Here is a 176,663-nt window from a genome sequence, read left to right as displayed (position 1 = left end):
ACATCTATTTTTACATATAGTCAACCCTCATATGTCCTTACTCGCGGAGTCTCTACGGAGGCTCTATGTTTCTGTCGTATTACTCCACGTTTGCATCTGCCATTTTTTTATTTGTCTTTTTTTTTTGATCGATCCGGCCACCACCGAGAGCTACACGAGCCTTATCGTCGGCAGCGTCAGATGTGTATATGGGACAGGCGGGGTTCGTATGGGCGAAAGCGGCGGGGGACGGCGCGTGCGGCTTCGGAACCGAGGCGGGGGACGGCTTGGCCGCACTGGCTTCGGTTGCGGGTGTTGTTGCCTGTCCTTCGCTTACGGCGGTGTTCTCGGTTTCGGTGACAGTCTCGTCGGCCATGGCCAGCTCCTTAAAGCGTAGAGTGAGTAAGCGGAAGCGTCTTGTCTTTGACGATCAGCCGGATGTTTCGGCGGCAAATCATCAAGTCTTTGACGCAACCCTCACCTATTATATTGATTTCGTGGCTAAAGGTGCATCAATATCAGGATTCCCGGAGTGGCTCCCCTCCGAACGTGTTGTGGAGCAGCGTGTTATCGACACGCTTCGTAAGGTTTTTGAGCTCAACGGCTTCATCGGCATTGAGACGCGAGCGGTGGAAACCGGCGCTTCTTTGCTGAAAAAGGGCGAGACCAGCAAGGAGATCTACCTGCTGAGCCGTCTGCAGGAGGTCGGTCATGAGTCGGACACGCCGATTGAGGACCGGCTGGGTCTCCATTTCGACCTGACCGTGCCGCTGAGCCGGTATGTGGTGGAGCATTCCGGAGATCTTGCCTTCCCGTTCAAGCGTTGGCAGATTCAGAAGGTATGGCGTGGAGAACGTCCGCAGGAAGGCCGTTTCCGTGAGTTCGTGCAGGCGGATATCGATGTGATCGGTGCCGGTGATCTGCCGGACCATTACGAGGTGGAGTTGCCGCTGGTCATGGTTGCCGCGCTGGAGGAGCTGCGCGCGTTCGGTCTGCCCAAGGCCACCGTGCATGCCAATAATCGCAAGCTGTCCGAAGGCTTCTACCGTGGATTGGGTCTGACGGATATCGAAGGCGTGCTGCGTGAGATCGATAAGCTCGACAAGATCGGCGCCGACGAGGTGGCCAAGCTGCTGGTCGAATCCTGCGGCGCCACCGAGGATCAGGCTCGGGCATGTCTCGAACTGGCCGGGCTGACTGCCGCCGACGGTGCCGAGCTGGCTTCCAAGTTCGATGACCTGTGCGCCGCGCACGGCATCGCTCAGGAGTCCGATGCCTACGTGCTGGCCCGTCAGGGTCTCGACACTCTTGCCATGATCGTGGACGAAGCCGCGGCCATCCGCCCCGGCTCCGTGATCGCGGACCTCAAGATCGCCCGCGGACTCGACTACTACACCGGTTCCGTCTACGAGACCTTCCTCGACGGCGCGGCATCGCTCGGCTCCATCTGCTCCGGCGGACGCTACGACAACCTCGCATCCCAAGGCAATCGCAAGTATCCGGGCGTGGGTCTGTCCATCGGCCTGAGCCGACTGGTCTCTTATATGTTGCACACCGCTGGCGCACACGCCAGCCGTGTCTCGCCGGCCGCCGTGCTCGTGGCCGTGTGGAACGAAGAGGATCGTCCGGCCGCCAACCGTATCGCCGCTCAGCTTCGCGCCCGCGGCATCGCCACCGATGTGGCCCCCACCGCCGCCAAGCTTGGCAAGCAGATCAAGTACGCGGACAAGCTCGGTATTCCTTACGTATGGTTCCCGGCCTCTGCCGCAGACGGCGAGGAAGGCGCCGAGCCGGCCGGTGACGAGGTCAAGAACATCGTCACCGGTGAGCAGGTGCCCGCCGATTGCACGTCGTGGGAGCCGGATACTGTGGTTGCCCAGCAATCCGTCGAAATCTGACGTATTCGAGCCTTTCGAATCATTCGAGTCAAATCGAGGAGAAACAAGATAATGAGCCAGACGGCTTACAGAACACATCATGCCACTGACGTGACCGAGGCCTTGGTCGGCCAGAAGGTCACCCTCGCCGGTTGGGTCGATCGTCGCCGCGACCACGGTGGCGTTGCCTTCATCGATCTGCGCGACAACACCGGTCTGGTGCAGGTCGTCATCTACGACGAGGACATGGCCCGCCCGCTGCGCTCCGAGTTCGTCATCCAGGTCACCGGTGAGGTGCGCCTGCGTCCGGACGGCAACGAGAACACCCATCTGGCAACCGGCAAGATCGAAGTCGTGGCCGAGACCATCGAGATTCTCGCCAAGTCCGACGCCCTGCCGTTCCAGGTGTCCACCGCTCTGGAGAACGAGTCCGAGAACAAGCTTCCCGGCGAGGACGTGCGTCTGAAGTACCGCTACCTCGACCTGCGTCGCCCGTCCATGCAGCACAACCTGAAGTTGCGCTCCGACATGGCCAAGGCTGCCCGTCACGCATTGGAGGAGATGGACTTCACCGAGGTGGAGACCCCGACGTTCATCAAGTCCACCCCGGAAGGCGCTCGCGACTTCCTGGTGCCGGCTCGTCTGGTGCCGGGCTCTTGGTACGCCCTGCCGCAGTCCCCGCAGCTGTTGAAGCAGCTGCTGATGGTCTCCGGCGTCGAGCGCTATTATCAGCTCGCCCGCTGCTACCGTGATGAGGACTTCCGTGCCGACCGTCAGCCCGAGTTCACCCAGCTCGATATGGAGATGAGCTTCGTGGATCAGGAGGATGTGATGGCCATGGCCGAGAAGGTCATCGCCGCCATCTGGAAGACCGCCGGTTACGAAGTCCAGCTGCCGCTGCCGCGCATCACCTGGCAGGAAGCCATGGATAAGTATGGTTCCGACAAGCCGGATCTGCGCTTCGGCAACCCGCTGGTCGAGCTGACAGAATACTTCAAGGGTACGCCGTTCCGCGTGTTCCAGGCCCCGTACGTGGGTGCCGTGGTGTTCAAGGGCGGTGCCGCGACTCCGCGTCGTCAGTTCGATGCTTGGCAGGAGTGGGCCAAGCAGCGTGGTGCCAAGGGCCTCGCTTATGTGGTCTTCGCCGAAGACGGCGAATTGAAGGGCCCTGTGGCCAAGAACCTGTCCGAAGAGGAGCGCAACGGCCTGCGTGAGGCCGTGGGTGCCGAGCCGGGCGATGCCGTGTTCTTCGCCGCCGGTTCCCGTGAATCCTCCCAGCTGCTGCTGGGTGCCGTGCGTGTGGAGCTCGCCCGCCGCGAGGGTCTGCTCGACCCGAAGAAGTTCGCCTTCACTTGGGTTGTGGACTTCCCGCTGTTCAAGCCCACCGACGATCCGGACGACGACGATGTGGCGGTCGGCCACTCCAAGTGGACCTCCATGCACCACCCGTTCACCATGCCGAGCAAGGATTGGATCGACAAGTTTGATCAGGATCCCGAGCATGCCATGTCCGATTCCTACGACATCGTCTGCAACGGCGAGGAGATGGGCGGCGGTTCCGTCCGTATCCACCGCGACGATATTCAGGATCGCGTCCTGAACGTACTGGGCATCTCTCCCGAGGAAGCTCAGGAGAAGTTCGGCTTCCTGCTTGAGGCCTTCAAGTATGGTGCTCCGCCGCACGCGGGCATCGCTCTCGGCTGGGATCGTACCGTGTCCATCTTGGCCGGTGCCGACACCATCCGCGACGTCATCGCCTTCCCGAAGGCCGGCGGCGGCCGCGACCCGCTGACCGGTGCCCCGGCTCCGATCACGGACGAACAGCGTGCCGAGACCGGTGTCGATTACGACCCGGACGAGGACGAAGACTGAACAGAAAACTGGATAACTGGATAACTGGATAACTGGATAACTGGATAACTGGATAACTGGATAACAGAGCGTTAGCTGCGTTGCTCCTTGGTCGCGGTACCCTTGTGCCGCTTCCTTCGGTGTGCTTTGCGTGCCATACGCGTTATTCAGTTTTCTACGAACACTCAGCAATGGGCCTTGCATGGTTTTGAACCGTGTAAGGCCCATTACTTATATGTATGACTGATATGTATGTCGGCCGCTCCTTATGTCGTCACGTTATCATTGGTCTCGGCCGATATGGCGGAGTCTGCAAGAAAGGCGTGAATCATGCAGCCAACAATGCTTACGATGCATGGGATCACCTTTGCATATCCGGACGCTCCGGAACCCCTGTTTGAGAACGTTGACGTGGCGTTTCCCGTCGGCTGGACTGCCGTAGTGGGAGACAACGGCATCGGCAAGTCCACGCTGATGGCGATCGCGCGTGGTAACTTACGGCCTGATGCAGGAACCGTCGCGCCTGATCCGTGACGGATGATCATCGGACACTGTCCGCAAGACACGGCTGTCGCACCGGATAATTTGGAGGATTTTGCCGTTGACTGGTCGCCTGATGCGATTGCCATACGCGATGACTTGGGTGTGGCAGACGACTGGCCGTACCGGTATGCGCAGCTTTCCGGCGGACAGCAAAAGCGATTGCAGATTGCTTGCGCGATGGCGATGCGACCGGATGCGCTCATCCTTGACGAGCCGACGAATCACGTCGATGCCGCGGCGCGTGAACACATCATTGCCGCGATACGCCGATATCGGGGCATAGGAGTTGTGGTTTCGCATGATGTGAAGTTGATCGATGCAACGTGCATGCGTTGCGTGATGTTTGAACGTCGCCATGTGAGTTCGCGCAATATGACGGTGGTAACCACACTCCGGGGCGGATACTCCGAGGCCTCGCAGCAGGTTGCGCTACGAGACGGTGCGGACACGGCGCGTGCGGATGCGCTGCAACGGGAAGCCGATCGTCTGGCAGCCGTGAAAGCGCAACGGTTCGCCAAGGTTCAGCAGGTGGAATCGAATAAACAGCACGGTGAACGTATCGATAGGCGGGATCACGATGCCCGTAATCGCCGGCAATTGGCGAAGATGACCGGGCTTGATCGGGGCGTGACTCGCGCCTACAGCCAGTTGGATGGGCGTCTTGCCGCCGTGAAGCGACAAACGGAAGAGATGTCGTCGCCGGCCAAACGATACGAGGGCACCATTTGGATGGATATCAAGCCGGCGCATTGCCGCGAGATTGTTCGGCTCGAACCGGGTCTGATTCGGTTTGGGGAAACGGACGAAGACGACGAACCGATGCCGCCGCTGTGTCACGCGATTCAGTCCGGCAACCGCATTCGCCTATCGCCGTCTGAGAATGGCGATACGGCGACAGGGCTCATGATTCCGGCGATTTCGATCGGTCCACGCGATCATGTTGCCGTGACCGGACCGAATGGAGCCGGTAAATCGTCACTGGTGGCCGCGATGCTTGCTCATGCGGTTGACGTACCACGCCTGACTATCGCGCAGAACACTACGGATGAGGATCGGAACGACGCCATGAATCGATTGTTTGCGCTACCGGCCGAGACGCGGGCGCAGGTGTTGAGCGCGTATGCGCGGCTCGATGCGAACCCGGACCGGCTGCTGGCCTCGGGGCGGCCGTCGCCTGGGGAGCTGCGTAAGCTGTTGCTGTGCTTGGCGCTGCCGGCCGGCCCGCAGCTGATCGTGCTGGATGAGCCGACCAACCATCTTGACTTGACCTCCAAAAAGGCTTTGGCACGGCTGCTGACCGAATATCCGGGCGCGTTGATCGTGGTCTCCCATGACGAATGGTTCTTGGAACTTGCGGGCTTTGGACGATAAATCGTTATGCGATGACAAAGACCCATAGATAAACAGCCATAAACAATACATATAAGGGGAACGGTGTTGCCTCATCGTGCCATCGCTATATTGCTGTCAAAGGTGAGGTTCCCCGTGAACAGGGAACGACTGAAAGCCAGCGGCACCGTCCTTGACCTGTCCTTGGTGATAACCAGTGGATTTGCGAAGGTGTGCCGCCGGATGCCATAAGTGTGAGTGCAGCATGAGGGGGATGCATATGACGTTGGAGATTCTGGACTGGCATGACGGGGATCTGCTGGCCAAGCCGGTGTTCGACAAGCTCAATGCACTGGTGGATGCCGGCGTGCCGGAGTCCAAGATTCTGGGCGTGACCATCAATACGGACGAGGAATCGGATACGGACCTGTGGTGCCCGAAATACGGCATCCCGTTCGAGATCACCGGCAACGTGGTGGTGGTCCATACGCACAAGACTCGAAAAGCACCACCGGAATTCGCCGCTGCCTTCGTTACGGCGGATACGCGTGCCGATCTGAACGGCGTGGTCAAGCACACGTTGGAGGTGTCCAAGGTGAGTTTCGCGCCGATCGACGCGGCAGTGGAGGCCACCGGCATGGAATCGGGCGGCATGTCTCCGATTGGACTGCCGGAAGGCTGGCCGCTGCTCGTGGACCAGCATATTCTTTCGATCCCGAAACTGTATCTGGGCTCCGGCATCCGCCCGTCCAAGCTCGTGGTGGACGGCTCGATTTTCGCGGACATTCCCGGCGTGCAGTTCGTCTCCGCGCTCGGCAGACCTCGTGCCTGAAGGGTCTCGCCACATGACCGTAAACCGGGGGAGTTGAGCGCGTCTGCCGCGCGTCTTGGTATCTGTCTCATATAGTGAACGTTCCATGTCCGGCTGGTGTTATTTCGGTAACACAGTGCCGTTATACTGGCCGCTTATGTCAGAGAAACAAGAAGAAACGCGCCCTGTGACGCCGCTGGTGCCGGGCAATGAATCCGCAGGCCGACCGCTTGTCGAGCTTACCCACGTCGAAAAGCACTTCGGCGATCTCCACGTCCTCAAGGACATCAACCTCAAGGTCACCAAGGGTGAAGTGCTCGTGGTCGTAGGACCTTCCGGTTCCGGCAAATCCACGATGTGCCGCACCATCAACCGACTGGAAACCATCGATTCCGGCGACATCCGCATCGACGGCAAGCCCCTGCCTCAGGAAGGCAAGGAGCTGGCCAGCTTGCGCGCCGAAGTGGGCATGGTGTTCCAGTCCTTCAACCTGTTCGCCAACAAGACCATTCTGGAGAACGTGACGCTCGCCCCCATCAAGGTGCGTCATATGGACAAGAAGGAAGCCGAACGGCTTGCCATGGATCTGCTGGATCGTGTGGGCGTTGCCTCTCAGGCCAACAAGATGCCGTCTCAGCTTTCCGGCGGCCAACAGCAGCGTGTGGCCATCGCCCGCGCGCTCGCCATGCGCCCGAAGGTGATGCTGTTCGACGAGCCCACCTCCGCCCTCGACCCGGAAATGGTCAACGAGGTGTTGGACGTCATGGTCGAGCTTGCCCATGAAGGCATGACCATGATCTGCATCACCCATGAGATGGGCTTCGCTCGCAAGGCCGCCGATCGCATCGTGTTCATGGCCGATGGCCAGATTCTGGAGCAGAACACGCCGGACGAATTCTTCGAGCATCCGCAGACCGATCGTGCCAAGGACTTCCTCTCGAAGATCCTCACCCACTGATTCCGGGGACGATAGCGAGGAAGCAAGGGAAGAGACGATACGAATATGACTGTTACCAATACCATGAAACGGAGGGTCATGCGGGTGGTCGCCGCACTGGCCGCCGTGGCCTGCACCATGTCGCTCGCGGCATGCGGCCAAGACGAGGCGGGCAAGATCCGCATCGGTATCAAATTCGACCAGCCGGGGCTCGGCTTCAAGAAGTCCGGCACCTATGTGGGCTTCGACGTGGATGTGGCCAAGTACATCGCCAAGAAGCTCGGTTACTCCGAGGATGAGATCGTATGGAAGGAAGCCCCGTCCAAGCAGCGTGAAGCCATGCTCCAGAACGGTGACGTGGATATGATTCTCGCCACCTACTCGATCACCGACGAGCGCAAGAAGGCTGTCTCCTTCGCCGGCCCATACTTCGTGGCGGGTCAGGATCTGCTGGTGCGTAAGGATGATCAGTCCATTAACGGCCCCGAGGATCTGAACGGCAAACGTCTGTGCTCCGTAACCGGTTCGACCTCCGCCGCCACCGTCAAGGAGAAGTTCGCCTCCGAAGTGCAGCTTATGGAACAGCCCGGTTACGCCGAATGCGCGACCGCCCTGTTCTCCGGCATCGTGGATGCGGTGACCACCGACGACATCATTTTGGCTGGCCTCGCTTCCGCCTCGCGCGGCAAGCTGCGCGTGGTCGGCAAGCCGTTCACGCAGGAATACTACGGCGTTGGCATCAAGAAGGGCGATACGAAGCTCGCCACCAAGATCAACAACGCCATCGCGGACATGATTCAGGACGGCTCTTGGAAGAAGGCCGTGGCCGACAACACCGCGGGCACTGATTACACGCCCGATGTACGCTACAACCCGCCCACGCCGAGCGAGGGGGAGGACGCCTGATGAACGGATTCCTGGAACTCTTCAGCCAGTACGATGTGCTGGGTGCCTTCTTGGTCAACATCGAGCTGACGCTATGGAGCGCGTTGTTCTCGCTGGTGCTCGGCGTGATCCTCGTAGTCATGCGCATCTCGCCGATCTCCTCGCTGCGCGCGGTGGCCAGCGCCTACGTAGAGCTGTTCAAGAACCTGCCTCTGACCATCATCATGGTGTTCATGGTGTTGGGTGCCTATGCGCAGCTCAAACTCAGCTTCTCCGATTCTTTCGCTACGAACTTCTTCTGGCTGGCCGTCACGGGCCTGAGCCTCTACACGGCGGCATTCGTGTGTGAATCGTTGCGTTCCGGCATCAACACGGTGCCGCTCGGTCAGGCCGAAGCCGCACGTGCGCTGGGCTTGGGCTTCATGCAATCCGCCACCGAGATCATCCTGCCGCAGGCCTTCCGCGGTTCTGTCGCGCCGCTCGGCAACACACTGATCGCATTGCTCAAGAACTCCACTGTGGCCGCCGCGGCATCCGTCTCCACCGAGACATCGTCGCTGATGAGCGAGATGATCGAATTCCGCCCGGACGTAATCATCCAGATCTTCCTGATCTTCGCGTTCGGCTATGTGATCCTGATCATCCCGATCGGCATGCTCACCACGTATCTGTCCAACAAACTCGCCGTGAGGAGGTGACGTCATGGCCGATACTTCGAATTCCGTGCTTTTCGACGCGCCCGGTCCCAAGGGCCGCCGTATTATCCGCACCGCCAACTGGGTCGCCGGCGTCATCGTCGCCGTGCTTGTGGTACTGGTCCTTCTGCGCCTGCACAATCCGCCGGACGGTGAAAACCAGCTCAGCTGGGAGCTGTGGAAGCCCGCTGTGGAGCGTGAGGCGTGGACCGATTTCTATCTGCCGGGCCTGTGGATGACCGTCAAGGCCACAGTTGTGGCCGTGATCGGTGCAGTGATTTTCGGTCTGGTCTTCGGCATCGGACGACTGCTGCCGAACCCGCTGGTACGCGGCGTATCCGCCATTATCGTGGAGTTCTGCCGTGCCGTACCTGTGCTGCTGCTCATGATCTTCTTCTGGCGTTGGTTCGCATTCGCCGGTCTGCCGAGCCCCTCATATTGGGCCGTGGTGCTCGCCTTGGTGCTGTACAACGGTTCCGTGGTGGCCGAGTTGGTGCGTTCCGGCGTCGGCAACCTGCCCAATGGCCAACGTGAAGCCTCACTGGCTCTAGGTCTGACCGAATCACAGTCCCTGATGGAGATCGAGGTGCCTCAGGCCGTCTACGCCATGCTGCCGGCCGCCGTGACCCAGCTGGTGGTGGTGTTGAAGGATACCGCGCTCGGTTCAATCATCATGTACACCGATCTGCTGCAGGAATCGCGCCGACTCGGCTCGATGTACTTCAACATCCTGCAGACGCTGGTCATGGCCGCGGTGATCTACTTCGTCGCCTGCTGGCTGCTGTCGCGTCTTGCCGAATGGCTGCCGGAGCGTATGCAACAGCGTACGGCCGCACCTGCCGAACCTGAACCGGTCGCGCCGATCGCCGCCGGCGACGCCTCCAACGTGAACCAGATCGCCGTGGCCAAGGAAGTCGAGGAACTGCCGTTCGGTGGTGCGCCGCGCAAGTACCATGTCCATCACCGTGGCACCAACGCTTCGATTCGCAACTGGCGCAAGACCAAGTACGAGCAAGGGTATGATCCCACGCAGCCCGACTCGCAGATCGATCCGGAAACAGGCGAGTTCCCGGCGTTCCTTAAGGCCGAGCAGAAGCGCAAATCCAAACCCGCCAAGCTCAATGGCGGCGAGGAGGATCACAACGGCCACTCCGGTCACGTCGACCCCATGCCGAAGATCGAGCGCACGTTCAAACACGGCAACGACATCGGCAAAGGCCACACGAACCTCGGAGGCCACTCCAAGATCTGACGGTCTGAGCTAGCCATGCGCTAGGCCGGCACGAAGAGTTCACCGAGTGTTTGACTGGCGCGTGCGCTACGTACTTTTGCGGAGGATAGGTTGGAACACATGAAGCTGTTCCGCAACCTATCCTCCGTTTGCGTATGTGCGCTTGCAGTATCCGTAACATTGCCGTTGGGACTTATGCCGATCGTGACTCCGGTCAGGGCCCAGGCCGCGCAAGCTGCTCAGTCCATGCCGGTTGCGTCGGGTGCCACCGAGACCGATCTGCCGGATCCCGACTGGGTCTCATTGCTGTCCGACTACGAGAAACACTATTGGCAGGCTCCCAAGGACGCCTCCCACGGCGGCAAGGTACTCGACGTTCAAACCATGAAGATGGATCAGGATCTTGCCGTTGAGATCAACCATCTTGGTGCTGAACACACCGATGACAATGGGTTGAACAGCCAACGCAAGCGCGCCCTGATCGACTCCGACCTGCAAGGCGAGGAGACCATGCCGGACGCCCTTGGCCCGGTGCTCGGTACCTATATGAAGGAAGGGTTCCAGCAAGGCAAGCTGGGGTTGGTCTCCGACATCTTCACCTTCAATGTGGCACCCACATTCCAGACCAAACGCGCGGCCATGCATCCCAGGCCGTATCTGGACCGGTCCCGCAGCACGTTCAACGGCACCAATGATCTGGCTGGTCTGCCCGCCACGCTTGACATCAAACAGGCCCCTTCCTGGGGAGACCACATTCCCGGCTATTCCACCCTGCAGAAAAACAGCTCCTACCCCTCCGGTCACACCACTGCCGCCTACTCATGGGGTATCGCGCTGGCCGGTCTTCTGCCTGAACTCGCTCCGCAGATCATGGCCCGGGCCTCTGAAGCGGGCAACAATCGCATCGTGCTCGGCGTACATTATCCGCTTGATATCATGGGCGGGCGCATCGGCGCTTCGGCACAGAACGGACAATACTGGCATAACGAATTCGCCGCGTCCATCATCCCCGCCGCCCGTCAGCTGCGCGATTATCTGACCGAGCGGTGCGCGGCGGACGGTCACGGCTCCACATTGGCCGAATGCATCGCCAAGCTCAAAGCCAACGGTACCGGCGGTTACGCCAATGGTTTCCTTGATCCGGTGGCCACTGAACCGGTCGAAGACCAAACTTCGGCCGTACGCGTCTACACAGCTCGTATGACGTACAACTTCCCGCAAAACATGTCCCAAGCCGGCAAGGATTTCACGGCACCGAAAGGCGCGGCGGACGTACTGCGCCTCGCCTATCCGCAACTGCACGCCGACCAGCGCAACGCCATCCTCAAAGCTACCGCGCTCGACTCCGGCTACCCATTGTGGCAGTCGAGCGAAGGATGGCAGCGCATCAATTGGGCCAAAGCCCTGTGTGCCCGCGTGACCCTCAACGAGCAAGGCGATGTGATCAAGGTGGAGACCGCCGACCAGACGGCGCTGAGCGGCCCGGAAGTCGTCAACGCGCAGTACGCCGACAGGGGCGATCATCCGGCTTCCGACGCGCTCGCCGGTGAACACTCCGCGCTCGCCGCTGGCCCAGACCTCGCCACAGTGCATGTGGCTCAGCGATACGCCCTGATCGTGACGGGCGTCGCGACAGCGGCCGCTGTACTCATCGGAGTCGCTGTTCCCGCCGTGCGCCGTCGCCGTAAGTAGAGCGGACAGTTGTCTTTGGGGTGTCTTTGGGGATGTTTTTTGGGAGTCGCGCCGCACGGTACCGTTATTCGGTGAACTGCAGGGTGGCTGGCACGGTTTCCGTTAACGGATCGCCATATGCGCGCGCGGTTTTCGGATATGTGATCTGTACGCTGATGATGCTGTCCGCCGAAACGCATTCCTTGATGTAGTAGATGTCGCCATCCTTCTCATAACTGACGTATATGGACGGGTCGGCATTGAGCTCGTAGGCGATGTCCACTCCGGCGCGGGCTTTGAGCTCGTCCAGCTCTTCGGCTGCCGTACGGCCGGGATTGGTGGTGGTCCCGGCCAGAATCTCCACTCCTGATCCCTCGAACGTGAACCCCGGACTTTCATTGGTGCCGCCGACCTCTTGGAAGTTGTCCGGAACGCTGATGGTGAAATTACGCTTGGAATACGGCTTCAACGTGGAGGAGGGCGGCTCGGAATCATCGGAATCAGAGGAGTCGGTGGATTCGCCGTGTGTTTTGGAATCGTCGGAATCGTCGGAACCGTTCTTCTTCGCGGAGTCTTCGGAATCGGCGGACCGCTTCTTGCGCTTCTTCGACGATGATGAATCGGTCGAATCGGAGGAATCGGTCGAATCGGAGGAATCGGAATCAGATGAATGTGAGGAGTCTGACGCATCGCCGTCGGAAGTGCCGGACGAATCGGAGTCGGTGGATTGCGAGTCCGTCGTCTGCGCTGATGATGTTACGTTGGACTTGCTGGTGAACGTCGTCCACAGCAGCACGGAGGAAAGCACCAATGTCGCCACGCATAGGACGGCAACGATAACGACGATGATGGTCGTTTTCCTGCGCGTTGTGTGGGGAGAAGGCCCGGCGGTGGCGGACGAAGCCGGAGCATCGGGAGCCGGTGCCGTGGCTGACGTGCGATATGCAGGTCCGCTGGCGGCATAATCGCCCAAACCCGGCATTACCGGTATCGGTTGCGTTGGGATGCCGGATTGCTGAGGATATGTGGATGATGCAGGCGGTGCCGGCACGGCCGTGGGCTGCCCGTTCGACGCATTCGTTCCGTACATGCCGCCTGCCGCATCGATTGAGGCGATTAACGGTCCACCGCATTCGGAACAGAATTGAGTGCCTGGCTCACAAGGCGTGCCGCAATGAGGGCAGTTCATATTCGCTCCTTCGGGTTTTAAAGACATCCCATATCCACGCTCGGATTACGCAACCCATACGATTGCTCCCGATCTCCATTCTAGGAGTTTTCCGCAAGCCAAGTCCTGTGATTATTCGCAGTGAATGAGGCGAAAGGCGGTACAATCGCTTCCATGGTCAAGGATGACAAGAAAACGTCGCGTGATGGCAGAACCGGCAAGGTCGGCAAACCTGGCAAGCAATCAGGCAAACGCATCGACCGTGCGCTGAAACAGGCTGAAGACCGCATCGGCATGATCGAGGAAAGCGAGACCGTGGCCGAACGGCTCGCCAACGCGGCGAAATCCAGCGAACTGCTGAGTGCCGTATGGTCGTTGCCGCCCGCGCAACGGCTTATGTTCCATCATGGCATACGGGTACAGGATGCGGACGGCGATTCCACTCCCGGATTCGACGGCGACAAGTTCGACGGCGAACGGTTCATCGATCTGAGTTCTTCCGAGATCGCCCGCTACCAACGGCTGATGTACGCCAATGGCGTCAAAGGCTCACCGCGTCGGCTGCTTATCGTGCTGCAAGGTATGGATGCTTCAGGCAAAGGCGGTATCGTGCGCCACGTGTTCCGGCAGGGCGATCCGATGGGCATCCACTACCATGGTTTCGGCAAGCCTACGGCCGAGGAACTGGAACACGGGTTCCTGTGGCGCGTGGAGCGCGAGCTGCCTGACCCTGGCTGGATTGCCGTATTCGACCGTTCTCATTACGAAGATATCGTTATGCCGCACGTGTACGGCACGTACCCCGAGGACGTGTGGCGTGGACGGTACGATCTCGTCAACGCCTTCGAACATGACCTTGCCGCATCGGGTTGCGCCATCATCAAGATTTTTCTCGTGGTCAGCCGGGAGGAACAGAAGCGTCATTTCCTGAGTCGTCTCGAAGATCCCACCAAATATTGGAAATTCGATGTCTCTGATCTGGATGCGCGTGAACGCTGGGATGATTACATGGACGCATGGCAGGAGGTATTCGAGAAAACCAGCACGGCCGCAGCCCCGTGGTATCTGGTGCCCGCCGACAATCGCTGGTATTCCCGGGCCGTGGTCTCCGAACTGTTGCGCACCACGCTGAAGAACATGAACATGATCTGGCCGCCTCTGGAGGCAAACGTGGACCCGGCTGAAGCCCGCCGTCGCCTCGCCGGCGCGTAGACGCGCGGGAAAGACCGCAGCATGGGAGGAGCCAGGTATGGGAAAGGGCGTGCGGAGACGCGTGTGGAGACGTATGGGGGGAAAGAGAGATGTGCGGCCCGCTAGTAAGCTAGGCAATTATGACTGACGAGAAGGATTATGGCTCTTTGGGGCGGCTCGCCCCCGAATGGGACGGCGACGAACGTGAACGCAACCTTACGGCCGACGACATCTACGAACGTTTCTTTGATTGGGTGGCGGACGTCAAGGGCATCGAGCCGTGGCCGCATCAGGAGGAGGCCATCATGGACCTTCTCGCCGGTGACCATGTGATCCTCAACACGCCCACCGGCTCCGGCAAATCGCTGGTGGCGCTCAGCATGCATTTCGCCGCCCTGTGCACCGGCCGCCGTTCCTATTACACGGCCCCCATCAAGGCGCTTGTCTCCGAGAAGTTCTTCGATCTGGTGGAAGTGTTCGGCCGCGACAACGTGGGTATGATCACCGGCGACAGCCATATCAACGCCGATGCGCCGATCATCTGCTGCACGGCTGAGATCCTCGCCAACCAGGCCTTGCGCGAAGGCGTCCATGCGGATGTGGGGCTTGTGGCCATGGATGAATTCCACTACTACGGTGACCCGGAGCGAGGCTGGGCCTGGCAGGTGCCGCTGCTGACCCTGCCGCAGACCCAATTCCTCCTGATGAGTGCCACGCTGGGCAACGTGGATGCCATCGCCAACAAGCTCGCCGACCTCAACGACACGCCGGATGTGGATGTGATCGCCGACGCGCCCCGCCCGGTGCCACTGAGCTACGAGTACACGCTCGACCCGCTGGAGAAAACCGTGGAGCTCGCCTTCCGCAACGGTGAAACTCCTATTTACGTGGTCCATTTCTCGCAGGATGCCGCGTTGGAGACCGCGCAGGCGCTCGCCTCCACCGGTGTGTCGAGCAAGGAGCAGCGCGCTGCCATCGCCGAGGCCATCAAGGGTGTGAAGTTCACCACCGCGTTTGGCAAGATTCTGCAGCGGCTTCTGCGTACGGGAGTCGGCATCCATCACGCCGGCATGCTCCCGCGTTACCGCAGACTCGTCGAACAACTCGCCCAGCAAGGCCTGCTGCCGGTGATCTGCGGCACGGACACGCTCGGCGTGGGCATCAACGTGCCGATTCACTCGGTGGTGCTCACCGCCTTGACCAAATTCGACGGCACCAAAATGCGCAGACTCAGGGCGCGCGAATTCCATCAGATCGCCGGGCGCGCGGGGCGTATGGGCTTCGACACCGAAGGTTTGGTGATCGCCGAAGCCCCCGAATACGAGATCGAGAACGCCAAAGCCGTGGCCAAGGCCGGGGGAGACCCGAAGAAACTCAAGAAGATCAAGCGCAAGAAGGCGCCTGAAGGTTTCGTCACCTGGAACCAATCCACGTTCGACAAGCTTATCGACGCCGCCCCGGAAACGCTGGTCCCGCACCTGAAGATCACGCATTCGATGGTGCTGAACGAAGTCGAGCAGGGTGGCGACGCCCGGGCGCGCGTCGACGACCTCATCGACGACTCCGCGCAAAGCCCCGAGCAGAAGGAGCATTTGCACCAGCGCGCCGACGAGATCTTCCAGACCCTGTTCGATACGGAAGTCATCGAAACCGAAGACCGCGCTGATGGCGGCAAGAACTACTACATGACGCTCGATATGCCGGACGACTTCGCTCTCGACCAGCCGCTCAGCCCATTCCTGCTGGCAGCGCTCGAACTGCTCGATCCCGAATCGCCCACGTATGCGCTCGACGTGATCTCTATGGCCGAAGCCACATTGGAAGACCCCAAGCAGGTGTTGCGCGCACAGGAGCGTCAGGCGCGAGACAAGGCGCTCGCCGATATGAAGGCGGACGGTCTCGACTACGACGAACGCATGGACAAGCTTCAGGAGATCACCTACCCGAAGCCTTTGGAGGATATGCTCACCGCTGCGTTCGATCAGTATCGTCACGACGTGCCATGGGCCAACGACTACTTCCTGAGCCCCAAATCCGTGGTGCGCGACATGGTGGAGACCGCTTCCGACTTCACCGGTTACATTGCCCGATACAACATTGCCCGCTCTGAAGGTACGTTGCTGCGTTATCTGTCGGATGCCTACCGCACGCTGGCCCGCACTGTGCCGCCCGAGAAACGCGACGAGCAGCTGAAAGACATCATCGCTTGGCTGCGTGTGCTGGTGCGCTCCATCGACTCCTCGCTGGTGGATGAGTGGGAGAACGCCGGTGCCGATTCATCCAGCGCGTCCGAGGCGGCTGCGTCGCTTGCCGCGCCGGGCCGCCGCGACGAAGTGGTCGAAGACCGTCGAGGTCTGACCGTGTTGGTCAGGAACGCGCTGTTCCGCCGTGTGCAGCTCATGGATTTGGACGATCCCGATACGTTGGGCGCGCTCGACAAGGATTGGGGCTATGGCGTACACGAGTGGGAGGATGCGCTCGACGACTATTACGACGAGCACGAGTATGTGGGCATCGGCGCGGACGCCCGTTCGCCCAAGCTGTTCATGCTGGACGATACCCATGAACGCGACGAGCATACGTGGAAGGTCCGCCAGATCATCGACGACTCCGATGGCGACCATGATTGGGCCATCGAAGGTGTGGTTGATCTGGACGCCACGCAGGAAAGCGGCGAAGTGGTGTTCTACGACTACAAGGTCGGCAATTAAGCCGCGATTGCATCGAACGGATGTTCGACCGATGTCGTACAGTGATGAACATGACTGAGAATGATCTGTTTGGGGCCACGGATGCGCCGGAAGGCGTGACCCGTCCGCTTGCCGTACGCATGCGTCCGCGCACGTTGGATGAGGTGATCGGTCAGCAGCATGTCCTCGGTGAGGGCAGCCCTCTGCGCCGGTTGGCCAATCCGGCCAGCCGGGGGAGTCTGACGGCCCCAAGTTCGGTGATTCTCTTCGGCCCTCCCGGCGTGGGCAAAACCACACTCGCCACCATCGTGGCAGGGCAGTCCGGCCGCGTGTTCGAGGAACTGTCCGCCGTGACTTCCGGCGTCAAGGACGTGCGCGATGTGCTGAGTCGCGCCCATGAAAGGCTGGTGGCCTCCGGCAAGGAGACCGTGCTGTTCATTGACGAGGTGCATCGGTTTTCGAAATCCCAGCAGGATGCGCTGCTGCCTGCCGTGGAGAACCGCGATGTCACCTTCATCGGAGCCACGACCGAAAATCCCAGCTTCTCCGTTATCAAACCATTGCTGTCCCGATCGGTGGTCGTCAAGCTCGAATCCCTTGAGCCGGACGAGCTGACGGAACTGGTCACTCGGGCGATAGCCGATGAACGCGGACTGAGGAACGAGGTCAAGGCCACCGATGAAGCCGTTGCGGATATCGTGCGCATGGCTGGGGGAGACGCGCGCAAATCGTTGACGATACTGGAAGCCGCGGCCGGTGCGCTCACCGGTGACGCGGCCCGCAAAAAAGGCGCTCGCCGCCCGATCATCACCCCCGAAGTCGTCTCCAAGGTGATGGACACCGCCACGGTGCGATACGACAAGGACGGTGACGATCATTACGATGTGATCTCCGCGTTCATCAAATCGATGCGCGGGTCCGATCCGGATGCCGCCATCCACTATCTGGCTCGCATGCTTAAGGCCGGTGAGGATCCGCGGTTCATCGCCCGGCGCATCATGATCGCCGCAGCCGAAGAGGTGGGTCTGGCGGCTCCTCAGATACTCCAGGTCACCGTGGCGGCCGCACAGGCGGTGGCATTGATCGGCATGCCCGAGGCGCGCATCATTTTGGCGGAAGCCACCATCGCCGTGGCGACAGCCCCCAAATCGAATGCCAGCTACAACGCCATCAATCAAGCGTTGGCGGATGTGGACGCCGGTCGTATCGGCGCGGTGCCGCTGTACCTGAGGAACGCGCCCACCAAGCTGATGAAAGAGTGGGGCAACCACGAAGGCTACCGGTATGCGCACGACTGGCCGGGAGCTGTGGCTCCTCAGGAATACCTGCCCGAAGAGCTGCGCGGCACGGAATACTATCATCCGAACGATCGCGGCTATGAGCATGAGGTGCGCCAGCGTCTGGCCAAGATCCGTCCTATCCTGCATGGCGACAGTCAGGTGGGGGATCGGGCGCAAACCCATGCGGGAAACCTTCAAGGTCAGCAGGGACAGCTTCCGAAGCCGGGAGGGGAGTAGTATAACGGATTGGTAACAGGAACGTAGGTGAGAACGCTCACAACGTTCCGTGATGAGGAAACAGCGGCGTTCGCTCACCGGTGGTTTGTGCGGGCGGACAGATATTCGATGAAAGGCGGGCAATGGCGACCATTTTCATTGTGGACGACGATCAGGCAATCGGTGAGATGCTGTCTTTGGTGTTGGAAAACGAAGGATTCCGGACCGTGACCTGCATGGATGGTCTGCGGGCCGTGGAAATGTTCCCGACCGTCCAGCCGGATCTGATTCTTCTCGACGTCATGCTTCCCGGACTCGACGGCACTGAAGTGGCCCGTCGTATTCGCGAGACCTCGAACGTGCCGATCATCATGCTGACCGCCAAGTCGGATACGCTCGATGTGGTGGCCGGTCTGGAGGCCGGAGCCGACGACTATGTACCCAAGCCGTTCAAAGTGGCTGAACTTCTGGCGCGCATCCGCGCCCGGTTCCGCATCGCACGCCCTGTGGCGGCAGACGGTGAGGAGAGCGGCGGCAATGCGAATGCGGCTCGCGGTGAGACAAATCATCTGGACCGCGGTGCCATCGTGATCGATAGGCTGGAGCACACCGCCACCAAGCATGGCAAGGCTCTGAACCTGACGCCGATGGAATTCGAGCTGCTGTTCGTACTGGCTGCCGCGGCAGGCGAAGCCATCAGCCGTTCCACGCTGCTCAAGAAGGTGTGGGGGTACGAGAACTCCGGCGATACCCGTCTGGTCAACGTGCACGTGCAGCGTCTGCGCGCCAAGGTGGAGGATGATCCGGAGAATCCGCAGATCGTGCAGACGGTGCGTGGCATCGGCTACAAGTTCGTAACGCCTGAAGCCTGATGTGATGGACGCCGTCAAGCCGCCTCGCCGCTTCAGCTTTCGTCGCCTGCTGCGCCACGGACGCGCCGAAGTGCGTCGGTCCCTGCAGGCGCGCACGGTGTCGATGACCGTGATCGTGACCTTGGCCGTGGCCATCGTGTTCTCCATGGTCTCGATGGTGTCCGTACGCTCCTCGGTGCTCACGCAGATCACCTCGCAGTCGCGTTCCGACTATTCGAATATGGTGCAGCAGGCGCAAACCAGCTTGGATGCGGCGGATGTGACCACCACCGTGCAGATTCAGCAGCTGGTCAACGATCTGGCCTCGGCGATGCAGTCGGACGGCTCCTCGAACTTGGTGGGGGTATACCTGTGGAGTCGGGATTCCAGCTCGGCCCGTTCGATCATCCCGGTGTCGACCGAACCGAGCTATGAGCCGTTGATTTCCGACGACATGCGTTCCGCCGTGGCTTCCGATGTGGACGACAACGTGTTCTACCAGCCTATCGAGCTGCCCATCGAATCGCCGATATCGGTCAACGGCAGCGGCACGCCCGGTGCCGTGCTCGGCACCACGCTCGAATTCGGTGTTGCCGGCAATCTGGAATTCTTCGCCATCTATTCATACACGTTGCAGCAGCGTTCGCTGATGCAGATTCAGCTTACGTTGTTGTTGGTCGGGGTGCTGCTGAGCATCGCCATCGGAGTGGTGATGTGGCTGACGATCCGCGGCATCGTGCGACCGGTGGAGTATGTGGCGACCGCTGCCGAAACCTTGGCCGGCGGCGATCTGGACACGCGTGTGAGCGTGAACCGTAATGACGAGATCGGTGTGCTGCAACGCTCGTTCAATGCGATGGCGGATTCACTCAATCAGAAAATCAATGAGCTTGAGCAGGCGACCGTAGCCCAGAAACGCTTCGTGTCGGACGTGAGCCATGAGCTGCGCACGCCGGTGACCACTATGCGTATGGCCTCCGATCTGCTGGAGATGAAGAAAGACGAATTCGATCCGGCCGCCCAGCGTACTGTGGAACTATTGTCCGGCCAGATCAGTCGCTTTCAGGATCTGCTCGCCGATCTGCTGGAAATATCCCGTTACGATGCCGGATACGCCGCGCTGGACTTGGTGGAAACCGACGTCAGGGAATCGATAGAGACCGCTGCCGAACAGGTGTCAGGTGTGGCTGCCGCACGAACGGTGCCGATCCATGTCGATCTGCCGAACGTACAGGTATTGGCTCGGATCGATTCTCGCCGTGTGATCCGTATCGTACGCAATCTGTTGGCCAATGCCGTGGACTTCGCTGAAGGCAGACCAGTGGAGGTTCGTCTGGCGGTCAATCGTAAGGCTGTGGTCATCAGTGTGCGAGACTACGGCGCGGGCATGGACGCGGGACAGACGCCGCATGTCTTCGATCGTTTTTGGCGCGGCGACCCCTCCCGCTCGCGTATGACCGGCGGCACTGGTCTGGGATTATCTATTGCGATGACTGACGCGCTGCTACATCATGGCACGATTCGCGTCCGGTCCGTGAAAGGCTCGGGTACATGGTTCTTGGTGATGCTGCCGCGCGACCCCGACAAAGGGGAGATCTTGGATGCTGAGCTGCCGATGAACTTCGCTTCGGAGCGCAGCGACCAGATGGGTGTGATCGGCGGATTTGGCGTGGCCTCCAGCAACGTGGTGGTCGAGCGTGAGGAATCACATGACACGATGATGGGACGACCGCTATGAGGGGAAATCAGCGCAATACACGCATCTGGCGTCTGGCTGTCACCGTTTTGACCGTTATGTCCTGCTGCATCGGTCTTGCGTCTTGCGCCAGTCCATTGGGGCTGCCGGTTTCCGGCCTGGTGCAGACGCTTTCCCCTGACGAGCAGGAGGCGCAACGTGTCTATACGAACCCGGAGGGTCCCGCACAGGATGCTCAGCCGGAGGAAATCGTTCAGGGCTTCTATGATGCCATGCCCGCCGGCGTACAGTCCGACGGTTATCGTGTGGCTCAACAATTCCTCACCTCGTCTGCGGCAGGTGACTGGAACGGTGACGCTTCGGCCGTCATATACACCGGCACTCCCGACTTCCGCCGGCGCGCCAACACAATGAGCGCTCCACAAGGGGCCGAAAGCTCGTTGATCGTCGAAGTGAGCCTGCAAGTGGTCGGCACACTCGATGCGCATGGCGTATATACGCCTGACGACTCTGCGAAAACCAGCAAGATCGCCTATACGCTCATCAAAACCAAGGGCCAGTGGCGCATCTCCTCGCTGGAGAACGGTGTGGTGATCTCTTCGGCTGATTTTGAACAGATCTTCCGTCAGGTGTCCGTCTATCAGGTGAGTTCCTCCGGCAATCAGTTGGTGCCGGACGTGCGCTGGCTCAGCTGGCGCAATTGGCGTGTGCGTGCGGTCAGCGAAGTGCTGTCCCGCGCCTCCGACTGGTTGTCGGGGGCGGTTGTGCAGCAGGATATGCATGGCGTGGCAATCACTGCGGATAGCGTGCCGATACATAATGGCACGGCTGTCGTGACCCTGAACCAGGCGATGGGTTCATTGCCGAACGAGGTGCGTGCCATGCTCGTGCATCGTATTCGTTTGACCTTGGGGGACGGCAATGCGCAATACTCGCTTAAGATCACCGGTGACGGCGTGGACTACTCGGATGCCGACGAGGACGTGCAGCTTGACGTCAATGTACCCAAAGTGAATGTGTATACGTTGACAGGCGGTCATGTGGTCTCGCTCGCCAGCTCTAGCCCATTGCGTGTGGGAGAGGCGTCCGGTTTCGATGATGCCGAAGGGTTGGCGTTCTCCACGTCCGTGGGCGGCGCCGTGCTGCGCGGTGATGACGTGGTCGAATGCCTGACCAAGGATGGAGCATCATGCGGGGAGATGTTCGATGGCGCGCCCATGCGTTCGATCACCGCAGGTTTCGAGGGTGAAGTCTGGGCAGTGAGCGCGGACGGCCGCAATCTGTATGTGCGGCAAGGCAGTAAGGAATCCGAGCTGTCGATGCCGTGGCTGGCGTCGGACAGCTCGGTGACGGCCGTCACCGTTTCGCCGGAAGGCTCGCGTCTGGCAGTGGCCATTTCCGGGGAGACGATGAACGGCGTAGTGGTCACTGGTGTGGTGCGCAATGACGACGACATGGTCACCACACTGGCCAGAACGGCTGCTACGGTCAGTGTGGCGAAGAACGTGTCGCTGTTGACCTTCTACGACGACCTGAGTTTGGTGTATATCTCAGTGCCGCAAAACGCCAACGGCCAGCAGGAAGGGTATCGGCAGACCGCTCCCGGACCTGCGAAAACGCAACGTTTGCCGAATGACCGCGTCGTTGCCTTGGCGGCCGGGCAGATCAGCCAGTATCGCCGGCTTGCAGTGCTTGATGATCTGGGCATTGTTCGTTCTGTGTCCGGCTCATTGGACGGTTCGTGGTCCATCGCCGATAGCCAGGTCACCGCGCTGGGCGCACAGTAGTCGAGGCTGTGCCGATCAGGTGCTCGAACCAGTGGCTATCAGTAGCTGCGCGACATACGTATTTGGCGGCATGACGAGCGTGGAACACGATAGGGCGGCAGTTTCCCTGTACAAGAAAACGGTCTGTAGGAGCGATGCCGTGCCGCTTATCGTTTCCCTACAGACCGTTTTCTTCTATACACCTGTAGCTACAGGTGCGGCGGTGTATGCCTGATACGATTGCGATCAGATGCCGCCGTATTCCTTCTTGAACAGTTCGGCCGGCACTTCGGAGTTCAACGGGACCTCGTAGATGAGGTACTCCATGTTGAACGGGATGTTGAACAGGTGGCGGGTCACGCCATACTCCTCCTTGGTGCCCAGGAAGTTGAAGTTGTCCGGGCATTCGGGTTCCCACTTGGCCAGCAGCTTGGCTGCCTCGCCGATGTTGGTGGCCACGCCGGCCAGCGACTTGACGCCCTCCACCTGCTTGATGATCAGAAATACGGTATCCATAGTTCACCTTTCTTGTACATTCCTGCACATGGTCGTTGTTCGGTGGTGTGTTATCTATACACGGCAGCTCTGCCGTTCGGTACTCGGACGGCGAATGCCTCCGTGCAGCCACTCACTATTATGACGTGCGTATGTGATGCAAAACGGCGGTTTGATGCGGTTTTGAAGGACTGTTATCAAACTGTTATGGACCCGTTACCAAACTGTTATCGCTCACGATTGAACATCGAGAACGTTCACACCATACTAGAGATTGTCGATGGAAAACATCAAAGAAGCTCCATCAATGTGGATGAACGATCATCCAGTAATACTGCTCGAGGAGGAGTACACACATGAAGAATTGGAAGAAGGCTATTGCTCTCGTTGCTTCCGCTGCCGCTCTGGTCAGCGTCGCCGCTTGCGGCTCCAGCAACTCCGGCAGCAGCGATTCCGGCAAGAAGGTCGTCGGCTTCGTGGCCGTCGGTCCTGAGGACGGCTTCCGTACCGCTAACGAGAAGGATATCCAGCAGGCCTTTGCCGATGCAGGCTTTGATCTGAAGTACTCGCCGACCCAGCAGGGCGACCAGTCCAAGCAGATTCAGGCTTTCAACAAGTTCGTCAACGACGAGGTGGATGCCATCATCCTGTCCTCCACTGAGGATTCCGGTTGGGATGAGTCCCTGAAGAAGGCCGCTGAGGCTGAGATTCCGGTCTTTACCGTGGACCGTAACATTGATGTCAAGGATTCTGCTGCCGCCAAGGCCGTCGTCTCCCACATCGGCCCGTCCAACGAATGGGCTGGCGAGCAGGCCGCCGAGTTCGTGAACAAGAACTTCCCGGATGGTGCCAACGGCTTCATCCTCGAAGGCCCCGCCGGTCTGTCCGTGGTGAAGGATCGTGGCTCCGGCTGGGACGCCAAGGTCGCTTCCAACATCAAGGTGCTGGATTCCCAGTCCGCCAACTGGTCCACTGATGAGGCCAAGACCGTGACCGCCGGCCTGCTCGACAAGTTCAAGTCCGAGAATCCGCAGTTCATCTTCGCCCAGAACGATGAGATGGGCCTCGGTGCCGCTCAGGCCGTGGACGCCGCCGGACTCAAGGGCAAGGTCAAGATCATCACCATCGACGGTACCAAGAACGCTCTGCAGGCTCTGGTCGACGGTGACCTCTCCTACGTGATCGAGTACAACCCGATCTTCGGCAAGGAGACCGCTCAGGCCGTCAAGGATTACCTGGATGGCAAGAAGATCGAGAAGAACATCGAGATCGACTCCAAGACCTTCGACGCCACCAGCGCCAAGGAAGCTCTGGACAACGGCACCCGCGCCTACTGATCGACCGAACAGTCGTGCAACGCAACGGGCGTAGTCCGCACGATACTGCGATAACTCAACCAAACAGACACTGATGGTGTACGAGGAAACGCCTCGACAAGCGTTTCCCGTACACCATCACTCATGTTGGGCTCAAATATCACAAAACGATAACATCCCTTTTTCCGAATAAGGCAAAGACATGACAGAGAAAACCCCTATCGTCGTGATGAAAGGCATCACGATCGAATTCCCGGGCGTCAAGGCTTTGGACGGTGTCGATCTGACGCTCTACCCGGGCGAGGTGCACGCCCTGATGGGCGAGAACGGCGCTGGCAAGTCCACGATGATCAAGGCTCTGACCGGCGTGTACAAGATCAACTCCGGTTCCATCGTCGTCGATGGCAAGCCCCAGCAGTTCAACGGCACGTTGGACGCGCAGAACGCCGGCATCGCCACCGTGTATCAGGAAGTGAACCTGTGCACCAACCTCTCCGTGGGAGAGAACGTGATGCTGGGTCACGAGAAGCGCGGACCTTTCGGCATCGATTGGAAGAAGACCCACGAAGCCGCCAAGATCTATCTGGCGCAGATGGGTCTGGAACATATCGACCCGCACACTCCGCTGAGCTCCATCTCCATCGCCATGCAGCAGCTTGTGGCCATCGCCCGCGCCATGGTGATCAACGCCAAGGTGCTCATCCTCGATGAGCCTACCTCCTCCCTGGACGCCAACGAGGTGCAGGACCTGTTCAAGATCATGCGCAAGGTGCGCGACTCGGGCGTGGCCATCCTCTTCGTCTCCCACTTCCTTGACCAGATCTACGAGATCACCGACCGTCTGACCATCCTGCGCAACGGCAAGTTCATCAAGGAGGTCATGACCAAGGACACCCCGCGTGACGAGCTGATCGGCATGATGATCGGCAAGTCCGCCGCCGAGCTCTCTCAGATCGGTGCCAAGAAGGCCCGCCGCGAGATCGCTCCCGGCGAGAAGCCGATCGTCAACGTCAAGGGCCTGGGCAAGCGCGGCACCATCAATCCGGTGGATGTCGATATCTACGCCGGCGAGGTCGTCGGCTTCGCAGGCCTGCTGGGCTCCGGCCGTACCGAGCTCGGTCGTCTGCTGTACGGCGCCGACAAGCCGGATTCGGGCACTTACGAGCTCAACGGCAAGAAGGTCAATATCTCCGACCCGCACACCGCACTGAAGAACAAGATCGCGTACTCCACCGAGAACCGCCGCGATGAAGGCATCATCGGCGATCTGAGCGTTCGCCAGAACATCCTCATCGCCCTGCAGGCCACGCGTGGCATGTTCAAGCCGATTCCGAAGAAGGAAGCGGACGCGATCGTCGACAAGTACATGAAGGAAATGAACGTGCGCCCGGCAGACCCGGACCGCCCGATCAAGAACCTCTCCGGTGGCAACCAGCAGAAGGTGCTCATCGGCCGCTGGCTGGCCACGCATCCCGAGCTGCTGATTCTCGACGAGCCTACCCGCGGTATCGATATCGGTGCCAAGGCTGAAATCCAGCAGGTCGTGCTCGATCTGGCTGCCAAGGGCATGGGCGTGGTCTTCATCTCCTCCGAGCTGGAAGAGGTGGTCCGCCTGTCCGACGACATCGAGGTCCTCAAGGATCGTCACAAGATCGCAGAAATCGAAAACGACGACACCGTCTCCCAGGCGACCATCGTCGAAACCATCGCCAACACCAACGTGAACACCGGAAAGGAGGCATGAGATGGCTGAAAAGGCAAAAGCGCAAGGCAACACCCTCGTCAAGAAGCTGTTGGGCAGCAATCTGACCTGGTCGATTGTGGCATTCATTCTCTTGGTCATCGTCTGCACCATCTTCCAGCATGACTTCCTGGCTCTGAGCTGGAACACCACCACCGGCGGTCTCGCCGGACCGCTGATCACCATGCTGCAGGAATCCGCCCGCTACCTGATGATCGCCACCGGTATGACGCTGGTCATCTCCACTGCCGGCATCGACCTTTCGGTCGGCTCCGTGATGGCCGTCTCCGGCGCAGCCGCCATGCAGACGCTGTCCAACGGCGTCAACGTGTGGGTTGCGATCCTCATCGCGCTGGCCCTGGGCATCGTCATCGGCTGCATCAACGGTGCGCTGGTCTCCCTGCTCGGTCTCCAGCCGTTCATCACCACGCTGATCATGATGCTCGCCGGCCGTGGTTTCGCCAAGGTGATCACCTCCGGTGAAAACGCCGACGCCAGCGCCGTGGCCGGCATCGAACCGCTCAAGTGGTTCGCCAACGGCTACATCCTCGGTATTCCGGCCAACTTTGTGATCGCTGTGGTCATCGTGGCTCTGGTTGGCCTGTTGTGCCGCAAGACCGCCATGGGCATGATGATCGAGGCGGTGGGCATCAATCAGGAAGCCTCTCGTATGACCGGCATCAAGCCCAAGCAGATCCTCTTCCTGGTCTATGCCATCTCCGGTTTCCTCGCGGCCATCGCCGGCCTGTTCGCCACCGCATCCGTGATGCGCGTGGACGTGTCCAAGACCGGTCAGGACCTTGAGATGTACGCCATTCTGGCAGTCGTCATCGGCGGCACCTCGCTGCTCGGCGGCAAGTTCTCCCTCCTCGGCTCCTCCATCGGTGCCGTGATCATCGCCATGATCCGCAAGACCATCATCACTCTGGGCGTCAGCGCCGAGGCCACCCCGGCCTTCTTCGCCATCGTGGTGATCGTAATCTGCGTGATGCAGGCTCCCAAGATTCATAACCTGAGCGCGGACATGAAACGCAAGCGCGCGCTCAAGGCCCAAGCTAAGGCGGTGGCAGCATGACAACAGCTACGGCAAACAAGGTGAAGGCTCCCAAGAAGGGCTTCAAGCTCGATCGCCAGATGATTCCGACCCTCGCGGCCGTGGTGATCTTCATCCTCATGATGGCCATGGGACAGGCAATGTTCGGCACGTACCTGCGTCTTGGTTTCATCTCCGATCTGTTCATCGATCACGCCTATCTGATTATTTTGGCCGTGGCCATGACTCTGCCGATTCTGACCGGCGGTATCGATCTGTCGGTCGGCGCCATCGTGGCCATCACCGCTGTGGTGGGTATGAAGCTCATCAACGCCGGAATGCCCGCCATCGTGGCCATGATCGTCATGCTGCTGCTCGGTGCGGTGTTCGGCCTGCTGGCCGGCGCGCTGATCGAGGAATTCAACATGCAGCCGTTCATCGCCACCCTTTCGACGATGTTCCTGGCCCGCGGTATTGCCTCTATGATCTCCACCGATTCCCTGACCTTCCCCGAGGGCAACAACTTCGACTTCATCGCCGAGAAGATCAAGCTCATCGACCAGCCGAAGGCCGCTCATGATCTGAGCATCAATCTCGGTGTGATCATCGCCCTCGTGGTGGTGGTGTTCGGCTACATTCTGCTGCACCACACCCGCACCGGCCGTACGATCTACGCCATCGGCGGCTCCCGCTCCTCCGCTGAGCTCATGGGTCTGCCGGTCAAGCGCACGCAGTACGTGATCTACCTGACCTCCGCCACGCTGGCCGCCTTGGCCTCCATCGTGTACATGGCGAACATCGGTTCCGCCAAGAACACCGTGGGTGTGGGCTGGGAGCTTGACGCCATCGCCTCAGTGGTTATCGGCGGCACGATCATCACCGGCGGCTTCGGCTACGTGCTCGGCTCCGTGCTCGGCGCACTGGTCCGTTCCGTGCTCGATCCGCTGGCCACCAGCTTCGGCGTTCCGGCTGAATGGACCACCATCGTGATCGGTCTTATGATCCTGATCTTCGTGGTCCTGCAGCGCGCCGTGATGGCGGTGGGCGACAAGAAATAGGCCTTGCTTCGCGCCTTAAGACGTACGGCTTGCCCGAGACGTACGTCTTAAGGCGCGAAGCGGACAACACATAACTGAATATCGATAACTGAAAACTGCAATAACTGAATTACCTTTCTCTTTCTCTCCTTTTTCTTCCTTTCATCGCGCTGTGGGGCGCGGCCTGACTGTCCGGGCCGCGCCCCACAACGTTTTTTCGGATCGTGGCACATGAAGTATGAGCGACGTGGTGTCGTATGAGTCCGGCTTTGGGCTTAAAATACGTTCTGGCTATAAACGGGGCGCGCCATCGGAACCTGTTCTGGTCCTATCAGAGGGCGCGTAGAGACACATACGCCGGTTGGTAAACCTGACATTCCATTTTGAGTAACCAAGGACGTAGAGGAGTTTTCCATGCCCGAAATTGAGCAGGCGCGTGCACTGAATACCGAGAAGATTCCGCCGAAATTGATCGGCGCCATTGTGGCCGTGGGCTCGCTCGCCTTCATCGGCATTCTGACCGAAACCGTGATGACCGTGCTGTTCCCCTCCCTGATGCGCGAATTCCACGTGGACACCGCCACCGTGCAGTGGATCACCACCATCTATCTGTTGGCCGTGGCCGCCACCATGCCCATCAGCTCGTTCCTGAAGCGTCGCTTCCGCCTCAAGGTCATTTTCCTTGCGGCCGTTGCGCTGGGCCTTATCGGTTCGCTCATCATGATCGTCGCATCGGTGTTCCCGCTGATGATCGTGGCCCGCATCATCCAAGGTGTCGGTTCTGGCATTGCCACGCCGCTAATGATCAACATCATTCTTGAACAGTCGCCGCGTTCCAAAATCGGCCGACTGATGGGCGTAGGCTCACTGGTGATCACGGTGGCTCCGGCCATCGGACCGACCGTGGGCGGCGCGGTCACCAGTGTGCTGCCGTGGCGGGCCATTTTCGTCATCGCGATTCCGTTGATGATCATCGCGGCGATTATCGGCTGCGCTTGCATCGAGCAGCGTACGGACACGGAGGCAGCCTATCTTGATCCGATTCAGCTCGGCTCCATCATCATCGCGCTGGTTGGTCTGGTGCTCGCCCTCAACCAAGGTGGCGTGGCCGTCAGCGCGGCCGTGAGCGGGGGAGCGGCCCTGCGTTCCGGCATCGTGGCTGTGGTAAGCCTGATCATCGGCTTGGGGTCGCTGATGCTGTTCGTCGTAAGCTCCAAGCGTGCGTTCTCGCCGCTGCTGCGTCTTGGCGTATTGCGTGACCCGGCGGTACTGCTGCACGCGGTGGCCTATACGCTGCTGCCGCTGGTCGCCATCGGTTATGGCTATGTGATCACCAACGTGGCTCAGCTTTCGCTTGGCGTCAGCGCGTTCGTAGCTGGCTCTCTGGTGCTGCCCGGTGCTTTGATCGGTGCCGTCTGCGCGCCGGTGGGCGGCTGGTTCTACGACAAATTCGGCGCGGTTCGACCGATTCTTATTCCGCTTGGCATCGCTATCGCGGGGCCGGTGCTGATGCTCATCTTTTCCATGTACTTGACGCCCGCGCTATTGGCCGGATTCTATTTCATCTTCGGCTTCTTCTATGCCATCGGCAATGCCAATGTGATGACCAGCGGTCTTTCCGAAGTGCCTCACCAGCTCCGCCCGGACGGCAACGCCATCTTCAACACTGGTCTGCAGTTCGGCGGCGCCGCAGGAACGGCATTGTTCTCCACGATTTTGGCCGTGGCACAGGCCGGTGCGGGCGAAGAAGGCACTGCGCAGTTCGCCCACGCCACTGCGGTGGGCGGCGCATGGACCTTCGCCACGATGATCGTGATCTGCGTGATCGGCTGGTGCTGCCTGGCAACCGCCTTCCGCATTCGAGCCCGTCGCACCGTCCCCTCCCGTTGATCACGTGACCGCTGACGTCCCGTTCCTTTCCTCGCAAATATGCGCCCGTCCCGCAGATCTCGCGAATATGTACCACTGACGGCACCTCAGTGGTACATATTCGCGAGATACGCCGTCTGTGCTATGTGCCGCTCAGCGCTTGTTGTTTGATCCTCTATCAAAAGCTTGTCTTTCCTCGCGAATATGTACCGGTGACGATGTCTTAGCGGTACATATTCGCGAAGGGGGGAGGGGAAAGAGAGAGAGGGGGAGGATCGTATTATCCGCCCTGCGGCCTAGGTTGGTGACACATGGGAATTGAAAACTCGCACAAACTGATCGTCAACTGCCTGCCGCTGAACGAAGCGGAACGACAGTCCTTCGTCAAGGCCGCGCGCGATGTGCCGCAGCGTTTCGTCGGCGATGAGAGCCATCGCACGGACATGGTTTGGCATGCTTCGGTTCCCGAGGAGCTTCGAGGTGCGGCCACTGCCGTCATCGGCAATTTCCCGGTTTCTGAAGCACCGCAGTACACGCGTCTTGAATGGTTGCAGACGTTCAGCGCCGGAGTGGATGCCTATATTCGTCCGGGCGTGCTGCCACGAGGCACGATGGTCACCAACGCCAGCGGCGCCTATGGCAAGTCGGTGTCCGAGCACATGTTCGCCACGATGTGGGCATTGATGAAAAACCTGAATCAGTATGCTGCCAATCAAAATAGAAGAGACTGGTCCGACGTGGGGCCAGCGCTCAGCCCGGAAGGTGGCATAGCGTTGATCATTGGTGTAGGAGACATCGGCTCCCACTTTGGTCAGCTGGCACAAGGCGTAGGAATGCGTACATTCGGAGTACGTCGCCATGTAGATGTGCCGGCTCGTGGCATCGAGAAGATGTATGGATTTGAACGCTTGAACGCACTGTTGCCGTTGGCGGACGTGGTGGCGCTCGCCGTACCGCGTTCGCCACAGACGCATCATTTGCTGGATGCCGAACGTTTGGCTCTGCTCAAGCCCACTGCCATCGTGATCAATGCTGGTCGCGGAGACGCCATTGATAACGATGCTCTGGCTGTGGCGCTGCATCAGGGGACGATTCGTGGTGCAGCGCTCGATGTCACGGAACCGGAACCGTTGCCGGAAAACAGTGCGTTGTGGAATGAACCACGGTGTTTGATTACGCCTCACGTGGCCGGAGGCAATCATCTTGCCTCCACGTCGGACCAGATCATCCGTATTGCGCTCAACAACGTATCCCGCTATGCCCGGCAACAGGAGCTGATCAATCTGGTGAGACGCTAATAACTGCAAAAAGCCGCCAAAATCAGCGGCGTCGACGTTGATGTCCTCCTCCCCTTTGCGAATATGTACCGATGAGCGCGACTCATCGGTACATATTCGCAAAAAGGGAGGCCGGTGTTTTGCCGAGTCACCACTTGTTGGCACCGACACCTTCGAAATTGACCTTGAAGTCACGCTGGTAATGCAGGAACATGGCGGCGCCGTAGCGGTCCACCGGACGATGGGTGAACAGCATGCGGATGGCGAAGGCGGTCTGTACATCCTCCGGCAACGCCAGGAATGCCTTGTGGGCATCCCAGTACGGATTCATGGTGATGGCGGCGTCTGGAACGTAGGCGTATCCGTAGCCATCCTCGTTCACATACCCCATGAATGGCAGATCCCAGGCGTTGTGATTGGTCAGTTGGCTCTTGAAATACTCGACTTCGTTCAGCGCTTGATCGCTGATGCCGAAACTTTTGGCCACCGTGTTGGCCTTGGCCGTTTTCGCCTCCGGAGTCTTGCCGAACATGCTGGGATCGACGACGATAACTTTTGCTTCCGCCGTGGTGATGTCCTTTCATGGATGCAGTTCAGGGTGAACTGCACGCGGATGTACTATCCAAAGATGTTCGTTTCAAAAATTAAACGCACATCAAATATCTTCTAATTTGTGAAAGATATTGTGCACATTGGCTTGTGCTGGTTCCTAAGCCTAACACTGAAAATGGTGAAATAAAGCCAAAATATAAAGTATTAACCTCCCGGTAACGGTGTTGGGAGGATTCGTTGTGCTGTGTATAAGCGTGTTCACTTGAACAAACAATCAAACAATGAGAATGTGCGATTTGATGGTGAAGTGGACAACAAAAACGGTCATGGACGTCATATTGAGTCCATGACCGGCGTGTCGTGATGAAATTATCGGTTCGGGTCGATTAATCCGTCAACTCCTGACCGTTGGCATCCTTATGCCATGGCGATCCGTACTGGCTGGACAGGATTAGAATGCCTTCCACCAAGCCCCAGATGGCGGCTGCAATCGGGCCGAGGCCGATGATGATCCAGCCGACCAAGGTCAGCAGCAGCTGGCAGACGGCTTTGCCGGTGTATCCCAGATAGAAGTTGTGTACGCCCAGCGAGCCAAGGAAGATGCCCAGCAATCCGGCGGCCATTTTGGATTTGGCGGCATATCCGGCAGGGTATTGCGGTGCTGAATACGGCTGAGTATACGGGTTGACGGGCTGGCCATACTGGGGGCCGTATTGTGGCTGATTGTACTGTGGCTGGCCGTATTGTGGCTGGGCGTATGCTCCTGCGGGGCCATATGGAGGTTGCTGCGGTTGCACATACGGATTGGTTGGCTGAGCGCCGTACTGCGGCTGCTGATAGCCGCCGGCTGCCGGCTGTCCGTAAGCATTCTGGCCATTTACTGGCTCGCCATACGCCGGCTGTCCTGCTGCCGGCTGTCCATAGGCGGCTTGTTGCGGTGCCGCGTAGCCCTCATATCCGGGGTATCCGTTCTGCGGCTGTCCGGTGTACGCCGTATTCGGTGTGGCGTTGGATTGCGTGTTCTGCGGCTGCCCTTCCGGGGCGGGTACGTACGGTTGTTGATTGTCGCTCATCGTTGGGTCCCTTCTCTAGGCGAACGGTATCGAATCGTTGCTGGTCACTATAATCTCACGTTTTGCTGAAGATAGGAACAGCACGGGCAGACCAAACAAAAAATGGCTTCCCGTCGGGGAAGCCATAAACACCTGCCTGTGTTACGCGCGTCGTCCTATTCACGCACGAGTTTGATATGCTCCACATCCTTGCGCTGGGAGCGACGGTAGAGTACGAAGCGATTGCCGATGGACTGCACCACTTCGGCATCCAGCTGGGCGGCCAGCTCTTCGGCGGCCTCCTTGGCAGTCAGACCGGAACCGTCCTGCACGGCGCACTTAATGAGCTCGTGCTTCTCGATGGTCTCATCGGCCTGATTGATGGCCGCTTCCGTCAGATCATTCTTGCCCACATAAAACAGGGGCTTCAGGGAGTTGGCCAGCGCGCGCAGCTGCTTGGTTTGCTTTTTGGTCAATGCCATAGAAATTCCTTACGTTTCGATAACCCCAACAGCATACCCGTCGGGCGCGTCAACCTGCACTGCAGCCATGAAGCATTACAACACCACGATCGCGACGATATAGGCGATGACCGTCACGGCGAACACCGCATCGCGCGCGGAAGGCGCGAACACCCGCCAATGAGTACGAACGATGCCTTCCTCATAACAGCGTGCATCCAACGCCAGCGACAAATTGTCGGCATGACGCAATGTTCCGGCGAATACCGGCACGATGATGGCACTCATCGCCTTGATGCGCTGGCTCAGGGAGCCGGTTTCAATGGAACCGCCACGGGCCGCCTGCGCATCGATGATGGAGCGGGTCTCGTCGGTCAGCGTAGGAATGAAACGTAGCGCCAAGCTCATCACTAATGCGATTTCCTGTGTATGCAAGCTGAATCTGCCAAATGGATGCAGCAACGCCTCGAACGCGTCAGTGATGGCGGTGGGCGTGGTGGTGGTCAGGAATATCGCACCCAGAATGATGACCAGTGCGAATCTGCATGTGTAGAGCACCGCAATGGTCACGCCGTCGTCGGTCACGCTTAGTGGTCCCCATGTGAATAGCGGGGTGCCGGTGCGCACCACCACCAGATTGCATAGGCTCATTACCGCCATCAATGCCAGAATCGGATGGATTGCGGCAAGCAGACGAATCGGATTGAGCCGTCCGGCCATCATTACCGCCAACGTGAACGCGATACCCGTCGCGAGTTGCGCGGGCGTGTTGACCGCAAACATCGTAAACATCGCAGCCAGAAAACCAACCATCTTCACGCGAGGATCCAACTGATGAACCGGCGAACGATGGTCCGTCTTGGACTGCGGTGCGGCATCGCGTTGGACGGATGGTGATGACTGCGCTTCGGACGGCGACGGCATGCGTACGACGCGATCGGCCAGTGATTCCGCCTCTGCACGGTCGTGCGTGATGATAAGCATCGTGACGCCGCGCTCTTTGAGCGTATGAAGCAACTCATGAATACGAGCCTTTGCCTGTACATCGAGACTTGCTGTGGGCTCATCCATCACCAGCACGTCCGGCCGGCAGGCCACCACGCCGGCGATGGCCGCAAGCCGCTGCTGTCCTCCGGACAGGTCGAACGGTGAGCGATCAGCCAGATGCTCGATGTGCAGCAACGCGAGGGCTTCGCGCACACGTTGCTGCACATCGGCGTCGCTCAATCCCTGATTGCGTGGACCGTACGCCACATCCTCGGCCACCGTCTCCGCGAACAACTGCTGCTCGGGATGCTGCATCACGTATCCCACACGGCGACGCAACTGGGCAATCTGCTTGCGATGAGCGGGCTTCGACCGCACCACGGGAATGCCGGCCACCTCAATGGTGCCGGATTCCGGTCTGGCCAGCGCGCATAACAGCCGGGCCAACGTGGATTTGCCGGAGCCGTTAGTGCCCATCAACGCTACGGTTTCGCCCGGCTGTATCGAGAAGGACAGATCGTCGATTACCGGGCGCTCGCCGTCCGCATACCGATAGGTCAGGTGCGAGACGCGAATAATGGGAGCGTTGTTCTGTGGTGTGCTGCTGTCCGACAGAACCGGCAGCGGGGTAGAGGAATCGTCCGCAGCGGGGGGCGGTGTGAGGACACCCGTTTCCAGGCACTGCGCGGTGGCTTGACCGGATGCATCTTCGGCGATGTGCCCGGATTCCATGTGAATCACACGATCGGCATGGCGCGTCTCATTCGGATGATGCGTCACATGCACGATGGTGGTACCGCGTTGCTGCAAAGCGTCCAGCACGCGCATCACCTCGGCGCGAGCGGTTTCATCGAGCATGGCAGTGGGTTCGTCCAACACCAGCATGGCAGGGTTCATGGCCAGCATGCCGGCAATGGCGGCACGCTGCTGTTGCCCACCGCTCATGCGCGTGGGGTCGGAGCGGCGGACGCTCGACATATCCACGGCGTCGAGGCTCTGCCGAATGCGTGTCGCGATAACGGTACGATCGAGTCCCAGATTCTCCGGGCCGAAGGCCACATCATCCTCAAGTACGGTGGTCAGCAGCTGGTCTTCGGGATTTTGGAACACCACGCCAATGACGCGTCGTGCCGCACGGTATTCGTCTGCGTTCGGGGTGGAGTCGGCAACAACATGATGATCGAGCAGCATGATGTCGCCGGCGTCGGGTGCGGTGAGCCCGGCGATCAGCCGGGCCAGCGTGGACTTGCCGGAACCGTTCGGGCCCACCAGGCATACGCGTTCGCCGGCGCGAATGGTCAGTGAAACATCGTCCAGCGCCCAGCTTGCACCGTGGTCGTAGCTGAATCGAATATGGTTGAGCTCGGCGGCGATGGCGGGGGAGTGGGAACGATTGACTGGCATAATACCTTAACTGTCTGTTGTGTGGGGCGTGCGTTGGGATCGCGCTGGATTCGAAGTTCTGTAAGTATCGTACGTTTCGGCGTTATGTATGCGGCCGGACCAGCATGCCGCGTGCATAACGCCGGTTTGGGGTCATGAAAAGACACTATGTACGCGGCAGTTTGGTTCGGCCGCATACATAGTGTCTTTTCGGAGTTATCGCCGTCGGCGCGATCGTATGACGGCCGGCCGCGCTGACGGCGATCATACGATCACTGCTGCTTGGCGAGCAGGTTGGAGATTGGCTTGTAGATCAGGAACGTCACTACCGCGTGAATCGCCATCTTGGCCACATTGAACGGCAGCAGAATCGGCAGAATCATTGCTGCGACTGCGGCGTACGACATATGCGCGTAAATCGGGGTGACCACCAGATTGCCGAGCAGCGCGGCCACGATGGCCAACACGGCACCGGCCAGAATGCCAAGGGCTGCGCCCTTGCGGGAACGAACCTTGCGGTAGATCAGCGAAGCCGGAACCGAAAGGCACAGGGCCACCAGCACCGCCATCAAGGAACCCCACGGATCGGCGAACATGTGCGGCACGAAGCCCAGTACGGAAACGATGACTGCGGCAGACGGACCATATGCGAAGCCGGCGATCAGGCATACGATGCCGGAAGGATCGTATTTGAGCCAAGTCACGGGCGTGATCGGAAACTCAATGAAGCTGGTGACCATTGCCAACGCCACGAACAGCGCGTACATGGCGATGCGCCGGGTGGACCAACGGCCGGAATCGGCCACACCTGTATTGTGAGAGCCGAGTTTGGCAGTGCTGGAAGCGCCGGAAGTAGCCCCCTCGGCCGCAGGTGCGACGGAACGAACGAATTGCATGCGGATACGCGAAGATACACTCATATTGAGTCCTCGTTTCTTCCATCCGGACTGTAACCGTTGGCTCCGGATTTTCACCGGATCAGCCGCTTTCGCGGGTCGCGGGCTTCCTGCTTGCCCCGTTATGAATCCCGGGGTGCCGGTTACCGCCAGTAAGGAATTGCACCTTCCCTGAAACTGACAGGCTTATTCATACGCCATATGCAGGACTGAAGCAAGCGATGTTTCATAATGAGCGTAAATCGAGAGGGCCTATGCAACGCATGAGCCAATGCTGTATGTAGACCATGTGTGAAGTGCCCAACGAGATATCTCATCAACACATCCCCACGAGGCATCCGGCGGATTGTTGGTTGTCGCGGCGTGACTGACTGAATATGGGTATACGTGGCATGGGGATACAGCGTGGAGCACCCCTCGATTTCAGGGGGGGGCATGTGCCCCCGACCGCTTCGGCGTGTCTACAGTGTGAGCATTGTTTCATTTTGTGCAAAGTTTGTGCTGTGAGCGATAACAAGCATGTGCATATTAACAGCGTTAATGCTGAAAATATAAAGAAATACCTCAAATCCCACGTTATACGTATCTGAATGTCATGTTTAATTAACATGTGGTAATAAAGGGCAATTTATGCCTATTCGTCTAATTACTCGTCGTGGTAAGGGGGTATTCATATAAATCACTTTCCCGAATCGTTGACTCCGCAGTAAGGAGAGGTGGAGAAAATGCGCGTAGGGCCGGTTTTTCGTAGGTCCCGGGGCTCCATGAAAACGGAGCCGGCGAAGCATGCTTGGAAGAGTGTCCGTGCCATCGCCAGCATCGTGGCCTCTGCAATGATGTTGACAAGCGCAATTCCCACTGCATATGCACAGACCTCCACCGGTGCCGTGGTCTCCGGTTCGTCTTCGGGTGTGACCGTAATCTCCAATGGAACCGTAGTCACTGATAACGCTGTTGTGTCTGCGGCCGAAGCGCTGAAACGCACTACTGGTACGCATGCCGATGCCACTGCGGCAACGACCCGTACGATCGAACAGCTCTCTGCAGATTCCCAAACCCCGTTCAGCACCAAAACCATCCTTGATGACGACAATGGCGCAGATAGCAATGCCGGTTCTACTGACTCCGATCAGTCCGGTGACGCGTCAGGTGCCAATCAGACTCCTGATTCGTCCGACTCCACTGCGGATTCTGGCGAGGCCTCTGGAAACGCCGGAACTGACACGGATACGGCAAACGACGACAGTCAGTCCAGTGACGCCGCATCAGGCAACGCCGATGGTGAGCAAGCCGGTGATACGGACAGCTCGGATGCCGATGCCGCAGACGGTAACGCTGCGGATAATGCTACGAACGCTGCTGCCACAACGTTAGGTGGTCGTGACTTCGCCGGTCAGGTCACCAAAACCATCAACGGCAAGACCTATATCCTCATCGGCAACGAGCAGCAGTTGCGCGCCATCGGCTCCGATAAGGCGGTCACAGGCGGTACTGTCTATAAAGTTCAGCAGACGCTCACCAACACGGGAACGTCAATTGTGCCGAAACTTGAATGGGTCGACAGCGAGGCAGAGTCGATTGCGTACGACGGCGACGCGGATCTCGCCTCCAATCAGACGTTGCACAACGGCACATTCAGCGACCATGACGGCGGCGGCATCCTCGTCGGCGACAAACGCACCAAATATTTCGTCAAGGATGCATCCGGCAATCGACTGGACGTGACCGACAAGACCTATGGTCCCAACACCGGTCTCAAATACACCAACACCGAGAACTACATCATCTTCCGCGACATCGATCTGAGCTCCAATGCCGCCGATGCGGCCAACACGAACTGGAGTCCGCTGCGATTCCTCGGCACGATGATCGGCGCGATGAGCAAGGACACCGCCGCCGGTACCCTATGGAGCACGCTCGGCACCGACGGCGTGAGCGTGAACGATACTGCCGCCCGCCCGACGATCTCGCACGTGACGGTCGAGCAGGCCGGACCGAAGATGAACGTCAATGAGCAGCAAGGCATTGGCTTCTTCTCGTCGCTTACATCAGACACGAATCTGTCCGGTGGCAGCCTGGCCAGTTCTGGTACGGTGACGGTGACAAACGTCAAACTCAGCGATGTATCGGTGACGAACAACGCCTCTGAAGCGTATGTGCCGCCAACATTGCTGAATTCATTGACTACGGCCGTCGGATTGTTGCTCGACGGGCTGTTGACTGCGCTGAAACTCATCACGTTCGGCAAAGTCGATGTCGATCTGGATCTTCAGGATCTGCTGTCCCTGCATAAGGACAATCCCTCGAACTTGGCAACCGGTGCTTTTGCCGGCCGCATCTACGGTGATGTGAAGGTCACGAATTGTGCAGTGGAAGACGTCAAGGTCTCCAGCGTGGGCAATATGACCGGCGGCTTCGCCGGATACGTCGAAGGCGCAACCCGGTACGACGTGGTCTCCGATATTGTGGATGCTCTCGCCAAGTTGCTGGCGAAGGTTCTCAACGTCATCCCGTTCCTCGGCCTCGGCGATTTGGTGACATGGCTGCTCAACGGCACGCTTGGCTTGAACGCGCTGGTTCCGGTCGGCTACTACAATCCGGTCATCTCGAACAGCACCGTCACGAACTTCAAGGAAGGCACGACGCTCGGCAGCGCTGACAAGCCGCAGGCCGGCGGCTTCGTCGGCGCGCAGATCGGTGCAATCATTGAGAACTCGTCGGTGACCAGCCAAAACGCGTTCACCGTGCTCGCTTCGGATTATGCCGGCGGCTTCGCGGGCGTATCCCGCAACGGCAACGTCGGTGGATTGCTCAATTCGCTCGGTGTCGATCTCATGTCCGCATTGCGCCCGCAGAGCCTCATCGAAAACAGCACACTCACCGCCACCGGTGGTGTGACCGTGACCGCGGCGAACTACGCGGGCGGCTTCTCCGGCGCGATGGCCAACTCATATGCGGTCAACGACACGATGACCGGTAGTACGACGGTAACCGCAACTACATCATATGCCGGTGGATTCACCGGTTGCGCATCCGTCGGTTGGGGATTGGAGCTCGGCAGCGGTGACGCCACGAATGGATCGTTGCTCAAGCAGCTCGTCAAGGCGGTCACCAACCTGTTGGGTGACGGCAGCGGTGCGAGCGCCGGCGAACTCCTGTCCGTTGCCGGTGTGAAGCCGTCCGCCATTGTGGGTCTGTCAATGAACGGTGCGATTGCCGTCGAATCCAAGGGTGATTATGCCGGTGGCATCGTTGGTCTTGGCTCAGGCGTCACGATCGGAGATTCCAGTGAGACCAACCTCAACAAGCTGTCGTATTGGAAATACGACACGACGTTGCATCCGCGCCGTGTATATCCGGCCAGCAGCACGACCACAGTTACCGGACTTGCCAAGGTGAGCGCCGCGAAATCGTATGCCGGCGGCATTGCCGGCAGCCTCCAGCCGGTTATGGTGGCCGGACTGCTGAACAGTGTGCTGCAGATCGGCGATACCAACACATTGAAGAAGCTCGGCGAATTCGCCACGTTCCTTGTCGAGAACGTCGAAGTCACCGGTCCGGCCGACGGTCTGACCGTTTCCGCCGGCGACTATTACGCGGGCGGTGCGATCGGCTGCGCCACCGGCGGCGACGTGACGAACGTGAACCTTACGAATCTGGCGAGCCTGTCTGCCACTGGCGAAGTCGGCGGATTCATCGGCTTCTCTGGACCGGGGTCGGCGGTCGGTGCCACCGGATTGAATGTGCTCGACCTGATCAAACTCTCCGGGCTTCTGTCTGTAGCGCAATACTCGTCAGTCGAGGTGAACAAGTCGAATGTCACCGGTGTCGCGAGCGGTTTTACGGTCAAGGCGACCGGTGTGACCGACGGCGACAAAAACCGATTTGCGGCTGGTGGCTTCTATGGTCAGGCCAACTCCACCAAAACCCGCGAAAGTCACGTGCTGAGCCTCAAATCGGTCACCGCTGACAAAACCAAGTCGGACGGCGTGGCCGGTGGTTTCGTCGGATACTCGACCACCGGCGGTCTCGCGGATGCGGTCGACAACGCCGACGCGGGCGACAAGGACGGCAAGACGCCCGTGTTGGACGCACTCGTCGGCAGCAACCTGCTTTCCGTCGATGACCTGCTTGGCGCGGTGCCGTACCTGATTCCGAACTACAAGGACGCGACCGTATCCTATGTCAACGGCGGCTATGTCGAGGGCGATATCGCGGGCGGCTTTGCCGGCAATTTCCAGTCCGGAAAAGTGAACCAGTTCACCGACAAGGAACTCGCTGACGACACCACGTTGGCTACTGTGCAGACAACCGTCACCGCAGCTGGATACGCGGCGGTCGTCAATATCGATCATGTGACCGGCGGTGCCTATGCAGGCGGATTCGGCGGCAAGGTCGTCTCCGGTGCGCTCGCCTCTGCGGGCAACGGCGGCATCAGTCTGCTTGGCAAGCTTGGTACGGTTGACGCTTCCAGCCTGCTGCAGGTCGTGCAGGGATATGTGCCGCTTATCTCCTACGCTTCCGTACATTCCGACGCATCCACCGTCGAGAAGATCAGCGGTGGTGATCCGAGCGATTTGAACAATCCTGGTCTTGTGGTCTCCACCGATCGCATCGATGCTACGGATTCCACGTCCGGCTCGGCCGGCGGCTACATCGGCTACGGTTCCGGCGTGCAGGTCTCGCACAGTGATGTGACTCAGTTGCGCTATACCAAGGTCACTGAGCCCAAAGCTCTCGAAGGCACCGACGGCAGCGCCTATTTCGATGCCAAGCAGAGTGCCTACGCGGTTTCCGCCAAGCGCTACGCCGGCGGTTACATCGGATTCATGGATATCGGTTCCGCCGCATCCGTGGGCAAGGGCATCCAGCTGCTCGGCAAGGGCATCACGCTTACCGATGTGACCAGCGTGCTTTCCGTCGTCGTCTCCACCATCGAACACTCCGACGTGACCGGCGCGGCCGCAGGCTATGCGGTGATCGCCAGCGACACCAGCGAAAAGAACACCGAGCTGAGCAATGGCATTCCCACTGCGGGCAGTGCCGATAACCCGCTCGGTGAGGCCGGCGGTTTCGCGGGCCGCATCATGGGCGGCCATATTCAGGATTCGAACGCGCATAACTTCGCCTATATCATCGGCCAGATCACTGCCGGCGGCTATGCGGGCGGCATCGCGCCCGGCGACGTGGCCAACGTGCTCGGCAACGAGGATTCGACGTTCACCATTCTCAAAGGCCTCGTCAGCGCTGGTGGAACGTTCGCCTCCCTGCTGCAGGATTTCGTGCCGACGATCCGTAACTCATCCACTGACGCCGTGCCCTGCGGCGGCGCTGTCCGCGCTCAGGCGGCATCCGACAAGAACGCTCTGCGCGGCATGGCCGGCGGATACGTGGGCCACGATGAAGGCGGCCACATCTGGGGCATGAACAACGCGCCCTGGAAGAGCGAGAACGATGGCAACAACCATTACACGGGCACCCTGCGCACTGCATCCGCTGCCCGCATCCGCAGCGTGTACGGTGCTGAATTCGCCGGCGGTTATACCGGATTCATGGAGGCGGCCGACACCGCCGAAACCGGCAGCCTGAGTCTGCTATTCGGCTTGATCGAAGTCGGCAACCTGCTCGGTGCGCTCGGCGTGGCCTACCCGACTGATGAGAACACGCAGGTCACCGGACCCTTGCGCAACCTCGATTACGACACTTGGAAGGCATGGGCTGATGCCGTTGGTACGCGAGGTGGGTACGGCAAGGAATTCGCTGAACTGCTTAAAATCGGTTCGCGCGATGACCTCAACAAGGCTATCGACACCTATATTTACGGTACGAACGTGGTCGCCGGCCGTACCGATTACGACCAGAACGCCAACGCTTCCCAAGGCGGTGTGGCCGGTGGATACGTCGGTCTGATGCGTTCCGGCACCGTGACCAACGGTCTGGCGCAAGACACCAAGCAGGTCAAGGCCATGCGCGCAGCTGGTGGCTTCGCCGGCTCAATGGAATCCGGCGGTGCCGCGAAATTCGGCACAATCGACGTACTGGGCCTTATCAAAGTCAACCTGAGCAAGCTCGTGAGCGCTCTGAACGTATTCGTGCCTGTGGTCAAGAGCTCGTCCGTGATCGGTTACCGCCGCGGTATGACCGTCGAGGCGACCGGCACCGATATCACGCATACGAACGGCTTCGCCGGCGGCTATGTCGGCTATGCCTCTGGCGCGCAGATCTGGGGTGACGCCACATTCTCGGACGCCGACAAGTCCGACGACCGTTGGACCATCGGCTCCACGCACAAGGACTATACGGCTACCGGCTGCAATGTGAGCAACCTGCGCCGCGTTGCCGGCACGAACGCGGTCGGCGGCTACGCGGGCCTGATCACGGCGGCAGGTGTGGCCGAAGTGAACACGAACGCCTCCGAAGGCATCCTGCAGAAGCTGCTTGACGCGGTGATCTCCACGCCGAATGATCTGGCACAGGTGGTGCAGGCCACTGTGTCCACCGTACGAGGCGCAAGCGTCTCCTCGGTCAAGGACGAGCAGTCTGCCGCCGCATGGGGCTTCACCGTCGAAGGTGCATACACTGTGGGCGGCACGACCAAGTACGCCCGAGCGGCCGGTGGTTTCGCCGGTTCGATGAAGGCTGTTGTGGCCGGCAGCAAAAACGGTGGCACATCAGCAACCAATACGCTCAAGGTTGACGGTCTGCGTGGTGTGGAAGGCGGCCAGTACGCTGGCGGCTTCTTCGGCCAGGCCGACACCACCGCCGTTGCGTCCGTGGCCGGTACTGACGGCACTGCCGGCTCCGACCAGAGCGCCAAGCTGTTGCTCGGTCTGATCAAGGCCGGCAATATCAGCGCGCTCGAAGCGTTCCGCCCGTACATCTACCATGCGGAGGTGAACGGTGTGGCTGACGGCATCCAAATCCGCGCCCACGATGCCAGCAAGCAGGGCATCCTCGACTCGAAGCGGTACACCGGTGCGGCCGGCGGCTTCGGCGGCGGACTTATCAACGGCACCGTCGATTTCGGCACGGTCACGAACCTTAACAGCGTGAACGGCGTCAACTACGCGGGCGGCTTCGTCGGCCATCTCGGCAAGGCCGGTACGCTCGACGTCGATAATGCGCAGGTCAGCAAACTGCTCGGTGCGACCGCCGGTGTGCTCGATATCTGGGGCTCCCATGTGGACGATTCCAAGGTTTCCGGCATCACCAATGGTTTCACGGTCGCCGTATCCCACCAGGGCGAGAAGTATGCGGCCGGCACCGACGCGGCAACCGGACGCGAAGTAGCCGGCGGCTTCGCCGGATACGCCGATCTGGCGCGCGTCAGCCGTTCCACTGTCGCCGACCTCAAGAAGGTGTCCAGCGGCGAGATCGCCGGCGGCTTCGTCGGTGAAACGACGATGGCGTACCTGGTCGATACTGAGGTCAGTTCGGTGCTGCTTGACGTAATCCTGAAGGTTGTCAATGCGCTGCTGAAGCTGCTCTATGCATCCCAGTTGCAGAACCTCGGCGTCATCGATCTGGGATCATGGTTCCCCGCTATCAAAGATGTGTTCGACCTCAAGGTGCTGGCGGAAGGCAACGTGCTGTACGTCAACCTGTTCGGACTGAAGATCAGCGTCGGCCTGTCGAAGAAGAGCACTGAAAACCAGCAGCAGACCGACGTGGCGATTATCACCATCGGCGACTCGACCATCAAACTGCCATGCACTGAGAACGGTGTTGACGAGAATCAGCTGCGTACGAACCTCAAGGTCACGCTTATCAAGGGCAACCGCACCAAGGTGACCAACTCTTCGGTGCAGGGTATCACTGCCGGCTACGACGTATTCGGCGGGGGAGCGACGCAGGACCTCGACGGCGAGGAGACGCTCACCACCGGTTACGCGGGCGGCTTCGCAGGTCTCAACACCGAAGGTGTACTGCAGGGCGACTCGATGACCTATGCCGATACGATCCGCGGCACCAGTGGATTGGTGGACCCGTTCGCCGTGACCACGCTCAAGTCCAACTGGAAGTTCGAGAACAAGAACAAGATCATCGGCCCGGATGATGACGGCAAGTACAACACCTACCGTATCTACCGCACCCACGATGATGCGGCCGGCGACGCTGTGACCAGTGCCGCAGATGGCAGAGAGCTGTTTGTTGCGCACAAAGTCATCGACACCGGTGACGGCACGCTGAACACCGGTCTCGACCGTTGGGATGTTGAGTATTACAACACCATCAACGCCTATGATTCCGCCACCGCATCCAGCGGTGCGGCCGGCGACAACAAGACCACATGGATCGGCATCAAGGATGCGACGATCAAGCGGAGTCCGAAGACCGGCGACAAGGACATGTCCACGTCGAAGGCGATGGAAGCGTACGTTTCCCCTGCCAAGGCCGTGCTCATGCTCAACAAGGCGGTGGACGACAACAACGGTGGCCTCACCCCCGAGCCCGACGATGGTCAGGATCCCTGCGGCGAAGACGGCTGCCAGACCGTGGACCTCACCTTGCAGAAGGTGTGGAGGGATTACGGCAGCAAGACGCGTCCGGATGCTGTGGAGCTGACCATTACCGCGCACTATACCGATGAGAACGGCAATGTCGTGACGCCTGACGAGATCACCTGTTATGACGGCGGATGCGATTCCGGAAAGCCGCAACGGAACCCTTGGACGGTGCGACTCACCGCGAAGGACGGTGCCTCGCCTTGGACGGATACTTGGCGCACCAAGGTCACTGGACTTCCGGTCGCCAGGGTGGACAAGGATGCGAACGGCAACGACATCGTGCGCTACTACACGTACACCGTGTCCGAAACCGCGATCATCACCCACGATGACGACGGCAAGGATATTCGTAAGACGCCTGCCGATGCCGATTATGTGCCATCCGTCACCTACGGCACCAAGCGCGCCAGCAACGCCAACGACAACAAGGAATACGTCGCCACGGTGACCAACACATTCCCGTTGCCGGATACCGGCGGCGAAGGCACCCGGATGTTCGCCATGATGGCGTTCATTCTGATCGGACTCGGCGTTGCATGGTACGTGCGTGACGGTTCCGGTTCCGGCACTTCCCGCAGGCGAGGACGCCACGTCTCGCAATGATCAAGATTTCCGTCACCTCCGGGTGACGGGCAGCCAATGTCCAGTTATCTCGTACTTTCCGACTCATAGCCGAGAAATACGAAAACATAAGGAGAAAGGAACAGTGATGAAAGCACTGATCAAGAAGTTCGCAGCAGCGATTATCGCCGTTGCGACCATGTTCGGCATTGCCGGACTGGGAACTCTCACCGCCAGTGCGGCGGGTACCGACACTGGTACCATCACGGTGAACACCAGCACCAGCTTCGCCGGCGAACTGAAGTTGTACCAGATGTTCACCGCCGCGGTGACTGGCACCGACAACGACGAAGTGACCTACACGCTGAACGATGCTTGGAAGCCGTTCTTCACCAGTGACGACACCACCACGACTCCGGGCACCAACTATGTGGAGTACACCGATACGACTGGTGCCAAGGTGACGGTCGATCAGCAGGCGGTCAAGTACATCAACTCCCTGACCGAGGCTCAGCGCGCCGACTTCGCGAACCTGGCAAAGAAGTGGGCTGCAGCTAACAACAATGTCACCCCTGACAAAACCAGCACTGATGCCACCGATCAGCAGACCTACACCTTCGATTCTCTTGCCAACGGCTACTACATCATCGCCCCGGCTGATACTCAGCTCGGACAGGACGGCAAGTATCAGGCACTGCTCGTGAACCTCACCGACACCGACCACAACGTATCCATCTCGCTCAAGCACGAGTTCCCGACCGTTGACAAGACCGTGAATAACCAGCACGCTACTGAGAACAAGATCGGCGACAAGGTCGACTACAAGCTGACCTCCAAGGTGCCGGACATGGGCTTGTACAACCTCGGCTACACCTTCAACTTCTCTGATACCCTCTCCAAGGGTCTGACGCTGCTCGGTTCTGACGACAATGAGGCCACCAAGGATACCTTCGAACCGGTCGTCAAGATTCTGGACAGCAAGGAACCTGATCAGGGTCAGAACTACAAGACTCTGAAGAAGGGCGTCGACTTCAACGTATCTGTCTCTCATACGGATGATGACGGCAACCCCATCGACGGCACCTCCATCGGCATCAACATGATCGACTTCCGCGGCAAGCACCAGAACGATGCCGGCAAGGTCATCACCGTGGAGTACTCCGCCAAGCTGAACACCAAAGCTGTTATCGGCAAGGACGGCAACACCAACGAGGCAAAGGTCGAGTACAGCAACGACCCGCACAACACCGGAACCGGTACCTCCATCCCGAGCGAAGTGCGCACGCACACCTTCGGCTTCACCATCGACAAGTACACCGGCAAGCTTTACAACGAGTCCTCCGAGCGTCTCGGTGGCGCCACCTTCAAGGTGTACGCCGATGCGGCTGCGACCAAGGCTCTGAAGTTCGACATCACTGAGGCGGGTGACGGCACTCAGAAGGCCGTCGCCCAGTACGCTGGCGATGACAAGCAGAACGACACCAATACCGATACCCGCACCGACGAACTCGTCACCCCGAAGTATGGTCGCATCCAGGTGGGAGGCCTGAAGGCCGGTACCTACTGGTTCGAGGAGACCAAGGCTCCGGCCGGTTACAACAAGCTGGTTGGCAAGATCAAGGTCGTCATCTCCGCCACCTATGACACCGACAATGGCGCAGCCGACGGCGGTACCACCAACGGTGGCACCGGCAAGCTGACCTCTTGGAATATTGTCTACACTGACACTGAAAACAAGGAGCACACCATCAAGGGCGAGCCGCCGGTCATCCCGGTCCAGAACCAGAACACGGGTAACCACCCGACCCTGCCTTCCACCGGTGGCATCGGCACCGCCCTGTTCACCGTGTTCGGCGTGCTGATTGTGGCTCTGGGCACGGCTTGGTACGTCAAGTCCAACCGTAAGTCCTCCAAGCACACTGCCTGAGATCCGCTTTCCGGCTCCCTATGATAGGGGAGCCGGAACAGTCGAGATCCACACACCCTGTAACATAACAGGAGATTCATGAAGAACAAGCTGCGCGGCATCGTGCCGCTGCTGATTATCGCCGTAGGACTGCTCGTGCTGTTCTACCCGACGATCAGCAACTTCCTCATCATGCGCAACGCTTCACGCGTGGTCGGCAATTATGACGCCGCCGTGGACTCGTTGACCGATGAGCAGTATCAGCAGATGCTGGATGCCGCGCATGCTTACAACGAACGGCTTGCCGCCGAAAATGCGGGTGCTACGGATGCGTTGACCGCAGCCGTGAACACCGAGGCCACCAGCAGTGAATACAACAAACTGCTGAACCTCAACGGCGATGGCATGATGGGCTACATCACTGTGCCTCGCCTCAAAGAAACCATGCCGATCTACCACGGCACTTCCGAAGAAGTGCTGCAGTCCGGCATCGGCCATTTGGAACCCACGTCGCTGCCGGTCGGCGGTGCCACGACCCACGCGGCACTTTCCGGCCACCGAGGATTGCCCACCGCCAAACTGTTCACCGACCTGAATCTGATGAAGAAAGGCGACCGTTTCTACATCAAGATTCTCAAAGACACATACGCCTATCAGGTCGATAAGATCACCACGGTGTTGCCTACCGATACCAAGGAATTGGCCATCGAAGAAGGCAAAGACCTCGTGACCTTGATCACCTGCACCCCCTATGCGGTCAACACGCACCGACTGCTCGTGCGCGCCCACCGCATCCCCTATACCCCCGAACAAGACGAGGAATCCAAGCCCACGTTCCATGTGGACATTCCTCTGCAATACCTTTTGCCGTCCCTCGGCCTGATTGCGCTGCTCATCGGTTGGCGCATTTACCGGTGGCGCAGCGAACGGCATATCGTCGCACGGCACAGCTCGCGGTGAGTGAACGTCACCCGCCGATTCCACCAGTGCCCAACCGATGATGAATGCTTCCCGCAGCAGGGGGGGTCGAAGCCGTTACCATTACATTTCTTTGTACGAACCGAATGTCAGAAGCGGAAGGAGAAGCCAGATATGGCAGACACACATCATGTGCAACGAGGCATCGCAGTGCGCCGCAACGGCATGCTCTTTGCGCTTATCGCATCGATATGTGCGATGGCGTTCGCCTTGGTTATCGCGCCGGTCCACACCGCGCAAGCCGCAGCCGTCGGCAGCATCACCATCGATGCGCAATGGAATCGCGATACCGCAGACCAGACCGCACTTGCCGGCGACACCTATGCCATCGTTCGTATCGCCTCCGCTGAGCTGGACAGCGACGGGCCGTCCGCTCTTTCCACACGTTGAGTGCTTTCGAACGGTTTGATGAAGACTGGGGTACGCTTACCTCGTCCGAGCTGAACGCTGCAGCCAAGCGCATCGGTACCTACGCCACCGAACACCAGCTGTACAGTGCGACCGGCGTCACCGACGCCACCGGACGCACCACATTCTTCAATCTGGACGCGGGACTGTATCTGATCTCCCGCGCCAATGCCGCCGAATCGAATCAACGATACGGATGCGACCCGTTCCTGATTTCCGTGCCGGAAACCGGCGATGGCACGCCAACGTTCGCGGTTACCGCGGAACCGAAGTTCAGCGACAACGGCACCGTCACACCACCGACGCCCAACCCGAATCCCGAACCCAACAAGCCGAGCACTCCCACCCAGCCAAGAAAGCCGACCGTTCCGGCCAACACCGGTGCCGCCATCAGCGCATTGGCCCTGTTCGGCATCGGTACGACGGTGGCGGCGGTGATCATCTTCGACCTGAAACGTCGCCGTTCGAACTGACTTCACGAATCATGGCGCAGCTGTGCATAGGCTGTGCCTAGAATGGAACCCATGAGTGAAAAGCACGCCGTACAGCACAGCATTGAGAAGCTTGCCCTGATCGTCACCACATTCAAACGCCAGCAGTTGCTGGAAGTGTTGTTCGATTCGATTCTGGCGCTGGAACAGGCTCCATGGCGCATCGTCATCGTGGACAACGAGAACTCTGCCGAGACCGCTGAGATGGTCGCCGGATTCGCCGGCAAGGTGACCGCCCAGTGGGGCACTACCGTGGCCGACCAGTCCGGTAACGAGCGCCGTGTGGTATACGCGCCGCAGACCGAGAATCTGGGCGGTGCCGGCGGTTTCTCCGCAGGCGTGGCCAAGGCCTACGAGCTTGGCGCCCAATGGTTCTGGGTGATGGACGACGATGTGGCCGTGTTGCCGGACGCCATCGGCAAGCTCGCCAAGTGGACGCCGCGCCATGAGGTGATTCAAGGCTCCCGATTCGACTATGACGGCGGTCCGTTCTACTGGCAGTACGACTTCATCGTGCCGCTGGGCATTCCGAACCCGATCGCCCCGGCTGCGTTCGGTCCTGCCGGATACCGTGTGATGGATACCCTGTGCTTCGAGGGCGGTCTGTTCAGCCGTCGCGTGGTCAAGGAGATCGGTCTGCCCGATCCGCGCTTCTTCATCTACTGGGATGACACGATCTACGGCTACCGCGCCAGCAAGGTCACCAACCCGATCGTGGTGCCGGACGTGATTCTGCGCCGCACCCGCGAGATCGGCAACTGGGACATCGCCGGTGTACGTCAGCTCAACTCCACGTCGGATATGAACCGTTACCACATCATGCGTAACCGCGGCTACATGGCCCGTTACTTCATGACATACGGCGATTTCCGCCCCGCGTTGTTCGCGCTCGGCACCGCGCTGACGGCCGCCAAGGAGCTGATTCGACTGGTGATGGTGGACCGCGAGCATGTGCGCACCGGCGTGGTCAAAATCGTCAAGGGCTGGTGGGATTCGCGCAAGCTGATGCATGATCCCAGCTGGAAGCCCATGCCGCCGCTCCAATAACGTCCCCGGGCGGCGGCATCCCAAGTAGCGGAATCCCCAAACGTCGCCCACCCCCTCCTCTCGCGAATATGTACCACTCAGCAACGGTCAGTGGTACATATTCGCGAAGGAAGCGATACATATTCAAAGGGAATATCTATCGCTTCCCAAACGAACACCTATCCCAAAGAGGGACACCTATCCCAAAGGGACACCTATCGCTTCGCCTATCTCTCAAAGGTGATATCCACCTTTCGCGAATATGTACCACTCAGTGTTGGTCAGTGGTACATATTCGCGAAAAATGTTGCTGAGTGGTAACCGTTACTTGTGGATGAACAGGCCGCCGTCACCCCAGGCCCACTGGCCTTGACCGGCACCGATCTGGAAATGCAGTTTGGCGATGCCCAGATCGTTAAGCGCCCAGTGCTCATCGCCTGCGGCGGGGTCGATATGCGCGGCTGCGGTGTCATCCGCCGCGTTGTACGTGAAGAGCACCGGCTGGCGATTCATGGCGCTCGGTGCCTTCATCGCAGCCTCGACGCCTGACTTGAACCAGGCCGGAACGGCATCGCGCTCATCCTGCTGCATGCCGGCGGTGAACTGTTCGAACGTCTTGGTGGCCCGATGCGTACGCTGCGCTTCGACAAGCTCCTCGTACGATTTGGCCTGATACTCCAGATGGTTCTTCGGGTGTCCGACGACCACGCCAAGATACAGCTCCTGAGCGCCGGTCACGCGGCAGTGGCGGGCGGCTTCGGCGCGATCCCAGGAACCGGCCACCCATAGCGTGCCCAAGCCGCGCAGCGTGGCGGCCAATACCGCACGTTCAGCATAGAAGCCGGCACGCTCCTTGGCCTCGTCATCGTTTTTCGGGCCGACGATGGCCAGATAATTCGCCGCATTCGTCAGATGACCGGAGGCGTTGGCCTCGGCGAACACCTTCGGCTGATCTCGCACCAACTGGATATTGAGATCGGCGATCAGATTCAACGGCTGGAGTGTCATCTCCAGCTGACGGGCCGTATCGTCGTCGATTGGCTCGTTGTCGTAGGCGCGTATGGCGGTACGGATGTTGATTGCATCAATGAGTTGTGTATGTTCTGTCATGGCTCTTATTATCGCGCAACGAAGCAATTTAGCCGGTATGCCGCGCGATTCGCACCTCGCGCGTTCTGTCGCAATTGTCGCACGTCCCGGCCATGTTCATATGGCTTTTTGCATAGGGGCCGCTTACGGCTGTTTGCACACGGTTGCAACATGTGGGCTCGTACTTTGGTGTCACCTGCTGCACGGCGTTACACTAGGGGTCACCAGTTAATCCTTCAATAAGTTGGGAAAGGAAAGGTCAACGATGATTGAAACTGCTCAGGCTTTTGGCGTGGATATCGGCGGCTCCGGCATTAAGGCCGCACCGGTCGACCTGGTCAAGGGCGATTTCGCCGCACCTCGCTTGAAGATTCTGACTCCGGAGGTGTCCACCCCGCAGGCCGTGGCAGCTGTGGTCAAGCAGCAGCTCGACCACTTCGAAGTGCCGGAATCCGCGCCGGTGGGCATCGCTTTCCCGGCTCCGATCAAGCCCGGTCAGAAGCTTGACTTCATGGCCAACCTTGACCAGTCCTGGATTGGCGTGGACGTTACCGAAGTATTCTCCGAAGCATGCGGCCGTCCTGTCGTGGTGGTCAATGACGCCGATGCCGCAGGCCTTGCCGAAGTGCAGTACGGTGCCGCCAAGGGGCAGAAGGGTCTGGTCATCGCCACTACACTAGGCACCGGCATCGGTACCGCGCTGATCTATGACGGCGTGCTGATTCCGAACACCGAGCTCGGCCACATCATTCTCGACGAGAAGCATCTGGATGCCGAAAAGTACGCTTCTTCCGCCATCCGCGAGCAGAAGGAGCTGGGTTACAAGAAATGGGCCAAGCGCCTGACCAAGTACTACGGTCTGATGGAGAAGTACTTCAACCCGGATCTGTTCACGGTCGGCGGCGGCGTGAGCCGTATGAGCGAGAAGTTCCTGCCGTACGTGGACATCAAGACGCCGATCGTGCCGGCAACGCTGCGTAATCAGGCTGGCATCGTCGGTGCCGCCTACTACGCCAGCACCAAGCAGCAGTGATCGCGGCAATAATATTGAGGCTCCGCTGACACAGCTGTGCTAAGTGTACTGAGCACATTGCTTATCGAGGCTCCCTTTGACGTCAAGGGGAGCCTCTTGCTTGTGCTGCGCATGTCGTTGATGGATGCCGATGCCGCTCATAGGGAGTATTGCCGGGAAGCTGGCGTTGTTGCCCTAGCTCGATATGCATATGGATATGAATATCCGTATGGACGAAATCCCGAACATGCCGGCCGGGAATGGCAGGTTCTATCGTGGAGGATTATGACCGTGCATTTTTCCTCCCGCGTTGACATCAGCGCCCCGAATCCCATCGCCGCAGCCGAAGCGCAGGCCAAGGCGGACGGCATCGCACTTGGCAAACTCAATGATTCCAACCCTACGCGTCACGGTTTGGCTCCGGCTCTGGTGCCGAGCATCTACACCGCCGACCCGCGCGGGCCTCGCGATGCGCGTAAGGCTTTGTCCGCATTCCTCAGCACGCAAGCCCACACAATCGATGCAGACGACCTGTATCTGCTGAGCTCCACATCCGAGGCCTACTCTTGGCTGATCAAACTGCTGTGCGACCCCGGCGACGCCGTGCTGGCACCCAAACCGGGGTACCCGCTGATCGAATCCATCGCACGGCTTGAAGGCGTGGAAACGCTCGAATACCAGCTTCAGTTCGATGGTTCCTGGTTCATCGACACCGCCGCCATCGCCGCCCTGTTGAACGGTGCGGAAGGTGCGCGAATCCGCGCCCTGATAGTGATCAATCCCAACAATCCGTCCGGCTCATATGTCAAACCTTCCGAACGCGAGGCTCTGGTGCGTCTGTGCCAAGACCACGGCATCGCCCTGATCGCGGACGAAGTGTTTTACGACTACGGTCTCGAGCCGTTCCCCGGCAACGCGCGGCTCGCCGGCGAACAAGGTGTACTCACCTTCGCGCTGGACGGGTTCTCCAAAATGCTCGCCGCACCGCACGCCAAGGTCGGCTGGATTCAGGTATCCGGTCCGGACGAGGATATGGCTGCGGCGAAACGCCGGCTGGATGTTATCGCCGACGACTATCTACCGATGAGCGACATCATCGCCGCGATGATTCCCGATCTGCTGGCGGCGGCACCCGGTCAGACCGCGCGTACCGCCGCACGCGTTCGTGGCAATCTTGCCCGACTGCATGAGCTGCTTGCCGCCGACCCCAACGGTCTGGTGAGTGTACTGCGTGCGGAAGGCGGCTGGAACGTGCTGCTTCGTGTGCCGTCGGTCATTGACGAAAACGAGCTGGTCTTGGGCCTTATCGAGCACCATCGGATCAGCGGCCAGCCCGGCTACTTCTTCGATATGAACGCCAACGGCTATTTGGCGATCTCCCTGCTGCCTGAACCGGAGGAATTCGAGCATAATGTGAGGGCGGTTCTGGAGGAAGTCGCCGCACAGTTAGGTGTTTAGGAAAAGCGTGCGGGGATGCGGGGATACAATGGGCCGCATGGGATTCTTCTTCAAGTCCAAAGAGCTGCCACGTCCAGCATCCTTGGCCTTCACGCTCGACCAGGCAGGACACACCTATGATGACGGGCATGTAGGTCTCGCGCCCACATCATTGACCATCACCGAGCGACGCGTGGCCATCATCGGTCTTAACGGAGCCGGCAAATCCACGCTGCTCGGCCTTTTGGACGGCTCGCTGAAAGCCACTGCGGGTACGGTAGTTATTTCCGGCGGCGAGGAGCGGCTTGACCCCGGCGTCAAGAAAGATGCCAAGCGTATCGATGATTTGGTGGGCAAGGTACGACGCGAGGAAATCCCGAACAGTTTCTACCGCGCCGAGAACATCAGTGAAGCCGTAGCCGAAGCGTTGAAGAAACATAAGATTGACGAGGGGGAGCGTCACGCGCGCATCGGCAACCTGTTCGCGCATTTCGACCTGGCTCAGGTGGCCCGCGCCAAAGCTAGCGAACTTGATTCCGAGAAACGTCATCTGCTGGCCATCGCCGCCGCGCTGAGCTTCGCCCCGAGCGCCATCGTGGCCGATGAGCCAAGCAAAGGCTTGGACGAAATCGGTACCGCGCATGTGGCCCGTGCGTTGTTCAGTTACGACAAGCAGGTGATTTTCGCCACGCACGATACCGATATGATTCGCCGGAGCGAATACGCCATCGACCGTACGCTGGTACTTGACGACCATCGCATTGTGTTCGACGGAACTCCGGACGAAGCCGTGGCGTATTACGAGGACTTGATTCGTCGGAAGTACGTGGCGATGTCGTCGGCAGAAACGTCGGCAAAGTAAACGTCGGCAAAGTAAGTATTGTTCGGCTGATTACGACAGCCGAACGTAACACGGCCGATTACGACAGCGTTTACAGCAACATGAACCACGCCTGCAACTCATGCCAGAGCGTGGGATTGTTGTTGATCAGCGCATCGCTGCGGCCTTGCATCAGGCAGCTGAGCACACTCACCGCAATCATAAACAGCACCGACAGCAGCATCACCCAACGCATCAGCCAACGCCACGGCGTGACATATGCGAAGCCGTCTGCGGAAGCCGCATCATTCGCGCCGGCCAGCGACGTACTCGGCTCACGGCCATTGACCAACCATAGCAGTCCCGGGATCGACGCCAAAGCCAGCAGATAGGCGAAGTCCGCGGTATACCGCCAGCCAAGACCACCCACGGCGCTGTTGAACACGATGATTACGCCGGCCAGCCCAAGGCAGGAGAGCAACAAGGCTCGCATGCCGTGCATTTCCAAACGGCGCAGGAACGGCAGAATCAGCGACAGCGCCAGCAATGGCATCGTGACGAACAATCCGCCGGACATCACCTCGTAGTAGCTCCATTCCGGCATCGGCGCGGCGCTGGCCGCCACCCACGGGAATGCCGCAGTGAACCGCATCGGTAGGAACAGGTAATACCAAGCGGTGACGGGCACGCTTGCCGTGGGCGTCACATACTCGGTCATATCGGCGATGCTGAACTGGTAGGCGTTGCCGAAATTCAGCAACGAACCGAATCTGGCGTGATTCCACAGCATCAACGGCACCACAATCACAAGCGCCGGTACGATCATGGCCAAAGGCGCATGCAACATACGCATCCATGCAACGCGATTCGTCTTCAACGATTTCAGCTCTGACATCATGGCTCGAATCTGCGGCCAGAACATCGGGAATGCCAATAATGCGGTAAGCGTGAACGTAGGACGGCAGCCGAAATTCGCGGCGATGCACCATGCGCCAAGCGCCAGCCGCGGCAGCGACAATGGCGTGGTTTTCCCGACCTGCCAACGGTCGCTCGGCAATATCGGCCGGTGCGTGGTGGTGGCACCCATCCAGAACCACAAACCCAATGAAGTCAACGTCAACGATGCAGCCAATGGCACCTGGTAGAAATTCGTGCGGTACAGCATATAGCCCAGCTGCGAACCCAACAGGCAAGACAGCGTGATCAGGCTGGCAGCCGCCAGAGAAGTCTTCGGCATCACACGATGAATCACACGCAGCACCAGCAACGTGAAGAAGATAATGAACAGCAGCATGAGGAACAGTTCCGCCGCAGCCGTAGGCAGCGTCTGTCCGGTGAGCAGCTTGTACGGTACGAACAGCGCCACTGCCGGAAGCACGCCGAAATACGAATACCAGTGACCCTGATAGTAGGCGTAATCCCAGTACAGAGGCGTCACACCCTGAGCCAGCAGCTTGGAACGGGTGGTCACATCATACGGGTCGGCAATAGCCGCCAACGCGTCGGGAACCGGAAGATCCAACCATGTTCGGCCGGCGATCAGTGAATCCGCCGTATGCCCATACTGGTTGAAATCATAGGTATATCCTCCGGCAACATGGAACACCGGTGCCGCTCCATATGCCAGCTGCTGCACGATGGCAACGCCAAGCACCACCACCGGGATGGCCATAATACCGGCGAACGCAAGCCGCTGACGGCCACTCGCCGGATCGAACGGCATGCGCCACAGTCGCGAGCCCGGCCGCCACAGCGCCAAAGCCAGTGCCAGCAGCGCCATGGTGCCGATGCGCACCCAACTGATGGCGAACGGCACGCGCACATTGGCGCGTACGTCACCGATCGGCACCACGGAGTCTTTGGCCTCCTGAATCCAGACGCGCACCCGGCCCTTGCCGTCCGCCTTGAGATAATGACTGCGTTCGCTACCCGGGCTTAACGATGTCGCCCGTCCGGTAGCGCCTGCCACGTCGACGCGCACATGAATGGCACCCAGTGGGCTTGACGCAGCTTCGTCGCCATTGGCTTTGGACTTGGCGTCGGCGCGCTGATAAGCCTTATCGATTGCCTCCTGACTGGCGGTGTCCACGCGCAGGTAGCCTGAAGTGCCGTCTGCCGTCAATTCAAGATAGGCATGAGTGGGATCGGTGACCACCAGCATGCCGTCGTTCGTGCGAGACAACCCAGTGCCCAGCGTGTTATGCACGGCGTTCGTATCGGTACTGGCACCCAGCGTGCGCCAGAACGGCAGATTGAACATCACGCATTCCGCGATCGCGATAACGGCCAGCACACTGATGACGGCGAATAACTGACGCAGACGGAAGCCGCGGGGCCGCTGAGATCGCCGAGGTCGCTGAGAAGGGGAGTGGTCTTCGTAATGCACCTCATTATTCTATAAGCTTTACGACAGGTGGTATGTCGGGCAAACAGTAGACAATGAGAATCATGCCAAAACGCGAATCGAACCATTTTCATCATCGGAGTGCCGCATTCCTGAACGGACTGAGGAATTCGATGAATGCGCTCGCCGTCGATCTGGGATTGACCAAGCCGCGAAGTTCTTCGAATCCGTTCGGTGACGCATTGCGCAACGTCAGCAAGCATCAGGGCGGCGTGGTCGACGAATTGACCAAGAACGCGGTTGCATTGAGCCCTTTGGTAAAGCGTCGTATATATACGCAGTTCGACAATGTTCCGGACGGATTGTCGCTTGGATGGGCGCAGCTGCCCGGCACGGTGGGACGCGGGTTCAGCTTGGGTGTGTTTACCGACGCCGATCACTTCGCGCAGGTGGCGTTTGCCGACACGTATGGTCGTGTATTCGCCGGCTCCGATCCGAATATGGATGTGCAGAACATGCAGCCGCGATTCATGTTCGGCAAGGAAAAGGACATGATGCTCCCGGACGGCAACCGTTTGGGAGCGAGCACGAATGAGCCGCATTCGTTTGGCGCTGCGATTCCGCGCATGGCTCGCGATTCCATGCGCAACCTCACTCATCGTGGCTCGCACGAGGATGGTGTGAAGGTGGTTTCCGGCGGCATGGTGGGCCGTGATGACGCCGGACGCATGATATGGCTGGCCTCATGGCTGAAATCCGGAAATCGATACACGCTGGAGCAGATGCGTGCCGATCTGCCGCGCCAGATGCGCCATGATCTGGAGTATCGGGATGCGTTGGCCATCGGTTTCTTCGCCACATACATGTTGCCGCAGATCAACGGGCTGCTTATCGGCTTCGGATCAGGCAATATTTTCCGTCGCCTCAACCGGGAGGCCCCCATCGGAGCGATTCGCCGCTCGGTACGCGACACACTGGAAGCGCGGGCCCATGGCATGCGTGCGTCGGGCTTGGAGGATCATTTCGCCGATCTGATGCGTGAAGCCGGCGCGTTGGACGAACTGCCCGGTCTGGAGGCCGTGCATGGTGCCGAACCGCTGCACCTGTACACCGCAAGCTATTCGAACAGCTACTTCTTTACTTGGGATAAGTCTCTGGCGTTCAATCAGGTACTCAAGTCGCTGAAAATCGAAGGCAACCTCAACCGGTTTGCCGCAGTGAGCGCATGGCTGGAACGCAGCTCTTCGCTGGGACGTCCTTTGACGGAAGATACGGTCACTCGTGCTCAGGCCGCGCAGATCGATATGAAACTGATCGAGAATCCGGCGATTATGGCGCTGGAGCCGTATGAGGGCGACGACGAGCGTCATGCCGTGCTCAGCCTGATCGATACCGCCGCCGATACGGCTGACCGAATTCGTCGGGAATTCCCGGACCCATGCACCAATCCCGTGCCGGGTGTGGAGCCGGAACCGAATACGAATAGCAGTGACGAGTGGGTGTATCGGCAGACGCTGGCCGCCCTGTTGCGCCGCTTGCGGTTGCCGTACCGCTTTGACGTGGAGTTCCGCTCCCGGCTGGATAGCGGCGAAGTGGCCATCGGATTCACCACCGCAGGCACTTCGATGATGCCTGACAGTCGATATGACGTGACCCGTCGTACATGGCGGGCGCTGAGCGGAGCGGAACGTGCCGCAATGAGTTCCGCCTACAATCTGCGCGTCGGATTGATGATGGCGGCGTTGAGCTTTGGCACCAGTGAGCGTGTGCGTCAGGTTTCGCTGCATATTGATTCCATCGGTCTGGAAGAGGCCATTGCGGAACAGGATTCGGCGATTCAGGCGATGATGAGCGAGGCGCTGCGCGCTTTCGAGCATCTGCGCAGCGGCGATTTGGGACTGGGCCGTGCCGGTTCCAAGGCGGATCCTAAAGATGGTGACTTCCACGGGGATCCGACTCGTCCGATCTCCCACGAGGAGTCCTTCGGGCAGGCGGCATCCGGTGAGGAAACAGCCGGAGCCGGCTCGGGCTTGTCGGGTGCGGAGAGGCAGACGGCTTCACCGGAACAATCTGCGGATAACCAAGCCGCGGATAGCCAATCCGAAGGGCAGAACGGCGGGCTGACGGGGGACGGCTCGCCGGCCGAAGCGCATGCACAGCCGGACCAGCATGCGGAAGATCAGCGTGAGAACGCGGCTTCCATCGACTCGCAGTTCGAGGATCTGATGCGTGGATTGGATATCGACGAAATGTCGTTCAGCGCCTCGGACGATGACAATGCCATAGGCCTTGGTGCCATCGGCAGCGACGGCAGCGTGATCGGCGGCGACGCCATGGACGCCGACGCGGATGCGAACAATGATCCATTGGGCGTGCTGCGCCGCAACCCTACCGTGCGCAACATGGTCACCGTCACCTTCACCCGTGACGCCTTCCTCAAGCGGCTCGATACAGACGGATTGGACAATCCGACCGAGACCTACCGCATGTTCGGTGCGGTGATGGATGTGGACGGCGAAGGCGGCTTGAAGCCCATCAACGCTGATTTCGATCTGGCGGACAGCAGGTTCTCCCCGGTCGGTGCACAGGAGGAGCCGGAGCTTGCCGACCGGCGCTTCAGCGAACCCGCAGCTCGGGTGCTCGGCGCAAAGAACAGTGCGGGACTGTCTATCCAGCGTATTGATCTGCTGCAGCATGGAGTCAGCGAATTCCATGATCTGGCACGCAACCAGACGATGAGTTCAGTGGAGAAGGCCCAGCGTGCGATGCGCGTGATCGAATCGATTTGCGATCCCGAGTTGACCGGTCTGGCCTCGCAGGTGACCAGCGCGCTGATTGACGGCAACGATACGCCGGACTTCACGTTCACCCTCGCTGATGGGTTGGATAAGGAACGTCTGCGCGCGCGCGATCTCCTGTTCTCCGGACAGGTCGATCAGGCTATCGATGCCGCCGAGAAAGCGGTGGCGCGCATGGATTACGTGTTCTCGACCAGTGGCGGCGTGCCGCGGTACTTCAATTCCTACGCCGAACGTGTGGTATACAACCGTCTGTTCGCCACCCCGGATGAGCATACCGTGCTCATTACCGACAATCTGTTCTATGCGCATATGGAGCTGGCCGACGTGCTCAGTCAGATCAAAGGCGCGGCGGCGGCGATTCCGCACCTCAACCGGATGGTGGCCTATGCGCCCGCGTACCCGCTCTCGCATTTGAAGCTCGCCATCCAACTGGCTCGCAACGAAGACTGGGATTCGGCACGTGCCGCATGCCTGAATGCGCTGCGCGTGGCCTTGGACCGTGACGACGCCGCATTCGCCTACTATCGCTTCGCCTACTCCGAATGGATGCTTGACCGTTTCGACACAGCCGCTGCGGCATACATCATGAGCGATCATATCGCGTCCGGGGCCATCGGCTCTTTGGAAAGCGAATTGCAGGAGCTGGTCGCTCGCGCCGATTCGCAGTGCATTCGCGTGCCCGAGACCGTGGACGAGGCAGTTCATGTACTGAATATGCATGATCTGCCGGTCTGGCCGCATACCGAGGTGGCGACCATCGTGCGCGATGCGGCCCGCGTATGCGTGGATGAGGGCATGTTCGTGCCGGCGCGCACCCTGTCGGTGGCAGCCGCTCGCATGAACGATGGCGAAGGTGACGGCATTGACGTGATTCAGGGCCAGTTCCTGCGCTCGCTGAGCGTGTAGGCTCACCCTCGGCGATGCCCATCTCATGAAGGCAAGGCCGGCTCTCGACCGATTCGAGACTGATTCCGATAGGATAGGCGGTTATGAGCATTGAACAGTTGGCGTGGGATTTTGACGATGGCGCTGAAGCGGAGATTCGCCCGGACGAGGGCATAACCCGTTTCGCGCCGGGCTCATTGCCGTGGATTGCCGCATTGACGGCCACCGATGACGACGCCATGCGTCTCGACCGCCTTGACGTGAACGGGCTTGATTCCGAGTCCGCCACCAGATTGTGGACCAAAGTGGCTGCATGGGTGGAATCCGACCAGATCGCCTATTACATCGACGATGCGCCCGTCAGCTCCGATGCCGCCTATGATGCGCGCATGCGCTGCCTCGAAAGGCTCGAAGCCGCATTCCCCTCGTTGGATAATCCGCAAAGCCCCACGCATCGGGTCGGCGGCACATTCTCCAACGATTTCGCTTCGGTACGTCACCCCAGCCGTATGATGAGCTTGGATGACGTCTTCTCCATCGAAGAGCTCAAAGACTGGTACGATTCGGTGATTCGTGACCTCGACTGGCCGCAAGGCAAGGCATTGCCGATGAGCTGCGAAGTCAAAATCGATGGTCTTGCGCTGAACCTCATCTACCGCAACGGTGTGCTGGAACAGGGCCTGACCCGTGGCGACGGCGTCACCGGCGAAGACATCACCCTGAACGTGCGCACCATCGGCTCCATCCCTGCCAATCTTGGCGGACCCAAGGAAGACATTCCGGATTTTGTGGAAATTCGCGGTGAAGTGTTCATGCGCTGGGACGATTTCCGCGCGCTCAACAATGAACAGGAGGATGCCGGTCGTGCGCCTTTCGCCAATCCTCGTAATGCCGCCGCCGGCTCGTTGCGGCAGAAGGATCCACGTATCACCGCCACCCGCCGTCTGAGCTTCTACGCCCACGGTCTTGGTCGGCTTGACTGGGGAGCCGATCATCCGCGCGGTACGCATGACGTGGTGGCCGACCAGTCGCAAGCCTACGCATTGTACGAAAAATGGGGTGTGCCGGTTTCGCCGCACAACCGTGCCGTCTCATCGTTCGATGAGATTCTCGACATGATCGATTACTACGGCGAACATCGTGGCGATATCGAGCATGCGCTCGACGGCATTGTGGTCAAAGTGGATGACTTGACTCTGCAGCGTACGCTAGGTGCCACTTCGCGCGCTCCGCGTTGGGCCATCGCATACAAATATCCGCCCGAAGAGGTGAATACCGAGCTCAAGGACATCATCGTGCAGGTGGGGCGTACCGGCCGTGTGACTCCGGTGGCCATTCTGAAACCCGTATATGTGGCCGGTTCCACCGTGGCGCGTACCACGTTGCACAATGCCTTCGAGGTTAAGCGTAAAGGCATTCTCATCGGAGACACCGTGGTAGTGCGTAAGGCCGGCGATGTGATTCCCGAGCTTGTGGGCCCGGTGCTGGAGCGCCGCAAGGGGCGCGAGAGCCAGCTGCACGAGTTTGTGATGCCTGAATATTGCCCGTCCTGCGGTGCCAAACTTGCTCCCGCCAAAGAGGGGGATAAGGATATTCGTTGCCTGAATGTGGAAAGCTGTCCGGCGCAGTTGACCGAGCGTGTGATTTCGCTCGCCTCGCGCAAGGCTTTCGACATCGAGCATCTGGGCGAGCAGTCCGCTATCGCGCTGACCAATCCGGAGGAGAACCGGCCGGATTCGGTTGCGACCTATGCGCCGAACATCACTGAAATCCTCGTGTCTGCCGGTGAGGAACCCGAACCGTACGAACCGGGGGCAGGACTGGAACTACCTCCCGCGCAGACACCGGTACTGTCGAGCGAGGCTGGGCTGTTCGCCTTGACCGCCGCCGACTTGAAGGATGTGTACGTCTGGCGCGAAGCGTCGATTGTGGAGGTGCATGAAGCGGTCGGCGCGAATGGGCGCAAGAAGAAGGTGCGCAAGAATGTGGGAGGCTCCGGCTTATGGCATCGGGTGCCTGCGTTTTGGACGTTGCCGACCGCGGCGAAGAAACTTACCGCCAAGCAGCTCGCCGAACGCGCGTCGGCAGACGAGTTTGGTTCTGGCGCTGACTCTAGCTCCGATGCGACGCAGCAGGAATACGCGGAATATGATGTGCCCGCCGATGCCGTAATCGTGCGTGTGGACCACAAGACCACGCGCACCGGCACCACGGAAGTGCCGGTATATGTGCGCCCCGGTGAGAACACACGCAAGATGTTCGAGGAGATGGACAAGGCTCGTCATGTTGACCTGTGGCGTGTGCTGGTGGCGTTGTCCATTCGTCGCCTTGGTCCGCCGACCGCGCGTCTGATCGCTTCGTCGCTGGGCTCGCTGGAAGCGATTGAGTCGGCGAGTGTGGAGGACCTGACGCAGATTGACGGCGTGGGGCCGGAAATCGCCGAATCGGTGGTGAACTGGTTTGCCGCCGCCCGTGAACCCGGTGATTGGCGAGGGGAGACCTTGCGCGCATGGCAGGCTGCAGGTGTGGGACTGGACGCGGCCGAGAAAAGCACGTTGCCGCAGACCTTGGCTGGAAAGACGGTTGTGGTTACCGGCTCTTTGGAAGGCTATTCTCGTGATTCCGCCAAGGAAGCCATTCTGGAGCGTGGCGGCAAGGCCGCAGGCTCGGTGAGCAAGAAAACCGATTACGTGGTGGTCGGTGCCAATGCCGGTTCCAAGGCAACCAAGGCGGAGGAGCTCGGCATTCCCATGCTGAATGAGGCCCAGTTCGCGCAGTTGCTGGAAACCGGAGAGGTCTGACTCTGGCATGCCGGCGCGGCACACGCTACTCTGGTACGCGGCAATAAGGAGGATGCATGACTGATACCCGTGAGATTGAAGCCGCCATCTACGACCGTTTGAGCCGCGTTATTGACCCGGAACTTGGACGGTCCGTGACTGATTTAGGCATGATCGCCGCCATTAACGCGGTCCCGTCCACTGAACCGTCAGATGCGAATCCCGCCTACGACGTCACCGTGCATGTTGAGCTTACGGTCGAAGGATGCCCGCTTTCGCAGACCATCACCAATCAGATCAACGGGGCTGTGGCCTCCTATCCGGATGCTGCGCTCACGCCGCATATCGAAGTCAGCTCAATGAGCCGGGATAAGCTGGAAGATCTGGTCGCCGATTTGAAAGCCGAGCGCAAACAGAATCCGTTCAGCAAACCGGGCGTCAAGACGCGTATCTTCGCCATCGCTTCCGGTAAGGGCGGCGTAGGCAAGTCGTCGGTCACGGCGAACCTTGCGGCTACGTTTGCGGCGCTTGGCTACGATACCGCCGCCATCGACGCGGACATTTACGGTTTTTCTCTTCCTCGACTGTTCGGCGTGCACACCCAACCGACCAACTTGAACGGCATGCTGATGCCGGTGACTGCATGGGGCGTCAAACTGATCTCCATCGGCATGTTCGCCGGTGCGGACCGTGCCATTCTGTGGCGCGGACCACGCTTACAGCGTTCTTTGGAACAGTTCCTGTCCGACGTCTGGTGGGGGCAGCCTGACGTGCTGCTGCTCGATCTGGCACCCGGCACCGGAGACATGGCAATCTCCGTGGCTCAGGCGTTGCCGAATGCCGAACTGGTAGTGGTGACGACTCCTCAGCCTTCCGCCTCGGATATTGCCGTGCGCTCCGGACTGGTGGCGTTGCAGGTGCCGATGAAGGTTCGTGGTGTGGTGGAGAACATGAGCTACTACGAGCATAAGGGCGAGCGGTTGGAGATTTTCGGCGCCGGAGGCGGACAGCGCGTTTCCGATCAGCTGACCGAAGCGCTCGGCTACGAGGTGCCGTTGATGGCCCAGCTGCCGCTGATTCCCGAAGTGCGTGAAACCGGCGAAGCCGGACGCCCTGCGGTGCTGGACAAGGACGGTGCGCTGCGCACTGACGGCATCGGTGGTACGTTCCGGTCTTTGGCGGAGCGGCTGATGGAGACTCCCGCAGCAAATCATTGACATTTCGCAGCGAGGTATACTAGCCACTTATGGGAAAGACGACGATCAGGGTACAGTTTGATAACCCGCTGGATGCGGCGCATTTCCTTCAGCAATGCCGGCGCAAGGGACTGGATGCGGAACTGGAGGATTCGCGTCCGCAGATCAAGCGCAACGGTCCAGCCTTGGCCGCATGGCTAAAGGCACATCCCGGCTGGTATGAGGTCGGCAAATCGGTGAACCGTGCCGCCGCCAATAAAGCGGTGTTGAAAATCCGTAACGGTGAGCGCCGTGGATTCGAAAGCGGTCAATTCGAGGCGCGTATGGAGAATCGGGACGGGCAATGGTATGTGTATGCCCGCCACATGGGTCGCCCGCGGCCGCATCGCGCCAAGCCCGGGGAAGGCATGGACCCGCTGTTCTGATTTGTTCTGACCGTTGAGTTGATGCGTCAAGGCCCATCAAGTCCTTGCAATATGAAAAAGACCTTGTGAAACTTGGCTTTCACAAGGTCTTTTTCTACGCCGAATGGCTCCCATTTGGCTCCCCTTGGAAGGGGAATGGCGTCATTTCAACGTTTCTGAGCCCTAAAACTCAGATGTGGTAGTAGAGCTCGTACTCAAGCGGGGTCGGGGTCAGGCGAGCCTGATCGATCTCGTCGCGCTTCAGGCCGATCCAGGTCTCGATGAGATCGTCGGTGAAGACGTCGCCAGCGGTGAGGAAGTCGTGGTCCTCTTCCAGAGCGTCCATAGCCTCGGCCAGGGAGCTCGGCACCTGCTTGATGCCAGCGTGCTCTTCCGGCGGCAGCTCGTAGAGGTCCTTGTCGACCGGCTCCGGGGGCTCGATGTGGTTCAGGATGCCGTCCAGACCAGCCATCAGCTGAGCGGAGAAGGCGAGGAACGGGTTGCAGGACGGATCCGGAGCGCGGAACTCGATACGCTTGGCAGCCGGGGAGGTGCCGGCCAGCGGAATACGGATGGCGGCGGAACGGTTACGAGCGGAGTACACCAGGTTGACCGGAGCCTCGAAGCCCGGAACCAGACGGTGGTAGGAGTTCAGGGACGGGTTGGTGAAGGCCAGCACGGAGGAGGAGTGCTTGATCAGGCCGCCGATGTACCAGCGAGCCAGATCAGACAGGCCAGCGTAGCCCTTCTCATCGTAGAACAGCGGCTTGCCGTCCTTCCACAGGGACTGGTGGCAGTGCATGCCGGTGCCGTTGTCGCCAGCGATCGGCTTCGGCATGAAGGTGGCGGACTTGCCGGCCAGAGCAGCGGTCTCGTGGACGACGTACTTGTACTTCATCAGGTCATCGCCTGCGTGCTGCAGGGTGTTGAAGCGGTAGTTGATCTCCTGCTGGCCAGCGCCGGCGACCTCGTGGTGAGAACGCTCCAGAATCAGGCCGACCTTCTGCAGGTTGGCGACCATGTCGTCGCGCAGATCCTGAGTGTGGTCAATCGGCGGAACCGGGAAGTAGCCCTTCTTGACGCGGTTCTTGAAGCCGATGTTCGGGGTGCCGTCTTCTTCGACATCAACGCCGGAGTTCCACGGAGCCTCGATGGAGTCGACCTCGTAGAAGGAACGGTTCATGCCGTTCTCGAAGCGGACCTTGTCGAAGATGAAGAACTCGGCCTCAGGCGCGAAGGAGGCGGTATCAGCGATACCGGTGGACTTCAGGTAAGCCTCGGCCTTGCCTGCGACCTGACGAGGATCGCGGGAGTACGGCTCGTCTGTCAGCGGGTCGACGATGGAGAAGGCCACGTCGAGGGTCTTGTGCTTGCGGAACGGATCGACGAAGGCGGTAGCCACATCCGGCACCAGCTTCATATCGGACTCGTTGATGGCCTGGAAGCCCTGCACGGAGGAGCCATCGAACGGCATGCCGTCGGTGAAGGCGTCCTTCAGGAACTCGCTAGCCGGCACAGTGAAGTGCTGCTGAACACCAATCAGATCGGTGAAACGAACGGAGACATACTCGATGCCTTCCTTGTTGATAAGGGCCTCGGCGTCTTCCTTGGTCTTGAGTTCGGTCACGGGACCGCTCCTTTCATATGGAATGTAACGGTCTCTATCGTAAAATCGCGCGTTTCGCCGGTTCGTAATTTGGGTTACGAGAATGTTTCGGCTCGGTTGATGAGGGCTACTGAACCGCGGTATTCCGCGGAAATATATGTCGTAGGTTATTGGGTTGGGGTGCCAGTCTCGTCCGTAACGTGGACAGTAGGGGAAGGGGAAAGTTGAAAGGACAGACTGACGGCCGACGCTGATGGTTGGTTTGTGCCGCGTGCGCAGGAATAATTTCGGAGGTGTGTGAGATAGCAATGTGAGATAAACAAAGGCCCGCCGCCTCCATAGGGGAAGCGACGGGCCTTCAAAAGAATGACGGTTCGCGATCAGCGGCCGCGCATCGCGCGACGAGACACCTTCTGCGGACGGTTCGGATCGATGCCCTTGGGGATGGCGTAGCCCTTCTTGGCCTGGAGCGTGCGCAGACGATCGTTGAGAATGTCCAGCTCGGCCTTGGTCAGCAGGAAACGACGACGCGGGTGAATCTTCGCGGCCAGTGCGTTCTTGTGATTGGTCGGCTCGTAGGTCTTGCACTTGGTGACCGTGTTACGCAGTTTGTCCAGAGACACCTGCTTGGGTCCGTGGCCCACGCTGATGCGGTACACCGGAATGGCAGAGCCGGCGGTGACGCCCTTGATCTCATGCTCCTGACGATCCATCGCCTTCATCACACGGCCGTAATCGCCTTCGCCGATCAGGTAGATGCCGTTCATGGAGGAACCTCGCCAGATGGCATCCTTCGTCTTCGGATCGATCCACACCGGCTCCTGCGGGAAGTTGAAACCGGCCTTGCTCATATTGCTCAGTACGCCGATGGATGCGCCCGGCTTGCCGTCGATCTGCTTGTAGCCCACGATATCCGCACGGCGGGTAAGCATCATAGTGGCCAGCAGGATGCCGAGCATCACAGCGGTGATCATCAGGAAGATCCAAGTCAACCAGCTCCACTTGAAGAGCAGGCCGAGAATCACGCCCAACACCACGGGCAGCAGGAAAGCGCCGGCTTCGAGCCAAGGCAGGGCTTTGTCCTCCTTGGCCGTGAACTTATAAATCTGGATGATCTGCTTGATCGTGCTCTGCTTCTTCGGCTTAGCGTCCTTTTCCGCCATCACTTCTTCCTTTTGCTGGGACGAAACACACTGCGCAATACTGTATCAGGTGCGCTGGTCCAGTCTGCCGCGCATATAGTACGATTCCTGGCTTGTGCGATGGGTTTGCTTCGGGTTTGTCTCCGGACTTTCCCGATACTCCCCAAGACTATCGCGTGTGCAACGGCCGGCCGTCCGCCTTGAGCAATGCCTCGCCGAGCGTCTCGCTGAACGTAGGATGAGGATGGATGAGTCGTGCGGCATCTGCGAGCGGCACCCGGTTGCCCACCAGCTGTTCGGCTTCGGCGATGATATCCGAGGCGATTGGCGAAATCATATGCACGCCCAACACCCTCGGAGTGTCCGGATCGGAGGCATCGCAACCGGAAACGACGGTGAGCGAACCCGCCCGTCCACTCATCAGCATGCGGGCATTGGCCAGCATCGGGTAGACGGTTTCTTTGACCTCTACGAGGTCTTCGCGCGTCTGCGCCTGTTCAATGGTCAGACCCACCGAAGCGGCTTCAGGGGAAGAAAAGACGATTTGCGGCACGGTGTCTTCGTCCACGGGCTTGACAGACCGTCCGGCCAACGTTTCGGCGATAACGATGCCCTGTTCAAAGGCGCGATGGGCCAACGCGTGCCCGGCGGTCACGTCGCCTACGGCCCAGACTCCGGGCTTGCTAGTCCTGCCATAGGCGTCAGTGGTGACGTATCCGCCATCCATAAGGTCCACGCCCCAAGCCGAATCGGTGAGCGGTGTACGGCCGATGGCGGCCAATGCAATTTCACCCCAGACGGTTTGCTCACCATCCTGACCCTCACGGGTGTAATGCACGGTGGCACCGAGATTCGCCCCCACGTCTACGTGGGTTGCATGGGTGCGGGTAATGATGTTGACTCCATGACGTTTGAGTTCGCGGGTCAGGGTCACGCTGGAGCGACGATCCCACGCGGACAGTACGCGGTCCTTGCGAATCAGAAGCGTGACATCCGAACCGGCCGCATTCCACATCGAGGCGAATTCCAGTGCGATGGCTCCCGCGCCGATAATCACCGCCGAAGAGGGGAACTCGTTCAATTCCAGCGCCTGCGTGGAATCGATAAGCGCTCCGGCAAACGGATTGCCCGGCAACGGACGGGGTGAGGCTCCGGTGGCAAGTACTACATTTCCGGCGATGATATCCAGCGCTTCGCCGGCCGACTCGGGCACATCGGCCTTATGGAAGACCTGAATGGCGTTTTGCCCGGGGGAGGGAAGCAGATGCACGATATGGCGGCCGCCCGTATCCGTTTCATCGGCATTGAAGGATGCGCAGGCGCGCAACACGGTGATGCCGCGATGTGCCAGAAGGCCGGAGAGTCCGCGAACCATGGTGTCCACCATGCGCAGACGATAGTCGCGCAACGTGCCGAAATCGATACCGTCCACAGAGGCATTGACGCCCAATTCGGCTGCACGGTGCACGGTGTCAATGGTGTGGGTGGCGGTGATAAGGGCCTTGGACGGAATGCATCCGCGGTTGAGGCATGTGCCGCCCACCGTGGCGTCGCGCTCGATCAACGCCACCCTCATGCCCAGCTCCGCGGCGCGAAGGGCGGTGGAGTATCCACCGGGCCCGGCTCCGATGATTGCCACATCGAACTGTTCTCTCATGCATCCTCCTCGATCGAATGCGGATTATCCAGATTGCCCGGCATGCCCGCAGGACTCGTATATGTATTCGTATGTGCGCAAAAACAACTATGGCTCCCATCATAGGGAGCCATATCGTGTTACGCCGGCAGCATCACCAGTTGATGATTCTGCGCGCAGAACGTTGGTTGGCGCTGGCCGGCAACGAGGGGAGTGGCGGGATTAATCCTCCGGCCAATGACCGCGCTTGTCGTAACGCGGCTTCGGAAGCCTCCAGCGACGCATCTGGATGGAACGGCTCCAAGCGTAGGAGAAGGAGCGAGAGCCCTTGGCCACGGAAGCCTCGCCGTACTTGGCGATCAGCTTGGCCTTGAGCTTGCGCCACATCAGCCATACGTCGATGATGATGGCGGCGAGGTAACCGTACATGATCACCATCATGATGATGTTCGCCCACGGGTTTTGCGACACGGATGTGACCACCATGGATGCGATGAGCACGGCGATCATCACCGGGATGAACCATTCGCCGAGATTAATGCGGGCGTCCACGTAATCACGGATGTAGATGCGCCACGGCAGACGCTCCGACTTGGGCATGTGGTTGAGATCGCCCTTCTGCATGGCCTCGTATTCGGCGTTTTCGCGCTCGCGCAGACGCGCCTTTGCGGCCTTGGCGCTGGCCTTGCGGTCGGCGGGAACCAGAGGACGGATGCCGGCGGCCTGCGCCTTCTTCATCTTCGGAGTAGGGCGACCCTTCGGCCCGTTGGGATTGGTTTTGGTGACGGCTGGCTCAGCGGGAGCCTGAGCCTCTTCCTTCTTCTTGAACGGATTCCATGTCATGCTTTGAGGTTACGGTGACGTTCAGACACTGTTCAAGTGGTGTTTGCGGACCATAACCGCTGCAATGACGCCGTATATATAGAGGAGGGCATATGACCGCACCCGACGCCGGCATACTGGACGCCGATCTGATCCGTTCGCGCGTGGAATCCGACTGGAACCGCATCGTGGAGTTGCTTTCGCGTAAAATCGCGCTGCAGTCGGTTTCCGCGAAAGGCATCACCGCCGAACATATGAAGCGTTCCGCCGAATTCGTGGCCGATGAGCTCAAGCTGGTGGGTGTGGACGCCAAAGTGGTGCAGGCCACGAACGAGGACGGCACTCCGGGCGCATGGGAGGTCATCGGTTCTCGTATCGTCTCACCGGACGCCCCTACCGTGCTGCTGTACGCGCATCATGATGTGCAGCCTGTGCCGGATGCTTCCGCTTGGAATACCGACCCGTTCGTCGCCACCGAGATCGACGGCCGTCTCTATGGCCGTGGTTCGGCCGACGATGGCGGTGGTATCGCCATCCATTCCGGCGCATTGAAAGCCTTGGGCGACGATCTCAAAGTGAATGTCAAGGTATTCATCGAAGGGGAGGAAGAGATGGGCTCGCCGAGTTTCATCCCCTTCGTTTCCGCGCACAAGGACGAGTTCGCCGCAGATGTGATCATCGTGGCCGATTCGGGCAATTGGGCGGCGGACATTCCCTCGCTGACTACTTCGTTGCGCGGCAACACTACGGTGGACGTCACCGTGCGTGGACTGAAGCATCCGGTGCATTCCGGTCAGTATGGCGGCCCGATTCTGGATTCCAACACACTCGCCGCAATGCTTATCTCTTCGCTGTACAACGAGAACGGCGAGTTGGCGGTGCCGGGCGTCGCTGCGGAAGAGCCGGTAGGCGGTTTGCAGCAGGACGTGGATGAGTCCGGTGTACGCGCCGACGCTGGTGTGGTCGACGGGTATGTGCTCGCCGGCACCGGTTCGTTGGCCTCCCGCTTGTGGACCAGGCCGAGCTTGACGGTGATTGGCTTCGACGCCCAGCCGGTCGAGGGATCGTTCAATGTAATCAGCCCGGAGACGCGATTCCGTCTCTCCCTGCGCACTGCGCCGAGTCAGCGTCCGCAAGAGGCACAGGCCGCGTTGGTGGATTATCTCAAGCGTTCCGCGCCGTTCGGTGCCGAAGTGGAAGTCGAGGCCGGCGAGAACGGCATGGGCTGGGCCATGGATCCGAACGCGGAAGCCACCAAGGATGCGTTGGAAGCCATGGAGGAGGCGTTCGGTGTTGCCCCGATCAATCAGGGGCAAGGCGGCTCCATTCCGTTCATTCCCGAGCTTCAGCGTCTGTTCCCCTCGGCCCAGGTACTTGTCACCGGTCCGGAGGATCCGAAAGCCAACGCGCACAGCCCGAATGAGTCCATTTCTCTGACGGGCCTCAAGGACAATGTCATCACCGAGGCGCTGCTGCTCGACAAGCTTGGCAAGGCCGGTAAGTAGAGGCATCACTCCGGCCTGTTGTCGTTCTGATTACAGCTCTTCCGCAACGCGCTGCGGAAGAGCTTTTTTCATGCGTTTCCGGTAAACTTACCCCCTAAGTGTGCCCCTATTTGTGCAGTCCGAGCATGACTCATCATTCGGGCGCTCTTATGCTTTTGCACCTTGCGAACGCATCGCTACGACGGGAGAGGTTCAGACCCATGGGCAACGATGTATATAAAGGATTGAAGGTAGGTGCCGCATCGGTTACGGCAGCTGCCGTGCTGGGCTTCGGTATTCCAGCGGCGTATGCCGAAGACCCCGCGGATCAAGGAACATCCGAGCAGACCAACGCGCAAACGGTTGATACGCAGACTGCTGATACGCAACCGGCTCAGGATTCAGGCTCTGGCGATCAGGCCAATCAACAAATCAAGCAAACCGATAATCAGGCGACTGATCAACCTACCGAAACGAATCAGTCGGACGATCAAACAGCTGACGACAACACGGACGTTGACGTACAAACGGATGCTGATGTGACTGCCGACGTGCCGTTTGCCGGGGCAACAGGTTCCGGTGCGGAAAGCGACCCCTATCTCATCAACGATCCCGCGGCGTTCACATCGTTCCGCGATTCGGTGAACAACAAGACGGAGAACAGCACTCCGAACCGGCCGTACTTCCGCAAGTACGTCAAACTGAACGCGGACATCGACCTCGGCAACGAGGAGTGGACGCCTATCCATGATTTCGCAGGATCCTTCGATGGCGCGGGCCACACCGTCAGCAACCTGAAGGTCACCAAAGCCACGTCCGTGACGGACGGCAAGTACACGTTCGGTGGCCTGTTCGGCACCGTCAACAATCTGTATTTCGTCGATGCGAACAACCAGCAGGTCCCCGCCATCCAGAATCTCACCGTCGAGAACGCGGATGTGACAGGCGTCACTCGCGCCGCGGGTATCGTGGCGAATCTCATGGACACCTCGATCGTGAATGCGCACGTCAAGGGCAGCGTGACGATCAAATCCACAGGTTTGTCGTCCTCCTACGCTGGCGGCATCGTTGCTCACGCTTACGGCAACATCACAAACTGCTCTGTCACGCAGACCGGCGGCAACGGCATTTCCGGCATCAAGAAAGTCGGTGGACTGGCCGGATACATCGGCGAGAACGGCTACACCGTCAGCGGCAACACCGTGACCGGCGTCTCGGTCTCGGCCACGCTCTCGGACGCAGGCGGCCTGATCGGCGCCGCGCAGGGCAACGCGACCATCACCGGCAACTCAGTCGCCGACGCGACCGTCTCCGGCTCCAAATCCAGTACTGCGGGCCTTGTCGGTCGTCTCGTTGACACCGCCGGCGGTACCGTCCAGAACAACGCGGTCAAGAACGCCGCACTGCCCAAAGGCGGCTACGCTCTGGTCGCCGACTACGGCGCGGGCGCAGGCAGGGCCCCGGCCGAAGGCAAGTTCACGGTTGATGGCAACCTCACCGCAGCTGTGACAGGTGCCACGGCGAGCGAAGCCGACGAGATCACCGGCAATGTCGCCGTCGCGCAGGTCGGCGGCGAGTATTACACGTCCATCGCCGACGCGCTTGCCAAGGCCGGCGCGAACGGTACGGTTACGCTGATCGCCGACACCGCTGAATCCGTCGTGGTCCCGGCCGACGCAACCGTCACAATTGACCTCAACGGCCACAAGCTCACCAACGAGGATGGCAAGCACACCATCGTCAATAAGGGCACGCTTACCGTCACAGATTCCTCAGAGGCGAAGAGCGGCACCGTTGACAACGTCTCCCATTCCAAGGCTGCGGTCGTCAACTACGGCGGTGCCACCGCAATCCTCGCCGGAGGCAACTACACCCGCTCCGCCGAGGCCAGCACTTACGACCCGGCTACCGACAAGGCCAACTCGGGCGGCAACTCCTACTACGTGCTGAAGAACTTCGGCACGATGACCGTCAAAGACCCATCCGTCGTCAAGTTCTCCGACACGAACACCGGTATGAGCTCCAGCCTTGTGGCCAACGGTTGGTACAGCAGTTCCGACAACGACGGCGACGCCACCGTCAACGCTTACGGAGCCAATGGCGGTGCCACCTTCACGCTTGAGGGCGGTACGCTTACCGGTGGCAAAATCACCGTCAAGAACGATGACTGGGGTACCTTCACCATGACCGGCGGCACCATCACCCAGCCCGTCGAGAATTTCTATGCCGTGCTGACCTACCATAAGGCGAACATCACCGGCGGCGCCATCACCGCACCGTTGTTCCCGATCGGCGCTTCCGGCATCAGGGGTGCCAAAGGCGATGTGGGCGAGACCACCATCGGCGGCAACGTCACGGTCGTCAGCGCAAAGGGCTATGCACTGCGTGCGCTCGACAACGGCAAGATCACCGTCACCGGCGGCACGTTCACCTCCGGCAACCAGCAGGGCGTGAGTGACCTCAAGCCCAGCGGCAACGGCACCCCGTCGGTTTCCATCTCCGGCGGCACGTTCAACGTGAAGCCCACCGAAAGCGAACTCGCCAAGGATTACGTTGTCAATGACAACGGCGATGGCACCTTCGGCGCCAAGCTGCATGTGGCCGCCATCGTTACCAAGACGGACGGCGCCGCCACCGAGTACAAGACCCTTGCCGAAGCCGTCGCGGCCGCAGGCGACGGTGACGTCATCACCCTGCAGGACGACACCGCCGAAAAGATCGTCATCAGCGGCAAAACCAACCTGACCGTCAACGGCAACGGCCATGCCATGAGCGGCACCATCGAGTTCTCCAGCACGAAGGGCAGCAATAATGGCGTCACCGTAGAAGGTGTGCGTTTCACCGGCACCGGCGCTCCGCTGATCAACGTGAACGGTTCCGGCAACAAGAACATTGCGTTGAAGAGCAACACCTTCGATCTGACCAGCGCCGGCTGGGTCGTCATCTATGTCCAGAAGACTTCCGACGGACTCACCATCGAAGACAACACCTTCAACATGCCTAAAATCACCAGTGGTACTGCGCAGGTCATCGGCTTTGCCGGCACTGCCGATGCACGTGCCACCAACGTGACCATCAAGGGCAACGTGCTCAATGGCAACGCCGACTCCACCGGCGGTTCTGTGTTCTTCGTGATGGGTTGGACCGCCGCAACGAACGGCGAATACGGCGTGACGAACCTCACCATTGAAAGCAACACGGTCAACGCATCGGGCTCGGCCGCGGTGTACGGTGCCTGGCTGCGCAATGTGGACACCGTCACCGTCAGGGGCAACACCTTCGCCGGCACCGTGGGTGTGGGACTCACTTCCGGCCTCGGACAGGCGGCCAACAAGAACATCACCGTGGAAGGCAACACCAGCACGGCCAAATATGGTCTGTATGTGAACGACGATTCGCTCGAAGGTGGCATCCTCACCAAAGACAACACCGGCATGTCATATGCCCCTGCCCAGCTTCCAGCCGGCATTGCACACGCGGATGGCTCTTTCAGCTACTACCAGACCCTCGCCGAAGCATTCGATGCTTCCGTTGATGGCGAGATCGTCAAAATATTGAATGATGCCACCCTTGATGCCGATGCCATCGTCACCAAGAACGTTGCTCTTGATGTGAACGGCAAGAAGGTGGACACCGCCGGCTTCACGTTCGATGTCAAGGACGGCGGCAAGCTGACCGTCACCGGCAACGGCACCATGTCGAACTCGGTCGCTGCTGACGAAGACGACGATGACCTGCACGCCATGTTCAACGTGGACAAAGGCGGCACCCTCTCCATCGAGAACGGCACATACAAGGGCACCGGCGCGCCGGCCGCCTCCGTAGAAGGCACGTTGACCGTCAACGGCGGCGACTTCTCCGTCACCAAGGCGGCCATCTTCGTTCTGCCCAAGGCAGACGATGCCTCGCTGACTGTCAACGGCGGCACCTATAAGGACGCCACCGTGGCGATCTCCGCCCTCGCCGGCACCAACAAGCTCGCTATCACCGGCGGTGATTTCGACGTGAACCCTGCATCCTTCGATCAGGATCAGGCGTACACGAAGTACATCACCGGCGGCACCTACGCCAAGAACCCCGGCCAGAGCACCATCGCCGACGACAAGAAGTTCATCACGAACGATGCCGGACGGTATGTAATTGCCGACGCGACGATTGCCTCGGTCGAAACACCGGCCGACATCACCGTCGAAGCTGGCACTGATCCGACCGGCAAACTGCTAAGCACAGTGAAGGTCACACTTGACAACGGATTGACCCGCGATGGCGTGACCGTCGACTGGGAAGACATGCCGAACACGTGGCAGGGGCCCAAGGGCGGCACCATCACGCTCGTCGGCATTGTGGACGGTCAGGATAACGTGAAGGTCACGCAGACGATCATCGTCAACCATGCCACCATCACATCAGCCACGATCGATACGACTGAACTGTCCACGCCAGCCGGTGTGGACCCGACCGATCAACTGCCCAAGCAGGCCACGATCGTCTGGTCCAGCGGCAACTCCGATACGCAGACGGTCGATGTTGTATGGGATGAGATCAAGCCCGGCGACTTTGCCAAGCCCGGAGATTTCGACGTCAAGGGCATGGTGAATGTGGACGGCTATAAGGCTTCCGTCACCGTCAAGGTGACCGTCGGCAATGCTGTGGCCACCAAGGTCGAGCTGACCGAGACCACCGTGGACACAATCGCCACGAATTCGCCAGATGCCAAACTGGGCAAGGTGAAGGCAAAGGTCACGTGGTCCGATGGCGCGACTACGGACGAAGACGTGACTTGGCCTGCCATCGATGCCGACCAGTACGCTGCCGAAGGCTCCTTCGAGGTGACCGGTACCGTCAAGGGCGTGCAGATCGACGGCCGGGACGCGACGATTACCGTTACGGTGAACGTCGCTGCCCGAGTGATCACGACGGTAACGCCGTCGGACGCCCGTATCGAGGTGGAGACGGCGGGCGACACCGATCCGAAGCCGGATGTCACCGGCAAGGCGACGCTCACGTGGAACGATGGCAAGACCTCGACCGTGGAAGTGCCGCTGACATTGCCCGACGATTGGAACCACCCGCGCACCGCGCACGATGTGGCGGTGTCCGGTCGTGTGGACGGCTGGAATGCAGGCATTCCGTTCACCGTGCATGTGAAGGCCGCAGCGGCTACCGGTGTGACCGCTTCCGGTGTCTCGACCGAAGAGAAGGTGGCACCTGTGCTGCCCGAGACTGCCGCAGTGACATGGTCGAACGGCGAGACCTCCGCCGAAAAGATCGAATGGCCGACCATCGATGCCGACCAGTACGCTGCCGAAGGCTCCTTCGAGGTGACCGGCACTGTCAAGGGCGTGCAGATCGACGGCAAGGATGCGACCGTCACCATCACGGTGACGGTGACTGCCGCGACGATCACCGGTGTGGACAACCCGACTGACACAGTGGTGACCGCTTCCGGCACGAAGCCCGTTCTGCCTGCTACGCTGACCGCGCATTGGTCCAACGGCACCGATTCTCAGGTGAGTGTTACATGGGCTGAATCCGACAAGTATACGGCGCTGGCCGGTGGCGATTACACGCTTACGGGCACGGTCGCCGGCTGGGATGGCAAGGTGAGCATCAAGGTGCATGTCACGCCGGCTACTCCAGTCAAGCTGGCCAACGATGGCAAGGTCGAGGTGACCACCAAGACGGGCGTGGCTCCCGAGCTGCCGGCCAAGCTGGATGTCGTCTGGTCCAACGGCGACAAGGTTGCCGCGACCGTGGCCTGGAATGACATTGACTCCGCACTGCTGGGCAAGGTCGGCACGTTCACCGCTACCGGTACTGTCACGGTTCCTTCTGACGCATCCGGTCTTGTCGAAGGTACGGCGGAAACCACCACGCGCACCTTCCCGGTGACCGCGACGGTGACTGTCGAAGCCGTGCCGGTGACGAGTGTGACCGTCGCCGTGGACTCGGCCGACCTGGCCATCGGTGGTACTGCAAAGGCCACTGCCACAATCAAGCCTGGCAACGCCACCGACCAGAAGGTGACTTGGACCTCCTCGAACGAGAAGGTCGCTGCCGTTGATGCGAACGGCAACGTAAAGGCCCTCGCCGAAGGCACTGCGGAAATCACCGCAACCGCGGGCGGAGTGACATCCAAGGCCGTGAAGGTCACCGTGACCAACGTGGCCGTCAAGGTCGAGCCGACTGCCTCCAGTGTGGACACCATCGCCACCAACAAGCCTGACCTGAGCAAGGTGAAGGCCACCGTCGCATGGTCCGATGGCACGACTACCACCGAGGCCGTTGAGTGGGAGACGATTGACGCCGACCAGTATGCCGCCGCAGGCCGGTTCGACGTGACCGGTATCGTCAGGGGCATCACCGTCGACGGTAAGAAGGCCACCGTCACCATCACGGTGAACGTCGCCGCCCGCGTCATCACCGCTGTCACTCCGTCCGACGAGTCCATCGAAGTTGCCACCGCCGCTGATGCGGATCCGAAGCCGACTGTCACCGGCAAGGCGACACTGACTTGGAACGACGGCAAAACCTCGACTGTGGACGTGGCGTTGACCCTGCCCGATGGTTGGAACCACCCGCGCACTGCACACGACGTGGCTGTGACCGGTCGCGTGGACGGATGGAACAGTGACGTGCCCTTCACCGTACAGGTGAAGGCCGCCAAGGTTACCGGAGCGGCTGATCCCGCTGGCGTCTCCACACTCGAAAAGGTGGCACCTGTGCTGCCGCAAACCGCCGTGGTGACGTGGTCGAACGGCGAGACCTCATCTGAGGCCATCACTTGGGATGCGTATGACGAAGCGAAGCTGAGTCAGGCCGGTGAATTCACCGTGACCGGCTCCGTCAAGGGGCAGTCGGTTAGCGTAACCGTCACCGTCATTGCGGCGGCGATCACCGGTGTGGATTCTCCGGCCGATCCGGTGACCACGGCATCCGGTGAGGCTCCCGACCTGCCTGCCACGCTGACCGCGCATTGGTCCAATGGCACCGACTCTCAGGTGGGAGTCACGTGGGTCGAGTCGGATGCGTACAAGGCGCTGGCCGGCGGTGACTACGAGCTCAAGGGCACAGTCGCCGGCTGGGAAGGCGAAGTCAGCATCCAGGTGCATGTCACGCCGGCCACTCCGTCCAAGCTGGCGAACGATGGCGCTATCGAGGTTGCCACGAAGGTCGGTGTGATGCCGCAGCTGCCCGCCGAGACGGACGTCGTATGGTCGAACGGCGATACGCTCGCCGCCGCAGTGGTGTGGAATGACATTGACGCCGCACTGCTGGCCAAAGCCGGAACGTTTACCGTCTCCGGTACGGTCACGGTGCCGGCTGATGCTTCCGGAATTGCCGCCGCTGCGGACGCCGAAGAATCGCAAACCGTCACCTTCACCATCACCGCGACGGTCACCGTCAGCGCGGATTCCACCACGAATCCAGACGATGGCAAGGACGATGGCAACGACGACGGCAAGGACGACACCGACAAGGGCAACGACAAGACCGATAACAACGGTTCAGCTGCCAAACCGAACAAGACGCCGCTGTCCTCCACCGGCGTTGCGGTCGGCGGTATCGCCGGTGTGTCCACGTTGATGGCATTCCTCGCCGGCATCGCGCTTTCCCTCAGCCGCAAGCGCCGCTAACGGTTGCCGCTGACTGAACAGTCGCATCCCGTGAAACCCGTCGCCATTGGTTTGAGACAACACTCTTGCCTTTGGCGACGGGTTGTTTTATAGTCGGGGAGTTGACACGGGAGCTGCCGGTTAGGGCGGCTGAGAGGAGACGTCAGTCTCGACCGATGGAACGTGACCGGGTAATGCCGTTCGTCACGGAATTGTCGCTCTTCACTCTTATCTACCCGTGCCTGAACTAAGTCCGCGTGGGTTACTCGTCATGGCTTGCGCGAAATGAGAGAGAGGGCACTGTTATGGCAGAAGCCGTTGCCAAGGCCAATTACAAGTGGCGCGTCGTGGATATCGTCGTCGCTTCCATCATCGCTGTTGCATCCGGTGTTATCTTCGCCGGCTGGGATTTGATCTACAAGATTCCGACCACCGCTTTGGATGCTCTGCTTCCGGGCTTTAGCGGTCTGGTATGCGCATTCTGGCTGTTCGCCGGTCCTCTGGCCGCAGTGATCGTGCGCAAGCCGGGTGCTGCGATTTACGCCGAGCTGATTGCGGCCTGCATCGAATACATCATCGGTGCCGGCGGCGTGTTCGGCATCAGCGGTTCCATCATCATCGGCCTGGTGCAGGGTGTGTTCGCTGAGATCATCTTTGCCGTCGTGCGTTACCGCAAGTGGAACCCGCTGACCGTCACCCTTTCCGGTGCGCTCGCAGGATTCGGCAACTATCTGTACGAGTTCTCCCCGGTCGGCGGCTACGTCGGTACCGAAGGCGGCTACTTCGGCGCTTACGGTCTGGGCTACCTGTTCACCACGGTGCTTTCCGGTGCCGTGATCGCCGGTATCCTCATGTGGTTCGTGCAGCGTGCCATCGCCGCCACCGGTGTGCTGGATCGTTTCGAGTCCGGTAGGACGAAAGCGCTGGTCTGATCGGTGAACAACCGTACGCAATTTGAACAGCCAACCCCAGTCGGCGTCGAGGCGCGCGACTGGGGTTGGCGTCATTCTACTCGTAAGGATTTCGCATTACGCCACGTGAATCTTACGATTCGCCCTGGCGAACGTGTGCTGCTGCTTGGATCATCCGGTGCCGGCAAATCTACCTTCATGGCGGCAATGGCCGGTGTCTTGGGCAGCGATGATGAGGGTGAAAGCGAAGGCGAGCTCACCATAGGCGGACTGGACGTTCGTGCGGCCCGCGGCAAAGCCGGTTTGGTACTGCAAGATCCCGATTCGCAGATCATTCTGGAACGCGCCGGTGACGATGCCGCTTTCGCTTGCGAGAATCTCGGCATTCCACGTGATGAAACATGGCGACGCGTCCGCGAGGCGCTTGACATCGTCGGCCTTGAATCGCTGGAGTTGACCCATTCCACCCGCCATCTGTCTGGCGGACAGCGCCAACGTCTGGCCTTGGCCGATGTACTGGCCATGAGACCGGGTCTCCTGCTGCTCGACGAGCCCACCGCCAACCTTGATCCCGAAGGCGTCAAGGAAGTCCATGATGCGGTCAAGCATGTGGTCGAATCCACCGGTCAGACCATGGTGGTGGTCGAACACCATATTGATGTGTGGCTTGACCTGGTAGATCGTGTGATCGTGCTCGGGGCCTCGGGCGATGGCGACAATCATGAAGGCGGCGTACTCGCAGACGGCACACCGGATGAGGTGTTCTCCGCGATGGGCGATGTGCTCGCACAGGGTGGTGCCTGGGTGCCGGGCCGTGCCATTCCGGATTTCCGCGCCGGTCATGTCCGTGAGGGAGACGGCATTCATTTTCAAGCCTCGTCCTCGGCGCTGAACGTCTCTCTTGACCCTGATGAGCCGGTATTGCAATGCCGGGATTTGAGTTTCGGCCGTGGCAGCGCACTCGGCACCGGAATCAATCTTGATTTTTATCCGGGCTCGATATATGCCCTGATGGGGCCCAACGGTGCCGGCAAATCAACGCTGGCGCTGACTTTGGCCGGTTTGCTGAAGCCGTTGGCCGGGCACGTTCGCATTGCGCCGAATCTCGCTCCCAAGCCGGACCGGTTGGAACCCTTCCATTGGAAGAGCCGCCAGCTGTTGGGGCGCATCGGCATGGTGTTTCAGGAGCCCGAGCACCAATTCGCCGCCAACACGGTGCGTGATGAGGTGGCTATCGGGCCGAAATCGATGGGCAAAACCCAAGAGGAAGCCTATCGGATCGCGGATGAAATGCTGGAGCGTATGAATCTCACCCGATTCGCGCCGGGCAATCCCTACACCTTGTCCGGCGGCGAAAAGCGAAGGCTTTCCGTCGCCTCCATGTTGGCCGCGGCGCCGCGCATCCTGATTATGGACGAGCCGACGTTCGGTCAGGATTTCCGCACGTGGTCTGAAATGGTCAAACTGATCGCCGGTATTCGAGACCTCGGATGCACGGTGATCATGGTCACCCATGATGAGCCGTTGGTCGAATCGCTGGGCGCGATTCCCATCCAATTCGAACCTACGGCAAACGGTTCGGCATATCGCGAAGGTGACGATTCAGGTGAAGTGGCAATGACCTCGAAGGCGGCTTCGACTATGGCCTCGACGACAACCGATGAAAGGAGAGTGCGATGAGCAGCGCATCTGAAACGCAACCTGCAGGCCTCTCCATTGCCGTGACTCCTCCCGAAGAGCGGCATGAGCAGGCCAAACCGGCTTCGCAATCATGGTTCATCGCCAAACTCAACCCGGTCAGTCGTTTTATCTGCCCGTTGATGATGAGCCTGCCATTGTTCTTCACGCTGGATGTGGTCTCCGGCTCCATTCAGTTCGGTGTAGTGCTGGTTCTGCTGTGGATCGGCGGCATCAACCCGCTGGTCGTGATACGACGCACATGGCCGGTATGGTGGGGCGCGTTTTTCGGCTTCATCACCATCATGATGTACGGTCGCACCGGTGGCACGATCTACTGCTCGTGGGGTGCGGTGACCATCAGTGACGGATCGCTGTATATTGCCGCTGCAACATTCCTGCGCGTGGCTGCTATTGCGGTTCCCAGCGTGATTTTCATGCTTGGTCTTGATCCCACCGATCTTGCGGATGGCTTGGTGCAGATTCTGCATCTTTCGCCCCGATTCGTGTACGGCGGTCTGGCCGGCATTCGCATGTTCACGCTGCTGCAGGAGGATTGGCGAGCCCTTGGGCTTTCCCGTCGCTCCCGTGGCTTGGGGGACGGCAACGCGGTGATGCGCATCTTCTCCCAGGCGTTTGGCCTGTTGGTGTTGTCCATCCGTCGCGCCACCAAATTGGCCACGGCCATGGAGGCACGTGGTTTTGGCGGAGATGCCGAGCGCAGTCAGGCGCGTGTCTCCGAATTGCACACCATTGACTGGGTTTCGTATGTCGTCAGCATTATCATTCCGCTGACCGCCGTCGGCATCGCCGTTGCCACCGGAAACTGGCATTCCCCGTTGCACGGTGCGTGAGGCGCGTCCGACAGGGGCGCGTTCGACGGAGTCACGTCCGATGAGAAAGGTAGGCGTACGTTTTTCCAGACTATACCGCCCCTCATCTGCAGGAACGTACACTGAGGTTCACTCAGCGTACGTTCCTGCAGAAGTAGGGGAATAAACTCTGGAAAAACGTATGCTGACGACGTACGTGGACGACGTACGTGGACAACGTGCTGACAATGATCATGATGGTCTTGCGGTAGGCTAAGGCCTATGCCGATTAATGCCCAGATTCTTGATAATCCGAAGTCGGACCGTGTGCGTCGTATCGCGGATCTCACGCGCGCCAAAGGCCGTGAACGGTCCGGACGATTTCTCATCGAAGGTCCGCAGACGGTGCGCGAAGCGGTGACCTGGCGCCCGGACATAGTACAGGACCTCTATGTAGAGGTCTCGCAGGCGTTGGAACATCCGCGCATCATCTCGTCCACGCTGGAAAAGATCGTGGAGCAATCGCAGGATGCCACTATTTACGTTCATCGCTGCACCGGCGAGGTGATTCGACAGATCAGTAAGGATGCACAGGGCATTCTCGCCGTGGGCAATGCGCGTGCGATGCATACCGGTCCGGAAGATCTTGAATTGGGGGAGCAGCCTCAGATCGCCGCATTCTGGCAGGTGCGCGACCCGGGCAATGCCGGTACGGTGATTCGTGCGGCCGACGCCGCCGGTTGTGATGCCGTGATTTTCGTTGATGACTGTGTGGATGCGCTCAACCCCAAGGTTGTACGCTCCACGGTCGGATCGCTGTTCCATATCCCTGTGCTCAGGATGGGAACCGGGGAGTTCTTCGGCTGGACTGCCGCCCATAAGCTGGATGTCTGGGCTGCCGACGTATATGGTACCGAGCAGCGCAAGCCGGAAAGTCTGCCTCAGGTGCTGGCAAATGCGGACTCGGTGGCCTCAGGCAAGGCCGTGCTGTTCGGCAATGAGGCACGTGGTCTGGAGCCCGGAATCCTGGAGCGGTGCGATCGCATTGTTTCGATTCCGATCTACGGCAAGGCCGAGTCGTTGAACCTCGGCACTTCGGCTGCGGTGATGCTGCTGAGCTTGGCGATGGCCGGTCGGGAAATGATCTGAACGCCGCACTGTCCGTATACGGCTTCATTACGACTCCATGTATAGGGACATCCTGCGGTCTTGCGGGTATTCGTGTTTTTTTGACTGATCGAGTAATGGACCCCGGGGACCATGTCGAGTCATATCGTGACAATGTGATGTTGGACATTGCTTGGAAAACCCATGTTCGTAGGCATAGCTGAACGACATGGAAAGCGACAACAAGGAAAGGGTGCTCGTGGCAGAAGCGCTATTCGATGCGCAGAAGGTGACCGATGCGGTTGCCGAAGGCATCGCGAAAATCCAGAATGCCTCCACGTTGGAGGAATTGAAAGCCATCAGAACCGAATACGCCGGCGCTGATTCGGCGATGACCCAGGCCAGTAAGGCCATCGGAAAGCTGCCGAAGGACGAGAAGAAGGAAGCCGGCAAGCTTATGGGCAAGCTGCGCGCCGACTTCGGTCGCGCATTCGGGCCCAAGGAAGCCGAGCTCAAGGAAGCCGCGGAGAATGCCGCACTCGCCGCCGAGACCGTGGACATGACGTTGCCGGTGAACCGTAAGCCGCTCGGTGCCCGTCACCCGCTCGCCAAGCTGATGGAGGATGTCGAGGACTTCTTCATCTCGATGGGATGGCAGATCTCCTCCGGCCCCGAGGTGGAAGCCGAATGGTATAACTTCGACTCCCTGAACTTCGGTCCGGATCATCCGGCACGTCAAATGCAGGATACGTTCTACGTCAAGGGTAATCAGGCCAAGGATGCCGCCGGCTTCGTCGGCTCCAATATGGTCGTGCGCACCCAGACCTCCTCCGATCAGGTCCGTGCGCTGCTCACCCGTGGCGTGCCGCTGTACATCGCCAGCCCGGGTCGCGTGTTCCGTACCGATGAGCTGGATGCCACCCATACGCCGGTGTTCCATCAGTGCGAAGCGCTCGCCGTGGACAAGCACCTGACCATGGCCGATCTGAAGGGTGTGCTGGATAAGCTCGCCGTGGCCATGTTCGGACCGGAAGCCAAGACCCGTCTACGCCCGAGCTACTTCCCGTTCACGGAGCCAAGCGCCGAGCTTGATCTGTGGTTCCCGGACAAGAAGGGCGGTCCTGGCTGGCTCGAATGGGGCGGCTGCGGCATGGTCAACCCGAACGTGCTGAAGTCTGCCGGCATCGACCCGAACGAGTACACCGGCTTCGCGTTCGGCGTGGGCATGGAGCGTACGCTCCTGCTGCGTAGCGACATCAACGATATGCATGACCTGGTCGAAGGCGATGTGCGCTTCGCCGAACAGTTTGTGATGGGGGAGTGAGTTACCCATGCCTATGATCGATATCGATTGGCTCAAGGACCATGTCGAGGTTCCCAAGGGCCTGACCTACGAACAGCTTGCCAAGGATCTCGTCAAGGTTGGCCTTGAGGAAGAGGAGATTCACGCCTCTCAGGTGACCGGTCCGATCGTGGTCGGCTACGTGGTGGACGCCACCCCCGAACCGCAGAAGAACGGCAAGATCATCAACTGGTGCCACGTGGACTGTGGCGACGAGTGGAACGAGACCGACGAGAACGGCAACAAAGTGCCGCGCGGCATCATTTGCGGTGCGCCCAACATGAAGGCCGGCGAGAAGGTTGTCGTTACGTTGCCGGGTGCCGTGCTTCCCGGTGATTTCAAGATCGAACCGCGCAAGACCTATGGCCATATTTCCAATGGCATGTGCGCCTCAGAGCGTGAGCTGGGCCTGGGCGACAGCCACGACGGCATCATCCTGCTGCGCGACTATGGCTTCTCCGCCGCGGAATACGAGGCGCTGAAGCCCGGCCAGGATGCGATGCACCTGTTGCACCTTGACCAGCCGCTGCTGGAGATCAACATCACCCCGGACCGTGGCTACACGCTGTCCTACCGTGGTGTGGCCCGTGAATACCATCACTCCACCGGTGCTGCATACACCGATCCGGCCATCGAACTGAACGAGAAGGCTCCGGAGCCGGCCGACTATCAGCCCGGAACGAAGGTGGATATCGACATCGAAATCGATGACAACAATCCGATTCACGGTGTTCCCGGCTGCGACCGCTACTACGCCCGCATCGTGCGTGACTTCGATCCGGCGGCCAAGACGCCGAACTGGATGCGTCGCCGACTGATTCGCGCCGGCATGCGTTCCATCTCGTTGGCCGTGGATGTGACCAACTATGTGATGCTCGACCTCGGTCAGCCGATGCACGCCTACGATCTGGACAAGCTCGAAGGCCCGATTGTGGTCCGTCGCGCCAAGGAAGGTGAGAAGCTCACCACATTGGACGGCAAAGAGCATGTGCTGAGCCCCGAGGACCTGCTCATCACCGATTCTCCGAATGGCGAGCGTTCGTCCCGCATCCTCGGTCTGGCTGGTGTGATGGGCGGACTGTACGGCGAAGTGACCGCCGAGACCAAGAACGTGCTGTTGGAGGCCGCGCACTTCGATCAGGTGACGATCGCGCGTTCCGCCCGTCGCCACAAGATTCCGTCCGAGGCGTCTCGTCGCTTCGAGCGTGGTGTGGATACCGCGTTGCAGCCGGCTGCCACGCAGATGGCCGCGGACCTGCTGGCCAAGTACGGCAATGGCGAGCCCAGCAAGTACCCCAACGACGTGAACAACACGCCTCGCGCCAAGGTGATTCATTTCAAGGCGTCCGAAGTCGCTCGTGTGGCCGGTCTCGATCTGGACATCAACCGTATCTCCGACATCCTCACCGATATCGGCTGCACGGTGGCCGGCGGCGGCAACGGTGAGTTCGCAGTCACCGCGCCGAGCTGGCGTCCGGATCTGAACCAGCCGTGCGACCTGGTCGAGGAAGTCGCTCGTCTGGTCGGCTATGACGAGATTCCGGTCACCGTTCCTCCGGCTCCGGTCGAGGGACTGGTCGGCCTGACCGCCGATCAGATCCGCCGCCGCCGCGTTGCGGACGAGTTGGCCGAGTACGGCATGGTTGAGGCGCTGAGCTACCCGTTCGTGGGCGATGACGATTACAAGGCGTTCGGTTATGATGCTGAGGCCACCAAGAAGGTCAGCGTGGAGATCGCCAATCCGCTCTATGGCGATCGTCCGTACCTGCGTCGTGAGATTCTGCCGACGCTGGCCACCACTGTGCAGCGCAATATCCGCCGTGGTTTGGATAACGTGTCCCTGTACGAACTTGGCCACGTGTACCTGTGGAACCCCGAGGCTCCCGCTATTCCGGCCCTGCCGGGCGGTGTGAAGCCGACTGACGAGCAGCTCGCCGCGCTTGATGCCGGTCTGCCCGACCAGCCTGATCATGTGGCCGGCATTCTGACCGGTCTGGCCGAGGATTCCGGCTGGCTGGGTGGCAAGCGACCGGTCGATTGGTCGGATGCGGTCGAAGCGGTGCGTCGCATCGATGGCCGATTGGGGGCCAAGCTTACCTTCGACCAGCCTGAGGCGAGCAAGGTGCCGGTACAGTGGCATCCGGGCCGCGCCGCCCGTGTGCTGGCATCCGGCGTGTTCGTCGGTTGGGTGGGCGAGTTGCATCCGCGCGTGAACGAGGCATTGGGCCTTCCTGCGCATTCGGCTGCATTTGAACTCAACCTCACGGACCTGTTCTCCACGTTGGACGGAAAACCGGTACAGGCCAAGCCGATTTCCACGTTCCCTCCGGTCAAGCAGGATCTGGCTTTCACTGTGGACGAGTCCGTCACTGCGGCTCAGCTGGAAGACGTGATCCGCAAGGCCGCCGGCGCGAACCTTGAATCCATCGAACTGTTCGACGTATTTACCGGCGAACAGGTGGGCGAAGGCAAGAAGTCTTTGGCATACGCCGTGGTCTTCCGTTCTCCGAGCAAGACGCTGTCCGCCGAAGACAGCGAAGCGATTCGCGCGAACATCGTAGCCGAGGCCGCCAAGCTCGGAGCCCAGCTGCGAGCCTGAGCCATAGGCTCCCCCCTCGGAACGTAAGAAGAAGGGGGAGCCTTATCGATATCTGAAACCATGAAGGAGCGCCATGAGCCAGTCGGAACAGCACACGCCGCAGTACGGGCAGTACAAGCAGCCTGAATACGGTGCCATGGCTGGCCAGTACGGGCCTAATTACAACCCGTATATTTATGGCGCTCCTGAACCTGACAGCAAACAGCATGCCGAAGCGGCACAGGGCGACGTTCGCGGCGTCGATGCTGTTCGGCAGCAGTCGTCGGCCAACTACCATCCCGGCGGCTACCCCGGATCCCAGAGTCCAGCCAACGGTTCCGGTTATGCCAACGGTTCCGGATACGGCTCCTCAACCGGTCCCTCATACGGTTGGGGAGCGGCGAATACGCCGAATGGTGCGCAAAACGGTACATATCAGCCGCATTACTACCGTGGTATCGATATGAATGATCCCAACCAGAATCCTTTGTACGGTCATTGGGATTCGTATGCGATTATTTCATTTGTACTGGCCCTGTTCTTCCCTGTCCCGGTGCTTTCCGGACTGATGGGCGCAGTGGCCATGTGGCGAACCCGCACCTTCCACATGAAGGGGTTCGGCTTGGCGGTGGCCGCGTTGGTGATCAACGTGCTGTACACCATTGCTGTAATCTGGCTGACGATGAATGGCATCGATCCTTCGACGCTTTATCAGGAAGCGCTGCAGCAGATGCTGGGCAATGGCGGCGGTACGGGTTCTACCGGCGACTCTCTTTCCGCGTGATGCATAGCCGCTCGGCGGCATTGATTCCCGATTGATTTCTGGCGCACGTTTTGTCGTGCGCCATTGTTGTATTCGCGCTTGTATATCCGGATATCCGTATGTCAACACGCCTATTGCATAACTATGCAATAGTCTGCATAATCGCGTATACTCGTGCGGGAACCATCAGTTGAAAAGAGATGAGTATGGCGAAATATACAGTGGCTGTGGCGGGTGCCACAGGCTATGCAGGCGGCGAGGCGTTGCGTATTTTGGCGGCACACCCCGATTTTGAGGTGACCTGTGTGGCCGGACATTCCTCGGTGGGGGATTCCATGGCGAAACATATGCCGCATATCCCGCAGCTGGCCGGGCTGGTTGTGGAAGACACCACGCCGGAAGTGCTCAACGGCCATGACGTGATTATCCTTGCCCTGCCGCACGGAGCTTCCGGCAAGCTGGCATCCCGGTTGGACCCGAATGCCGTGGTGGTGGATTTAGGTGCCGACCACCGTCTTGAAGAACGCCATGCGTGGGATGAGTTCTACGGCGGTGATTTTTACGAGCACTGGACATATGGCATGCCGGAGCTCATCACCGGTAAAAATGAGGCCGGTGAATACGTACGTCAGCGCGAAGCCTTGCCCGGTACCAAGCGCATCGCCGGTCCCGGATGCAACGTTACGGCGACCACGTTGGCACTGCATCCCGGCATTGCGGAAGGTCTGATCGAACCGACCGATATCGTGGCTGATCTGGTGGTCGGATACTCCGGTGCCGGTAAGAATCTGAAGCGCACGAACCTGCTCGCCTCGGAAGCATTGCAGTCGGCATTGCCGTATTCAGTGGGCGGCACGCACCGTCATATTCCCGAGATCTTGCAGAACTTCGCCCATGCCGCCGGGAAGAACGCCGCGGCTGCCAGCGAATTCACACTTGGCTTCACGCCGATTCTGGCACCGATGTCCCGTGGCATCCTGGCAACGGTCTCCGCTCGCTTGAGTGAAAAGGCTTTGGCGATGAGCGACGAGGATATTCGCGCGGTATGGACCAAGGCATACGAAGGCCAGGACTTCATGGTGTTGCTGCCGGAAGGCATGTTGCCGGCGACCGGCAATGTGATCGGCTCCAACGCGGCTCATCTGCAAGTCGTGGTCGATCGCAAGTCTCAGCGTCTGTACGCATTTTCAGCTATTGATAACCTCAACCGTGGTACTGCCGGTCAAGCGGTACAGTCACTGAATGTCGCATTGGGGCTGCCAGAGGATGCAGGCCTGACCAAGATTGGAGTAGCACCGTGAGCGTCACATTCGCACAAGGCTTCTCCGCGGCCGGCGTGGTCGCGGGTATTTCCGCAGTTGAAGGCAAAAAAGATCTGGCGCTGGTCGTCAATAACGGCCCGCTTGATGCCGCAGCCGGAGTATTCACCTCAAATCGTTTCTGTGCCGCGCCGGTGCAGTGGAGCCGCAAGATCGTGGCGGACGGGCATGTCAAGGCTGTGATTCTGAACTCCGGCGGTGCCAACGCCTGCACTGGTCAGGAAGGCTATGCACAGTCGCAGGCCACTGCAGAAAAAGTGGCCGAACTGGTCAATGCCAAGCCGGAAGACGTGGCGGTATGCTCCACCGGTTTGATTGGTGAACTGTTGCCGCTCGACCATGTGCTTGCAGGAGCGGACAAGGCCTATGAAAATCTTGCCGACACGGCTCAGGCTGGAGCCGACGCTTCACATGCGATCATGACCACCGATACCAAGCCAAAAACCGTCGAGCTGACCGGTTCCAACGGCTGGAAAATCGGCGGTATGGTCAAAGGCTCCGGCATGATCGCTCCGCAGCTGGCCACCATGCTGTGCGTTATCACCACGGATGCCGTGGTTTCCGCCGGCCAGATGCAGGCCGCGCTCGCTGTCGCCGCCGAGCATTCCTTCAATCGCATCGACGTGGACGGTTGCATGTCCACCAATGATACTGTGCTGTTGCTTGCCTCTGGTGCTTCCGGGATGGAGCCGGACAAGGACGAATTCAACAAGTTGGTACGTGAGGCCTGTGCTTCGTTGGCCCGCCAGATCATCGGCGACGGTGAAGGTGCCTCTCATGACATCCGCATCACCGTCACCGGTGCCACGAGCGAGGAAGCGGCGCTGGCCTGCGGCCGTGCCGTGGCAGCGTCGAATCTGCTGAAGTGCGCCATTTCCGGCAATGATCCGAATTGGGGTCGTATCGTGAGCTCGTTGGGCACCGTGCCCGAAGATGTCGCTCCCTACGATTCCGAAAAGGTGACCGTGGATGTCAACGGCGTGCGTATTTGCGAGAACGGTGGTGCTGGTCGAGATCGCAGCGAAGTGGACATGACGCCGCGTGAGGTTCATATCGACATTGACCTCAATACCGGGTCGAACGCTCAGGCCACGGTCTGGACCGACGATCTGACCCATGAGTACGTGCATATCAACGCCGACTACGAAAGCTGAGTCCGCGAAAGCTGTCTGGTTTTGGTACCGGTGTCCGTTGCGCGACACGCTCAAGACCGTTCGGCCGAGCCTACGGTCTCGCAACGGGTACCAGCACCAAGAACCCTTACCTTCGTGGGGATGGAAGACAAGGAATAATTAGGAATGACTACGGAATTGAAGGGACCTGGGTTCCACTTCGACGTACATACCGATCTACGCGCCGACCAGAAGGCGGAGGTGCTGATCGAGGCGCTGCCTTGGCTTGAGGAATTCGCCGGTCAGCGCATCGTTGTCAAATACGGCGGCAATGCCATGGTGGACGAAAACCTCAAGCGTTGCTTTGCTGAAGATATGGTCTTTCTGCGTCAGGTAGGTCTGCATCCGATTGTGGTGCATGGCGGTGGTCCGCAGATCTCCCATATGCTCAAGGCATTGGGCATCAAGTCCGAGTTCAAAGGCGGCTTGCGCGTCACGACTCCTGAAGCCATGGATGTGGTGCGTATGGTGCTGACGGGCAAGGTTTCGCGTGAGCTGGTCGGTTTGATTAACGCGCATGGTCCGCTGGCGGTCGGACTGTCCGGTGAAGACGGTGGATTGTTCTCGGCCATGCAACGCAAGCCGATTATCGATGGCAAGCCTACCGATATCGGTCTGGTGGGCGACGTGGTCTCCGTGGACGCTTCCGCCGTGGAGGATCTGGTGGCGGCCGGCCGCATTCCGGTGGTCTCTTCAGTGGCCCCTAATGAGGAGGATGCCACCGAGGTTCTGAATGTGAACGCCGATTCCGCTGCGGCCGCCCTTGCCGCTGCCGTCGGTGCCCACAAGCTGATCATTCTTACCGATGTGGACGGCCTGTACGCAGATTGGCCGGACAAGAATTCTTTGATCGGCCGTATTGGCGTGGAGAATCTGCGCGATATGCTGCCTGATCTGGAATCCGGTATGCGACCGAAGATGGAAGCCTGCGTGCGAGCTCTTGATGGAGGCGTGCCTCAGGCCCATATCATCGACGGCCGCAAGCCGCATTCGATTCTGAACGAGATATTCACCTCCGCTGGTATCGGCACCATGGTCGTCCCGGAGGACGGACTGGAAATGAGGAGCTCTTATGGCTACTGAGCATAAGGAAACATTGGGTGCTGAAGACAGCAAATGGCTGGGGGAGTACTCCCAAGTCCATATGAACGTATTCGGCACGCCGTTGCGTGTGATGGATCACGGCAAAGGCGCACACATCTGGGATGTGGACGGCAACGAATATCTGGACTTTCTCGCTGGTATCGCCGTCAACTCGCTCGGATACGCGCATCCCAAGTGGGTTCAGGCGGTAACCGAACAGGCCGGTCGTATGGCCCATATCAGCAACTACTTTGCATCGGAGCCGCAGATCGAGCTTGCCGCCAAGCTCGTCGAGCTTGCCGGCGCTCCCGAAGGATCCAAGGTCTACTTCGGCAACTCCGGTGCTGAAGGCAACGAAGCCGCGCTGAAGCTTGCCAAGCTCTATGGTCGCACTCTGCCGGGGGCATTGCCGTCTGTGGGCGGCAAGCCCGCACGCATCATTGCCATGACCCATGGTTTCCATGGCCGTACGATGGGCGCGCTCTCCGCCACTTGGAAGCCGAATATTCGCAAGCCTTATGATCCGCTCGTGCCGAACATCGAATTCGTGCGCGCCGGAGACAAGGTCGCCCTGCATGACGCTTTCGCGCAGACCGGTATGGGGCCATACGGCAAAGGCCCGGTTGCCGCGGTGATTCTGGAACTCATCCAAGGCGAGGCGGGCGTGAAACCGCTTGGAGCGGATTACGTCAAGTTTGTGCGTGAGATCTGCGACATCAATCACGCGTTGCTCATCATCGATGAGGTGCAGACCGGCATCGGCCGTACCGGTTCCTGGTTTGCCTTCCAACGTGAGGATCTTGCCGGCGGCGTGAAGCCTGACATGGTCACATTCGCCAAGGGCGTGGCCGGCGGCTTCCCGATGGGCGGCATGATTGCCTTTGGCGCCAAGCTTGCGGCGCTGTTCACCCCAGGCTCACATGGCTCCACGTTCGCGGGCAATCCGTTGGGTGCCGCGGCCGCCCTTGCCACGCTTGGCGTGATTGAGGATGAGCATCTCGTGGCCAATGCGGAAGAACGTGGCAAGCAGTTGCGTGAAGGCATCATGGCCACCGGCAATCCGCTGTATGTTTCGGTACGTGGCCGTGGTCTGCTTGATGCCGTGGAACTCAAGCACCCGTGCGCTCATGCGGTGATGAATCACTGCCTCGAACACGGGCTCATCGTCAATGCCGTAGCTCCCGATGCGCTGCGCTTCGCGCCGCCGCTGATCGTGACCCCTGAGGACGTGGAACAGGCGGTTGCTGTACTGAAAGACGTCCCTGCTGATCTGCCTGACGACTGATTTCCTCGCACCTCCGATATCCCGTTTTTCGGCGAAGGACATTCCTGCGAAAACGGGATGTCGGAGCCGCAATTATCTGTACTTTCATAGTAAGGAGCACGACCATGACCCCAGAACTGCGCCATATGCTGCGCGATGATGATCTCTCGCACGAGGAGCAGAAGCAGGTTCTCGAACTCGCCATCAAATTCCATGAGAATCGTTTCTACAAGCAGCCGTTCGCCGGTCCTCAGGCCGTAGCTGTGCTGTTCGACAAGCCTTCCACTCGTACCCGCTCCAGCTTCTCCATCGGCGTAGCGGAGCTCGGAGGCTATCCACTGGTTATCGACAAGTCGGGTTCTCAACTGGGCCGAGGCGAGCCGGTGGCCGATACCGCCCGTGTACTTGATCGCATGGCTTATGGCGTGGTCTGGCGCACCTTCGGACAGGACCGTGTCGAAGAGATGGCCAAGTACTCCACCCATCCGGTGGTTAATGCGTTGACCGACGACTTCCACCCCTGCCAGATTCTCGCGGATTTCCAGACCATCGCCGAACATCGTGGCGGTGTAGATAACCTGAAGAACCAGACCATCGCATACTTGGGTGATGCGGCCAACAACATGGCCAACTCCTATCTGCTCGGTGGCGCGGTAGCCGGTATGGACGTACGTGTGGCCGGTCCCTACGGATACCTGCCTCGTCCGGACATCGTAGCCGATGCCAAGCGCATCGCCGCTGAAACCGGCGGTTCCATCACCGTGACTACTGACGCTAAGGCCGCTGTCGAAGGTGCGGACTGCATCTTTACCGACACTTGGGTATCTATGGGTGAGGAAGCCGAATATGCGATTCGCTCCAAGCCGTTCTGGGATTATCAGGTCAATCCGGAACTTATGGCGCTGGCCAAGCCGGACGCGTTGTTCCAGCATTGTCTGCCCGCCTATCGCGGCAAAGAAGTCACCGCCGAGGTGATCGACGGGCCGCAGTCCGTGGTCTGGGATGAAGCCGAAAACCGTCTGCACGCTCAGAAGGCGTTGCTGACGTGGCTCACCGGCAAGGCTCGTGGCGACGAAAGCCTGCTCGCATGAGTGAAGGCACTCCGTCCCTGCAACGACCGGCAACCCGGGCCGCAAGGCTCAGCGCCATCGAGCAGGCATTGGCCACACATATCATCACATCGCAGTCGCAGCTGTCCAAGATTCTGATCGACGAGGGCATAGCGGTGACTCAGGCCACGCTGAGCCGAGACCTTGACGAGATGCATGCGGTGAAAACCCGTCTGCAGGATGGCACTGTGGCGTATGCCGTGGCCCGTGGCGCCGCCCCTGCGGCAGAGGGGGATGAAGTCGGACAACGAGGTGAAGCCCAGATGGCGCGCGTGCTCTCCGGGCTGGTGACCTCGGTTGCCGCCGCCCGCAATCTGGTGGTGGTACATACACCATCCGGGGCGGCGCAGTATGTGGCTTCGGTGATCGATAAGCAGCCATTGGACGGCGTGTTCGGTACCATAGCCGGAGACGACACCGTCATGGTGATCTGCGCCGATGACGATGCCGCCGCATCCCGTAGCGACTGGCTGCTGACGTTGGCTTCCAAGTAGGTTGGATATTAGGTTGACGCGCCGCAGGTGTATTCCAATTCCGGTCCCGACCTCAACACGCCGTGCATAAATATGCATAGGTCTGTATATACTTGCATCAGTTTGTTTTTGACTTAATAGGAAAGGGAATTCATGGCAGACAACAACCGTCTTGTTCTGGCCTATTCCGGAGGCTTGGATACCTCCGTCGCCATTTCGTACCTGAAGGAGCGCACCGGCAAGGACGTTGTGGCTGTGTCCCTCGATGTCGGCCAGGGTGGCGAAAGCTTGGAGACCATCAAGCAGCGTGCTCTTGCCTGCGGTGCCGTTGAGGCATACGTGGTCGATGCCCGTGACGAGTTCGCCAACGAATACTGCATGAAGGCCCTCAAGGCCAACGCCATGTATGAAGGTGTGTACCCGCTGGTTTCCGCCATCTCCCGTCCGCTGATCTCCAAGCACCTTGTGCGCGCCGCCCACCAGTTCGGTGCAGACACCATTTCCCACGGTTGCACCGGCAAGGGTAACGATCAGGTGCGTTTCGAGGTGTCCATCGCCTCTATTGACCCGACCCTGAAGGCCATCAGCCCGATTCGTGATCTGGCGCTGACCCGCGACGTGGAAATCGCGTTCGCCAAGGAGCACAAGCTGCCGATCACTCAGACCGAGAAGTCCCCGTACTCTATCGATCAGAACGTGTGGGGCCGCGCCATCGAGACCGGCTTCCTGGAGGATCCGTGGAACGGTCCGACCAAGGACTGCTACTTCTATACTGATGATCCGGCTTTCCCGCCGGTCGAAGATGAAGTGGTCATCGAGTTCAAGCAGGGTATTCCGGTCAAGATCGACGGCCGTGATGTCACCCCGTTGCAGGCCATTGAAGAGATGAACCGCCGCGCCGGCGCTCAGGGTATCGGCCGTATCGATCTTATCGAGGATCGTCTGGTTGGCATCAAGTCCCGTGAGCTGTACGAGGCCCCGGGCGCTGTGGCTCTGATCACCGCCCATCAGGAACTTGAAAACTGCTGCCTGGAGCGCGAACAGCATCGCATCAAGCGTGACATCGACAAGCGCTGGGGCGAGCTGGTCTACGATGCGCAGTGGTTCTCCCCGGCCACCCAGTCGCTGAACGCCTTCATCGAGGACACCCAGAAGTACGTCTCCGGCGAGATTCGCATGACCCTGCACGGCGGCCGCGCCGTGGTAACCGGACGTCGTTCCGACAGCTCGTTGTACGACTACAACCTGGCCACCTACGATTCCGGTGACAGCTTTGACTCCAAGTCCTCCAACGGATTCATCGACATCTATGGTCTGCCGTCTCGTGTGGCCGCCGCGCGCGACGTCAAGTTCGGCAACGGCATTGAAGTTCCGAGCAACACTGTGGAGTGATTCGAGCCCGATAACCTAATCTGACGTGAAGCCCCCTCCATCCGGAAGGGGCTTCGTCGTATGCGCGGATATGAGAGGCGGCCCCGGCCGGGCTATAGGCCAAAAGTTGGTACGACATCACAGTTCATGGCCGATCGACACGTTGTACCAACTGATCTCGTCACAAACGGCGAGAAGATACGAAATTACGAAAACGTACCAACATGATCCTTGATTTTTTGATGCTGTAGAATTCCCTGCAACAAAGGAGTCTGGCACAATACCGAGAAATGCCCTGAAATCGCATGTTGTGCCCATACGATTCGGGCAGTCCCGCATAGCATATGCGTCCACATCGCCGAAAGACCACATCATGACAAGCGGTTTGCGGCATTGATTCAGGCGGAACGAACAAAGGTACGGTCGTGTACTGATGGCCTTACCTGAGTCTTTCGCGCAACATCAGCCTCATGAATAATGTATGAAGTTATCTTATGGAACAACAGGCCACCGGATAATCTGCAATGCATCGAGGATGTAGCCGTGCGCTGATAGCCTTGCTTGCAGCTGATATGTAGCTTTGCGAAGCTTCCTGGAGCGTATTAAGGAGTGATTCATGCCTGAAAACACCGAACATCTGGCCCTGTGGGGCGGTCGTTTTACGTCCGGCCCGTCCCCGGAGCTGGCCCGTCTATCCAAGTCCACACAGTTTGACTGGCGACTGGCTGACGACGATATCGCCGGATCCCGCGCCCATGCCCGTGCGCTCGGTCGCGCCGGATTGCTCACCGCCGACGAGCTCGAGCGCATGGAGGACGCCCTCGACACCCTCCAGCGTCACGTGGACGACGGCTCCTTCGCCCCAATCGAGGATGACGAGGACGAGGCCACCGCACTCGAACGCGGCTTGATCGACATCGCTGGCGACGAGCTTGGTGGCAAGCTGCGTGCCGGCCGCTCTCGCAACGACCAGATCGCCTGCCTGATTCGCATGTGGCTGCGTCGTCACTCCCGCGTGATAGCCGGTCTGCTGCTTGATTTGGTGAATGCGCTGATCGATCAGTCCGAGAAGGCCGGCCGCACCGTGATGCCGGGCCGCACCCACATGCAGCACGCCCAGCCGGTGCTGCTGGCGCTTCAGCTCATGGCCCACGCATGGCCGCTCATCCGCGACGTGCAGCGCCTTATCGATTGGGACAAGCGCATCAACGCCTCCCCGTACGGTTCCGGTGCGCTCGCTGGCAACACCCTAGGCCTTGATCCGGAGGCTGTGGCCCGTGAACTCGGCTTCTCTCGTGTAACCGACAACTCCATCGACGGCACCGCATCCCGCGATCTCGTGGCAGAATTCGCTTTCGTGGCCGCCATGACCGGCGTGGACATCTCCCGTCTGTCCGAAGAGATCATCATCTGGAACACTCAGGAATTCGCCTTCGTCAAGCTGGACGATGGCTATTCCACCGGTTCCTCCATCATGCCGCAGAAGAAGAACCCGGATATCGCCGAGCTGGCCCGTGGCAAGTCCGGCCGACTCATCGGCGACCTGACCGGTCTGCTCGCCACCCTGAAGGGTCTTCCCACCGCCTACGCCCGCGACCTGCAGGAGGACAAGGAAGCCGTGTTCGACCAGGTGGATACGCTTGAGGTGCTGTTGCCCGCCTTCACCGGCATGGTCCGCACGATGCACTTCGATGCCGACCGCCTTGAGACTGAGGCGCCGACCGGCTTCGCTCTGGCCACCGACATCGCCGAATGGCTGGTCAAGAACGGCGTCCCGTTCCGCCACGCCCATGAGCTTTCCGGTGCCTGCGTCAAGATCGCCGAAGGGCGTGGCCAGGAGCTGTGGGACCTGACCGATCAGGACTTCATCGACACCTTCGCCGCGTTCCTGCCGGCCGAAAAGGCACCGGGCGTGCGTGAAGTGCTTTCCAGCCACGGTTCCGTCGATTCCCGCAACGGCAAGGGCGGTACCGCTTTCGGCCGTGTGCGCGAACAGATCGTTGATGCCAAGGCGCAGGTCGAAGAGCTGAAGCTCTTCCCGGCCTCCACCTCGGACGGCTCCGCATACAAGGCTCCCGGCACGTTCTGACAACGGCTTCATCTTCGTTTTGGCTCTCCGCTTGACAGCGGGGAGCCGATTTTGTATGTCGTCGTATGTCACACACCGCCCCTACACTTGAGAACCGTAACGAACGGGAGCCGCAAGGCTGAGAGGAAGCGAAGCTTCGACCGGGGAACTTGACGCGGGTCATGCCGCCGTAAGGAATCGTTGGTTAAAGATTTGTTGGGCTCTCCACCTGAAGTTCGTGCATAAAACTAAGCCGTGTGCGCTTGTGGCATCCAAATGCCATAGGTCGTGCGTGGTCGCATGACTGGGTTCATGAATGGGCGCACCACTTAAGGTACGGTTCGTTTCGTGCGCCCTTTTTCAATATTGGAGGGAACTTTACATGCAGGTCAACGGAGAGCAGGTCACGCTCGAAGCGCCGGTCAGCGTAGCCGACTACCTCGAAACGCATGGATTCCGCGCCGAGCGCGTAGCCATCGAACTTGACGGCGAGATTATCCCGCGCGAAAAGCGTGCCGAAACCATGTTGGACGATCAGTGCGTGATGGAAATCGTACAGTTCGTTCAGGGTGGCTGAGCGCAAGTTTCAGACCGACACCAACAGACACCAACCAATAGTTCATATTTCGTACGTACACGGTTTGAGAGCTAATCCAAAGAAGGAATCAACCATGAACATCAATCCGGTCACTGAAGCATCCGTTGAGGCGACGCCCCTGCCGCCGCAGCCGACAGTCGTCAATCCCGTGGGTACCGCAGCGCCGATGCTGCCGGTGGAAGACAAGCCGCTTAACCTCGGCGGCCACGAATTCCAATCCCGCTTCATTCTGGGCTCCGGCCGCTACGATCTGAACCTGATCAAGGCCACTGTGGAACATGCCGGCACGCAGATCGTCACTATGGCGTTGCGCCGCGCGCAAACCACCGAAAACAGTGTGCTTGACTACATTCCCGAGGGCATCACCCTGTTGCCGAACACCTCCGGCGCTCGCAACGCAGAAGAAGCCGTACGTATTGCGCGACTTGCCCGTGAAGTCTGCCACACCGACTTTGTCAAGGTCGAAATCGAACACGAGACCAAGTATCTTTTGCCGGACAATGCCGAGACCATCCGCGCCACCGAAATGTTGGCCAAGGAAGGTTTTGTGGTCATGCCGTACATGTTCCCCGATCCGATCGCGGCCCGCCAGCTTGAAGAAGCCGGTGCTGCGGCCGTGATGCCGTTGGGCTCGCTCATCGGATCCAACATGGGGCTGCGCATGCGCGATTTCATCGAAATCATTATCGCCAACGCGCATGTGCCGGTCATTATCGACGCCGGTATCGGTCGTCCAAGCCAGGCCTGCGATGCGATGGAAATGGGTGCCGATGCAGTCATGGCATACACCGCCGTGGCTTCCGCCGGCAATATTCCGTTGATGGCCGAGGCCTTCAAGAATGCCATCAACGCCGGCCGTGCCGCCTACCTCTCCGGACTGGGCAAGGTGACCGAAGGCCAGGCCGTCCCCTCCAGCCCTACTACCGGATATCTGCACTGACATGGCATTATCAGACGAACAAGTGGAACGCTACGCCCGTCATTTGATTCTGAAGGGCGTAGGTGTCAAAGGTCAGAAGCGTCTTCTGGCCTCCAGCGTGCTCATCATCGGTGCCGGCGGCCTCGGCTCACCTGTGGCTCTGTACCTTGCCGCTGCCGGTGTGGGACGCGTAGGCCTGGTTGACGGGGATGTGGTTGACCTGAGCAATCTGCAGCGTCAGATCATTCATACCACCGCCTCAGTCGGCACCCCTAAAGTGGAGTCGGCGGCAGCGGCCATTCGCGAGCTGAACCCGGACGTGCGGATTGATACGCACTACGAGCTGGTGGATGCCGGCAATATTAGCGCTCTCATCGAGCCATATGATCTGGTGATCGACGCCACGGATAATTTTGCGGCGAAATTCCTCATCAACGATGCCTGCGTATTGGCGAACAAGCCATACGTTCATGCAGGCGTGGTGGGATTCTCCGGTCAGGTCATGACCGTCGTTCCCGGTGAAGGTCCGTGCTACCGATGCATCTTTCGAGACATGCCGGCGGCCGGAGAGATCCCGACTTGCAAGGAAGCCGGCGTCCTCGGTGCCGTGGTGGGCATCATCGGCAGCGTGGAGGCCACGGAGGCCGCCAAACTCATCGTAGGTGTGGGAGAACCGCTGGTGGGACGCATGCTTACCGTCGATGCATTGACGATGAATATCCGTCGAGTACCGCTGCCCGAGCATGTACCGGACTGCCCGGTATGCGGCGAGCATCCGACCATCACCGACATCGATCCGGCTCGTTACACTCAGCCGGCCTGCGCCATTTGATAGCGCTTTCGGCTCCCTTTCACCATAGGGAGCCGGAAGCGCGAGGGGGAATAACAGCCATGCCAATCGCATTGCACAACAATCCGGATACCGACAATGAGGAGCCGGTTTTCGGCCATATCACTCCGGCCGAGTTTGCGGCTCTCGACCCATCGACGGTCACTTTGCTGGACCTTCGAGAACCGGCGGATGTAGAAGCGCATCCCATCGAGGGTGCCGTCAACGCCCCGCTCGATCCGCTGGCCCATGTGCTCAAAAACGTGCCGAAGGATCGCAAGGTCATCGTGTACTGTGCCGAAGGATGGTGGAGCGAAGAAGTCGCTGAAATTCTTGCTGACCGCGGCTATGAGGTGGCGAGCCTCGACGGCGGCTTCCGCGCGTATCAGCGGTATTTGGCAACTCAACACTGACGGACGGCACGGTTTTTCTCGAAAAACCCAGCTCCCTCTGCGAATATGTTGCTCTTAGCGGTATTGAGTGAGTCATATTCGCAAAAAGGAGAGAGAGTGGGGACGATTGATCGCAGAATCCTCCTCAAGGATGAGAACGAACCGTTCCGTGCTTGTCCTACAATCGGCAACGGACAACGTAAGCTAGATTGATCGATGCTGAGGAGCCAGATACCGTGGGACGCCTGCTCACACGTATGCAGATTCAACGACTAGTCGCCAAACATGGGCATGACGTATTCGAACACGAGCATATGCAAATCGAGCGTTGCTGCTACCAGCATGGCAATATCACCACATTCGCGCATTCCATTCGTGTGGCATGCTTGGCGGTGTGGATGGCCGATCGAGCGCATCTGTGGCATCGCGTAGATGTCCGGTCCCTGATTCGTGCGGCATTGCTTCATGATTATTTCCTGTACGACTGGCACGACTGGGATAATGGCGAACACCGTTGGCATGGATTCACCCATGGACATGCCGCACTGATGAACGCTCTGAAGGATTTCGATCTCAATGCCATCGAACGGGACAGCATCGAAAGGCACATGTTCCCGATGACCCCGATTCCTCCTCGATACATCGAAGGATATCTGGTGACGTTGGCGGACAAGATTTCCGCCACCCGCGAGACCTTTTCGATGGGACGGTTCCATAAGAAAGCTTTGCCGACCAAACCGTTGCGCGCCGCGCTGCAGGCACGCCGTTCTCGTCATGAGGGCTCCCGGGCTGGTGAACGCTTGTAATGCTGTTTATTGAGTATCTGTTTCTTTGGTTCATTTTCTACAGCTTCGTGGGCTGGGTGTATGAATCGATTCTTGTATCCTGCCAGGAACGCCGTTGGGTGAATCGTGGTTTCCTCAACGGACCGCTATGCCCGATATACGGTACCGGAGCCGTGACCGGTGCGGTAGTGCTCGGCAATGTGCACAATCCGTTGGCGGTTTTTCTGATTTCCATGGTCGGCGCATCCATCCTCGAATACGGCACTTCTTGGGCCATGGAGAAACTATTCCACGCCAGATGGTGGGACTACTCCCATTTTCGTTTCAATATCCAAGGCCGTATCTGCCTGTTGGGAGCCGTGATCTTTGGCGTCGGAGGTGTGGTGATCGTGAATGTGGTGCAACCCCAAGTGGTGCGCGTCACTGCGCTGATTCCAGTGCCTACGGTTCATACGCTGTTCGTGCTGCTTCTGGTGGCCACTGTCGTCGACACCGTAATCACCGTATGCGGCATAGTGAACTTCGAGCAGAGCCTCGAACAGTTCAAGATCGCTATGGTCAAAGCGGCCAAATACGGCGATGTGATGCGTGAGAAAGTGGGCGGTGCCGCCGACGCAGCTTCCAACATGGTTTCGGCAGCTTCTTCCATGGCGTCCTCCATGGCGTCCAACGCTGCGAATATGGCCTCCGGCGTTATGGATGGGGCATCTGAACGATTCGGCGGCATGCCGGGCAAAGTGGGGGAGAAGGTCGGTGAATCGTGGCAAAACGGCAAGGAGATATCCGCTGAATTCATGCTGCGCGTGCGTGACGTGGCGGATTCCATGTTCAACCGTCAGCAGCGCCGCATGATTGCTTCGTTCCCAAGACTCAAGACCAGCAGCAACAATGAAACGCTGCAGCAGCTACGCGACATGATGGAGAGATTGCATCATGGCGGCAAGTGACGTTAAGTGATGTCAAGCGACGTCAACAGATGACGCCGGAGCGCAAAACGCGAGAGCGGCTCGTCACAACCCGCGGATGCGCCACTGTCGGTGTGTTCTGCGAGACTGGAAGGCGCTTGAAAATCAAGTCAGGCATGTTCAATCGCACAATTCGATAGGGAGAAGCGTACAGCTATGGCTCACGTCACCGACTTCAAGGAAGCGGGTTTCAACACCCTGCTTGAGGAACTGGAATGGCGCGGGTTGATTTCCCAGTCCACGGACCGGGATCGACTCGCAGCGGCATTGAACGGCGAGCCCATCACCTATTACTGCGGCTTCGACCCGACCGCCGCATCGCTGCACATCGGCAATCTGGTGCAGTTGATCAACATGCGTCATCTGCAGCTTGCCGGACACCATCCGATTGCTCTGGTCGGCGGCGCCACCGGTCTGATCGGCGATCCGCGCCAGTCCGGCGAACGTACCCTGAATCCGAAGGATGTGGTAGCCGGATGGGCTGAGCGTCTGAAGAAGCAGATCGGCGGCATCTTGGAAACCGAAGGCGACAATCCGGTGCGATTCGTGTCCAACTATGATTGGACCGCGCAGATGAGCGTCATCGACTTCCTGCGCGATGTCGGCAAGAACTTCCGTCTGGGCACCATGCTGGCCAAAGACACAGTGGCACGTCGTCTGAATTCCGAGGAGGGCATCTCCTTCACCGAGTTCAGCTATCAGGTGCTGCAGGGCAACGACTTCCTGCATCTGTTCGACGAATACCATTGCACGCTTGAGCTCGGCGGCTCCGACCAGTGGGGCAACCTGACCTCCGGTCTTGACCTGATCCACAAAGTGCGTGGTGTGGACGTGAACGTGTTCACCAGCCCGATCATCACTGATGCGCAAGGCAAGAAGTTCGGTAAGTCCGAAGGCAACGCCGTCTGGCTCGATCCAACCATGCTCAGCCCCTACAAGTTCTACCAGTTCTGGATCAACCGCCCGGATGTGGAGATGGAAAGCCTCCTGAAGGCCTTCACCTTCCTGCCCAAGGCGGAGATCGAACGTCTGGTCGAGGAGTCGAAAACCAATCCGGGCGCTCGCGAAGCGCAGAAGACCCTTGCCTGGGAGGTTACGAGTTTCGTGCATGGCGAGTCGGCCACGCAGGCCGCAATCGATGCGTCTGGCGCGTTGTTCGGCCGTGGCGGCAATCTTGCGGACATCGATGAGGAAACACTCGAATCCGTGTTGGATGGGTTCAAGATCGTTGACGAAAACGGCGAACACGTGTTCCCGTCCGCCAAGCCGGGCGACCGCGTGATCGACTCCGCCCAGGCGGCTGGTTTGTTCAAGTCCGCTTCTGAGGCGCGTCGCGCCATCAAGTCCGGTGGTGTGTATCTCAACAACAATCGCGTCGAGGATGAGGAACAGGTGTTGGGCGAGGGGGATTTCCTCGCTGGCCGTTTCGCACTCATTCGCCGTGGCAAGAAGGCGCTCGGCGCGGTCGAAAAGCACTGAGGACAAGCGCTGACCTCGTCAGTGCCAATACTTTCATCAATACTCCAGTAACGTAAGCACAAGTAAGGAATCGTAGATGGCAGAAGGTAACGAACGTTCCGGCAAGTCGTACGGAGATCGTCGTCCGTCCAACCGTGGCGGCAAAGGCTTCAAGCCGCGCGGCAACGGCGGCAAGTCGTTCGGCGGATCCCGTGGCAAGGGCGGTTTCAAGCCGCGTCGCGACGGTGAAGGTTTCAAGCCTCGTCGCCGTGATGGCGAAGGTTTCTCATCGCGCCGCGATGGTGAAGGCAATGAGAACAGCCGTGGTGGCTTCCACAAGTCCTATGGCAAGTCCGGCGGCTTCCACAAGGGCGGTTTCCGCAAGGATGGCGAGCGTGGTGGCTTCCGCCGTGACGGCGGCTTCCACAAGGGGCCGCGTCGCGACGGCGGTTTCAAGCCGCGTCGCGATGGCGAAGCCGGTGAAAACCCGCGCTACCAGCATACTGATGGCGAACGTCGCAACTTCCATCGCGACAACGATCGTCGTGATTTCCACCGCGACGGTGAACGCCGCAACTTCCGCCATGATGACGATCGACGTGACAACCGTGGTTTCAAGCGTGACGGTGAACGTCGTGATTTCCGTCGCGATGATCGTCGCGACGATCGCAAGGACTTCCGCAACGATCGCCGCGATGGTGAGCGTCGCGAGTTCACTGATCAGGAGAAGCGCGAGTATCGCGAGCAGAAGCGCGGCGAATACATGAGCCGTCCGCGCCGCAACTCCGACGGCACGATGAGCTTCCCCTCGCAGAACCCGTATACTGCGCGCCGTCCCAATGAGCCCAAGATGCCCAAGGGCATGGAATGGTCGATGCTTTCCCGTGAGGAGAAGGAGCGTCTGCGCGGCCTGTCCAAGGAGCACGCAGAGAACATCGGTTTGCATATTCTTGCGGCCTTTGCGCTGGAGGAGACCGATCCATCCGCAGCTCTCGAACATGCCAAGTGGGTTGCCCGTCAGGCCTCCCGTATCGACTTCGCACGTGAGACGCTGGCTTTTGTGGCCTACCGTCAGGGGGACTACAAGCTGGCCCTGCGCGAGTTCCGTACCGCCTACCGTATGAATGGTTTCCTGGACTACCTGCCGTTCATCGCCGACTGCGAGCGTGGCGTGGGTAACCCGAAGAAGGCCGTGGAAATGGCGTTGTCTGATGAAGGCAAGCAGCTGCATGGTGCTCCCAAGGTCGAGATGTTCCTGGTCTACGCCGGTGCTCTGGGCGATTTGGAATTGTGGGACAAGGCCATTGAGGTGGCCCACACCGTGGCCCGCTCCCAAGGACTTCCCGGCGAGTACCGTATGCGCGCCGTACAGGCCGAGCAGTATTTCCTGGAAGAAGCGGGACGCTCCGATGAGGCCGTTAAGCTCGACGATCTGCTGGATCGTCTTGAAGGCCAGTATGCTGACGAAGAGATCGATGAGAACAGCGACGATGTGGTGATTGACCACGATCTGGCCGATATCACCGACGATACCGAGGTACTGGAGAAGTTGGGCATCGATCCGGAAGACGCCCAGTATGCGCCGGATCCCGAACCCGAAGTGGGCGAATCCGAGACCGAGGACGTTGAGGACGAGGAGAGCGCATCTGAGGACGAATCAGCCGATGAGCCGACCGAATCGGGCGAAGACGCTACGGATGAGACGAACGATTCCGCAGACGAACCGACTGAACAGCCCGCAGAGTGAAAGCATCGGGAATGACTCGTTTCCTCAAAGGAACAGACCGACCGCTGGCTGAGACCTATCAACTGGCGTTGCTGGACTTGGATGGCGTGGTGTATCGGGGCAAGAATCCGGTGGACCACGCCGCCGACTCGATTCGTGCCGCCGAGCAGACGGGTATGACCATCGAGTACACGACGAACAATTCCTCACGGTTCCAGCAGGTAGTTGCGGATCAGCTCAAAGGTTTCGGTCTTGACGTACAGCCTTGGCAGGTCATCACCTCTTCGGTGGTGGCCGCACGTATGGTTGCCAAAGCGATGCCGAAAGGTGCCAAAGTACTGGTATTGGGTGCCGAACATCTGCGTGAAGAGGTGAGTCGTAACGGTCTGACCGTGGTGAACGGTCCGGAAGATCATCCGGATGCGGTGATTCAGGGCTGGTATCCGCAGATGACTTGGCAGATGATGGCCGATGTCGCGTTTGCGGTCGAGGCCGGTGCAACCTATTTCGTCACCAATCGTGATCTGACTATTCCTCGCGAGCTGGGCATCGCTCCCGGATGCGGCTCGATGATTCGTGCCGTGATCGCCGCCACGGGTGTCGAACCAGTGGCATCCGCCGGCAAGCCTGAATCATTCATGTATGACGAGGCTCGTGAATTGAATGCTGCGGAAGGCCATGATCTTGTGGCCAAAGACGCGTCGATCGCCATCGGTGATCGTCTGGACACGGATATCGAAGCCGGCAACCGAGGCGGTTACGATTCGTTGGCTGTGCTGACCGGCGTCACCGATCCTACCGAGCTCATGCTTGCCCCCGCACATCTGCGCCCCACATTCGTGAGCCCGGATTTGCGTGGCCTGTTGGAAGTGCAGCCTGAACCGGTGCGAGCCGAGGATGGCACCTGGCAGTGCCGTCACGAATGCGCATGGTTCGAAAACGGCAGCATCCATGCCAGCGATGCGACCAGCGTGGATGCGTTGCGCGCCGCGTTGTGCGCCTCATGGGAGGCCAGTGACAAAGGTGAGGCATTGCTGGATGCCTCGTCGGTTCCGACCTTTGCCCTGGAACATTGATCGATGGCTGAACAACAATCGTCTAACCACAAGCCGGGGGAGCGTATGCCGCTCATGCAGCGATTCCCCGGGCTTGAGGACATTGAGCATCAGCCTATCGAGCGACAACTCGAAACATATCGTGACGTACTCGCTGGGCTGCAGCGCGAACTGGATGCTTTGCGCAGGTAACCGGCAAAGACCGACAAGTAGGGGCGATCAATCCAACAGAGGCACGACAGTGTCCTAGACGATGTGCTTTACCCATTGAAACCAAGAATCGATTACCATGAGCGAACAGATGCTTGACTCATCCACTTCACTGGATCGGCTTGATCTGATGCTGGTTGCTTCCGGATTGGTGGAGTCCCGGGCCAAGGCGCAACGGCTTATCAAATCAGGCCATGTACGTGTGAATGGCATGACCATCACCAAACCATCATTCATGGTCAAGGCAGGTCATAATCAACTTGCTGTCGACAAGGGAGACGACTACGTCTCCCGCGGCGCCTACAAATTGATCGGCGCATTTACCGCGTTTGCTTCATCAGGACTGCCTGAACCGCGTGGACTGCGCTGCCTCGACATCGGCGCATCCACCGGCGGTTTTACGGAAGTCCTGTTGCGTAACGGTGCGGCACAAGTCATCGCCTTGGATGTAGGGCATGGGCAGCTTGACCAGCGTATCGCCAACGATGATCGTGTGATCGAAATGAGCGGCGTCAACATACGTGAGGTCAAATCCGATGATTTGCCTTTCGCCCCTGAAATGATCGTTTCGGACGTTTCGTTTATTTCCCTGACCTACGTAATCCCGGTTATCGCGAGGATTGCAGCCCCTGGCGCGCATATCGTACTGCTGGTCAAACCACAGTTCGAGGTCGGTCGCGAGGGCTTGGGGAAAAACGGAATCGTCGAAGACCGGACGCTGCGCGAACAGGCGCTGGCTGACGTCGTAGAGTGTGCGCAACAGCATGGTTTGGATGTGCAGTCCACCGCGGACAGTCCTATCGCCGGTACGCATGGCAATGCGGAGTATCTGCTTTACGCTGTTTTGAGATGAATCCGCCTGCAATTATGCCCCATCAGCAGAACGCTGGAAGTTCGATCAGTGCCAAGTGAGACGGTGCATGTGGCATGCTCCACAGTGCTGCCTTCACGTAATGTGACCGAATCGGCATGCATCAGACGACAGGTCAGTCCTCGTGCTCGTACGGTGGAGGCATTGATGGTGGCGACGGAGCGGCCGGATTCATATTCGTTCATATTGAATCGGGAGAACATCTGGCTGCGCAATGGTTGCACTTCCAGCTCTTGACCTGCGATGTCACGTCCGTGCAGGACCCCATTGAGATGCACGGTTTGTGCGCTGATATGCTGTGCGTTTTTGAGTGAACCATTGACCGATAGCGTTCCGTTACATCGAATATCGCCCTCGCAATGCACGGTACCGGTGAATGTCATCTGATTGCAGACGATGTTGCCGCCGATATCCAGTTGTCCACGGCCGGAAATAGTCGGTACGGTAACATCGCCGGTACATCGCACCGCACCATTGGCGACGATTAATTCATCACCGTTGATTTCGTCTGCCTCAAGTTCGCTGGTAACCAGCATGGTGCGGAAACGTTCGCCGTCCTCAAGTCGTGAATGTTGGCTGATCGCGATGGTCCCGTATGTTCCGCCATGTACCGATATACAAGTCTGTGGATGATCGCTCATGTGCTTATGCCCCCTTTCTTCACCCTAGGAAGACAGGAATATGGCATTGTACGAACGTTCACGATGTGATCATCATGTATTCATCGACTATTCATACGGTATTCAGGTAGAGGGTGTCGTGCGCAAACCGCCGGCCGTGCCGATATCCGGTATTGTGCGCGAGACACAGCTCAGCCGCCTTCAGCCTTGGATGAAATGATCGATCTGGTCCTGCTTGCCCATGAGGATCAATTCATCGTTGCGATGCATGATCAGCTCCTTCGAGCCGTATTGGAATTCCTTGCCCGGGGCCTTGACGCCTACCACGGTCACGCCGTACTTGTCATGCACCTGCACATCCTCGATGCTGCGGCCCACTGCGTACAGCGGGGTGTGAATTTTCACTACGGTGTACGGGCCGTCGATTTCGATGTAATCCAGATAATTACCGGCTACCAGGTGACCCACACGCTTGCCGGCGTCGGTTTCCGCGTTGATGATATGGCGGGCGCCGATGCGCTGCAGGATACGTGCATGCTCCTGTGAAACCGACTTGGCCCATAGGTCGGAGATGCCGGCGTCCAGCAGATTGCCGGTGATGATCACGGATGCCTCGATGCTGTCGCCGATGGCCACGACGGCCGTGTCGAACTGGGAGGCATCGATCTGCTCGATGGCCATCACATCGGTCATATCGGCTTGGATGGTAGGCAGATGCGCGCTCCAGCGCGCCACGATTTCCGGATCCTTGTCAATGGCGAGCACATCCTGACCCATAAGGTCCAGAGTCGATGCCACTGATCCGCCGAAGCGTCCCAGTCCAATGACCAGCACGCTTTTGCTGCTTTTGCTGCCATGTGATTGTGCTGCCATGTGATTGTGCTCCTTATGTGGTTGCTGGTGATGAGTGCAATGCTTGTTCTGACCTGGTCTGACCGATTCCAATCAGATGATTGACCGTATCTAGCCGACGATGATGTTTTCCTGCGGGTAGCGGATCGGCTCCGGGGCCATCGGTCTGCTGATCGCGTACGCGATGGTAAGCGGCCCGAGCCTGCCGACGATCATTTCGCCGGCGAGAATAAACATGCTGCTGGGATTGCCGGCACTGGCCACTCCTACGGAATATCCGCCCAAGGAGAATGCCGAGCACGCTTCGAACACGGCGTCCACGAAATCGCATCCGGTCACAAACATCAACGAGGTGGCACCGACGATCACCAACGCGAAGCACGCAGTGGTTACCGACACGGCGGTCATCTGTATGCGTCGGGGAATGCGACGACGGAACACGACCACGTCACGGTGGCCGGTGAACGAGGCGCCGCAGATAAGAATGATCACGGCGAACGTCGTGACACGAATACCGCCGGCGGTCGATGAAGAGCCGGCGCCGATGAACATCAGCAGACTCATGAAGACCTTGGTCTCAGGCGTTACCTCCGGTACCCAGGAGATATCGAACCCCGCAGAACGGGGCATTACCGCGGCGGACAACGCACGCCTGAGTTTCATGCCAGGGTCGTCCGCGGGGAAGAGGGCGACGTTGCCCCATTCGACCAGCAGGAACCAGGCGAGGGAGGTAAGTACCAGGATCCCGGTGGTGACCAGGGTGAGTTTGGTGTGCAGGGTCCATCGTTTGGGGCTAAGCCTACGGCGTACACTTTGCACGATGTTCAGCACTACCGGGAAACCGAGCGTGCCCACGAATGCGCTGATGAGAATCGGCAATCCGACACCCCATCGGTTCACATGAAGTCCGGTGGCGTCCGGTGTGAAGCCGGTGTTGTTGTAGGCGGAGACGGCGTAGAACAATGCCTGCCACAGCGTTCGGCCGATCTGTCCGCGATTGACGCGGAACAATTCGGGAAGCAGCAGGGTGAAGGTAACGACTTCGGCGATGATCGAAGTACCCAACACCACGGTGAGCACGCTTTTGATTTCGGAAAGTTTGGTGGTGCCCAGCTCGCTGGCGGTGAGCATGCGTTGCGACACCTTGAGTCGGCGGGACACGCCAAGCGCCACGATGGAGGCGAACGTCATGACGCCCAAGCCGCCGAACTGGATGGAGAAGAGGATGACCACCTGGCCGAACATGGACCAGTATTCGGCGGTGTTCACCACAGGGATGCCGCATGTGGACAGTGCCGAAACCGCAGTGAAGAACGCTACGGGGAAATTGGTGAACACCCAGTCATGAGTGGAGAACGGCAATAGCAACAGCAGTGTGACCAGTGCGATGAGTACGCAGAAGTACAGGATGGACAGCCGGCCCGGATGGGTGAGCAGTCGATCCGCAAGCGATATGCGGCGGATGCGGCGAGCGGTCTTGATTTCCTTGTTCTGGCTCATCGGATCGGCCGAATACCACCATGAGAGTCCTTGCGAGGACTCCTCATTCGAGGAGGATTCGTCGAAGTCGTTGGCCATGAAATGTCCTGCCTTTGCACTGCTCGTAACTGACGTTGACGCTGACGCGACGATGATTATGCCGTCTGTATTGTACGACGTTGCTCCACGATAGGCGAAGTGGTGGAACAAGAGTCGGCCGTTATGGCCGGTCTCCGGCTGTTCGGGGCTGACGCACGTCCCGACACGGCATAAATATTCGAACACATGTACGACAAGTGCGGTGTTTATGGTTAGAATAGTGGCATGTGCTACCGATTCGACAGGAGGATGCCATGGCCAAGCGTAATGCGGTGGTGGTGACGCATACCCGGCTCAGGCAGTCCGGCACCGTAGTGGCCGAAGCGGTCAGTCAGTTACGTGTGGCCGGATTCGAGGTCACGATTATCGACAACACTGAGGCACCCGATTTCGGAATGCGGCCGGCATGCGTGTCCGACGACACCGAAATCGTCGTGGTGCTGGGCGGCGATGGCACGATTTTGCGTGCCGCCGAACTGGTGCATTGCACGCAAGTGCCGATTCTTGGTGTCAACATGGGGCACGTGGGATTCCTCGCGGAGTTCGAAAGCTTCCAGATTGACGAGGCGATTCGTCGTGTGGCCACCCATGATTATTCGATCGATGAGCGCATGATCGCTCATGTGGATGTTTGGCTGCCGGGGACAAGCGAGCCTATCGAAGACTGGGCTTTGAACGACATCACGCTGGAGCGCGCTGACCGGGGCAAGATGGTGGAGCTGTCTATCCGGGTGGATGATGTGGAGATGAACTCCTTTGGCGCTGACGGCGTGATCGTGTCCACGCCGACCGGCTCCACGGCGTATGCCTTCTCCGCAGGAGGACCGGTGATATGGCCGAATGTCAAGGCGTTGCAGCTGATTCCGTTGGCGGCGCATGCCTTGTTCGCGCGTCCTTTGATTATCGGTTCCGGCTCGACCTTCACCATCGATATTCTGGACGAATCGATGTCTGAGGGGTGGATTTGCTGTGATGGCCGTCGTCAACGGGCGCTGCCGCAGGGGACGCGGGTCGTTGTGCGTGAATCACGCGATACCTTGCGATTGGCGCGACTGTCCGGTGTGCCGTTCACGAATCGTCTGGTGTCCAAGTTCGATCTTCCCGTGGTCGGGTGGCGTGAACATGCCCGTGCGGAAGCTGGTAAAACAGATGCGTCGCGCCATGGGCATGTGTTTCCTGCGGATTTGTCCGGCAAGGTGGCTTCCTGATGCTTGAAGAGCTCGATATCCGTAATCTTGGACCGATTCGCGAAGCTGCCATCACGCCGGCTGCAGGCATGACCGCCATCACCGGCGAAACCGGTGCGGGCAAATCCATGCTGCTGTCCGCGCTCAACTTGATTTCAGGCGGTCCGGCCGATGCCGGTCGTGTTTCTGCTGGGGCCAGCGAAGCATGGGCACAGGGGATTTTTGCGGTAAGCGATCAATCTACTGCGACGACTATCGCGCGGGAAGCCGGTGTGGAACCGGAAGATGGAGAGTTGTTCCTCTCGCGCACCGTGCGTGCTGCCGGTCGCTCTCGTGCCGTGCTGGGCGGCAAAAGCCTGCCGAAGTCCGTGCTCGTCGCGGTCGCCGGCGAACTCATCACGATTCATGGTCAGGCCGAACAATTGAAAATAGCTTCGCCTTCACGCCAGCGCGATTTTCTGGACCGCGCCGCGGGTGATGATGCGGAGCTGGACGCCTATCGCGAGGCGTGGCGTGCGCTCGCGGCCATGGACGAGCGATTGACCCGATTGCGCTCGCAGGAATCCTCCGTCCGGCAGCGCGCCGATTATCTGCGTGAATCCGTGGACCATATCAACGAGGTGGATCCGCATCCCGGCGAGGATGAAGAACTCAAGGCCAAGCGTGACCGCATCGAAAATGCGGCCGAGATCGCTGAGGGCGTCTCCCGAGCACTCGCCTCATTGGACTCCTCGCAGCTTGAATACGATTCGTCTTCGGAAAACACCGGTGCTTCCGACTTGTTGTTACAGGCGGCTCAGGCGTTGCGTGGCATTCGAGCTTCCGGCGATTTCGTTGAGCTGGCGGATCGTCTGGAATCGTTGAACGCCGAACTGCAGGATGTGGTGTTTGCGCTTTCCGGGCACCTGGACGAGGACTTCGGCGATGCCGATTTGGATACGCTCAACGCGCGTATTCATGAACTCGGCGAACTCACACGGCGTTGGGGGCCGACTCTCGCCGATGTGGTGGCTTGGCGCGACAAAGCTGCGTTTGAAATCGAGGATCTGGATGCTTCGCCGGAGAAGTTGGCGGAGTTGGAATCGGAGCGTGAACAACTGTATCGTGCTGCTGTTGCGGCAGCTGATGCATTGAGTACAGTTCGTGCGGATGCGGCTGCGCGTCTGGCCGCACGGGTCACCGCCGAGTTGGAGTCGCTGGCCATGGCCGGTGCGTCCTTGGAGATTCGCGTTACGCCGCGTGCGGCGGCTTTGGGGGCGACGGGCGATGGCAAGAGGGAAGCTATAGAGTATCGCGCGCTCGACCAGAATGGTGGTGACGATATCGCCTTCCTGTTCACTCCATATGAAGGTTCGCCGCAGCTGCCGATGGGCAAGAGCGCGTCCGGCGGCGAATTGAGCCGACTCATGCTCGCTTTGGAGCTGTCTGCGGCGGATATGCATGCCGGGACGGACGGTGAGGAAGAGAAAAGTCGTGAGTCCACTTCCGGGAGCTTCAGCGATGCCGTGACTTCCGATATGACGTTCATCTTTGACGAAGTCGATGCCGGTGTGGGCGGCAAGGCTGCGGCGGAACTGGGACGTCGCCTCGCTCGTCTCGCCAGAACTTCGCAGGTCATCGTCGTCACACATCTGGCGCAGGTGGCTTCATGGGCTGACGCGCAGTTCGTGGTGACCAAAATCCCGCCGGATGCCGATGATGATGCCGTGGGTGTGGTAACCACCGTGAATGAGGTACGTGATGACGCACGCGTTCATGAAGTGGCCCGCATGCTTTCCGGCAGCGAATCAGAAGCCTCCCTCGACCATGCTCGTGAGCTGCTTGCTTCGTCGACACTCTGATTGGTTCTGTGGACTGTAACAAAGGAGAGCAATGGCTCAGCCGCAACCTGTGAAAGCCGCCATCTTCGACCTCGATGGTACTCTGCTTGATTCGATGGGCGTCTGGAACCAGATCGACATCGATTTTTTGGGTCGTCGCGGTATTGATGTGCCGGACGACTACATGTCTACTGTGGCGTCCATGCAGTTCAGACAGATCGCCGAATATACCATTGCTCGCTTTGGTCTGCCGGATACGCCCGAGGCATTGATGTCCGAATGGGACGAGATGGCTTGCACCGCTTATGGCACCACGGTCCAAGCCAAGCCGGGGGCGGTGGATTATCTGCGTGAGCTCAAGGTCGCTGGCGTGCGCTTGGGTGTTGCGACCACGTTGATGCCGCAGTTGCGTACCGCGGCACTTGATCATTTGCACATGAGTGAATTCTTCGATGTGATTGTCTCAGTGGATGATGCCGGGGGAGCGGGTAAGGCCCAGCCGGATGTGTATTTGTTGGCTGCAAGCCGTCTTGGAGTGAATCCGGAGAACTGCACGGTGTTTGAAGATTTGCTGGTGGCGATTCGTTCCGCCAAGTCGGCTGGTATGCAGGCTTGGGCCATGTATGACGATTCCTCGGCTTCTGACTGGCCTGAAATCACACGTGTTGCCGATGGCACGCTCCATGACTTCCATGATGCGCCACGCCTCTAGCATGTGATCTCTGAGGCAACAACAGGCCGTCAGCATCGTCGAAATACGATGCTGACGGCCTGTATTCGTTGAGGGGATTGCTAGAAAATCGACTGCAGATCCGCGCTGCGGTTTGACTCGAACCGTTGACGTTCCAGTTCCTCGCCTTCCTGACGCTCCACCTTTTCGGAAGCGATGCGCTCCAGCAGCGTGGCAGTCGGTGCGCGGTAGACGACTTCGTCATAGACGTGGCCGTCTCGCTCCACGACCTCGGCCTTGCGGCCAGCCTCCTTGAATCCAAGGGACTCATACATATGACGGGCACGCAGGTTGAACGACCAGACCTTGACCGTAATGGTCTTCGCCTTGAGCTGGTCGGCGGCGAGCTGGATGCCAAGTTTCATGGCCTGATTGCCGTAGCCAAGGCCTTGGAAATACGGGCCGATGAGAATGCCCATCGTGGCGTCGCGATCCGGATCCTCGCAGTCCCATGCGGCGATGTGACCAATGGGCATGCCGCCTGGATCCAATACGGTCCGACCGAATCGGTGATCATCGTCGGTGTCGCTCCAGCCGTGGAACTGGGCGTCCACCCGTTCCCGCGGAAGGGTGTCGGTGGTGACTCGGCATCCGTCCGCAACGGATGCGTCATTCCACCAGGCTTCGAGGTATGGGTAATCATTTGGCTCTGTAGCGCGCAAGGTAACAACGTTGTCTGGCATAGCAAGCCCCTTTCCGGTGCCATTGTAGGCATGTTGGATGTTTCGACTCGTAGACGGGAAGTGCCCCTGCGGCATTGTTTATCAAGTGTTCACACATTGCCCCGTAGGGGATGTTCGTGCCACCAGACTGCGCTGTTGTACTGTTATGTAACACACCTTGACAGTTTGCGATAACAGTTATACTGTGTTGTATAACAGCTAAACAGCTGCGAGCGCTATAACGAAATAATCGAAAGGGGCATAGGTGAAACTGATCATCTCATCCGTGTCCGGTGAACCCATCTACGAGCAAATCAAGAACCAAATCCGTGCAAGTGTGCTGAACGGCGAACTCAAAGCAGGGGAGGCGTTGCCTTCCCTGAGGAAGCTGGCCAAGGAACTGCGCATCTCCGTGCTCACCGTCACTAGGGCATACAACGAGCTGGCCGATGAGGGCGTGGTGCAGAACATCCAAGGCAAAGGCACGTTCGTGATGGACAAAGGCAATGAGCTGATGCGAAACCAGCTCGAGTCCCAAGCTCGCGCGAGCCTCGCCGAGGCCGTCTGTGCGGCCAAGGCCGTCGATATCCCGCTTGCCGATTTGGAAACGATGCTCGCCGAGGAATACCAGAAGGACGTGGCATCATGACCACTGCAACAGATCAATCGCCGATGGCGTTGTCCATCACCGGCGCAACCAAGCATTACGCTTCCGGCTTCACGCTGGACGACATCACCTTCGACCTGCCCTCCGGCTACATCATGGGCCTCATCGGTCCAAACGGTGCCGGCAAATCCACGCTGATCAAGCTGATTCTTAATATGATCCACCGCGATGCAGGAGAAATCCATGTGTTGGGCCTTGACAATATCGCCGATGAGGAAATCGTCAAGGAGAACCTCGGCGTGGTCTTCGACTCCAGCTATTTCATCGAAACGTGGACGGTGAACAAGGTCGAGCAGGCCATGGCGCCGATGTACCTCGCATGGGACCATGCCGCTTTCGACGGCTACCTCACACGCTTCGGCCTGGACCGCAAGAAGCGTGTGAAGGAGCTTTCCCGCGGCATGCAGATGAAGCTCATGCTCGCCGTGGCCCTGAGCCATGACGCCAAACTGCTGGTGCTGGACGAGCCCACCAGCGGTCTCGACGTGCTCGCCCGCGACGAGCTCATGGACATCCTCCAGAACTACATTGCGGACGGTGAACGCAGTGTGCTTTTCTCCACGCACATCACCGCCGACCTTGAGCGGGCCGCCGACTTCATCACCTATATCACGCGCGGCAAGCTCTATTTCACCGGTCCCAAGGATGAATTCGAAGAATCCTTCCGACTGGTCAAAGGCGGGCCGGACGATCTCGCGCCTGACGTCAAAGGCGTCGCGGTCGGCATTCACCGGTATGAAACCGGCTTTGATGCGCTGGTGCGCGCCGAAGACCTTGGCAAAATCGCAGGGCTCAAGGCTGGGGAGGGGCGGCATTGGACGGCGCCACTCACCGCTGAGCCGGCATCCATCGACGACATCATCCGTCTGACCAATACGAGTGACGCCGCATATGCTATGGAGGTGGCGTGATGATCGGGATACGGCGTGCCTTTGAACTGGATGTGCGGCGGATCACTTCACAGGGCGTGTTCTCGATAGTGGCGCTGCTCATAGGATTTCCCGCGGTGATAATACTGCTCGGCAGTATCTCGGGCGGTGTCAGCTATATGCCCGGAGCCGCTATCGGTGGTGTTTCGGCCATGCTGGCTTTGCTGCCGCTCAACACGTTCACCTTTGAACAGCAAGGGCAGAACAATTGGATGAACGGCGTCATTCCGGTTCGGCGTATTCATCAGGTGATTGGCCGGTATCTCGTGGTTGGCGCATGCGCACTGATATTGGCATTGGAAGTGGCGGTTTGCGTTGGCGCTGGCATGTTATTTGAATCCGGAACGATTCAGTTTTCTGGGCTGATAATATCTGTGCTGGCTGCGGTCGTGATGTATGCGCTGCTCGAATCGGTGCTGCTTCCACTGTGCTACCGGTTCACTTATCAGAAGGCGTTGTTGACGATGATGCTCATCTGCATTGGGCTCGGTGCAGCGATAGCCGCTGTGTTCGCGCTGCTCGCCAAACTGACTCCTGCTGCGATTGACGCGCTCATTTCATGGACGGTGTCGTTGACCGAGACGATGTCGGGCGCAGGCATGATTTGGCTGGCTTTGGGCGGAGTGGTTCTGGCAGCTGCTGCCGCGGTGGTCTCGCTCTTCGTATCGCTGCACATCTATCTCGCTAAGGAGTTCTGATGGCATTCGCATCAAGCAAGCGTATTCACCTGCATGCCGAGCGTATCGCTGTCCGTATGGATTTCGCCGCCCTTGCCGGCAATTCCGCGGTGATGAACGTTATCGCATTCCTGGCCCCATTGGTATTTATCGCGTTTACCTGGCAATCGGGGCCAGATGAATCAGGCCTGCCGCTCACGGTTATGGCATATCTGACCGTTATGTACTGGGTCGCTTCTATCGCCGTATTATTCCAATTCAATAGTGATAATCAGTTGGCCTCAGCTCGGATGATTGGTGTGATGCCGGTATCCCGCCGTACGCAAGTCAATATGCGCTACTGCTCCGCGAGTCTGCTGTTCCTGATCTGCTTTGCGGAACTCGGCATCGAAATCGCACTGTCCAGACTGTGGTTCGGCATCGGCTTGAGCGCGCTTGCCGCAGTCGTATCGCTTGCCATGCTCGCTTTCGTAGTGCTGGCTGCCATAGTGATTCCGGTGTTCTACTCCTGCGGTGATTTCGTCAAAGCCTATTCGAGGCTGTTCACCGGTGCGATCACCCTGTTCTTCGCCGTGCAGATCATCCTGCTGTTATTGCCTGACAGTCTGCGTTCGCAGATGCTGTCCACGTTCATCACAGTGTCGTCAATCGGTTGGATTGCGATCGCGGCCATCGCCATCGTGTCCCTTATCGTCTCCTACCGCATGTCCCTGCGCATCTGGAGCACCAAGGAACTGTAGCGGTCGTCCTACTTCGGGGGACAGCGTGCTGACTTATCCTTAGCGCGGTAAATTCTCGAAAAGAATGGCTGTTCCGAGAAAAAACCGCACTGAGCGCCCATCAGCGCGGTAGATTCTCGAGGAAAATGGCCATTTCGAGAAATTACCGCGTTGAGTATGAGTCAGCGCGGCAAATTCTCGAGATTAAGGATTATTCCGAGAATTTACCGCGCTGAGGTATTGCGCTCTGATGATGAGATATGGTGTTCTGCTGATTGTGACAGATACTGTGCGCTACACCAGCTTTGGGTACCGCTTTTTACAACGCTTCGGCGGCGCTGGCCACGAAACGCTCCATGCCGTCGATCGGCACGACCGTGTTGAAACGCACCTCGGCGTTTTCCAGTCCGCGCAATGCTGCCGGAGCGGTGGTGCCGGTTTCGCGGGCCAGCACATCCATGCATTCGAAATCAGTGCCGGTGGCGTCGAATCCAAGCGACTCATTCACCACGCGTGGGAACTTGTACGGGCTTGCCGTAGCCAGAATCACACGCGGTGTCAGAGGGTCGCGCGGCATCTGCTGGGCCACGAAGTATGCGCACGCGGTGTGCGGATCAATCACGTAGTGGTTCTTGTTCCAGCAGTCGGCGATCATCTCGCGCACCTGATCCTCATTGGCCCAACCGCAGCCGAACAGCTGGCGGATTTTGGCCAACTGCGGCTCCGGAATCTCATATGTGCCCCAGTTCTTCAGATCGTTCATCAGCATGGAAATCAGACGGGTATCGCCCTCGGAGAAGTAGTAGAGCATGCGCTCCAGATTCGAGGAGATGAGGATGTCCATCGAGGGGGAGATGGTCTGGAAGAACGGGCGCTGGCGGTTGTAGGTGCCGGTGGTAAGGAAGTCGAACAGCACATTGTTCTTATCGGAAGCCACCACCAGGTGCTTGACCGGCAGACCGAGCAGCTTGGCATAGTAACCGGCGAGAATATCGCCGAAGTTGCCGGTCGGCACCACGAACTCGACCTCATCGCCAACGTTGATCACCTGATCGGCGAGCAGCTGGGCATACGCGGAGAAGTAGTAGACCACCTGAGGCACCAGACGACCAACATTGATGGAGTTGGCGGAGGAAAGCACCACATGCGAATCCTTGGCGAGGCGCTCGGCCAGGACCCTATCGCCGAAGATGCGCTTGACCGCGGACTGGGCGTCATCGAAATTGCCCTCCACGGCGGCCACGTTCACGTTCGCGCCGGTCTGTGTGGTCATCTGCAGTTCCTGTACCTGGCTCACCTTGCCTTCCGGATAGAAGACGGTGATGGCGGTGCCCGGAGCGTCCGCGAAACCGGCCAACGCGGCCTTGCCCGTGTCGCCGGAGGTGGCCGTGAGAATCATGATCTTCTCATTCGGGTCGCTATCGGCCGGAGTGGTGTGCGCCATGAAACGTGGCAGAATCTGTAGCGCCACATCCTTGAACGCGGATGTCGGGCCGTTGAACAGCTCGAGGATGTAGTCGTCGCCCAGAGGCTTCAACGGGGTGATGCGCTCGTCGGACCACTGGGAGCCGTAGGCATCAGCGATGCACTGGGCGAGCTCCTCGGCGGTGAAGTCCTGCAGCAGCGCGCCGAGCACCTTGGCTGCGATCTGCTGATAGGTGTTGCCGGCAAGATCGGCGATCTCAACCTTCTTGGACCCCAGCGCGTCCGAGACGAACAGGCCGCCGTCGTCGGCGATGCCCTTTCGAATCGCCTGCTTGGAGGTCAGCGAATCTGTCGTGCTGCGGGTGGAGTGGAAGGTGAATGCCACGATGAAATCCTTAGCTTGCAGGGGAGAAGTGAATCTGTTCCAGTGTATCGTGCCCCATGTCGAACGGCGGAGCCTCTCCCGCATAATGGTGGACGACAAGCACAGTTTGGCTTCATCATGCGTATCGTGCGGTGTTTTGCGGCGACTTCACGGTGATTCCCGCATATCGGAAACCACGCTCGCCGAAGCCCTATGGCATATCTATGGCTGGGGCATGCGGAATACCATCGAACACCGACCCAGACATGAGACGGAAATGTCATGGAAGCAATTGCCGTCTTACACTGAAGCACAACCGCTCAAGCGGGTTGTTGTATTGATCGACAAAGGAACGTGAAATGACCGCTTCACCCCTCGCCCAGACCGCAACGGACGCTTTCAACGCGCCCATCAGCCAGACCGATCCCGAAATCGCCGCGCTGCTCGACGATGAGCTGCATCGTCAGCAAAACGGCTTGGAGATGATCGCCTCCGAGAACTTCGTGCCTCGCGCCGTGCTGCAGTGCCAGGGGTCCGTACTCACCAACAAGTACGCCGAAGGCTATCCCGGACGTCGTTACTATGGCGGTTGCGAGTTCGTGGATCAGATCGAAACGATCGCCCGTGAACGTGCCAAGAAGCTGTTCGGTGCCGAATACGCCAACGTGCAGCCGCACTCCGGCGCTCAAGCCAATGCTGCCGTCTATCAGGCGCTCGTCAAGCCCGGCGATACTGTGCTCGGCCTCGCCCTTGATCACGGCGGTCACCTGACCCACGGCATGAAGATCAACTTCTCCGGCAAGTTCTACCATGCCGAGGCCTACGGCGTGAACCCGGAGACCTTCCGCATCGATCCGGAGATCATCCGCCAGCGCGCGCTGGAAGTGCACCCGGCCATGATCATCGGTGGCTGGTCCGCTTATCCGCGTATCGAAGACTTCAAGGCCATCAAGGAGATCGCCGACGAGGTCGGTGCCAAGTTCTGGGTGGATATGGCGCACTTTGCCGGCCTGGTGGCTGCGGGCCTGCATCCGAGCCCGGTGCCGTACGCCGACGTGGTCTCCTCCACCGCCCACAAGACGCTCGGCGGCCCGCGTTCCGGTTTTATCCTGGCCAAGGAAGAGTATGCCAAGAAGCTCAACTCCTCCGTATTCCCCGGCCAGCAGGGCGGTCCGCTGATGCACGTGGTGGCCGGCAAGGCCGTCAGCTTCAAGGTGGCCGGCACTCAGGCCTTCAAGGATCGCATGCAGCGCACGCTCGACGGTGCCAAGATTCTGGCGGATCGTCTTATGGCCGACGACGTCAAGGCCAACGGTATCTCCGTACTGACCGGCGGTACCGATGTGCATCTGGTGATGGTTGACCTGCGCAACTCCGAGATGGATGGCAAGCAGGGCGAAGACCTGCTCGCCGCCTGCGGCATCACCATCAACCGCAACACCGTGCCGTTCGACCCGCGTCCGGCTTCGGTTGCTTCCGGTCTGCGCATCGGCACTTCCGCACTGGCCACCCGCGGTTTCGGACCGAAGGAATACGAGGAGGTGGCCGACATTATCGGCACCGCTCTCGCCGCCGGCCCGTCTGCCGATGTGGAAACCCTGAAGGCTCGCGTGGATAAGCTCGTCGATGACTTCCCGCTGTACCCGGAACTCGATCAGATTCACTGATCGGCTCGCTGAAGCTACGGCTTGAGCCGTGATGAACATGCCGGCTCCCTGAAAAGGGAGCCTTTTCTATGCCTAAAACCGAGCCGAAACAAGCGATGTGCCGCATGGTGAGCTACCCTTGTCTGTTATGAGTGAAGCATTGAGTCCTGAAGTGTTCCGCGCGGTGTGCGATCAGGCCGATCAGGCCGCACGTGCACAGGAATCGCTTGCCAGGGCGAACACCGAGTCCAAGAATGATTTGCTGCTGGCCATTGCCGATGCATTGGATGAGCATGCCGGAGACATCGAGGCGGCCAACGCTCTGGACATGCTTGAGGCCAAGGAAAGCGGTATGGATGCCGGCAAGCTCGACCGTCTGCTTTTCGATGTGCCGCGTGTGGCCGCCGCGGCGCAAGGCGTACGTCATGTGGCCACATTGCCCGACCCCGTGGGAGAGATCGTTCGTGGCTATAATCTGCCCAATGGCCTGCGCCTGACACAGTCCCGTGTGCCGCTGGGCGTCATCGGCATGATTTACGAGGCGCGCCCGAACGTCACCGTCGACGTGGCCAGTTTGTGTCTGAAATCAGGTAATGCCGCGATGCTACGCGGCGGTCATGCGGCGGAACGCACGAACGCCGCGACGCTTGGTGTTATTGCCCCGGTACTTGAGTCGCATGGTTTCGAAGCTTCACTGGTGCAATCCGTCGATCAATATGGCCGTGCGGGTGCCACCGCCATGATGGAGGCACGCGGGCACATCGATGTGCTGGTGCCGCGTGGCGGTGCTGGTCTCATCCAAGCCGTCGTGCGCAATTCCAAGGTTCCCGTTATCGAAACCGGTGCCGGCAACGTGCACATCTACATCGACAGATCCGGCGACCTTGCCAAGGCAATTCCTATCATTTTGAATGCGAAAACCCAGCGTGTCGGCGTATGCAACGCCGCGGAAAAACTGCTGATCCATAAGGACGTGGCCGAAGATTTTCTGCCGGCTATCGCCCAGGCTTTGGCCCAGGCGAATGTTGTGCTGCAGGCGGACGCGATTTCCTATGACATCATTCAAGGCGCCGCCATCGAGAGCATCGAGCTCAACCATGCCACCGAAGAGGATTGGGATACCGAATACTTGGCGTTGAAGATGGGCGTCAAGGTGGTCGATTCGCTGGACGAGGCCATTGCCCACATCAACCAGCACTCCACCGGGCACACCGAATCCATCATCGCCGAGGATTATTCGGTCATCGAACAGTTCACCAACCGTATAGACTCGGCAGTGGTCATGGTCAACGCCTCCACTCGTTTCACGGACGGCGGCGTATTCGGCTTCGGTGCGGAACTGGGCATCTCCACGCAGAAGATGCATGCCCGAGGCCCGATGGGATTGCGTGAAATGACCACGACCAAATGGATAGGCTACGGAACGGGGCAGGTGCGAGCATGAGTGGCAACGCCAACACAGTCGACAACATGACGGGCAACGTGACCGTCGCAACCGCTGAAAATGCGGCACAGCCCGCCATCACCAATCTGCGATCCGATCTGGACCTGAACGATCCCAAGCTGGGATTGAAAATTGCCGCCGAGCGCTTGAGCATCGTCCGTTACGTGTTTTTGGTGCAGATCGAAGACGGCATCGCTTCCGCGGCGCAGCGTGCCTCGCTTGAATACGCTGATGCCGTGCTCATCGGCTGGCCGGAAACAGATTCTCCCGAGGTCGTGGACCTGAGTGAGGCTCAACTGCACACGGTGCGCGAGCATATGGAACTGATGGAAGGCTATATCGGCAAATACACGCAGATGGAACATGACGGCGACATCGACGGCATGACCGATACGCTGATTCGTATCACCGAGCGTGTGGCTGAGGTGCGTCGTCTGTATCAGCCTGACTTCCCGTTGCCTACATTTGCCGAGATTCGCCGCGTGGTGCAGGACGAGTGGGATGAGGATATGGGCAAGATCGATGCGCATGATTCCGATCCCACCGCCGACCAAATTGAGCAGGAGACTCAGGTGGCCGACGAAGGCGGACAGGCATGAGCGTGGATGAGCCTACGGAAATTGCCGCTGTGACTCAGGCAGCGGCCGATCAGGGTGGACGCCGGATGTCCGATTTGTCGGTGCAGTCGTCTGAATCCGGCATTCACAATCGAGGAAGACTGTCCGCGCGGGGGAACTGGCATACGCGTCTGCGCATAGGTATCATGGGCGGCACCTTCGATCCGATTCACAATGGACATTTGGTCGCCGCATCCGAAGTGGCTTGGGTATATGACCTTGATGAAGTCATTTTCGTTCCCACCGGTCGGCCTGTGTTCAAGTTGGACAAGCATGTGACCAACGCGGAAGACCGGTATCTGATGACGGTGATCGCCACGGCATCAAATCCGAAGTTCACCGTTTCACGAGTGGATATCGACCGCCCCGGCGTGACCTACACCATCGACACATTGCGCGACATCAGAGCACAGCATCCGGACGCCGAATTGTTCTTCATCACCGGTGCCGACGCGGTGGCCGAGATCATGCAGTGGAAGGATGCGGAGAAGATGTGGGATCTCGCCCATTTCGTAGCCGTCACGCGGCCCGGGTATTCCAGCCCGGACGGAGTGACTCTTCCTGAGGGCAAGGTGGACACGCTGGAGATTCCCGCCTTGGCCATTTCTTCGACCGATGTCCGCCGTCGCGCCGAGCACAACGAACCGGTCTGGTATCTGGTGCCCGATGGCGTGGTGCAATATATCGGCAAGCACGGGCTGTATGTGCAGGATGCACAAGAGTAACGGCCGTTGGTAACGCGGCCGTTGACTGTGCTGTGACTGTGAAACGCCGGGAGGCTATCGGACCAACCCCATTTCTATTTTCAGCGTCATCACGCGCACTGCGGATGCCGTCACCTTTTTGGCAAAGTCCTGATCTTCGGCTGCACGAGTACGAAGTCCGCGGATGATCGGTTCCACGTAGTCAGTCTGACCAATACAGGCAAGGTCGCCTCCGGCTTCGACCATCTTCACGCCAAGCTGGGTGGTGTCGTATCCGCTCAAAGCTTCGGCCGACAATGAGTCGGATGTGATCACGCCGTCATAACCCAGATCCGTGCGCAGGTGTTGCGTGATGATCGTGGACGAAAACACGGCGGGATTATCGGGGTCGATGGCCTGATACGTGGCCAATGCCATCATCACCATTGCAGGGGAGGCCTGTTGGATCGTTGTGTCAAATGCACGGATTTCATCGCCGTCCAGCGTAGTGGCCGTGTCCACAATGCCGGTTGTGGTGAAATCCGTATTGCCGGTCACTGAACCCAGCCCCGGATAATGCTTGATGGTGGATTCGACTTTGGCATCCCGCAAGCCTTGAATAAACGCCGTACCATGCGACGCATTGCCGGCGGCGTCCAGACCGAAGTCGCGATCCAACGCGCCGATCGGCGCATTCGCTGCGCGATTGATGGTCACCGTGTCCAATACGGGAGCCAGATCCACATTCACTCCCGCGGCAGACAGTTGCGAACCCCAGCCTTTGGCGGCGGCGCGCAACTGATCGGAAGACATCGTTCCCTGTTCAGTCGCGGACGGCATGGTGTCGAATCCGGTGCCGGTCAGATGCTGTACTTGGCCGCCTTCCTGATCAGTGGCGATGATGAGCTGATTATTGGCCGGCGCATATTGCTGAAGCTGATCCGTGGCGGCTTTGACGCCTTCCGTACCAGTGGTCCAGTTGCCTATCATCAGTGCAGAACCGGCATGATAATCCTGAATCGCCGTAGATAGCGCGGATGGATCAGTACCTGCAAACAGCGGCACCATCACGAGCTGCCCTACCTGTTCATCGAGCGACATCGCCGACACCAGTCGTTCTGCCTGTGTTTTGGGAGAGTCCTTCTGCGCCGGTGCAGGGGAAGCCGAACGCTGCAATGATTTGCCTGCGTCACCGGGTGTGTCGGCTGCCGATGACGTCGTGGACTTATGATGGCCCAGCACTGCGTCAAGTGCGCCGGTATGCCACCCATAAGCCAACGTGCCGGCAATGAACACTACCAGTACGCAGATCACGGCCGTGATTATCGTGCCGATGTGTGAGGCCCTGTGAAGGGTGGGGGAGACATGCAGATGCTGTGGTCGTGTTCTTCTCATGCCTCTTAGCCTATGACATGGCGTGTTCTGTGGCGTTTCGCCTGCAATCTCAACTGTCACGAACGTCGGAGAATAGGCGAAACGCTGAAACTCTGCTGGGAATGTTGGGACTGCATCCTATGCGCTGGCGGCATAATCACCGTTCGGGGGCTGTCTGTAGGCTGAGAACATGTCTTTTAACGATCCTTTCTCAATCCTGTTCGGCAATGGCGGAAGTTCCCGCCGAGACGATGCGAACGATGATGATCCGATCATTCTCAATGTTGAGGCCGATGGGGACGGTCCCACGAACTCGCAGCGTGATACGAGCGGCAACGGCTCTGGCCGTCCTCCGCGTGGACCGTCCGGTCCACGGTTGACGCGCCGTCCGGAGCCTCATCGCGGATCCGCTGGCTCCGGACGCGGATCCAAGGTGCTGATCGGTGTGGTGCTGGCGCTGGTGATCATCGTCGGCCTGTTCTTCGGCTTGTCCCGGTTCATCACCGATCTGATGTGGTACGGACAGCTCGGATTCCAGTCGGTGGTGTGGACTCAGCTCGGTGTCAAGGTGGGCTTGTGGGTGGCGTATGCGCTGCTGATGGCATTGACCGGCTTCGTCTCCGCCTGGCTGGCGATCCGAGCACGCCCTGATTCCGCCGACGGCTCCACGATTCGTATTAACGGCGATGTGATCGAAGTCGGCAAATCAGTGAGTTCGAAGACCGCGCGTCGTGTGGCCGTGGCGGTATCCGCCATCGTGGGCGTGATCTTCGGGTCCCAGTTCAACTCCAATTGGAGCGAGATTTTGCTGATGTTCCATGCACAGCATTTCGGCACCAACGACCCTCAATTCGGCCTTGACAATGGCTTCTATGTCTTCGTGCTGCCGGGACTGAAACTCGTGCTGGCGGCCGCGGCCATGCTGCTGGGCGTAGGCATCGTATTCTCGCTGACCACCCATGTGCTTATGGGAGGCATACGCATCACCATGCCGGTGCATGGCCGTGGCCTGTTCGCCATCACCAAGCGGGCGCGCCGTCAGCTGGGCATCTGGCTGATCCTGAACATGCTGGCCTGGGCCGCCCGTCAGGTGATTGGCGTATTCGACCAGCTCACCGTGCAAGGCTCACGCATCACCGGTGCCTCCTATACCGCCGTACACGCCAATATTCCGGTTACGTTCATCATGGCCGCCCTCACTGCCATCCTCGGCGTCGTGCTGGGTGTGTGGCTGATGCGCTCGCATGCGTTGGAAGGCCAGGCCTCGATCGGCGTTCGTGCCGCCGCGGCGCTCAAAGCCTGGCGCGTACCGGTCATTGCCATTGCCACGGTGGTGGTGATTTCCATGGTGCTCACCGTTGCCTGGCCGATGCTGCTGCAGCGGTTCCGTGTGAATCCGAATGCGCAGGAGATGGAATCCACCTACATCCAGCGCAACATCGACGCCACCCGTGCCGCTTATGGTCTTGACAAGCTCAAAACCGAGCAGTATGAGGTGACCAACAAGGGCGAGCAGGGTGCCTTGGCCAAGGAAGCGGACACCACCGCGCAGATTCGTCTGCTTGATCCGCAGGTCGTCAGCCCCACATTCAAGCAGTTGCAGCAATCCAAGCAGTACTACACCTTCGCAGACACGCTTGCCGTAGATAAATACGAAATCGACGGCGTCTCTCAAGATACGGTAATCGCCGCCCGTGAGCTGGATCTTGACGGCAATGACAACCGCAACTGGGTCAATGACCATACCGTCTACACGCATGGTTACGGCGTCGTGGCAGCTTACGGCAACAAGGTGACTGCAGACGGTCAGCCGGAGTTCTTCGAATCCGGCATTCCTACACAAGGTAAGCTCACCGATTCCGAGGAGTATGAACCACGGATCTATTTCTCCCCCAACACTACCGAATATTCGATTGTCGGCGCTCCTGAAGGCACGCAGGCCTGGGAATTCGATTACCCGACCGGTTCGGAAGGCGCGCTCACCACATTCAAGGGTGATGGCGGACCGTCCGTAGGCAATCTGTTCTCTCGAATCCTCTATGCCATTCGTTTTGGTTCAGATCAGATTCTCTTCTCCGACCGCGTGACCAGCGAATCGCAGATTCTCTACGATCGTTCTCCCAAGGAGCGTGTTGCCAAGGTAGCTCCATATCTGACGCTCGACGGTCGTGTATACCCGGCGGTGGTCGACGGTCGTGTCAAGTGGATCGTGGACGGCTATACCACCTCCGACGCCTATCCGTATTCGCAGATGACCAACCTCGGCACCTCGACGCAGGATTCCACCACAGTCTCCTCGGATACGGTCTCCTCGCTGGGATCACAGCAGGCGAACTACATCCGCAACTCGGTGAAGGCCACCGTTGACGCCTACGACGGTTCCGTGGACCTGTACGTGTGGGACACCTCCGACCCGGTGATCAAAGCATGGGAACAGATCTTCCCCGGCCAATACCATCAGCTCAGCGAGATCTCCGGCGATTTGATGAGCCATCTGCGTTATCCGGAGGGCCTGTTCAAGGTACAGCGTGAGCTGCTGTCCAAGTACCATGTCACTTCGGCCAACCAGTACTACTCCGGCGAAGACTTCTGGCAAACACCGGTGGACCCCACCGAATCGCAGGCGCAGCAGGATCAGGACATTCTGCAGCCGCCCTACTATCTGACGTTGCAGACCGGCGGCACCGAAGAGCCTATATTCTCGTTGACATCCACATATATTCCGGCAGGACAGTCGACCCGTGAGATTCTCACCGGATTCCTCTCCGTCGATTCTGATGCAGGCAATGAGCAAGGCAAGATAGGCCCGAATTACGGCACCATCCGTTTGCAGGAGTTGCCTAAGGATTCCAACGTGCCGGGTCCTGGACAGGCGCAGAACAACTTCAACGCCAATGCGGATGTCTCCAAGGAACTCAACCTGCTGCAGTCCGGTGACACGCAGGTGGTGCGTGGCAATCTGCTCACCCTGCCGCTCGGTGGCGGACTGGTTTATGTGCAGCCGGTGTATGTGAAATCGTCGGGTGCCACATCCTTCCCGCTGCTTAAGAAGACGCTGGTTGCTTTCGGCGATCAGGTGGGCTTTGCCGACACGCTTGACGAGGCGTTGGATCAAGTATTCGGTGGCGATTCCGGTGCCTCTGCAGGTGACGCGCAGAACGCGGGCGGATCGGAATCGACTGGCTCCACTGGTTCATCTGGTTCGGCCGGCTCGTCCGACGGCAATCAGGCTGATCAGTCTGGTCAATCCGGGCAGTCCGATCAATCCGACAAGCAGAACCAATCCGGGCAGTCCGGTGGAGGTTCCGGTACCGGCAGCGCCGAACTCCAACAGGCGTTGAACGATGCTGCGCAGGCCATGAAAGACAGCCAGTCCGCTATGAAGAACGGCGACTGGACGGCATATGGCAAGGCGCAGCAGCAGCTTGAGGAAGCCCTCAACAAGGCTCTTGAGCTTGATAAATAAGTTATAAATCAGTAATGCAACGCCCCTGTGGCCCGTCCCCCATATAAGGGACGGGCCACAGGCATACGGCAAAGGATTTGCAATGGCGTACACATTTCGTCCGGCTGAACCACGGGATGTACGGTCGATCACCGATATTTACAATGCCTCTGTACTGGCTGGCGGCTCCACCGCCGACCTGACACCGCGCACCGTTGAACAGCGCCGTGAGTGGTTGGAATCGCATAAGCCCCCATATGGCGTTTTCGTGGTAGAGGCCACAGATGAATCAACTGAACCGGATGGGTTGCCTGAGCTGTTCGGAACGTTCGATGCGCCCTCACCGGTCGTCGGCTTCGGTGCATTGTCGGTGTTCTACAACCGTGCCGGCTATGACGGTGTCACCGATCTGGCCTACTACATAGCCCCCGAATGGCAAAGGAAGGGCGTGGGCACGTTCCTCCTGTCCAATCTGCTGGACGAGGCCCGCAGCCGCCATATGCGCAAGGCATGCGGCATCATTTTCGCCGATAATGCCGGATCCATCGCCCTGATGAGGCGGTTCGGATTCACCCGGTTCGGTCTTATGCCGGCAGCCGCCGCCGATTCGACCGGCACTATGCGAGACATGTCCTACTGGTATCTCGACCTGTAGCGCGCACATTGCGCCGGCATATGACAGACGTGCAGTCATGGCGTGCCGGATTCGGACCGCCAACATCCTTGGCGGAGGCGTTGAGTACAATCTGTACGGTTTGACCGAGTAAAGGAGCGGATATGGCATCGGATTTCTGGCTGATCGTGGGTCTGGGCAACCCGGGCAAGAAGTATGAGGACACCCGGCATAACATGGGCTTCATGACCGCCGACCTGCTGGCCGAACGTTGGTCGGTGCACTTCGCCGATCATAAAGGGCTGGCCATGCTCGGCAAGGGTGCCATGAATCTCGACGGACGGACCATCAAGTTCTTCCTGGCCAAGCCGCTGACCTACATGAACGATTCCGGCAATGCCGTGGCCTCCATCAGCGCCTACTATCAGATCGATCCCGATCACATCGTGGTCATTCATGACGACATGGACTTGGAATTCGGTCGTATCAAAGTCAAGTCCGGTGGTTCTGCAGGCGGCCACAACGGTATCAAATCCATTGATCGGTCCCTTGGCACGCCGAAATATGCACGCGTGCGCATGGGCGTGGGCCATGCCAAGCGTGGCCCCAACGCGCACGACAACACGGTGAACTGGGTGCTCGGCGGATTCGGCCCCGACCAGCGTAAACAGCTGCCTGATTTCCTGGCTGATGGCGCTGATGCCGCTGAAGATATCATCTTCAAGGGGCTTGCCAAAACCCAGGAGAAGTTCAATGGCCGCTGACGCCCGTTCCCCTCAACAGTCATCCCTGCCATCTGTCGCACTCAACGGTGAACCTATCGACGGCTCGTTGACCGGCATATTGCATGACCTGATGCAGGATGCCGCTTTCCGTAGGGTGGTATCCGGCGATGTGCAACCCTCCGAAGAAGCGGCTGCCGACCCATCCATCACCGTCGGCATTCCTGAAGGTTTACGGCCTGCGCTCGCTGCCGCCGTCGCGCAGGGCGTGGGTGGTTCCGCGGACGGCTCGGACAACGAGGAAGATCACCACACCGAGCATAAACCGGTAGTGTTGGTTGTGGCTTCCGGACGTGAGGCCGAAGAAACCGTAGGAGCATTGCGTTCCTGGTATGACGGCGACCCGAACGACATCGCTCAGCTCGAAGCTTGGGAAACGTTGCCGCATGAGCGTCTGAGCCCCCGCGCGGATACTGTGGCCAGCCGCATGGCAGTGTTCCGCCGCCTGAGGCATCCCAGTGCAACCGATCCGATGTTCGGTCCAATTCGCATACTGGTGATGCCGGTACGTTCCCTCATCCAACCTGTGGTCAAGGGCTTGGGCGACGTGGAACCGTTGGTGTTCACGACCGGAGAGGAATTGGCACTGGATGAGGCGGCCAAACGTCTGATCGAGAACGCATACACGCGCGTGGACCTCGTGATGGACCGTGGTGAATTTGCAGTGCGTGGCGGCATCCTCGACGTATTCCCGCCCACTGCACCGCATCCGGTGCGTATCGAGTTCTTCGGAGACGAAATCGACACCATCAAGGAATTCCACGCCTCCGACCAACGCACCTACGGTAACGGACTTACCACCATATGGGCTACGGCCTGCCGAGAACTGCAGCTTACGGACGCCGTACGCAAACGCGCCAAGGCCTTGATAGGCTCGATCCCCAATGCTGAGGATATGCTCGAATCCATCGCCAACGCCATACCGGTGGAAGGCATGGAATCTTTGATGCCTGCGCTTGTGGACCATTTGGAGCCGGTGAGCGCCTTGCTGCCCGAACACGCTGCCATCATGCTCAGTGATCCGGAGAAACTGCGCCGGTCAGCCGAGGACTTGGCCAAAACCGCCAACGAGTTCCTTGCCGCCAGTTGGCATGTGGCTGCATCTGGGCACGGTGCCGGGGCTCCCATCAGCTTCGATGAGGCCAGTTTTCTGGATTTCGAGGAGACCATCAGCTCCCTTGAATATTCCGCACATGAGGTGATTCGTCTCACCAGTTTCGGCGTTGACACCACTTTGGCTGGCCACGTACAGCTTGACGCGCAGAACCCGGCCGAATTCCGAGGCGATGAGGCCAAAGCCACGCGAGGTATCGAAGGACTCATTGACGCCGGCTTCGCCGTAACCATCACCGCAGCCGCGGCAGGCACGCTTGCCAGACTCAAGCGCGCCATCAACACTACCGGCATCACAACGTTCGAGACCATTCGTTCCCGCGCCATCGACGGATTCGTGGACCGTGCCGCCAAGGTCGCACTCCTGACCGAGCGTGACCTGACCGGGCGCACTTCGGCGGTAGCCGTGGCCAAGACACCGAAGCGCCGCCGTAAAGCCATCGATCTCATGGAGCTCAAGGCCGGCGATTACGTGGTCCATGAGCAGCATGGCATCGGACGGTTCGTAGAGATGCGCCAACGCACCATCGGCACCGGTGCGAACCGCACCACTCGCGAATATCTCGTCATCGAATATGCTCCGTCCAAACGTGGCGCCCCTGCGGACAAGCTGTTCATTCCCACCGATCAGCTCGACCAGGTCAGCAAGTACATCGGTGCGGAAGCCCCGAAGCTCAACAAGCTCGGTGGCTCCGACTGGGCGGCCACCAAAGCGAAGGCCCGCAAGCATGTTCACGAAATCGCGGACGACCTGATCAAACTGTATTCCGCACGTCAGCGTGCCCGTGGATTCGCCTTCAGCCCGGATACCCCGTGGCAGAAGGAATTGGAGGACGCTTTCCCGTATCAGGAAACCGCCGACCAGCTCACCACCATCGACGAGGTCAAGGCGGATATGGAGAAACCCGTACCGATGGATCGTCTCATCTGCGGCGATGTGGGCTTCGGTAAAACCGAAATCGCGTTGCGCGCCGCATTCAAGGCAGTGCAGGACGGCAAGCAGGTGGCAGTGCTCGTGCCCACTACGCTACTCGTGCAGCAGCACTTCGAGACATTCTCCGAACGATTCGAAGGCTTCCCGGTGAACGTGGCAGCCATGAGCCGTTTCCAGACCACCAAGGAGGTCAACGAGACCATTGCCGGCCTTGAAGAAGGCACGGTGGACGTGGTCATCGGCACGCACAAGCTTCTGAATCCCAAGATCAAGTTCAAGGATCTGGGTCTTGTGATCATCGACGAGGAACAGCGCTTCGGTGTGGAACACAAGGAGACCCTGAAGGCTCTGCGCACCAACGTGGACGTGCTCTCCCTCTCCGCCACCCCTATCCCGCGCACGCTGGAAATGGCCGTGACCGGCATTCGCGAAATGTCCACGTTGGCCACGCCTCCTGAAGACCGTCTGCCGGTGCTCACTTACGTAGGCGCCTACGAGGACGCGCAGGTCACCGCGGCCGTACGCCGCGAGCTGCTGCGCGGCGGTCAGGTGTTCTACGTGCACAACCGGGTGCAGGACATCTCGCACGTGGCAGACAGGATCCACGCACTCGTGCCCGAAGCCAAGGTGGGCATCGCCCACGGCAAGATGGGGGAGAAGCAGCTCGATCAGATCATCCGTGACTTCTGGCACCGCGACATCGACGTACTCGTATGCACCACGATCATCGAAACCGGCCTTGATATTTCCAATGCCAACACACTGATCGTGGATCATGCCGATCGCTTCGGTCTTTCCCAGCTCCATCAGCTGCGCGGTCGTGTGGGACGTGGCCGTGAACGCGCGTATGCCTACTTCCTGTATGACCCGGCTAAGTCGATGACTCAACAGTCGCACGACCGTTTGAGTACCATCGCGCAAAACACCGCGCTCGGTTCGGGATTCGACGTGGCCATGAAGGATTTGGAATTGCGAGGCACCGGCAACTTGCTCGGCGATGAACAATCCGGCCATATTGAGGGTGTGGGATTCGACTTGTATGTGCGCATGGTTTCCGAAGCCGTGGAGAAATACAAGGAACCCGAAGAGAACATTGAGCCGATCGCCGTGTCCGTGGACCTGCCCATCGAGGCATCCATTCCGGTGGAATATATCGATTCGGACAAGTTGCGTCTGGAAGCGTATCGCAAGCTCGCCTCCGCCCGTAACGAGGCTGATCTGAAGGATCTGCAGGAGGAGCTCACTGACCGCTACGGCAAGCCGCCGGTGGAATTCGAGACTCTGTTCGACGTGGCGCGTCTGAAGTTCAAGGCCCGCAAACTCGGCGTCTCGGAGATTTTGGCTCAATCCAACCGCGTACGTATCGGCCGCATCGATATGCCCGAATCCGTTCAGATGCGCATGGCCCGCATCTACAAGGGCGCCCAGTATCGTCCGGTCACCCATCAGCTTCTGGTGTCCGCACCCTTCAACGGATCCCTCGGTCAAGGACCGATGAGCTCCGACCAGATAGTGCTATGGACCAATCAGCTGCTCGACGATCTCGCATGGAAGCCGTCGGCCGGCAAACGCTGATGTCGTCTCACATCCCGTGAATCATGGGCCGTGAATCATGGGCCGTGAGACGACAGCCGTGCCCACACCGTGGGACGGGACCGTGCTGCGGGTACGATGGCAGGCATGAATGATGATGCTTTTGCAATGAAGGATGGAATGCGTAGCGCTAGGGGCGATGCGGTTGCCGCAGAAAACCCTTATCCATCCAAGGTCGCCGAATTGGCCGGATTCAGTATTCCTCGCCTTGGCATGGGGACAATGGCGCTCGCCATCGAGGGGCGACCTGCTGATCGAGAGCAAGCCGTCATGACCATCCACGCCGCCCTCGATGCCGGTGTGCGTTACCTTGACACCGCTTGGTCCTACTATCTTCCCAGCAAGCCTGGTACTGGAGAGCCTGAAGATATGGGCTACGGCGAATACCTGGTCCGTGACGCGCTCGCCAGTTGGAACGGTCCTCGGGACGAGGTGCTTGTAGCCACCAAAACCGGCTGGTTGCGCACGCTCGACAGTGAAGGCAACTATGGCTGGCAAGCAGATGCCCGTCCGGAGACCATGATCGCCAACGCCAAGGAATCGGCGCTTCGTCTCGGCGTGGATGCGATCGACCTGCTGTACTCGCACTGCAACGATCCGCAAGTGCCCTACGAAGATCAGATGGGCGCGCTCAAACAGCTTGTGGATGAAGGTGTGGTCAAAACCGTCGGCATCTCCAGAATCGGTAATGAAGACATCGCAACCGCTCACCGCATTCTGGGAAGCCGTCTTGTGGCGGTTCAGAATCAGTTCTCACCGGTTCATCGAGATCCTGAGCACACGATGGAAACCTGCCGCAAACTAGGACTGGCGTTTGTCTGCTGGTCGCCGCTCGGTGGGTTCCTCGATCCTTTCAACGAGAGGCTGTTCGACCGTTTCCGTGAAATCGCCGCGGCCCATGACTGTTCGTATCAGCGGATCACGCTTGCCTGGGAGCTGGCGCAATACCCGTATCTGTTCACGATTCCCTCCGCGCGCAATCCACAGGAGATCGCAGATTCGTTCCAAGCGGTGGACCTGCGCCTGTCGCAGGAGGAAATCGAGTATCTCAACGGGAATGCGGCCCGATGATCAACGGGAGGCACCGGCGGTGGAACGGCATCGCCGGTGCCATCGGTATTTGTGTCGCGGTGTGCATGGCATGTCAAGACACAGCGATGGCGACAATGTGCGAGCGCAACACATGACCGCAATATGTGAGCGCTAACACCAAATTTTGGGCGTGTTGTGCGTAACGTCCACAAATCGCACTACTCTTAAGACTGTCATTAGATACACAACCGTTTTAAGGAGTAGTTGTGGCAGTAATTGAAAGCGTGTACGCGCGTCAGATTCTCGATTCCCGCGGCAACCCGACCGTCGAGGTCATCCTCGACACCGAGGACGGCGCTGAGGGTCGTGGCCTGGTCCCGTCCGGCGCCTCCACCGGTGAGGCCGAGGCTTGGGAGCGTCGCGATGGCGACAAGTCCGTCTACGGCGGCAAGGGCGTTCTCGACGCTGTCAAGGCCGTGAACGAGGTTATCGCTCCGAAGGTCATCGGCATGGACGCCGCTGATCAGCGCGCTCTGGATGACCTGATGATCGAGCTCGACGGCACCCCGAACAAGGGCAAGCTGGGCGCCAACGCTATTCTGGGTGTCTCTCTGGCCGCCCTGTACGCTTCCGCCGAGTCCGCCGGCCTGCCGCTGTACCGTTACATCGGTGGCACCAACGGTCACATCCTGCCGGTGCCGAACATGAACATCATGAACGGTGGCGCTCACGCTGACTTTGCCACCGACATTCAGGAGTACATGATCTCCCCGTACGGCTTCGACACCTACTCCGAGGCTCTGCGCGCCGGCGTCGAGGTCTACCACACCCTGAAGAACGTCCTGAAGAAGGAAGGCCTGAACACCGGCCTTGGCGACGAGGGCGGCTTCGCTCCGAAGATGAAGTCCAACAAGGACTCCCTGAACTACATCATGGACGCCATTTCCGCTGCCGGCTACGAGCCCGGCAAGCAGATCGGCATCTCCCTCGATGTCGCTTCCTCCGAGTTCTACAACAAGGAGACCGGCAAGTACCACTTCGAGGGTGACGACCGCGACTCCCAGTACATGCTCGACTTCTACGAGCAGCTGATCGAGGAGTACCCGATCGTCTCCATCGAAGATCCGTTCCAGGAAGAAGGCTGGGAAGACTGGACCGCCATCACCAAGCTGCTGGGCGATCGTCTGCAGTTCGTCGGCGATGATCTGCTGGTCACCAACCCGGCTCGTCTGGCCAAGGCCATCGAGATGGGTGCCGCCAACTCCCTGCTGGTCAAGCTCAACCAGATCGGTACCGTGACCGAGACCCTCGACGCCATCGAGCTGGCCACCACCGCCGGCTACACCTCCATGGTCTCCCACCGTTCCGGCGAGACCCCGGACACCACCATCTCCGATCTGGCTGTTGCCAAGAACACCCGCCAGATCAAGACCGGTGCTCCGGCCCGTGGCGAGCGCGTTGCCAAGTACAACCGTCTGCTGGAGATCGAGGAGGAGCTCGGCTCCACCGCTCAGTACGCCGGCTACAGCGCCTTCAAGGCTTGCAAGAAGTACCTGGCCAAGTGATTTCAAGGAACTGAAACGCCAGTAAAGGTGTGATGTTCCTGTGATTGCACTACCCGTCGTATTCGTTCAGTCGAATGCGGCGGGTATTTTCGTATGTCATGAGCAAGCAATCCCGAAACGGCATGTCTGGTAAGTCCGGAGCGCTCGGCAAGACCGGCAAATCCGCGGCTTCGGGCAGAAATGGCAAGGTGCAGGCTCGCGCAACGCTGAGCGCAGGGCCCATAGCATTCTTCGTGGCATTGTTTATCGTGGCGCTTGGCACCATTCAGTTGGTCGCCACGTTCCATACGTATGCGTTGAATCTTGCCGAGCTCAACGGTTTGAAGCGTGAGGAAGCTTCGCTGATCGCCAAGAAACAGGATTTGGAGAACGACATCAAGCGTTGGAACGACAAAGCCTATATCACTGCGCAAGCGCGTGAGCGTCTCGGCTTTGTGTTCCCCGGAGAACAGGCGGTGCGGGTGCTGCATCCTGAGGCGGTCACCGGCGGACAGAACACGGATGGTGATTCCTCGTCATCCAGCGAAACCGACAAAAAAGTGCTGCCTTGGTATAAGGAACTCGCCTACGCGTTCCAGCAGGCGGACCAACCGGTGAACGATACCTCCGGCAAAGAATCATCAGGTACAACATCCTCGGATGACCATAAAAGCTCATCATCGAACGACTCCGGCGACCAGAGCAGCCAAGATGGGCAAGATGACACCGATCACAATACCGAACAGCAAAACACTGACCAGAACACAGGGGAGGACACCCAACAGTGACCATTGACATCACCGCTCAAGCCAAAGCCCTCGTAGACCGTGTACTTGCCGAACCGGCGACCGAACAGGACATCGATATGGTGAACCGTCAGCTTGGTCGCTATCCCCGTGGCATGGTGGCTGTAGGAGCCCGCTGCGTATGCGGCCGCCCTCTGGCCGTGATTACGCGTCCGGTGCTGCCCGGAGGCATTCCTTTCCCCACTACGTGCTACTTGACCGGACCGGAAGCGGTCAAGGCTGCCTCTCATGTGGAGGCTGCAGGCGTCATGCAGCAATACAATGACATGCTCGCCGCCGACGATGATTTGCGGGCAGCTTATGAACGCGCCCACAAATTGTATCTGGCGTTCCGTCACGAACTCGCCGGTCGCCTCGGCGATAGCGAGGAGCATATCGAAGGTACCTCCGCCGGCGGCATGCCCGTACGCGTCAAGTGCCTCCATGCGTTGTTGGCCCAAAGTCTGGTGATGGGGCCGGGCTCCAATCCGATTGGAGATATGGTGCTTGCACGCGTCAAGGACGAATTCGATCCCACCGTTTGCCGTTGCACGTTGGAAGCATGAATCTCGATCAGTGAACGGAATCATAAGCTGCAAAGTCAGGGAGAGAACCATGAGCAAGCAATTCGTAACCGTGGCGGGCATCGACTGCGGTACCAATTCGATTCGGCTGAAAATCGCGAGAGTAGACGCCAACGGCATGCACACTATCGTGCCGCGTATCCTTCGTGTGATTCGTCTGGGACAGGACGTAGACAAAACCCATCGGTTCGCCGAGGAAGCCTTGGAACGCGCGTATGAGGCGGCCCGTGAATTCGCCGGGGTACTCGCCGAGCATCCGGTGGACGGATTACGTTTCGTAGCTACATCCGCCACGCGTGATGCCGAGAACCGTGAAGAATTTGAAGACGGCATCGAATCCATTCTCGGGGTGCGTCCCGAGGTCATCCCCGGTACCGAAGAGGCGGACCTCAGTTTCTTGGGTGCCACTTCGGTGGTCAGCCGAGGAGATTTGCAGGCGCCGTATCTGGTGGTGGATCTCGGGGGAGGATCCACCGAACTGGTCATCGGCGGTGACGGAGTCAGCGCGCCTACCACGCAAGTGCAAGGTGCGTTCTCCATGAATATCGGATCCGTGCGCATGACCGAACGCCATCTGAAAACCGACCCGCCGACCGAGAACGAAATCGCGGAAGCCTATGAGGATATCGATCGGCATATCGATGAGGCGTTTGCGCATGTGGATGCCGGTAAGGCACGTACCATCATCGGCGTGTCCGGCACCGTCACCACGATGACCGCCTTGGCCATGGGGTTGACCGAATATGATCACACACTGGTGGACGGGCATCGGATGAGTCTGGATGAGGCGTATGCGGTGGACGACCGGTTCCTCAACATGACTCGCGCCGAACGCAGTGAATACAAGACCATTCATCCGGGTCGTATCGACGTGGTCGGCGGCGGTGCGGTGGTTTGGAATCGTGTACTTGCACGGGTCAGTGAGGCCGCCAAAGCCGATCATGGTATCGCCATCGATTCGTATGTGGCCAGTGAACATGGCCTATTGGACGGCATTGTGCTCGATTATGGGCGTCGCCTGCTCGCGCAGTAAGGTGCCTCCGATGGGACTCGAACCCACAAGCCGAAGCGATCGATTTTAAGTCGACTGCGTATACCATTTCGCCACGGAGGCGTTGGATAAACCAACCGTACCATTGTACGTCACCCCGAGACGGATGCGGCTTGCGGGTTGCCGAGCTTCGCTCAGCCGTCGCGGCATAGCCGTTCCCTTCGCCTACGGACAGCCCACTGGGCTGTCCGCTTCACGGCTCGCCTTCGGCCCAGCAATCATTGACCGGCTTACAGCCGGACTTGATGTCACCCTCACTCGGCTATTGCCTCGTTCGGGCTTCGCCTACGGACAGCCCACTGGGCTGTCCGCTTCACGGCTCAGCCCATCGGAGGCACCTTATATTGGATGCACGGTATAATCCTCTTCTGCCTTCTCATGCTTCATTGTGAGCGAGCGGATTGTTTCGAAACAAACGCACGTTACCCTGTTCCACGTTGTAATGAACCGTCAATGAGAAGCGAGGAATGTCATGGCTTCACGCTGGACCGAAGTCGAACGAGTCGAATCGGGCATGCTGCCCACCATGCTTGCCCAAGGTATTATGGTGGGCACTGCTCTGACCGTTGGCGCCATCGCTTGCTCAGGCTTTTATCTGTCCATGATCGGCAATGTGGCGGCGTTGCTGCCCTGGACGCTCGCGGTGGTATTCGTTGCAGTGGCGTTTTCCTATGTTGTCGGCTTCGCTCTGCTGTGGTGTGCGGAGTCTCTGACCGTGCGTGCCAAGGAATCGGTCAGACCGTGGGTATACGCCGCAGTGGGGGCCATCGCGTATGGCGTTTGGGGCATGTTGGTCATGAGCTCGTTGATGAACTCGCTGGACCAGCCGTTGAATGGCGTGGTACTTGCCAACGGTGATGTCATGGCGCTTACTGCAAATTACGTTGTCTTTGGCTTCATTGCCTTCCTGCTGGCGCAGTTGTACGGAGTCGGGCTTGCCAAGCGCAAGGCGTTGGCTTTCGGCCTACTGGCGGTGCAACTGGTCCTGGCCATTGCCGGTATTGCGGTGCTGGTAATGATGTTTTCGGCGCTTGGCCGTTAGTCCACTGATGGTGGCGGTGCGCCGGTGGATTGTTTTTGCAAAGGAACCCGTGAGATTTCGGTATCGTCCGTTTCGTCCAATCGTGCAATAGTGCTATTGTAGGGCGCGTTGCGTTTGTACAAGGAGGACTAATGGCAGAACAGATGCCCAACGTGAACGCTGAGTTCGGTACCACGCCCGTCATTGAGTTTCCTGCTCCTGAGGCCCCGAAGGGTCTGAAGGTCGTGGAGCTGACCGAAGGCGATGGCCCGATGGTTCGTCGCGGCGATACCGTTACGGTGAACTACCATGGCGTGGTGTGGGGCAAGGAGGAGCCGTTCGACTCCAGCTTTGCGCGTCATCAGCCGGCAAGCTTCGGCATCGGCGTCGGTCAGGTCATCAAGGGCTGGGATCAGACCGTTCCCGGCCATAATGTGGGCTCGCGTCTGGTGGTTTCCATCCCGCCGGAGTATGGTTATGGTTCTCGCGGCATCCCGCAGGCCGGCATTGGCGGCGGTGACACACTGGTGTTCGTCATCGACATCATTTCCACCCGCTGACGATTCGCGTCGGATAAGGGAACGCCGGTGTTTGCCGGCGTTTTTGCATATTGCACAGCATGTGCACAAGAGTTTGATACGAATAGTTTCAACTGGTTTCAACCATGGTTCAGGAGGACGATATGGCTGAAGATAAGGTCTACCTGCTGACGCAGGAAGCGTACAACAAGATGAAGGAAGAGCTTGCGTACCGCGAAGGCGAATTGCGCGAGGAGATCGCGCACAAGATCGCTGTGGCTCGCGCCGAAGGCGATTTGTCCGAGAACGGCGGCTATCAGGCTGCGCGCGAGGCTCAGAGCAAGAACGAGGGCCGCATCACCGAGCTCACTGTGAAGCTTCGCGATTCCAAGATTATCGAAAACGCTCCGGAAGGCACTGTAGGCAACGGTTCCGTGGTCACCATTGAGCTCAACGGCAATGAGATGACCTATGTGCTGGGCAGCCGTGACATTGTGGCTGGTACCGATTATGACATCATGACCCCGGATTCGCCGATCGGCAAGGCCATCGAAGGTGCGAAGGTCGGGGACGTGGTCTCCTACACCGCGCCGAACGGTCGTGAGCTGTCCGTGACGGTCAAGGCTGCGAAACCGCTTGCCTGACACGGCCTTTCTACGCTAAAAAGCCTCTCCCCGTTGGGGGAGAGGCTTTTTGGTAGACGTCGTCTTCTCTCGTTGCGATAGACGCAGGTCAGCTCCACAGCGAGACGATCACCATGTAAATCGCCACCATATGGCAAGCGTATCCGGCGACGGTGCCGCAATGGAAAATCTCATGGAAGCCGAAAACGCGTGGCCAGGGATCAGGCTTGCGCAGGGCATAGACGATGGCACCGAGAATATAGCATGCGCCACCCGAGCACAGCAGAATAACCACTGCCGGACCGGCATATGGGGAATTCCAGAACAGCATCATGAAGGCCAGCCCGTAGATGCCGAAGATGATGTACACCACGGTGTACAGCCAACGAGGTGCATTGATCCAGATGACATGGATAATCAATGCCACCGTTGTGCACGCCCACATTGAGATGATGATGAAATTGCGCCAGAACGGTTCCAGTGCAAATGAGACCGGTGTGTATGTACCCGCGATGAGCAGGAAGATGTTCACATGGTCGATGCGGCGCAATACGTCGGTTACGCGGGGGCTCCAATCGCCGAGATGATAGCAGGCCGAGTTCGTGAACAACACCAGCGATGCGGTCATGAACACCGCGCACGCCCATTTGAGTCCTGCACCCTGTGCCAGGCAAATGAGTACGATGCCGGCAGCCAACGATAGGGGAGAGGCTATGGCGTGAATCCAGCCGCGCATGAGCGGCTTGGGCCGACCGTGCACGTCCAGACGAATCTTGCGCGCCACTTCCGCAGGGGCTATACCCTCTACCTTCAAGGCATGGTTTTCCGATTTGGCCAGCACGCGACGTGCCTTCTCCTCGGCTTTGGCGCGAATGGTTTCGGCTTTGAATTGGCCCTTGGCGCGGATTGCGTCCGCCTTGGCCTGCAACGCCTGTTCGCGTGCCTCGATGGCGGCCTGACGTTTTGCTTCCACACTGGGGTCTGACGTGTGACCGATACGCTTGAATCCATGAGGAGTCGTCGGTTCGGATTGTGTTCCGGACGAAGTTGTGGAGGCGTATGCCTCGCTGCTTGCTGATGCCATATGGCCCTCGTTTCACCAGAGCGAACGTTTCCTTACGTTCCCGTAACCTACGTTAGCGTAACTTTTGCCTTTGTCAATATTGCTCACTGAAAACAGTACTCTCCGGACAGGCGGCATTGCCGTCGCGTGCAAAATCGGGATCGTATGGCCACAAGAGAACGTGCGGCGATACGATGAGGGTATTGATTACCGGTTCGCGGGGACGAGGGAGAGCAACATGGTGTACTGCACGGAATGTGGATTTGCCAACAATGAGCATGACGCCTTCTGCTCGCAGTGCGGATCTCCTTTGGAGCGCCCTTCCGGCAGCGTCTCCGCCGCGCCTCCGATGCCGGGTTTTGAAGGTGATGGGCCAACCTTGATGAATCCGGATGCCGCGAACGGACAACCAACGGCAAATATGCCGGGGTCCACCGCTCAGGGTGGCATTCCTATGCCGGCAGCCGCTGTCCCGAGCACATCCTCGACGACGTCCAATACCTCGACGAATGCGCCGGCAAACCCCGCCGCAGCGCCATCTGTCGGGGCTGGAATCGCCAGCAATGCCAACAAGGGCAGCAATGCGCTGATCGCAGTCCTGCTCGTCTCGATCTGCGCGGTGGCGTTGGCGATCGGACTGTTCATCACTCATGCCATGGGCGTGTGGGGCTCATCCGACCAGACACAGACCGCACAGGCGTCCTCGGCCGAGACAGTGGAGAACGGAGAGCAGGGCGATGACTCTGCCGACTCGAAAGGAAGCTCTTCCAAGAACAAGAAGAAAGCCAACAGCGGCAAAGACGCATCCGAGGATTCCGAGGGGGCAGACGAATCCAAGAGCGACACCAGGAAAGAGACCGGTAAGGAATCCGAACCTGCAGTGCCGGTAATCACATCCAGTCAACTGTCTGGCATCGCCGATTCGTATTCATCGTCAGATGTTGCCGTGGCGGCGCTGGTCATTGATGATGATACCGATGCCGCGGATGCCACCGTAGCCGCAACCACACAGGCTGGGACCCAGTTCGTGGCCGCCGGCCTGTACCTGCCGGTATATCTTGCCGCTCAATCCAATGGCGATGACAACGCCAAATCCCAAGCAAGTGTAATGATGAGCGACATGGATAACAACGCCGGCAATGCCGCGGCGGCAGCGTTGGGCGGATGGTCCAGCGTCAATTCCTGGGCATCCTCGAATGGTTACGGCAACACGACGTTCAACCGCGACTACGGTGATGTGGCCGCCAGCAACGCCGGATATGAGAACTATTCTTCCGCCAAGGACGCTACGCGCATGCTGGCCGCTGTCGATGCCAAAGGTGCATCGGACCTGATGAATGTGGACATCGCGTCCGAGGGAGTCGTGATCCCCTCAGGCATGACGGTACATGCCCATCGAGGACAGGGCATACAGAATACATGGAATTATTTCGCTGTGGTGGAAGCCCATGGCCATAAGGCAGCGGTGTCGGTGGTCACGCAGAATCAGGGGCAAGCGGTAGCCGCGGAACTAATGAGCAAAGTGTTGGCCAGTGTGGACAGCACGCTGGATCAATGAGTGAAACGGTAGAGAATCATGGTTCGACGTATCCAGTCCCATGCGCAATCGTGCAGGACCAGCCGCAAACATGCCAGGCCGGTCGGTGCAGCCATGAAGAGACGAAATCATGCGATTGTGATTATTGTCATGGCGTTGCTTGCGGCTTTAGCGCTCGGTTCCGGTTGCCTGTACATGCTATACGCGCATGATTCGGCAAACCACAACCAACCTCCTGCATCATCAGCCGCCGGCACGCGCGAATCAGCCGAACAACATGCGCAGTCGGATCAGGACACAGCTGAGACGTCACGCTCCGACACCTTGGACCGCGATGCCGTCCCCTCGCCAAACGCAACATTGCAGAAAGCTTCAAATCGTATCCACGCCGTGCAGTCGGCGGTCGATTCGGCCGCCCGGAGCAACGGTGGCACGTGGTCTGTCTATGTCGAAGATCTGGCCACGGGTGCAATCGTCAACGTCAATGACCAGCCGATGGTCGCCGCCTCAGAGATCAAACTGTACGTCATGCTCGCCGTTCAGGACGGTATTGAGCAGGGTACCTTGAACACCGGCGGACAAGACATCGATATGCTGATGAACCAGATGATTACCGTCAGCTCGAATGCGGCCACCAACCAACTGGTGCTTATGCTTGGCGATGGTGATATGGCCACAGGCATGCAGCGAGTCACGCAGACTGCTGCCCGATACGGATTCCGGGATTCTCGTCAGCTGCGCGCACTCGCTGATGCCGGAACGGATGGCACCGGTACCGAGAATTGGACATCCGCTGCTGATTGCGGTCGATTCCTCAAAGAGCTTTACCAAGGAAAACTGGTATCCGAACAGGCAAGCCGGTCCATGCTTGACCTGCTGCTCGGACAGACGCGTCGTGCCAAAATCCCGGCCGGCGTGCCCAACGGCATCCAGGTGGCCAACAAAACCGGTGAATTGTCTGGCGTCGAGAATGATGCCGCCATTATCTGGGGTAAGGATGTGAGTGGCGGCGATCATGATTATGTGATGGTTGTCATGACCTCGGGTGTGGTTTCCTCAACGGCGCAACAACAGATTGCGGCGTTGTCCGCGCAGGTGTATGAGTCGATGACATCTTGACGGCAACATGTGATTGAGACCGTTCACCTGCGTATGATAGAAAGCATGGCTGATTTTTCACATATCCTCGCAACACGTCCTGATTTCGACGATGAGGACCGCGAATGGCTTCATCATCTGGTCGCCGACTGGCAGGTCATCGCCGACCTGAGCTTTGCCGACCTGTTGCTGCTGGTACAAAACGGTGACGGCAAATATGTGGTGGCGGAGCAATGCCGTCCCTCCACAGTGATGACATTGCGCGCCGAAGACGTGGTGGGGGACATCATGCCCGAGGATATGGCCGGTGAACTGGACGCCGCCATGCAGTCGAGCGTCGTGTTCCGTTCCACCGTCTTGCGAAGCGTGGGCAAGGCTACGGTCTGCAATGTGTATGCTCCGGTCCGTCACAATGGCAAGACGCTTGGTCTGGTGGTGAGGGAGACCAATATGGCCACCCGCGAATCCAATGGCCGGTACGAATCCGAAAGCATCAATGCCGGCAAGCAGCTGTATGAGATGATCCCACGCGGACAATTCCCCTATCAGGATGCGGTGATGAGCCAGCGCCATATCGCACGAGTGGCGGATGGTTTCATTATCCTCACCATGGATGGTGTAGTGCGTTATGCGTCTCCCAACGCCATCAGCTGTTTCCGCCGTCTTGGTCTGCTGACCACCATGCCGGGCCACTACCTCAGCGAGCTCGGCACCCAGCTGCTGCAGGAAAACGATCCGGTTCCTGAAACCTTGCCGCTGGTACTCGCTGGCAAGGCGGCGGTGGACTCTGAATTGAACGCCAACCGGTCGGCCGTCTCCATGCGCTCGTTGCCGTTATATGACAACAATGGTCGTGTCGGGGCAATTCTGCTGTGCCGCGATGTCACCGAGCTGCGACGCCGTGAACAGGAACTGCAGACCAAGAACGCTACGATTTCCGAAATTCACCATCGTGTGAAGAACAATCTGCAGGCCGTATCTGCCTTGTTGCGTCTTCAGGCGCGTAAGACCAAATCCGAGGAAGTCAAGAAGGAACTGCAAGAGGCGCAGCGCCGCGTGCAGACCATCGCTATGGTCCACGAAGGCTTAAGCCAGACCGCTGACGAGATCATCGATTTTGACAAGGTGATTTCCAACCTGCTTCGTATGGCCGTGGATTTGGCCACTATGAAGGACCAGCATATCTCCATCGGATTCATCGGCAAGTTCGGCATGATGCCGGCGCAGGACGCCACGCCGTTGTCTCTGGTGCTGACAGAACTGATCACCAATTCCGTGGAGCATGGTTTCGAGGGGCGCAAGGAGGGGCAGATCACCATTTCCGTTGGACGCTCCGGTCCGAATCTCAATGTAGTGGTGGAAGACGATGGTTCCGGTCTGGGTTCCGAAGAGCAGGGCGGCCTGGCTCGATCCTCCGGTTCCGGCCTGGGCACGCAGATCATCAATACGTTCGTGACCAACGATTTCGGGGGGTCGGTGCATTGGGAGCCGCGGCGGGAAGGTGGTACCCGCGTGGTGCTTGACATGAAGCTTCGGGCTGCTCAGGAGGAGTGATCGAGCACGATATTTGAACATCTGTGATTGCTTGCTTATTGCCCCTTGCTCCATCGAGAACGGCGAAACGCGAGCAATCACTTTATGTGGCTTACCTATGCTGTCCACATTGTCCGTAACGGAAATCGGGGACCCTCCATTACTGAGGATCCCCGATTCCCGTCATGCTGTCAGTGCCGGATGACGCGGCTGACAGCAATGAATCAGATCTGCATCTGCATGGCCTGCGAGCGGCGGGCACGCATGGCGCGGCGCTTCAGGGCGCGGCGCTCGTCCTCGCTCAAACCGCCCCAGACACCGTAATCCTGATTGGTGTCCAGCGCGCACTTGAGGCATGCGTCGATCACCTTGCAGGTGCGGCATACGGCCTTGGCCTCTTCAATCTGCTGGTAAGCGGCACCCGTGTTGCCCACAGGGAAGAAAAGTTCCGGATCCTTGTCACGACATGCGGCCTTGGCTCGCCAATCAAAAGCGCTGCTCATTGCTTGCCTCCCTTAAAAGCCCCGTGGCTGGTATTATTCCTAAAGTCCAGTAACAAGGAAACCACGAACCGAGCGGTTTTTCAAGAGGTTGCCTTGAGAAAGTTACAGATTCTGTGCGGCGCACTGCACCAGACAGGCTGTGCCGCCATCGATGAATACGCCCCGTCCTGCGATGTTCATATCAGTCGCACCGAATTGATGCAGCAGATCCGCCGGGATTCCGGCCATCAGATCCGTGGTGCGGTCCGCGAACGGGAAGATTATCCGAGTGGTGCAGTGTTCGGGAACACGAACGAGCCTCGGTGCGCTGACGGCGAACACTACGCTGGTTTCGCTGTCCGCCAATGCACGCCTGAATGCCAACGCTTCCGTCGCGGTGTTGAACGGATCAAGCAGGTCGTCGGCATCATCGACGATCCATACCGTGTGCGGCGGTTTCGGCACATCTCGCATACGCACGTTCGGCGATGCATCGTGTGTGGTTTCGGCGCGAAACCGTTGCACAACCCGCCCATTGCGCTGTGCGATATACAGATATACGGCGAGCCCTGATGCGTTGGCGGCATGTTTGGCGAGCACGTTCAACAGTGTGGTCTTGCCCCGGCCCATAGCTCCGATAACGGCGACATTGCCGCGGCGCAGCGATATTGCAGCATCGCCGAGCGTGATGCCGTTATCGGCAAGCCCGAACCAGATATGATCCGACACCATGCCAGCCATGGTTTCCTTTGTCTGATCGGATACCTTACGAGGCAGGGGCGCGGTAAAAAGCAGCGGTTGCACGGGGCCGTCCATGAAGCGTGCCGCCCATCCAATGTGCCGTTGCACTCGTGCGATATCGCGTATCGAAGCGCATCGCAATGCCGTAATCGCTTCGGCGTCGTTGCAGAACGCGGCTCCCGGCGCTGACGGACTGATCTGTGCGGCTCTGCCATCGCCCAGCAGTTCAACGGATTGCATGCGGTCGCGCACCCGTAAGCAGATGCTGATCGACATGTTCGCTTTCATATCGGCATTAACTTGGCCTATCGGGTTCTGGGTGCATGCAATCACATGCATTCCCAAAGAACGACCAAGTGATGCGATACGGGTCAGACGGTCTATGTAATTCGCAAGCCGATCCTTAAGCGCATGAAATTCATCGATAACCACAATCAATCGTGCAGGAGGTGATGGCATATCGTCGATTGACGATGCCTTGGCCGCAGCGACCAGTTGCTCGCGACGGGTCAGCTCGGTTTCCAGCGCACGCAGCGCACGGGCAGCATGTGCCAGATCCAGATCGCTGACGCTGCCTACAGTGTGCGGCAGCTGCTCCAATGATTGAAACGCCGAACCACCTTTGAAGTCCAGAAAGACGAAGTTCACCGATTCCGGGCGGTTCTTCGCCGCCAGCATAAGGCACCAGTTCTGCAACAACACCGATTTGCCTGATCCGGTGGTCCCCGCAACCAGCGCATGGGGCCCTTGCTTCGCCAGATCAAGGATGAACGGACCGTGAGCTGTCATGCCAATGGGCACAGCGAGGTCGACCGGATGACTCTGGCGCGTCCAATAACCGATGATGGTGCGCCATGGCAGATGGTCAAAATCCAGCAATGCTTCGACGGTGCATGTCGGTGCGGCCTCCATAGACTGAGGCTTATGAGGCGATTCGCCGGTGATTGCTTCTGCGGAATGAACGTGCTCGTGCGCTGGGGAAAGCGTAGGCTGCGATGGGTGTTTTTCCGCGGAGGCTGACGAGAGCATGGAAGCAAGATAGCCGATCGCGCCGGGAATGATCATTGCAGCGAACAGCCACTGCCCATGGATTGCCATGACGACAATCATCAACACTTGAGCTGCCAGCGGACATACCGTGGCGAATACCATGAGGCGCTCTGCGCATGTTCGCCTACCGGCGCGTTGCGCCGCCGGGTTATGGGAACGGCGTGTACGAGAACGGAATCTCGTTCGATGATTGCGGTTCATACATTCAGCGTGAATGTGCCGGCGTTCCGACGCAAGCCGGAATGGGGAATGTGGTTCCAGCTTGACGAGTTATCCACATACCACATATATTTGGCGACGGCCGTACCCTCCCATGTCCGCAGTATACCGACAAAGGCACATGGGTACCTGTTCGAATCGCCTAACGGGCGCTGTCAGCTGTTGTCTGCGAGATTGCCTACTTGTCCAGCCTTGTGGGTGCCGGAGGCTAATTCCTTGAAAAGTTCCGTGTTCTTGGTGTCGTCAAGCAGCACCGATGAACCCACGCCATCCACGTAATAATCCGGGTCCGACCAGTACACGCTGCCTGAAATGCCTGAAGAGCCGGTGGCGTCCTTGAATGCCAACGCCATGGATAGCAAAGTGGATGGAGTGGCTTTCTCATCCACGGTCAACGCCTTCATCGAGGCATCGGCGACTTTGAACACCTTAGAAGGATTGGTCAGTGTCGAAGCGCTGGAGGCCTTCTTGACTATGGCGGAGATGACTTGACGCTGACGGGCGTTTCGGCCGAAATCACCTTGTACGTCGGCATAACGCATGCGGGAGAATGACAGGGCGGTCGCACCATTCGCGGTATGGCATCCCGCTTTCCAGTCGAGACCGGAATAGGCGTCCTGCACATCCTGGTCGTAACACAGCTCCACACCGCCCAAAGCGTCTACCACGTTCTGCAGTCCGCCGAATTTGACCTGCGCCACGTGATCGATCTTTTGTCCGGAAATTTGTTCGACTGTGCTCACCAGGCTCTGTTTGCTCACCAACTGTGCCACGGCATTGATTTTCATGTACTGGTCGTCGATGTTAATCAGGGAGTCGCGAGGAATGGAAATCAGTGAGCTTGGCCCGCTCTTTGGCTTGATCAACACAAGAATCGTGTCGGTGCGGAATCCGGAGATATCCTCTACGCCGCCATATTGGGTAGAGCCGTCGCGCTCATCGGAGCCTAGGATCAGCCAGGTCTGTGCCGGAGTGTCGGCCGCGTCGGTCAGCCAATCCGTTTTGGTGAGTCGCCCGTTCACCCAGTTCCATGCACTGAATACGGAAAGCACCAGCGCCGCCAGCAATACGGCGATCGCACAGGCTGTGATTCGTGCGGCATGGCGCTTGCGTGGCGTTGCAGCGGAGGATAAGGACCCGTACCCGGTGCCGATCGTCCCTGCCGATGCCTGCTTCAGGGAAACTTGTGACTTGGCGGCGGATAAAGGGGTTTGCCAGGCGCGTGCGATGTTGCTTGCCGAGCCAGAGGACCGGCGGGCAGCTGCGGGTGGAATGCTGCGTGGCACAGCCCCATCAGGTCGGCTGTTCGACGCGCCGTGGATCCTTGGCTGAGATGAAGGGGTCATGCTGGATCGAGATGTGTGTACAGGGTCGGCTTTCGCCGATGTTTGGGAACCGGCCACACGTCCGGCTCGACCGGCGTTGGGTGAAAAGCTGGGCGGAATTGCGCTGCCGGCTGTGCTCGATGCGCCGGCAGACGATGCTGTATGCGAGGTGGGATTGGCGTGATCGGAAGCACTGTGCCGGGTGCGTGCCCCATTGGCCGGGGCGTAGGATCGGGGCACTTGGCCGGAAGGACGTGTACGTCGGGCACCTGCGGGAATAAAGCTCGGCGGATTGTTCTGCGGATCCGCTCCACCTGATTCCTGCGTCATGCAAACCTCCCTTTAATGCCGATTGTCTGAAAGCCACTTTTACACAGTGTCTGCCGAATACCTCGACAGTGTGATGTTCCTGCGCAGGAACGGCACAATATCATTCGTGCGTCGTGTCATGGAACATGGTTTTGCGGCCGTGTGCCGGACTGCTCTCGTGCACAGAGCGTGTATAGCACAGATAAGAGAAAAATCAGGTAATGACACGAGACGGCATTTGACAAATGTGAAGTCACATGTGTGTAATTTAGTCCGTATGAAAAGCTCAATAGGCAAGGAGAATCGCATGTGGGGTGTGGTCGACGATTCAGCCGAAGAGCCGTTACGTGAACTGTGGGGCCTGTTCAGGCCGGATGGGGATGTCTCTTGGCAGCACAAGGCATTATGCGCGCAGACCGACCCTGAAGCGTTCTTCCCGGAGAAGGGTGGCTCCACCCGTGACGCCAAGCGGGTGTGCGCCAAGTGCGAGGTGCGGGAACAATGTCTGCAATGGGCCATCGACCACGATGAACGTTTTGGTATTTGGGGCGGAATGAGCGAACGCGAACGCCGCCGGTACAAAAGAGAGCACCGCGAACAGGCATGAGCTGGAAGGCTCTTTCATATACGGTGCGTACACTGGGGGGTTATGAATCCGACAGGTAACAGCGATATTCGCGAGGCGCTGGCGCAGGCTCTGGCCAATCGTCCGTACACGCACAGGCAGGATGTAGACGAGGGCGTGGCTGCCGTGGTCACTGTCGAAAACGATATGCGTTTCTTGGAACGCACGTTGGAAGCGCTGTTCACGCAGCTCACACTGCCCTCCCAGGTGATCATCGCCGACGCGTCGGGGCGTACGGGCCATGAGGAAACCAGTGCATTCGAGGTCATTCCTTCGCCGTCCGGACCGGTGACGCGTATGCCGCAGTCCAAACAGGTGACGGTTCGTATCGTATCGGCGCGGGGCGCGCGTTCCTTTGGCGACGCCGTGCAACGGGCATTGGACCATACCGAGCTTGACGCTGAAACCCGCGCGCTTTGGTTGTTGCATGACGATTCAAGACCCGGCGACAGCGCGTGTCTGGAGCGTCTGCTTGAAGCGTGGCGAAACACTCCGGGTGCCACGGTGCTGGGATGCAAGCAGTGCGATTGGGATGGTGAGCATCTGCATGATGTCGGTATGTATGCCGGCAAACATGCCGTGCATTCCCTAGTGGTGGACGGCGAACCGGATCAGGAACAGTATGATGGCCGCCAAGATGTATTTGCCGTGTCCTTGGCTGGCGCATTGGTGTCTTTGCAACAATTCATCAGGCTGCGTGGCGTGAACCCTTGGATGACCACATACAGCGAATCCATGGATTTCTGCCGTCGCGTATGTCTGAGCGGTGGTCGTGTGGTGGTGGTTCCACAGGCGCAGATCGCTCACCGTCGCGCTCGTTACGAGGGCGTCCGTACCCGTAACGGAGAACCTGTGGATCCCGATCACGTCGTCAATCCGGCTATGGCTGTGACTCGTTCGCAGCAGCGATACCTGTACACCGATAAAGCCATGTCATCTTGGATTTTGCTGTGGCTGTGGCGTTTGTTGCGTAGTTTTGGCATGGCACTTGCCATGTTGTTCAGCAAGAAGCCGTATCGGGCGTGGGTCGAACTGTGTCTGCCTTGGCTGGCTTTGTTCGCTGTTCCCGGCGCTATGCGCTCGCGGCGTCTCGTCGCAAGACAATCAAAGGTCTCCATGTCTTCGCTGCAGGTGCTCAGCGCAGATCAGCAGCAGATCCGCCAATTCCATGATCGGCGTGAAGCCTTCCTGAGCCAACGGGACGTGGTGCTGCTCAGTCCTTTGGAACGTGCCCATCTGCGCACCCGCGTGATTCGTCGCTGGAGTGGTGCCTTGGCCATGGCCTTGGTGTGTTTCATGTCCGTGGCGGCATTGTACTGGCCTGTGTTCCGAGGCGTGTTCTCCGATGGATCGATATATTCGGATGTGTTGCTGCCGACCGGCGCCAGTTATCGGCAGCTGGTGCAATCGGCCACCACGCAGTGGGTGTTCGGCGCAAGCATTCCCGCCCCTCCCGCTCCTTGGTTGCTGGTGCTTATGGCGGCTTCGCTGGTCACATTGGGTAATGTTTCCGCCGCGTTGTCGCTGATCCTGTTCTCTGCGGCACCATTGAGTGCTCTCTCGTTCTGGGCGTTGGCCGGCATATTCACCCGCTCCGACGTGGTACGTGTACTCGGCGGCCTGTTATGGGCTTCCACCGGCATTATGTTCGGTTGGTATGCGCAGGCCAATATGCCGATGCTTACGGTGATGGTGTTCCTTCCGGCGGCGTTCGCTTTCGTGTTCCGTGCCGTAGGCATGTACCACACGGAAGATCCGCTAGTGCCCCGGCCATCGGTGCAGGCCGCAGCCATAGGCGCGCTGTGTTTCATCCCGCCGATTGCCGCTGAACCCCAACTGCTGCTCGCCTTGATCGTGGCCTTCCCGGTGTTTTTGGTATTTGTGCGTCGTAAGCACGTCATGCTGCTGCTTATCCCGTTGCCTGCCGCGTTCGCGGTGGCTCCCACCATGCTCAATGCCATCCGTTACGCGAATCAGGGAATGTGGAGGCAGCTGTTCGCAGACATCACGATTCCGCAATCGGCGTTGAATGGCGAGCCCTCTTCCATGAGCTTGTTGCAATCGGTGCAACGTGCCTTGGACTGGCGCCTTGCACAGGGGGCGGCATCCGACATGGCAGTTGCCGTACTCTTCGGATTGATGACGCTGCTGGCTATCGCTTCGCTGGTATTGCCGTTTGCGCTACGCGCATCCCGACTGATGTGGGTGCTCATCGTCTGCGGTGGAGCGCTCGCCCTGGTCTCCGTCCGGGTGGCCATTGCCGTGGATGATGACGGTGTGGTGGCCGGATCCGCGCAGCCCGGTATCGCGCTGATGATTCTCGGTTTCCTTGCCTGCGCCTGTCTCGTGGCGGGGGGCGCGGTCAAACGGTTCCATCCCTTGCATGCATCGGCGTACGATGATGCCGGCACGCGTGCCGATGAGGCCCGTACCCGTAGACTGATTGTCTGTGGGCGTGCCCTGCTGGCGGTGGTTCTGGCTTGTTGCGTTGCAGCGCAATGCTGGTTCGGTTTGGAGCGTCATGCGGACGGCGGGCTTGGTGTTTCTCGGGATGGTTTGCCTATGGTGACCACTGATTACTTGAACTCGGGAGAGGACCACCGTGTACTTGCCGTGAGTGCCGAGACCCGCAACAGCGTCAACTATTCGATTATGCGCACCTCCCGCGGTGAGCTGATCGACAGTTCGCCGGTGCAAAGGGTGCGTGCCCTCGATGGAAAACCGGATGAGATTGATCAACAGCTGGCTCAGGCATGCGCCACATTGCTATCCAATCCGAATGAGCAGGCCATCGCGACAATCAGTGAGTTAGGTTTCGGCGGCATATACGTAGTTCCCGACTCTCGTTCGGCGGACAGTTCGCCGTATGAGCAGCTGAAAGCCAACATCGCGGCAACAGAGGGCACTCAATCATTGGTATCCACGGATACGGGCAGCTATTATCGGCTGACGCTACGTTCCTACTCCGAGCAGAACGTGGATACGTCGTGGCAGCAGCGTGCACAGCAAAGCGTCTGGCGGTATGCGTGGTTGGTGTGCTTGGCGGTGATAGTGGTGCTGTACTGCTTGGTGGCCGTACCGCGTAGACGTCTTACCCGAGGATTGGAGGAGCAAGCATGAGCAGAGGCAATGCTACCCGTCGTTCACGGCGTTCCCGGGTCTATACCGCAGTGTTGGGTGCCATCACCATGCTGGTGCTGTTGGCGTTATTTGCCGCGTTGATGATCATGCCGGTGCCAATCGCATGGGTGGATACCGTGCAAGCCAAAAACAATGCGCTTGGCCAGAGCGTCAGCACGACTCAGATAGAAAGCTATTGCCCGGCCCCGATGCAGTTGGCGGATACCGGTACATATGGCGACAGCGCCTTTCAAGCAACGGTAGGCAACCTGAGCACTCAGGAGCGGTTCGCGGCTTTTGGCTCGGTATACAGCGCAACGGTTTCGCCTATCGGCGCTGCTAGTGCCACGGAGCCGATCATAACGTTGAAGGACGGTGATCCTAGTGATGATGCGGATGTGAAAATCGGCACTCAATCCGATGCTCAGTCCGATTCACTCATCGATACGCATATGTTGCAGGCGGTGCAAGGAACCGGAACGGCAGGTACTGTTGTCTCCTGGGCGGATGAGGGCGATCTCAAGGGAGTGTCCGCCGCGTCGTGCACGGCTACCGCATTGAGCCGATCCTTCCTGCTTACTGGTACTGGCACCGGCACTACACAGCAGCTTGTGGTGGTCAATCCCTCTGCCAAGGCGACCACCGTGGATATCATGGCATGGGGTAGCGAACGGGCCGGGAAAATGGCGTTGTCCACCCAGTCGACGGTGTCGGTGCCCGCAAAGGGGGAGACGTCCGTCGATCTTTCGGCGGCTGCGGAAAAGCAAAACGGTCTGTACGTTACAGTCTCAAGCAAGGAGACTCCAATCGCCGCTATGGTGCGTACGGTTTCGATGGATGGCCTGACTTCGCAAGGCTCGGATTTCGCTGTGCCGTTGGCTGCCGAGTCCGATACCGCGGCAGTACCGGCAATTGCTTCAGGTGATGCGGTTACCGCTTATCTGTTTGCTCATGAGCAAACAAAAACCACGCTCTCATGGGTTACGAATCATGGTTTGGTATCTGCTAAGAATGTCGAGGTCGAGGCAGGCAAGGTCCAGATCGTAGATCTGGGCAAGGCACCAAATGGTGCGCTGGGCGTACTGTCCACCGCTGAGGACGCTCTGTCATTTTCAGTGCGGGCCGTCCGCTCCGGCGAGAACGGTCAGGCCGATTTCGCACTGGGGCAGGCCTCCGCGCCCGCCGCCTACTCGGGTCTGGCTCTTGCAGATGATGTGGATGCCGACGTGACGTTGGTCAATGTCACCAACGTGAAGCAGACGGTGACAATAACCGCTTACGATGAGACCGGCAAGAAAACAGACGACAGGGATATTACTCTTGACGCCAATTCGGCATGGTCCGACGCGGTCAGTGATCTGTCTCAGCATGATACGGTTGCCGCACTGCGATTGGAGGACAAATCCGGTGCCGTGGCTTGGGGCGTGCGTTTGGGCCGTGATGGTTTGGGAGACGGAGCCGTTGCCGGGTTGGCGATGGTCAATGCGTCCTCATTGATGCCGTCCACGGCGTACGTTTGGACGCGAGCCGACGACGCCATAGTTCGCTGATCGTCGGCTGACTGACCAGCGAACTATGGGTGGTGATCACAGACCCCAGTCCGGATCGATTTCTTCGGGTCGTCGGCCGTAGAGCTCAGCCACACGAGCTGCGATTTCATCCCGTATGGCCAGCTGCAGTTCAAGCTTGCTGCGTGCCTCGGTCTGCAATGGCATTCTATAGAGCACAACGCGAGCCGGAATGCCGTGACTGGCGGGGAAACAGCGCGAGGTCATGTTGGGTTCGGATTGCCAAGGGGCAGGATCAGAAGGCGGCACATCTTCGACGGCGAACTGGAGCGGGCGTATCAGCTCAGGCCAAGCCTCATGGAGTCGACGCACCTGTGCCGCCACCATATCATCAAACATGCCGGTACGAGTGCGATACCGAGGCAGACGTGTGCCGAACATCGGGGTTCGCATACCCCGTCCATGCCGGTTCCGATATACATGATTGGTCCAAGGTGGCTGAAGCATGGTTCCCACCATAGGCCAAGGCACAGGCAACTTGCGTTAGGATAGGTTCATTGGTAAAGGGCCAATGCTAATACCGACAAGGAGGTTTGACGCGATGATAGTGCATCACTGGACCGAACTTGATCTGGATAACGTATGCGCGCGCGTCAAGATATTTGGCTTTGACCTGGACAATACGCTTGCCAGCTCCAAACGGCCAATGGCTCCGGAGATGACGCAACGGTTCATCTCCTTGCTTGACCGGATTCCGATTGCACTGATTTCCGGCGGCAGCATGGAAGTGGTCACCTCTCAGGTATTGGATGAGCTCGGCGACGGGGCCCGACGGGAGCAGTTGCATGTCATGCCCACGTCGGGTTCACGATATTACCGGTGGAATGGCTCGCAGTGGTCTTTGATATACGCGCATGATTTGGACGCTGAGACGGTGCGCGTCGTGCGGTCCAGCTTGGAGAAGCACGCTAGGGCGCTTGGCTTGTGGGAGAAACAGGTTTGGGGGCCGCGTATTGAAAACAGAGGAAGTCAGATCACTTTTTCGGCGCTTGGCCAATATGCTCCGGTAGAAGTCAAACGGACTTGGGATATCGACAACACCAAGAAACAGGCGCTGGTTCGTGCGGTCAGCGGTGATTTGCCGAATCTGAGAGTACGTGCCGGAGGTTATTCCAGCGTAGATGTCAGCATGTATGGGCTGGACAAAGCGTACGCGGTACGTCGATTGGCTCAAATACTGTCCATTGAAACCAATGAGATTGCGTTCGTGGGAGACCGCATGTCCGCAGACGGCAACGATTATCCAGCGGTCGCCGCCGGAGCCGCAGGCATCACGGTACGTGAGCCGCAGGATACCCTGGCGCTGATGGACGCATTGCTGGCCTGTCTGGATACGTTCAGTGTAGGGCGGTGATATGCCATGTGCCCCGCGTCGATACCGGACATGCGCCATATGCGGCATGCGTGGCGCGGAGCGATTGATGCGGTGCGCGATGTACTGTTCCCTCGCGGATGCGCCGGCTGTGATATGCCGGATGCCGTGTTGTGCGAGGACTGCCTGGATATGTTCTCCGGTTGCAGGGAGCGCATACTAGGCGGCGAACCGATGGTGCGAGTCTGGTCGGCGGCGATATATCAAGGCTTGGTGCGTCATGCGGTGCTGGGATGGAAAGACCATGACGATGTGGAACTGGATGCCCCGTTGATGCATGTCGTCGTCGAGGTGACGAAACACGGTCTGCTGCCTTATCTGGACAGAGAAGCGGATGTGTATACCGGCAATGGTGTCGTAGCGGTGATTCCCGTGCCGTCATCTCCTGCATCGATACGACGTAGAGGACGGTATCACACGCTTCCGCTGGCATATGCTGTTGCATCGGCGCTTCGATCCGATGGCATCAATGCCCGTGTGAGCCGTGCGCTTGTTCACACGGCTGGTGGGCGAAAGTCAGTGCAGCAGATTTCTCCGACCCAACGTATGCAGCGTATATCCGGTCGCATTGTTGTAGATGCCTGTGATGAGGCGTATGGCGCATGTGACAAGGTGGTGCTCGTTGACGACATTGTCACTACAGGCGCTACATTGAAGGAATGTACCTATGCGCTGCGGCGGCAGGGTGTCAATGTGCTGGGAGCGGTAGTGCTGGCGGATGCCGTGGTGCCCCGATACGATGACGATTGCAACGGGTGAATGACATCGGTGACTGTACCCCAGATCGTTGGGGTCGCGCCATCGGGCATTGCATAATCGGCAAAACAGGGATTATCGGCGCACAACAGTGTGGTGTGTGGTGTGACGGCCAGACGTTTAATGGCGATCTCGCCATCTAATACTACGGCCACGATATCGCCATGATGAGCGGTTGCGGACTTATCCACAATGAGCAGATCACCATTGCGGATGCCGGCGTTCATCATGGAATCTCCGGCCATCTGCATCAGATACAACGTGTGGTCCGTGGTGTGGGACGTCATGGCATGTTGAGGCTGTGCCGCGGATGCCGATTCGTTCATGAGTGCTCACCTCCTCCTACAATATTAGTACATATGTTCGAATATTGTAGGAGGAGGTGCAACAACAGATAATGTCACATTGTTATGAGGCGGCAAAAAGAGGCGTCGCTATGATGCCGAAATATGATATTTCGGCAGTGTGATTTCGAAGTCGGCTCCTCGTTCATCGTCCACCACGCGGACAGTGCCTCCGTGCAGTTGTGCGGCCCAGCGTGCAATGGACAGTCCCAGTCCCGTGCCTCCGGATTCCGTGCCCGGGCCGGCTTTGCCGGTGACAAAACGTCGGAAGATGTTCGACCGATCGGCAGGAGCGATTTGCGAACCGAAATTGACGACATTGGTCACGACGGTACCGTAGTCAGCTTCTTCATGGGCTTCGATGAGAACCGTCGTCCCATCGGCGGAGTGTTTGAGTGCGTTGGCGATGATATTGGTGAACAGCTGGCGAAGTCGATCCTGATCACCTTCCATCATGATGTTGCCGGGAACCTCCAGATGGATGTCATGAGCGTGTCCTCCGTCGGCTATTTCCAGGGGTTCCACGGTCTCATCGAGGAATTCGGCGAAGTTGAACTGTTCGATGTTCAGACTTGCGGCACCGGCTTCCATGCGGCTCAGATCAAGCAGAAACGCGATGAGGTCGGAAAGCCGCTGGGTCTGGGTGAGAATACTCTCCAGATTAGCCGGTGTCGGCTCGGTGACGCCGTCGGCCATATTTTCCACCATGGCTTGTAGGGCGGAGACCGGGGTGCGTAGCTCGTGGCTGACGTTGGCGATCATGTCCAAACGCATCTTGTCGGCATGTTCAAGTTCTCCGGCCATTGCGTTGAAGGAACGGGCGAGCTGGCCGACCTCATCATGACGGTCCTGATCGATGTCTACACGTACGGTGTAATCGCCTTCGGCCATAGCTTCGGCCACGTCCCGCATCTGGCGCAGGGGAGCGGTGATACCTCGGGAGAAGAAGTAAGTGATGCCCAAAGCCACGATTAGCGTCAACGGCATGGCGATCCAACCGGACCATCCGAATTTCAGCAGGAACCAACACATGGCGAACGCTATGGCGGTGGCTACTACAATCAGAGCGCTCAATTCAAGTTTGAGCGAGGAGAAAAAATCGACCGGCTTGACACGTCTTTTGACGGTGTCAAGCCGGGGTTTGGGCTGCTGCTTGCTCATGCGGCCGGCGGCTCGAAGGCGTACCCGACACCATGCACGGTACGAATCGTATCGGCACCGAGTTTATGACGCAGTGCTTTGACATGACTGTCCACCGTGCGGGTGCCGGAGGCATCCACCCAGTCCCATACCTCTTCGAGCAGTTTTTCCCTGGTGAGCACGGATTTTGGCCTACGTGCCAAAGTGGCCAGCAGATCAAATTCGGTGGGGGTCAGATGCACTTGTTCGCCATTCATGGTGACGATACGCTGAGCAGGGTCGATGACCATGGAACCGAAATCGAGAATCTTCTCGTTCTCGGAGTTCTTGGCTATGACCTTGGCTCGCTCCACGCGGCGCAACAACGCCTTGCAACGGGCGATGAGCTCACGCATGGAGAACGGCTTGGTCATATAGTCATCTGCGCCGGCTCCGAGGCCGATAACCTTATCGGCCTCGTCGTCGCGTGCGGTGAGAATCAGCACCGGCACAGGCCTTTCGGCGACGATGCGCTTGGTGGCTTCAAGCCCGTCCATCACCGGCAACATGATGTCCATGATTACCAGATCAGGGCGCAGCTGTGCGGCAGCCTGGACGGCGGACGCACCATCTCCGGCTACGCGTGCCGTCCAGCCTTCGGCGGTGATGCGCTGGGCGATGGCTGTGGCGAGCGTAGGCTCATCCTCGACCACCAGCACCGTGCGCGGCGCTGTGTTCTGACGCGCTGTGGTATTGAGCATAAAAAGTTACCTTTCAGCCTTGACCTGTTCAGTCTTCTGGCTTCAAGAATACAACTCCAAGTGCTGGAACGGTGATCTTCGCGGAGAACGGGCGTGAATGGTATTCGCCCTCAACCGCCTCGAACGTGCCGTTGTGGATGTCCGATCCGCCGTATGCGGCGTCGTCGGAAGTGAATACTTCGGTCCACTTACCGCCGGTGGGCAGCGCCACTTGATAGTCGGACCAAGCTTCACCGGAGAAATTGACCACCACGGCCAAGGTTTCACCCTTGGCGCCGATGCGCAGGAAACTCAGCGTATTGTGATCGGCGTCATCGCTCGTAAGCCATTCGAATCCGGCTGGGTCGAAGTCTTGGCTCCACAGGGCCGGATTGGCCTTGTAGAAGGCGTTGAGGTCGGCCACATACTTCTGGATCTGGCGATGTTCCTCCCAGTTCAGGCAATCCCAGTCGATAGAGGCGTCGTGGTTCCACTCGCCCCATTGGGCTAGCTCGTTGCCCATGAACGAGAGTTTCTTGCCCGGATGGGCCCACTGGTATCCGAACAGGGAGCGGACCCCCGCCAACTTCTGCCAGCCGTTGCCAGGCATCTTGCCATATACGGATCCCTTGCCGTACACGACCTCGTCATGGCTGATCGGCAGCACGTAATGTTCGGAGTAGGCATACACCATGGAGAAGGTGATCTCACCATGATGCCATTTGCGGTTGATGGGTTCCTCGTGCAGATACTGCAGCGTATCGTGCATCCAACCCATGTTCCACTTCAAGCCGAAACCGATGCCGCCGGCGGAGGTGGGGGCGGTGATGCCCGGCCATGCGGTGGATTCCTCGGCGATCATCATGATGCCCGGGTTGTTCTTGTACGCTGTGGCGGTGGCTTCCTTGAGGAAGTCGATGGCTTCCAGGTTCTCGCGTCCGCCGTAGATGTTCGGCCTCCACTGGCCGGGCTCGCGGCTGTAGTCGAGGTAGAGCATGGAGCTGACGGCGTCTACGCGCAACGCGTCGATATGCAGATCCTCAAGCCAGAACAGGGCGTTGGCCACGAGGAAGTTGCGCACCTCGCGACGGCCGAAGTTGAACACGTAGGTGCCCCAATCCGGGTGTTCACCACGCAACGGGTCGGGATCCTCGTACAACGGGGTTCCGTCGAACCGGCCGAGAGCGAAAGCATCCTTCGGGAAGTGGGCGGGCACCCAGTCCATGATCACGCCGATGCCGGCCTGATGGAGCTGATCCACCAGATAGCGGAAGTCGTCGGGGGAGCCGAGGCGAGAGTCCACCGCATAATAACCGGTGACCTGATAGCCCCAAGAGCCGGAGAACGGGTGCTGGGCCAGCGGCATGAACTCGACGTGCGTGAAACCTTCCTGCTTGACGTAGTCCACCAGCTCGGTGGCCAGTTCGCGGTAGGTCAGGCCCTTGCGCCAGCTGCCGGCATGGACCTCGTAGATGGCGACGGGGCCATCGTGCGGGTTGGTCGCACGACGATGCTGCATCCATGCGTCGTCACCCCACTCATAGGTGGATTCGGTGACGATGGAAGCGGTGTTCGGCGGAACCTCGTGCTGGCGTTCCATCGGATCGGCCTTCATCTCCCACACATAATTGGCGTTGAGAATCTGGAACTTGTATGCTTCGCCTGCTCCGACGCCGGGGATGAAGATCTCCCATACGCCGGAGGACCCCAAGGCTCGCATGGCGTGACGTCGGCCGTCCCACGCGTTGAAGTTGCCGACCACGCGTACGGCATGGGCGTTTGGCGCCCATACGGAGAAAGCGGTGCCCGTGACCTGTTCGCCGGGCGTGCCATCGGCTCCGCCCATCGGATCGTCGAAGCGCAGCACATGTGCGCCAAGAGCCTCCCAAAGCTTCTCATGACGTCCTTCACCGAACAGGTAGGTGTCCATGTCGCCGAGCGTGGGCAGATAGCGGTAGGGATCGTCTTCGACGAGCACTTCGCCGTCCTCCCACTCGGTGCGGACGCGATAGTCCGGAATGGTCGGTTCCTTCTTGGTGCCGGCGGCGGGAACGGTGGTAACAAACACGCCGTTGTGTTCGTGAGTCATCGCATATTCGCCATCCTGGGTGATGACGGTCACCGACTTGGCCAGCGGACGGAGCACTCGAATGGTGGCGGTGTCCGCATACTTGCCGGTGCCGAGATGCCCGCCGAGTACCGCATGGGGATTGTAGAACTCAGCGTTGCTGACCGCGTCAAGTTCGCTTTGGGCGACAGGCGCGGTGACGGTATCTTCCTTGATCTTCGTTTCTTTAGCCATGTCCCAAAGTCTACGTGCGTCGAGTGGAAAATGCCGTATTGTCGCTCAAAAAATGGCGAATTTGAGCCACTTACGGCGTGTTGCCGGTCTGTGAGCGCTCTCAATGGCGAGGTCTTGGCCTCATGGCATAATCAATCGAGTTTTTGTGTGTAAGCCGAACAGTTCTCGGAGGGTACATGTCTTACAAAGTCGGCGATATGGTCGTCTATCCACGTCATGGAGCAGCGAAGGTGGAGGCCATCACCGAGCGGACTGTCAAAGGTGTGACGCGCGAATACCTGCAGCTATCGGTGCTTTCATCCGACGGTTTGGTGATCAATGTCCCGGTGGATAACGCCAAAAAAGTAGGTGTACGAGATATTGTCTCCGCTTCGGAAGTGGCCAAGGTATTTGAGATTCTGCGCACGCCGATCATCGAAAAGGAAATGAACTGGTCTCGCCGGTATAAGCTGAACGTCGAGAAGATTGCCACGGGCGATGTCAACAAAATTGCCGAAGTGGTGAGGGATCTTGCGCAGCGTGATGTGGATGAACACGGTCTGTCCGCCGGAGAGAAGCGTATGCTGACCAAGGCCCGCGCCATTCTTACCTCGGAGATCGCATTGTCGGAGAAGATCGACGAGACTGAGGCTCAGCGGCTGCTTGATGTGAATCTGGGGTATGAGCCCGCTCAGCCAGGTGATGAAAAGCATCACACTGCCGAGCCGGAAGAGGCGGCCCCTGATACTCTGGCTCGTGTTGAGGCGCAGAAGAAATCCAAGAAGAAGTGATGTATGGGCCTCGGTTCATCGGAGACGGTGACCGGGGCCTTTCTATTTATGCCTGCTGTACCGTGTTCGCGTCTGTACTGGAAGGAACTCGTCATGAATCTTGATGCGGCAGAAGCCGATATCGTCAATATGATGATCGGTCAGGGATTCGATGCGCATCGCTTTGCGACTGCCGGTACGGGACGTCCGCTTTGGCTGGCTGGATTGCTCTGGCCGGTGCCTGAGGACACAGATCCTTTGCAAGCCTCACATTATGAAGGCATCGAGGGGGATTCCGATGGTGATGTCGCCGCCCATGCATTGATTGACGCGTTGCTTGCCGCCGCCGGGCTTGGGGATATCGGGTCGTTGTTCGGCGTAGGCGCGGATGCTCATGGCGCCGGTATGCATGGCGCGGATATGCTCAAGGAGACGACGGCGTATCTGACGGCCAACGGGTATAAGCCGGTTTCCGCCTCCGTCGTCATTGTCGGCAATCGCCCGAAAATCGGCACCCGTCGCGCGCAAGCCGAGACTGTACTTTCCACGGCGGTTGGATGCCGCGTCTCGCTGACCGCCACCACCACCGATCATATGGGATTCACCGGCAGCGGTGAGGGCATTGCCGCTATTGCCAACGCATTGGTCGTCCGACAGTAACGGGCAGTGGCATGTGGCGGCTTAACGAGTCTTCAGAGTGTTGACGCCCTTGGCGATTGCCCAGAACAGGGTGGACAACGTCACGATGATGAAGCTCGGGGGAGCGGGGAACATCGCGGAAAGCACCAGTCCCAGCCAGATTGAGGTCAGACAGAGGACGCTTGCGATCACCATGGCTTTGAACGGAGAGCCTGCGAGAATATTGGCGGTTGCTGCCGGAGTGATTACCAGAGCGAAAATCAGCAGCGTGCCGACGGCCGGCACCGCGATGGTGATCACTCCGGCCATAATGGCCATAAACGCCACGTTCATCAGACCAATCGGTACACCTTTGGCCTGTGCCACCTGTTCGTCGAGCGAACTGAACAGCAACGGACGGTAGATCACCGCGAGAAGAACCAACAGCAGCGCATCAAAGACAGCGAAGCCGATGATCTGATCGGTGGTTATGGTCAGAATCGAACCGAAGAGGATCGATTGCATTTGCTGTGATGCGGAACTGGACAGACGCGCGAAGAACAGACCCAGGCCGGTGGCGAAAGCCAATACGGTGCCGGTGGCGATTTCGCGCTCGGAGACGCGTTTGCCCAATGCGCCGATAACGAGTGCCCCGCCTAATGCGAATGCGCCCATGCCCAACGAGACCGGCACTCCCAGCAGTACTGCGCCGGTGGCTCCTGGCAGACCGATATGCGCCAGCGCATGTGCCGCGAACGTGGAATGACGCGCGATGGTGAAATATCCCATAACGCCGGCCGCCAACGCGATGAACAAGCCGGCTGCGAAGGCATTGGCCATGAACGGAGCCGTCAGCGTATCCATCCATTCGGGATCAAACGAAAAATCGATGGTATTCATAAGATTTCCCTTACGTTGATATCTGCTCGGCGACGTTTACCGATCGGAGTTTGTACTGGCATGGACGTGGTGATGCATCTGCGCCACTTCGTCTGCGGAATGCATGTCCTGTGTCTGGTTTCGCGGCTCGTCTGGTGTGGGCGTGACGAACATGTCACCTTGAGGGGTGGTGACTACTTGCACCTGCGTGCCGTAGAGATGCGTCAGCAGATCGGAGTCGAGTACCTTCCCCATGTCCGCGTAGTGCGGATGACCGTCCAGCAGGTATACCGCGCCGGTCAGGATCGGCAACAGCATATTGAGATCGTGGGCTACCACCTGAATGGTCATGCCGAGTTCTTGATTGAGTTTGGCGAGCACGTGAACGGTGGAGCGTTGACTGGCCAGATCAAGGTTGGCCAGTGGCTCATCCAGCATGAGCAGCTTGGGATCGCATACCAGCGCCTGTGCGATGGCCACACGTTGGCGCAGACCGCCGGACAGCTCCGAAAGACGGTATTTGGCCTTGTCTGCGATGCCTGTGAATTCCATCGCTTCGCGAGCCTTGGCTCGTTGCGCCTTGGTGATCATATGAATGCCGAAACGGGTGCCGGTCAGGCCCAGCAATACTGATTGTTCGGCAGTGAGGTTGGAATCGATGTCCGAGGCATAGCTTTGCGGCACGTATCCGATTTGATGGTTCATGCTTCCGGCGGGTTTGCCCAAAACGGTCAACGATCCGGCGGCCAGAGGAAGCAGCCCCAGCTCGGCTTTCATCATGGTTGTTTTGCCGGTGCCGTTGGTGCCTACGATTGCGGTCACCGACCCTGAGGGGATGGAGAATGTGCCATGCTGCCAGATGATGCGTTCGCCGCGTCGTACAGCGGCATCGTGGAACACGATGCAATCGGATTTGCTCATATGCGCGATTGTGCCAAATGATGCTGACAATCGTTCTCAATAGTGTGTTGTCCCCGCGCAGACGAACACATCGAACATGTTTTGCCCACGCGATGTTGCTGCAGCGGAATCGGGTGGACAGACAACGAGCATTGTCTCTCGGTCTCTCACCTCGGTTGCCGGTTGTGCGGCGCCGAGCTCCGATGATATTCCCGGCACTCGGCTATTTGCCTGGATCGGGCTGGTCTTCGCCGGAGGATTGGGCGTCATCCTTGCCGGCGCCGGTACCCGAGCCGTCGTCGCTTGTGCTGTCGCCGCCGTTCTCATCGGTGGACGTATTCGTCGATGAGGATTTGCATTCGCGGATATAGGTTATGCCTTGATAGGCCTTGTCGTCGTTGCCGTCGGAGGAATCCGATTCTGTTGAAGCGCTGTCGTTGGATTTCTCGTCGGTGCTGCCGGTGTCGCCGGCGTCGGACGAAGACCCGGACTCGTCATCGCCGTCCGCAGTCTTATCGGCGTTGTCGGAGTCTGTTCCGTCCGCGGACTCGTCGTCCTGATCGGTGTCGCAGCCATAGTCCGGATCGACGGCGTCGACAATGCTGTTGATGATTTGGTTGATCCACGCATCCAAGGTCTTGGAGTCGGACGGCATCTGTTCGGACACCTTCACCACCGGAACCTCGGAGCGTCCTGCGGTGCCGGTGATGAGATTGGTCGCCTCGTTGGCGGCTTGCGTGTTGTTGATGAGCAGATCGATGTCTCGGTCTTCGATGATCTTTTGGAACGACTGCAGATCAGCTGGAGCGGCTTCTCCGCCCGAGGCGGTGGACTGCGCATATCCTTTGGGAGTGGAGTCCTTGAATCCGAGGTCGGCCATCAGATAATATGCCACGGGTTCGGTGGCGGCATAGGCAAGATCGGTATGGCTTTTCATGAAGTCGTCCGCCCAGTCTTCCATAGACTGCTCAGACTGTTTCCAAAGCTTGAGACGTTTCTTGAACTCTGCTTTTTTGCTGGGCAACGTCTTGCTGAATGCATCGGTAAGGGCTTCCGCCATGCCGACGCGCGCGTCTTTGGAGAACCACAGATGTGGATTGTCTCCCTCTACCGCACCCATTACGGAGGCCGCGGAAACTATGTTCGACGACGAGGTCAACGATTTGGTGGCCCATGAATCGTATCCTGCACCATTGGCGACTACGATTTGCGCTTTGGAGAGTTTCGCCACATCCGAAGTCTTCGGTTCGAAATCATGAGCGTCCACGTTGGTGGTGTTCACAATGGAGGTCACGGTCACGTCTTCTCCACCGAGCTCCGCGGCCAAAGCACCCCATTGGTTGATCGAAGCGACCACCGTAATCGGACTGGTCTGCTCGGTAGTCGTCTGCTGTTCGTTGGAATCGGCGGGTGTGCTCTCTTCGGTGCCGCATGCCGTGACGGTCAGAAGAGCCGTAACGCTCAAGGCAGCGGCTGCATACCTCAAGCAATGCCTGAATCGAATTCCCATGGAACGCCTTCTTTGCCTCAGCTATGGACGAATGAACGCATGTGATTTGTTCTAACGATAGCCTATCGTTTCGAATAATCACCGCAACGAAGAAGCGAAAGGGGAGCTATGGCTACGAGAATTGACGGAAAGCAGGTGGCTGCGGCGATTAAAGCCGATTTAGCCGGGCGCGTGAACCGTTTGAAGGAGCAGGGCGTGACGCCGGGGCTGGGGACGCTGTTGGTGGGCGAGGATCCGGGTTCGGTCAAGTATGTAGCCGGAAAGCATGCGGATTGTGCGGAAATCGGCATCAATTCCGTCCGCAAGGACCTGCCGGCCGATGCCTCCTTTGACGACATCGCCGCCGCGGTGCGTGAACTCAATGAGGATCCGGCTTGCAACGGCTTCATCGTGCAGTTGCCGTTGCCCAAAGGCATTGATCAGAACGCCATCATTGATCTCATCGATCCCGCCAAGGATGCCGATGGCATGCATCCGTACAATCTCGGCGAGCTGGTGCTTCATGTGCGCGGCGATATCACCACGCCGTTGCCATGCACGCCGCGCGGTGTTATCGAGCTGCTCGAAGCTTATGATATCGATTTGAACGGCAAGGAGGTCTGTGTACTCGGCCGCGGCATCACCATCGGCCGCACCATCGGCCTGATGCTGACCCGCAATGCCGTGAACGCCACGGTGACTTTGTGCCACACCGGTACCAAGGATGTAGCGGATCATATGCGTCGCGCGGATGTGATCGTGGCCGCCATGGGGTCGGCTGGCTTCGTGACCCCAGATAAAATCAAGGAGGGCGCGGTGCTGGTCGACGTCGGCGTCAGCCGTGTCTTTGACGAGGAAGCCGGCCGTTATCGCATCAAGGGAGACGTGGACAAGGCCTGCTACGACAAGGCTTCCGCCTATACGCCCAACCCCGGCGGAGTAGGCCCCATGACTCGCGCCATGCTGCTTGCCAATGTAGTGGAAATGGCCGAACGTTCCCTATGAATTGACTGCTGTCTGGTCATGGTATGTGTTGTTCGACACGCTCAAGGCCGTTCGGCCAAGCCTACGGTCTCGCAACACATACCATGACCAGACACCTTCGACATGCACATCCTCACCCACCAGCGGCCACGTGCAAAAAGAGAATGCGCGACACACCTTGGTATTGCAATGGTTTCTTGGCTATAGCTCTCTGTATTCTGAATGCTTGTATGTCTCAAAGGGCATGCAAGCACAACTGAATATCGAGTAATTATCCATCCATCTATTGAGAAACCATAGTATTTACATGGCAGAGAACAACACTGAAGTCGCCAAGGTTGCCATCAACGACATTGGCACCGAAGAGGACTTCATCAAGGCAGTCGATTCCACCATCAAGAACTTCGATGATGGTGATCTGGTTGAGGGTACCGTCGTCAAGATTGATCGCGACGAAGTTCTCCTGGATATCGGCTACAAGACCGAGGGTGTCATCCCCTCCCGTGAGCTTTCCATCAAGAAGGACGTCGATCCGGACGAGGTCGTCGAAGTCGGCGACACCATCGAGGCTCTTGTCGTCACCAAGGAAGACAAGGAAGGCCGTCTGATCCTGTCCAAGAAGCGTGCTCAGTACGAGCGTGCCTGGGGCGACATTGAGAAGATCAAGGAAGCCGACGGCGTCGTTGAGGGCACCGTCATCGAAGCCGTCAAGGGCGGCCTCATCGTCGACATCGGTCTGCGTGGCTTCCTGCCTGCTTCCCTCGTTGAGATGCGTCGTGTGCGCGACCTGTCCCCGTACATCGGCCAGAAGATCAAGGCCAAGATCCTTGAGCTCGACAAGAACCGCAACAATGTGGTCCTGTCCCGTCGCCAGTACCTGGAGGAGACCCAGTCCGAGGTCCGCGAGACCTTCCTGTCCCAGCTCAAGAAGGGCCAGATCCGTGAGGGCGTCGTGTCCTCCATCGTCAACTTCGGCGCCTTCGTCGATCTGGGCGGTGTTGACGGCCTGATCCACGTTTCCGAGCTGTCTTGGAAGCACATCGATCACCCGTCCGAGGTCGTCAAGGTCGGCGACAAGGTCACCGTTGAGGTGCTCGACGTCGATCTCGATCGTGAGCGCATCTCCCTGTCCCTCAAGGCCACCCAGGAAGATCCGTGGCAGCGCTTCGCTCGCACCCACGTTCCTGGCCAGATCGTCAAGGGCAAGGTCACCAAGATCGTCCAGTTCGGTGTCTTCATCTCCGTCGAGGACGGCATCGAGGGCCTGGTGCACATCTCCGAGCTCGCCAACCGTCACGTCGAGAACCCGGAGACCGTGGTCAAGCCGGGCGAGACCGTGTTCGTCAAGGTGATCGACGTCGATCTCGATCGTCGCCGCATCTCCCTGTCCCTCAAGCAGGCCAACGATTCCGTTGACCCGGCTTCCGAGGACTTCGATCCGGCTATCTACGGCATGCCGGCCGAGTACGACGAGCAGGGCAACTACAAGTACCCCGAAGGCTTCGACCCGAACACCAACGAGTGGATCGCCGGCTTCGAGAAGCAGCGCGAGGAGTGGGAAGCCCAGTACGCTGCCGCTCACGAGCTGTGGGAGGAGCACAAGGAGTTCGTGGCCAAGGAACTGGCGAACGCAGCCGAGTCTGCCGCTGCCGACGGTCAGGGCCCGAAGGAAGAGAAGCCGGTCGAGGAGACCTCCAACTACTCTTCCGCTGCTCCGGCTACCGGCACCCTCGCCGATTCCGATCAGCTCGCCGCTCTGCGCGACCAGCTGCTCGGCAAGTGAGCTGTTGCTGACGCTTAGTGCGTAATGAGAACCCGGCCCTTATGGGTCGGGTTCTTTCGTATTAGCATGTCCATATGAGAATTGGACTGACAGGTGGGATCGCAGCGGGCAAAAGCACGGTTTCGGCGCGCTTTGCCGAGCTTGGAGCAGTAATCGTCGATTATGATGCGCTGGCGCATCGGATTGTTGAGCCCGGGGGAGAGGCCATTGCGCAAATCGCCGAGGTCTTTGGGCCGGATGCGTTGCTGTCGGATGGCAGCTTGAATCGTTCCTGGATGGCCGACCATGTATTCGGCGCTCACGCCAAGCCGGGGGCGCGTGAACGGCTGGATGCCATCGAGCATCCGCTCATCTATCGACTTGCCGCCCAACAAGAGCGGTCATGCAGTCCCTCAGACATCATCATTCATGATGTACCATTACTCGCCGAAGTCATCGACGGCATTCCTTTCAGCTTTGACCACATAATCACGGTGGAGGCGCCGGTATGCATGCGTCTTGAACGCATGATTGAAGAACGCGGCATGAGTCCTGAACAGGCGGAAGACCGTATCCGACACCAATCCAGCGGATCCGAACGTCGGGCGATCGCGGATATCATTATCGACTCAGCACAGCCGATGGATCGGATGATGGCCCAAGTGGATGAGATCTACCAAGACTTCCGCTCACAGATTCAACCTGCGTAACGATTGCATGCGGGAAGCGAACGGTTATTGCCGACAGTGTTTCGAACATAACGATGCATTATCGCCATCATGCGGTGGCGCTGTTCGTATCGGTGCCAGCAATTCGCGCACGCTCGGCAATGAGAATGATTCTGCTGGAATGGCCTTAAGATTAATCCCATGGGATTCAACATTGAGCGTGCGGATAAACCTTTTGTCGTCAAATCGCCGTACCAGCCGTCCGGTGACCAGCCGCAGGCCATCGAGGAACTGGCCGAACGCATCGAGAATGGTGAGAACGATGTGGTGTTGATGGGTGCTACCGGTACCGGCAAAACCGCCACCACCGCCTGGCTTATCGAGCGTTTGCAGAGGCCGACGCTGATTATCGAACCCAATAAGACACTTGCCGCACAGCTGTGCGCAGAGTTCCGCGAGCTGATGCCGGATAACGCCGTCAGCTATTTCGTCTCCTATTACGACTACTACCAGCCGGAAGCCTATATCCCGCAGACTGATACCTATATCGAGAAGGACTCCAACATCAACGACGACGTGGAGCGTTTGCGTCACCAAGCCACGGCGAACCTGTTGACTCGCCGTGATTGTGTGGTCGTGGCTACGGTTTCCTGCATCTATGGCTTGGGTACTCCGGAAGAGTACGCCGGTCGAATGCTGCTGCTCAAGGTGGGGCAGGAAATTAACCGGGACGATCTGTTGCGTCAATTCGTGGCCATGCAATACAAACGTAACGATATCGCCTTCACCCGCGGTACATTTCGCGTTCGCGGCGATACCGTGGAAATCATCCCGGTCTATGAGGAGCTGGCGGTACGCATTGAGTTCTTCGGTGATGAGATTGACCGTATTTCCACGCTGCATCCATTAACCGGTGATGAGATCGCCGAAGAACGCGAAGTGCATATCTTCCCGGCCTCCCATTATGTAGCCGGACCGGCACGTATGGAACGTGCGCTCAAAACCATTCGTGAAGAGTTGGATGATCGTCTTGCCGAATTGCATAAACAAGGCAAGGAGCTTGAGGCGCAGCGTCTCAACATGCGCACCACGTATGATTTGGAGATGCTTACCCAAGTGGGCGTATGCTCCGGCGTCGAAAACTATTCAAGACATTTCGACGGTCGCGCACCCGGCACTCCGCCGCACACGCTACTCGATTTCTTCCCGGATGATTTCCTGTTGGTCATCGATGAATCCCATGTCACTGTTCCTCAGATCGGTGCGATGTATGAAGGCGATGCCTCCCGTAAACGCACATTGGTGGAGCATGGGTTCCGTTTGCCTTCGGCCATGGACAACCGGCCGCTCAAGTGGCCGGAATTCCTGCAGCGAGTAGGGCAGACGGTATATCTTTCCGCCACTCCCGGCGATTATGAACTGGGACTGTCGGATGGGGTGGTGGAACAGATCATCCGCCCGACCGGTCTGCTGGATCCGAAAATCGACGTGCGTCCGGTCGAAGGCCAGATTGATGATCTCTTGGCTGAGATCAAAGATCGTGTGGCGAGGAACGAACGTGCGTTGGTCACCACGCTGACCAAGAAAATGGCCGAGGACCTGACTGATTATCTGCTGGAACGTGGCATCAAGGTCGAGTATCTGCATTCCGATGTGGATACGTTGCGCCGTGTGGAACTGCTGCGTATGCTGCGCGAAGGCAAGATCGATGTGATCGTCGGCATCAACCTGTTGCGTGAGGGATTGGATCTGCCGGAGGTTTCGTTGGTCGCCATTCTGGATGCCGACAAAGAAGGCTTCCTACGCTCCTATCGTTCGCTGATTCAGACCATCGGCCGTGCTGCACGAAACGTTTCCGGCACGGTGATTATGTACGCCGATGAGACCACGGAGGCCATGCGCAAGGCCATCGACGAAACCGATCGCCGTCGTGCCAAGCAGATGGCATACAATCAGGAGCATCATATTGATCCCAAGCCATTGATCAAGAAGATCAGCGACGTCAACGATATGCTCGCCAAGGAGGATGTGGATACTCAGACCCTGCTTGAGGGTGGCTATCGCAACGCGGGCAAAGCCGGCAACACGCATCTGGGCGTGCCCACCATGAATGCTGAAGAAGCCGACAAGCGTCATGAGGAGATTCTGAAGGCCGGATTGCCGGCTCAGGATTTGGCGGATCTTATCCGTCAGCTCTCCGAACAGATGCACACCGCCGCCGAACAGCTCCAGTTCGAGCTTGCAGCCCGTCTGCGCGACGAAATCCGCGACCTCAAAAAGGAGCTCCGTCAAATGACGGAAGCGAATAAGTGAGCTTCCGTAACAGCGAGCAGCGGTAGCGTCGCGAGCATCGTATGAAATGCGGAAGCGAACAAGTAGGTTCCAGGCTCCGTGACGGTTGACCTGCGGATGGTTATGGGATGTGCTGTGCGACACACTCAAGGCCGTTCGGCCAAGCCTACGGTCTTACAGCACATCCCATAACCGTCCGCATCATGATTGCGAATTTGAATGTTTTGCAATACGGAGACGGCCGCCCATAGCATGTGTTGCTCAACCGTAAGCAGCGAAGGTGCGTGCTAAGCTTTGCGAGCACGCACCGGAGCGGGGCCGAATGGCCCTGAGTGTGTTGAGCAACACATGCTATGGGCGGCCGTCGGTCAACGGTAACGGAACGGCCCTGTCCGTCAACTCCATAAATTAGGGTAGGGAATCATGGCAGAAACCCCTCTTGCATTTGAAATCATCACCTTTGTGGTGCTTGCGTTGTTCTTCATCGTCGACCTGTTCGTCATCGGCCGACGTCCGCATGTGCCGTCCACCAGGGAATGCGTGCAGCATATCGCCTTCTTTGTGGTCATGGCGCTGATCTTCGGTGGATGCATCTGGTTCTTCGCCGGATCGAAGCCGGCCATAGAGTTCTATTCCGGCTGGCTGACCGAATATTCATTGTCCATTGACAATCTGTTCGTATTCGTCATCATCATGTCGAATTTCGCCGTGCCCAAGCAGCTGCAGAAGTATGTGTTGTCGGTGGGCATCACCATCGCCTTGATTTTCCGTGGCATCTTCATTCTCATCGGCGCGGCGTTGATCTCCCGGTTCACATGGGTGTTCTTCATTTTTGGCGCTTTCCTGATCTATACCGCCGTCAAGCTGGTGATCGGTGGCGATGATGATGAGGAATATCATGAGAACGGTCTAATTCGTGCATTGCGTAAAGTCATCAAGATCACCGATGACTACGATGGTGAGAAGTTGAGGACCACGCGCAACGGTGTGCGCTATTGGACCCCGATGCTTATCGTGTTCCTGACCATCGGCACCACCGATGTGATGTTCGCGTTCGATTCCATTCCGGCGATCTTCGGCTTGACTAAGGATCCGTTCCTGGTGTTCACCTCTAACGTGTTCGCGCTGCTCGGTCTTCAGCAGCTTTACTTCCTGCTGGGCGCGCTTCTGGACAAGCTCGTCTACCTTCCTGCCGGACTGTCCGTGGTGCTCGGATTCATCGGAGTCAAGCTGGTCATGGAGGCGCTGCACGGCAATACGCTGCCGTTCATCAACGGCGGTCATGGCGTGCATTGGGTGCCTGAGGTTCCTACGTGGTTGTCCCTTGCGGTGATTGTGGTAGCAATCGGTGGAGCGTCAATTGCATCCGTCATCAAGATGAAGACTTTGGAATCCGGCAAGAAAGCCTGAAATAATCAGGAAAATAGAACCTGAAAACCTAATATCCGCAACAATGTGAGCGCTCACAACACACCGAGAGAAAAACTTGGCATATCGCTGTGGGCGCTAGTAAACTGGTTTTCGGCAAGTGAGGCCTTCGGCCTCGGAACTCAACAATTAGAATAGGCAGGCATTCATGCGTAAAGCCAAGATCGTTGACACCATCGGTCCCGCCACCGAGGAATACGACAACCTTCTCAAGCTCGTTGAAGCCGGTATGGACGTTGCTCGTCTGAACCGCTCCCACGGCACTCCTGAGGATCACCTCCGCGTCTACAACAACGTTCGCAAGGCCAGCAAGGAAACCGGCCGCAACGTTGCCGCGCTTGTTGATCTGCAGGGTCCGAAGATTCGCTGCGGTTGGTTCAAGAAGAACGCCGAAGGCGAGGACAAGGTTCAGCTGCAGCTTGGCCAGGAGTTCGTCATCACCACCGACGATATCGAGGGCGACGAGCACATCACCTCCACCACGTTCAAGGGTCTTCCGGGCGATTGCCACCCGGGCGACCCGATTCTGATCGACGACGGCAAGGTCCGTCTTGAGGTCACCAAGGTCGAGGGCAACAACGTGCACACCAAGGTCGTCGTGGCCGGTCCGGTGTCCTCCCACAAGGGCATCAATCTGCCGGGTGTCGCCGTTTCTCTGCCTGCTCTGACCGAGAAGGATGAGGCCGACCTGCGTTGGGCCATCCGCACCGGTGCCGACATCATCGCCATGTCCTTCGTGCGCTTCGCCACCGATATTGATCGCGCTCACGAGATCATGGACGAAGAAGGCCGTCGTATCCCGATCGTCGCCAAGATCGAGAAGCCGCAGGCTCTGGAGAACCTCGAAGACATCGTCAAGACCTTCGACGGTGTGATGGCCGCTCGTGGCGATATGGCCGTCGAGTGCCCGCTGGAAGAGGTTCCGCTGGCTACCAAGCGCATCATCGAGCTGGCTCGCCAGTACGCCAAGCCGGTCATCGTGGCTACCGAAGTCCTCGGCTCCATGGTGAACAACCCGGTTCCGACCCGTGCAGAGGCTTCTGACTGCGCCAACGCCGTCCTCGACGGCGCCGATGCCACCATGACCTCCAACGAGACCGCTGTCGGCAAGTACCCGGCAGTCACCGTGGACACCATGTCCCGCATCTCCGGCTACGCCACCGACCACGGCTTCGACCGTATCCCGGAGCTCAAGAACCTCGACATGTCCTCCACCGGCGCTGTGTCCTCCGCTGCCGTTGATCTGGCTGACAAGCTCAACGCCAAGGCCATCGTTGCCTACACCCAGACCGGCTCCACCGTGCACCGCGTGTCCCGTGAGCGTCCGGCCGCTCCGATCTACGGCATCACCAACAACGAGCACACCTTCCACTGGCTGGCTCTGT

General features: G+C 59.0%; 130 protein-coding genes, 1 tRNA gene, 4 pseudogenes and 2 riboswitches (1 of these 137 cut by a window edge). Of the genes and pseudogenes, 102 read left to right on the top strand and 33 right to left on the bottom strand.

Annotation, left to right across the window (positions count from 1 at the left end; all coding sequences use genetic code 11):
• Positions 1–79 precede the first annotated feature (79 nt).
• Entirely contained in the window at positions 80–355 is a 276-nt protein-coding gene (locus G1C97_RS06625; RefSeq protein WP_169240913.1) for a hypothetical protein, read from the bottom strand.
• Positions 356–476: 121 nt separating this feature from the next.
• On the opposite strand from G1C97_RS06625, the gene hisS reads away from it, so the two are divergent.
• The 10 genes and pseudogenes from hisS to G1C97_RS06580 all read left to right on the top strand — a co-directional run bounded on the left by hisS (position 477) and on the right by G1C97_RS06580 (position 11,830).
• Complete coding sequence (gene hisS, locus G1C97_RS06620) at positions 477–1,877, top strand: histidine--tRNA ligase (RefSeq protein ID WP_169241080.1); 1,401 nt, start codon at positions 477–479, stop codon at positions 1,875–1,877.
• A 51-nt stretch (positions 1,878–1,928) separates the two neighbouring features.
• Complete coding sequence (gene aspS, locus G1C97_RS06615) at positions 1,929–3,728, top strand: aspartate--tRNA ligase (protein WP_100496095.1); 1,800 nt, start codon at positions 1,929–1,931, stop codon at positions 3,726–3,728.
• A gap of 309 nt (positions 3,729–4,037) precedes the next feature.
• Positions 4,038–4,460, top strand: a pseudogene (locus G1C97_RS12505) (ATP-binding cassette domain-containing protein); the annotation flags it as partial.
• Positions 4,434–5,621, top strand: a complete 1,188-nt coding sequence (locus G1C97_RS06610) for an ATP-binding cassette domain-containing protein (RefSeq protein ID WP_417852215.1) — start codon at positions 4,434–4,436, stop codon at positions 5,619–5,621. The pseudogene G1C97_RS12505 and the gene G1C97_RS06610, both read left to right, overlap by 27 nt.
• A gap of 238 nt (positions 5,622–5,859) precedes the next feature.
• Positions 5,860–6,411 carry a YbaK/EbsC family protein gene (locus G1C97_RS06605; RefSeq protein WP_169241079.1) on the top strand — a complete coding sequence of 184 codons (552 nt, stop codon included), beginning with the start codon at positions 5,860–5,862 and terminating at the stop codon, positions 6,409–6,411.
• 136 nt (positions 6,412–6,547) lie between these two features.
• A complete protein-coding gene (locus G1C97_RS06600) occupies positions 6,548–7,348 on the top strand; it encodes an amino acid ABC transporter ATP-binding protein (protein WP_100496383.1) in 801 nt (266 codons plus the stop codon).
• A gap of 45 nt (positions 7,349–7,393) precedes the next feature.
• Positions 7,394–8,233, top strand: a complete 840-nt coding sequence (locus tag G1C97_RS06595) for a glutamate ABC transporter substrate-binding protein (protein WP_169241078.1) — start codon at positions 7,394–7,396, stop codon at positions 8,231–8,233.
• Entirely contained in the window at positions 8,233–8,910 is a 678-nt protein-coding gene (locus tag G1C97_RS06590) for an amino acid ABC transporter permease (RefSeq protein WP_169241077.1), read from the top strand. Before G1C97_RS06595 ends, G1C97_RS06590 begins: the two co-directional genes overlap by 1 nt.
• Positions 8,911–8,914: 4 nt before the next feature.
• Positions 8,915–10,012 (top strand): annotated as a pseudogene (locus G1C97_RS06585) (amino acid ABC transporter permease); the annotation flags it as partial.
• 246 nt (positions 10,013–10,258) lie between these two features.
• Positions 10,259–11,830, top strand: a complete 1,572-nt coding sequence (locus G1C97_RS06580) for an acid phosphatase (RefSeq protein WP_169241103.1) — start codon at positions 10,259–10,261, stop codon at positions 11,828–11,830.
• A 64-nt stretch (positions 11,831–11,894) separates the two neighbouring features.
• On the opposite strand, the gene G1C97_RS06575 is transcribed toward G1C97_RS06580, so the two are convergent.
• A complete protein-coding gene (locus tag G1C97_RS06575) occupies positions 11,895–12,899 on the bottom strand; it encodes a hypothetical protein (protein ID WP_169241076.1) in 1,005 nt (334 codons plus the stop codon).
• Positions 12,900–13,151: 252 nt separating this feature from the next.
• On the opposite strand from G1C97_RS06575, the gene G1C97_RS06570 reads away from it, so the two are divergent.
• From G1C97_RS06570 to G1C97_RS06545, 6 genes are all read left to right on the top strand, one after another.
• Positions 13,152–14,189, top strand: coding sequence for a PPK2 family polyphosphate kinase (locus G1C97_RS06570; RefSeq protein WP_169241075.1), 1,038 nt, complete (start codon positions 13,152–13,154; stop codon positions 14,187–14,189).
• 119 nt (positions 14,190–14,308) lie between these two features.
• Positions 14,309–16,879, top strand: coding sequence for a DEAD/DEAH box helicase (locus G1C97_RS06565; protein ID WP_169241074.1), 2,571 nt, complete (start codon positions 14,309–14,311; stop codon positions 16,877–16,879).
• A gap of 50 nt (positions 16,880–16,929) precedes the next feature.
• Entirely contained in the window at positions 16,930–18,375 is a 1,446-nt protein-coding gene (locus G1C97_RS06560; protein WP_169241073.1) for a replication-associated recombination protein A, read from the top strand.
• A gap of 122 nt (positions 18,376–18,497) precedes the next feature.
• Entirely contained in the window at positions 18,498–19,226 is a 729-nt protein-coding gene (gene mtrA, locus G1C97_RS06555) for an MtrAB system response regulator MtrA (protein WP_169241072.1), read from the top strand.
• 4 nt (positions 19,227–19,230) lie between these two features.
• A complete protein-coding gene (gene mtrB / locus G1C97_RS06550) occupies positions 19,231–20,943 on the top strand; it encodes an MtrAB system histidine kinase MtrB (protein ID WP_169241071.1) in 1,713 nt (570 codons plus the stop codon).
• Entirely contained in the window at positions 20,940–22,688 is a 1,749-nt protein-coding gene (locus G1C97_RS06545; RefSeq protein ID WP_240951034.1) for an LpqB family beta-propeller domain-containing protein, read from the top strand. The genes mtrB and G1C97_RS06545 overlap by 4 nt, the downstream gene beginning before the upstream one ends.
• 225 nt (positions 22,689–22,913) lie before the next feature.
• Here the strand turns inward: G1C97_RS06545 and G1C97_RS06540 are convergent, their stop codons facing one another.
• A complete protein-coding gene (locus tag G1C97_RS06540) occupies positions 22,914–23,183 on the bottom strand; it encodes a hypothetical protein (RefSeq protein WP_169241070.1) in 270 nt (89 codons plus the stop codon).
• Positions 23,184–23,518: 335 nt separating this feature from the next.
• On the opposite strand from G1C97_RS06540, the gene fruE reads away from it, so the two are divergent.
• The 6 genes from fruE (at position 23,519) to G1C97_RS06510 (ending at position 31,456) form a co-directional block, all read left to right on the top strand.
• Entirely contained in the window at positions 23,519–24,499 is a 981-nt protein-coding gene (gene fruE, locus G1C97_RS06535; protein ID WP_169241069.1) for a fructose ABC transporter ATP-binding protein FruE, read from the top strand.
• Between the two features lie 181 nt (positions 24,500–24,680).
• Positions 24,681–26,222 (top strand): fructose ABC transporter ATP-binding protein FruK, encoded by a 1,542-nt coding sequence (gene fruK, locus G1C97_RS06530; RefSeq protein WP_169241068.1) that lies wholly within the window; start codon positions 24,681–24,683, stop codon positions 26,220–26,222.
• 1 nt (position 26,223) lies between these two features.
• Positions 26,224–27,294, top strand: coding sequence for a fructose ABC transporter permease FruF (gene fruF, locus G1C97_RS06525; RefSeq protein WP_169241067.1), 1,071 nt, complete (start codon positions 26,224–26,226; stop codon positions 27,292–27,294).
• On the top strand, positions 27,291–28,310 hold the full coding sequence (fruG, locus tag G1C97_RS06520; protein ID WP_169241066.1) for a fructose ABC transporter permease FruG: 1,020 nt from the start codon (positions 27,291–27,293) through the stop codon (positions 28,308–28,310). Before fruF ends, fruG begins: the two co-directional genes overlap by 4 nt.
• 393 nt (positions 28,311–28,703) lie before the next feature.
• The gene (locus G1C97_RS06515) at positions 28,704–30,179 is read left to right on the top strand and encodes an MFS transporter (RefSeq protein WP_169241065.1); all 1,476 of its coding nucleotides are present in this window, start codon (positions 28,704–28,706) and stop codon (positions 30,177–30,179) included.
• 290 nt (positions 30,180–30,469) lie between these two features.
• Complete coding sequence (locus tag G1C97_RS06510; protein WP_169241064.1) at positions 30,470–31,456, top strand: D-2-hydroxyacid dehydrogenase; 987 nt, start codon at positions 30,470–30,472, stop codon at positions 31,454–31,456.
• Between the two features lie 127 nt (positions 31,457–31,583).
• Here the strand turns inward: G1C97_RS06510 and G1C97_RS06505 are convergent, their stop codons facing one another.
• The 5 genes from G1C97_RS06505 to G1C97_RS06485 all read right to left on the bottom strand — a co-directional run bounded on the left by G1C97_RS06505 (position 31,584) and on the right by G1C97_RS06485 (position 36,790).
• A complete protein-coding gene (locus G1C97_RS06505; protein WP_169241063.1) occupies positions 31,584–31,967 on the bottom strand; it encodes a glycerophosphodiester phosphodiesterase in 384 nt (127 codons plus the stop codon).
• Between the two features lie 406 nt (positions 31,968–32,373).
• Positions 32,374–33,060, bottom strand: coding sequence for a TM2 domain-containing protein (locus G1C97_RS06500; protein WP_169241062.1), 687 nt, complete (start codon positions 33,058–33,060; stop codon positions 32,374–32,376).
• Positions 33,061–33,215: 155 nt separating this feature from the next.
• On the bottom strand, positions 33,216–33,521 hold the full coding sequence (locus tag G1C97_RS06495) for a YhbY family RNA-binding protein (RefSeq protein WP_100496079.1): 306 nt from the start codon (positions 33,519–33,521) through the stop codon (positions 33,216–33,218).
• A gap of 75 nt (positions 33,522–33,596) precedes the next feature.
• Positions 33,597–35,891, bottom strand: coding sequence for an energy-coupling factor transporter ATPase (locus G1C97_RS06490; protein ID WP_169241061.1), 2,295 nt, complete (start codon positions 35,889–35,891; stop codon positions 33,597–33,599).
• A gap of 251 nt (positions 35,892–36,142) precedes the next feature.
• The gene (locus G1C97_RS06485; protein WP_169241060.1) at positions 36,143–36,790 is read right to left on the bottom strand and encodes an ECF transporter S component; all 648 of its coding nucleotides are present in this window, start codon (positions 36,788–36,790) and stop codon (positions 36,143–36,145) included.
• Between the two features lie 6 nt (positions 36,791–36,796).
• Positions 36,797–36,949: riboswitch (FMN riboswitch) on the bottom strand.
• Positions 36,950–37,599: 650 nt separating this feature from the next.
• Between G1C97_RS06485 and G1C97_RS06480 the strand changes: the two genes are divergently transcribed.
• From G1C97_RS06480 to G1C97_RS06455, 6 genes and pseudogenes are all read left to right on the top strand, one after another.
• A complete protein-coding gene (locus tag G1C97_RS06480; protein ID WP_335341343.1) occupies positions 37,600–45,876 on the top strand; it encodes a cell surface protein in 8,277 nt (2,758 codons plus the stop codon).
• 106 nt (positions 45,877–45,982) lie between these two features.
• Complete coding sequence (locus G1C97_RS06475) at positions 45,983–47,761, top strand: isopeptide-forming domain-containing fimbrial protein (protein ID WP_169241059.1); 1,779 nt, start codon at positions 45,983–45,985, stop codon at positions 47,759–47,761.
• A gap of 78 nt (positions 47,762–47,839) precedes the next feature.
• Positions 47,840–48,670, top strand: a pseudogene (locus tag G1C97_RS06470) (class C sortase); the annotation flags it as partial.
• Between the two features lie 162 nt (positions 48,671–48,832).
• A complete protein-coding gene (locus G1C97_RS06465) occupies positions 48,833–49,108 on the top strand; it encodes a hypothetical protein (protein ID WP_169241057.1) in 276 nt (91 codons plus the stop codon).
• Positions 49,105–49,599, top strand: coding sequence for a hypothetical protein (locus G1C97_RS06460; protein WP_169241056.1), 495 nt, complete (start codon positions 49,105–49,107; stop codon positions 49,597–49,599). The genes G1C97_RS06465 and G1C97_RS06460 overlap by 4 nt, the downstream gene beginning before the upstream one ends.
• Positions 49,600–49,650: 51 nt before the next feature.
• Positions 49,651–50,664: a glycosyltransferase family 2 protein gene (locus G1C97_RS06455; RefSeq protein ID WP_169241055.1), complete on the top strand. Its 1,014-nt coding sequence runs from the start codon at positions 49,651–49,653 to the stop codon at positions 50,662–50,664.
• A gap of 303 nt (positions 50,665–50,967) precedes the next feature.
• On the opposite strand, the gene G1C97_RS06450 is transcribed toward G1C97_RS06455, so the two are convergent.
• A complete protein-coding gene (locus G1C97_RS06450; protein WP_169241054.1) occupies positions 50,968–51,753 on the bottom strand; it encodes a nitroreductase family protein in 786 nt (261 codons plus the stop codon).
• A 244-nt stretch (positions 51,754–51,997) separates the two neighbouring features.
• Between G1C97_RS06450 and ppgK the strand changes: the two genes are divergently transcribed.
• The 3 genes from ppgK (at position 51,998) to G1C97_RS06435 (ending at position 55,043) form a co-directional block, all read left to right on the top strand.
• Positions 51,998–52,765, top strand: coding sequence for a polyphosphate--glucose phosphotransferase (gene ppgK / locus G1C97_RS06445; RefSeq protein ID WP_100496071.1), 768 nt, complete (start codon positions 51,998–52,000; stop codon positions 52,763–52,765).
• Positions 52,766–53,029: 264 nt separating this feature from the next.
• Positions 53,030–54,202 carry a pyridoxal phosphate-dependent aminotransferase gene (locus G1C97_RS06440; RefSeq protein ID WP_169241053.1) on the top strand — a complete coding sequence of 391 codons (1,173 nt, stop codon included), beginning with the start codon at positions 53,030–53,032 and terminating at the stop codon, positions 54,200–54,202.
• Between the two features lie 37 nt (positions 54,203–54,239).
• Positions 54,240–55,043: an ATP-binding cassette domain-containing protein gene (locus tag G1C97_RS06435; protein ID WP_169241100.1), complete on the top strand. Its 804-nt coding sequence runs from the start codon at positions 54,240–54,242 to the stop codon at positions 55,041–55,043.
• A 70-nt stretch (positions 55,044–55,113) separates the two neighbouring features.
• On the opposite strand, the gene G1C97_RS06430 is transcribed toward G1C97_RS06435, so the two are convergent.
• Positions 55,114–57,261, bottom strand: coding sequence for a hypothetical protein (locus tag G1C97_RS06430; RefSeq protein ID WP_240951032.1), 2,148 nt, complete (start codon positions 57,259–57,261; stop codon positions 55,114–55,116).
• A 257-nt stretch (positions 57,262–57,518) separates the two neighbouring features.
• Here G1C97_RS06430 and G1C97_RS06425 point away from each other — a divergent pair, with 257 nt between their 5' ends.
• The 4 genes from G1C97_RS06425 (at position 57,519) to G1C97_RS06410 (ending at position 65,432) form a co-directional block, all read left to right on the top strand.
• Positions 57,519–61,052, top strand: coding sequence for a tetratricopeptide repeat protein (locus G1C97_RS06425; RefSeq protein ID WP_417852214.1), 3,534 nt, complete (start codon positions 57,519–57,521; stop codon positions 61,050–61,052).
• A gap of 83 nt (positions 61,053–61,135) precedes the next feature.
• Positions 61,136–63,832 carry an NAD-dependent DNA ligase LigA gene (ligA, locus tag G1C97_RS06420; protein WP_169241050.1) on the top strand — a complete coding sequence of 899 codons (2,697 nt, stop codon included), beginning with the start codon at positions 61,136–61,138 and terminating at the stop codon, positions 63,830–63,832.
• Between the two features lie 56 nt (positions 63,833–63,888).
• Positions 63,889–65,028, top strand: coding sequence for an Mrp/NBP35 family ATP-binding protein (locus G1C97_RS06415; protein ID WP_169241049.1), 1,140 nt, complete (start codon positions 63,889–63,891; stop codon positions 65,026–65,028).
• Between the two features lie 29 nt (positions 65,029–65,057).
• Positions 65,058–65,432, top strand: coding sequence for a hypothetical protein (locus G1C97_RS06410; protein WP_169241048.1), 375 nt, complete (start codon positions 65,058–65,060; stop codon positions 65,430–65,432).
• Positions 65,433–65,601: 169 nt separating this feature from the next.
• Here G1C97_RS06410 and glnA read toward each other — a convergent pair whose 3' ends face one another.
• From glnA to G1C97_RS06390, 4 genes are all read right to left on the bottom strand, one after another.
• Positions 65,602–67,038 (bottom strand): type I glutamate--ammonia ligase, encoded by a 1,437-nt coding sequence (gene glnA, locus G1C97_RS06405; protein ID WP_100496066.1) that lies wholly within the window; start codon positions 67,036–67,038, stop codon positions 65,602–65,604.
• Positions 67,039–67,397: 359 nt separating this feature from the next.
• The gene (locus tag G1C97_RS06400; RefSeq protein ID WP_169241047.1) at positions 67,398–68,180 is read right to left on the bottom strand and encodes a DUF4191 domain-containing protein; all 783 of its coding nucleotides are present in this window, start codon (positions 68,178–68,180) and stop codon (positions 67,398–67,400) included.
• A gap of 148 nt (positions 68,181–68,328) precedes the next feature.
• Positions 68,329–69,816 (bottom strand): dihydrolipoyl dehydrogenase family protein, encoded by a 1,488-nt coding sequence (locus G1C97_RS06395; RefSeq protein ID WP_169241046.1) that lies wholly within the window; start codon positions 69,814–69,816, stop codon positions 68,329–68,331.
• A 201-nt stretch (positions 69,817–70,017) separates the two neighbouring features.
• Complete coding sequence (locus G1C97_RS06390) at positions 70,018–70,638, bottom strand: DUF3043 domain-containing protein (RefSeq protein WP_169241045.1); 621 nt, start codon at positions 70,636–70,638, stop codon at positions 70,018–70,020.
• A 92-nt stretch (positions 70,639–70,730) separates the two neighbouring features.
• Between G1C97_RS06390 and G1C97_RS06385 the strand changes: the two genes are divergently transcribed.
• The 28 genes and pseudogenes from G1C97_RS06385 to G1C97_RS06250 all read left to right on the top strand — a co-directional run bounded on the left by G1C97_RS06385 (position 70,731) and on the right by G1C97_RS06250 (position 108,556).
• Positions 70,731–72,122 carry a dipeptidase gene (locus G1C97_RS06385; RefSeq protein ID WP_169241044.1) on the top strand — a complete coding sequence of 464 codons (1,392 nt, stop codon included), beginning with the start codon at positions 70,731–70,733 and terminating at the stop codon, positions 72,120–72,122.
• Positions 72,123–72,322: 200 nt separating this feature from the next.
• On the top strand, positions 72,323–79,738 hold the full coding sequence (locus G1C97_RS06380) for an Ig-like domain-containing protein (protein WP_169241043.1): 7,416 nt from the start codon (positions 72,323–72,325) through the stop codon (positions 79,736–79,738).
• Positions 79,739–80,022: 284 nt separating this feature from the next.
• Positions 80,023–80,649, top strand: a complete 627-nt coding sequence (locus G1C97_RS06375; protein WP_169241042.1) for an ECF transporter S component — start codon at positions 80,023–80,025, stop codon at positions 80,647–80,649.
• 3 nt (positions 80,650–80,652) lie between these two features.
• A pseudogene (locus G1C97_RS06370) lies at positions 80,653–82,191 on the top strand (ABC transporter ATP-binding protein); the annotation flags it as partial.
• 113 nt (positions 82,192–82,304) lie between these two features.
• Positions 82,305–83,159, top strand: a complete 855-nt coding sequence (locus G1C97_RS06365; protein ID WP_169241040.1) for an energy-coupling factor transporter transmembrane component T family protein — start codon at positions 82,305–82,307, stop codon at positions 83,157–83,159.
• Positions 83,160–83,399: 240 nt separating this feature from the next.
• A complete protein-coding gene (locus tag G1C97_RS06360) occupies positions 83,400–84,266 on the top strand; it encodes a TrmH family RNA methyltransferase (RefSeq protein ID WP_169241039.1) in 867 nt (288 codons plus the stop codon).
• 187 nt (positions 84,267–84,453) lie between these two features.
• On the top strand, positions 84,454–85,548 hold the full coding sequence (pheS, locus tag G1C97_RS06355; RefSeq protein WP_100496056.1) for a phenylalanine--tRNA ligase subunit alpha: 1,095 nt from the start codon (positions 84,454–84,456) through the stop codon (positions 85,546–85,548).
• Positions 85,549–85,555: 7 nt separating this feature from the next.
• Positions 85,556–88,165: a phenylalanine--tRNA ligase subunit beta gene (pheT, locus tag G1C97_RS06350; RefSeq protein ID WP_169241038.1), complete on the top strand. Its 2,610-nt coding sequence runs from the start codon at positions 85,556–85,558 to the stop codon at positions 88,163–88,165.
• 73 nt (positions 88,166–88,238) lie between these two features.
• Positions 88,239–88,928 (top strand): DUF4190 domain-containing protein, encoded by a 690-nt coding sequence (locus G1C97_RS06345; protein WP_169241037.1) that lies wholly within the window; start codon positions 88,239–88,241, stop codon positions 88,926–88,928.
• 185 nt (positions 88,929–89,113) lie between these two features.
• Positions 89,114–90,208 carry an N-acetyl-gamma-glutamyl-phosphate reductase gene (argC, locus tag G1C97_RS06340; protein WP_169241036.1) on the top strand — a complete coding sequence of 365 codons (1,095 nt, stop codon included), beginning with the start codon at positions 89,114–89,116 and terminating at the stop codon, positions 90,206–90,208.
• The gene (gene argJ, locus G1C97_RS06335; RefSeq protein WP_169241035.1) at positions 90,205–91,380 is read left to right on the top strand and encodes a bifunctional glutamate N-acetyltransferase/amino-acid acetyltransferase ArgJ; all 1,176 of its coding nucleotides are present in this window, start codon (positions 90,205–90,207) and stop codon (positions 91,378–91,380) included. The genes argC and argJ overlap by 4 nt, the downstream gene beginning before the upstream one ends.
• A 144-nt stretch (positions 91,381–91,524) precedes the next feature.
• Positions 91,525–92,481 (top strand): acetylglutamate kinase, encoded by a 957-nt coding sequence (gene argB, locus G1C97_RS06330; RefSeq protein ID WP_100496051.1) that lies wholly within the window; start codon positions 91,525–91,527, stop codon positions 92,479–92,481.
• Positions 92,471–93,766: an acetylornithine transaminase gene (locus G1C97_RS06325; protein WP_169241034.1), complete on the top strand. Its 1,296-nt coding sequence runs from the start codon at positions 92,471–92,473 to the stop codon at positions 93,764–93,766. Before argB ends, G1C97_RS06325 begins: the two co-directional genes overlap by 11 nt.
• A gap of 104 nt (positions 93,767–93,870) precedes the next feature.
• Positions 93,871–94,836 carry an ornithine carbamoyltransferase gene (gene argF, locus G1C97_RS06320; RefSeq protein WP_169241033.1) on the top strand — a complete coding sequence of 322 codons (966 nt, stop codon included), beginning with the start codon at positions 93,871–93,873 and terminating at the stop codon, positions 94,834–94,836.
• Complete coding sequence (locus tag G1C97_RS06315; protein ID WP_169241032.1) at positions 94,833–95,348, top strand: arginine repressor; 516 nt, start codon at positions 94,833–94,835, stop codon at positions 95,346–95,348. The genes argF and G1C97_RS06315 overlap by 4 nt, the downstream gene beginning before the upstream one ends.
• A gap of 132 nt (positions 95,349–95,480) precedes the next feature.
• A complete protein-coding gene (locus G1C97_RS06310; RefSeq protein WP_169241031.1) occupies positions 95,481–96,719 on the top strand; it encodes an argininosuccinate synthase in 1,239 nt (412 codons plus the stop codon).
• Between the two features lie 595 nt (positions 96,720–97,314).
• A complete protein-coding gene (gene argH / locus G1C97_RS06305; protein WP_169241030.1) occupies positions 97,315–98,787 on the top strand; it encodes an argininosuccinate lyase in 1,473 nt (490 codons plus the stop codon).
• Positions 98,788–98,880: 93 nt separating this feature from the next.
• Positions 98,881–98,981, top strand: a riboswitch (TPP riboswitch).
• A 167-nt stretch (positions 98,982–99,148) separates the two neighbouring features.
• Positions 99,149–99,343, top strand: coding sequence for a sulfur carrier protein ThiS (thiS, locus tag G1C97_RS06300; protein ID WP_169241029.1), 195 nt, complete (start codon positions 99,149–99,151; stop codon positions 99,341–99,343).
• A gap of 187 nt (positions 99,344–99,530) precedes the next feature.
• Complete coding sequence (locus G1C97_RS06295) at positions 99,531–100,304, top strand: thiazole synthase (RefSeq protein ID WP_033890456.1); 774 nt, start codon at positions 99,531–99,533, stop codon at positions 100,302–100,304.
• Position 100,305: 1 nt separating this feature from the next.
• The gene (gene thiF, locus G1C97_RS06290; RefSeq protein WP_169241027.1) at positions 100,306–101,115 is read left to right on the top strand and encodes a thiazole biosynthesis adenylyltransferase ThiF; all 810 of its coding nucleotides are present in this window, start codon (positions 100,306–100,308) and stop codon (positions 101,113–101,115) included.
• A gap of 59 nt (positions 101,116–101,174) precedes the next feature.
• Positions 101,175–101,525, top strand: a complete 351-nt coding sequence (locus G1C97_RS06285) for a rhodanese-like domain-containing protein (RefSeq protein WP_169241026.1) — start codon at positions 101,175–101,177, stop codon at positions 101,523–101,525.
• Positions 101,526–101,740: 215 nt separating this feature from the next.
• The gene (locus tag G1C97_RS06280) at positions 101,741–102,310 is read left to right on the top strand and encodes an HD domain-containing protein (protein WP_335341342.1); all 570 of its coding nucleotides are present in this window, start codon (positions 101,741–101,743) and stop codon (positions 102,308–102,310) included.
• Positions 102,310–103,236 (top strand): putative ABC transporter permease, encoded by a 927-nt coding sequence (locus tag G1C97_RS12265; protein WP_240951031.1) that lies wholly within the window; start codon positions 102,310–102,312, stop codon positions 103,234–103,236. Before G1C97_RS06280 ends, G1C97_RS12265 begins: the two co-directional genes overlap by 1 nt.
• A gap of 174 nt (positions 103,237–103,410) precedes the next feature.
• Positions 103,411–104,733: a tyrosine--tRNA ligase gene (tyrS, locus tag G1C97_RS06270; RefSeq protein WP_169241025.1), complete on the top strand. Its 1,323-nt coding sequence runs from the start codon at positions 103,411–103,413 to the stop codon at positions 104,731–104,733.
• Positions 104,734–104,809: 76 nt separating this feature from the next.
• Positions 104,810–106,459, top strand: a complete 1,650-nt coding sequence (locus G1C97_RS06265) for a tetratricopeptide repeat protein (protein ID WP_169241024.1) — start codon at positions 104,810–104,812, stop codon at positions 106,457–106,459.
• Positions 106,460–106,470: 11 nt separating this feature from the next.
• Positions 106,471–107,514 (top strand): HAD-IIA family hydrolase, encoded by a 1,044-nt coding sequence (locus G1C97_RS06260; RefSeq protein ID WP_169241023.1) that lies wholly within the window; start codon positions 106,471–106,473, stop codon positions 107,512–107,514.
• Between the two features lie 3 nt (positions 107,515–107,517).
• A complete protein-coding gene (locus G1C97_RS06255) occupies positions 107,518–107,685 on the top strand; it encodes a hypothetical protein (protein ID WP_169240912.1) in 168 nt (55 codons plus the stop codon).
• 97 nt (positions 107,686–107,782) lie between these two features.
• The gene (locus G1C97_RS06250) at positions 107,783–108,556 is read left to right on the top strand and encodes a TlyA family RNA methyltransferase (protein ID WP_169241022.1); all 774 of its coding nucleotides are present in this window, start codon (positions 107,783–107,785) and stop codon (positions 108,554–108,556) included.
• On the opposite strand, the gene G1C97_RS06245 is transcribed toward G1C97_RS06250, so the two are convergent.
• The 3 genes from G1C97_RS06245 to G1C97_RS06235 all read right to left on the bottom strand — a co-directional run bounded on the left by G1C97_RS06245 (position 108,538) and on the right by G1C97_RS06235 (position 111,624).
• Positions 108,538–109,215, bottom strand: coding sequence for a bactofilin family protein (locus tag G1C97_RS06245; RefSeq protein ID WP_169241021.1), 678 nt, complete (start codon positions 109,213–109,215; stop codon positions 108,538–108,540). The genes G1C97_RS06250 and G1C97_RS06245 overlap by 19 nt on opposite strands.
• Before the next feature lie 180 nt (positions 109,216–109,395).
• Positions 109,396–110,067: a potassium channel family protein gene (locus G1C97_RS06240; RefSeq protein WP_100496037.1), complete on the bottom strand. Its 672-nt coding sequence runs from the start codon at positions 110,065–110,067 to the stop codon at positions 109,396–109,398.
• Between the two features lie 90 nt (positions 110,068–110,157).
• Positions 110,158–111,624 (bottom strand): TrkH family potassium uptake protein, encoded by a 1,467-nt coding sequence (locus G1C97_RS06235; protein ID WP_169241020.1) that lies wholly within the window; start codon positions 111,622–111,624, stop codon positions 110,158–110,160.
• A gap of 254 nt (positions 111,625–111,878) precedes the next feature.
• Between G1C97_RS06235 and G1C97_RS06230 the strand changes: the two genes are divergently transcribed.
• The 3 genes from G1C97_RS06230 to G1C97_RS06220 are packed head-to-tail and all read left to right on the top strand — an operon-like array spanning position 111,879 to position 115,343.
• Positions 111,879–112,832, top strand: a complete 954-nt coding sequence (locus G1C97_RS06230) for an NAD kinase (RefSeq protein WP_169241019.1) — start codon at positions 111,879–111,881, stop codon at positions 112,830–112,832.
• A complete protein-coding gene (locus G1C97_RS06225) occupies positions 112,832–114,652 on the top strand; it encodes a DNA repair protein RecN (RefSeq protein ID WP_169241018.1) in 1,821 nt (606 codons plus the stop codon). Before G1C97_RS06230 ends, G1C97_RS06225 begins: the two co-directional genes overlap by 1 nt.
• 31 nt (positions 114,653–114,683) lie before the next feature.
• The gene (locus G1C97_RS06220) at positions 114,684–115,343 is read left to right on the top strand and encodes an HAD family hydrolase (RefSeq protein WP_169241017.1); all 660 of its coding nucleotides are present in this window, start codon (positions 114,684–114,686) and stop codon (positions 115,341–115,343) included.
• 80 nt (positions 115,344–115,423) lie between these two features.
• Here G1C97_RS06220 and G1C97_RS06215 read toward each other — a convergent pair whose 3' ends face one another.
• Positions 115,424–116,044, bottom strand: coding sequence for a GNAT family N-acetyltransferase (locus G1C97_RS06215; protein ID WP_169241016.1), 621 nt, complete (start codon positions 116,042–116,044; stop codon positions 115,424–115,426).
• A 244-nt stretch (positions 116,045–116,288) separates the two neighbouring features.
• Here G1C97_RS06215 and G1C97_RS06210 point away from each other — a divergent pair, with 244 nt between their 5' ends.
• From G1C97_RS06210 to G1C97_RS06195, 4 genes are read left to right on the top strand one after another with little or no spacing between them, the layout of a single operon-like run.
• Positions 116,289–116,672, top strand: a complete 384-nt coding sequence (locus G1C97_RS06210; RefSeq protein WP_169241015.1) for a GntR family transcriptional regulator — start codon at positions 116,289–116,291, stop codon at positions 116,670–116,672.
• Complete coding sequence (locus G1C97_RS06205) at positions 116,669–117,601, top strand: ABC transporter ATP-binding protein (RefSeq protein ID WP_169241014.1); 933 nt, start codon at positions 116,669–116,671, stop codon at positions 117,599–117,601. Before G1C97_RS06210 ends, G1C97_RS06205 begins: the two co-directional genes overlap by 4 nt.
• The gene (locus G1C97_RS06200; RefSeq protein WP_240951042.1) at positions 117,601–118,317 is read left to right on the top strand and encodes an ABC-2 transporter permease; all 717 of its coding nucleotides are present in this window, start codon (positions 117,601–117,603) and stop codon (positions 118,315–118,317) included. The genes G1C97_RS06205 and G1C97_RS06200 overlap by 1 nt, the downstream gene beginning before the upstream one ends.
• Complete coding sequence (locus G1C97_RS06195) at positions 118,317–119,036, top strand: ABC-2 transporter permease (protein WP_169241012.1); 720 nt, start codon at positions 118,317–118,319, stop codon at positions 119,034–119,036. Before G1C97_RS06200 ends, G1C97_RS06195 begins: the two co-directional genes overlap by 1 nt.
• 298 nt (positions 119,037–119,334) lie before the next feature.
• Here the strand turns inward: G1C97_RS06195 and thrC are convergent, their stop codons facing one another.
• Complete coding sequence (gene thrC / locus G1C97_RS06190) at positions 119,335–120,825, bottom strand: threonine synthase (protein ID WP_335341341.1); 1,491 nt, start codon at positions 120,823–120,825, stop codon at positions 119,335–119,337.
• Positions 120,826–121,163: 338 nt separating this feature from the next.
• Between thrC and glyA the strand changes: the two genes are divergently transcribed.
• The 4 genes from glyA (at position 121,164) to nadD (ending at position 125,236) form a co-directional block, all read left to right on the top strand.
• Positions 121,164–122,471, top strand: coding sequence for a serine hydroxymethyltransferase (glyA, locus tag G1C97_RS06185; RefSeq protein WP_169241011.1), 1,308 nt, complete (start codon positions 121,164–121,166; stop codon positions 122,469–122,471).
• Positions 122,472–122,598: 127 nt separating this feature from the next.
• Positions 122,599–123,894, top strand: a complete 1,296-nt coding sequence (locus tag G1C97_RS06180) for a glutamate-5-semialdehyde dehydrogenase (protein WP_169241010.1) — start codon at positions 122,599–122,601, stop codon at positions 123,892–123,894.
• Between the two features lie 26 nt (positions 123,895–123,920).
• A complete protein-coding gene (locus G1C97_RS06175) occupies positions 123,921–124,493 on the top strand; it encodes a phosphoribosylglycinamide synthetase (RefSeq protein WP_169241097.1) in 573 nt (190 codons plus the stop codon).
• Positions 124,490–125,236 carry a nicotinate-nucleotide adenylyltransferase gene (nadD, locus tag G1C97_RS06170; RefSeq protein WP_169241009.1) on the top strand — a complete coding sequence of 249 codons (747 nt, stop codon included), beginning with the start codon at positions 124,490–124,492 and terminating at the stop codon, positions 125,234–125,236. The genes G1C97_RS06175 and nadD overlap by 4 nt, the downstream gene beginning before the upstream one ends.
• A 54-nt stretch (positions 125,237–125,290) precedes the next feature.
• Here nadD and G1C97_RS06165 read toward each other — a convergent pair whose 3' ends face one another.
• The gene (locus G1C97_RS06165) at positions 125,291–126,589 is read right to left on the bottom strand and encodes a glycoside hydrolase family 3 protein (RefSeq protein WP_169241008.1); all 1,299 of its coding nucleotides are present in this window, start codon (positions 126,587–126,589) and stop codon (positions 125,291–125,293) included.
• 169 nt (positions 126,590–126,758) lie between these two features.
• Here G1C97_RS06165 and G1C97_RS06160 point away from each other — a divergent pair, with 169 nt between their 5' ends.
• From G1C97_RS06160 to G1C97_RS06120, 9 genes are all read left to right on the top strand, one after another.
• Positions 126,759–130,034 carry a UPF0182 family membrane protein gene (locus G1C97_RS06160; protein ID WP_169241007.1) on the top strand — a complete coding sequence of 1,092 codons (3,276 nt, stop codon included), beginning with the start codon at positions 126,759–126,761 and terminating at the stop codon, positions 130,032–130,034.
• Positions 130,035–130,116: 82 nt separating this feature from the next.
• On the top strand, positions 130,117–130,668 hold the full coding sequence (locus tag G1C97_RS06155; protein WP_169241006.1) for a GNAT family N-acetyltransferase: 552 nt from the start codon (positions 130,117–130,119) through the stop codon (positions 130,666–130,668).
• A gap of 122 nt (positions 130,669–130,790) precedes the next feature.
• On the top strand, positions 130,791–131,390 hold the full coding sequence (gene pth, locus G1C97_RS06150) for an aminoacyl-tRNA hydrolase (RefSeq protein WP_169241005.1): 600 nt from the start codon (positions 130,791–130,793) through the stop codon (positions 131,388–131,390).
• A 91-nt stretch (positions 131,391–131,481) separates the two neighbouring features.
• The gene (gene mfd / locus G1C97_RS06145) at positions 131,482–135,030 is read left to right on the top strand and encodes a transcription-repair coupling factor (RefSeq protein WP_417852213.1); all 3,549 of its coding nucleotides are present in this window, start codon (positions 131,482–131,484) and stop codon (positions 135,028–135,030) included.
• A gap of 138 nt (positions 135,031–135,168) precedes the next feature.
• On the top strand, positions 135,169–136,119 hold the full coding sequence (locus tag G1C97_RS06140) for an aldo/keto reductase (protein WP_169241004.1): 951 nt from the start codon (positions 135,169–135,171) through the stop codon (positions 136,117–136,119).
• A 227-nt stretch (positions 136,120–136,346) separates the two neighbouring features.
• Positions 136,347–137,645 carry a phosphopyruvate hydratase gene (gene eno / locus G1C97_RS06135; RefSeq protein WP_100496018.1) on the top strand — a complete coding sequence of 433 codons (1,299 nt, stop codon included), beginning with the start codon at positions 136,347–136,349 and terminating at the stop codon, positions 137,643–137,645.
• A gap of 98 nt (positions 137,646–137,743) precedes the next feature.
• On the top strand, positions 137,744–138,412 hold the full coding sequence (locus G1C97_RS06130; RefSeq protein WP_205832543.1) for an FtsB family cell division protein: 669 nt from the start codon (positions 137,744–137,746) through the stop codon (positions 138,410–138,412).
• Positions 138,409–138,975, top strand: a complete 567-nt coding sequence (locus G1C97_RS06125; protein ID WP_169241003.1) for a DUF501 domain-containing protein — start codon at positions 138,409–138,411, stop codon at positions 138,973–138,975. The genes G1C97_RS06130 and G1C97_RS06125 overlap by 4 nt, the downstream gene beginning before the upstream one ends.
• A gap of 49 nt (positions 138,976–139,024) precedes the next feature.
• Positions 139,025–140,026, top strand: coding sequence for a Ppx/GppA phosphatase family protein (locus G1C97_RS06120; protein ID WP_169241002.1), 1,002 nt, complete (start codon positions 139,025–139,027; stop codon positions 140,024–140,026).
• 2 nt (positions 140,027–140,028) lie between these two features.
• On the opposite strand, the gene G1C97_RS06115 is transcribed toward G1C97_RS06120, so the two are convergent.
• Positions 140,029–140,107 (bottom strand) — tRNA-Leu (locus G1C97_RS06115).
• Between the two features lie 409 nt (positions 140,108–140,516).
• Here G1C97_RS06115 and G1C97_RS06110 point away from each other — a divergent pair.
• The 3 genes from G1C97_RS06110 to G1C97_RS06100 all read left to right on the top strand — a co-directional run bounded on the left by G1C97_RS06110 (position 140,517) and on the right by G1C97_RS06100 (position 142,227).
• The gene (locus G1C97_RS06110) at positions 140,517–141,086 is read left to right on the top strand and encodes a cadmium transporter (RefSeq protein ID WP_169241001.1); all 570 of its coding nucleotides are present in this window, start codon (positions 140,517–140,519) and stop codon (positions 141,084–141,086) included.
• A 131-nt stretch (positions 141,087–141,217) separates the two neighbouring features.
• Positions 141,218–141,625, top strand: a complete 408-nt coding sequence (locus G1C97_RS06105) for an FKBP-type peptidyl-prolyl cis-trans isomerase (RefSeq protein WP_100496014.1) — start codon at positions 141,218–141,220, stop codon at positions 141,623–141,625.
• A gap of 122 nt (positions 141,626–141,747) precedes the next feature.
• Positions 141,748–142,227, top strand: a complete 480-nt coding sequence (locus G1C97_RS06100; protein WP_100496013.1) for a GreA/GreB family elongation factor — start codon at positions 141,748–141,750, stop codon at positions 142,225–142,227.
• Positions 142,228–142,315: 88 nt separating this feature from the next.
• Here G1C97_RS06100 and trhA read toward each other — a convergent pair whose 3' ends face one another.
• The gene (gene trhA / locus G1C97_RS06095; protein ID WP_205832542.1) at positions 142,316–143,290 is read right to left on the bottom strand and encodes a PAQR family membrane homeostasis protein TrhA; all 975 of its coding nucleotides are present in this window, start codon (positions 143,288–143,290) and stop codon (positions 142,316–142,318) included.
• 217 nt (positions 143,291–143,507) lie between these two features.
• Here trhA and G1C97_RS12260 point away from each other — a divergent pair, with 217 nt between their 5' ends.
• The 3 genes from G1C97_RS12260 to G1C97_RS06080 all read left to right on the top strand — a co-directional run bounded on the left by G1C97_RS12260 (position 143,508) and on the right by G1C97_RS06080 (position 147,458).
• Complete coding sequence (locus G1C97_RS12260; RefSeq protein ID WP_240951030.1) at positions 143,508–144,827, top strand: serine hydrolase; 1,320 nt, start codon at positions 143,508–143,510, stop codon at positions 144,825–144,827.
• Between the two features lie 93 nt (positions 144,828–144,920).
• Positions 144,921–145,925 carry a serine hydrolase gene (locus G1C97_RS06085; RefSeq protein ID WP_240951029.1) on the top strand — a complete coding sequence of 335 codons (1,005 nt, stop codon included), beginning with the start codon at positions 144,921–144,923 and terminating at the stop codon, positions 145,923–145,925.
• Between the two features lie 45 nt (positions 145,926–145,970).
• Entirely contained in the window at positions 145,971–147,458 is a 1,488-nt protein-coding gene (locus G1C97_RS06080) for a sensor histidine kinase (protein ID WP_100496011.1), read from the top strand.
• Positions 147,459–147,661: 203 nt separating this feature from the next.
• Here the strand turns inward: G1C97_RS06080 and G1C97_RS06075 are convergent, their stop codons facing one another.
• The 3 genes from G1C97_RS06075 to G1C97_RS12500 form a co-directional block, all read right to left on the bottom strand.
• Positions 147,662–147,940 (bottom strand): WhiB family transcriptional regulator, encoded by a 279-nt coding sequence (locus G1C97_RS06075; RefSeq protein ID WP_003835265.1) that lies wholly within the window; start codon positions 147,938–147,940, stop codon positions 147,662–147,664.
• 102 nt (positions 147,941–148,042) lie between these two features.
• A complete protein-coding gene (locus tag G1C97_RS06070; protein WP_417852210.1) occupies positions 148,043–149,911 on the bottom strand; it encodes an ATP-binding protein in 1,869 nt (622 codons plus the stop codon).
• 173 nt (positions 149,912–150,084) lie between these two features.
• Positions 150,085–151,584, bottom strand: coding sequence for an LCP family protein (locus G1C97_RS12500; protein WP_169240999.1), 1,500 nt, complete (start codon positions 151,582–151,584; stop codon positions 150,085–150,087).
• Between the two features lie 286 nt (positions 151,585–151,870).
• Here G1C97_RS12500 and G1C97_RS06060 point away from each other — a divergent pair, with 286 nt between their 5' ends.
• The 3 genes from G1C97_RS06060 to G1C97_RS06050 are packed head-to-tail and all read left to right on the top strand — an operon-like array spanning position 151,871 to position 156,858.
• Entirely contained in the window at positions 151,871–152,170 is a 300-nt protein-coding gene (locus tag G1C97_RS06060; RefSeq protein ID WP_100496009.1) for a WhiB family transcriptional regulator, read from the top strand.
• Positions 152,171–152,212: 42 nt separating this feature from the next.
• Complete coding sequence (locus tag G1C97_RS06055; protein WP_169240998.1) at positions 152,213–155,308, top strand: glycosyltransferase family 2 protein; 3,096 nt, start codon at positions 152,213–152,215, stop codon at positions 155,306–155,308.
• Positions 155,305–156,858 carry a DUF5719 family protein gene (locus tag G1C97_RS06050; RefSeq protein WP_169240997.1) on the top strand — a complete coding sequence of 518 codons (1,554 nt, stop codon included), beginning with the start codon at positions 155,305–155,307 and terminating at the stop codon, positions 156,856–156,858. The genes G1C97_RS06055 and G1C97_RS06050 overlap by 4 nt, the downstream gene beginning before the upstream one ends.
• A gap of 36 nt (positions 156,859–156,894) precedes the next feature.
• Here G1C97_RS06050 and G1C97_RS06045 read toward each other — a convergent pair whose 3' ends face one another.
• Positions 156,895–157,323, bottom strand: a complete 429-nt coding sequence (locus G1C97_RS06045; RefSeq protein WP_169240996.1) for a metallopeptidase family protein — start codon at positions 157,321–157,323, stop codon at positions 156,895–156,897.
• A gap of 94 nt (positions 157,324–157,417) precedes the next feature.
• On the opposite strand from G1C97_RS06045, the gene G1C97_RS06040 reads away from it, so the two are divergent.
• On the top strand, positions 157,418–158,230 hold the full coding sequence (locus tag G1C97_RS06040; RefSeq protein WP_169240995.1) for an HAD-IIB family hydrolase: 813 nt from the start codon (positions 157,418–157,420) through the stop codon (positions 158,228–158,230).
• Between the two features lie 30 nt (positions 158,231–158,260).
• A complete protein-coding gene (locus G1C97_RS06035) occupies positions 158,261–159,007 on the top strand; it encodes a ComF family protein (RefSeq protein WP_240951028.1) in 747 nt (248 codons plus the stop codon).
• Here G1C97_RS06035 and G1C97_RS06030 read toward each other — a convergent pair.
• The 4 genes from G1C97_RS06030 to glgB all read right to left on the bottom strand — a co-directional run bounded on the left by G1C97_RS06030 (position 158,914) and on the right by glgB (position 163,509).
• Positions 158,914–159,330, bottom strand: coding sequence for a LexA family protein (locus G1C97_RS06030; protein ID WP_240951027.1), 417 nt, complete (start codon positions 159,328–159,330; stop codon positions 158,914–158,916). The two genes, G1C97_RS06035 and G1C97_RS06030, sit on opposite strands and share 94 nt — an antisense overlap.
• 108 nt (positions 159,331–159,438) lie before the next feature.
• Entirely contained in the window at positions 159,439–160,509 is a 1,071-nt protein-coding gene (locus tag G1C97_RS06025) for a sensor histidine kinase (RefSeq protein WP_169240994.1), read from the bottom strand.
• Positions 160,506–161,228: a response regulator transcription factor gene (locus tag G1C97_RS06020; protein ID WP_100496003.1), complete on the bottom strand. Its 723-nt coding sequence runs from the start codon at positions 161,226–161,228 to the stop codon at positions 160,506–160,508. Before G1C97_RS06020 ends, G1C97_RS06025 begins: the two co-directional genes overlap by 4 nt.
• A gap of 28 nt (positions 161,229–161,256) precedes the next feature.
• Positions 161,257–163,509, bottom strand: coding sequence for a 1,4-alpha-glucan branching protein GlgB (gene glgB, locus G1C97_RS06015; protein WP_169240993.1), 2,253 nt, complete (start codon positions 163,507–163,509; stop codon positions 161,257–161,259).
• A 176-nt stretch (positions 163,510–163,685) separates the two neighbouring features.
• On the opposite strand from glgB, the gene G1C97_RS06010 reads away from it, so the two are divergent.
• Together G1C97_RS06010 and ispF are read left to right on the top strand one after the other, a co-directional pair.
• Positions 163,686–164,279, top strand: coding sequence for a CarD family transcriptional regulator (locus G1C97_RS06010; RefSeq protein WP_100496001.1), 594 nt, complete (start codon positions 163,686–163,688; stop codon positions 164,277–164,279).
• A 129-nt stretch (positions 164,280–164,408) separates the two neighbouring features.
• Positions 164,409–164,918, top strand: coding sequence for a 2-C-methyl-D-erythritol 2,4-cyclodiphosphate synthase (ispF, locus tag G1C97_RS06005; protein WP_169241090.1), 510 nt, complete (start codon positions 164,409–164,411; stop codon positions 164,916–164,918).
• 21 nt (positions 164,919–164,939) lie between these two features.
• On the opposite strand, the gene G1C97_RS06000 is transcribed toward ispF, so the two are convergent.
• The 3 genes from G1C97_RS06000 to G1C97_RS05990 all read right to left on the bottom strand — a co-directional run bounded on the left by G1C97_RS06000 (position 164,940) and on the right by G1C97_RS05990 (position 168,165).
• Positions 164,940–165,776: a metal ABC transporter permease gene (locus G1C97_RS06000; RefSeq protein WP_169240992.1), complete on the bottom strand. Its 837-nt coding sequence runs from the start codon at positions 165,774–165,776 to the stop codon at positions 164,940–164,942.
• A gap of 36 nt (positions 165,777–165,812) precedes the next feature.
• Positions 165,813–166,676: an ABC transporter ATP-binding protein gene (locus tag G1C97_RS05995; RefSeq protein WP_169240991.1), complete on the bottom strand. Its 864-nt coding sequence runs from the start codon at positions 166,674–166,676 to the stop codon at positions 165,813–165,815.
• 202 nt (positions 166,677–166,878) lie between these two features.
• Complete coding sequence (locus G1C97_RS05990; protein ID WP_169240990.1) at positions 166,879–168,165, bottom strand: metal ABC transporter solute-binding protein, Zn/Mn family; 1,287 nt, start codon at positions 168,163–168,165, stop codon at positions 166,879–166,881.
• A gap of 108 nt (positions 168,166–168,273) precedes the next feature.
• Between G1C97_RS05990 and G1C97_RS05985 the strand changes: the two genes are divergently transcribed.
• The 6 genes from G1C97_RS05985 to pyk all read left to right on the top strand — a co-directional run.
• Positions 168,274–169,149 carry a bifunctional methylenetetrahydrofolate dehydrogenase/methenyltetrahydrofolate cyclohydrolase gene (locus tag G1C97_RS05985; RefSeq protein WP_169240989.1) on the top strand — a complete coding sequence of 292 codons (876 nt, stop codon included), beginning with the start codon at positions 168,274–168,276 and terminating at the stop codon, positions 169,147–169,149.
• 286 nt (positions 169,150–169,435) lie between these two features.
• Positions 169,436–170,911, top strand: coding sequence for a 30S ribosomal protein S1 (rpsA, locus tag G1C97_RS05980; protein WP_100495996.1), 1,476 nt, complete (start codon positions 169,436–169,438; stop codon positions 170,909–170,911).
• Positions 170,912–170,985: 74 nt separating this feature from the next.
• Positions 170,986–171,600, top strand: coding sequence for a dephospho-CoA kinase (gene coaE / locus G1C97_RS05975; RefSeq protein WP_169240988.1), 615 nt, complete (start codon positions 170,986–170,988; stop codon positions 171,598–171,600).
• 159 nt (positions 171,601–171,759) lie between these two features.
• Positions 171,760–173,871, top strand: a complete 2,112-nt coding sequence (gene uvrB, locus G1C97_RS05970; RefSeq protein WP_169240987.1) for an excinuclease ABC subunit UvrB — start codon at positions 171,760–171,762, stop codon at positions 173,869–173,871.
• A gap of 402 nt (positions 173,872–174,273) precedes the next feature.
• On the top strand, positions 174,274–175,260 hold the full coding sequence (locus tag G1C97_RS05965; protein ID WP_169240986.1) for a TerC family protein: 987 nt from the start codon (positions 174,274–174,276) through the stop codon (positions 175,258–175,260).
• 166 nt (positions 175,261–175,426) lie between these two features.
• On the top strand, positions 175,427–176,663 hold the 5' portion of the coding sequence (gene pyk / locus G1C97_RS05960) for a pyruvate kinase (RefSeq protein ID WP_100495992.1). The gene runs 206 nt beyond the window's last position; the window shows 1,237 of its 1,443 coding nt (coding positions 1–1,237); it begins with the start codon at positions 175,427–175,429; its stop codon lies beyond the right edge, outside the window.

The organism is Bifidobacterium olomucense (genome assembly GCF_012932375.1).
GTDB classification, from domain to species: domain Bacteria; phylum Actinomycetota; class Actinomycetes; order Actinomycetales; family Bifidobacteriaceae; genus Bifidobacterium; species Bifidobacterium olomucense.
Note: the sequence above shows the minus strand (reverse complement) of the source record. Positions and strands in the feature narration are given on the sequence as shown.

Coding starts and splice junctions, on each gene's coding strand:
- G1C97_RS06625 (WP_169240913.1), bottom strand. CDS start 355: ATGGCCGACGAGACTGTCACCGAAACCGAGAACACCGCCGTAAGCGAA.
- aspS (WP_100496095.1), top strand. CDS start 1,929: ATGAGCCAGACGGCTTACAGAACACATCATGCCACTGACGTGACCGAG.
- G1C97_RS06610 (WP_417852215.1), top strand. CDS start 4,434: ATGCGACCGGATGCGCTCATCCTTGACGAGCCGACGAATCACGTCGAT.
- G1C97_RS06605 (WP_169241079.1), top strand. CDS start 5,860: ATGACGTTGGAGATTCTGGACTGGCATGACGGGGATCTGCTGGCCAAG.
- G1C97_RS06600 (WP_100496383.1), top strand. CDS start 6,548: ATGTCAGAGAAACAAGAAGAAACGCGCCCTGTGACGCCGCTGGTGCCG.
- G1C97_RS06595 (WP_169241078.1), top strand. CDS start 7,394: ATGACTGTTACCAATACCATGAAACGGAGGGTCATGCGGGTGGTCGCC.
- G1C97_RS06590 (WP_169241077.1), top strand. CDS start 8,233: ATGAACGGATTCCTGGAACTCTTCAGCCAGTACGATGTGCTGGGTGCC.
- G1C97_RS06580 (WP_169241103.1), top strand. CDS start 10,259: ATGAAGCTGTTCCGCAACCTATCCTCCGTTTGCGTATGTGCGCTTGCA.
- G1C97_RS06575 (WP_169241076.1), bottom strand. CDS start 12,899: ATGTACGGAACGAATGCGTCGAACGGGCAGCCCACGGCCGTGCCGGCA.
- G1C97_RS06570 (WP_169241075.1), top strand. CDS start 13,152: ATGGTCAAGGATGACAAGAAAACGTCGCGTGATGGCAGAACCGGCAAG.
- G1C97_RS06565 (WP_169241074.1), top strand. CDS start 14,309: ATGACTGACGAGAAGGATTATGGCTCTTTGGGGCGGCTCGCCCCCGAA.
- G1C97_RS06560 (WP_169241073.1), top strand. CDS start 16,930: ATGACTGAGAATGATCTGTTTGGGGCCACGGATGCGCCGGAAGGCGTG.
- mtrA (WP_169241072.1), top strand. CDS start 18,498: ATGGCGACCATTTTCATTGTGGACGACGATCAGGCAATCGGTGAGATG.
- mtrB (WP_169241071.1), top strand. CDS start 19,231: ATGGACGCCGTCAAGCCGCCTCGCCGCTTCAGCTTTCGTCGCCTGCTG.
- G1C97_RS06545 (WP_240951034.1), top strand. CDS start 20,940: ATGAGGGGAAATCAGCGCAATACACGCATCTGGCGTCTGGCTGTCACC.
- G1C97_RS06540 (WP_169241070.1), bottom strand. CDS start 23,183: ATGGATACCGTATTTCTGATCATCAAGCAGGTGGAGGGCGTCAAGTCG.
- fruE (WP_169241069.1), top strand. CDS start 23,519: ATGAAGAATTGGAAGAAGGCTATTGCTCTCGTTGCTTCCGCTGCCGCT.
- fruK (WP_169241068.1), top strand. CDS start 24,681: ATGACAGAGAAAACCCCTATCGTCGTGATGAAAGGCATCACGATCGAA.
- fruF (WP_169241067.1), top strand. CDS start 26,224: ATGGCTGAAAAGGCAAAAGCGCAAGGCAACACCCTCGTCAAGAAGCTG.
- fruG (WP_169241066.1), top strand. CDS start 27,291: ATGACAACAGCTACGGCAAACAAGGTGAAGGCTCCCAAGAAGGGCTTC.
- G1C97_RS06515 (WP_169241065.1), top strand. CDS start 28,704: ATGCCCGAAATTGAGCAGGCGCGTGCACTGAATACCGAGAAGATTCCG.
- G1C97_RS06510 (WP_169241064.1), top strand. CDS start 30,470: ATGGGAATTGAAAACTCGCACAAACTGATCGTCAACTGCCTGCCGCTG.
- G1C97_RS06505 (WP_169241063.1), bottom strand. CDS start 31,967: ATGTTCGGCAAGACTCCGGAGGCGAAAACGGCCAAGGCCAACACGGTG.
- G1C97_RS06500 (WP_169241062.1), bottom strand. CDS start 33,060: ATGAGCGACAATCAACAACCGTACGTACCCGCCCCGGAAGGGCAGCCG.
- G1C97_RS06495 (WP_100496079.1), bottom strand. CDS start 33,521: ATGGCATTGACCAAAAAGCAAACCAAGCAGCTGCGCGCGCTGGCCAAC.
- G1C97_RS06490 (WP_169241061.1), bottom strand. CDS start 35,891: ATGCCAGTCAATCGTTCCCACTCCCCCGCCATCGCCGCCGAGCTCAAC.
- G1C97_RS06485 (WP_169241060.1), bottom strand. CDS start 36,790: ATGAGTGTATCTTCGCGTATCCGCATGCAATTCGTTCGTTCCGTCGCA.
- G1C97_RS06480 (WP_335341343.1), top strand. CDS start 37,600: ATGATGTTGACAAGCGCAATTCCCACTGCATATGCACAGACCTCCACC.
- G1C97_RS06475 (WP_169241059.1), top strand. CDS start 45,983: ATGAAAGCACTGATCAAGAAGTTCGCAGCAGCGATTATCGCCGTTGCG.
- G1C97_RS06465 (WP_169241057.1), top strand. CDS start 48,833: ATGGCAGACACACATCATGTGCAACGAGGCATCGCAGTGCGCCGCAAC.
- G1C97_RS06455 (WP_169241055.1), top strand. CDS start 49,651: ATGAGTGAAAAGCACGCCGTACAGCACAGCATTGAGAAGCTTGCCCTG.
- G1C97_RS06450 (WP_169241054.1), bottom strand. CDS start 51,753: ATGACAGAACATACACAACTCATTGATGCAATCAACATCCGTACCGCC.
- ppgK (WP_100496071.1), top strand. CDS start 51,998: ATGATTGAAACTGCTCAGGCTTTTGGCGTGGATATCGGCGGCTCCGGC.
- G1C97_RS06440 (WP_169241053.1), top strand. CDS start 53,030: ATGACCGTGCATTTTTCCTCCCGCGTTGACATCAGCGCCCCGAATCCC.
- G1C97_RS06435 (WP_169241100.1), top strand. CDS start 54,240: ATGGGATTCTTCTTCAAGTCCAAAGAGCTGCCACGTCCAGCATCCTTG.
- G1C97_RS06430 (WP_240951032.1), bottom strand. CDS start 57,261: ATGTTCAATCTGCCGTTCTGGCGCACGCTGGGTGCCAGTACCGATACG.
- G1C97_RS06425 (WP_417852214.1), top strand. CDS start 57,519: ATGAATGCGCTCGCCGTCGATCTGGGATTGACCAAGCCGCGAAGTTCT.
- ligA (WP_169241050.1), top strand. CDS start 61,136: ATGAGCATTGAACAGTTGGCGTGGGATTTTGACGATGGCGCTGAAGCG.
- G1C97_RS06415 (WP_169241049.1), top strand. CDS start 63,889: ATGACTGATACCCGTGAGATTGAAGCCGCCATCTACGACCGTTTGAGC.
- G1C97_RS06410 (WP_169241048.1), top strand. CDS start 65,058: ATGGGAAAGACGACGATCAGGGTACAGTTTGATAACCCGCTGGATGCG.
- G1C97_RS06400 (WP_169241047.1), bottom strand. CDS start 68,180: ATGGCGGAAAAGGACGCTAAGCCGAAGAAGCAGAGCACGATCAAGCAG.
- G1C97_RS06395 (WP_169241046.1), bottom strand. CDS start 69,816: ATGAGAGAACAGTTCGATGTGGCAATCATCGGAGCCGGGCCCGGTGGA.
- G1C97_RS06390 (WP_169241045.1), bottom strand. CDS start 70,638: ATGACATGGAATCCGTTCAAGAAGAAGGAAGAGGCTCAGGCTCCCGCT.
- G1C97_RS06385 (WP_169241044.1), top strand. CDS start 70,731: ATGACCGCACCCGACGCCGGCATACTGGACGCCGATCTGATCCGTTCG.
- G1C97_RS06380 (WP_169241043.1), top strand. CDS start 72,323: ATGGGCAACGATGTATATAAAGGATTGAAGGTAGGTGCCGCATCGGTT.
- G1C97_RS06375 (WP_169241042.1), top strand. CDS start 80,023: ATGGCAGAAGCCGTTGCCAAGGCCAATTACAAGTGGCGCGTCGTGGAT.
- G1C97_RS06365 (WP_169241040.1), top strand. CDS start 82,305: ATGAGCAGCGCATCTGAAACGCAACCTGCAGGCCTCTCCATTGCCGTG.
- G1C97_RS06360 (WP_169241039.1), top strand. CDS start 83,400: ATGCCGATTAATGCCCAGATTCTTGATAATCCGAAGTCGGACCGTGTG.
- pheS (WP_100496056.1), top strand. CDS start 84,454: ATGGAAAGCGACAACAAGGAAAGGGTGCTCGTGGCAGAAGCGCTATTC.
- pheT (WP_169241038.1), top strand. CDS start 85,556: ATGCCTATGATCGATATCGATTGGCTCAAGGACCATGTCGAGGTTCCC.
- G1C97_RS06345 (WP_169241037.1), top strand. CDS start 88,239: ATGAGCCAGTCGGAACAGCACACGCCGCAGTACGGGCAGTACAAGCAG.
- argC (WP_169241036.1), top strand. CDS start 89,114: ATGGCGAAATATACAGTGGCTGTGGCGGGTGCCACAGGCTATGCAGGC.
- argB (WP_100496051.1), top strand. CDS start 91,525: ATGACTACGGAATTGAAGGGACCTGGGTTCCACTTCGACGTACATACC.
- G1C97_RS06325 (WP_169241034.1), top strand. CDS start 92,471: ATGGCTACTGAGCATAAGGAAACATTGGGTGCTGAAGACAGCAAATGG.
- argF (WP_169241033.1), top strand. CDS start 93,871: ATGACCCCAGAACTGCGCCATATGCTGCGCGATGATGATCTCTCGCAC.
- G1C97_RS06315 (WP_169241032.1), top strand. CDS start 94,833: ATGAGTGAAGGCACTCCGTCCCTGCAACGACCGGCAACCCGGGCCGCA.
- G1C97_RS06310 (WP_169241031.1), top strand. CDS start 95,481: ATGGCAGACAACAACCGTCTTGTTCTGGCCTATTCCGGAGGCTTGGAT.
- argH (WP_169241030.1), top strand. CDS start 97,315: ATGCCTGAAAACACCGAACATCTGGCCCTGTGGGGCGGTCGTTTTACG.
- thiS (WP_169241029.1), top strand. CDS start 99,149: ATGCAGGTCAACGGAGAGCAGGTCACGCTCGAAGCGCCGGTCAGCGTA.
- G1C97_RS06295 (WP_033890456.1), top strand. CDS start 99,531: ATGCTGCCGGTGGAAGACAAGCCGCTTAACCTCGGCGGCCACGAATTC.
- thiF (WP_169241027.1), top strand. CDS start 100,306: ATGGCATTATCAGACGAACAAGTGGAACGCTACGCCCGTCATTTGATT.
- G1C97_RS06285 (WP_169241026.1), top strand. CDS start 101,175: ATGCCAATCGCATTGCACAACAATCCGGATACCGACAATGAGGAGCCG.
- G1C97_RS12265 (WP_240951031.1), top strand. CDS start 102,310: ATGCTGTTTATTGAGTATCTGTTTCTTTGGTTCATTTTCTACAGCTTC.
- tyrS (WP_169241025.1), top strand. CDS start 103,411: ATGGCTCACGTCACCGACTTCAAGGAAGCGGGTTTCAACACCCTGCTT.
- G1C97_RS06265 (WP_169241024.1), top strand. CDS start 104,810: ATGGCAGAAGGTAACGAACGTTCCGGCAAGTCGTACGGAGATCGTCGT.
- G1C97_RS06260 (WP_169241023.1), top strand. CDS start 106,471: ATGACTCGTTTCCTCAAAGGAACAGACCGACCGCTGGCTGAGACCTAT.
- G1C97_RS06255 (WP_169240912.1), top strand. CDS start 107,518: ATGGCTGAACAACAATCGTCTAACCACAAGCCGGGGGAGCGTATGCCG.
- G1C97_RS06250 (WP_169241022.1), top strand. CDS start 107,783: ATGAGCGAACAGATGCTTGACTCATCCACTTCACTGGATCGGCTTGAT.
- G1C97_RS06245 (WP_169241021.1), bottom strand. CDS start 109,215: ATGAGCGATCATCCACAGACTTGTATATCGGTACATGGCGGAACATAC.
- G1C97_RS06240 (WP_100496037.1), bottom strand. CDS start 110,067: ATGGCAGCACAATCACATGGCAGCAAAAGCAGCAAAAGCGTGCTGGTC.
- G1C97_RS06235 (WP_169241020.1), bottom strand. CDS start 111,624: ATGGCCAACGACTTCGACGAATCCTCCTCGAATGAGGAGTCCTCGCAA.
- G1C97_RS06230 (WP_169241019.1), top strand. CDS start 111,879: ATGGCCAAGCGTAATGCGGTGGTGGTGACGCATACCCGGCTCAGGCAG.
- G1C97_RS06225 (WP_169241018.1), top strand. CDS start 112,832: ATGCTTGAAGAGCTCGATATCCGTAATCTTGGACCGATTCGCGAAGCT.
- G1C97_RS06220 (WP_169241017.1), top strand. CDS start 114,684: ATGGCTCAGCCGCAACCTGTGAAAGCCGCCATCTTCGACCTCGATGGT.
- G1C97_RS06215 (WP_169241016.1), bottom strand. CDS start 116,044: ATGCCAGACAACGTTGTTACCTTGCGCGCTACAGAGCCAAATGATTAC.
- G1C97_RS06205 (WP_169241014.1), top strand. CDS start 116,669: ATGACCACTGCAACAGATCAATCGCCGATGGCGTTGTCCATCACCGGC.
- G1C97_RS06200 (WP_240951042.1), top strand. CDS start 117,601: ATGATCGGGATACGGCGTGCCTTTGAACTGGATGTGCGGCGGATCACT.
- G1C97_RS06195 (WP_169241012.1), top strand. CDS start 118,317: ATGGCATTCGCATCAAGCAAGCGTATTCACCTGCATGCCGAGCGTATC.
- glyA (WP_169241011.1), top strand. CDS start 121,164: ATGACCGCTTCACCCCTCGCCCAGACCGCAACGGACGCTTTCAACGCG.
- G1C97_RS06180 (WP_169241010.1), top strand. CDS start 122,599: ATGAGTGAAGCATTGAGTCCTGAAGTGTTCCGCGCGGTGTGCGATCAG.
- G1C97_RS06175 (WP_169241097.1), top strand. CDS start 123,921: ATGACGGGCAACGTGACCGTCGCAACCGCTGAAAATGCGGCACAGCCC.
- nadD (WP_169241009.1), top strand. CDS start 124,490: ATGAGCGTGGATGAGCCTACGGAAATTGCCGCTGTGACTCAGGCAGCG.
- G1C97_RS06165 (WP_169241008.1), bottom strand. CDS start 126,589: ATGAGAAGAACACGACCACAGCATCTGCATGTCTCCCCCACCCTTCAC.
- G1C97_RS06160 (WP_169241007.1), top strand. CDS start 126,759: ATGTCTTTTAACGATCCTTTCTCAATCCTGTTCGGCAATGGCGGAAGT.
- G1C97_RS06155 (WP_169241006.1), top strand. CDS start 130,117: ATGGCGTACACATTTCGTCCGGCTGAACCACGGGATGTACGGTCGATC.
- pth (WP_169241005.1), top strand. CDS start 130,791: ATGGCATCGGATTTCTGGCTGATCGTGGGTCTGGGCAACCCGGGCAAG.
- mfd (WP_417852213.1), top strand. CDS start 131,482: ATGCAGGATGCCGCTTTCCGTAGGGTGGTATCCGGCGATGTGCAACCC.
- G1C97_RS06140 (WP_169241004.1), top strand. CDS start 135,169: ATGCGTAGCGCTAGGGGCGATGCGGTTGCCGCAGAAAACCCTTATCCA.
- G1C97_RS06130 (WP_205832543.1), top strand. CDS start 137,744: ATGAGCAAGCAATCCCGAAACGGCATGTCTGGTAAGTCCGGAGCGCTC.
- G1C97_RS06120 (WP_169241002.1), top strand. CDS start 139,025: ATGAGCAAGCAATTCGTAACCGTGGCGGGCATCGACTGCGGTACCAAT.
- G1C97_RS06110 (WP_169241001.1), top strand. CDS start 140,517: ATGGCTTCACGCTGGACCGAAGTCGAACGAGTCGAATCGGGCATGCTG.
- G1C97_RS06105 (WP_100496014.1), top strand. CDS start 141,218: ATGGCAGAACAGATGCCCAACGTGAACGCTGAGTTCGGTACCACGCCC.
- G1C97_RS06100 (WP_100496013.1), top strand. CDS start 141,748: ATGGCTGAAGATAAGGTCTACCTGCTGACGCAGGAAGCGTACAACAAG.
- trhA (WP_205832542.1), bottom strand. CDS start 143,290: ATGGCATCAGCAAGCAGCGAGGCATACGCCTCCACAACTTCGTCCGGA.
- G1C97_RS12260 (WP_240951030.1), top strand. CDS start 143,508: ATGGTGTACTGCACGGAATGTGGATTTGCCAACAATGAGCATGACGCC.
- G1C97_RS06085 (WP_240951029.1), top strand. CDS start 144,921: ATGAAGAGACGAAATCATGCGATTGTGATTATTGTCATGGCGTTGCTT.
- G1C97_RS06080 (WP_100496011.1), top strand. CDS start 145,971: ATGGCTGATTTTTCACATATCCTCGCAACACGTCCTGATTTCGACGAT.
- G1C97_RS06075 (WP_003835265.1), bottom strand. CDS start 147,940: ATGAGCAGCGCTTTTGATTGGCGAGCCAAGGCCGCATGTCGTGACAAG.
- G1C97_RS06070 (WP_417852210.1), bottom strand. CDS start 149,911: ATGAACCGCAATCATCGAACGAGATTCCGTTCTCGTACACGCCGTTCC.
- G1C97_RS12500 (WP_169240999.1), bottom strand. CDS start 151,584: ATGACGCAGGAATCAGGTGGAGCGGATCCGCAGAACAATCCGCCGAGC.
- G1C97_RS06060 (WP_100496009.1), top strand. CDS start 151,871: ATGTGGGGTGTGGTCGACGATTCAGCCGAAGAGCCGTTACGTGAACTG.
- G1C97_RS06055 (WP_169240998.1), top strand. CDS start 152,213: ATGAATCCGACAGGTAACAGCGATATTCGCGAGGCGCTGGCGCAGGCT.
- G1C97_RS06050 (WP_169240997.1), top strand. CDS start 155,305: ATGAGCAGAGGCAATGCTACCCGTCGTTCACGGCGTTCCCGGGTCTAT.
- G1C97_RS06045 (WP_169240996.1), bottom strand. CDS start 157,323: ATGCTTCAGCCACCTTGGACCAATCATGTATATCGGAACCGGCATGGA.
- G1C97_RS06040 (WP_169240995.1), top strand. CDS start 157,418: ATGATAGTGCATCACTGGACCGAACTTGATCTGGATAACGTATGCGCG.
- G1C97_RS06035 (WP_240951028.1), top strand. CDS start 158,261: ATGCGCCATATGCGGCATGCGTGGCGCGGAGCGATTGATGCGGTGCGC.
- G1C97_RS06030 (WP_240951027.1), bottom strand. CDS start 159,330: ATGAACGAATCGGCATCCGCGGCACAGCCTCAACATGCCATGACGTCC.
- G1C97_RS06025 (WP_169240994.1), bottom strand. CDS start 160,509: ATGAGCAAGCAGCAGCCCAAACCCCGGCTTGACACCGTCAAAAGACGT.
- G1C97_RS06020 (WP_100496003.1), bottom strand. CDS start 161,228: ATGCTCAATACCACAGCGCGTCAGAACACAGCGCCGCGCACGGTGCTG.
- glgB (WP_169240993.1), bottom strand. CDS start 163,509: ATGGCTAAAGAAACGAAGATCAAGGAAGATACCGTCACCGCGCCTGTC.
- G1C97_RS06010 (WP_100496001.1), top strand. CDS start 163,686: ATGTCTTACAAAGTCGGCGATATGGTCGTCTATCCACGTCATGGAGCA.
- ispF (WP_169241090.1), top strand. CDS start 164,409: ATGATGATCGGTCAGGGATTCGATGCGCATCGCTTTGCGACTGCCGGT.
- G1C97_RS06000 (WP_169240992.1), bottom strand. CDS start 165,776: ATGAATACCATCGATTTTTCGTTTGATCCCGAATGGATGGATACGCTG.
- G1C97_RS05995 (WP_169240991.1), bottom strand. CDS start 166,676: ATGAGCAAATCCGATTGCATCGTGTTCCACGATGCCGCTGTACGACGC.
- G1C97_RS05990 (WP_169240990.1), bottom strand. CDS start 168,165: ATGGGAATTCGATTCAGGCATTGCTTGAGGTATGCAGCCGCTGCCTTG.
- G1C97_RS05985 (WP_169240989.1), top strand. CDS start 168,274: ATGGCTACGAGAATTGACGGAAAGCAGGTGGCTGCGGCGATTAAAGCC.
- rpsA (WP_100495996.1), top strand. CDS start 169,436: ATGGCAGAGAACAACACTGAAGTCGCCAAGGTTGCCATCAACGACATT.
- coaE (WP_169240988.1), top strand. CDS start 170,986: ATGAGAATTGGACTGACAGGTGGGATCGCAGCGGGCAAAAGCACGGTT.
- uvrB (WP_169240987.1), top strand. CDS start 171,760: ATGGGATTCAACATTGAGCGTGCGGATAAACCTTTTGTCGTCAAATCG.
- G1C97_RS05965 (WP_169240986.1), top strand. CDS start 174,274: ATGGCAGAAACCCCTCTTGCATTTGAAATCATCACCTTTGTGGTGCTT.